Raw genomic sequence first — 172,324 nt, 5'->3', positions numbered from 1 at the left:
CGTTCAAATACGCCAGCATCCCGCCACTCCTGAAATCGGCGATGAGCAGAGCTTGACGAGCATATACCGGTGGCATTCAGCGCATTCCACTGGCAACCCGTCCTGAGTACGAAGAAGATGGCGTTCATTGCAGCGCGATTATCAACCCGCTTGCGGTGCGTACCCAGAGGATGGTGAGTTTTATGCTCCGGGATGAGAGGAGCCATTTTCTCCCAGAGTTCATCACTGATTTGCCACTTGTTGCCTGCCATACGTTGCCCTCAGAAATTATCGTTATTCATTATATTATACGATAATTCCTTTTGGGATAGGCTCTAAACACTAGCTCTTCTCGTACTGGTGTGAACGCGGTTTACGTTGTTGACGAAAGCCTAAAAGTTCTGGGTGAAGTTGAAATCGGTGTTGCTCTAGGTGACAACTACGACGCAGGTGCTGATTCAAGCGAGCGTACAGATGACTCTGTATACGTACGTCGCCACATCATCGGTTTTGATATGGGTGATATGGGTACTCTTCGCTTCGGTAAAGAAGGTACTTGGGCTGATGACGTATACTTCGCAGATTACTCTTACTTCTTCGGTGGTAACGCAGCGGAAACTGCATACGGTCACGCTTGGAACAACGATTCTCAAATCAAATACGCTTACGAAAATGACGCATTCTGGCTAAAAGCTGGTTACGCGCTAGGCGAAAAAGATTCTAACGAAGAAGTACTAGAAGTATTCGTTGGTAAATCTTTCAACGACCTATCTCTACACGCTGGTGTACTTACTGCGAACAACGACATCAACGTAACTAAAGAGAAAAAACTAGTTCTTAATGGTGTAGAGCAAACAGTTTCTCACACAGAGCGTACTGATAACGAAAACCTATCTTTTGAAGTAACTGCTGAGTACGCACTAAACGAGCACACTCTAGGTGCTACGTACTACTACAACGAAAACGAAGATAAGCTAGGTAAATCAACAGTTGATTCACACTACATCGTTGTAGCTGGTATGTTCGCTGTTGCTCCTAAAACAACTCTATACTCTGGTTACGAGTACCTAGCTCAGTCTACTGACGAAGCAGGTAAAGTAGACGCAGACTCCTCTTGGTTCTACGCTGGTGTTGAATACAAGTTCTCTAAATGGGCACGTGTATTCGCAGAAGCGGGTTACACTTTCGAAGGTACTGACTTCGACAACAAAGACACAGACGACGCAACTAACTTCGGTGTTGGTGCTCGTTTCTACTGGTAATCAATACCCAGTTTGATATTGTAAGACCCAGCTATATGCTGGGTCTTTTACTATGAAGATAAGGATGAAAAATTCTATGCAGTTATCATTAAAAGTGGCAATGGCACTGTCTATTTTTGCCAGTACAAACCTCTACGCTGCAACGACTTTAGTGGTTCCAGAAGACGTGAAGTTATTGGCCGTCAACATGGAGAAGCCAGATCTAGAAGGTGGTCTTTTTTCTAGTGAGAAGACAATCGAACTACCTGACGGAACGAATCAAATTGTCTTCAAATATCAACCTACATTCGAAATTAACGAAAACCTTAAGACGGTTTACAGTGATGTAATCGTTGCTAAATTTGATGCTGAAAACGAAAAGCTAACGTTTGAACTACCAGAGTTTAAAACTCTTCGCCAAGCGCAAAACAACATCTCGCCTCTAGATTGGCAATTACTGGATACCAAAGGCCAGCCTATTGCTTTGGTCGAAGATGTATTAGAGTCAGATGGTGTTCAAATTGGTCGTAATTACCCTCAAGAATCTCGCAACTACAATATTGCTGGCGGTATCGCGAGTGTTGCCGTTAGTTATGTAACTGTGAATCAGCATCAACAATCAGTAAGTGATATCGAGCCTCGAGTTGAGACTAGTGATACCCGTTCAACAGCCGCATCGAACGACAGCCCAATGGTTGATGTATTAAAGACGATGTACCAGAAAGCGTCTCCGGCGGAAAAAGAGGCATTTAAAAACTGGCTTGCTGAGCAGTAATCCCTTAGTTCATTAGATAGGGCTTAACTGAAAAAGTACGAATCTAAAAAGCAGGCTTTAAGCCTGCTTTTATCTTTTCTGCTTATTAGAGAGAGATTTCTCTCCATTCACCAGGCATTAGGTCGTTAAGGACGATATCACCCATCGAATGACGAATGAGGCGCAAAGTAGGGAAGCCAATGTGCGCAGTCATGCGACGTACCTGACGATTTCTTCCTTCAATAATGGTAATGGCTAACCAAGTGGTAGGGATATTTGCTCGAAAACGGACCGGAGGGGTTCTGTCCCAGACTTGTGGTTCTGGAATTACTTCAACTTCGGCCGGTAGAGTCATACCATCTTTTAGCTCTACTCCCTTTCTCAATTTTTCAAGATCTTGCTCCTGAGGAGCGCCATCAACTTGAACCCAATAAGTCTTCGGCGATTTTGACTTTGGCTGCGTTAACTTCGCCTGCAAGATGCCATCGTTAGTGAGTACCATCAAACCTTCGCTGTCTCGGTCCAATCGGCCAGCCGCATAGACATTTTTGATCGGGATATAGTCCGCTAACGTTTTGCGACCATCGCCATCGGTAAATTGACTGAGCGTATCGTAAGGCTTATTGAAAATAATGACTTTGCGATCTTTAGGGGCCACTTTTGGCTTTTGGCTTTTTGTTGGGCGATTAGGGCGGCGGTCTTGCTGAGTACGAGTCTTCGAGCCATTGCGAGCTCCTGAGTGTTTAAAATGGCCCGTTTTAGACTGGTTACGACTGCGACCTTTTTCCTGACCTATACGAGATGACATGTTAACTACCCTGCAAAAATGTAAATGAACTGTGTTTGAAAGTTTTAAGTTTTCTCATGATCGGATATGATTTGCGCGCCTAAAACTAACAAACGCGCACAGAATGATAGACTAATTCGTGTTATTTGTTTAATTATATCAGTGCACTCATGGATTCAGAGCTTAGAGCTTCAAACTACAACAAAGAGTGCGAACCGCATGTGGCGTTAGTGAGGAGACATGTACTGCTAACGTGCAGCAATGCGTCAATTAAACCAACTCAGACGCTGAGTTGATCAGCCAACAAGTTGATTAAAAAATAGGGAAATTTCATGCCTACAGAAAAACCTACAATTATCTACACCATCACTGATGAAGCGCCGGCGCTAGCAACTTATTCATTACTACCAATCATTCAATCATTCACAGCATCGTCTGGCATCAATGTAGATACTCGTGATATTTCACTAGCAGGTCGAATTATCGCTAACTTCCCAGAGCATCTAAAAGAAGAACAGCGCATTGGCGATGCGTTGACTGAGCTTGGTGAACTAGCTCAAACTCCAGAAGCAAATATCATCAAGCTACCTAACATTTCAGCTTCAGTTCCTCAGCTTAAAGCGGCGATTAAAGAGCTTCAGGCGAAAGGTTACGATTTACCAAACTACCCAGAAGAGCCGAGCACGTACGAAGAGAAAGCGATTAAAGCGGCTTACGACAAAATCAAAGGTAGTGCGGTTAACCCAGTACTTCGTGAAGGTAACTCAGACCGTCGTGCTCCGACTTCGGTTAAGAACTACGCGAAGAAAAACCCACACTCAATGGGTGCATGGTCAGCAGAATCTAAGTCTCATGTTGCGAGCATGTCAGACAATGACTTCTTTGGTAGCGAAAAGTCTACAACTATCTCTGGTGCAACAGAGGTCAAAATCGAGTTTGTCGGTAATGATGGTACAGTTAAAGAGCTTAAGTCTGCGTTCCCATTACTAGATAAAGAAGTCATTGATACTTCAGTAATGAAGAAGAAGGCGTTGGTTGAATTTTTCGAGAAAGAGATTGCTGAAGCGAAAGCGCAAGACGTGCTGCTGTCTCTTCATATGAAAGCGACGATGATGAAAGTTTCTGACCCTGTCATTTTCGGCCATGCCGTAAAAGTTTACTACAAAGACGTTTTCGATAAGTACGGTAAGCTGTTTGAAGAGCTAGGCGTTGATGTAAACAATGGCATCGGTGATGTTTACTCAAAAATTGAGTCTCTACCTGAAGCGCAAAAAGCAGAAATTGAAGCGGCCATTCAAGCGGTTTACCAAACTCAACCAGAACTTGCGATGGTTGACTCTGATCGTGGTATCACAAACTTACATGTACCAAGTGACATTATTGTAGATGCTTCTATGCCAGCAATGCTTCGCTCTTCGGGTCAAATGTGGGGACCAGATGGTAAACAAAAAGACACCAAAGCGATGATTCCAGATCGTAGCTACGCAGGTATTTACCAAGCGGTTATTGATTTCTGTAAAGAGCACGGCGCATTTGATCCAACCACTATGGGTAGCGTACCTAACGTTGGTCTAATGGCTCAGAAAGCTGAAGAGTATGGTTCTCACGACAAGACATTCATTCTAGACGCTGCGGGTACTGTTCGCGTTGTTGATGCTTCAGGTAACGTACTGTTAGAGCAAGCGGTTGAAGAAGGTGATATCTTCCGTATGTGTCAGGTTAAAGACGCACCAATCCAAGATTGGGTTAAACTAGCAGTGACTCGCGCACGTGCAACAGGTGTTCCAGCTGTATTCTGGCTAGATGAAAACCGCGCGCACGATGCTGAGCTCATCAAGAAAGTAAACGCCTACCTACCAGATCACGATACTGACGGTCTAGAGATTAAGATCCTATCTCCTGTTGAAGCTTGTAAGTACTCACTAGAGCGTATGAAAGCGGGCCTAGATACTATCTCTGTTACAGGTAATGTTCTTCGTGACTACCTAACAGACTTGTTCCCAATTCTCGAGTTAGGTACGTCTGCTAAGATGCTATCTATTGTTCCATTGATGAATGGTGGTGGTCTATTTGAAACAGGCGCTGGTGGTTCTGCTCCTAAGCACGTTCAACAAGTAGAAAAAGAGAATCACCTTCGTTGGGATTCTTTGGGCGAGTTCCTAGCGCTTGCAGCTTCGTTAGAGCATTTAAGTGTAGCGACAAACAATCCTAAGGCTCAGGTTCTCGCAGATACACTAGATAAAGCGACCGGTGAGTTTTTAGACACCAACAAATCTCCGTCACGTAAAGTGGGTGAGCTAGATAACCGTGGAAGCCACTTCTATCTTGCACTTTACTGGGCGAAAGCGCTTTCAGAGCAAACGGATGATGCGGATCTTGCTGCTGAATTTGCACCAATTGCAAAAGCGCTGTCAGAGCAGGAAGAAACGATCGTTGCTGAGCTAAATAATGCGCAAGGCGTGAAAGGTGAGCTAGGAGGTTACTACTTACTAGACGATGCATTGGTTTCTAAATTGATGCGTCCAAGCGAAACCTTTAACGCAATCATTAACAAGTAAGTTAGTGTAAAAACACGTCGTTTTCGGCGTGTTTCCTATCCTGTAAGTGCGTTGTAAGTGTTCCTTTTGTAACACGTGCTCTAAATAGTAAGAAACCCGCTATCTTGGCGGGTTTATTTTTCTCTTCAAAACATCAACGTGGCGTTTCGAGAGCAATATTTTTATATTTCGACAGCGCTCTAATTATTTGGCTTGGCCTTCAAGAGGCACGACGCTACTCGCGTGACAGCCTTTGGGACCTTTTTCAATCTCGTAAGAGACTTGTTGGCCTGCTTTCAGTGTACGATAACCGTCCATCTGGATAGTTGAGTAGTGGGCAAAGATATCTCCCTCTTCTTCATCTGAACAAATAAACCCAAATCCTTTGGCATTGTTAAACCACTTTACTGTACCTGTAGCCATGCTTTACATCCCTCATGCATTTTTTACTGATGTTGTTACTGCAACCAAGTTATACCTTTAACTTGGTACTACCATTGTCAGCGAATGCCAACAAACGTCAAATCAATGATAAGTCACATTCATCAAACCACTTAAAGAAGAGAGGTTTCAAAATGATGATTTATGCATCGACACTTTCCACTGTAGTCAATGAATTTCGACAGTCAATAGCAGTGAGCAACAAACAGAAACATAATTGAAAACAAATCACTTTTGAGATTAACAAATTTGCAAACAGTTTTTCGTATATACGCAGAAGTTTAGTCAATTTGCCTATGAAGTGGCTCATACTGAAAAAGCCATACTGTCCGTGTTGCTTATGGGAGAAGAATCCTCTGACTGAATAAAAAATGAAGTTTTCGTGATAATTACCGTATTCTCAATGAGGAAGTGTGATCCAGATAGAAGATGATGGGGTGGTTTGCAATAGTCCGAAAGCAATAAATAGAAAGTTCTTTTATAAGAAAAAATGTGTAACTTATCGACAAGCATCTTTTATTTGCGCCGTATCAAGACGTGCATTAGTCTCTATATTAGGTAGCAACTTTTATCGATCAAAGATCGAATTCGGTGCCATAACTCACTACACCGCGCTGCACGCTTGTGGTAGATTGTTTTTATAGGTCGAAAACATCAACCCTTTGATACGATATCTTTAGATTGCCATGAGTAAAAATTTTGAATGGGTCACTCCGGACTCTGATCTTCTGGAGCGAGAAAGTACGAAAGTCCAGCCACCTAAGCTGTACAATGTCGTACTCAATAATGATGACTATACACCTATGGATTTCGTCATAGAGGTGCTTGAGCGATTTTTCTCACATGATATTGATAAAGCAACTCAAATCATGCTTCAGGTCCACTATGAAGGAAAGGCAATCTGCGGCACATACAGCGCAGAAATTGCCGAAACAAAAGTAGCGCAAGTTACGATGTACGCAAGGGAAAATGAACATCCGCTACTTTGCACTATGGAGCAAGCGTAAACAAAGAAGACTTGCTCGAACAACCCCAGTTGTTTTTTCGGGAGGTACTTATGCTAAATAAAGAACTAGAGTCAAGCCTTAACGGTGCATTTGCTCGGGCGCGAGATAAACGCCACGAGTTTATGACTGTCGAACACCTCCTACTTGCATTGTTGGAAAATGATGCAGCTAAGGAAGCCCTTCTAGCTTGTAAGGCGGATCTTGACGCTTTACGCAACGAACTCGATATTTTCATCGATCAAACTACGCCTCTTATCCCAGATAGTGATGAGACGCGTGAAACGCAGCCGACTTTGAGTTTTCAACGTGTACTACAACGCGCCGTCTTTCATGTACAGTCGTCTGGTCGTAATGAAGTAACAGGCGCCAACGTGCTTGTTGCTATCTTCAGTGAACAAGAGTCGCATGCCGCTTACTTACTGAAGAAAAATGACATCTCCCGATTAGATATTGTTAACTTCATCTCCCACGGTATTACTAAAGCATCAGGTGCAGGTGAGGATTCATCATCAGACTCGTTTAGCTCAGAAAGTGTTGAAGAGCCTAATTCTGAAGAACGCCTAGAAAGCTTTGCGACGAATCTTAATCAAGTCGCTAAAGATGGAAACATCGACCCACTCATTGGACGTGATAAAGAGTTAGAGCGCACTATTCAGGTACTTTGTCGACGCCGCAAGAATAATCCACTACTAGTGGGTGAGGCAGGGGTTGGTAAAACAGCCATTGCGGAAGGTCTTGCATGGCGAATTGTCGAAGGGCAGGTCCCTGAGGTCATTCAAAACAGCGTGATTTATTCACTAGATATTGGCTCTTTGCTCGCTGGTACCAAATATCGCGGTGATTTTGAAAAGCGCTTCAAGGCGATTTTGAAACAACTTGAAAAAGAAGAAGATGCCATTTTGTTCATCGATGAAATACATACCATCATCGGTGCAGGCGCGGCATCTGGTGGTCAAGTCGATGCAGCAAATCTTATTAAGCCTCTTTTGAGTAGCGGTAAGTTGCGTTGTATTGGTTCGACGACATACCAAGAATACAGCAACATTTTCGAGAAAGAGCGTGCGTTGTCTCGCCGTTTCCAAAAGATAGACGTTGTAGAGCCTTCATTAGATGACACAACTAAAATCTTGATGGGCTTGAAGCCGAAGTACGAAGCTCACCATGAAGTACGTTATACCAATAAAGCACTGCGTGCCGCGGTAGAACTGTCGGCTAAATACATTAATGAACGCCATCTACCAGATAAGGCCATTGATGTCATTGATGAAGCTGGTGCGCGTAGTCGTCTTGCTCCTGCAAGCCGTCGTAAAAAAACGGTCGGAGTGGCTGATATCGAATCAATGGTTGCCAAAATGGCGCGAATTCCAGAGAAGTCGGTTTCTTCTTCAGATAAAGACATTTTGAAAAACTTAGATAGCAAAATGAAGATGTTGGTATTTGGTCAAGATAATGCGATTGATGCATTGTCCGAGGCGATCAAGCTGACACGTGCAGGTTTGGGTGTAGACAACAAACCTGTTGGTTCATTTTTGTTTGCAGGCCCAACAGGGGTTGGTAAAACAGAGGTGACAGTGCAGTTATCTAAGCTTCTAGGTATCGAGCTACTTCGTTTTGATATGTCTGAGTATGGTGAGCGTCACTCCGTAAGTCGCTTAATTGGTGCGCCTCCTGGTTATGTCGGTTATGACCAAGGTGGTTTGCTAACTGATGCTGTTATTAAGCACCCACATTCAGTCGTATTACTTGATGAGATTGAAAAAGCGCACCCTGATATCTTTAACCTGCTGTTGCAAGTCATGGATAACGGTACGCTAACGGACAACAATGGTCGCAAAGCAGACTTCCGTAATGTCATTCTTGTTATGACAACTAACGCAGGTGTGGCGGAAACCGAGAAGAAATCAATTGGTTTGATTCAACAAGACAACAGTCACGATGCAATGGCGGAAATTAAGAAGGTGTTTACTCCTGAGTTCCGTAACCGTCTTGATAACATCATCTGGTTTAACAGCCTTGATGAAAGCGTTATCCATCAAGTGGTTGATAAGTTCATTGTTGAACTGCAAGTGCAACTTGATGCGAGAGGCGTTTCAATGGAAGTATCGCAAGACGCTCGCCATTGGTTAGCACATAAAGGTTATGACAAAGCTATGGGGGCTCGCCCAATGGGGCGGGTTATCCAAGAACAGCTTAAGAAGCCTTTAGCTAACGAACTGTTGTTTGGATCTTTAGTTGACGGCGGTACAGTGAAAGTAACGCTGGTCAACGATACGCTTGAGTTTGAATACTTAAGTGAGAAAGAGACAGCGATGCATTAATCGTTATTCGGTAACAAACGCAAAAGCGCACGAGAAGATCGTGCGCTTTTTTATCTGAACTAAATCGGAAAAAATTGTGCAATAAAAAACGGAGCAGCTTGCTCCGTTTTTTATTGCATCCGAAAATCAGAGATTAACGAGCGCGGAAGACGATGCGGCCTTTTGACAGGTCGTATGGAGTCATCTCTACAGTTACTTTGTCACCCGTTAGGATACGGATGTAGTTCTTACGCATCTTGCCAGAGATGTGAGCAGTCACAACGTGACCGTTTTCAAGTTCAACACGGAACATAGTGTTTGGTAGAGTGTCAAGGACTGTGCCTTGCATCTCGATTACGTCTTCTTTAGCCATTTAATCCTCTTTAGAAATTAGGCAATATTAGCGGGCTATATTCTGCCGCTAAATAGTAATTATGTAAAGTTGAGGCGTATTCTACCCTCGCCAACGCTGATTTACTAGCCTTTGGTGGCGTTGAAAGCGTGTTTTGTAGCTCATTGCTGGGCACTCATCAATCTGATATCCCAAATATAGCCACTGTTGTTTGTTTTCTTGGCAGTATTTAATTTGATAAAGCACTGCTAACGTGCCAAGAGATAACTCGTAGTCAGGGTCAAAGAAAGTATAAAAAGCACTCGAGCATTGTGGCATCAAATCTGTCACTGCAATGGCGAGCAATTGATCTGATTCATCGTAAATGTGTAAAAACGACGTTGTCAGCCAGCTGGTTTGAGCAAATCGAGCAAACTCATCACGCTTTGGTGGGTACATAGTGCCGTTTTTATGCCGTTTGCAGATGTACCGACTGTAAAGCTCAAACCATTCCTCATCCATTTCAGGTTTCATTTCCCAGCGTACAGACTGTGCTTTATTAAGCAGCCTCTTCTGATTTTTTGATAGTCTAACGTCTGGAATCGAGACTCGAATTGGCTGGCAAGCGGTGCAATGCTCGCAATGCGGTTTATATATGGTATCTCCGCTACGACGAAAACCGTTAGCCATGAGCAACTGGTAATTTTCTTCAGTATGCAGCCTTTCATCAAGCGCCACCGCAACCCGCTCTTGCCGTTCAGGCAAATAACTACAAGGGTGATTATTCGTCAACCCTATTCGAATATGTTGTATATCCGTACTCATACTGAATCCTGCAAAACTTGGGGCTGATAGGCATCAAATAGTGTTTGCTTTTCTCTTAAAGATAGTAGTTTTTGCATAAATTCGTCACGCTCAAGTTCAAATGCGCCAAGTGATGCCAAGTGAGAATTCATAACTTGGCAATCGATTAATTGACCTTGCTTTGACGCCAAATGGTTGCATAAGTACCACAATGCAATTTTGGATGCGTTATCTTTTAGACTAAACATCGACTCTCCGCAAAAAAGTTGGCCCACGCAGATGCCATATAGTCCGCCAATCAGGTTGTTGTCATGCCATACTTCTACAGAGTGACAGTGACCAAGTTTGGCTAACTCAATGTAGGAAGCTTGCATTTCCTCGTTGAGCCATGTTTCCTCTACAGGGCGTGTTGAAGAACATAGTCTAATCACTTCTTCTGTCGCGAAATTGAGTGTTACTTTATAGTTATGTTTACGCTGAAATTTTTTGAGACTTTTAGATGGCTTAAACTGCAATGGGTCAAACACAGCGCGCGGAGAAGGGCTCCACCATAAAATAGGTTCACCAGGACCATACCAAGGGAAAATGCCTTGATAGTAACCATTGAGGATTCTCATGGGGTTTAAGTCACCACCAAAAGCCAGCAAACCATTGGGGTCGCTGAGTGCTTTATAGGGTGAGGGAAAGTTGAACGTTTCATCGAGTTCAGTTAAATAAATAGCCATAAGAAGTCGTTACCAACATTGGAGTCAGAGGAGTTTATGATGACCTGGTTAAGAAATATCGTAAAAGTATGGCTTGGGATCATACTGTTTTTACCACTTGTCGCCAACGCAGCCTATGAAAGAAATGTTGCCAAGCCAGTTAATGAAGTAGTTTACGGGAAGATTGACTCTGTCCGTTATATTACTCAACAAGAGGTTGTTCAATCGAAAAGTAACGGTTGGAAGACACTACTTGGTGCCACTATCGGTGGTTTAGTCGGTAATCAATTTGGTGGCGGTACGGGAAGAGAAGTCGCGACGGCAGTGGGTGCGCTTGCAGGTGCCGCAGTTGCTCAAAACCAAAGTAATTACCAATACACGGTTGAATATAAGTTAGTTGAGCTACTCATCAAAGTGAAGGGTGATAAGCTAATTAATGTCATCCAAGATGTTGATAAAAATATGTTATTTAGTCGAGGGGATGAAGTTCGTATCTTATATTTTGATGATGGAGTCAGGGTTGATATCACTTATTAACCCTAGGTTGTTTTAGCCTAACGAAGCTTAATCAGGCATGTACAGTCGGGCTGGCTTATCGTCAAATAAAGTCGAAATAGTTTGCTGTTTCGCCGTACTTCTTTCGCTCTTATTTACATCGCTGGCAATGCCTTTAATTCTGTATCTTTAGGCTGCTTGAGGATATTCATAAATTAGCGCCGATTTACTCTGGTTTTGTCGTGTTTTTTTGGGTAGTCTGAATTCACGAAGAATTGTTTAGCCCTCATAAAAAATCGTGTGTTGAGGGCACAAAGGATTATCAACTTTTAATGGAAAGCCTAACGTTACAACCTATCAATAAAATTCAAGGGGAAGTGAACCTTCCTGGCTCTAAAAGCGTTTCTAATCGAGCTCTTTTACTTGCTGCTCTTGCTAAAGGCAGAACTCGCCTTACTAATCTCCTCGACAGTGATGATATCCGTCATATGCTGAATGCGCTGACTAAACTAGGCGTTCAATACCAACTTTCCGAAGATAAAACAGAATGTCTCGTTGAAGGCCTTGGGCGTCCGTTTTCTGTCTCAGAGCCGGTAGAGTTATTTCTCGGCAATGCTGGCACTGCGATGCGACCATTAGCTGCGGCTCTTTGTCTTGGAGAAGGGGAGTATGTACTGACGGGCGAACCTCGTATGAAAGAGCGTCCAATTGGTCACCTTGTCACGGCACTGAAAGATGCTGGTGCGAACGTTGAGTACATGGAAAACGAGAACTTTCCGCCTCTCAAAATAATTGGTACTGGCCTAAAAGCAGGTACAGTTTCTATTGATGGGTCCATTTCAAGTCAGTTCTTGACCGCTTTCTTAATGTCTGCGCCATTGGCTGAAGGTGAAATTCGCATCAACATCGAAGGCGATTTGGTTTCTAAGCCTTATATCGATATCACCCTGCATATCATGAAGCAGTTTGGAGTCGATGTGATCAACAACGACTATCAAGAGTTTGTGATCCCAGCCGGTCAGCAATACATCGCTCCAGGTGATTTCTTGGTTGAAGGTGACGCGTCTTCTGCTTCTTACTTCTTGGCGGCGGCAGCCATCAAAGGTGGAGAAGTTAAAGTAACGGGTATCGGTAAAAACAGCATTCAAGGTGATATTCAATTTGCTGATGCGCTTGAAAAAATGGGTGCAGAAATTGAATGGGGTGATGACTACGTAATTTCACGTGTTGGTCAATTAAAAGGCATTGATATGGATTACAACCATATCCCTGATGCTGCAATGACCATCGCGACAACAGCGTTATTTGCCGAAGGCACTACCGCTATTCGTAACGTTTATAACTGGCGTGTAAAAGAAACAGACCGTTTGTCAGCTATGGCGACTGAGTTACGTAAAGTTGGTGCGGAAGTGGAAGAAGGGGAAGACTACATCATCGTCAAACCTGTTTCTCAGTTAAAGCATGCAGCGATTGATACTTACGATGATCATCGTATGGCGATGTGTTTTTCGCTGGTGGCACTTAGTGATACGCCTGTGACGATTAACGATCCAAAGTGTACGTCGAAAACGTTCCCTGACTACTTCGACAAACTTAAGGCTTTAAGTTGCTAAATATTCTGACCTAAAACAGGAAAGCCAGAGTGAATAACACTCTGGCTTTTTTGTTTCCCAATACTATTTAACCAGCGTAAATTCCTTAGAAAGGTGATGCGCTAAGTATTTGAACATATTGAATACTGCAGTCGTATTTGAAGTTGGTAAACCTTTGTCATCAAGGAAGTATTCACCTTTAAAAACTAAAACACCTTCTTTTTCTTCTACGCTTGTTGCTCGCATCCCCTCGATGTAATCATCGTGCTCTTGGATGATTTGGTTAGCGATCAAAAGAAGGTCGAACTCTTCGATAAACGTTCTATCAGACATATTCTTTCTACCATCCTATTCAGTTAAGAACGCTGAGTATACCTACAACTAAAATGGGTTTGCATGATTAATTCAGTCAATCGTTCAGTAAGACTAAACAGATCAATTTTTAGAGTATAAGCATGATGCGGAGGAAGATGGCAGAGCATTGAACCAAACTATTTTGTGATGGGTAACAAAATTTATTGCATTGGATTAGCGGATGCTAAGTTTGCCTGTTTAGATATGCCGCTCAATACCTTTCAGAACCCTGTCTCTTTGAAGTATAAAGACGATGAATTGTCAACCAATCGGATCTGAATTTCAAAAAAGCAGTTGATCTTCTTTTCATCTCGCACAATAGTAAAAAAAGAAGCAATGAAATAGAACATTATGCGGGTGGCCTTTAAACAAGGTTTCTACCCGCATTATTATGAAGGACGTTAGAGTCAGTTATGGGTAAATCACTCGTTATAGTGGAGTCACCAGCCAAGGCAAAGACGATAAATAAGTACCTTGGTAAAGACTTTATTGTTAAGTCTAGTGTTGGTCATGTGCGTGATCTGCCTACGGCCGGTCAAAGCACTGGTGAGAAAAAAGCCGCAGCCATCTCAACTAAAGGGATGAGTCCGGAAGAGAAAGCGCGCGTTAAAAAAGAGAAAGACCGCAAAGCGTTGATCAAAAAGATGGGGATTAACCCATATCATGACTGGGAAGCGAATTACCAAATCCTTCCAGGCAAAGAAAAAGTTGTCAACGAACTACAAAAACTCGCCAAAGACGCAGATTGCGTTTATCTCGCAACCGATTTGGACCGCGAAGGAGAAGCAATCGCATGGCACCTTCGTGAGATCATCGGTGGCGATGAAGAGCGATACAAACGTGTAGTTTTTAACGAAATTACGAAAAACGCGATCCAACAAGCTTTCCAGACACCTGGCGAGCTGAACATGGATGGTGTAAATGCCCAACAAGCACGTCGCTTCATGGACCGTGTCGTTGGTTTTATGGTTTCACCTTTACTTTGGAAAAAAGTGGCTCGTGGTTTATCTGCTGGTCGCGTGCAGTCTGTTGCGGTGAAACTGTTAGTTGAGCGCGAGCGTGAGATTAACGCGTTTGTACCAGAAGAATTCTGGGACATTCATGCGAATACGAAAACGAAAGACAAAGCGGACTTTAAACTGCTTGTTGCTCAGAAAGACGGTTCTGCGTTTAAGCCAGTTAATGAGGCAGAAACCAAAGCAGCGATGTCTGTACTTGAGAATGCAAGTTACGAAGTATGTAAGCGTGAAGACCGTCCTACAAAGAGCAAGCCTTCAGCACCTTACATCACCTCTACGCTTCAACAGGCAGCGAGTACACGTCTGGGCTACGGCGTGAAAAAGACCATGATGCTAGCTCAGCGCCTCTATGAGGCCGGTTACATCACTTACATGCGTACTGACTCGACTAACCTAAGTGCCGAGGCTGTGGACGCTGTACGTGACTTTATTGGTTCTGAGTTTGGTGATAAGTACCTGCCAGCGAAACCATTGACGTACGGTAGCAAAGAAGGGGCACAGGAAGCGCACGAAGCGATCCGTCCTTCAAATGTGGGTGTTAAGGCGGAAGACCTGCAAGGTGTCGATGCTGATGCGCACAAACTTTATGCTTTGATTTGGAATCAGTTTGTAGCGTGTCAAATGACGCCAGCAGAATACGATTCAACAACCATCAGCGTAAAAGCGGCAGAATACACGCTTAAAGCGAAAGGTCGTATCCTTAAATTTGACGGCTGGACTCGTGTACAGCGTCCAATGGGCAAAAACGAGGATACAATCCTTCCTGCGGTACAACTTGGCGATAAGCTAAGCTTAGAGTCACTTGACCCTAAACAGCACTTTACAAAGCCACCTGCGCGCTACACTGAAGCAGCACTGGTTAAAGAGCTAGAGAAACGAGGTATTGGTCGTCCGTCGACTTACGCATCGATCATTTCTACGATTCAAGATCGTGGCTACGTGAAAGTTGATCAGCGCCGTTTCTACGCTGAAAAAATGGGTGAAATTGTTACTGACCGCCTTGATGACAGCTTTAACGATTTGATGAACTACGACTTTACTGCGCGTATGGAACAGAAATTGGACCAAATCGCTGAAGGTGAAGTGAACTGGAAAGCTGTGTTAGACAACTTCTTTGCTGATTTTACTGGCGATCTTGAAAAAGCGGAGCTGGATGAGTCAGAAGGCGGTATGAAGTTAAACCACATCGTCATGACAGATATCGAGTGTCCGACGTGTAGCCGTCCAATGGGCATCCGTACTGCTTCAACAGGTGTGTTCTTAGGCTGTTCAGGTTACGCGTTACCACCAAAAGAGCGTTGTAAGACAACCATCAACTTGGGTGACGAAGAAGGTATTATTAACGTTCTAGAAGAAGACGTTGAAACCGCAGCTCTTCGTGCTAAAAAGCGTTGTCCGATCTGTGAAACAGCGATGGACGCATACCTGATTGATGACAAGCGTAAGATGCATGTTTGTGGTAATAACCCGAACTGTGAAGGCTACCTTGTTGAATACGGCGAGTTCAAAGTAAAAGGCTACGATGGTCCAGTTGTTGAATGTGACAAATGTGGCTCTGATATGGTGCTTAAGAACGGTCGCTTTGGTAAATACATGGATTGTACGAGCGAAACGTGCAAGAACACTCGTAAGATCTTGAAGAATGGCGAAGTCGCGCCCCCGAAAGAAGATCCTGTTCATTTCCCCGAGTTGCCATGTGAAAACTCAGATGCGTATTTCGTACTTCGTGATGGTGCTTCAGGTCTATTTATGGCGGCAAGCAACTTCCCGAAATCGCGCGAGACACGTGCTCCTTTGGTTGCTGAACTGGCACGTTTTGAAGAGCGTTTACCTGAGAAGTTCAAATACCTAGCGACCGCACCGCAAGAAGATCCTGATGGTCGTCCTGCAGTTGTACGCTTTAGTCGCAAAACAAAAGAGAACTACGTTCGTTCGGAAGAGAATGGCAAACCATCTGGTTGGACAGCGCTCTTTGTTGACGGTAAGTGGGAAGTCACTGATAAGCGTAAAAAAGCGAAAGCATAAAAACGTACGATCTAAGTAATGTAAAAAGGCAGCGATATCGCTGCCTTTTTTGCGTTTTGTTTTTGCGTAAAGGCCACTGTGTTGTTCGTATAGATCTTTGCTGCTTTGACTGAGTTTTGCTGACGCGAGAAGATCCCAGTATCAATATTTCGTAGTCGCTGATGTATTTTTTATGTAAAAAATATTCGTTGTAACTTTCATTTTGCATTCACATATTTGTTATACATTGGGCTAAAAAATCGGCGGTGTAGTGAATCCGTTCGTAAATTGTTTTCACAATGTAATCGTTTGCTTTTCCATGTGTGATCTAGATATCGTCTTGAGTACGCAAGAGCTGTATGGTACACAGAATGGCGTATTAAAAATTGTAATTTAGAACCCGCTTAGATAATTTATTACAAAAATTAGTGCAACTGTGTGCATTGTTTGCGTCAAAAAATAAGGAAAGAGTGGACGTTGCATACTGGAAGTGCCGTAGCTTTTTTATCCGTGTTGTAAGAGTTCACAGAAACTCAGAGACGGTTGCTAAATGTATTCGCTTGACTCCCCGAGTATGACTCATTCAAGCGAGTACCAAATCCAAGCTATAACGATATGGAGAACAACAAATGGCTGGTGTTTTGGGAATGATTCTTGCTGGCGGTGAAGGCTCTCGTTTGAGACCTTTAACGGAATCTCGCAGTAAACCTTCGGTACCGTTTGGTGGTAGTTATCGATTGATCGATTTTGCTCTAAACAATTTTGTTAATGCGGATCTGATGCGCATTTACGTCCTAACCCAATTTAAATCTCAATCTTTATTCCATCACTTAAAAAAGGGGTGGAACATCAACGGCATTACAGACCGCTTTATCGATCCTATTCCCGCTCAAATGCGTACTGGTAAACGTTGGTACGAAGGGACGGCGGACGCGATCTATCAAAACCTGCGTTTTATGGAGTTAGAGGAACCAGAGCAAGTTTGTATTTTTGGCTCTGACCATATCTATAAGATGGATATCAAACAAATGCTGAACTTCCACTCAGAAAAGCAGGCTTCTCTGACGGTATCTGCATTGCGCATGCCACTAAAAGAGGCGTCGCAATTTGGGGTTATCGAAGTGGATAGCGAAGGCCGTATGATTGGCTTTGAAGAAAAACCAGCAAATCCGAAGTCGATTCCTGGTGACCCTGATTACGCTTTAGTTTCAATGGGTAACTATGTTTTTGAAGCTCAGGTACTGTTCTCAGAGTTGGTCGAAGATGCGGATAATGAAGCTTCATCACATGATTTTGGAAAGGACATCATTCCAAAGATGTTCCCTAGAGGTGATGTGTTCGTGTATGACTTCAGTACCAACAAAATCAGTGGCGAAAAAGAAGAGGTGTACTGGCGTGATGTCGGAACTATTGATGCGTACTGGCAAGCGCATATGGATCTGCTAGAAAAAGATGCACCATTTTCGCTGTACAACCGTAAATGGCCATTGCATACCTACTACCCACCATTGCCACCTGCGACATTTACCGACTCTGATAATGGTCGTGTGCAGATAATCGATAGTTTAGTGTGTAATGGCAGCTATGTTAGAGGCTCAAGAATCGAAAAGTCGGTGCTTGGTTTTCGCAGTAATATTGCTTCTGCTTGCGATATCAGCGAATGTATACTTCTTGGTGACGTAAAAATTGGCGAAGGATGTGTTTTACGTCGTGTGATTGTCGACAAGGATGCCGATATTGCTCCTGGTACTCAGATTGGTGTGAATCTTCAAGAAGATAAAAAACACTTCCACGTGTCTGAGGAGGGCATTGTTGTTATTCCGAAAGGGGCTCGAGTTGGCTACTAACTACTTATCTATTCTGTTTGTAGCTTCTGAGGTTGAAGGCCTCATTAAAAGTGGTGGCTTGGCAGATGTTGCCAAGGCACTACCGGAAGCCCTTCAAAACCTACAGCAAGACGTAAGAATTACCATCCCTGCGTACAGCAGTATTGATAAACTCGCAGACGCAGAAGTTGTATTAGAAACAGAATTAACATCATGGCCGCATACGGAGTATCGAGTTTTGCGGCTCATGTTAGGTCAAAATCCTGTTTACCTGATTGATTGTCCGCCGTATTTCAATCGACCATCAATGTATGCGGAGAACAACCAAGCGTATACTGATAACGGCGAGCGCTTTGCGTTTTTTAGTGCAGCATGTCTCGACATGTTACCCAAGCTCGCCTTTCAACCTAATATCATACACGCGAACGATTGGCACACAGGTCTTGTTCCATTTTTGCTCAAGCACAGGTATGGCAATGATCCGTTTTTTGCTCATACTAAAAGCGTCATTTCAATTCACAATGCGGTCTTTAAAGGAGTATTTAGTTATGAAGACGTGCAGTGTTTGCCAGAGTTTCATTGTAGAAACGTTCCCGATGCTGCGGTGAGTGCAACACATATTACGATGCTTAAAGCTGGTGTAATGAATGCAGATAAGATAAACGCGGTTAGTCCTACGTACGCAGAGGAACTAAAAACAGAGCTTGGCAGTCACGGCATGGCTTGGGAGTTTCAGCAACGCGCGCAGGACTTAGTTGGTATTTTGAACGGTTGTGATTACAGCGCTTGGAATCCGGAAACTGATACCTACTTGCCGGTTAATTACTGCGCCGACCAGCAAAGTATGTCGCAAGGGAAGAAAGCTTGTAAAAAAGCATTACAACAACGACTAAATTTGCCCGAAAAAAATGTAGCTATGTTCGGTATGGTTTGTCGGTTGACCCAGCAGAAAGGCGTTCATTACTTGTTGCCTGCTTTGGCCGATTTTTTGAAGCACGATGTTCAGCTAGTTGTCGTTGGGACCGGAGACCCTGTTCTTGCAGCTCAGCTACGAGAGGTTGCCGCGCAGTTTTCTAGCAAATTTGCCTTTGTAGAAGCGTATGACAATGAACTTGCGCATATCGTTGAAGCTGGTTCTGATTTCTTCTTGATGCCTTCTGAGTTTGAACCATGTGGCTTAAACCAAATCTATAGTATGGCTTATGGGACATTACCGATAGTACGCGGTGTTGGTGGCTTAAAGGACAGCGTTAGCGATTATGATGTAAACCCATCTGAAGCAACGGGGTTTGTTTTTTTCGAACCGACACCGCAGGCATTGTTGTTAACGATGCTAAGGGCACTGTTGCTCTACGCTCAAAACGAGCCTGAAGTGAATAAAGTACAGTTGCACGCGATGCAACAAGACTTTTGTTGGCAAAAGGCCGCAGAATCTTATTTGCAGCTTTACCACTCAGCGTTAGTTTGACTTAAAATTGTAACGAAAGGCACCGAATGAGGTGCCTTTATTATCTTGAGTAAGGGGAGTGTGGTAGGATGGCTTTTTACTCAATAGCACGATCTTTTTGATACTCAATATGACCCAGCCGCTACTTTTTCATAAAACCTATTTGCACCCTACTAGTAATGAGTGGGTTGTATTTGTGCACGGTGCTGGTGGTAGCTCTTCTATCTGGTTCAAGCAAATTAAAGCTTACAAGCAACACTTTAACTTATTGCTGATCGATTTAAGAGGTCATGGAAAGTCAAATCAGTTACTTAAAGAGCTCATTGCTAGTCGTTATACCTTTACGGAAGTTACCCAAGATATTTTGAAAGTATTGGACCATTTAAAGATCCAATCCGCTCATTTTGTCGGTATGTCGCTTGGTACTATTATTGTTCGAAACCTTGCTGAATTGTCATCAGAGCGCGTACGTTCGATGGTGCTCGGCGGTGCTGTCACAAGGCTTAACACTCGTTCTCAGATATTAGTGAAATTAGGTAATTTTTGTAAGCATATCCTACCGTACATGTGGCTCTACAAACTGTTCGCTTATATTGTTATGCCTCAAAGAAGCCAACGAGAATCTCGCCACCTTTTTATTCGCGAAGCCAAGAAGCTTTGCCAAAAAGAATTTAAACGTTGGTTTATTCTTGCTGCTGATGTAAATCCGTTAATGAAATATTTTAAAGATCGAGAGTTACCCATTCCGACTCTCTACTTAATGGGCGACAGGGATTACATGTTTATTAAACCTGTCAAAGAAATGGTTGCAGCACATAAACTCAGCATTCTACGAGAAATCCCGAATTGTGGTCATGTATGCAATGTAGAGCGTCCAGAAGACTTCAATCAACACTCCATCGAGTTTATTAAACAGCAAGCTGTATGTGCTTAGAACTGAGTACATCCACTGAATAGGAGAGCCGCTATAGCTCTCCTAGTTGATATCCACATTGCCAACATGCACCAAATTGCCCTTCGTTTATTTCATGACATTTTGGGCATTGCCAATCTTGATACTCATGCCTATCGGATTGTTTTCGATATGTTTTTACTATTTCTTCAGCTTTCATCTTTTGTGCAGTGTCAAAAAGCCACACATAAGGATCGGTATCATCACCAAACGGCAGTTCTCCTTTTAAGCCGAAAATACCTTCTCCACGAACTTCACAGTAAATTTGTTCCACTTTAAGCAGCTCACATACAATGTGTGCTTCTGCTGGGTTTTTAGCGATAAATATTTTCATCAATACACCCACTTCACCAATTACGAGTTTTGCTGACTTGGTGTCGGCCTTACTTTATTCATAACCCATTTAGTGATGATTGGAAATAGTCCCAATAGCGCAAAAGACGCTAATACTGCGGGTGAAACAATGCCCGATAGGCTTTCAATTGTTGCTAATTGAGTACCTGCATTCAGATATACGGCTGTGCCTGGCAGCATACCTATTTGGCTAGTGAGATAAAATCTACCTATAGACATCGGTGTTAAGCCCATCAGTAAGTTGATTAGAAAGAAAGGGAATACAGGGATTAGACGCAAGGAAAATAGATAAAAAGCTCCGTCTTTTTCAACACCTTGATTAATTGCGTTGAGTTTATTTCCGAATTTGTTTTGTACCCAGTCACGCAATAAGTATCGGCTGCTCAAGAAGGCCAGTGTTGCCCCCATAGTGCTAGCGAAAGAAACAAGTAGCAAGCTTGTCCAAAAACCAAATAAGGCTGCACCAAGTAAGGTGACTACTGCCGCTCCTGGGATAGAAAAAGCGGTAATTGCAATGTAGGTAAAAAAGTAAATCGCAGCCGAGAATACAAAATTCTGATCGATGTATGTAGTTAGTGCTTCTTGTTGGGCTTTTGCATTCTCTAAGGTTAAATACTGGCCAAAGTTAATACCTAAAAAGACGATAGCCGCTAGTAGGATGAGACCTAATATCAGTTTCTTATTCATAATTTTGATTCCAATTTGGGATATATGTAATAAGACAGTAGGAAAACCGAAAAAATTTCACAAAAAAACCGCAGATTAGACTGCGGTTTTACAAGATAGTTTTTAGGCCGACTTTTATTGGAGGCCGTTCATCAACTCATCTCGGCGAGCTTGAGGTACCACACTCCAATGAGTGCCGTTGATAGCACCTTCTAGTGCCCATAGCAACTCAATGTTGACGGTTGCAGAGTGCGTATCTCTTATCGCTTTATAGGCGTTAAGCGCACCTTCCTCTTCAAGCTTCTCTACGGATTCGATGCCGGCTTTTTTTAGCATGCGCTCGGTAGCCAGTCGTAAGTTAGGCAAATCTTTCAAACGGTTAGGCTTTGTACTTGCTTGCTGTTCTTTCTCAAGCTTTGCCTTTTTCAATGATTGATTCGCTACTTCGATTAAGCGTTCGCTTGATTCCCATAAATCGCTGGAAATAGCGTAGTACTTTGTAACGACTGGGAAGCCACGTTTTTTATAAACGTAAGGCTTTAGCCCTTGTTTCTCGAAGTCAGATGAAGTTTTTTGGTCTGCTCTGATATGAAGCTGATTGTTTACCACTAGTGCAAACATTGTTTCATCAGCGAATAGTCCGAAGCCACCAAACATTGAGCGCGACTTGATATTACCAAGTGCCTCAAATAGCTTCATAGAGTCTTTGAGTATCGGTTTATCCATGTTTTGTTATCTCGGTGTAATTAATATTACGCCACCAAAAGTCAGGTCCGAGAGAGTAGCAAACATGCGTAAAAACAATGTCATTACAGAGTAAAGTCATTGCTTACACACTTGCCATCGGTAACCCCGCTACCTTCCATATCGTAATATGGTTCAGGCCGGAGGCTTTGCGTCCCACTCTTTCGAATGGTTTGCCCTGTGCGTGACACAATGAGCATACTTCTTATATTGAATTAACATCACGGTTTAGCGTTAAAAATGTGATTTTGGTTCAATAAAAATGATAGATTGAATGCTCTATTTTGCATATGGAAAGGTGCAAATTGGCCTTTGAAAAGGAGTTCTTAATATATATTACATTTATATAAAACAGGGAGTTAACGTTAGTCAATTGTTATTAGAGCGGTGTGAAGTATTAGAGAATGCTTAATTTTTCCAAAAAAATAAGCGCCCCTGTAGAGCGCTTATTTAACACGGTTAAATACAGTAAAATTTAGTTCATTTTTTTCACAGTATTTCGAATTACAAGCTCAGGTTGCATTTCGAAAATTCGTTTTTCGTGTTCTTTATCTTTGATACGCTCAAGTAGAATTTCGAATGCATTTTTACCAACACGACGTTTAGGTTGGTGGATAGTCGTTAGCGGTGGAGAGAAGTATTCTGCAAGCTCGATGTTGTCGTAGCCGATCACTGAAATATCTTCAGGAATTTTGATCCCGTTTTGTTGCAAGCGGCTCATTAGGCCTAGAGCCATTGTGTCGTTAAAACAGAATACCGCCGTCGGGCGCTTGTCCATTGCGGTAATTTTATCTGCAACTAATACGGCCGTATCACATTCAAAGTTACCTTCAAGGATCCAGTCTTCATTTACAGCTAGGTTCGCTTCGCTCATTGCGCGACGGAAACCTGCAATGCGCTCTTGGCAAGCAAGCTTTTCAAAATGACCGCTTAGACAAGCGATATCCGTATGGCCATTGTCAATCAGATGTTTGGTTGCAATGTAGCCACCTTCTTCTGAGTTATCCATGATCTTGTCTGCTTGTGAGCTCTCTGGGCCCCAATCCATGACCACTTTAGGAATGTCCGCATGACGGTCAAGCATCTCTTTTAGTTCTTCGGTTAAGTCAGAACACATCACTAGGATGCCATCAACGCGCTTTTCAGCCAGCATACGAATGTAATCGCGTTGTTTTTCGTAAATCCCGCCTGTGTTACATAAAATCAGAGTATAGCCTTGGCGGTAACAGTAGCTCTCAACGCCATCAATCACTTCTGAGAAAAATAGGTTAGTTGATTGAGTTACTAACATGCCAATCGTACGAGTTGAGTTGCATTTTAGGCTGCGTGCAACGGCACTTGGCGCGTAATTCAGCTCGTCAACGGCTTTCATTACTTTTTCTTGCGTTGCTTCTGCAACGAAACGCGTTTTATTGATAACGTGCGAAACTGTCGTAGTGGAAACGCCGGCTAAGCGAGCAACGTCTTTTATCGTGGCCATAAATGGTGTCCTGTATCGAGCTACTGAAATATGTCGTATTGGATGTACCTGATGCTCTAATGGTTTCACACCTAGCAATCTAAAATTGGCGCTAAGTGTCTCGGCAGCGGTTGATCCAAGTGCGACAAAAGGGTGCGTAGCAGCATCGGTCGATGAATTTTATCTTTTTTCTATCTGATGAGAAATTGCCATCAACCTGTTAAGAAAACACAAAAACCGCTATATTTCAGCGGTTTACATATAAATCATATTTAATCGTTTGCGCTCACATTTTAGCCCTATGTGGACTGACTAGCAATGTTTTCAGCAAGAGATTTGTGTATTTGAAGTCACATTTTGACTGCTAAATAACCAAGCGTCTTTGCGCTAAGTTAAGGCAAACGAATATTATACCCAAGTTACTTACAATTGGTCACTTTCAGGCATACAGGAAGCCCGATAGGCAGGCTCCCTAAAAATAGGCGGCAATTATTCACCAAGAAGGTAGGCGCTGTCTAGTTTACAAAATGCAACTAATAGTTTCGCGACACTCGAGTAAAATCCAAATTCGTCGAATTTTTTACATTTGTCTGAAAACTGAGGTAACCAAGACATCAATTGTTGCTGGATAAAGTCGTTTTGTTTAACGAAGGCTTCTTCCATGTGTTTTTCTTGTTCAAGCTCGTTTGAGCGGATAATCATGTTCCCGAGAAAGTCGAGCTCAACGGCTAAGTGATCCGCAGGTTCCTTTAGGTTTTCGTCTACTTGAACGCCAAATTCAGCCATCAACTTTTCCATTTCCTCAGCTGGCTTGTCATTCAGTAAACCTGATTCACCAATGTACATGGATGCGTAAGGAAGAGCGCCGTATTTTTCTGTCTTCAAAAACAGTTCACAAAAGTCAGCTGCAAGCTCTAGTTGTGCATCTTCACGATCTTGTAACCGATTCAATGCATCAACTAGGCTATCAACAGCTGGTTTCAGCGACTCATTTTCACCTAAACCTGCGAGAAAACTGCGAATTTCAACACTGTGATAGGCTTCCAATTCTTTCTCTGTTAGTTCTTTTGCGAACAAGCTCGAAAACCACCAGTAAATTTCAGCGCGTTTTTCATTAAAAGCTTTCACTTCTTGCATTTTGGGCTCCTGAATGATGCTTCAAGTCATGCATCACAAAGTCAATTAGGGATATCCCCTAAGTGTAATCAATTAAAATGAATAGCAGTAACTATAATTGTTATGTTTTATGGTCAAAAATGACCGTTTATTAATAGCAATGGGCAAGCTTGTTTTGAATCAATAAAAACGCTAAATCTTGCGTTTTAATGTATCTATGACTAGAAATGTTACTAGTTATGAATAGAATACGTCTTGGATAATAAGAAGACAGAAAAGTGGTGTAAATGAGCTATCACGTATTAGTCGTAGAAGATGATGTTGTAACTCGTAGTAAGCTTGCGGGATATTTCCAAAATGAGGGCTACCAAGTCAGCGAAGCAGAGAGTGGCGCAGAAATGCGTGAAGTTTTGCAAGCGGGCGATGTAGACCTGATCATGCTGGATATTAACCTGCCTGGTGAAGACGGCCTGATGCTTACTCGTGAGTTACGTAGCCAATCGGATATTGGTATCATATTAGTAACAGGACGCACGGATAGCATTGATAAAATCGTAGGCCTAGAAATGGGTGCTGACGATTATGTGACAAAACCTTTTGAACTGAGAGAGCTGTTAGTTCGCGTTAAAAACTTGCTGTGGCGTATTTCAGCAGCGCGCAGTGGCAGATCGAAAGCGAATGAAACCAGTGAAGAGCACATTGTGCGCTTTGGGGAGTGGACATTCGACATTCAACGTCGCGCACTTAGCCGCAACGGTGAGCCAGTAAAACTAACTAAAGCAGAGTATGAACTTTTGGTGGCATTATCGTCTTACCCTAACCAGGTGTTAAGTCGTGAGCGTATTTTGAACATGATCAGCCATCGAGTGGATGCGCCGAATGACCGCACCATTGATGTTCTTATTCGACGTATGCGCGCAAAAATGGAGTTCGATCCTAAGAACCCACAGATTTTTGTAACGGTACACGGCGAAGGCTATATGTTTGCTGGTGACTAGTTGGAACATAACTCAATCGTAAAAAGAAAAAGGAGAGCTTCGGCTCTCCTTTTTTGTGGCTTCAAGATAATACTAGTTTGCTTCAACCATTGGTGTTTGGCCGACAGTATCACGCAACCTTTGCCAAATACTGCCCAAGTACTCATGCCAATAAAGCTCTGTTTGTTCTAAGTAACGCGCTTTAGGTGAGTATTTATCCCAAGGTTGACTGATTTCGCTAATAGCTAAGAAGTTGGTCGGGGCTGGGATTGGTTTAATGCCTGCTGCGTTGAACTCATACAATGCACGGCTCATGTGACTCGCAGAAGTGACTAACACAATCTCCTTTTGTTGAACGAATGCAGCCGCTTGACGCGCCTCTTCCCACGTATCTTTCGCATCTTCTAATAAAATGATATCGGATTTCGCGACTCCCAACGCAAGGGCAACGTTCGCCATCATTCGCGCGTGGCTAATTTCAGATCCGCCAGCATAGCCGGATAAGATTAATTTCGCGCCTGGATACATTCTTAAAATACGAATGCCCTCAGTTAAGCGCATTAATGCTGCACGGCTTAACTGCGAGGTGGGTGGAATTTCGTCATCGATAACATGACCATTCCCTAAAACCATCACGTAGTCGATGGTGCCAGAAACTGGCAAAAAGGCTTTATGCTCTCGCTCTAACGGCATAAGAAGCTTGGTTGAAACAGGTTGGAAGGCAACAAGAAAAATGCCAACAAAAGAGAATAGAACAACGAAGCAGCCAGTTTTACGTTTTGTAGTAAAACTAATGAGAGCAAGACCCAACAAGCCTATCAGCAGCAATGCCGGAAGGGGCATAAGCATGGCTGACACTACTTTTTTCAGCTCAAACATACATAAATAGTCCGAAAAAACATCAATTGATAATAAAAATGAGGGTATCCCTCTTTATTCCTGCTTTCCTTGTGCCAGAATAGCGGCACAATCCGTTATGATAACTCAGCAGAAGTGACAGAAGACCGCAATTTCGACGATATCGCCCACAAATTTGCAAAAAATATTTACGGCTCCGATAAAGGGGAGATCCGCCAAATCATTGTGTGGGAAGATTTTCTACAGATTCTAAGTGAATTAGATGCTGACCAGCAACCCCTAGAAGTGTTAGACGCTGGTGGTGGTTTGGCACAAATGTCGCAAAAGCTTGCTAAGCTCGGACATCGAATCGCTTTATGTGATCTATCTTCGGAAATGCTGCAGTTGGCTAAGCAGGATATTGAAAAAAACGGTTTGCTTGAGCAGTATCGCCTGATTCATTCGCCTGTCCAATCCATCGGTGAACATATGGATGTACAGGTCGATCTGGTTATGTTCCACGCTGTGATGGAGTGGCTGGTTGATCCTAAGGCCGCACTTGAAACAGTTCTAGAACAAGTAAAACCGGGAGGCATCGCATCAGTCATGTTCTACAACCACCACGGTTTAGTCTATAAAAACGTGGTTTGTGGCAACATTCCTCATATATTAGACGGCATGCCTCACCGAAAAAGATTTAAACTACAGCCGCAAAAAGGCTTAAAACCTGAAGAAGTCTACCAGTGGATAGAAAATTCAGGTTTTAATATTTGTGGCAAATCTGGTATTCGCTCATTTAGTGATTACATAGGCAATATGGAATACATGGGTGATTACGAGTTTGAAGATGTGTTGGCGCTAGAAAAACAACTTTGTCGACAAGAGCCATACCTCTCATTAGGCCGCTACATTCATGTGTGGGCTAAAAAGAACGATAAACAGGAATAACAATGAGTGAGATGACTCTCAATGCTGCAGAGCAACCAATCGATGAGCTGGTTGGCTGGGTTAAGCAGCACGATTTCTCGTTGAACCTGACCACAGAGCGATTGGCATTTTTGATAGCCATTGCCGTACTGAGTAATGAAAGGTTCGATGAAGAACTGGGTGAAGGTGAACTGCATGATGCATTTGCCATCGTCACTCGACTATTTGATGAGACCGGCGAAGCCTCCGCTTTTCGTGCGAACAATGCGATCAACGAGATGGTTAAGCAGCGTCTTATGAGCCGTTTTGTCAGTGAGATTACTGACGGAGCGAGCATTTACCGCTTGTCGCCATTAGCGATAGGAATAACCGACTACTACGTGCGTCATCGTGAGTTCTCAAAACTGCGTCTATCTATCCAGCTATCCATGGTAGCGGATGAAATGGCGAAAGCGATTGAGGCAGCACAAAAAGGTGGCACACCGGGTCACTGGAAGAAAAACGTATACGGTGTTTTAAAATATTCTGTAGGCGAAATTTTCGATCAAATTGACCTCAACCAACGTGTTATGGATGAGCAGCAACAGTCAGTGAAACAACAGATTGCTGACCTGCTTAACAAAGACTGGCGTGAAGCGATCAACAACTGTGAAGCACTTCTGTCAGAAACATCAAGCACGTTGCGTGAACTTCAAGATACGCTGCAAGCCGCCAGTGATGAACTGCAAACTCAGATCCTCGATATTCAAGAAATTGTTTACGGTGACCCTGAGCTGGAGTTTATCGAAGAAGCCTTGTTTGGTCTGCAAATGAAGCTGGACCGAATCACAAGCTGGGGCCAGCAAGCTATCGACCTTTGGATTGGTTACGACCGACACGTGCACAAGTTTATCCGTACTGCAATCGATATGGATAAGAACCGTGCGTTTAGCTCGCGTCTGCGTCAATCCGTCAAAGATTACTTCGATGCGCCTTGGTATCTGACTTATGCAGATGCGGAGAGGCTTTCTGACCTTCGTGATGAGGCCCTAGTACTGCGTGATGACGAGGTCACGGGTCAAGTTCCGATGGAAGTAGAATACGAAGAGTTTCAACAAGTCAATGATGAGCTGTCTGAACGAATTGGTGACATGCTAAAAGCGCATAAAGATCAAGGCACACCAATCGATTTGAGTGTGGTACTGCGAGATTACCTTGCACAGCACCCTTACACTCATCATTTTGATTTAGCTCGCATTATCGTCGATCAAGCTGTACGTCTAGGGTATTCAGAATCGGATTACCAAGCGATTCAACCAGACTGGAAAGCAATCAACGAATTTGGGGCAAAGGTACAAGCGAATGTCATCGACCGATACTAATGAATACATGTCAGAAAATCTGGCAAAAGCAATTTCTAACCCTCTGTTCCCAGCGCTAGACAGCATGCTTCGAGCAGGGCGTCATATCTCAAGTGAAGATCTAGACAACCACGCGTTGTTGTCGGATTTCGAACTTGAGCTTTCTTCTTTCTACCAACGCTACAACACCGAATTGGTGAAAGCGCCAGAAGGTTTCTTCTACCTTCGTCCACGTTCAACATCTCTGATTGGCCGTAGTGTTCTTTCTGAACTGGATATGCTGGTGGGTAAGGTACTGTGTTTCCTTTACCTAAGCCCAGAGCGTCTTGCGCACGAAGGCATCTTCACTAACCAAGAGCTGTACGACGAACTGCTTGCTCTAGCAGATGAAAATAAGCTGATGAAGCTAGTGACGAACCGTGCTACCGGTTCTGACCTTGATAAAGAAAAGCTGTTTGAAAAAGTACGTACGTCACTTCGTCGTTTGCGTCGCCTAGGCATGATCATCAACATCGGTGAAACCGGTAAATTCAGCATCAGTGAAGCGGTATTCCGCTTTGGTGCCGATGTACGTATTGGCGATGACATGCGTGAAGCGCAGCTGCGTCTAATCCGTGATGGTGAAGCAGTAGTGCACACCAAAGAGCCAAGCCAAGGCAGCTTATTGTCTGAAGAAGATCAAGACGACCAAGCCCAAGAAGAAACAACAGAAGAGGGTGAAGCATGAGCATGATTGAACGCGGTAAATACCAATCGCTGACCATGGTCAACTGGAACGGCTTCTTTGCCCGTACGTTTGACATCGATGGTCTGGTCACCACGCTATCAGGTGGTAACGGTGCAGGTAAATCAACCACAATGGCGGCGTTCATCACCGTATTGATTCCTGACCAAACGCTGCTGCACTTCCGTAACACGACAGAAGCGGGCAGCAGCCAATCGTCTCGCGACAAAGGTTTGTACGGTAAGCTACAGCCGGGCGCATGTTATGCGGCGCTAGACGTGGTGAACTCACGTAACCAACGCCTATTGTTTGCAGTAAAACTACAGCAAGTTGCGGGTCGTGATAAGAAAGTAGACATCAAACCGTTTGTGATCCAAGGTCTTCCAAGCCATGTGAAACCAACGGATATCTTGGTTGAAAGCGTATCTGCGACTCAAGCTCGTGTACGTCAAATCAACGAAGTAAAAGAATCGATCGCGGAATTTGAAGGCGTTCAGTTCAAAGCGTTCTCTTCTATCGTGGATTACCACGCACAAATGTTTGAATTCGGTGTGATTCCGAAGAAACTGCGTAACTCTGGTGACCGTTCTAAATTCTACCGCCTGATCGAAGCATCGCTTTACGGTGGTATCTCAAGTGCGATTACCCGTTCGCTACGTGACTACCTTCTGCCACAAAACGGCGGCGTGAAGAAAGCGTTCCAAGATATGGAATCGGCGCTGCGTGAAAACCGCATGACGCTAGAAGCGATCAAAACCACGCAAGCAGACCGTGACTTGTTCAAACATTTGATTACAGAGTCGACCAACTACGTGGCAGCGGACTATATGCGCCATGCCAACGAGCGCCGTAAAAAACTAGAACAGACATTGTCTTTGCGTTCAGAGTTATTTGGTTCTCGCGAGACCTTGATTGAGCAAAACAATCTGCTTAACCGCGTTCAAGAAGAGCTGGAACTGCTGATCGAATCAGAATCTTCTTTAGAGCAAGACTACCAAGCGGCTTCTGATCACTTGCAACTGGTGCAAAACGCGCTGCGTCAGCAAGAGAAGATCGAACGCTACCAAGAAGATCTTGAAGAGCTGAGCGAGCGTCTTGAAGAACAAATGATGGTAGTGGAAGAAGCGCAAGAACGCGTGATGATGGCTGAAGAGCAAGCTACCGTTGCAGAAGAAGAGGTGGATAGCCTTAAGACGCAACTTGCTGATTACCAGCAAGCTCTTGACGTTCAGCAAACTCGCGCCCTTCAATATCAACAAGCAGTTCAAGCGCTGGAGAAAGCGAAGAAGCTACTTGGCGATGACAGCCTAACGGCGGAATCGGCTCAAGCGCTTGTCTCTGAGCTTAAGAGCAAAGAATCAGAAAACACCAATGCGTTGCTATCGGTTAAGCACAAGCTGGACATGTCTTCTGCAGCGGCAGAGCAGTTTGAAACCGCGCTTAAACTAGTACAAAGCATCGTTGGTCAAGTTGAGCGCAAAGACGCGTCTGAACATGCGAAAACCGCAATTGCGAAAGCGCGTGAGTCACAACAAATTGCACAAAACGAACAACAATGGCGAGCACAACACCGTGATCTCGAACGCAGCCTTAACCAGCAGCGTCAAGCACGTGAACTGGTTGCTGAATACAAAAAGCAATATCACGTTGAACTAACCGATGAGGTTACGTTTGAACAAGAACGTGAACGTCATGCGACGCAAATCGAATCACTAGAGATAGCTCAAGAAGAAGTTCGTGATCAGCGTGGTGAACAGCGCCGTCTAGAGCAAAACGCGGTGGCAGAAATCAGTAAGCTTGAAGCAATAGCACCAGCTTGGATTGCGGCGAACGATGCGCTAAAGAAACTGAGAGAGCAGAGCGGTGAAGAGCTTGAGGATCGCCATGCGGTAATGAACCACATGCAAGTTGTCCTTGAACAAGAAAGGGAGCTGTCTTTAGCTAAAGATAAGCTTGCTGAGCGCCGTAGCCAGCTAGACGCTGAGATTGAGCGTCTTGCTTCTCCTGGTGGTTCAAATGACCCTCGCCTGAAAGGTTTGGCAGATACGCTGGGCGGTGTATTGCTGTCTGAGATCTACGATGACATCACGATTTATGACGCGCCTTACTTCAGTGCGATGTACGGTCCGGCTCGTCACGCTATCGTTGTTTCTGACTTGTCAGGCATCGAAGAAAAACTGGTAGAGCTAGACGACTGTCCAGAAGACTTGTACATCATTGAAGGTGACATCGATGCCTTTGATGACAGCTCGTTCGATGCAGAAGAGTTAGAGGGCGCGGTTTGCGTTCGTATGAACGATCGCCAAATGCGTTACTCTCGCTTGCCTGAGATCCCATTGTTTGGCCGTGCGGCACGTGAGCAGCGTCTAGAGTTGCTGCGTAACGAACGAGAAGAAGTGGTAGAGAAACACGCGAAAGCGGCGTTTGATTCTCAGAAAATGCAGCGCTTGTACCAAGCGTTTAACCTATTTGTGTCTAACCACATTCAGGTTGCTTTTGACGCCGATCCAGAACAAGCACTGGCAACTATTCGTGATAAGCGTAACCAAATTGCTCGCGTGTTGGCGGATCTGGATGCGAAAGAGCAACAACAACGTTCTCAGCTTCAAACCAGCAAGCAAGCGTTGTCTTCTCTGGACAAGCTAGCGTCACACATGGTGCTTGTTGAAGATGAGTCATTGCAAGCGCGTTTTGATGAGCTAGAAGAGAAAATCGCTCAGCTTGCAGAGGCAAAAAACTTCTTAAACAACCATGCAAAAGCCGTCACGCAATTAGAGAATATTGCGTCTGCGCTTGATGCTGACCCAGAGCAATTCGATGCACTAGAAGCAGAATACAAAGCGGCAGACGAGCGGCTACAAGATCTTAAGAAGCAAATCTTTGCACTCTCGGATCTCGTTGAACGTCGTCACTACTTCGCTTACTCAGATTCAGTAGACCTACTGAACAAGAGTAGCGAACTGAGTGAGCAGCTAAAAGCTAAACTGGTTCAAGCTGAACAAATGCGTACTCGCTCTCGTGAAGAGTTGAAGCAATCGCAAGGTCAAATGAACCAATACAACCAAGTATTGGCTTCTCTGAAGAGTTCACACCAAGCGAAACTGGAAACGGTTCAAGAGTTCAAACAAGAGCTTCAAGAGTTTGGCGTGAACGCTGACGAAGGTGCAGAAGAGCGCGCAATGCGTCGTCGTGACGAATTGCACGAGCGTCTACACACGTCTCGCAGCCGTAAGAGCGAATACGAGCGCACGATCACCTCTACTGAACTCGAGATGAAAGGCTTGGCGAAACGTCTGAAGAAAGTTCAGAAAGAATACGTTGAGCTGCGTACCTTTGTTGTTGCAGCGAAAGCCGGCTGGTGTTCAGTACTTCGTTTGGCGCGTGAGAACGATGTTGAGCGTCGTCTACACAAGCGTGAACTGGCTTACATGTCAGCGGATGAACTGCGTTCGATGTCGGATAAATCACTGGGTGCGCTGCGTCTAGCGGTTGCGAACAATGACGACCTGCGTGATGCGCTGCGTCTATCAGAAGACAATGCACGTCCAGAGCGTAAAGTTCTGTTCTACATCGCGGTTTACCAACATCTTCGCGAGCGCATTCGTCAGGATATCATCCGTACTGATGATCCAGTTGAAGCGATCGAAGAGATGGAAGTTGAGCTAGCGCGTCTAACGGAAGAGCTAACCCAACGTGAAAACCGCTTAGCGATCAGCTCTGAGTCAGTAGCGAGCATCATTAAGAAGACGATTCAGCGTGAGCAAAATCGTATTCGTATGCTGAACCAAGGCCTGTCGAATATTTCGTTCGGTCAGGTGAAGGGCGTACGTCTGAACGTGAAGATCCGCGAAAGTCACGAAGTGCTACTGAGCGGCCTAGCGACACAGCAAGAGCAGCATAAAGACCTGTTTGAATCGACTCGCTTTACCTTCTCTGAAGCAATGGCGAAACTGTTCCAACGCGTGAACCCACACATCGATATGGGTCAACGTTCACCTCAAGTTCTGGGTGAAGAGCTACTGGATTACCGTAACTACCTAGAGCTAAGTGTAGAAGTGAACCGTGGTACAGATGGTTGGCTACAGGCTGAGTCTGGCGCGCTATCAACAGGTGAAGCGATCGGTACCGGTCAGTCAATCCTTCTTATGGTTGTTCAAAGCTGGGAAGAAGAGTCTCGTCGTCTACGCAGCAAAGACATTGTGCCTTGTCGTCTGCTCTTCTTGGATGAAGCCGCGCGTCTGGATGCGAAATCGATCGCGACATTGTTCGAATTGTGTGACCGTCTGGATATGCAGCTTCTCATCGCGGCACCTGAAAACATCAGCCCAGAGAAAGGTACGACCTACAAACTGGTGCGTAAGGTGTTTAAAGACCACGAGCACGTACACGTAGTTGGTCTGCGTGGTTTTGGTCAAACGGATAAGCCTAAGACTGAAGCGCAAGAGATGATTGAAGAGTTTGAATCGTAAACTCCGAATCTAATAAAACGCCCGCAATGAACGCGGGCGTTTTTGTATCTGTTTGCGAGGCAGGCTTCGAACTACATAAGATAAGCCGAGACTGTAGGACGGCAGTCTCGGCTTATTAGCGGAACTTAATGAGGAAGCGACGTTTATTCCTCTGGAATATCGTCCCTGACTTCGATCATTTCAGCAAGCTCTTCAAGTGCTTGGACAGAAAGCTCAGACAAGCGTTGTAGGTGTTGGTCTAAGCTCTCTTGTTCTTCAAGCTCTGGTTCATCATTGTTTGTTTGTTTTATTAGCATTTCCCAACCTCTCAAGTTGAGTAAGGGGAGCTCTCATCATACTCAAAAGGCAAAGTAGAAAAGAAACGATCTATGTTGATTTTGTTAGCTCGATCATTGATTCAACTTATATATGAGAAGGATGTGTTTAATAAGGAGAGCAACTGCAAGGTTTTTGGATGCGGGAACAAAAACGCCAGTAATCATGACAATTACTGGCGAGTAATAACGAACATTATGTCGGAGGGTTAGAACAACGGCTTCACACCGAACTGCTCTGCCGCGTAAGCGACGCGTTCAATCGGTTTTGGATACTCAGCAGGTGTGCCAAGGCTCTCTATGTGTTTCAAACGAGGAAGCAAGCCTGCACCATTAGCGATTTGGATTGCCAGACCAGGGCGAGCGTTAAGCTCTAAAACCATAGGTCCTTCATCTTTATCCAGCACCATATCCGTACCCATGTATCCCAAACCTGTCATTTCCCAGGCACTTGACGCAAGCTCCAGCAAGCGCTCCCAATGCGGTACTTGAAGGGTCGAAAGGTCTTTACCTGTATCAGGGTGATGAGTAACTGGATGATCGAACTGCACCGCTCTGACGGCTTTACCTGTCGCGATGTCAATGCCTACTCCTACGGCACCTTGGTGAAGGTTTGCTTTGCCGTCGGAAGCCGCTGTAGAACAGCGCATCATCGCCATAACTGGATAACCTTTAAATACGATGATCCGAACATCTGGTACGCCTTCATAACTGAAGCCATCAAAACAGTCATCAAACTTGATTAAGTTTTCAACCACAGCAACGTCATTTTTACCACCAAGAGAGAAAAGGCCAGCAAGCGCATTACTAATGTGACGCTCGACCTCATCCCTACCAATTGTAGAGCCGGAGGGTTTGGTATATACCCCGTTTTTGTGAGACGTAACAACCAGAATGCCTTTACCGCCACTACCTTGTGCAGGTTTGATTACAAAACCAGGCCAGTTCTCAACCATTTTGTGGATAGTCTTAACTTCAGCTTGGTTGTGAATGACACCGATCAGGGCAGGAACTGTTGCTCCTGCTGCCTGTGCAATAATTTTGGTCTTTAGCTTGTCATCGACAAGTGGGTATTTAGAACGATCATTGTAACGGCCAATATAGCTGTGGTTACGCTTGTTCATCCCCATAATGCCTTTATGGCGAAGCTTAGACGGCGAAGTAAAACTTTCGAACATCGTTTAGTCCTCCGCTAGTGGTTTGAAGCGTCGTAGCTCAGTGAGGCGGTAACCTGTGTAAGTACCTAGTAATAGAATACCGGCCAGAACAATCAACTGTAGACCAATGAAGTTAAAGGTTAAGTGTTGAATGTATGAGTTCGTCATTGCAAGGTAAACTAATACCGCTGTCAGCAATGAACCACCACCTTGCAGAGCAACTTCCTTCGCACCTTCTTCTTCCCATAGGATTGACATACGTTCAATCGTCCAAGACAAGATGATCATAGGGAAGAAGGTAATTGTTAGGCCTTCTGTTAAGCCCATTTTAAACGCAACAACGGTGAACACCGAGATGATCATAATAACGGTAATAATGACCGCAGATATCCTTGCTACCAGCAATAAGTTCAACCTAGACAAATAGCTTCGAATAATCAGGCCTGTACCTACAATTAGCAAGAAACCGACAATACCCGTTAATAGTTGAGTTTGAACAAAAGCAACGGCAATCAACACAGGCATGAAGGTACCGGATGTTTTCAGGCCGATAATCACACGCAAGAACACAACGATCAGAGCACCAATAGGGATGAGCATGATGGTTTTGAACATCGCTTGCTCTTCCAAAGGTAGGCTATGAATTGAAATATTCAGTAATCCATCTGCTTCTATTTTGTTGTTTGTAGCTTGTTGTGGTGTCATTTCTTGCTTAATCATCGAGAAATGCACTTGGCTATTTTTACCACCAACAAGGTCAAGTAAGGATACGTTTGATTCATCCCACACTAACAAGTTGGGTTTCACTGCTTTTTGTTCGGATTTTGGCGAAAACAGTACCCAATCTTTACCTGACCAAACCTGAACCATTGGTTGAATTGTTTGGCGTCGACGACCATCTTCTAGTTCGATAACACCGACGGTTTTGCTCTGTATACCTGCGGTAAGCAAAATATTATGCAGTGCATCAGTACGGCTGAAATCGTTCAGTAGTAGCGACGAGTTTTGGCTATCTGGGTCATTAAGCGCTTTGATAAGCTCACGAGTAAACGTCACATTATCGGCTGAGCGACTCATCGCACGTTCGATAAGGGCATTTGCCGCTGCTGCTTGTGGTGCTGATAGCGTTGGTGGCGTAATGTCTTCCGTTGGCGGTAAAGGAGTGACTTTAGCCTGAGGGTCTACTAAGAACTGGGCTTTGTAGTATATGGTTTGTGGCCCTTGAGCTTGGCGAATTGACCATTCTGCACGACGGCCTGAATCGTCATTGATGTAGGAAACGCCATAACCTGATGAGGAAGCAGATTCACCGATAAGTGTGTAACCACTTTGTGTATGAGGTGCTGCAAGTGACGCTTTTACTTCGTTGCCGTTAGCATTGAACTCAATACGAGCTTCTACATCCCACACCTGGCGAGTTTCGCCTGGCGTCCAAGGCACGCCGTAGTTTTCATGCCTGAAAACACTCAGAGCAATGCCCGCAATCACCAATAAGATGATAGAAAGGTAAAACGGTATTTTTGACGTCATAATCTACCTTATTATTTTTTATCTTCGTCCGTTTGGATATAGGTACGACTTACATCGACAAGTGCTATGTCGCGCATAAATTCTCTACCCAGTAAAATAGGATGGTTCATATGTGAGCGATCTGCCAACGTAAATTGCGCTTTTTCATGAATTTTTCCAACGCGCACCCAAAGTTCTACCACAGCGCGGCGTTCTAACTCTTCACTGGTAACCTGGCGGATTTTGACGTAGCGAATGACAGGAGCTTCGATCCAAGTACTTTTCTCTTCTTCGGATTTACTGGTGTCTGCTAAGTGGAATCGGACCCATTTTTTGCCATTTCTTTCGAACTCTTCAATATCAACGGCATTTAAAGACGACGTCGCGGCACCAGTGTCGATACGTGCATCAAAAGTTTGCTTAATCGACTCTACAGTGACCTTTTCGATAGAGCCAAGGACAATATCGTGAGTTGGGGTTGGTTCCACAGGAGCGGGAGATTGGACAATAATCGGCTCTTTCGGTTTTTTTACTTCTGCCATTGCTTCATCGCGAAATGTAAGAAGTTCAACCTGTAGTTTATCGACTTGTTCTTCAAGGCTGTCGATATAGTCCGATTGGTTGCTGAGCTGTAGCTCTAGGTTGGTAATGCGATTATTGACATTCGCTTCTGAATTTTGAATCGCCGCTAACGTTTCTTGGTGGTACTGTTCGCCTTTGGTTAGTGAGCATCCAGATAGTAAGGCGAAGGCAACAATCGGGGTCAATCGTAATAACATTGAAAACCTTGGGATTGGATTAAGTTGTTTATTTTTTAGGAGTTTAGCTTATATCGATAAAGCCTCACAAGTAAGAATGTTTCTCTATTACTTATTGTTTGAGGAATAGTGATGAAAAGCCAAAAATCAAGGACATAAAAGCGCATCCTTATTTAGAGCGTACTTATATTTTGACGTGACAAATGTATTCAAAAAACAAACTCGCTCATTACGAGGAAAGAGGGTAATGTCTTAACTCGTAAAATGAGTTAAGACAATGTCAGGAATCTCAGCGAATTATGATTTGCGAGCGACAAGAACCGCGCGGCGAGGGGCAGGGTAGCCTTCTACAGTCTTGCTTGGGTCGTTCGGATCTAAGTAGTCAGGTAGAGAGTTATGCGTCATCCAATCTGTGGTACGTTGTTCATCTACGGATGTGATGTTTTCATCAACGATACGAACATCTTCAAAACCGACCAATTCTAACCACACTTTTAGGGCTTTTGCTGAAGGGAAGAAATAGACATTACGCATTTGCGCGTAACGAGAAGTCGGGACCAGTACTGCATTCTCATCACCTTCAATAACGAGTGTTTCCAATACGAGTTCACCACCAGATACCAATTGATCTTTTAGTTGCACTAAATGATCGAGAGGCGAGCGGCGATGGTAAAGCACGCCCATGCTGAATACCGTATCGAACGCTTCTAACTTAGGTAGCTGTTCAATGCCCAATGGCAATAGGTGCGCACGTTGGTCATCGCCCATTAGTTTACGAATTGCTTCGAACTGAATCAGGAACAGGTGAGATGGATCGATACCGACAGTTAAGCGTGCACCTTCGCCTAGCATGCGCCACATGTGGTAGCCGTTACCACAACCTACATCGAGTACGCTTCGATTCTTTAATGGTGAAATATGCGGAAGCACGCGGTCCCATTTCCAATCACTGCGCCACTCAGTATCAATATGGATGCCGTGTACGTGGTATGGGCCTTTGCGCCAAGGATGGAATGTACGAAGTAAGCTTTCTAGCTTTTTAAGTTCCCCTTGAGGCATGGGCTCATTGTTTGAAATCGTGACAGAATCAACAATGTCGATGTTGTCCGGTCTACCCGCTGGGATTTTGTTCAGGGCTTTCAACCAGCGACCAAAGTCACCGTGCTCTGCATTTTGCCAATCCGTTAGCTGTTGTGGAAGCACATTAAGCCAAGGTTGAAGACGGGTGTCTTGGGCAATCAATTGGTAGAAATTTGCAAAGTTAAACATAGTTAGTTAATCGCTGAGTTGATGGGTATAAATTATTAACAAAAGCCGAAATCGGTATGGTTCAGGCTTTGTATGCATGGTCTATTTAATCGCGAACATGGAGCCGAAGTTAAAGCATTGGAACCAAACATCGTAGCTAGAAAAGCCAATTTTAGCGAAACGCTCTTTATGCTCTTTCTTTGAATCTGGGCGCATTACATTTTCTATCGCGCTGCGCTTTTGGCTGATTTCTAGTTCGCTATAACCATTCGCACGTTTAAAGTCGTGGTGAAGGTCAATTAACAGTTCGTTCGACACTTCATCTTCGAAGACGAATTTCTCAGATAGAATCAAAATGCCGCCCGGACGAAGGCCAGCGTAAATTTTTTCGAGCAAGGAGTAACGATCTTCTGGAGAGAGGAATTGCAAAGTGAAGTTCAACACCACCACTGACGCGTTTTCAATTTCGATATTGCGAATGTCTGCTTCTACTACATCCACAGGAGTGTCACTGCGGTAAGCGTTGACGTGAAGTTTACAACGCTCAACCATCGCCGGAGAGTTGTCCACTGCGATGATTTGGCAACCTTCTTGTTTGATATGGCGACGCATAGACAATGTTGCAGCACCCAAAGAACAGCCAAGGTCATAGATGTTTGAGTGAGGTTTTACAAAACGCTCTGCCAGCATACCGATTGCAGAAATGATATTGCTGTAACCCGGTACCGATCGTTGAATCATGTCAGGAAATACTTCCGCTACGCGTTCATCGAACGTGAAATCCCCAATTTTATCGATTGGAGCCGAAAAAATAGTATCTGGATTGCTCTTAGGGTTCATAACTAAGTCTCTGCATACAAGCCGCCTGAAAATGTCAGGCACCAAAAAAGGCGCGTATTTTATGGGAATTTCGCGCCTCTGTCATGTGTTGCGTTAGAACATCTGTAACTGCGAGTTACCATCGTCAGCTGGGAAAGGCGCTAACTCAGGGAGCGTGATACGCTTTTGTATGTCTTTATATAGGTTTGCAGCCAACTCTGGCGCAATTATATTGTCTGCAGTATGGATCATGACATATGGCTGCTTACCTTCGGCAATCCATTGTGGCAACTTGCTGAGCCATGGTTTAAAAAACTCGTAGTTTTGCTGTTCTTCTGGATGACCAATAAAGCGAATCAAAGGATGTGAAGCGGTAGCAATGGCGTGAACAGGGACTCGTGGTTTTTTCATTTGTGCATCAATAATCGCCTCATTGTCGGGCTTAGCGGCAAAGACTGGGCGGCTATCCATAATAATGCGGTCAATATTATTCTCTACTAACCATTGGTTAAGTGCTCGCTCTTCTTCGCCTTTGGAGAAAAATGCCATATGGCGAACCTCAACACCGAGAGGGAAGTTAGGTGGAAAGCTCGCACAGAACTTTTTCAGTCGAACAAGGTGTTCAGGACCAAATGCGGCTGGCAATTGAATTGTCCATTGGCCCACACGGTCATGCAAAGGCTCCATGACTTTCATGAAGTCTCTCAGTTGTTCGCTGCAACCTCTTAGCATTTGCTCATGAGTGATGGCTTTAGGAAGTTTGAAAGTAAAGCGAAAATCATCGTGGGTTGCGGCTCTCCAGTTTTGCACTGTATTGAGCGTCGGTGTGGCATAAAATGTCGTGTTGCCTTCCACGGTATGAAACACTTGCGCATACCTTTCTAAACGTTCAGCGGGCTTTGTCCCGCTGCCGTAAAAACTTTGTTGCCATTGGTTGTGTGACCACATTGTCAATCCAAGTCGAAGAGGTAAGTTATCCATTATTCTTTACTGCTTGCTACTCGTGTGAATACTTTACGAGAGTTTTGCTGAAATAGGTAATTTCACGCTATAATCCTCCCCAATTTTTTCGCTTTGGTGCGCTTTTGAACATTTGTTGTACTAAAAAGCACCAGTGAATGATAAAACACACGTAATTGTATGTTGAGTAGTCGATTTTCGTGGACATTCAGCGTATAACTGAATCTTTACTCTGCTTAGCAATGAGGCTGACAGAGCGTAGTTAACAACATTTGAGAGATTGGGAATTTCATTATGCGTACCCATTACTGTGGTCACCTGAACAAGTCCCTTGCAGGACAAACTGTAGAACTTTGCGGCTGGGTTAACCGTCGTCGTGATTTAGGCGGTCTTATTTTTATTGATATGCGAGATCGCGAAGGTATCGTTCAGGTAGTTGTTGATCCAGATATGGCGGATGCGTATGAAGTGGCGAACACACTTCGTAATGAATTCTGTATCAAACTAACGGGTGAAGTGCGCGTTCGCCCAGAGAGCCAAGCAAACAAAGACATGGCAACAGGTGAAGTCGAGATCCTTGCGAAAGGTCTTGAAATCATCAACCGTTCTGATGTTCTGCCTCTAGATTTCAACCAAAAGAACTCTGAAGAGCAACGCCTGAAGTACCGTTACCTAGATCTACGTCGTCCTGAAATGAGCGACCGCATCAAGCTACGTGCTAAAGCGTCTAGCTTTGTTCGTCGTTTCCTAGATGACAACGGCTTCCTAGACATCGAAACGCCAGTACTAACAAAAGCGACACCAGAAGGCGCTCGTGACTACCTAGTACCTAGCCGTGTTCACAAAGGTAGCTTCTACGCGCTTCCTCAGTCTCCACAGCTATTCAAACAGCTTCTAATGATGTCTGGTTTTGACCGTTACTACCAAATCGTTAAGTGTTTCCGTGATGAAGACTTGCGTGCTGACCGTCAACCAGAATTCACTCAGATCGATATCGAAACGTCATTCATGACGGCTGACCAAGTTCGTGCAACGACTGAGAAAATGGTTCGTGAAATGTGGCAAGAGCTACTAAACGTTGACCTAGGTGAATTCCCAGTAATGCCGTTCAGCGAAGCGATTCGTCGTTTCGGTTCGGACAAGCCAGACCTACGTAACCCACTGGAACTAGTAGACGTTGCTGACCTAGTGAAAGACGTTGAGTTCAAAGTATTCTCAGGTCCAGCAAACGACGAAAAAGGCCGCGTTGCCGTTATTCGCGTTCCAGGTGGTGCTTCTCTGACTCGTAAGCAAATTGATGGCTACGGTGAATTCGTTGGCATCTACGGTGCGAAAGGTCTAGCTTGGATGAAGGTTAACGACCGTGCAGCGGGCATGGAAGGTATCCAATCTCCAGTCGCTAAGTTCCTAAATGAAGACGTGATCAACGGCATTCTAGATCGTACTCAAGCGGAATCTGGTGACATTATCCTATTTGGCGCTGATAAAGCGGGCATCGTTGCAGAAGCAATGGGTGCGCTACGTTTGAAACTAGGTAAAGACCTAGAGCTAACGGATGAGTCTGCATGGGCTCCACTATGGGTTGTTGACTTCCCAATGTTCGAAGAAGATGACGAAGGCAACCTACACGCGATGCACCACCCATTCACATCGCCTCTAGGTGTGACTGCAGAAGAGCTAAAAGCAAACCCAGCTGCGGCAAATTCTAACGCTTACGATATGGTTCTAAATGGCTACGAAGTGGGCGGCGGCTCTGTTCGTATCCACAACGCAGATATGCAAGAAGCCGTATTTGATATTCTAGGCATCACACCTGAAGAGCAACAGCTTAAGTTCGGCTTCCTGCTTGATGCGCTGAAATTCGGTACGCCTCCACATGCTGGTCTTGCATTTGGTCTAGACCGTCTAGTAATGCTGCTATGTGGTACAGAGAACATCCGTGATGTTATCGCGTTCCCTAAAACAACAGCAGCGGCGTGTCTACTAACAGACGCACCAAGTATTGCGAACCCAGCAGCGCTAGAAGAGCTAGCAATCGCAGTAACTGCAGCGAAAGAAAAAGACGCAGAATAAGCGCACAACATTTGAAGAAAACTCCCGCAACTGCGGGAGTTTTTGTTTAAATAAACCCAAGAAACTTCCAAAGCAATTTCCCAAGCAACGCTTTTAGAACATGTTTTGTTATTAAGCGTCAAAATACATTAAAAGGTGAATTATGGCTGGTCATAGTAAATGGGCGAATATTCGTCACCGTAAAGCAGCGCAAGATGCGAAGCGCGGCAAAATCTTTACTAAATTAATTCGTGAAATCGTTGTTGCGGCAAAAGAGGGGGGCGGTGAGCTAGAAAATAACCCACGTTTGCGAGCAGCAATTGATAAAGCACTGTCTAACAACATGACACGTGACACTGTCAACCGCGCTGTCAGCCGAGGTGCTGGTGGTGAAGGCGACGACAACATGGAAACCGTGATCTATGAAGGTTATGGTCCAGGTGGTACGGCGGTCATGGTCGAATGTATGACGGATAACCGAAATCGTACGGTATCTGGCGTACGTCATGCATTCTCAAAGTCAGGCGGTAATCTGGGGACGGATGGTAGCGTCAACTATCTTTTCGACAAGAAAGGCGTGATTTCATATGGCCCAGGTTTAGATGAAGATGGGGTAATGGAAGTAGCATTAGAAAGTGGTGCTGATGACATTGAAACGGCAGAAGATGGCTCGATTGATGTCTACACGGCCCCAGGCGATTTTGGACTCGTAAAAGATGCTCTTGATGCCGCAGGGTTTGAGGCAGAGAACGCTGAGGTGTCGCTGATCCCATCTACGAAAGCAGATTTGGACGCGGATACTGCGCCAAAACTACTTCGTTTGATTGACGCTTTGGAAGATCTGGACGACGTTCAAGAGGTTTATCACAATGGTGATATCTCTGACGACGTTGCGGCTACGCTAGATTAAACTCAAGGTGTCGGGAGCGGTATTTGCTCCGAAGTTAGCAAGTAATAATAAAAAGACTGAGGCCGAATTAGGCCTCATTTTTAGGAACATTCATGTCAATTATTTTGGGCATTGACCCAGGTTCGCGCATTACCGGCTATGGGGTCATTCGTCAAAATGGACGCCACTTGCAATACCTTGGTAGTGGCTGCATTCGTACTTCAGAAAAAGAACTTCCGGGTCGGCTTAAACAGATTTATGCAGGCGTCACGGAAATCATTACCCAGTTTCAACCGGACGTTTTCGCGATCGAGCAAGTGTTTATGGCCAAAAACGCGGATTCAGCGCTAAAACTTGGCCAAGCTCGTGGCAGTGCAATTGTTGCTGCGGTGAATGCGGAGTTGCCGGTATTTGAATACGCGGCTCGTCTTATTAAGCAAGCTGTCGTCGGCACTGGTGGCGCGGACAAAGCGCAAGTTCAGCATATGGTTCAGCAGATGCTTAAATTGCCCGCCAAGCCTCAAGCAGATGCAGCCGATGCTTTAGGTGTGGCGATTTGTCATGCCAATACTAACAAGACTCTCGTTGCGTTAGCGGGCAAAGCAACCAGTGCCAGAAAAGGGCGCTACCGTTAAAATTAACTGGATGTCTATCCAGTTCTTTATTATCCTGTCGCAAATTCATTTCCAAAGAGTATTTATAGTGATTGGACGTCTTCGTGGCATACTGATTGAAAAACAACCACCTGAAGTATTAATTGAAGTTAATGGCATTGGCTATGAAGTCCAGATGCCAATGAGCTGTTTTTACGAACTGCCAAATGTTGGCGAAGAAGCCATTATTTATACTCACTTTGTTGTCCGTGAAGATGCGCAATTGCTATACGGTTTCAACACAGTAAAAGAACGAGCACTTTTCCGTGAAGTGATCAAAGCCAATGGCGTTGGTCCTAAACTCGGTCTTGGTATTCTCTCTGGTATGACAGCAACGCAATTTGTTACTTGTGTGGAACATGAAGACGTTTCTACGCTGGTTAAGCTTCCAGGCGTTGGCAAGAAAACCGCAGAGCGATTGGTTGTTGAAATGAAAGACCGCTTGAAAGGGTGGGGCGCTGGCGATCTATTTACACCATTTACGGATGCTGCTCCTGCGGATTCTAGTGCGACATCCAACAACGCGGAAGAAGAGGCAATCAGTGCGCTTCTAGCTCTAGGTTACAAGCCGACTCAAGCGTCGAAAGTGGTATCTCAGATCGCTAAACCGGACATGAGCAGTGAGCAAATGATCCGTGAAGCTCTAAAATCAATGGTGTAACGCTGGTTGCACAGTGAACATTTGTTCAAGATAACTCATTCTCTAAGGTTAATGCCAATCGCTTAACGATGTTTTTTGTGTCATTCCAGCGAGCCTGGCGAGACTGGGAATCTAATAGCAGCACGCTGAGCGGTTAATGAAACAATTTGACCATAAATCGCTCGGATAGAAGATCCTGTATCACGCTCCTTCGTCGCTGTACAGGATGACGAGATATAGAAATATGCCACTTGCTGTTAAACGAGCGGCATTATTCTCTCAGGTAACCATTTTTCAAGGTAAAAAGATGATTGAAGCCGATCGTTTAATCGCGCCAGAAAACCCTGCCTTTCGTGATGAAGATGTCATTGATCGTGCTATTCGGCCAAAAAAATTAGCGGATTACCAAGGTCAGGACCATGTCCGTGACCAAATGGAGATCTTCATTAAAGCTGCTCAGTTACGTAGCGAAGCACTTGATCACCTTTTGATTTTTGGTCCCCCAGGTTTGGGTAAAACCACACTTGCGAACATCGTTGCCAATGAAATGGAAGTGAACATTCGTACTACTTCAGGCCCTGTACTTGAGAAAGCAGGCGATTTGGCCGCGCTGTTAACCAACCTCGAAGAAAACGATGTGTTGTTCATCGATGAGATCCACCGCTTGAGCCCGATGGTTGAAGAGGTGCTGTATCCGGCGATGGAAGATTATCAACTGGATATTATGATCGGTGAAGGTCCGGCCGCTCGTTCTATTAAGATCGATTTACCACCATTTACGTTAATTGGTGCTACGACCCGAGCGGGCTCTTTAACGTCACCATTGCGCGACCGCTTTGGTATTACTCAGCGCCTTGAGTTTTATAAGATAAAAGACCTCCAAGATATCGTGCAGCGAAGCGCGGATTGTTTAGGTTTATCAATGGAACCTGAAGGTGCATTGGAAGTGGCAAGACGTGCGCGTGGCACACCACGTATTGCTAACCGTTTGCTACGCCGTGTTCGTGATTATGCGGAAGTAAAAGGCAATGGTCACATTTGTGCCGATGTTGCCGATAAGGCGTTGAATATGCTTGATGTGGACGCCGAAGGCTTCGATTACATGGACCGTAAGCTACTACTCGCGATTATGGAAAAATTTGGTGGTGGTCCGGTCGGGCTCGACAATATGGCAGCGGCGATAGGTGAAGAAAAGGACACTATTGAAGACGTTCTTGAGCCTTATCTTATTCAGCAAGGTTATTTACAACGCACTCCGCGTGGAAGAATCGCGACAGATCGTGCGTATTTGCATTTCGGAATTGAAAAATAAGATTCCCTCGCTGGGCCTTGGTTGCCCAGCGCTTCATTAAAGTTGACCAAACTCACATTTTTTGATTTTTTTCTCATACTGGTTTAGTAAGTAAAAAGCATTGATTGTTAACTCGATGTTTGCTTGCAACTGGTTAATTTCTCTCCTGATTACTCTCTCTTAACATCCGTATCCAATACTGGTTGATCTAGATCAATGTGATGGATTTTTGTGCAAATTCCGCGCATAAACATTGATGTATATCAAAGCGCGTTACGGCTATAAACCTTTTGAAACAATCTGTTTTTACAAGTAATATTAGTCCCAGCTATATTAGCTGATGCTTAACAATTAACTAACCAATGAAGCACATTTTTGCAACAATGAGTTGTGATAATTCAACATTTTTCAAGTGTAAATAACACCTGAATATGGATTGCAATATGTAGAGAGTGTCATTCAGCCGACACATAGGAGTTACCATGATTGACGTAGTTGATCTATCGCGGTTGCAGTTTGCACTGACAGCGATGTATCACTTCCTATTCGTACCATTGACCCTTGGTATGGCCTTCCTTCTGGCCATTATGGAATCGATGTACGTAATGACGAACAAGCAAATCTATAAGGACATGACCAAGTTCTGGGGTAAGCTATTCGGTATTAACTTTGCACTTGGTGTGGCGACAGGCCTTACCATGGAGTTCCAGTTTGGTACGAACTGGTCTTACTACTCCCACTATGTAGGTGATATCTTCGGTGCACCGCTAGCGATCGAAGCACTTGTCGCATTCTTCCTGGAGTCAACTTTTGTTGGTCTATTCTTCTTCGGGTGGGATCGTCTATCTAAACGCCAACACTTAGCGGTTACCTGGCTTGTGGCACTAGGCTCTAACTTCTCTGCTCTTTGGATTCTTATCGCAAACGGCTGGATGCAAAACCCAGTAGGCGCAGATTTCAACTTCGAAACCATGCGAATGGAAATGGTGAGCTTCTCTGAGGTTGTACTAAACCCAGTTGCTCAGGTTAAGTTCGTGCATACGGTTGCTTCTGGTTACACTTGTGGCGCAATGTTTATTCTAGGCATCAGTTCATACTACCTATTAAAAGGTCGTGACATTGCGTTTGCTCGTCGTTCGTTTGCTATTGCTGCTTCTTTCGGTATTGCAGCTATCTTATCTACCATCGTTCTTGGTGACGAATCTGGCTACGAGCTTGGTGAAGTTCAAAAAGTGAAACTCGCTGCAATTGAAGCAGAGTGGCACACTGAACCTGCACCTGCCGCATTTACGTTATTTGGTGTTCCTAACCAGGAAACGATGCATACCGATTACGCAATTAAGATCCCTTACGTAATGGGTATTATCGCGACACGCTCTTTTGATGAGCAAGTAACAGGTCTTCGTGATTTACGTGATGAACACGTCGATCGTATTCGTGACGGCATGTACGCTTATGAACTTCTAGAGAAGCTTCGTGCGGGTGATAAGTCAGAAGAAAACATGACTGCGTTTGATGAAGTGAAAGGTGACCTAGGTTACGGTCTACTTCTAAAACGCTACACAGACAATGTTGTTGATGCAACAGAAGAGCAAATCCAAGCTGCTGCGGACGACTCAATCCCAACAGTATGGCCGCTATTCTGGTCATTCCGTATCATGGTTGCTTGTGGCTTCATCATGTTGTTTGTCTTTGGTGCGGCATTTATCCAAACGTGTCGTCAGAAGATTGAACAGAAACAATGGATTCTAAAAGCTGCACTATTTAGCATTCCACTACCTTGGATTGCAATTGAAGCGGGTTGGTTCGTCGCTGAGTACGGCCGTCAACCTTGGGCTGTAGGTGAAATTTTACCAGTGCATGTTGCAGCTTCTGCACTAACTGCAGGTGAAATCTGGACTTCACTCTTCGCAATTCTGGCGCTATACACGGTATTCCTGATTGCAGAAGTTTACCTAATGTTGAAATTCGCTCGTAAAGGCCCAAGTAGCCTGAAAACGGGTCGCTACCACTTCGAGCAAAATGCTGACTCTGTTGAAGACAAAGTTAGTCGCCAAGTAGAAGCGTAAGGTAAGGAGATAACAAGATGTTTGATTACGAAATCTTGCGACTCATCTGGTGGGTACTAATCGGTGTTCTACTAGTTGGTTTTGCAGTAACAGACGGCTTCGATATGGGTGTAGGCGCGCTTGTACCTATTATCGGTAAAAACGACACGCAACGCCGTGTCATGATTAACTCAATTGCTCCTCACTGGGATGGTAACCAAGTTTGGCTTATCACTGCTGGTGGTGCACTGTTCGCAGCTTGGCCTTTGGTTTACGCAACGTCATTTTCAGGCTTCTACTTAGCGATGATTTTGACACTAGCAGCGCTATGGCTTCGTCCTCTGGGCCTAGACTACCGCTCTAAAATCGAAGATCCAAAATGGCGCAATACCTGGGATATCTGTATCTCAATCAGTGGTTTTGTTCCGCCAATCATCTTTGGTGTGGCGTTTGGTAACCTTCTACAAGGTGTACCATTCCAATTGAGCGAGTTCTTGATGCCAACATACCATGGCTCACTCTTTGGTCTACTAAACCCATTTGCACTGTTGTGTGGTCTAGTAAGCTTGTTCATGATTTTGATGCAAGGTTCTACTTGGCTACAAATGAAAACAACAGGCGAAGTGCATGTGCGTGCGCGCAATGTTGCTCAGTTGGCTGGTTTACTGACGGTTGCTGCGTTTGTAGCGGCTGGTTTCTGGATCCAAAATATCGATGGCTACGTCATTGTTGGCGGTATCGACACTAACGCTGCTTCTAACCCTCTAAACAAAGAGGTTATCCGTGAAGCTGGTGCGTGGATGAAGAACTTTGAAAACTACCCACTATTATGGGCTGCTCCTGTATTAGGTGTTGCAATGCCGCTTCTCGCTGTATTGGCATCTCGTCTTGAAAAATGTGCGATTTCGTTCATTACTTCAAGCTTGGGTGTTGCTGGTGTTATCTTTACTGCAGGTTTTGCGATGTTCCCATTCATCATGCCTTCAGACTTAATGCCAAGCCACAGCTTAACAATGTGGGATGCAACGTCATCTGAGCTGACTCTGAACCTAATGACAGGCGTTGCGTTTGTTATGGTGCCAATCATCCTTGGTTACACATCTTGGACTTACTACAAGATGTTTGGTCGCCTTGATGACCAGTACATTGAAGACAACAAAAACTCACTTTACTAAGGAGCATTTACTATGTGGTATTTCGCATGGATTCTAGGTGTACTACTTGCTTGTGCATTCGGTATCATCAACGCTCTTTGGCTAGAGCACTCAGAAATGATGGATAAAGACAGTGAGTAACCTCGCTGATAAGGTAGCGAAACTTCACGCACCAATGGATAAGACTCTGCTACGAGTCTTATCTCTCATCCTTGGCTTTATGCACGTAGGATTGGTGATGTGGGACCCTGAAGCTTACCATCAAGCAATTGGTGGTTTTAACTCAATCATCGCACCAGCACTGATTTGGTCTGTATGTTCAAGCATGGTGTATGGGGTGGGCTTCAAGCCAAGAAACTGGTACTGGCAAGTTTTGTTTAGTCCTTATTTCTCGTTAGCTATCTTAATTTATCTAACGGCACTTTATTTCATTTAGGCTGAAATATGCTGTAATAAAGTCGGTTACTAAATTATCGAATAAAAGCTAGGTATCTCGCCTAGCTTTTATTTTTTCTACAAATTTCAAAAATATTTCCTTAGCTCGGTACCAATTGCTGTCGCTTCAGTTATAGTAATTACTTTAAAGAATTGAATATATTGGTACTCCCTTGCAAGGCACATCAAATCTCTTTCACTGGCCGATCACCGTGTACTATGAAGACACTGATGCGGGCGGTGTTGTATATCATTCTAATTATCTAAAATTCTTTGAGCGCGCACGGACAGAGATGTTACGTGCTAAAGGCATTTCTCAACATGTGTTACTGGAACAAAATATCGGCTTTGTTGTCCGACACATGGATATCGATTTCAACCAAGGGGCTAGGCTGGACGAGCATCTGACAGTCGTAACCCGAGTGTCAGAAATAAAACGTGCTTCTCTGCAATTCTGTCAAGAGTTGGTCAATGATCAAGGCAAGATATTGTGCAAGGCCTCGGTTAAGGTAGCATGTATCGATAATAAGAAAATGAAACCAATAGCTATTCCAACCTTTATAAATTCGGAGCTAACAAATAGTGACTGCTGATATTTCCATTTTAGATCTCTTTCTTCAGGCCAGTCTGTTGGTAAAGCTTGTGATGCTGACGTTGCTTGGCATGTCAATTGTGTCATGGGCAATGATCATCAAGCGCAGCAAAGTGCTTTCTCAAGCGTCAAAAAATGCAGAGCAGTTTGAAGACAAATTTTGGTCGGGTACTGATCTTTCTCAGCTTTACCAAAAAGTAAAAGCGCGTAAAGACGAAATTGAAGGCACAGAAGAAATCTTCTACGCAGGTTTTACAGAGTTTGCTCGCCTACGTAAGAGCAACGCAAATTCACCAGCTTACATCATGGAAGGCACTGGCCGCGCAATGCGCGTTGCTGTTTCTCGTGAAGTTGATGAGCTAGAAACAAGCTTACCGTTTTTGGCAACAGTCGGTTCTATAAGCCCTTATATCGGCCTATTTGGTACCGTTTGGGGCATCATGCACGCCTTTATTGCGCTGGGTGAAGTAAAGCAAGCTACGTTGTCTATGGTTGCACCGGGTATCGCCGAGGCACTTATCGCGACAGCGATGGGTCTATTTGCGGCTATTCCGGCAGTAATGGCGTACAACCGCCTAAGCAATAAAGTGAGTAAACTAGAGCACACTTACGCAACATTTTCTGAAGAATTCCACAGCATCCTTCATCGTCAAGCGATGGCTGGCCGAGACAGCGCGGATAAGGAATAAAGCATGGCGGGTTATCAACCTAAAAAGCGAAAAATGACAGCGGAGATCAACGTTGTTCCGTATATCGACGTAATGCTCGTACTGTTGATCATTTTTATGGCGACCGCTCCATTTGTGACTCAAGGCGTCGACGTTGATCTTCCGAAAACATCGACTGCAGAATCTATGCAAGACCTTGCTGGCGAGACTGACAGTAGCTTTATTATCATCGAAATTGATAGCGAGGGTAATTTAGGCCTAAGCGTCAATGATGAAGAAGTTCAGCGAGGTTTGTCGTTGCAAGATGTTATTGTGCGAGTGAAAGCGGAGCGAGAGGTTAAGCCGGATTCACCAGTTGCGGTAGGTGGCGACGCGGCAACACCATATGCCGATGTTGTTCTATTGCTGGATGAACTAAGTCGAGCTGGTATCCCTAAGGTAGGTCTAATGACCGATATCAGGGAATAGACATCAATTATCTATGAAAGATCACAAGAAGAAACCCAACCAATACACCAAACCGATAGCAATATCGGTTGGTTTGCATGCAATTCTAGTTGCAGCCCTGCTTTGGGGGACGGACTTCAATATGTCTAAACCAGAGCCTACAGGGCAAATGGTTCAAGCTGTTGTCATCGATCCAAAACTTGTGCAGCAACAAGCGAAAGAAATTCGCCAGCAACGCGAAAAGGCAGCGAAAAAAGAACAAGAGCGTCTTGATAAACTGAGACGCGAAGCAGAGCAGCTAGAAAAAAACCGCAAAGCTGAAGAAGAGCAAATTCGCAAGTTGAAAGAGCAGCAAGCGAAAGATGCTCAAGCGGCACGAGAAGCAGAAGCTGCGCGTAAGAAAAAAGAGCAAGAGCGCAAGCAGGAAGAAGAACGTGTTCGCAAAGAAAAAGAGCGAGCTGCTAAGCTAGAAAAAGAGCGCAAGGAAAAAGAAGAAGCCGTGCGTAAAGCTGAGCAGGAGCGTTTAGCAAAAGAAGCGGCTATCGCAAAAGCTGAGCAAGAACGTTTAGCTCGTGAAAAAGCAGCAAAAGAAGCGGAAGAAAAAGCACGTCGTGAGCGTGAAGCAGCTGAAAAAGCTGAACAAGAGCGCATCGCAAAAGAGAAAGCGGCAAAAGAGGCAGCGGAGCGAGAGCGTAAAGCGAGAGAAGCAGCTGAGCGTGCCGAGCGTGAGCGTAAAGCTCAAGAAGCCGCGTTAGATGATATTTTTGCGGGTCTCGAGGATGAGGTCAGTAAAAACAGTGCTGCGCGCAATCAATTTATTGACGACGAACTTTCTCGTATGTCATCCATCTATACTCAAAATATTCAGCAAAAGCTGATTAAGGATGACTACTTGCTGGGAAAGGAGTGTAGGGTAAACATCAAATTGATTCCGACAGGAACTGATATGATGGTCTCTGGTGTTACCGTTTTGAGTGGTGATGCTCGAGTATGTGCTGCGGCGAAGCGAGCAATAGCTCAGGTAGGGACGTTCCCTAAATCTTCAGAATCAGCGGTCAATGAAAGACTAAAAGACATCAACATAACTGTTGCTTTGGACTAAAAGGAATAAGACGTGATTAGACGCCTTTTACTAGGAATGTTTGTACTGTTTAGCAGTATGACAAATGTGGCGAATGCCGCATTAGAGTTGGTCATTACCGATGGTATTGATTCAGCACGACCAATTGCTGTTGTTCCGTTTAAGTGGGAGGGCACACAAGCGCTTCCAACGGATGTTTCTGCTGTTATCGCCTCGGATTTACAACGTAGTGGTAAATTTAGCCCAGTTCCAACGAGCAAAATGCCACAAACACCGTTCAGTGAATCAGAAGTTAATTTTGATGCTTGGACCAATTTAGGCGTGGATGCGCTATTGACTGGTTCAATCAAGCAAAACGACCAAGGTGACTACGTTATCAACTATCAACTTGTTGATATTGTGCGTGGTCAGTTAACGGGTGGGAAGAGTAAGGCGCTTGGTAGTGACGGTGAATTGGTTCTGTCAAAAGATCATGTGCTGTTCAATAAAGTAGCCACTGTTCAAGGGCCTCGTATGCGTGAGTACGCTCACCGTATCTCTGATTTGGTGTATGAGCAGTTGACTGGCGACCGTGGCGCTTTCATGACTCGTATCGCATATGTGGTAGTGAACGATAAAGACCGTTTCCCTTACCAACTTCGAGTCGCTGATTACGATGGCTACAATGAGCGTCTGGTTTTACGCTCTAAGCAACCATTAATGTCACCAGCGTGGTCACCAGATGGTAAAAAGCTTGCGTATGTTAGCTTCCAAAATGGCCAAGCAGAAATCTTCATAATGAACATCTACACCGGTGAACGTGAGAAAATTACTTCATACCCACGTCACAATGGTGCACCAAGATTTTCGCCTGATGGCAATAAGTTAGCGATTGTTCTTTCTAAAACAGGCTCGCTTCATGTTTATACGTTTGACCTTAACACTCGTAAACTGACGCAAATTACGCGTGGCAGATCAAATAATACGGAACCGTTCTGGCATCCGGATGGAAAATCGTTGATTTTCACATCGGATAGGGGTGGTAAACCACAGATTTATCAAGTAAATTTGGGCAGCGGTTCTATTGACCGTTTGACTTGGCAAGGCAGCCAAAATTTGGGTGGTCAGATTACTCCTGATGGGCGATTCCTAGTTATGGTGAACCGCAGCAACGCAGGATTTAATTTGGCGAAACAAGATTTGGAAACTGGTGCTCTTCAAGTCTTAACTAAGACCTTGCTTGATGAGTCTCCTAGTATTGCCCCAAACGGTGGCATGGTTGTGTATAGCTCGATTTACAACAAGAAAAACGTACTATCGATGGTGTCAATTGATGGTCGATTCAAAGCTAGATTACCGGCAACAAATGGGCGTGTTCGAGCGCCTGCATGGTCACCGTTTTTGTAGTAATAAGTTTGATTAATAAAGGAAAATAAGATGCAACTGAACAAGGTTCTAAAAGGGCTACTAATCGCGCTTCCTGTAATGGCTGTTACAGCGTGTAGTTCAAGCGACGACGCTGCTTCTAACACTGGTGCAGCAACAAACAACAATGGCGCAGTGGAAACAACAGTAGCTACGCCAATTGATCAAAGCGGTCAGTTGACAGAGCAAGAGCTAAAAGAGCAAGCGCTACGTGAAACTCAAACAATCTACTTTGCTTTTGACAACTCAACAATTGCAGCAGATTACGAAGAGATGCTAGCGGCTCACGCTTCTTACCTAAGCAAGAACCCAGCACTTAACGTAACTATCGAAGGTCACGCTGATGAGCGCGGTACACCTGAGTACAACATTGCTCTAGGTGAGCGTCGTGCACAAGCAGTAGCGAACTACCTACAAGCACTAGGTGTTCAAGCTGACCAAATCTCAATCGTTAGCTACGGTGAAGAGAAGCCACTTCTTCTAGGTCAATCAGATGAAGTTTACGCTAAGAACCGTCGCGCGGTTCTAGTATACTAATTCGAGGTAATCCTCATGTTCAGTAACACTAAGCGCGCTGTTGCGCTTACGTTACTGGCAAGTGCAGCGAACTTTGCGTTCGCTGCACCAGCTCCAGTATCCGATCTCAACAGCACATCATCCGTCTCTAAGAGCCGTTCATCTGAAACGGAAGTAGAGCGTCTAGAACGTTTGCTCCAAAACCGCAATCGCGTTCAGCTCCAAATGCAACAGCAAATTGACCAAATGTCACAAGAGATCAGTGAATTGCGTGGTCAATTAGAGCGAAATAGCTACGAAATGAAACAAATGTTGCAACGTCAACGTGAGTTGTTTGTCGAGCTGGATCGTGTTCGTGGAGAGATAAAATCCACACCTGCACAAGAAGCACAACCTGTGAAAACAGGTGGCCAGTACACTCCAAATGTTGATGAGCAAACGGCATATCAGAATGCAGTTGACCTCATTCTCAAAAAGCGTGATTACACTGGCGCAATTGCAGCGTTCCAGCAGTTTCAGAAAGATTATCCTGATTCTACATATTCAGCGAATTCTCACTACTGGCTAGGTCAGTTGTACTTCGCTAAAAAGCAGGATGAGGATGCAGTGAAAAGTTTTGCCGCTGTGGTGTCTTACAAAGACTCCAATAAGCGAGCCGATGCGTTGCTTAAGTTAGGCGAAATCGCTGAGCGTAATAACAATGCAGCTCAAGCGAAAAAGTACTACCAACAAGTGGTTGATGAATACCCAGGTAGTGCATCTGCAAAACTTGCCAGCTCTAAGCTGTAAGACGTTATGTTTTGAAAAGGAAGCTTCGGCTTCCTTTTTCTTTTCCATTTTCTGTTGGTGCAGAACGGCTAAGTCGATAGCAATGATGCAGAGCCTCTGACCTTGTGTTGCACCGAATTTCGCTACTCGGAAATGCTACCTGTAACAAAGATATACGGCTAGACCGCTAGAAATCCCCGCGACAAGTTGGTTTTTGAAAATTAACGAGGTTACAATACTCGGATTAAAGGAAGTTGCGTAGAGCAAGAGCAATGAGCCATATATTAGATAAAATCGACACTGTTTACCCATTCCCACCGAAACCAGTTCCATTAAGCGAAGAAGAAAAAGCATCTTACATTGAGCGTATTAAAAAGTTACTCAAAGAAAAAGATGCGGTACTTATCGCGCACTATTATACCGACCCTGAGATTCAAGCCCTAGCTGAAGACACTGGCGGGTTTGTTGGTGACTCGTTGGAAATGGCGAAGTTTGGTAATCGTCACCCTGCAAGTACATTGATTATTGGTGGTGTTCGCTTTATGGGCGAGTCGGCCAAAATTCTGACACCAGAAAAGCGCATTCTAATGCCAACGTTGGAAGCGGAATGTTCGCTCGACCTTGGCTGTCCTGCGGATAAGTTCAGCGAGTTTTGTGATGCTCACCCTGATCATACGGTTGTAGTTTACGCAAACACCTCAGCAGCGGTTAAAGCCCGTGCCGACTGGGTCGTTACATCGAGTATTGCGCTTGAAATCGTGGAACACTTAGACGCTGAAGATAAGCCAATTATTTGGGGACCAGACCGTCACCTAGGATCGTACATCGCTAACAAAACTGGCGCAGATATGCTGCTTTGGCAGGGTGAGTGTGTGGTTCATGATGAGTTCTCTGCTGATGCGTTACGAAAAATGAAGAGCGTGTATCCAGATGCGGCTATTTTGGTTCACCCTGAGTCACCAGCAAGCGTCGTAGAACTTGCCGATGCCGTTGGATCAACGAGTCAGCTGATCAAAGCAGCGAAAGAGCTTCCTCACAAACAAATGATCGTTGCGACAGACAAAGGTATTTTCTTTAAAATGCAGCAACTAGTGCCAGAAAAAGAACTTATCGAAGCACCAACCGCAGGTGCAGGCGCAACATGCCGCAGCTGTGCACACTGTCCTTGGATGGCAATGAACGGTTTGAAAGCAATTGAGAAAGCGCTTAGTGAAGGTGGTAAAGAGCACGAGATTTTTGTTGACGAAGAACTGCGTGTTAAATCCCTTATACCACTTAACCGCATGCTAGATTTTGCTGAGCAGCTAAATATGCAAGTGAAAGGTAATGCTTAAAAAGTAGGCGTAACTGAAAGTAAATCTCAAAAACCAGCCGAATATGGCTGGTTTTTTTGTGTCTTACTATCAATGAGTTACTATTGATGCAATCAATGAATATCGAGGTCATAAATTTATGGCGGTGTGGTTAGTAGTTAAAAAGTGGCTTAGTTCACACCTTTTTAAATTGAGCAACCGAAGCCTTCTCATCTTTAGTGGCTTATATGTGAGCCTTTCATGGTGGCTGCTGGTTCTCGCTGGTGAAACCGCATTAACAGACAGTTTCGCTAACTTTATCTATTACCTCATGGTTACGGCGAGTACGGTGGGTTATGGCGACCATTCTCCAGTAACAGATTTGGGTAAATGGGTTGTCGTGCTATTTGTAATCCCCGGCGGTTTGAGCTTATTCGCCGCATTATTGGGGCGTGTCGCTGGAGCAGCGATGGACTATTGGCGAGCGGGTATTTTAGGAAAACGGAGAGTAAGAGTGGAAAACCATATTGTATTGTTGGGCTGGAATGGATCGAGAACGATGCACCTTATTCGCATGTTACAACATGAAGAAGAGGGAAAGCGTCCGATTGTTTTATGCAGCCGTTCAGAAATAGAGAACCCGTTACCTGGCGAAATCAGTTTTATCAAAGTGACCAGTTATACCGATTCGCAAGAAATGAAAAACGCCAATATTGCCGAAGCCGCTTGCATTATTGTGGATAATCTCTCGGACGACATTACCTTGTCAGCCGCTCTATACTGCGCATCTGTAAACCCTTTCGCTCATTTGGTCGCTTACTTTAAAGATGAAGCGCTAGGCCGACTTCTAAGTCAGCATTGCCCGAAAGCGGAATGCATACCTGCTGTTGGCGCAGAAATGTTGGCAAAAGCGGCGGTTGACCCGGGCTCAAGTGCGCTTCATCAGGAGCTTTTGGCTTCAACACGAGGTATGACGCAATACTCAGTTATTTATCCCGAGGGTCAGTCTGCCACCACTATTGAGAATCTCTTCGTTTTTCTCAAAAGACGCCATCATGCCACGCTGATTGCTTTTGATATTGGCGATGGTATTCAACTCAACCCAGATTTAGATGCTGAAGTACCCGCGAGTACCAAGCTGTTTTACATTGCAGATGAACGTATTGAAGATTTTGCCTGGAAAGAAATGAACAAGGAACAATAATGCACATGATTGCTGGCCTGTTAGCAGGCTTCCCAAACTTTTTACTCTATTTCTCTGTTTCTATTATTTTTGTATTGGCGTTTAAGTTCATCTACGTCAAGTTGACGCCATACGATGAGTGGCATCTGATCAAAGAAAAACAAAATACAGCAGCAGCGATTGCGCTAAGTGGGGCCTTCCTTGGTTACTGTCTCGCGATTTCGGGGGCGGCAAAAAACTCAGTCAATATCGTCGATTTTATGGTATGGGGCGTTGTTGCAATGCTTGCTCAAATTATTGCATTTGCAATTGTACGCTTTATTTTACTTCCGAAAGTGGCAGAGCGTATCGAAAAAGATGAACTGCCAGCCGGTATTGTATTAGCAGCAGTTTCTGTTTCGGTTGGCGTATTGAATGCCGCGTGCATGACCTACTAGGAGGAACGATGAAGCGGAGTTCTAACGTTAAACGTTCTTCCATGGACAAAAGCTTAAAGCTTGGGAAAATTCTTCCCTTTGCTGCCTTTGGTGGTATTTTCTTCTTTGCTACGTACGAGTCAAAAACAGAAGGGTACATTTTTTCTGATGCTGATGAGTGTAAATCTAACTCGCCTGAGTTTAGTGAACAGTGTGACATTGCATACCAAGAAGCTTTAGCTCGTGCCGAACAAAATGCCCCTCGCTACCGCAGCGAGTTCGAATGCGAGAATGATTTCTACGAGGATGATTGTTACTACAGTTCCAGTTCCCGAGCTTATGTACCTAACTTTGGCGGTTTTTTTTACAGTCGCTCATTAAGCGGGTTGAAAGGTTATAACAAGAGCTATTACTCAGAGCCGATGTACCGTTATAAATCCAAATTCTATAATGGAGCAGGACAATTCTTTGGCTCCTACCGAAATCAGCCGACCAAAGTTGCGACGAATAGCCTTAATAAACGTGGTGGCGGCACCATTGGCAGGGCGATGTCTCGAGGCGGGTTTGGTAAAGCGGTGTCGGTCAGTCGAGGCGGTTAAAAAGCACTATGTTTCGACGAGAAATACAAGAGCGCGAAAACTGGCGTGAATTAGCACGCCAGTTTGGTTTTGGTTTCCATACCATGTATGACCAACCGTATTGGGATGAGAGTGCTTACTATCAATTCACGCTGGAGCAAATTGAGCGCGATATAGAAGCGCCCACTGAAGAGCTGCATCAGATGTGCCTGGCTATTGTGGATGAAGTCGTTCGGAGTGAGCGGTTGCTGACGCAATGTGCGATCCCTGAATCTATGTGGGAGCAGGTCGCTTCTTCATGGAGACGAAGCGAACCTTCGCTTTATTCGCGGCTGGATTTCGCGTACAACGGGACCTCGCCAGCAAAATTACTGGAAAACAATGCGGATACGCCAACCAGCTTGTTTGAAACTGGCTTTTGGCAGTGGGTGTGGCTAGAAGATGTTGTAAATAAAGGTCGAGTTCACCAGAGCGCGGATCAATTCAATATTCTTCAAGACTTTTTGATCGAGCGCTTTGCCGAAATAGCAAAATACCAACCAGGACAAACACTTCACTTTAGCTGCTGCAAGTACACTGAAGAAGATAAAGGGACTGTCCAGTATTTAGAGGATTGCGCGCGAGAGGCAGGGTTAGCAACGGCATTCGTGCATGTCGAAGATATTGGAGTGACGGAAGATGGTCTGTTTGTGGATGCTGACGACAGAGCGATTCGTTGGATGTTTAAGCTTTACCCTTGGGAGTTTATGTTTGAAGAGGAATATGCGAAGTACTTAGCGACTGCGAACGTAAACTGGTTAGAACCGATGTGGAAGTCGATTCTATCCAATAAAGCACTTTTACCGTTATTGTGGGAGCGCTTTCCTAATCACCCGAACCTTTTGCCCGCTTATTTTGCTAACGATTCAAAAGCGAACACTATGAGAGATTATGTCATCAAGCCACTATTTTCTCGAGAGGGCGCGAACATCGAGATCGTCATCGATGGAAAACGTTTTGTTAAAACGTCAGGGCCTTATGAATCTAAATTCAATATCGTCCAGCAATACCATCCACTACCTAAGTTTGGGCACAACCATACGTTAATTGGCAGTTGGTTGGTCAATGATAGAGCTGCCGGTATTTCGATTAGGGAAGACAGTAGCTTAGTGACTCAAGATATGGCGCGGTATATTCCACATGTAATTTTAACATGATCAAAAAAGCTCTCCATTTGGAGAGCTTTTTGTCTATTCAGCCGTTCAATCTTGATGGTCGACAGCGTTGCGTCTATTGTTCTTCAGCTAATGCAACACCGCGCTGGGTAAGACCACATAACATCACTGGCATTGCATTGAAGATCTCTTCAAACTGCTCTAAGCCTTCCATACCTTGTTCGGCCAATGTTTCAATGGTTGTTTCTGGGTCGTAAAGCATAGTAAGAGAAAGTAAAACACCACCGAGTAGGGCATTATCTTCGCTATCCTCAGGCATCAACGTTTCCCAGTCATCACGCGCAAGTTGCCAGCCTTGTAATACACCTTCACAGAAATCGCGAGCCTGACTTGTTACAATGTCTTGCTCATCTAGCGCGCACCCTGCAGGCCACTGCCAAGTGCCTTCTAGGAGAGCGGGACGAGTTTGGTTCCACATTTGTACAATCTCGTCAATGTACTGCTCTAGTTGTTCACCGTCAGTAAATGGCGCTGTTTCTTCTCCACCCCATAAGAATGGCAACCACTCTTGAGGCATTAATACGTTTGGCGCTGCAGCCATCGCTGTTACAAAGCCTTGAGTTTTTGCTAGGTTTAGTAGTTTACCGTCAAGTTCTGGGAGAGAAAGGATGTCTTGTAGTTTCAAAATAGAATACCATTTGTTAATGGGCTGGTTGATTGCGCTCATCTTACCAATCAATTAGTGATAAATCGATATTAGGGAATGATTCACACATCTATGGAAATTCGCTCATCACTTAGAAAAAAAAGCATTCTCGCCCTAACACTTTACCTGTGCTTCTTTATCGCCACTATCGGTTCTGTCGCCTATTTGGTTGTTGAGCCACCGGTTAGACAAAAGCTAGAGCAAAACCTAGAGTTACGTACCCAACTCCTGGCTCTTGAGATAAAAGAGCCCCTCCTCAGTTCTACAGGTGTATTGAGCAGCTTAGTAGGGCTAGCCCAAGGGACTGAAAATATTCAATCTCTCAACACAATAATTCCACATATTCTTCAATTGAGTGACAAGATGCTTGTTAGTGGTGGCGTATGGCCTAAACCCGAACTCAAAGCAGAACAATGGAGATATAAAAGTCTATTCTTCAATAAAAACAGTGATAGTGGTATTGACCAAATTCACTCCTACAATAACCCCGAATCTGGCGGTTATGATAATGAACCCTGGTATGTCGCTGCCGCCGATGCTCCGGTAGGTTCTGTTAGTTGGTCTACGGTTTACATCGATACCTTTACTCAGGTCCAGATGATTACCGCGTCTTCTCCGTACTACCAAAACGGTCGATTCGCTGGAGTTGTAACGGTAGACCTATCACTTGATGCACTTTTTCAGTTTATTCGAGAGCACACGAACCAGCATTCTTTGGGGGTAGTGGTTCGCGATGCTGACTCAAACGTGATTATTGAACACAACTTTCAACTGACGGACGAAATTTATGTCAGCGAGCTTGATTTCGGAGAGTTCGATTGGCGCATGGAAGTTGTCAACGCAAAAGCTAAAGTCGCTGATCAAGTGTTTGAACAAGTGATGAGCGTTGAGGGGAGGATCATTCCATTTTTGCTCTTGTGTGTCTTGGTCGGTTACTACTTACTGAATCGCTATATTGTTGAACCAATTGTTCGCATTGCCGCTAAGATTGATGACTCGAAAACTGGTGGGATCATAGATATTGACTACGATAGCGATGACGAAATCGGACAGCTTATCGAGAAGTTCAATGAAAAGACGATCTATTTAGAGCAGGAGAGAATAAAAGCTCAGGCTTCGACAAACGCTAAAACGGCATTCTTAGCCACATTGTCCCACGAGATTCGCACACCAATGAACGGTGTACTAGGAACTGCCCAGATACTGTTAAAAACACCACTTACCGATGAGCAGCGTAAGCACCTGAGAACACTTTATGATTCAGGTGATCACATGATGACATTACTCAATGAGATTTTAGATTACTCAAAAATTGAACAAGGGCATGTTGAGTTTGAAAATAAGCCTTTCCCAATTGAGTCGATTATCGGCAGTATCAAGAGTGTTTATCAAACTCTATGTGCAGAAAAAGGTCTTCGCTTTAGAGTAGTCTCGCATTTACCAACGGGTCGTTGGTACAACAATGACAAAGCCCGTTTGCGTCAAGTACTGTTCAATCTACTCAATAACGCTGTTAAGTTCACCGATCGTGGCATCGTAGAGGTAGAGCTAGCCGAGAAATCGAGTAAGGCAGGCACCAAGCTGATACTAAAGGTAAAAGATACAGGAATTGGTATTTCAAAAGAGGCACAAAAACGCATTTTTCGTCCTTTTGAGCAAGCGGAGTCATCAACGACTAGGCGGTTTGGTGGTACAGGGCTTGGTTTAGCAATAGTCAAAGAAATCGCGGAACATATGGGTGGGCAAGTGGTTGTAGAGAGTCAGGAGGACGCTGGAACGACTTTTACTGTCGAAATTGCCCTTACACCTTGCAAGCCAGGTAAAGTAGAGTCAATCAATACACATAAATTGAACTGTAAAGGGTTGAAAGCACTCATTGTTGAAGACAACCGAACAAATGCGATCATTATGGAAACTTTCCTCCGAGCCAAGGGCTTTGAGTGCACAAGTGTCGAAAATGGTCAGCTTGCAGTCGATGAGGTTGCGATCAAACCATTTGATTTGATACTGATGGATAATCATATGCCTGTTCTAGATGGCGTTGGGGCCATATCAGCCATTCGAGCAATGAGTTCACCTGCTAAGTCGGTACTGATTTTTGGCTGTACAGCGGATGTGTTCAAAGAAACACAAGAGCGTATGATTAATGTAGGAGCAGATCACATAATAGCGAAACCAATAGTGGAGTCTGAATTAAATGATGCACTGTATCTTCATGCGACACAGTTATATCAGTACCAATCGGACTTTGATGGAAATGCAGCAGATAGCTTTAATGCTGAAAAGTGGTTACTCAACTTCTATGTCGCTCTAGATAATGGACATCTTAATGAAGCACTTGAGGCTATTTCAGCGATCATTGCGGAGGCTCCCCTTGAACTCAGTGACGACGTTTCTTCAGTCGCTGAACGGATAAGAAGTAACTTAAAGCGTCAGCAATCCCCAGACCAAGATGATATCGATACATTAACGATTTTGCTGGCCTCACCATAACTGAATCAATATGGCGCAACTGTGAATTGTTCTTACTATTCATACGTCATCCAGCTTCGTGACAAACTCTTCTAACCTGCAATGAACAGGCTTGCAGTTTTACTTTTACGAGTAAAGCAGCAAGACCTTCTACTGTGATTATATCGGTAATACTCTGAATTTTCGCAGCTTGGTAGCATAAGCTATAGGAGTGACTGTTTACAGTCCGAGTTTTGTTCTAACTTTACGCCAAAATAATTATCGTAACCCCTTTTTATGTAAGTGAAATCCGTGTTTTTGTACCATTTTTACGTAATTTTAGGCGTTTTTACTCGCCATTGGTGAAAAAAACTACTTTTACTTTAAAAGTTGGTTATAAATTTACAACTTAATTTTAAATGCAGAACCATAAGCTAGTTTTTGTGTGTTCTAATTGCATCATTAGCTGGCTTGATGTCTTTTTAGTGGTTAATAGTTTTATTATTTTTATTAATTGCAGTGTTTGATTTTAAGGGTTTTGTAAATGAAGTCTCGTGGACCATTTTGTATTCGTCACGCCGCAGCGGATACCTTTGCTATGGTTGTTTTTTGCTTTATCACAGGGATGATTGTCGAGATTTTGATTTCAGGGATGACATTTGAGCAATCTCTAGCATCGCGTACGCTATCGATTCCAGTGAATATCGCTATTGCTTGGCCGTATGGGGTTTTTCGTGATTGGGTGCTGCATCAAGGTAGTAAGGTGTCACCGTCTTCCTTTATGAAAAACATCTCCGATCTGGTCGCTTATGTACTATTTCAATCTCCAGTTTATGCGGGTATCTTATTCGCAGTTGGCGCGTCTACAGATCAAATTGTGACCGCAGTGGCAAGTAACGCTGTTATTTCTTGTGGCATGGGTGTGTTGTATGGGTACTTCTTGGATATGTGCCGCCGTTGGTTCCGTGTTCCCGGTTATTCTCAAAGCATGTAAATGCCCCAGTTTTGCTCAATTTAGTTACTTAGTGAGCAATCGATTCGAAAAGGGCGCTTTTTTTTATGTTTAGCCTTGACCATCAGGCACATAATCATTAAATTAGCGCCTCGTTAGCCAATGATGCTAACCAAAATTTGATTCGGTGAGTTGTCCGAGTGGCTGAAGGAGCACGCCTGGAAAGTGTGTATACGGCAACGTATCGAGAGTTCGAATCTCTCACTCACCGCCACATTCTAAAAGGTCTGATTTATCAGGCCTTTTTTCATATCTGCACTAAAGTAATGCGTCATTGAAAGTACACAAGAGTGCTCAAGGTGCAAGCGCCATTCTATCTACAAGCCAACTGTTCATATCTCACCTCGATACAACGCCAAAATTGAAGAAGCTATACAGAGGCAGCCATAATCTGATTGGTGCGGGTTAGCCTATCCGCTTTAATCTAGAATTTAGCAGCCATATCACATGAGGTATGAATACGGCCACAAGAATGAACGTAGTGCTACTAGATGCTAAGCAAAACAGCCATGAACACGAATACAACAGCAATCATACCAAAGAGATCTGTGTTTGGATTGAGGTCATCTGGGTTAAATTTTTCAATGCTTTGCGTCGTTTTGCATCTTATCTTCATGTTCTTGTCCTTATTTCATGTACTATTTCAACAGCAACATAACATGCAATTGAGTGTTCACAAGTCATAAAAAGCATAAGTATACTTGCACCTCATTGAGCGCAAAAAACACTCAAAGCGTTTTAAAGTGGCGGTCTACCTTTTGTAACATCAAATATTCTTTCTGTTTTTGTGCCTGTATCGCTATAGTTGAGAAACGGTTATCTCGTTCTAGTTAGGAACAAACTACTGGCTGCCGTTACATTCTCAAGCGTTTCCACTCAGTCGCCTTGGGTAGATACTTTAGTCGTGAGTACTGCAAAAAAACGCCGCATGAGCAGCGGCGCTTTGTTGAGGAATTACCTTCCTACTTGTAGCTAAGTTCTGTCGCTTTGCCTTTGAAGATCCGGTATACCACAAAGGTGTAAAGCAATATCACCGGCATAACAATCATCACACCGTAGCCCACGATTATTAACGTCGCAGGCGAGGAGGCCGCTTCTTGTGCGGTCATTAATCCCGGCACAACTTCTGGGAAGAAGCTATACGCAAGCCCGAGAAAGCTCAACGCGAAAATGACAGTGACACCAAAGAAAGGCCAGCGCACACCCAGATCATTCACCATTGGAACCTGACGCAAATAGCGATCAACTAGGAAGATGGTTGCCAATACAATTAACGGAACTGGGGCAAGCAACAAGATTTCTGGGAAGCTGAACCAACGCAAGGCAACTTGTTGATTTACAATTGGGTTTACAACGCTAACCACCAAGATTCCTAAGGCCGCTAACCAACCAGCACGGCGAGACCAACGGGCCGAGCGTATTTGCAAATCACCTTCCGTTTTTAGTACTAACCATGCGCCACCGATGTAAACGTACGCCGCCGCTACACAAAGTGCGCTTAACCAAGCAAAGCCAAATGCTTCGGTTGATTGTTCAAATCCCATGATGTAACGACCCACCATGTAACCCTGAGTTAGTGCGGTGATTAGCGAGCCAATTCTGAAGCACCAATCCCAATGAGGTTTATGATCCGAGTTCGCTTTGGCTCGGAAATCGAACGCCACGCCACGCATTATCAGTGCGATAAGCATTATGGCGGTCGGCATATAGAGCTCCGTTAAAATCAAACTGTGAGCGGTAGGAAAGGCAATCAACAAAATACCAACGGCTAACACCAACCACGTTTCGTTCGCGTCCCAGAAAGGGCCGATAGAGGCTATCATTCGGTCACGTTGCGCTTCATTATCACTTGGTAAAAGGATACCGACGCCAAGGTCGTAGCCGTCGAGCACGGCATACATAAAGACCGAGAAGCCAAGCAGCAGAAGATAAATTTCTGGTAGATAGTCGAGCATGATTAGGCCTCTTGTTGTGTCAGTGGGACTTCATGGGCTGCAACGTCTTTGCGCGCCAAATAGAACAGGGTATGGATGTACGCAACCAGCAATGCAGCATAAATGGCTAAGTACATAATGAGCGAAGTCATCACGCTACTGCTCGCAACCGTGGTGACGGCTTCGGATGTTCGCAATACACCGCTGACCAACCAAGGTTGTCGACCAATCTCAGTAACATACCAACCCGACAGTGTGGCTATCCAACCAGAGAACGTCATGGCTAATACCGTGTACAGGTAAGGTTTAGGTAGCGCTTTTTTACGTGCTAGCTTCACCGCGCCATACCAGCTAACCAGCAGCATAAGAACACCGACACCAACCATCACGCGGAAACCAAAGAACAAGGGGTTCACGGGCGGGTGGTCAGGCGCAAACTCGTTAAGTCCTTGGATTTCCCCGTTTAAGTCATGCGTAAGAATCAAACTCGCCAACTTAGGGATGCCAACTTCAAAATCATTGCTGCGAGTTTCTTCATTTGGCATCGCAAACAGAAGAAGAGGTGCGCCTTGCTCGGTCTCCCACACACCTTCCATCGCTGCAATTTTTGCAGGTTGATGTTCAAGCGTGTTTAACCCGTGAAGGTCACCGACAAAGATTTGTACCGGGATGAATCCAGCTGCCGCGAACAGCGCGACTTTTAGGCCAAGTTTGGCTGAGCGATGATCTGGCTTTTTCATTATTTGATAAGCTGAGATACCCGCAATCAAGAAGCTGGCAGTCAGCGCCGATGCTAATAGCGTGTGTAGAAGACGGTACGGTAAAGAAGGATTGAAAATGACTTCTTTCCAACTGGTCACATGAACAATTCCGTCAATCACTTCATAGCCACTTGGTGTGTGCATCCAGCTGTTAAGCACCAGAATCCAAAATGCGGACATACTTGTCCCAACTGCAACCAGAACGGTTGCGAGAGTATGAACCCATTCCGGTACTCGTCCTCGTCCAAAAAGCATTACACCCAGGAAGGTGGCTTCCATAAAGAAGGCGGTCATCACTTCGTATCCGAGCAATGGTCCTGCGACGTTTCCGACTCGTTCCATAAAGCCTGGCCAGTTGGTACCAAACTGGAAACTCATCGTAATGCCGGATACCACACCCAAGGCGAAAGTGAGAGCGAATATCTTGACCCAGAAGTAATAAACATCGAGCCATACGGGGGCTTGGGTGCGGTTATATCGCCACTTGAAAAACACCAACATCCACGCCAACGCGATGGTGATGGTCGGGAAGAGAATGTGAAAGCTGATATTGGCCGCGAACTGGATCCGCGACAGCATGAGGGTATCTAACATCTTGGTTCCTCAAAAACGTGCCATACTAAAAATCGAGTCTATCTGTAATTTAGTTACGAAAAGTCGGGCAGTTTGGATTCATGTATCGAGAAATACAGGTGATTCTGTTTTCTTCTAACCATGATTTATATCAACTAAGGGAAAGAAAGGAGTGTAGGAAATTGTCTCAAAATGCCACTAATAGTCGCGAGAAGTGAGTAAAAGAAAGCAAATGTAACTGAAGGAGCATAGATTAAGATTAGTTCGAATTATCCTTATGATGGTTTCGATAATCCTGAAATAAAATTACATAAACAATATTTTTAGTAAGGAGATTTGCGTTGCCTTCACTTTGAACCTCCATACTATTTATGCACTAGTCATGTCGAGATCATCTTAAACACAGCAAGCTTACTGACAGTTAAGGTGGGGGAACTTTAGCTAATTGATAAACTTAAAATTGCACCGCTAATGACATATGCATCATAAGTTTGTTAGGACTCGACCAGAAGTGCGATAGGCTAGATTTTTATACTAGCGAACGATTTAACGCTAGGTAATTCGGCTTTCACTAGATCAGCAAGTCGACTGCGGACCATTTTCGATTCCTGATGAGTTTCAATCCAAACTGACACTTACTTTTCAGCAAGTGTGCTAGTGTCTTTCTTGTTATTTATTAAATAATTAATAAATGCCGATCTGGTAAAGAGAGTTGTGGACAGCTATCTCGAGCAGTAGACTGGCGCTAGCCAGAGAGTCTGGCTTTGAGGGGGGCATTCTACATGAATCTTGGATTCTGCCACCGCAAAGCTGATATTGAATTTGATGGAGATGGATAATGAACGACAGTTGGGCTAATTTCTTTCCTTACTTTGCTGGAGCTTTTAAGCTTATTGTATTAGGGATAGGAGCCTACTTAGCCATTAAATGGCATTTTGACGAAGAGCGAAGGGTAAGAGAAGCGGAAGGTGTGGTGTTTGATAACCCAAGTCTCATGAAAAAGTTTGCGAAGACGCTAACTCTGCCATTCCTTTTGTGTCTTCTAGTTCTTCTTGTTATATATGCTACCAACTGGTTCCTGTATTGACGGCTTTATTGTTTGTTGTAGTAAAGCTGAATGCTGCCGCCTCTGAGAGTCGAGCCGTAGTTGAAGTTAACGCCTATGCCGAAATTGTCCAACCAATCAAAGGGCTTTGGTGCATAAAATAGCCATCCTATAGAAGCTTCGTAGTAATGCGGACTTCCCAGTTCATCGCTTAAATCATGCGAAAGGTCGACTCTTTTAATCCCGGTAAATAAAGCCTGCTCACCGTGATAAATATTGTAGTAACCGGTGATTTCATTAGATAGGTACCAACCTTTAGGGTTGCCTATATTGCCGTTATTTGCGCTTCCCCAGCTGTGCCCAATGAATGAATTCAATGTCGAACTGGCATGCCATTTCCCCCAACTTGTGGGAGACGTGTATTTGGCTTTAATGGATGGTTGAACTATTGCCGCCCATGCTGAAACGTTAACGGCACGGCCGTCTAGGATTCTTCCAATGATGGAGGAAAGTTTATTATCGGTAGAGAATGAGTTTTCATAACGCATAAGGTGAGTCGTCGTTCTGGTGCTAAGAGTGACGCTTTCACTTGCTTTGTATAGATACCCATAACCAATCGACGCACCGTATGTCCTTTCCTTGAGAAGATCCTTACTTGTGCCGAATAGTTTGAGATCATTCTCTGTTTGTATCGTAAACGCCTTAAACGACAGCTCATGTAAATCCTCGCTGCCCTCAATGTCAAAGTTAGTCGTGTAAGGGAGAACATATACGGATTTGCTTCGACGTTCATTGATTGACTCGTCAGTCCCGAACTCTGGGTTGGCGGTATCAAATAATGCATTCGGATCAAAGTCGCCAATACCAAACGCAATTGCGTCAGTGTCGGACAGCAAAACCGCGATAGAAAAACGTTGTTGGAGAAGGTTGCTAATTTCCTTATCTAGTGGATCCGCTTGAGCAGTGTGAGGAAGAGAGAGTAGGAGAGCGAGCGAAACGACTCGCCACTCCACTGAGGCGAAGTTGGGTTGGAACATTTTGGCTCTTTCAAATGGTTCATGCATGGAGTTTTTGGACGTACCGGTACGCTAACATTAGTTTAATCGTTGAATGGTCGGTGTAACTTTGAGAAATCTATGTTTTCTCATATTGATATGAAAAAATTCCTTAAACGAGTTTAGCTTCAATGTGTATGCTGCACCAGATTTGTTTAGCAACATCATTCTTTTCTGAAGATGTAGCAAGACTTTGTGACTAGGTTGCATTATTTTCTTGAATGCGTCTCTTGAGAGGAAAATAGCAAACTTTTTTATTGCCTTAGCGCTCAAGAAAATCTGAATCGTTCACTGTGCTACTGGTTAACTTCGAAAACTTGTAAGCATCCTGTCTGCCAACATCACGACTAACGTCATCAAGGAGTACCCTTAAATACGTCAGATAAACAATGGTTTTTTTGAGCTTTAGAAGAAATGTTCGGACCTTTGCATATTCCGCGGTGGTGCTCAATCCAATAACTGTGTTTTGTATGTGTTCTCTGTAAATCATTGAGTCGATCTATTCTTCAAAATGTGGTCCCTTTTAATTCACTTTCTGTTACATATTTTTCGTTTTGAAAGAGCATTTTAATTTGCATCTTTTGAAAAGATCTATTTGTTAAATTTTGTATAAAATCAACTAATTGTTGAAATTAGAACCCTTGTCAAAAAGTCATTAGATTTCTTGTTGAATAGCCTCTTTTACCTAATGGTATACTCTATTTGTTTGATATAATTTCCGGCAGTTTGTATACCATAAATAAAGAGAGTCTATTCATGTTCCAGAACTTAACGATCAAGCAGAAGATCGTGATTCCGCTGTCACTGATTATTGGATTGTTTATTGTGAGCTCTGTATTAAACGTTATGACAAGTTGGAAACAATCTGAGTTGAGTGAAACACTTAACGAACAGATCGTGCCGAACTTATTAACGATTGAGGATGCTTATCGCGATCTTTACCAAGCAACATCTGCAATCCAAGGTGTTGCACTTTCTGATACTCAAAACGATATTGATCATCACATCGGTGAATACAAAGACAACGCCTACAAAGCACTACCACGTATGGAACAAATGATTGAGCTATCACAAGCCGGTGTGATGCCTTCTACACATGGTAATGAAGTTCGAACGCTTGTCTCTTTGGGTGAAAAATGGTTAGCAAGTTATGAAGCGATGCTACGTTTACCTCAATCTCAATGGCGTGGTTACTACAATGAGCACAAACATAACTTTGAAGACCAATTTATCGAGGTTAGAGCGCAGCTTAACGTTGTAAAAGATGCAATAGAAGAAAAGCAAAGCCAGTTGAAGGGCGAAATATCAGCGGCTGCAACAAGAGCAGAACTCATTCTTGAGGCTGGCATTGTGATTGTTATTTTTGCCGCTATCGCGATGGCTTTTTTGTTGTTACAAACGGTTGTGAAGCCTATCAATGATATTAAAAATGCGATGACAGAAATTGCGTCCGGTGAAGGTGATCTAAGTCAACGAATCGATGTAAAAACACAAGACGAAATTGGCAATTTAGCAGACGCATTTAACCAGTTTGTGTCCAAAATTCAAATGACAGTCGCTCAGGTAATTGAAAGCTCAAATACCTTACGTAACGAAATGGCAAATCTTAGCTCGTTGACCACGACCATCGCGAACTCGACCGTTTCTCAGCAAAAAGATAGCGAGGCGGTAGCGGCGGCAGTGCATGAAATGCAAGTCACCAGCAGAAATGTAAGCGATAGCGCTAACGAAGCTGCGGTTGCGAGCCAAACAGCGAATGATGAACTTACCAATACCAATGTTATTTTGGATCAAACGGTTAGCTCAATTCGTAGCCTCGCAAGTGAAATCGAAAGCGCAAGCCACGTCATTAACACATTGGATCATGATGTGAGTAACATTGCGTCCGTACTGGATGTAATTCGTGGTATTGCCGAGCAAACAAACTTATTAGCGCTTAACGCAGCCATTGAAGCGGCTCGCGCTGGAGAGCAAGGGCGAGGCTTTGCTGTGGTAGCGGACGAGGTTCGTTCTTTAGCCAGTCGTACGCAACAGAGTACGGGAGAAATCCAAACCATGATTGAAAAGCTACAATCTGGTGCAGGACAAGCTGTAGAAGTGATGCGCGGTAGCCAAAATAGCAGTGATGAAACGATCAAGTCCGCTGGCCGAGCGAGTGAATCCCTTTCTGAAATCTTGAACGCGATTTCACGTATGAACGAGATGAATACACACATTGCAACGGCTGCGAGCCAGCAAAGTACAGTAAGTGACGAAGTAAATAGCAACGTACAAGGCATTGCAGACAGTAGCACTTCAATTGTGGAAATCGTAAACCAAGCGCAAGCTTCTTTAGCCATGTTGTCAGAGCAAACTCAACGTTTAGATCATCAGGTCAGTCAGTTCAAAGTATAAGCTTGAGAACAGCAATCTCACTGACGAAATAACCCGCTTCTTAGCGGGTTATTTTTTAGATAAGTGGCGAACCTGACTTGTGAAATTTCGACTATATTTACATTCCTTTCTCACTTTAGTTCGTATACCAGAGTGGGCAAATAACCCTAGACAGCGGTAACAAACTCTGTACAGCGTGATGATGCTTTTATCATCACTTTTGCTGCTTTTTAACCATTGCAATTGCACACAGGAAAATGTGATTTCCAACCCAAAATCTTCAAATTTGAGAACTTCATAACACCTTTACCATAAACGTTTTACGTAAGCGTATAGAACTGTAAATTTTGTTGTATGTACAACACTGGGTATTTATCATCCTAATTAATTTGTTCTGGATATACATCCGTTAGTCATTATTAAGTCATTCTAGAAGCTTTTAATAAGGAATCTTGAAGGCTTGTCGGTAGATAAGAGAGAAAAATTCATGAGACGTAAAACCACGCTATCTCTGCTGATTGCGTCGAGCCTTTTTGTGGTTGGATGTCAACCTAGCGAAGAAGGATCGAGCCAAGGTGGTGGTCCTGCGCCCACAACCGAAGTAGAAGTGTTAACAGTCCAGCCAACGCGCCAAGCATTGACAGTAGAGTTGCCGGGTCGTAGCCGAGCATTCAAAGAAGCGGAAGTTCGTCCGCAAGTCACTGGCATTATTTCGGAGCGAAATTTTGTTGAAGGTGGCCTTGTTGAACAAGGACAGTCGCTATATCAAATTGATGATTCATCATTTCAGGCGGATTTGCTGAGCGCTGAAGCGGAATTAATCCGTGCGCAAGCTGCGGCAGAGTCGACCTATGCCACGGTGAAGCGTTACAGAACCTTGATCACCAAAAAATCCATCAGCCAACAAGACTTGGATGAAGCAGAAGCGGCATACAAAGAAGCGAAAGCGCAGGTCCTAGTCGCAAAAGCCAAGATCAACACAGCAAAAATCAACTTAGATTATACGCAAGTCAAAGCTCCGATTAGCGGAGTGATCGGTAAATCGAGTGTGACAGCGGGTGCGTTGGTTACGGCTAACCAAGCTGCCAAATTAGCGACCATTCAGCAGCTTGACCCTATCAATGTTGATATTGTGCAATCATCCGCGCAACTGCTGCGTTTGAAAGCATCACTCTCCCAAGGCCATATGCAAGAAGATGACTCTGCGCAAGTTACATTGATGCTTGAAGATGGCAGCACTTACGAACACAAAGGCACAATGAAATTTACTGAGGTCAATGTGAACGAAAGTACGGGCAGCGTGACGCTTCGTGCCGAATTCCCAAACCCTGACGGTTTGTTGCTACCTGGAATGTTTGTTCGTGCGACGGTCATTACTGGTGTCGACCCTGATGCGATTCTAATACCACAAAATACGGTATCTCGTGATGCGACAGGTAAAGCGACAGTGATGACGGTTAATGGCGAGAACAAAGTGGAAGCGAAACCAGTGAAGACTGCTGAAGCGATCAATAGCCAATGGCGCATTATTGATGGTTTGAACGCGGGTGATAAAGTCATTACCGCCGGTTTACAAAAGGTAGGGCCAGGCAGTTCGGTAACTATCCAAAACGGTGAACAGGAGTAATCATGGCACGATTTTTTATCGATCGTCCGGTATTTGCTTGGGTTCTCGCGATTCTAACGATGTTGGCGGGGGTAATGTCATTATTCAATTTACCCGTCTCGCAATACCCAACGATTTCACCGACGACGATCACCATCAGTGCTCGCTATCCAGGTGCATCAGCAAAAACCGTTGAAGACTCGGTAACGCAGGTTATCGAGCAAAACATGACAGGATTAGATTACCTTCGCTACCTATCATCGAGCAGTGATGCATTTGGTAATGCGACAATTACCCTGACGTTTGATAGCGAAGCTGACCCTGATATCGCGCAAGTACAGGTGCAGAACAAACTGCAATTGGCATTGACTTCATTGCCGATGGAGGTACAAAACCAAGGTATTGTCGTCAATAAATCCAATACGGCATTTCTCATGGTTGTCGCAGTTTATTCTGAAGATCCTGACTTTACAGAAAACGATATCGGCGACTTTGTTGTAACGAATATTCAAGACCCGATAAGTCGTGTAACTGGCGTAGGACAAGTGCAGGCGTTTGGTGCGCAGTATGCAATGCGAGTTTGGCTGGACCCTTTTAAGCTTACGCAGTTCAACTTGACCGCGATCGACGTAGCAAATGCAATCAGTGAACAGAACGCGCAAGTTTCTTCAGGTCAACTTGGTGCGGCACCTGCGCAGGAAGGCCAGTTGTTGAATGCAACGATTTCGTCTGCAAGTCGTTTGAGTAGTGTAGAAGAGTTCCAAGACATCATTCTTAAGTCCGACGCCAGTGGTTCGAATGTTTATTTGAAAGATGTAGCTCGCGTTGAGCGTGGTGCAGAAAGTTATGATATTCGAGGCCAATATAATGGCTTCCCAGCATCGGGGTTAGGTATTTCATTAGGTACTGGCGCAAACGCGCTTGAGACAGCCAATGCGGTAAAAGAGCGCTTAGAACAACTGAGTGCAACGTTCCCAGAAGGGTTGCAGATTGCTTACCCATTTGAAACAACGCCATTCGTCAAAGCCTCGATTCAAGAAGTGGTTAAAACGCTATTAGAAGCTATTCTTCTTGTGTTCTTAATCATGTACCTGTTCTTGCAGAACTTCCGTGCGACGATCATTCCAACGATCGCAGTGCCTGTCGTATTGCTCGGAACCTTCGCTATTTTGTACGCGACTGGATTTAGCGTAAACACGTTAACCATGTTCGCGATGGTTCTGGCTATCGGTTTGCTGGTGGATGATGCCATCGTTGTGGTGGAAAACGTCGAGCGTGTGATGCATGAAGATGGGTTGGAGCCCAAAGAAGCGACCAAAAAATCGATGGGACAGATTACTGGTGCCCTGATTGGTGTCGGTTTGACGCTTTCTGCGGTATTCGTCCCTATGGCGTTTATGTCTGGCTCTACAGGGGTTATTTACCGTCAGTTTTCAATAACTATTGTGGCGGCTATGACGCTTTCCGTTTTGGTTGCGATAATTCTGACTCCAGCATTGTGTGCTACGTTGCTGAAAAAAGGCGATGCTGAGCTTCTAGAGAAGAAAGGCTTCTTTGGCTGGTTTAACCGCAAGTTTGATGCGATGACAGCAGGCTATGAAACCGGCGTTGCCAAACTTCTAAAACGCACAGGTCGCATGTTGGTTGTATTTTTGGCAATGAGTGCAGGTGCTGGCTGGTTATTTATGAACCTTCCAACGTCATTTTTGCCAGATGAAGACCAAGGCACAGTATTCTCAATGGCTATTTTGCCGCCTAACTCAACACAAGAACAGACGGAAAAAACACTTGAGAAAATGCGTGACTTTTACCTAGTAGACGAAAAAGACAATGTAAAATCCGTCTTCTCCGTTGCTGGATTTAGTTTCGCAGGTCAAGGCCAAAACATGGGGATGGCATTTATCGGTTTGAAAGATTGGTCTGAGCGTGAAGCGCCTGGCGCCGATGCAGCTTCCATTACAGGTCGAGCGATGGGGTACTTCTCTACCATTAAAGAAGCTTTGGTGTTTGCGTTCGCCCCTCCAGCGATTCAAGAGCTAGGTAACTCGACAGGTTTCGATTTCTATCTCCAAGACTCGTTGAATAAAGGGCACGATGCATTAGTTGCGGCTCAAGGGCAACTTCTGGGCATGGCAGCACAAAACCCGAAACTTGTCGGTGTTCGTCCAAACGGTCAGGCAGATGCGCCAATGTACAAAGTGAACATTGACCACGTCAAACTTCGTGCTTTGGATGTCAGTATCAATGACGTAAACCAAATCCTGTCAGCTGCATGGGGCGGGGCTTACATTAACGATTATATTGACCGCGGTCGTGTGAAGAAAGTGATGGTGCAAAGTGATGCGGAATACCGCATGCAGCCAAAAGACTTCGATTCATGGTACGTACGCAACGCTAAAGGAGAGATGGTGCCTTTCTCTGCTTTTGCGAGTGGCGAGTGGACCTATGGTTCTCCTCTTTTGCAGCGCTTTGATGGTTTGCCAGCAATGAATATTCAAGGCGGTGCAGCTCCTGGTGTAAGTACTGGTGAAGCCATGGAAGAAATTGAAGCAATGGTAGAAAAGCTACCGGAAGGCTTCACGGTGAACTGGAATGGTATTTCGTATGAAGAGCGCCTTTCCGGAAACCAAGCGCCGATGCTATATGCGCTATCTATCCTCGTCGTATTCTTAGTTCTTGCCGCTTTGTATGAAAGTTGGTCAGTACCTTTCGCCGTGGTGTTAGTTGTTCCTCTTGGTGTGCTTGGTGCTGTGCTTGCGGTAATGACGCGCAGTATGGATAACGATGTGTTCTTCCAGGTGAGCTTATTAACTACGGTCGGCTTGGCAACCAAAAACGCCATTCTGATTGTTGAGTTTGCAAAGGACTACTATGAGAAAGGCGCTGGGCTTATCGAAGCAACCTTACATGCTGTTCGCGTTCGTCTGCGCCCAATTATCATGACATCGCTTGCTTTTGGTTTGGGTGTGGTACCACTTGCTATCAGTTCAGGTGTGGGATCGGCAGGTCAAAACGCAGTAGGTACCGGCGTACTTGGTGGCATGATCAGTGCCACGATATTGGGTATATTCTTCGTCCCAATCTTCTTTGTAGTGGTTGAGCGATTGTTTGATCGACGTGCGAGAAAAGAGTCGGAGGCAGAGTTGTCTGAGACCAGCACTAAACCCACTCAGCAAAGCGAGTAGGACTTGGTTGTTTTAACTGAGTTATACTAGTGATAATAAACACGATTAAAGGGCGCTTCGGCGCTCTTTATTTTATGTTTTCACTTGGTGGTTACCGTCTATGACGCGAGCCTGAAAGACGGCGTGTTGTGTGCAGTATCAGCACAGCCTTTTCGGCCGAATGAAAGCCTAAAGAAGAAAAACGACGATGAAAGATCAGAAAATTTCCCCAATTTCCGTTTTGGATCAAAGTCCTATGTTTGTTTGTGGTGTGATGCAGCGCATGTACCGCAATCGTGCCCAAGCTGAGCTCTCTCGGCAAAATTTGATGACACTAGAAATGGCAAGTGCACTGGCCGCTTTAGAAGAATTTCAGCCTATGAGCCAGCAAGCGTTAGCTGATGCGGTTCGAACTGAGCGAAGTGTAGCAAAGCGGATGGTGGACAATCTGGAAAAGAGAGGGTTTGTTCAAGTTTCTAAAAGTAAATCGAATCAGCGCCTTAAAATGCTAAGCATGACAAAAGAGGGGGCAAATGCTTTAAAGCAAGTTCATCAAATCATGACGAATTTACAGAAAGAGTTTTTTTCTTGTTTGTCGGAATCTGAAGCGAATGAATTTTTTCGTCTGGTAAGAAAGCTCACTTTTGCGAATCACGACCAGTAACTGACATCAATGCCGTTTAGCGTCTTTATTTTATCGCGGACCAATTATATTAAGCTGTAGAACTTAAGAAATAGGATGCCCAACGTACAGGTCACGGTAGAAAGCACCGTAGTGAGTGCGATGATATTTGCAGCTAACGTGGCATTGCCTCCCATGGAACGCGCCATGACATAGCTGGCAGCAGCGACTGGAGAGGCGTTCATAAAGAAAAGAATACCTAGCTCAATTCCTCGAAATCCTACTAAGTAAGCTCCCATGGTGATGATGACTGGCGCTACGATGAGCTTGTAACTGCTCGCAAACCAAGATGGACCTTTCTCTTTTCTCATCAAGCTAAAGTCAAGTGAGCCACCCGTACACAACAGCGCCAAAGGCAATGTCATTTTGGACAAGTAGTCTCCTGCGTCAATAACCACATTCGGTACTGGAATAGCGAGTAAATAAAAAGCCATTCCTAGAACAATGGAGATTATGAGTGGATTCCTAGTCAGTGTTCGGCCCATCATCTTTGCTGCTTGCGAGGCAGACGTTGCTCCTTTGGGAGATAAGCAAATTACCGCTTGGACGTTATAAATAAATGTGGTGACCGCGACATAGAGAGCCGCTAACGCCACACCTTGAGAACCATACGCATTGGCAACGTAAGCGATGCCAATAATACCTGTATTTGCTCGGAACCCACCTTGGATGAGAACGCCTTGATCAGGCGATGCTTTGAACAGAAGTTTGACGGAAAGATAGGTGAAAATGAAAAACGAAATACTAGCGATGACGCCGAAATTGACGAATCCACTTGCCGCGGAAAAGTCGTGTTCTGAAGCCACAATGCTGACAAATAACATTGCAGGCAAGGTAACTTGAAACACCAGTTTAGAGCCTACTTCGATAAAATTATCGTTGATTAGACCAAAGCGCTTAAAAAGAACGCCAAGTACCAACATCAAACAGATAGGTCCGGTTATCGACAAAGAGAATTGCAACTGATGTAAAACAGCTTCCATGTAAGTATCCGCAGCAAAAGAAAAAAGTGTTCCTGTTGCCTATTAAGCCACAAACCCGGAGGGTAGGACAGTAACGTGATGAAATTTTCTTCTGTTGTAGGTTCCGGAGTCATTTACACTCCAAGTTATGGACGAGGTCCCAATTTAACAAAGCGGTACTGGTCCTACGTGCGATATGTTGGTTAACTCGTTGTCGTGATGCATCCACATGCGTATTAGATGTGAGGGCTGGTCATCGTAGTTATAGATAGGAGTTCATCAATGAAAAGGAAACACAACAAAACTGTACTGTGTGCGTTTGTCTCTGGTTCGGTATTTGGTGCGGTTTTGGTCATTGCGATGTCTTTACCAATGTAATCCTCTTAATTGGCTGTTGGAACACTCACACTAATTCAGTACAAAACAGATTGAGTTCTGCGGTGTGTGCTGTTAGTTTAAAAAACATGAAAATACACGTTCGCCCTTCATTAACAACCTTCTCTTGGTGGCGCTCTAAATAGAGCGGCGCGGAATACTTACATTCTTAAGCTGCTGGATGGTAGCTAAGAGTGTTTGATCTTTTTATCTCCAGTAGCGATCTATTAATTACTTGGAGACAAATATGAATACCCATAAAAATACATCTCAGCGTGAAATTATACTTACCGGAGATCGAGCAACAGGTCCATTACACCTCGGGCACTATATTGGTTCATTGCAACAACGAGTCAAATTGCAAACGGAGCACGAGCAAACGATCTTGGTTGCGGACATGCAAGGGCTGACGGATAACGCGCATAACCCATCAAAGGTATCCTCTAATATTCTCAATGTCGTTGCAGATTATTTGGCTGTTGGTATCAACCCCGCTCAAACTACGATCACGTTGCAGTCTCAAATTCCAGCGTTAGCCGAGTTGACAATGTATTACAGTAATCTTGTTTCTATCGCACGATTAGAGCGAAACCCCACGGTTAAAAATGAGATTCAAAGTAAAGGCTTTGAACGCTCTATTCCCGCAGGCTTTTTAACGTATCCAATTTCTCAAGCTGCTGATATTACGGGGTTTCATGCGACGCTAGTACCAGTGGGTGATGACCAGCTGCCGATGTTAGAGCAAACTAATGAAATCGTGAGAAAAATAAACCACCTGGGTGGGAAAGAGGTTCTTAGGGAATGCCGTCCATTACTTAGTGATGCACCTCGTTTGCCGAGTACTGATGGCAAAAATAAGATGTCTAAAAGCATGGGGAATGCAATCAACCTAGGGACGTCTGAAAAGGAGATTTCTGCGGCGGTGAAATCTATGTATACCGATCCCAATCATCTGAAAATTGAGGACCCTGGCCAAGTCGAAGGGAATATTGTATTCATCTACCTCGATGCTTTTCATCCTGATAAAAATTATGTCGAACAGCTAAAAGACCATTATCGACGAGGTGGGTTAGGTGATGGTTTGACCAAGAAAGTGTTAGAAGAATGCTTACAAGAGATGCTTCGCCCTATTCGAGAAAAGCGCGCTATGTATTTGAATGATAAAGCGCAGCTGATTGATATTTTAAAACAAGGTAGTGAGCGTTCTCGCGAGAAAACCGAAAAAGTGCTATTTGATGTGAAAGATGTATTTGGTTTAAATTTGTTCTGAATTAAAAGTAGAGAGTTGAACATAAGGCACGACGACTGGTTAGCAACGTGCCTTTTTAAGTTCCCAGTCAGTCAAAGCGCATTGTTAAGAAGAAAAAAATTCACGACGAAAATCCGCGACTTCTTGTTGGTAATAGCTTTGCCATTCCGGTTCTGACAAATGTGAATGGCTAGAGGCTCTTTGCGTTCTTAGCTTGGACTCAAGTTGTTGTAATGCTTGTTGGTAATCTTTGACTTGTTTTTTTTGCTCTGTAATTTGCTGCTGACGAGCATGAATGTTTTTACTTTCTTCTTTCGTTAAGTAAGTTCGTTCTAGCTCTGCGATGATCGCCAAGCGATCTGGTAGGCTCATACTATTAGGAATCAGGGTGACCGCACGCTCATATTTTTCCTGGTTGCTTGTTAGCCCGATAGCATCTGCATGTTCTTGCCAGTCAATGGTGAGTTGCTCGAAAGCTCGCAAAAAGTTATCTGGGCTTTGAGTGTCCAGCTTTTGGGCTTCTAAATTGAAATCGTACAGCGCGAACTCATCCGCGAAAACAACATCAGCCAATTCTCCCCAGATGCTCCTTGCTTCGTTCTTCAGCTGTGCAATACGCGACGCCAGTGATTGTTGCTCATCAAATAACAAATTTCCTACACTCTCTTGCCATTGGCTGCTGAGCTGAGGGTAGTTCGCCAAAAGCTGGAATCGAGCTGAAGATAAATGCGCCTCAAACAAGGCGACCTGCTCTTCACAACTACGGTTCAACATACACTCTTGCCAAAACGTCTCAAGTTCGGCGACAAGTTTCCTGCCTTTGAGTTGAGTTAATCGCTCAGTCGTTATTTGAACTGTGGAAGGGAGCTTAGCGGTTTGTGGTGAAGTATCTGTATCGGGCACGATGCTACTCGTTTGTAGTGATGTACTGGAGACACTCTTATTTTTTGTCTTAGGGAAAGGAGAGGAAGCGAGCTCTTCTTTTTGAACATCGTGACTGAAAGTTAAAAATATCATGCCCGCCATAAGGGCGGACATGATTATCAAAGCGATTTTCTTCATGGCTTGATTGTTGCGCTTACTGGGAAATGGTCAGAAAGGTTATAGTGTTTCCATAAACTCTCTGCGGTTGTGCGCGGCACGTCTACACGGTTGTCATTGAATGATTTCACCCCGTATTCACTACTCACCATAACATAGTCAAGGTATTCCACGTTTTCGCCACCTGATAACGCTTCACCTGCAAAGTTATTGATACGGGGATCAAAGGTTGACTCCGTGTAACCAGAGTACTGAGGTTCGATGGCGCTTAAGTTAGCGATCATTTGTTGGTAGTCACCAGGGAACTTTCTTTTGTTTACGTTAAAGTCGCCGCTGTATACCACAGTTTCGCTTGAAGGAATGTTAAGAGATTGGGCGAGTGCGCGGATTTGTTTGAACTGGCGCTGACGATACTCACGGGCGGTGTCTGTATCGAAAGATGCGGTATGGGTAGCAAACACATGGTAAGCCTGACCACCTTTAATTATTTCCGCATAATTTACGCCTTTATCGGCAAAGCAGTCTGTACCAGAACAATCGGGAAAGACATATTGCGCTTCGTTCACGATAGGGTAGCGACTAACTATGATTACGCCACCATCATGAATATTAACGCCTTCTTTATCTAACATCTTTGTTTGGTAAGGATATTCCTTGGCTAACTCACGTAAGAATGCTTCACGGCCGCTGGCAAACACCTCTTGCAGCGCCAAAACATCGTAACCTTTTACATGTTGAGGAATCAGTTCGTAACGATCTCCAATGTGCGATGCAATAGCCGTCAACGCCCAGATGTTATAAGTCATCAACTTAAGGTTTTGTTCTTCGTTGTCGACAGACTCCGCTACCTTGCTTGGCGTGATGGTGTAGTAAAGATCATCATATCGAGCGGTACTGTCTGACTTAAATGCCAGTTCGGTTTCTCTCGCACCAAAAGCGTTAGTGTTGGCACGATGAATGTTACGATCATCTTTGAGTGATAACTCGACATCGGCTGCGGACAAGCCGTATTCAATGGTCGAATTGTACCAATGGCCTTCCATTATTTGATTGAGTGTTATGCTTTCACCTTCAGGGCTAGAAACCACCGTTTCAAAACGGTAAGTTTGATTTGATTTCACGCCCTCCCAACGGTTGAAGCTTAATACAGATTTAGTTTCCCACGGACCAAGTACCTGCACATGTTGTTGCCACTCTTCTCCGTATTGAAGCAAATCACTGCCTTCATGTTTTACTTGAATAGTTAACGGTTGATCAGAGTTATTCGTTAGGTAAACGTCGGTATCTGCAATGCAGGGTAACGCTATCAAGCTACTTAATAAAAGGCTCCACTGCGAAAATTTCATCTTATTTTTCCATCATTTGAACTAGAGCAATCATTCTTGTTTATAAATGTTACTTGCACGTTAAATATGGATGACATCTAAGCCAGCGCTGAAAATTGTTATCAGAATGTGATCTTTATTCAATGGTTAGGATGGGGGTATTGAGTGTGTGGCCGTTGAAGCGGTGGAAAAATAATACCAACAGTCAACGAATTGCATTCACTGCAATCAAGCTGTCATCTTTGCTCTATAAGTTGTGCGGCGTCATTCATCTAGCCATATGGCTAGAACTCAAATTGATAGATGGAGCACCATGGCTAGAGCAGTAAATCCAACCGATGAAACCATCATTAAATTGTTACAAGAGCAAGGTTTGATTAGAAGTGAAGCAGAAGCACGTTTAAAGAAAGAGGTGTACCGCTTGCAACCTAATGAGATAGCAAAAGTAAAAAATTATGCCCAGCATTTTGGGATAAATGCGAAAGAAAAGCTCATCGATGAGATCTTGGATCTGCGCCGAGAAGCGCTCATGAAAAGATGTAGACACAATACGGAGCATGCGAGCCTATCTCTAAAATAGCATGTGATAAAACTATCAATTACTGGTCAAGATTTGATCTCTCAAGCCGATGTATATAAGAGCGTTCAATGATATCGAGCGCAAAAAACAGTGTGTTTTAGAGGTTAAGCTTTCACTTAAGTGAGAGGTTTGGAAAGGCTGCGGGGAGAAAGTGCATGCGTATTAAAGACTTAAGTGTCGTAAAGAAAATATCGGTTAGTTATTTAACCGTTTTTGCCGTGTTTGGTTTAGTGTCAGTAATGTTGGTGCAAGGTTTGTTAACACTGAATAAAGACATTTCAGTGTTAACAGATAAAAGTTTACCTTCTGTTGCGATTTTGAAAGGTATCCAAGTTGATATTACTAAAGTGCGTAAAGATGAGTTCTCTTTATTGCCAAACGCAAATCACCCCAAAATTGGTGAATGGTTAAAAGGCCTCGACCAATGGCGTTCTGATGTGCAGGCTGGTATTGCAGAATACGAAAAGCTCGACCTTAATAAGCGTGAAACGCAGTCCTTTAGCGTTTTTAAAGAAACTTGGAATCAATACATCAAAGAAACGAAGACTTACAACGTATTGCTAAGCCAAGGCGATGCTGAAAGTGCAAATGATGTAATTTTATCAAGTTTCGATACCTACTCAAAAGCGTTGAGCAGCTTGGATGATACCCTCGCGTTGAACGATGAGTTGGTGAATTTGATTGGCGAAGAAGTACAAAGTGAAGCGGCATTTACACAATACAGCGCTGCTGTTGGTGCGCTTGTCGTCGCATTGGTCATGGTAATGTCTGCCATGTTGCTTTCTCGAGTCATCTGCGGGCCTGTTGATCGAGCACTGGAATTCGCTTCCAAAATCGCCAAGGGTCAATTGAATAATCAAATCGACGAAAGCGAATTGAGCAAAGACGAGTTAGGAACGCTGCTCAAAGAGCTTGTCGGTATGCAAACAAACTTACATTCGTTGGTTTCTGAGATTAATGACTCAACGATTCAGCTAACGGCAGCAGTAGAGGAAGTGAGTGCTATTTCTTCTCAGACCGCTTCTGGTATGCAAAATCAACAAATTGAACTTAGCTCGGTGGCTTCTGCGATGACAGAAATGCAAGCTGCTGTAAGTGAAGTGGCACAAAATACCGAAGTTGGCGCAACCTCTGCTTATTCGGCTGCGGAAGTGGCAAAGCAAGGAACGGTGACGTTACAACAAACTATCGCAGTAATTGAGCGTGTATCACATACGATCCAAGAATCAGATGAACTGGCACGTGAGCTTGAATCGAGCTCAAACAATATCAATGTGGTCGTAGATGTGATCCGCGGGATTGCCGAGCAAACAAACTTGTTAGCACTGAACGCCGCAATTGAAGCCGCTCGGGCTGGTGAACAAGGACGTGGGTTTGCTGTTGTGGCAGATGAGGTTCGTTCTCTGGCGCAACGCACTCAAGACTCCACTTCACAAATTGTGGAAATTGTTAATCAACTACAAGAGAGCAGCAGTAAAATAGGGCATTCAAGCCGTGATTGTCAGGAGGGTATTTCTCAGTGTGTTGAGCAAGTTAATGATGCTGATAGCCAGATAAAAGAAATTGAACATTCTGTCGATAACATAGCGCAAATGAGTACACAAATCGCAACGGCGTGCAGTGAGCAGAATTCTGTATCCGAAGAGCTGAATCGCAGCGTGGAGCATATTAATAGTGCTTCAACAGAGATGGCTGAGGGAGCTTCACAAACGGCTGTGGCTTGTCAGCAGATTAGTAGCCTAGCGCACAACTTGAAAACTCGAATGGGTTCATTCCAGCTCTAGTTGTTGTGTTTCAGCTTTATTCCTAACCTCATTGCTACAATAAATAAGCCGGACGAAATGTCCGGCTTATTTATTCTCTGTCTATATAAGTTCAGAGTATGCTCAACCTTGGGAGAATATGCTCGCTAGGCTGGAATACCACTGTGAAACTTAAAATCTGTATCTGGCGTAGAAATTAAATCTGCCTCTATACGTCCAAAGTAGGCGATGCGCTCGCTGATATCTTTGCCTGCGATTTGCTCCGCTAATACAAGATAATCCTGGTAATGGCGTGCTTCTGAACGTAATAAAGAAATGTAGAACTTTGCGATATCGTCATCCATATGTGGTGCTAGTTTGGCAAAACGCTCACAAGATCGGGCTTCGATGTACGCACCAATGATGAGTTTATCGATCAGCGTTTCCGGCTCATGAGTCTTCATATGCGAAATCAGTCCTTTAGCATAACGACTTGCTGGAATATTTTTGTACTCAATTCCACGACTTTCCATGATCTCTAAAACTTGATAAAAGTGGTGTAACTCCTCTTTTATCAAAAGCACCATCTTATCGATCAAATCTTGGCTGTATGGTGAGTCGGACTTAGCCATGATTGACTTAGAAATATTGCTCTTGCCTTTTAAAGTTTCCAATGAGCCTACGTTACGGTAAGCAAAATCTTCGTAGGGCTTAAACCAGTCAAGTAGAGCATGTGAACTGGATTGGTCAACGGCATACTTACGAATTAAAAACATGGCAGATTGGCCAGCTTTTAGTTCGCACAGTAGGTGGTCTAACAAAATGGTTTGAAGGTTCTCTGGTTTCTTTGCTTCCTCTACCCATTCATCAGGTGTACTGCATCGCAGAAATTGGTTAATGGGAGCAAGAAGATCTTGATAGGCGTCTAGATTCATCATTTTAGTTTTAGTACTTCACATTTTTATTGGGCATATCCGTTGTCTTGCGGATAGAAAAAAGGCTGCAATTGCAGCCTTTTTTGACCTGAAGTGAATGTTACCACTTTTTCTTCTCGCCGAAGAGAGCTTCCATGTCATTGTCACGCTCTTTGTCAGCAATCTGCTGCATTTCGGCATCGCTTTTATCTTGGCGCTTTTTATCTAAGTCACCTAACATCTCTTCAAGCTTTTGTTTCGCTTGAATAGAATAAGGATCGCTCTTAGTGCTCAAAGCATCGATACCTTTACGCAGCAGTTGAAGCGCGGTGCCTGGTTGGCCACGAGCGATAGAGTCGTTTGCTCTTTTGATGACATTTTCAATGTTGATGCGAATTTGCATCGTTTCCAAGCGCGCATTTTCGGTGACGTAAGTCTGGGTATCCAATCGGCCTTTGTTGTGCTCGTTACGGATAGTGTCGCGAAGTCGTTTAACCAGCTTAAGCATGACGATAGCTTGTTTATCACTACTCGGCATCTTGAAAGTGGTACTCTCGCCAGTAGGACCATTCTCTTTTAGCTGCGTAATCTGCTGCTTCATATTTTCGATACGTTGAGCAAGTTGCTTGTTCTTCGGGTCCAGCTCATGCATGCTCTCTAGCGCGTCAAGAATACGATTGTTTAGACACAGCAACAGCTCTTTACTAAAAGGGATATGGTGCGCATGACCAATCAACTCTTCAGTACCATCTATCAAGGCTACATATCGCGCTGATTCCTGCCTTTTTGCGGTTTCAACTTTAACCTTATATTGCAACATAATGTTATAGCCTAGGATTAACACCAGTAGGATGGCTACCAAAGCGATTATTAAACCAATATTCATATCTTTGCGTCTGCTTTACTTTTCTGCGGCTAGCGTTAAAGAATACATGAATCTTATCTTACTCGGCACCTTATTTGTTTGATTATTTTGTCTCTCCCACGTTTTAGTTACTGATAGAAGTCACATCATAGAACTTCGGTCATTTATTGGCTCAACTTTGTGCATATTGTTTCTTGCTTGAAGATTATTAGTATGTGATTGAGGTATAAGTTAGAAATTGCTGTTCATTTCGATTTGAACGCGTTATAACTAATTATTATATCGCTCGCTTGAGTGGCCAATAAACTCTCTCATGAATAAGTAAGGGATTACGATGAAACTGCAGCAGCTGAAGTATATTGTTGAGGTTGTAAACCATAATCTGAATGTATCTGCAACGGCGGAAAGCTTATATACCTCTCAGCCAGGTATTAGTAAACAGGTTCGGTTGCTGGAAGACGAGTTAGGTATTCAGATTTTTGAACGTAGCGGTAAGCACTTAACGCAAGTGACGCCAGCTGGAGAAGAAATTGTACGTATCTCTCAAGAAATTCTCGCTCGTGTAGAAAGTATCAAAGCGGTGGCTGGAGAGCACACCCATCCAGAAATGGGGACGCTGAATATCACCACGACACATACGCAGGCTCGTTATGCACTGCCAGATGTCATCAAAGGTTTTACTTCTCGTTATCCAAAAGTGTCGTTACACATGCACCAAGGTACACCGTCACAAATGTCTGAGGCGATAGCTAAAGGCACTGCGAATTTTGCGATTGCGACAGAAGCTCTTCACTTATATCAAGATGCCATCATGCTGCCTTGTTATCACTGGAATCGTTCAATAGTTGTGCCTAAAGACCACCCACTAGCGAAGAAAGACAAAGTAACGATCAGTGATCTTGCCGCTTACCCATTAGTCACTTACGTGTTCGGTTTTACTGGTCGTTCAGAGCTGGATACAGCATTCAACCGCGAAGGTTTAACCCCGCGAGTGGTGTTCACGGCAACTGATGCAGACGTCATTAAAACTTACGTTCGTATGGGTATTGGTGTGGGTGTGATTGCAAGCATGGCTGTGGATGAAGAGCAGGACGGTGACTTGGTTGCAATAGATGCGAGCCATTTGTTTGGCGCGAGCACCACGAGCATCGGCTTCCGCCGTGGTACATTCTTACGCTCTTACATGTTCGATTTTATGGAGCGTTTTGCACCGCACTTAACGCGTCCAGTGGTTGAGCAGGCGATTTCGTTGAAGTCTAATGCAGAAATCGAAGAGATGTTTAAAGACATCGAGCTTCCGGTGAGATAACACTTCATTGATGTTTCGATTCCCTCTACAATGCGCTCGTTGTAGGGGGAGCTATGAAAACGCAATTTCAGTTTATTAATGACTGCTTAATCGAAAACCAATCTTTGTGGCGATTCGAGCCTTTTAAAAGCAGCATTCACACATCATTACCTTGGCAGGAGCAACATCCTCGACTGTGCCAATGGCTAGCGTCTCTTACTCCCTCTCAAATCGAAGAATACAAAGCAGCACCAGAACTCGCGTTAAAAGCACTTAGTCCGTTTTTGCCTGAGCTTGAACAACTCGCAGAACTGACTCATTTAGAGCTTTTGTCGTTAAACGGCTTGGAACTCGCTCGTGGTTTAGATAACGGTATTCCGGGACGTAAGTTGGAGCAAATTAGCTCGATGGGTGAAGCTGCAATTCAACAACACTGTGGCGAAGAATGGCTAGAATGGTGCTCAGGTAAAGGTTACTTGGGGCGAATCCTGACAACGCAAACCGATCAGCCTGTAACCAGCTTTGAATACCAACAAGCACTGTGCGATTCGGGGCAACAAGCAGCCAATGAACATCATTGGAAGATGACGTTTATTCAAGGCGACGCGTTTGATAGCAAAGCGAAAGCCGTGTTTAAGCCAACGCAACACGCAGTAGCACTGCATGCATGCGGTGACCTTCACGCTCGTCTAATGCAGTACGGCAGTGAAAATGGGATTGCTGCGATGACCATATCACCTTGTTGTTACCACTTGATTCAGTCGGAACAATACCAGCCGATGTCGGAATCGGGCAGGGCTTCTTCTCTCTCATTGTCTAAGCAAGAACTGCGTATCCCATTACAACAAACGGTGACAGGAGGAGAGCGCGTGCGTCGTCATCGTCAGCAGGAAATGATGTTTCGTCTTGGGTTTGATTTGATCACGCGACAAGCTTTGGGAATGGCAGAGTATCAGCCTGTGCCGAGTATCCGTAAGTCGCAATTAAGTGATGGTTTTGAATCTTTATGTCGCTGGGCAGCGGAGCAAAAAGGCATTGTTCTTCCTCAAGAAATCGATTTCTCTCATTTTGAAAAGTTAAGCGAACAACGCTTCTGGCAAATGGAGAGAATGAGCTTAGTGCAACTTGTTTTTCAACGTCCGTTGGAGATCTGGCTCGCATTAGACAAAGTGCTTTATCTTGAAGAACGTGGTTACCGTGTTAGATTGTCAGAGTTTTGCCCTAAATCGGTCACACCTAGAAATATTTTAATTTGTGCATATAAGATTTAGTTATTCTTTATAGCCAAACGCTCTATATGAAAAAGCCCACTTATGAGTGGGCTTTTGTAAACAAAACGTGACAAGTTATGTTTTATTTTGTCATTAATTAAACATAGCGATAGCTTGAGTTGGTTCAACGTATTCCAAGTCAAAGCTTTCTGCTACTTCTTTACATGTTACTTTTCCGTGAATAACGTTTAGACCTTCAAGGAAGCCTTTGTCTTCTAGAAGTGCTTCGCGGTAGCCTTTATTTGCTAACTTCACGATGTATGGAAGCGTAGCGTTGTTGAGTGCAAATGTTGAAGTGCGAGCAACTGCGCCAGGCATATTTGCTACACAGTAGTGAACCACTTCATCAACGATGTAAGTTGGATCTGCGTGAGTTGTCGCGTGTGAAGTTTCGAAACAACCGCCTTGGTCAATTGCCACGTCAACCACTGCTGCACCAGGCTTCATCTTAGCAATGTGCTCTTTAGTGACCAGTTTAGGTGCTGCTGCGCCAGGAATTAGAACGGCACCGATAACAAGGTCCGCTTCTAGAACATGCTTCTCGATAGCGTCTTCAGTAGAATAAACCACTTTTGCGCGACCTTGGAATTCTTCGTCAAGCTTACGAAGTGTGTCTACGTTACGGTCTAGAATGGTGACGTCAGCGCGAAGGCCAACCGCCATACGAGCAGCGTTTGCACCAACAACGCCACCACCAACGATAACGACTTTTGCAGGTTCAACACCAGGTACGCCGCCTAGGAGCAGACCACGACCGCCGTGCGATTTTTCCAACGTTTGCGCACCAGCTTGGATAGACATCCGACCTGCCACTTCTGACATTGGTGCTAACAGTGGCAAACGACCCATATTATCTGTTACAGTCTCATAGGCTATACAGACAGCTTTGCTCTTGATTAGCTCATCAGTTTGTGGAAAATCTGGTGCTAGGTGTAAATAAGTAAATAAAATTTGCCCTTCGCGGAGCATTGCTCTCTCTACTGCTTGGGGTTCTTTTACTTTTACAATCATGTCTGCTTGCGCAAATACGTCAGCAGCATGAGGGAGAATGGATGCGCCGACAGCGATGTAATCATCGTCTGAAAAACCAATGCCGGCACCTGCATTGGTCTCAACTAAAACTTGGTGACCATGTGAGATGAGTTCTCTCACGCTAGCTGGGATCATACCAACACGATATTCGTGATTCTTGATTTCCTTAGGTACGCCAATGATCATCCTGTATCCTCTTTCTATAATGGTTGTATTAACTGTTAGTAGGGTGTTATTGTCGAATTAATAACTAGTATAGTTATAGATTTGTAAAATTTGGCACCAAATATTAAAAAGTTGTAGTATATTTTTTTGCAAGGAAGTAATAAGGTGGAATAAAAAATGGCAGACAACTATAAAAAGCCGTCCAAGGAACTAGACCGTATCGACCGCAACATTCTTAATGAGCTGCAGAAAGACGGTCGTATTTCAAACGTTGAGCTTTCAAAACGTGTGGGACTTTCTCCAACGCCATGTTTGGAGCGTGTACGTCGCTTAGAGCGTCAGGGTTATATCACAGGGTATACTGCATTATTGAATCCGCAGTTCCTGGATGCATCACTATTAGTATTCGTTGAGATTACGCTAAACCGTGGTGCGCCGGATGTGTTTGAGCAGTTTAACTCAGCTGTTCAAAAGCTAGACGACATACAAGAGTGTCATCTTGTTTCAGGTGACTTTGACTATCTTCTTAAAACCCGTGTATCAGATATGGGTGCTTACCGCCGACTATTGGGCGATACGTTACTACGTCTACCTGGCGTAAATGACACTCGCACATACGTTGTTATGGAAGAAGTGAAACAATCTAACCAGCTTGTGATCAAAACTCGTTAATTTCTTGCAAAGAAAGCGGTATATGCTTCCGCTTTCGCCAGAGAGTAATTGGGTTTTTCTCCTTGATATGGTTAAATCAATTTACCGAGCGGCTTGATGCCGCTCGGAATGTTTTGCAATTTCCTATTTCATTTCCATATTCAAGTTGATTTATGTTCAAAGAGAACGCAAAGAAAGTCGAAACCATTATCAAAACCAGTGAAGAGCCCCAGTCTTCACGCTTAAATGGCTTCCAACGCTTAAAAGAGTGCTGCTTTATCGTTGGCGTTCTTAGCTCGGTATTGCTTGCGGTTGCACTATTTACCTTCAGTCCGGCCGATCCTTCTTGGTCCCAAACCGCATGGGGAGGGGATATCGATAATGCTGGTGGCCTTTTCGGCGCTTGGCTAGCCGATACTCTATTCTTCACATTTGGCTCTCTCGCTTACCCAATCCCTTTCTTGCTAGCGGCGGCTGCATGGGTGATTTGCCGTAAACGAGGAGAAGATGAGCCCATTGATTTCATGCTTTGGGGTACAAGGCTGCTCGGTCTTGTCGTCCTTATTATGACCAGTTGCGGTCTTGCCGATATTAATTTTGATGACATTTGGTATTTTTCATCCGGAGGTGTGGTCGGGGATGTGTTGTCTAGCCTCGCTTTACCTACATTGAATGTACTCGGTACCACATTGGTACTGCTGTTCTTGTGGGGAGCGGGCTTTACGCTCTTCACTGGCATCTCATGGCTTAACATCGTGGAATGGCTTGGTGATCGTGCGTTAGCACTAATTGCCGCGCTTGCAAATAAGGCAAGAGGTTCAGAGCAGGAAGTTTTAGAACCTCAGCTTGATGAGTTTGTAGAAGACAAAGTCTCTACGCCTAAACATAATGTAGACCATGAAATTGATGATGAGCCGCTTCCTCATTTAACGGCGTACGATGTCGATGAACCGAAAGAGTCGGCGCCAGCGCATGAGTACCCTATTTATATGCCGCAAGCTAAACCTGATAAGCCTGCGCAACAGGCGATGGTAGAACCGACGCCACCACAACGCAAGTCTACGGTTAATGCTGCGCCAGTTTATGCTGAACCTGAGCCTCAAACACAACCTATCCATACGGTTAACACTGATAACGTTGATCCGCTCTTGGAACGCACCAAGCAACTGAATGTTACGATAGAAGAGCTTGAAGCAGCGGCGCAACAAGCAGATGACTGGGGAACTGAAGAACAGGCAGCCCCATCATTTGCAGACACTTACTCTTCCTATGTAGAGCCACATACAGCTACAGAAGAACCGATCAGTGTTGAACCAGATTATGCGGAGTACGAACAATTTGAAGCAGAGCAAGTACAGCAGCCAAGTATTGAGCATCCTGTACATGAAGAGCCTGCAATTGATTCTGCTGTATTAGATAGCATCACGGCGCAAACAGAATCGAGCCAACATATTGAGCCTACGATCTCTGACTTTGATGTGTTAGATGATGAAGACGAAGTGGAATCTCAGCCTGCACAGCAAGCACAGCCAACAACGCCTCATCAGCAAGCAGCAACACCTTCAACAACATTTGAACCTGCACCTCAAAAAGTGGAAGTAGAAGAGGTCCAAGACAACGACCAAGACGTTACCGCATTCCAAGATATGGTTTCCAATGCGCAAGCCAAAGTCGCTGCAACACAGAACCCATTTTTGGTACAGAAAGAAGAAAACTTGCCAGTTCCGGAAGAGCCACTCCCAACGCTCGAGTTGCTTTATCATCCAGAAAAACGTGAAAACTTTATCGACCGTGATGCGCTAGAGCAGGTCGCTCGATTGGTAGAGAGCAAACTCGCTGACTACAAAATCAAAGCCGATGTGGTTGGTATTTATCCTGGTCCAGTGATCACTCGTTTTGAGCTTGATTTGGCGCCGGGGGTGAAAGTAAGTCGTATTTCTGGTCTTTCAACTGACTTAGCGCGTGCATTGTCTGCGATGGCGGTACGTGTTGTGGAAGTAATCCCTGGCAAGCCTTACATCGGTTTGGAACTGCCAAACATGAGTCGTCAGACGGTCTATTTATCTGATGTCATCAGTAGCCCTCAGTTTGAGCAAGCAACGTCACCAACAACGGTTGTGTTAGGTCAAGACATTGCGGGCGAAGCTGTGGTGGCAGATCTTGCGAAGATGCCACACGTGCTAGTAGCAGGTACAACAGGTTCTGGTAAGTCGGTAGGTGTGAACGTGATGATTTTGAGCATGCTGTATAAAGCAGGCCCAGAAGATGTACGCTTCATCATGATTGACCCGAAAATGCTAGAGCTTTCTATTTATGAAGGTATCCCTCATCTTCTTTCTGAAGTTGTGACTGATATGAAAGACGCATCAAATGCTCTACGTTGGTGTGTGGGCGAGATGGAACGTCGTTACAAATTGATGTCGGCATTAGGTGTACGTAATGTGAAGGGCTTCAACGAAAAATTGAAGATGGCAGCAGAAGCGGGCCACCCAATCCATGACCCGTTCTGGCAAGAAGGCGACAGCATGGATACTGAACCGCCATTGCTAGAAAAGCTGCCTTACATCGTCGTTGTTGTTGACGAATTTGCTGACCTAATGATGGTGGTAGGTAAGAAAGTTGAAGAACTGATTGCTCGCTTGGCGCAAAAAGCGCGCGCGGCAGGTATTCACTTAATTCTTGCGACTCAGCGTCCATCGGTTGATGTTATTACCGGTCTAATTAAAGCGAACATTCCAACTCGTGTTGCGTTTACGGTATCGACTAAAACGGACTCTCGTACAATCCTAGATCAAGGCGGCGCAGAATCACTACTTGGTATGGGTGATATGTTGTATCTACCGCCGGGATCAAGTCATACAACTCGTGTTCACGGTGCATTTGCATCAGATGATGATGTTCATGCTGTTGTAAACAACTGGAAAGCGCGTGGTAAACCGAACTACATTGAAGAGATCATCAGTGGAGATCAAACTCCAGAAAGTCTATTGCCAGGTGAGCAAATGGAAGCGGATGAAGATGTAGACCCGCTCTTCGATCAAGTTGTTGAGCACGTGGTTCAATCACGTCGAGGTTCGGTTTCCGGTGTTCAGCGCCGATTTAAGATAGGTTACAACCGTGCCGCCCGTATTGTAGAGCAGCTTGAAGCGCAGGGCATCGTAAGTGCTCCGGGTCATAACGGTAATCGTGAAGTACTGGCACCTGCGCCACCAAAAGATTAATGAACTTGTGTTACTCACCTCAGTCCAACTGAGGTGAGTGGTTCTAATAATAGGTATCTGAATGAAAAAACTATTTTCAGCGAAACTTTTCTCTGCGCTTGTTTTAAGCTTTTCCCTCTTTTCTACCGCACACGCAGCATCTCCTAAAGATGAATTAAACAAACGCCTTTCTATGAATGATGGCTTCAGTGCGGATTTCTCTCAGCAGGTTATCAGCCCTGAAGGCGAAACGGTGATGGAAGGAGAAGGTACGGTTGAAATCGCTCGCCCAAGCCTGTTCCGTTGGAGTACAACATTCCCCGATGAGAACCTATTGGTCTCTGACGGTAAGACATTGTGGTACTACAGCCCATTCATCGAGCAAGTGAGCATCTACTGGCAAGAGCAAGCAACAGAGCAAACGCCATTTGTTTTGCTAACGCGTAACCGAGCAAGTGATTGGAATAACTACAAAATATCTCAAAAAGGTGACCAGTTCACTCTCATTCCTACCGCAGTAGACTCCACACAAGGTCAATTCCAGATTAATATTGATGCCAAAGGTGTGGTGAAAGGCTTCAACGTGGTTGAGCAAGACGGTCAAAAAGGTTTGTTCACCTTTAACAACGTGAAGCTGGGTAAACCAAAAGCAGACAGATTCACATTCACAATTCCAAAAGGTGTGGAAGTGGATGACCAAAGGAATTAATTGGTAGTGAGTAATTACACATTAGATTTCTCGGGGGACGAAGATTTTCGTCCCCTTGCTGCTCGTATGAGACCGGAAACAATCGAGCAATACATTGGACAGCAGCACATTTTAGGCCCTGGTAAGCCACTGCGCCGTGCGCTAGAGGCGGGTCACATTCACTCGATGATCCTTTGGGGACCACCAGGCACAGGCAAAACGACATTAGCGGAAGTGGCTGCAAACTACGCCAATGCTGAAGTAGAGCGTGTGTCTGCCGTAACGTCTGGTGTGAAAGAAATCCGTGCTGCAATCGAGAAAGCACGTGAGAACAAAATGGCGGGTCGCCGCACCATCTTATTTGTGGATGAGGTGCATCGCTTCAACAAATCTCAACAAGACGCGTTTTTACCGCATATCGAAGATGGCACGGTTACCTTTATTGGTGCGACGACAGAAAACCCATCGTTTGAGTTAAACAACGCATTGCTGTCACGTGCACGTGTCTACAAGCTAACGTCTCTCGATAAAGATGAAATCTCACTGGCGCTGAATCAAGCGATCAGTGACAAAGAGCGTGGCTTGGGCAATACACCCGCACATTTCGCTGATAACGTATTAGACCGCCTAGCAGAACTGGTCAACGGTGATGCTCGCATGTCTCTCAATTATCTTGAGCTGCTCTACGACATGGCAGAAGATAATGCGCAAGGTGAAAAAGAGATCACGCTTAAGTTGCTGGCTGAAGTGGCAGGGGAGAAGGTCTCTCGCTTCGATAACAAAGGTGATATCTGGTATGACTTAATCTCTGCGGTCCACAAATCCATTCGTGGCTCTAACCCAGATGCGGCGCTTTACTGGGCTGCACGTATGATTGCTGCGGGTTGTGATCCTCTTTATATTGCCCGTCGATTACTTGCGATAGCATCGGAAGATGTCGGCAATGCGGACCCTAGAGCCATGCAAGTGGCACTCTCCGCGTGGGACTGTTTTACACGCGTTGGTCCAGCAGAAGGTGAACGTGCGATTGCACAGGCGATCGTGTACTTAGCGTGTGCGCCAAAAAGTAATGCCGTTTACGTTGCTTGGAAACAAGCGCTAACGGACGCTCATAACTTACCTGAATATGAAGTGCCGCATCACCTTCGAAATGCGCCAACCAGTTTGATGAAAGACATGGGTTATGGGGCTGAGTATCGTTATGCTCACGATGAGCCTGGTGCTTACGCAGCAGGTGAGCAATATTTGCCGCCTGAAATGGGCGATCGTAGGTACTATCAGCCGACAAATCGTGGTCTGGAGACCAAAATCGGCGAAAAGTTAGATTACTTGGCTACTTTAGACGCAAATAGCCCACAAAAGCGCTATGAAAAGTAGGCGTTTTTGGATACATTTGTTTAGTAAATTTTTTTAACGCGTACGCTTGGAAAGTGCGCGTGATTTCACAACAAAAAGCATAGGATTAACAATGCTGGATTCTAAATTACTTCGTACAGAGCTGGATGAAACAGCTGCTAAACTGGCGCGTCGTGGCTTTAAGCTAGACGTAGATACTATTCGTAAACTTGAAGAACAACGTAAGTCCATTCAAGTAGAAGTAGAAAATTTACAATCCACGCGTAACTCCATCTCCAAGCAAATCGGCCAAAAAATGGCGGCTGGCGACAAAGAAGGCGCAGAAGAGATCAAGAAACAAATCGGTACGCTAGGTAGCGATCTTGATGCGAAGAAAGTTGAACTTGAGCAAGTAATTGCTCAACTAGACGAATTCACGCGTTCTGTACCAAACATCCCAGCAGATGAAGTGCCAGATGGCAAAGATGAAAACGACAACGTTGAAATCTCTCGTTGGGGTGAGCCAAAGTCTTACGACTTCGAACTGAAAGATCACGTTGACCTAGGCGAAATGGGCGACGGTCTAGACTTCGCAAGTGCAGTTAAGATCACTGGCGCACGTTTCATCGTGATGAAAGGCCAATTTGCTCGTCTACACCGTGCAATCGCTCAGTTCATGCTGGATCTTCACACTGAAGAGCACGGCTACACAGAAATGTACGTACCTTACCTAGTAAACTCTGACAGCCTATTCGGTACTGGTCAGCTTCCTAAGTTTGGTAAAGATCTTTTCCACACTGAGCCGCTAGTAGAAAAAGTAAACGACGAAGAGCCACGTAAACTGTCTCTAATCCCTACTGCAGAAGTACCTGTAACGAACCTAGTTCGTGACACGATTTCTGACGAAGCGGATCTACCAATTAAGATGACAGCTCACACGCCATGTTTCCGTTCAGAAGCAGGTTCTTACGGTCGTGATACTCGTGGTTTGATTCGTATGCACCAGTTCGACAAAGTTGAGCTAGTACAAATCACTAAGCCAGAAGATTCAATGAACGCACTAGAAGAGCTAACAGGTCACGCTGAGAAAGTTCTACAACTTCTTGAGCTTCCTTACCGTAAAGTGGTTCTATGTACAGGTGACATGGGCTTCGGCGCTCGTAAGACTTACGACCTAGAAGTTTGGGTTCCTGCTCAAGAAACTTACCGTGAAATCTCTTCATGTTCTAACATGTGGGACTTCCAAGCTCGTCGTATGCAAGCGCGTTTCCGTCGTAAAGGCGAGAAGAAACCTGAGCTTGTACACACGCTAAACGGTTCTGGTCTAGCTGTAGGTCGTACAATGGTTGCTATCCTAGAAAACAACCAAGAAGCAGACGGCCGTATTGCAATCCCTACAGTACTTCAGAAGTACATGGCGGGCGCAACGCACATCGGTTAATTCATTAACCACTAGAACACCAAAACCCAGCCTTAGTGCTGGGTTTTTTGTTATCTGCGTCGAGTGAAAATACGTTGTTATGTAAATGTAGGATGAGGTATTGCATAGTTAGCCTAAATTATTAAAACCAGTCCCTAATGATATTTTTCTAAGCTTCATTGAGCATGACAAGCTCCTCCAAAATATAAAGAGGAGGTACTTTCATGGCTTCAATAAGAATAAGCGGCTCTGTTGGCTTGGGTGGTAAAAATGTGGATGGTGACATTCGTACGGTACAAAGGTCTATTAACCAATTGCTTGGTTCTTTAAAGGGAGTAAAGGAACTTAAAGTGGATGGGAAACTAGGCTCTAGACCGGAAAACTCCAAAACTGTCGGCGCAATTAAAGCTTTTCAGAAAAACCTTGTTGGGATGGCTCGTCCAGATGGAAGGATAGATGTGAATGGAAGAAGCCATCGTAAGCTGAATGATTATTTAAAACGAACACCTGAGACCGCGGTGGCATATACGTTACCTTTGGTTGGCTCAAGAGATGCGTTGACGGACTTGGATTATCGCAAAGTAGCTGAAACTCTTGGATGCGAAGTCGCTGCTATTAAAGCTGTAGCGGAAGTTGAGAGCCGAGGAGAAGCCTACTTTAGCAATGGTAAGCCAAAGATTTTGTTTGAGGCTCATATATTTTCGAGACTCACTTCAAGAGCCTACGATAACAGTCATCCAAGTATTTCAAGTCGGCATTGGAATCGAAGTCTTTATGTTGGTGGTATCTCAGAATACGTACGTCTAAATAAAGCGATTGAACTGAATTCAAATGCAGCAATCCGCTCCGCATCTTGGGGACGTTTCCAAATTATGGGCTTTAATTTCAAGTTAGCTGGTCATGTTACCGCTGAATCCTTTGTTAAAGCTGTATTCGAGTCGGAGAAGAAACAACTTGAGGCTTTTGTTACGTTTATCCAAAAGTCTGGCTTAGGTGAGCATATAAGAGATAAAAATTGGGCTGCCTTTGCTCGTGGTTACAATGGTTCTGAGTATCAGAAAAATCAATACGACGTCAAATTAGAAAAGGCTTACAAAAAATATGCTTCGATTAAAAATGCTGCGTAACATTTCTTTGCTTGGACTTATTTTTAGTTCATCTGCTTGTGCTTTCAGCCACACTAATACTGCGCTATTTAAGTGTGATGCTTCACATCCTAACCGTCTAGAAATATCAATAGAAAACATAAACAGTCAGGTTCTACTGTCGGAGCTTAGCTTAGGGGGGAGCAGTATTGAAAGATCTTTAGTTATAAAGGACTTTAAATTAGACCAGTATCATCGAGCGTTGGTAGATGAGAAGTCACTGGAATTTAGTATTGGTGAGCGCGTCATATTGGTTAGTGAGTACTTTAGCGAGGAGTTTGATGAGGTTGAGAAGATACTCAGTGTTACTTTGAGAGAGCCTGAGCAAACGCAGTATTTTGAATGCGAGGAAGGGAGTATGAGTAACCTTGCATTGCTTTTCCATGAGAGCGCCGAATAATCGATTACAGAGTAATTATTACTAAAACGTAATAGTGTTTTCGTATTTACCTTAATTATCTTGTTATTTGTAATTGATATAATCATCCACCTTACCACGGTAAGTAGATTTTCTCATTCAAGTAACGAGGAGGGCTTATGGCCGTAGGGTGGGCCAATGACGATAGCGTCAGCCAACAAATTCAAAACACAATAGACGACGAGATTTCCCGTGTTCGTGGCAGTATCGCAAGGGGTGAAAGCGCCCATTATTGCGATGAGTGTGGTGATGAGGTCCCAGAAGCACGTCGTTTTGCTATGAAAGGCGTTCGTTTGTGTATCGAATGTCAGTCAACAATCGAATTGGTGTCTCAACGCCAAGCATTGTTCAATAGACGAGCGAGTAAAGACAGTCAACTTCGATAACTTTACTGCTCTAATAAATAACGAGACGGTTTGAGTCTCATACTCAAACCGTTTTCATGTTCAATTGAACTATGAAGCGAAGCAGTCTTTACGTTGTAACGCAGCATCAATCGCATTCACTAACTTTTCAATATCTTCTGGCTTGCTGATGAACGGCGGCATCATATAAATCAGTTTGCCAAATGGACGAATCCACACTCCGTGTTCAACAAACAAGGCTTGGATGGTTTCCATATTCACAGGGCGATACGTCTCCACTACGCCAATGGCACCTAACCAACGGGTGTTTTTTACCAACTCGTGTTCTTCAAGTTTTGGCAGTAACTCAGAAAACAACGCTTCGATTTGTTGGGTTTGCTGTTGCCAGTTACCTTGTTCAATCAATTCCAAACTTGCAGTGGCAACAGCGCAGGCAAGTGGGTTACCCATAAAGGTTGGGCCGTGCATAAAACAGCCTGCATCACCACCACAAACGGTGTCTGCTACGTGTTTGCTCGCCAGGGTCGCAGAGAGGGTCATGTAGCCGCCAGTGAGTGCTTTCCCGACACACAGAATGTCTGGTTGAATGTCTGCATGTTCGCAGGCAAACAACTTACCGGTACGACCAAATCCGGTAGCGATCTCATCTGCAATCAATAACAAGCCGTATTTGTCGCAAAGCCTACGCACGCCTTTGAGAAATTCTGGATGGTAGATGCGCATGCCGCCTGCGCCTTGAACAATAGGTTCTAGGATCACCGCAGCAAGTTCTTCATGGTGCGTTTCAATCTTGTGCTCGAAGTCGGTAAGGTCCTCTGGCTTCCATTCATCCCAATAACCACAAGTTGCTGACTCCGCAAAGATATGCTCAGGCAAAAAGCCTTTGTAAAGAGAGTGCATTGAGTTATCAGGATCGGTAACCGACATAGCCGCAAAGGTGTCGCCGTGATAACCGTGTCGCAAAGTAAGAAACTTCGGTCGGCGTTCGCCTTTTGCATGCCAATATTGCAGTGCCATTTTTAAGCTGACTTCTACGGCAACGGAGCCTGAATCGGCAAGGAATACATGTTCAAGGTTATTTGGTGCAAGGGACAATAGCTTCTTACACAAACTGATTGCTGGCTGGTGGGTAATCCCGCCAAACATCACGTGAGAGACCTGATCGATTTGCTGGTGAGCGGCTTGATTTAAATGCGGATGGTTGTAGCCGTGGATCGTCGACCACCAAGAAGACATGCCATCGACCAGCTCAGTACCGTCTTCCAATTTAATATGAACACCATTTGCCGATGCCACTGGGTAGCAGGTCAGAGGTGTCAATGTCGAAGTGTAAGGATGCCAGATATGCTGGCGGTCGAAGGCGAGATCCATGTGCGATTCCAATAATAATTAAGGTTAAAAAACAGACAGGTGTAAACTTTGATCTTTTGCGTTGTGTTGACAGTTTATCGAGACTCAGTAGACTGTCAACACAACAACAAAAGTGACTAAAGGAATACACGTGGAAGTTCGTCATAACTGGACGCATGCTGAAGTGCGCGATCTCATGGAAAAACCATTCATGGATCTCCTATTCGAAGCGCAGCTTGTACATCGTCAATATCAACAAACCAACCATGTTCAAGTAAGCACGCTTCTGTCGATTAAGACAGGTGCTTGTCCAGAAGACTGTAAGTACTGTCCTCAGAGTGCTCGTTACACCACAGACATCGAGAAAGAGCGTCTGATGGAAGTAGAACGCGTACTCGATGCTGCGCAAAAAGCCAAAAATGCTGGTTCTACTCGATTCTGTATGGGCGCAGCATGGAAAAATCCAAAAGAGCGTGACATGCCGCATTTGACCGACATGATCAAAGGCGTGAAGGGCATGGGTTTAGAAACGTGTATGACATTAGGCATGTTGACACCAGATCAAGCAAAACAACTGGCAACCGCAGGTTTGGATTACTACAACCACAACCTAGATACGTCTCCTGAATTTTACGGCAACATCATTACCACACGTACTTATCAAGACCGTTTAGATACTTTGTCTCATGTTCGTGATGCTGGCATGAAGATCTGTTCCGGTGGCATCATCGGTATGGGTGAAAGTGCTAACGACCGAGCAGGTTTGTTGGTTGAATTAGCTAACTTGCCAGTGCATCCTGAAAGTGTGCCAATCAACATGCTGGTTAAGGTGAAAGGCACACCACTGGAAGAGGTGGACGATGTTGAGCCATTCGATTTCATTCGCTTGATTGCGATTGCGCGCATCATGATGCCTCAATCAGCGGTTCGTCTATCGGCTGGCCGTGAAAACATGAACGAACAAATGCAAGCGCTGTGTTTTATGGCGGGTGCAAACTCAGTCTTCTATGGCTGCAAACTTCTGACGACTCCAAATCCTTCTGAAGATAAGGACATGATGCTGTTCAATAAGCTCGGCATTAACAGCCAAGAAGTGTCTCAAAAACCTGATGAAATCGAAGAAAACGAGTTGCTGGATCGCGTTGTAGAGCGTGTTGCTGCCCGTCCGACAAAAGACGACCTTTTCTACGATGCCAGCGTTTAAATCTCGTATCGAGTCCGCTCTTGCTAAGCGTAAAACGCAAGGGTTGAATCGTTCTATGAATGTGGTGTTTGCCGGTAACCAGTCCGTTTTGGAGCACGAAGGCAAGCGCTACATTAATTTCTCAAGTAATGATTATTTGGGCTTGGCCAATGATCAAGCGCTCGTTCGTGCGTGGCAGCAAGGTTTAAGCGTATACGGCAGTGGCAGTGGAGCATCGCCAATGGTCACTGGCTTTAGTGCAGCACACAGCAATTTAGAAGCCGCACTAACTGAATGGTTGGGCTACGACAGAGCAATTCTGTTTGGTTCTGGATTCAGTGCTAATCAAGCCTTGTTGTTCACCTTGTTAGAAAAGTCAGACGTATTGATCCAAGACCGTTTGAATCATGCTTCATTGATAGAAGCGGGGGCGTTGTCACCAGCTAAGATGAAGCGCTTCAAACACAATGACATCGAGCACCTAAAGTCGCTGATTAATAGCGAAGACAACCATCTAGTTGTGACGGAAGGGGTATTCAGCATGGACGGTGACTGCGCGCCGCTCAGCGATATAGCTGAAGCCACTCGCAGTCATGATGCTTGGTTTGCTGTCGATGACGCTCATGGAATTGGTGTTCTCGGTCAATCCGGTGGTGGTTCTTGCGAGTTGGCAACGGTTAAGCCTGAGTTATTGGTCGTTACCTTCGGTAAAGCGTTTGGTATGTCTGGCGCGGCTATTTTATGTGACCACTCAACGGGAGACTTTTTGACTCAGTTTGCTCGTCACCATGTTTATTCCACAGCGATGCCTCCGGCACAAGCGTATGCGTTGACTCATGCAGTCTCGATGGTTCAAGAGCAGTCTTGGCGACGTGAAAAGCTCTCTGAGCTTAGTGAAGTGTATCGAGATAGCCTTAGCGGCCTTGAGGGGTTTGTTGAGACTCAAACTTCGATTAAGCCCTTTTTGATTGGTGAATCTGAATTGGCTTTGCGAGTAGCAGGTGCTTGTCGCCAAAACGGTATTTGGGTGACTGCTATTCGCCCTCCGACGGTGCCTAAAGGAACGTCTCGTCTTCGAATCACACTCACTGCCAATCACACTAATGAACAAGTTAAAACGCTTTCAATCGCATTGAAGCAAGCATTAGGAGCGCTGTAATGGATAATGCAACTACCGCATTAGCGCAAACGCTCGCGTTAGAGAGTTTCCATCAAGATAAAGGCGCGATTGCCTCTTCGTTTGGTAAAGCAGCAGAAACATACGATAAATATGCGGCTTTTCAACGTGATGTCGGGCATCAGCTGCTTGATAAACTTCCTGAAAACTTGACGGGAAAACGTGTATTGGATTTAGGTTGTGGCACGGGTTATTTCTCCCAACTACTTCAACAACGCGGTGCGGAAGTAGTCTGCGGCGATATCTCTCAAGCCATGTTAGATAAAGCAGAGCAGCGTTGTGGTGCAGTACGAATGCATTACCAAGTTGCTGATGCTGAAAACTTACCATTTGACGATGATAGCTTCGATTACGTGTTTTCAAGTTTAGCGCTGCAATGGTGTACAGATTTAAGTTACCCACTAAAAGAAGTGCGCCGCGTGCTAAAAAATGGTGGGAAAGCGTGGTTCTCTACACTGGTTGATGGATCACTGTATGAGCTGCGTGCATCATGGGAAAAAATTGATGCATATCAACACGTCAATAACTTTCTAACGCTCAATCAGGTAAAAATTGCGTTAGCGCAATCTCGATGTGACAGCCATCAACTAGACTTGACCACCATCACAGTTTGGTACGACTCTGCATTTTCAGTTATGCGTGACCTCAAAGGTATAGGTGCAAATCACGTAAGCGGGCGCTCACACGGTTTAACTAGTCGCGAGACTTTGTTAAAAGTTGAGCATGCGTACCAAGCGTTTAAAAACGATCAAGGTCTTCTACCTGCAAGTTATCAGGTTTGTTTTGGAGTAATACATCTATGATTGATGCTTTTTTTATTGCTGGTACGGATACTGATGTTGGAAAGACGGTAGCGTCTAAAGCCATTTTGCAAGCGATCGCAGCAAAAGGACTAAACACTATTGGTTATAAGCCAGTGGCAGCAGGGAGTGACAAGACTGAAGCGGGATGGCGCAACTCTGATGCTTTACACTTACAAGACGTCGCAACACTCGATGTGGACTATGATGATGTGAACCCATACGCTTTAGAGTTGCCTGCTTCTCCCCACATTGCAGCGAAGCATGAACATGTCGAAATAAGTTACGATGTTCTGAGTCAAAAACTGGCTCAACATAAGCAGCAAGCCGATGTTGTTCTCGTTGAAGGTGCTGGAGGCTGGCGTGTGCCAGTATCCGATACGGACTGTTTATCTACATGGGTAAAAGAAGAGCAGTTACCTGTTGTACTGGTGGTTGGCATTAAATTAGGCTGTTTGAGCCACGCTTTACTCACAGCGGAGAGTATTAAAGCGGATGGTTTGAATCTTGTTGGCTGGGTGGCAAACCGCGTCAACCCAGGCACAGAGCACTACGCTGACATTATCGAGATTCTAGAAGCACGTATCGATGCACCTAAGCTTGGGGAAATTCCATATATTCCAAGTGCTAAACGCAAAGAGCTAGGCAAGTACATTAATGTAGAGCCGTTGCTAAACACTGACTAATGGTGTTTAGGATAAAAGACTAAAAAACCCAAAGGGCTGCGCAATGCAGCCCTTTCTTGTTGGTGTAACCTAAAAAGTCAGATTACTTATCTTGGCTGAGCCCCATCAATGCTTGTTGTGTTTCTGCAACACGCTGAGACATATGATGATCGGTTGAAATACCAAGTTGTTGCTTTGCCTCGTCCTCTGAGATGCCTAGGTGACAACGTAGTAAATCAATAGCCATTTGATAGTCGTTAGTTTCTACCATGGTTTTTCCCTCAATACATGGAGTTTTTGAGCTCACCCAATGCACTTTTTGCAATGTACTTAGAGTAGCTCTGTTTTGTTCATCTCATTCGAATTTAGCATGTCCATGTAGCCGCACAATAAGACCAAAGTCTATAGCAGAGCTAACGTACTGTTTTTGGTCTATTAAAAAATTTCTAGCTAAGTTGCTAAGAGGTGATAGATTTAACACCAAGATCATCTATCAATAGATGATGGGTAGGTCAGAGCTTATTTCATCATTTTGATAAATGTATATGAACGGAGGTTCCAGCTCCTACCAAAGCATGTTTTGAAATCGCTTGAATCAAATATTTCAGTCTCGAAAACAAATGTTGCAATTTATTGCTTAACCTTGTTTTTATCGCGGATAGACTATATCTATAACGCACGGAACATGAAAATCAACGGAATTGGCTTTTATAGCGATTACCATTTGTTCCTTATAACAATCCGTTTTAAAAAAACGATAAGCTTCCTCGGAGAAAAGTAATGAAGCGAATTATGTTATTCCTAGCAACTAACCTAGCTGTCGTGCTAGTGCTTAGTGTTGTTCTGAATATTGTTTACGCTGTAACTGGAATGCAACCAGGCAGTCTGTCAGGTTTACTTGTAATGGCTGCTGTATTTGGTTTTGGTGGCGCATTTATTTCGTTGATGATGTCAAAGGGTATGGCGCTACGCTCGGTTGGTGGTATGGTCATTGAAAGCCCGCGCAACGAAACGGAGCATTGGTTAGTCGAAACTGTGGGTCGTCAAGCTCAACAAGTGGGTATTGGTATGCCAACGGTGGCTATTTATGATTCACCAGATATCAATGCATTTGCGACAGGTGCAAAGCGAGATGACTCTCTTGTCGCAGTTTCTACTGGTCTTTTACACAATATGACTCGTGATGAGGCAGAGGCAGTACTTGCACACGAAGTGAGCCATATTGCAAATGGTGATATGGTCACGATGACGTTGATGCAAGGTGTCGTGAACACGTTTGTTATCTTCCTATCACGCTTTATTGCCAATATCGTGGCATCGAACGATGATGAAGAAGGCCAAGGTACAAATATGATGGTTTACTTTGGCGTATCCATGGTGCTTGAACTGGTATTTGGTTTCCTAGCTAGCTTCTTGACTATGTGGTACAGCCGTCATCGCGAATTCCACGCGGACGCAGGTGCTGCGCGCCTCGTTGGCAAAGAAAAAATGATTGCGGCTCTAGAGCGTTTGAAGGTGAGTCATGAATCTCAACTGGATGGCACCATGATGGCGTTTGGTATCAATGGCAAGCAGTCGCTGACTGAGCTACTAATGAGCCACCCTCCGCTAGATAAACGTATTGCAGCGTTGCGAGGCCAGCAATACTAATTGTTCCTACTTAAATAATTGTTAATCTGCTGAAAAGGCTTGGTTTTGACCAAGCCTTTTTTTTCGCCGATTGATCGCGTGCGAACTTCATCACGTACTACTTACAGAAATAAAGTTATACAAAATTATTTTTGTACAACTTTGGTGGAATGAACTATCTTGTACATATAATAATTTTGTACAACTTAATGGGCATGTAGGAGTAAAAAATGGACATACAGTCTGTTGGCAATATCTATCAAAAGCTCAACAAAGCGAACTTACATCTGCTTGAGGATATATATCACCAAGATGTAGTATTTGAGGACGCAGCGCATCGTTTAGAAGGATGGCCAGCACTTTCGGATTATTTCACCTCATTATATGCCAACGTCATCAGTTGTGATTTTGTAATCCATGAGCATCAACAAGTCGGAGATACAGGCTTCCTAACTTGGACAATGGACCTTCAGCATCCCAAACTTCAGAAGGGTGCGCCTATTCTCGTCAATGGTGTTTCGCACCTCAAATTTAGCGAAGGTCAGGTCATTTATCACCGAGACTATTTTGATCTCGGAGAGATGCTCTATGAGCATTTACCGTTACTTGGTTCAGTCGTTAAAACCATCAAGCAGAGGTTAGGACAATGAACAACACCATCTTAATCACAGGCGCCACCTCCGGAATAGGAAGACAGCTTGCCCTAGATTACGCGAACTCAGAATGGAATGTGATTGCTTGTGGTCGGAATCAAGATGTTCTTGCAGAACTGGAGGCAGTTTCCTCCAAAATTCATACATTGCAGTTTGATGTGACAAATTATGAGGAAACTCAGCAGGCGCTCTCTAATTTGCCCTTTACGCCAAATACATGGGTTTTTAACGCAGGCGATTGTGAGTACATGGATGAGGGAGTGGTCGACGCGAAACTCATGGCGCGTGTGATGAACGTAAATGTTGTCGGTGTTGCCAACTGCGTTGAAGGCTGCCAAGTGCATTTAGAGAGAGGGCACCGCATTGTTATTGTTGGCTCTATCGCATCAGAAGTGGCACTGCCTCGTGCAGAAGCTTACGGCGCATCCAAAGCGGCAGTCAGTTATTTTGCACGCACGCTCGCCGTCGACTTGAAAAAGAAAGGGATCAAAGTGGTAACGGTGTTTCCTGGTTTTGTTGAAACGCCGTTGACTGACAAAAACGACTTCGAAATGCCAATGATCATTTCTACTCAGCAAGCGTCGGACTCTATCAGGAAGCAGTTAGCCGCCAACAAGACCTATATCTATTTCCCGGCGAGATTTACCAGTATTTTACGTTTTATCTCGTTACTTCCATACAGTTGGCAAGCTCGCCTAACTGCTAAACTCGTATCATAAGAAGGAATAAAAATGAAAACAGCAGGAAGAAAGAAGATAGCGATTGTGGGAACGGGAATCTCTGGCCTTACTTGTGGTTATTACTTGCATAAAGAACATGATGTAACGCTGTTTGAAGCGAACGATTACATCGGTGGCCATACTGCAACCGTTGATGTGAGCCTTGATGGTAAAGAATACGCGATAGATACTGGGTTCATCGTCTATAACGACCGTACGTACCCTAATTTCATTAAAATGATGAGCGAGATTGGCGTTGAAGGTCTGCCGACTCAAATGAGCTTCAGTGTCAGAAATGATGGGAACGGACTAGAGTACAACGGCCACACAGTGTCGACATTGTTTGCTCAAAAACGTAACTGGGCAAACCCTAAATTTTATCGATTTATCTTCGAGATACTTCGTTTCAATAAACTTGCCAAGCGCTTCGCTAGCGAGCAGTCCACGCACTCTCAGACGTTAGGTGAGTTCCTTGACGAACACAAATTCAGTGCTTTCTTTACCGATAACTACATTTTACCGATGGGTGCTGCGATTTGGTCGTCGACTTTAGCTGACATGCGCGCATTCCCTCTTATGTTCTTCTTACGTTTCTTCCTCAACCACGGTCTGCTAGATGTGACTAACCGACCACAATGGTATGTGATTAAAGGTGGTTCACGTTCATACATTCCACCATTGACCAAAGGCTTTGCCGAGAATATTCGTCTTAATAGTCCTGTCGAAAAAGTGGTTCGCAACGAAAAAGGGGTTGGCGTTCAAGTTCGCGGAGAAACGCATTGGTTTGATGACGTTATCTTTGCTTGTCACAGTGATCAAGCAATGAGAATGCTAGAGGATATCAGCCCAATTGAGCAGGAAATCTTGGGGGATATGACATACCAAGCAAATGAAGTTGTTCTTCATACCGACTCTGCCGTACTACCAAAACGTAAGGCAGCATGGGCATCATGGAACTACCTATTGGAAGGCAGTGAGGAGGAACAGCAACGCCTCCCTTCGCTCACTTATAACATGAACATTCTTCAGCATATTCAATCAGAACACACGTTTTGTGTAACGTTGAATAGTACTGAGCAAATTAACTCAAATAAAGTCTTGCGTTCGTTCACTTATCATCATCCAGTATTCACCACTGAGTCTATTGCAGCGCAGCAGCGCAAAAATGAGATACAGGGTAAACAAAGTACCTGGTTCTGCGGCGCTTATTGGTACAACGGTTTTCATGAAGATGGCGTGCATAGCGCGCTTGATGTTGTGAAAGAACTAGAAGAAAAGTACCGCGAACAAAATGTGGTTCCTTTCGAAAAAGGCGCAGCGTGATATGGATAGCCAAATGAACAGCCGATTGTTTATAGGCAACGTTCGTCACCGTCGATTCACGCCTGTGAATCATGAGTTGAACTACTCTTTATTTATGCCCGCCATCGATGTAGACGAGATCGATGCTTTAGAGAAAAAAGTATGGGGTTTTGGTTCGCGTTGGTGGCATTGGGCTCGCTTTAAGCGCAGTGATTACATTGGTGAAGGTAGCGTCAAGTCGGCAGTGCACAGCAAAATTGAAGAACTGACAGGTGTTCGCTGTACCGGCAAGGTAATCGCAGTCTGTCACTTGCGTTATCTAGGACTTTATTTCAGTCCCGTTAATTTCTACTACGTTTATAACACGGAAGGAGAATGGAAGTATCTCCTCGCAGAGGTGAGTAACACTCCTTGGAATGAACGACATTACTACGTGGTGTCAGCAGATAAAGAAGAAAAGTTTGGTTGGGAACAAGATAAAGCATTCCATGTTTCACCATTCAACCCGATTGACCAACTCTACCGCTGGAGAATTAAGCCTTTGACAGACAAGTTGAATATTCATCTTGAATGTCACAAAGGAGAGAAACACTTTGATGCCACCATGGTTATGAAAGCTAAGCCACTTTCAAGCAAAACCTTATTGAGGTGTTTGATCGTTACACCAATACAAACGGTAAAAGTAATGGTTGGTATTTATTGGCACGCATTAAAACTTTGGGTGAAAGGCGCACCTTTTTATTCTCATCCTAAATATTCAACGCATGAAGAAATAGAAGCCGATATTGAAAAAACAGACAAAAAAAATAAAAAGCACAAGGAGAATTCTGCATGTTAAATACTAGTTCTATGACATTGCCGCGTAAATTGACGACAACGCAAAAAGCGGCTCGCGGAGTTATTTTTCAATGTCTGCAAAAAATGGAAATCGGCTGCTTAACAGTTATTGAAAGTTTTAAGACGGAAACGACAGAGCGAAGCGAGCGTTTTAGTGCGCCAAATGGGGAGTACAGTGGTCAACCTGTTGTCGCTACTATAGAGGTAAAACATCCAGGCTTTTATTCACGGATCTTGCAGGGCGGCAGTATTGCTGCTGGTGAGGCTTATATGGATGGGTGGTGGGATAGCCCCGATTTAACCTCATTAATGAAACTGATGGCCCTTAACATGCGTGCTCTAGATAAACTCGAAGAGCAAGGCAGTTGGTTGACTAAAATACTGTACAAGTTCAGTCATTGGTCAAACAGAAACTCTGAAGAGAACTCACGTAAAAATATCCATGCGCATTACGACTTGGGTAACAACCTATACGAAGCGTTCCTTGACACCAATATGCTGTACTCGTCGGCGCTTTACAATCATGCGGACGACTCTCTAGAGCAGGCTCAAATCAACAAAATGGATCGTCTATGTCAGCAACTTGAGCTGAAGCCCACTGATCATGTTGTTGAAATTGGCACTGGGTGGGGCGCTATGGCGATTTACATGGCCGAACAATACGGCTGTCAGGTCACCACAACAACGATATCTGAAGAGCAACACGCGTACGCGGAGCAAAAAATCAAAGAGCGTGGCTTAGAAGATAAAATCACACTACTCAAAGAAGATTACCGTAACTTAACCGGCACTTATGACAAGCTCGTTTCTATTGAAATGATTGAAGCTGTGGGCAAACAATTCCTGCCTTCGTACATTAAGGTCTGTGAGTCTTTATTGAAGACTGGTGGCTTGATGGCGATTCAAGCGATTACGATTGCCGATCAGCGTTACGATTACTACAGTAACAACGTCGACTTTATCCAAAAGTACATTTTCCCGGGTGGTTTTTTACCGTCGGTAACCTCACTAACCCAAGCAACAACAAAGTACAGTGACTTAGTGACGCGAGACTTGTTCGATATTGGTTTGGACTACGCCAAGACGCTGAACGAATGGCACTTACGTTTTAATCGAGCAGAGAATGAAGTGCGCTCGTTTGGCTACGACGACCGCTTTGTGCGTATGTGGCGCTACTATTTGAGCTACTGTGAAGGTGGCTTTTTGGCTCGCACGATCAGTGCCGTTCACATGACGTTTCAACGCCCGTAGTTCGTTATGAAGGTGTTTCTTGCTTCGACATGGTTCCAACTCTGCTGGTTTGCAGCGGTGCTTGGAACCTATCAATGGCAATGGGTGACGTTATTCCTTACTTTGGCAACCCTACTATATTGTTTGAAAACTGACGCATCTTCGCTCAAAAGTATTGGTGTTATCGCCACGATTGGTCTCGTGCTTGATACATTAAATCAGCAATTTTCAATTTTCATGTTTGCCACTCAATGGTTACCCCTTTGGCTTTTGTGCCTTTGGATTCTGTTCGCCTGGTATGCCTATCAACTCAAGTCAATTTTGTACCGTTTCCCAAAAACCTACGTATCAATAGTAGGCGGACTCGGAGGAACAGCGAGCTACTTTGCTGGCTATAAGCTCCAAGCCGTTGAATTTGGATTTAGCACTGGCGCTACACTGGCAATGTTGTTTGTCGAATGGTGCGTCATGATGCTCTTGATACTCAAGGTGTACGGAAATGAAAAGCTTGAAGAGAGACTTAACTCAGAGACTGACTAGGCTGCTTGCGTTGGTAATAGTAACTGGCTCTTTTGCTCTGCAAGCTCAACCTGTTGGAAACAGCGAAGCTGCTAGCAACATTGCGAATTGGAAGGGATGGAAAACTGTTGGAGAAGCCCAACTTACTTGGTTCATCTTCGATATTTATCACTCAAGATTAAAAGCGCCTGATGGAAAGTTCATCGTAAGCGATGACGTATCGCCACATCCCCTTGCGTTGGAAATTAACTACAAGAGAGACATCAGTAAGCAACAGCTGCTTGATGTGACGGATGAGCAGTGGGCGAAATTGGGTTTTACGGACTCATATCGAAAAGCTTGGATCAGCGAGCTCGATCGTATGTTTCCTGATATTCAAAAAGGTGACGAGCTTACTTATCTAACAGATGGAAAATCTGGTCAGCTTTTTTATAAGCAGGTTGGGGACGTGCAAGTAAAGAACGTTGGCATCATTGAAGACGAACGAATGAACGATGCATTTTTGGCTATATGGTTATCACCCAACACAGAATTTCCGAAACTCCGAAAACAATTGATAGGGCAGGTTAGATAGTGTTTAAACGAATTTTTAAATCAGCGACTTTAGTGGCAGCTGTTTTTCTTTCGGCATGTTCCGCAGACATTGATAATTACCGCTCTTCTAAACCGACTTTTGACGTATTCGGTTATTTCGAAGGCGACATAAAGGCGTGGGGGATGGTGCAAGATTATACCGGACAGCAAACGCGTCGCTTTGAAGTCGATATAGTGGGTACTGTAGCGGGTGATACGCTGACGCTGGTGGAAGACTTCGTGTTTGATGACGGAGAGGTGGACCAGCGAATTTGGGTTATCACTAGATTAGAAGACGGTCGTTATGAAGGTAAGGCAGACGATATTATAGGTGTGGCAACAGGGGAAGAGCAGGGCAATGCGCTACAGTGGCAATATGACTTTGAGCTACAAATGGAGGATTCATCAGTGACGGTTGCTTTTGATGATTGGCTTTATCGTCAGGATGACAGACACGTTTTCAATCTAACGAAAATAAAAAAGTTTGGTGTGGAAGTAGGAACAATAACCTTGTTCTTCCAAAAGCTGCCATAACAAATGGGGCTGATCTTCAATTAATAATCCATTCCATATAACTAAAATTATTTTCTCCCGACCTAACTCTCCTAACTAAAAAAGGTTGACGCTTTCGCGTCAACCTTTTAAGTATCTGGTCGTTACAGGAGTATTACAGCTTATCTGTCAGCTCGATTGCTTGACCGATATAGTTCGCTGGTGTCATCTCTTTCAGACGTGCTTTCTCGTGCTCAGGAAGCTCAAGACCGTCGATGAAGTTACGCATTGCTTCGCCGTCTACACGCTTACCACGAGTTAGCTCTTTCAGCTTCTCGTATGGCTTCTCGATGCCGTAACGACGCATAACGGTTTGTACTGGCTCAGCTAGTACTTCCCAGTTCTTGTCTAGTTCAGCAAGAAGCGCTTCACGGTTTACTTCTAGCTTGCTGATGCCTTTAAGTGTCGAAGTGTAAGCGATGATAGCGTAGCCAACACCAACACCAAGGTTACGTAGAACCGTTGAGTCAGTTAGGTCACGTTGCCAACGAGAGATAGGCAGTTTCTGTGCTAGGTGGCCGAATACAGCGTTCGCAAGACCTAGGTTACCTTCTGAGTTTTCAAAGTCGATTGGGTTAACTTTGTGAGGCATTGTTGAAGAACCGATCTCACCAGCAATAGTTTTTTGCTTGAAGTGGCCTAGTGCAATGTAACCCCAAACGTCACGGTCGAAGTCAATCAGGATAGTGTTGAAACGAGCGATAGCGTCGAACAGCTCAGCGATGTAATCGTGCGGTTCGATTTGAGTTGTGTAAGGGTTCCAAGTTACGCCTAGAGACTCTGTGATGAACTCTTCAGAGAACTTGTGCCAATCTAGCTCTGGGTAAGCAGAAAGGTGTGCATTGTAGTTACCTACTGCACCGTTGATTTTCGCTAGGATCTCAACGTTTTCGATTTGCTTGAATTGACGCTCCATACGGTACGCCACGTTTGCCATTTCTTTACCCATAGTAGATGGAGAAGCAGGCTGACCGTGTGTACGAGATAGAAGAGGAATGTCGCGGTATTCCACTGCTAGTGCTTTGATAGCGTCGATTAGGTTACGGATTTCTGGAAGAATCACGTTCTCACGCGCTTCTTTAAGCATTAGAGCGTGTGATGTGTTGTTGATGTCTTCAGAAGTACATGCGAAGTGGAAGAACTCGTTTACTGCGTGCAGTTCAGGAACGTCTGCTACTTTCTCTTTTAGGAAGTACTCAACCGCTTTTACGTCGTGGTTAGTTGTACGCTCGATCTCTTTGATACGGCGTGCATCTTCTTCAGAGAAGTTTGCAGCAAGGTCGTCTAGGAATTGGTTTGCTTCTGCGCTAAACGCTGGCACTTCTGCAATTTCAGCAGTAGCAGCAAGCTTTTGTAGCCAGCGGATTTCAACGATAGTACGGTACTTTAGTAGACCGTATTCACTGAAAATTTCGCGTAACGCAATTGTCTTGCTTCCGTAACGGCCGTCTACTGGTGAAACAGCAGTCAATGCTGACAGTTCCATGATGTTCTCCTGAATTGGGTTTCTAAATTTCGTGAGCTTTATACCAATAACTGTGGCAATTGTCACGAATATTGCGCAAACGTTTGCGCGAGATTTGTTTTAGTCGAAAAAAATGAGCTCGCGATAAACGCGAGCTGCTTATTTGATATTTTACTACAGACGAGCAAGAAGGATTTGTGCTTGCTCTACCATCTTCTTGCGCCCGAAGATTAGGTGGCGACGCTTACCACCAACTTGACGCCAAAGAACTGCACTACGAATGCCAGATAACAACAGCGCACGAACTTTGTGTTGGCTTGCCGTCTGCTGCAGTACAGATGGCGTGCCCGTTACTTGAATGCGTGGGCCAATAGGGCTAACGACATCCAGATAGATGCTCGCTAAATTGCTGATCATTTGATCGTCTAGTAGCTCAAAGTGCTCTGACTGACGCTTGGCCATTTGAATACGATCACCAAGCTGAGACATAGCATCGTTTCGAGAGCTTAACTTACGTTCTAACGCCATTAAACTAATAATGTAACGAGTAATTTCACTGCCTGATGGTGTGCTATCAATCCCTTTAACCAAGCATTCTAGGCCGAGCTTTAGATCGGCTTCGCGACCGAATACGCCAACTGTGTTAGCAGGGTTAGTGCTCAAAATAGCGTTGATTGATGTTTCAAAAGCATCTTGATCACAATGTCCGTTTCTCGCTACCTGTTGAACTAAAGCAACAGCTTGGCAAATCCCAGCGAAAGCGATAGTACGGTCATAAAGTGTATTCGCCACGTAACGACTCCTAAGCTTGAGAATATTTAATGCGTTGCTCGATGATGCCGCCACCTAGGCACACGTCACCTTTGTAGAACACTGCTGATTGACCTGGAGTTACAGCAATTTGTGGCTCGTCAAAGATAACTTTAATGTTTTCATCATCGATAGGGATGATTGTACAAGGAATATCTTCCTGACGGTAACGAGTTTTCACTGTGCACTTCATAACATCGCGAATTGGCTCACGATCTACCCAGTGAAGTTGTGATGCAAGTAGACCTTCTGATTTCAACATTGGATGGTCTTTACCTTGAACGGCAATCAAAACGTTACGCTCTAGGTCTTTCTCACCAACGAACCATGGGTCTTCGTTACCACCGCCACCTTTACGGCCACCGATGTGCAGACCTTTACGCTGACCAAGAGTGTGGTACATCAGGCCTTGATGTTGACCAATCACTTCGCCCTCAGGTGTTTCGATGTTACCTGGTTGAGCTGGAAGGTAGCGACCTAGGAATTCTGTAAACTTGCGTTCACCGATGAAACAAATACCCGTAGAGTCTTTCTTCTTCGCTGTGATTAGATCTTGCTCTTCCGCAATGCGGCGTACTTCTGGCTTTTCTAGATCACCAACAGGGAATAGGCTACGTGCGATTTGCTCGTTGCTTAATGTGTACAGGAAGTAGCTTTGATCTTTGTTGCCATCTAGACCACGTAGCATTTGTGGTTTTTCACCGTTTTCAGGGAAAGAACGACGCACGTAGTGACCCATTGCAATGTAATCCGCATCAAGCACTTCATCAGCGAACTCTAGGAATGCTTTGAACTTGATTTCTTTGTTACAAAGAATGTCTGGGTTTGGTGTACGACCTGCTTTGTATTCTGCAAGGAAGTACTCAAATACGTTATCCCAGTATTCAGCAGCAAAGTTGATGGTGTGTAGGTGAATGCCCAGCTTGTCACATACTGCCTGAGCATCAGCAAGATCTTCTGCTGCTGTACAATACTCTTCGTTGTCATCTTCTTCCCAGTTCTTCATGAACAGGCCTTCTACTTGGTAGCCTTGTTGCTTTAGAAGATACGCAGAAACAGATGAATCAACGCCGCCGGACATACCGACGATGACTTTCTTTTGGCTGTTATCAGACATTACTAAACACCACTAAAATTAACGGGACGCAGATTCTACCAGAATCCACTGACCGGTGACAGATCCGAGATCGAAATCACACTTCGATTTTGGCTTAAATTTATCCAAATGCGAAGGTGAGGGTTAAATTCGATAAGTATAGAAGGGTTATATATGGCATAGTTGGCAAAAATCCAAGAGGAAAAAGCAAATGACTGAAGAAAACCAATTTATGCAAGAAAGTGAGTTGATTGAAATTGTTGAAAATCAGCTAGAAGATGGCAATCCGCTCAAAGTAAAAGAAACCTTGATGCGTTTAATGATGACAGGTACACCACGTGAAGATGCGGTTGCGATGATGGCATGCGCAATGTCGATTGAGATTTTCGACGTGATGAAAAACGAAGGTGAATTCAATCTGAAACGCTACAGCGAGCACCTTGATCAATTACCAGATTTGGGTTTCATGGAAGGCGAATAGGCCGATTGAAAGAAAAAAGCAGACTGCAAACGTTTGCTATAATTGCCTTTATTGCTGCTTTAATAACGGCGGTATAGAATCCGTTCTCCTTTTCATCCCTTACTCAGACTAACAATATGAAATTTCCTGGACAACGCAAATCCAAGCACTATTTTCCTGTTCATGCTCGTGACCCATTGGTGAGCCAAGCACAAGAAAGTAAAAAGATGACGCGCACACACATCATCGGCATTGATCAAACGCTGGTTGATATTGAAGCGAAAGTGACAACGGATGTGATTGAAAAGTACGGTTTGAGTAAAGGACACTCGTTGGTTATTGATGATGCAACAGCAGAAGCTTTGTACCAACAGCTAAAAGCAGAATGCCTGATTACCAATGAGTATGCAGGTGGTACGATCGGTAATACGCTGCACAACTATTCAGTGTTGGCCGATGACCGTTCAACACTTCTGGGCGTAATGAGCCAAGATATCAAAATCGGCAGCTACGGTTACCGCTACCTATGTAACACATCTAGCCGTATGGACCTGAACTACCTACAAGGTGTTGACGGTGCAATCGGTCGTTGTTTTGCTCTGATTACCGAAGATGGTGAACGTACTTTCGCAATCAGCGAAGGTCAAATGAACCAACTTCACCCAGACAATATCCCTGAGAAGATCTTCAAGAGCGCATCTGCTCTAGTTCTTACTGCATACCTTGTTCGTTGTAAAGAAGGCGACCCAATGCCGGAAGCAACGATGCGTGCTATTGAATACGCGAAAAAGCACGATGTACCAGTGGTATTAACGCTAGGTACTAAATTTGTTATTCAAGATGATCCAACATTCTGGCAAGAATTCATTCGCGACAATGTTTCTGTCGTTGCGATGAACGAAGACGAAGCAGAAGCACTGACGGGGGAATCTGATCCACTTGCTGCGTCTGATAAAACATTGGAGTGGGCTGATCTAGTATTGTGCACGGCGGGTCCTGTAGGTCTATTTATGGCTGGGTATACGGAAGATAGCGCGAAGCGCGAAACTTCTTTGCCATTACTTCCAGGGTCAATTGCTGAATTTAATCGTTATGAATTCAGTCGTCCGGCGAAAAAAGACTCATGCGAGACGCCAATAAAAGTGTACTCGCATATCTCGCCATATATGGGTGGCCCAGAAAAAATTAAGAATACAAATGGCGCAGGTGATGCTGCGTTATCTGCTGTTCTTCATGATATGGCAGCAAATAAATACCATAAAGAAAATGTGCCTAATTCAAGCAAGCACAGTAACGAGTATTTAACTTACTCTTCTTTTTCTCAAGTCTGCAAATACGCAAACCGTGCTAGCTACGAAGTTCTCGTGCAACATTCACCACGATTGTCGCGCGGACTTCCTGAGCGAGAAGATAGCCTAGAAGAAGCATACTGGGAACGTTAATACGAAGCGGTTTAATTAACTATTCTGTAACTAAAGTAAAAGGCACATTAAGAAATGTGCCTTTTTTATTTGTAATGGTTTAAATAAAAAAGGCTCCCTATGGGAGCCTTTTAAAAATAGCACGGATCTAGATTAGGAACTCATCCAGAGATTTACCTGCATCAAGTTGCTCTTGAATCGCCGAAGGTGTACGACCTTGGCCAGTCCAAGTTTTCTCATTACCGTTTGAATCTGTGTATTTGTATTTAGCAGGGCGAGGTGCGCGCTTCGCTTTGCCTTTCGTCTTAGTTTCGCCAGATAGCGCAGTAATAAGTGCTTCTACGTCAATACCGTCTTGAGCGATTTTCTCAGCAATCTCTGCAAGCTTAGCTTCTTGCTCTGCTTGTGCTGCGCGTTCTGCTTCTTCTGCTTCACGACGCTCATCTACGACAGTAGTGAGTTTATCTAGAGCTTCTTCCAATTGTTCTAGAGTCAGCTCACGAGAAAATGCACGAAGGCTACGGATATTTAGAAGGGTTTTAGTCAGCTCTGACATAACGATTCCTATTAAAAGGTTAATGTGTTGGGCACTTTTTATCGTTACGATTAAATAATGCCAATCTATAAATAAACAAAGAGTCCTTATATTTAACTTTATCTTTTCCTTATGTGCAAATGCTAAATCAAGATTTTGTTTAAATTTGACTATTTTTTAAAGCAATTAATATTATTACACTCGAAATAAATCATTATTAGATGAGAACTAAAATCAACAATCATTATTGTATAGAGAGAGTGACAGCTTGGTTTTTTATAAAAAAATTTGAGTTATTACTTAAAAATATGAAGCATCCATCTTTAATGCTGTGTCATATATCCTTAATTTATTGATATAAGATAAACCATGATATTTCTAAGGTAGTAATAATGTTTCATAAATAACATGATTGATGTGATTTCAGTTGCACAAAACTTATGGAAGTAGGCAAGGTTTATAAATTATCTCAGTCATTATTTATTTGTTTAATTTAGTTTGATGTGTTGCATTGACTCTCATCATAAGTACAATGGCTGCCACCTGATGCAATATTGCAGACAATTTGTTGTTAATTTGTACAGTTAGTGGTTAATTGTTTGTTGTTGCCGTAGAGGCGCGGTCTCGAAGAGTAGCTATTATTGGGGTGATGCCAATGAATAATAGTGGAAGGCGAAGATTGCCGAAGTAAGTAACTCATCAAAGTTACTTGCTGGGGTTGTATCTGAAAGGAACAACACTGCCATAGTATATATTCACATTAAACTATGGAGCGCTACTGTAGGGTTGGGTGGAGTGTTCGCTTCCCTGTCGCTAAGTTCAACATGAGCACGTATCGTATGCTACGTGACTTGTCTGCAGTAGATCTCTAGCCAAACTTTGGTTTTTGAAGATCATGAATTTAATAGATTTTTCTAGTTCTCCTGTTTCATTATTGCCACCTATTGTCGCTTTGACTTTGGCGATTTTGACTCGACGTGTATTAGTTTCCTTGGGTGTAGGTATCGTGCTAGGTGCGGTGCTACTTAATAGCTGGTCTATCAGCGACACCGCAGGTTACGTCAGTTCTCAAGTTTCTTCTGTCTTTATTGAAGATGGCGGAATTAACACTTGGAACATGAGCATTGTTGGTTTCCTAATCTTATTAGGTATGACAACAGCTTTATTAACGCTATCTGGCGGTACTCGTGCTTTTGCTGAATGGGCACAATCTCGAGTGAAGAGTAAACGCGGCTCCAAACTTCTTGCCGCCTTTTTAGGCGTATTCATTTTTGTCGATGATTACTTTAATAGCCTTGCTGTTGGTGCGATCTCTCGCCCAGTAACCGATCGCTTTTATGTGTCTCGCGCTAAGCTTGCGTACATTCTAGACTCAACCGCCGCTCCAATGTGTGTAATTATGCCTGCTTCTAGCTGGGGTGCTTACATTATTACTATTATTGGCGGGATCTTAGTCTCACATGGGATCACAGAGTATTCGGCTCTTGGCGCATATGTTCGTCTTATCCCAATGAACTTCTACGCCGTTTTTGCGCTGCTAATGGTGTTCGCTGTTGCGTGGTTTGGTCTTGATATTGGTAAAATGCGTGAGCATGAAATCTCTGCATCGCAAGGTCGTGGCTTTGATAAAGACAAAGAAAATGACTCGCAAGAAGCGCATGACCTAAACGAAGAGCTAGATATCCGTGAAAGTGAAAAGGGTAAAGTGTCAGATTTGATACTTCCTATCGTAACGCTGATTATCGCGACTATCTCTTCAATGCTTTACACGGGTGGCCAAGCATTGGCTGCTGATGGTAAGGAGTTTGCGCTTCTTGGTGCTTTTGAAAATACAGATGTAGGTACATCACTAATCTACGGTAGCTTGCTTGGCTTAGCTGTTGCACTGTTTACTGTTGTGAAGCAAGGTCTACCAATGGCTGAGATCGCACGTACACTTTGGATTGGTGCTAAGTCTATGTTTGGTGCGATTCTAATCTTAGTATTTGCCTGGACCATTGGTTCTGTTATCGGTGATATGAAGACTGGTACTTACCTTTCGACAATGGCGCAGGGCAACATTAACCCACACTGGCTACCAGTTATCCTATTCTTGTTGTCTGGCCTAATGGCGTTCTCAACAGGTACTTCATGGGGTACGTTCGGCATTATGCTACCAATCGCGGGTGACATGGCTGGCGCAACAGACGTAGCGCTAATGCTACCGATGCTGAGTGCGGTTTTAGCTGGTGCGGTATTCGGTGACCATTGTTCACCAATCTCAGATACGACTATCTTGTCATCGACGGGTGCACGTTGTAACCACATTGATCACGTATCAACACAGCTACCTTATGCATTATCAGTCGCGCTTGTTTCATGCGTGGGCTTTATTGCCCTTGGTATGACTGCTTCAATTGCGTTTTCGTTTATTGCAGCGTCGATAACATTCGTTATCGTTTGCGCTATTTTGTCATGGCTTTCAAAGTCTAAAATAGCGTCTTGCCAGAGTGCGTAATTCACTGATTTAAAAGGTGAAATTGTAGGAGGCTTCGGCCTCCTTTTTTATTTGTATTATACAATTCGAATTTTTTTAAAATTAAGGGTTGAAAAAAGTAATCAGCTTGGTTAGTGTGGTTGGTAACAAAGCAAATGAGAAGAGCCTTGAAATAAGTATGCGTAATTTTGTAATGAACATTCATCACCATCATCACCCAATCTAGTCTTTCGGGCGATGTACGCATACCCGGGAGGCAGGAAACTCCCGGAGGTAAAATCAAAGTAAAAGCAGATTTTAAACCCTCGGGAGACTTCAATCTCCCGAGGGTTTTTTAGTTTTATTAGTTTGAAAAATACTTAGATATCAAAATCTTGCATAGGGACAAAGCAATGCAAACACAACGTTTAAGAATCGCAATTCAGAAAAAAGGTCGTCTTAGCAAAGAGAGTCAAGCTCTACTAAAACAGTGCGGCGTAAAGTTCAACGTAATGGGCGAGCGTTTAGTTGTCCATTCTGAAAATATGCCAATTGATTTACTCTTGGTTCGTGACGACGACATCCCAGGTTTAATTATGGATGGCGTGGTTGACCTTGGCTTTATTGGCGAAAATGAACTAGAAGAAGTTCGCCTTGACCGCAAAGCATTAGGTGAACCCTGCGAGTTTGTTCAGCTTCGTCGACTTGATTTTGGTGGCTGTCGTTTATCTATCGCAATCGACAAGGACGAAGAGTACAACGGTCCACAAGACTTAGCTGGCAAGCGTATTGCTACAACGTATCCTCAACTTCTAAAAGCGTACATGGATGAAGCCGGCGTTCCATTCTCTACATGTATGCTGACAGGCTCTGTAGAAGTTGCGCCTCGCGCGGGTCTCGCTGATGCTATCGCTGATTTGGTTTCTACAGGTGCAACACTGGAAGCGAACGGCCTTAAAGAAGCTGAAATTATCTTCAAATCAAAAGCGACATTGATTCAACGCACAGGTGAGTTCGACGCAGACAAAGTGGCGCTAATCGAAAAGCTGTTAACTCGCATGCAAGGCGTGCAGCAAGCGAAAGAATCTAAGTACATTATGCTTCACGCCCCAGCAGAGAAGTTAGATCAAATTAAAGCACTACTGCCAGGTGCTGAAGACCCAACTGTTCTTCCTCTTTCTGCAGATAAGCAGAAAATGGCTGTTCACTTAGTGAGTTCTGAAAACCTATTCTGGGAAACAATGGAACAGCTGAAAGAGTTGGGCGCAAGTTCAATTCTCGTTCTACCAATTGAAAAAATGATGGAGTAAGCATCATGAGAACAGTCGTTTGGCAATCATTAAGTGAGAATCAGCAAGACTCTATTTTGGAGCGCCCTGCTATTGCAGAAGGTGCCAATATCACCACTGCTGTGGCCGAAGTTATTGCTAAAGTTCGAGAAGAAGGTGACTCTGCTCTTATTGAGCTGACAGAAAAGTTTGACCGTGTTAAGCCTGAATCCATTCGTGTTTCTTCTCAGGAAATTAAGGCAGCGTCAGAGCGTTTGTCAGAGTCAATGAAGAGCGCACTAGAGCAAGCTTACGCCAATATTTCTAAGTTCCACAAAGCGCAAAAGCCGCAACCGCTCAAGGTGGAAACGCAGCCAGGTGTTCTTTGTGAACAAGTAACACGTCCAATTCAAAAAGTGGGTTTGTACATTCCTGGTGGCAGTGCGCCTTTGCCATCGACTGTTTTGATGCTCGGCGTTCCTGCAAAAATTGCAGGTTGTCGTAAAGTCGTTCTTTGTTCTCCACCGCCAATCGCTGATGAGATCCTTTATGTCGCGAAGCTGTGTGGCATTGATGAAGTGTACAACGTCGGTGGTGGCCAAGCAGTTGCTGCAATGGCTTATGGCACCGAGACTGTATCGAAAGTAGATAAGATCTTTGGTCCGGGCAACGCTTACGTGACCGAAGCAAAACGACAGGTTAGCAATGATTTCCGCGGTGCTGCGATTGATATGCCAGCAGGGCCATCAGAAGTGCTAGTGATTGCAGATGAAACCGCAGATGCAGACTTTATCGCTGCGGATCTTTTGAGCCAAGCGGAACACGGTCCTGATTCTCAAGTGGTATTGGTGACTCCTTCTCCTGTGATTGCTGATCAAGTGACGGATGCGGTTCAACGTCAGCTTAAGGAGCTATCTCGTGCAGACATCGCAGAAAAGGCTCTGGCATCAAGCTTGATCATTATTTCCGAGTCGATGACGCAGTCAGTTTCTATTTCCAATTACTACGGTCCTGAGCACTTGATTGTTCAGACTAAGAACCCTCGTGAGCTTCTACCTCTATTAGATAACGCAGGTTCTATCTTCCTTGGGGATTGGTCTCCTGAATCTGCGGGAGATTACGCATCGGGGACTAACCACGTCCTTCCTACTTACGGTTACACACGTACTTATTCAAGCTTAGGTTTGGCGGATTTCTCTAAACGAATGACGGTTCAGGAGCTTTCTGCTGATGGTTTAAAGAACCTTGCACCAACGGTAGTCACGATGGCTGAAGCAGAAGGTCTGGACGCTCACAAACGTGCTGTTACTATCCGCGTAGAAAAATTAGCAAGTAAGTAAGAATAAGAGAGTAATGAGATGGAAAAGCTAGCGCGTAAACAAGTCCAACAGCTTACCCCTTATATGTCGGCTCGCCGAATCGGTGGTACGGGTGACGTATGGCTAAATGCCAACGAATCACCATTTAACAATGAATACAAAACAGACTTTGCTCGTCTTAATCGTTACAGCGAATGTCAGCCTAAAGAACTGATTTCTGCTTACGCAGCCTATGCGGGTGTGAAACCAGAGCAAACATTAACATCTCGTGGTGCGGATGAAGGTATTGAACTACTGATTCGTGCATTCTGTGAGCCGGGTGAAGATGCGATTCTTTACTGCCCACCGACTTACGGTATGTACGCCATCAGTGCAGAAACCATCGGTGTAGAGTGCAAAACCGTGCCGCTAACGTCAGATTGGCAACTAGACCTTGCAGGCATCGAAGCTAATCTGGATAACGTGAAACTGGTTTTTGTATGTTCGCCAAACAACCCAACAGGTAACTTGGTTAAGCGTGAGGACATTGTGTCTCTGCTTGAGATGACAAAAGACCGTGCAATCGTGGTGATGGATGAAGCGTACATCGATTTTTGTCCAGAAGCGTCAACGGTAGACCTACTGGCGCAATACCCGAACCTTGCAATTCTGCGTACTCTGTCGAAAGCTTTTGCGCTTGCAGGTCTACGTTGTGGATTTACGCTTGCGAACGAAGAGCTGATTAATGTACTTCTTAAAGTTATCGCACCTTACCCAGTCCCAGTTCCAGTGGCAGAAATTGCGACTCAGGCGCTTTCGGAAGCTGGTTTAGCGCGAGCGAAGTTTCAAGTTCTCGATTTGAATGCAAACCGTGCTTACTTGCAAGTTGGCCTTTCAATGATTCCGGGCTTGGAAGTGTTTGAAGGGTGGGGGAACTACCTATTGGTGAAATTCCCAGATGGCGATGACCTTTTCAAAGCGGCTTGGGATACGGGCATTATTTTGCGTAACTCGCCAATTGAAAACTGTGTGCGTATCAGTGTGGGTAACCGTGACGAGTGCGAAAAAACGCTTGGATTTATCAGAAACTACTACGCATAAATAGAGACAGAATTTATCGCTCTCGCTAAATAGCGGGAGCGCCAAAAGAATAGCAATAAGGAAGTTCGAGTGAGCAAACAACAAAAAATCCTTTTTATCGACCGTGATGGCACCTTAATTGTTGAGCCGCCGATTGATTTTCAAGTAGACCGTTTAGATAAGCTAAAACTAGAACCATTTGTTATCCCAAGCCTGCTGTCGTTGCAGGATGCAGGATACCGTCTAGTGATGGTCACGAACCAAGATGGTTTGGGTACCGACAGCTACCCACAAGCTGATTTTGATGCACCACACAACATGATGATGGAGATCTTTGAATCTCAAGGTGTGAAGTTTGATGATGTGCTGATTTGTCCTCACTTCGATGAAGATAACTGCTCTTGCCGTAAGCCTAAATTGGGCTTGGTAAAAGAGTACCTTCAAGGTGGCAAAGTGGATTTTCAAAACTCTGTTGTGATTGGCGATCGTCAAACCGATCTTCAACTTGCAGAAAACATGGCAATTCGTGGCATTCAATACAACCCAGAAACCATGGGTTGGAAACAGATCCTAAAAGATCTCACGGTGAAGGCTCGCGTTGCTGAAGTGGTTCGCACCACAAAAGAAACAGACATTAAAGTATTCGTTAATCTTGACGAGCAAGGCGGTAACGATATTTCTACAGGTCTTGGCTTTTTTGACCACATGCTGGATCAAATTGCGACGCACGGTGGATTCCAAATGGTGTGCAAAGTGGAAGGTGACCTGCACATTGATGATCACCACACAGTAGAAGATACCGCTCTTGCGTTGGGTCAAGCGTTGAAAGAAGCACTGGGTGACAAGCGTGGTATTGGTCGCTTTGGCTTTAGCTTGCCAATGGATGAGTGTTTGGCGCAATGCGCACTAGACCTATCAGGTCGTCCTTACCTTAAGTTCGACGCGCAGTTTAGTCGTGAGCAAGTGGGTGATCTTTCAACAGAGATGGTGGTTCACTTCTTCCGCTCTCTGACTGACACATTAGCGTGTACGTTGCACCTTTCTTCTGCGGGCAACAATGATCACCACATCATTGAAAGTCTATTTAAAGCGTTTGGTCGTACGTTACGCCAAGCAATCAAAGTAGAAGGCACTGAGCTACCAAGTAGTAAAGGCGTGCTTTAAGGCTAACGTTAGCAAGGAGAAAAACAGTGACAGAACAGAAAGTTGTCATTATCGATACTGGCTGTGCCAACGTTTCTTCGGTGAAGTTTGCCATTGAACGCCTAGGCTATGACGTAACGATTTCAAAAGATCCGCAAGTCGTATTATCCGCAGATAAGCTATTCCTACCGGGTGTGGGAACCGCCAGCGAAGCGATGAAGAACCTAGAAGAGCGCGATCTGATCAGCTTGGTAAAACAGGTAGAAAAGCCATTACTAGGTATCTGTTTAGGCATGCAACTGTTGGGCAAAGTGTCTCAAGAGAAAGGGCAGAAAGCCGACGAGTTAGTTGAGTGTCTTGGACTTTGTGATGGCGAAGTGAAGCTACTACAAACTGGCGATTTGCCGTTGCCGCATATGGGGTGGAACACGGTCTCTGCAAAAGCAGGTAATCCACTTTTCAAAGATATTGAAGAAGGAGAGTATTTCTACTTCGTGCACAGCTTTGCGATGCCTGTTGGGGATTACACGATTGCGGAATGTGAATACGGCAACCCGTTCACAGCAGCAGTACAAAGCGGTAACTATTACGGCGTGCAATTCCACCCTGAGCGTTCTTCAAAAGCGGGCGCGAAGCTTATTCAAAACTTCTTAGAATTATAAAAGGGATTTAGTGTGATTATTCCAGCTCTTGATTTAATTGAAGGACAGGTGGTTCGCCTTTATCAAGGTGATTACGGCCAAGTAACTGAGTACAAAGTCGACCCAGCAGAGCAGTTCAACTTGTACCACCAAGCTGGTGCTAACTGGCTGCACTTGGTGGATTTAACTGGCGCGAAAGACACGACAGCACGTCAACTTGATTTAATTGCAAAGCTACTAGCAAGCACGCCAGCGAACATCCAAATCGGTGGCGGAGTGCGCACAGAGCAAGACGTGATTGAGCTGCTAGAAGCGGGGGCTCAGCGTGTTGTCGTTGGCTCAACAGCAGTAAAACAGCCAGAGCTTGTGAAAGGTTGGATGGAAAAATACGGTGCAGAGAAAATCGTTCTCGCGCTAGACATCAACATCGATCAAGACGGCACACGTAAAGTAGCGATTTCTGGTTGGCAAGAAGATTCAGGCGTGACTATCGAAGCTCTGATCAACGATTACCTGACGGTAGGTTTGCAGCACGTGCTTTGTACGGACATTTCTCGTGACGGTACGCTAGAAGGCTCAAACGTAGAGCTTTATGTCGACCTATGTAAACAGTACCCACAAGTGCAGTTTCAATCTTCAGGTGGCATTGGCTCATTAGCAGATATCGAAGCGCTAAAAGGCAGCGGTGTGGCTGGTGTGATTGTTGGTCGTGCGCTGTTAGATGGTAAATTCACAGCAGAGGAGGCATTTGCATGCTGGCAAAGCGAATAATTCCATGTCTTGATGTTCGTGATGGACAAGTGGTGAAGGGCGTCCAGTTCCGCAACCACGAAATCATTGGCGACATCGTTCCTCTGGCGCAGCGTTATGCGGAAGAAGGCGCTGACGAGCTTGTGTTCTACGATATTACCGCTTCAAGTGATGGGCGTGTTGTTGACAAAAGTTGGGTCGCTCGCGTTGCTGAAGTGATTGATATTCCCTTCTGTGTCGCTGGTGGTATTAAATCAGCGGAAGATGCAGCGCGCATTCTTGAGTTTGGTGCAGACAAAGTGTCTATTAACTCACCTGCATTGGCTAACCCGCAACTGATTACTGACCTTGCTGATAAGTTTGGTGTGCAATGTATCGTCGTTGGTATCGATTCATACTACGACAAAGAGACAGGCAAGTATCAGGTTTACCAGTTTACTGGCGATGAAGAACGCACCAAAGCAACTCAATGGGAAACACGTGATTGGGTGCAAGAAGTACAAAAGCGTGGCGCTGGTGAAATCGTACTGAACATGATGAACCAAGACGGCGTACGTAACGGTTACGATATTGAACAACTTAACATGGTGCGTGAAGTGTGTAACGTGCCATTGATTGCATCGGGTGGGGCAGGTGCTATGGAGCACTTTGCGGAAGCATACCAAAAAGCAAATGTGGATGGCGCGCTTGCCGCATCGGTATTCCACAAACAAGTCATCAATATTGGTGAACTAAAGCAGTATTTGAAACAACAAGGCATTGAGGTACGACTATGAGTGTGAAAGCCGCCGAAGTAAGTTCGCTAGTTGAGCGAATCAACTGGGAAAAGGTGGATGGTCTGGTACCTGCTATCGTACAAGATTTCCAATCAAGCCAAGTGCTGATGATGGGTTATATGAACCAAGATGCGTTGGCAAAAACGGGCGAAACAGGTCAAGTGACGTTTTTCTCTCGTACCAAGCAGCGTCTTTGGACGAAAGGTGAGACCTCCGGCAACGTATTGCAACTAGTGAACATTCAGCTCGATTGCGACAACGATACGCTACTGGTGAAAGTGAATCCCATTGGTCCTACGTGTCACTTGGGTAACACAACTTGCTGGGATGTGGACCCTCAAGAGGAGTCACAAATGGTGTGGCTTCATCAACTTGAGCAGCTATTGGCTGCCCGCAAGAGTGCCGACCCAGATTCCTCTTATACTGCCAGTCTTTATGCCCGTGGCACCAAGCGTATTTCGCAAAAAGTGGGCGAAGAAGGCGTTGAAGTCGCGCTTGCGGCGACGTCGGGCGATAAGGCGGAGTTAGTGTGTGAATCTGCAGATTTGATTTATCACTTAATGGTATTGCTTCAAGACCAAGGCTTATCGATGAATGACGTAGTGAACAAACTGAAAGAGCGTCATAAGTAAGCTTGCGATAAGTGAAAGCCCCTATGCTCTCGAGCCTAGGGGCTTTTTACTTTAGTGTTCTTGATTCGGGGCAAAAACCGGCAACAGTGCTGGTGGCGATTAGATTCTGAATCACGCTCGTCCCTCGCTGTTCAGAATGACGGTATATTTTCTAATGGTACTTGCAGTAGAGTTATTTACTTCAAATAGGTACATATATTCACGTCACTCCAACGAACCTAGGCGAAGTCAAGAATCCAATTAAATCGAGCTCAATAAGCTAGGAGTGGATGATCTTACCCACAACACTTCTTAAATTTCTTACCGCTTCCACAGATACACGGGTCGTTACGACCTACTTTTAGGCTACTCACTGGTTGGTTTAGGCGAGGATCTTGTTCTGGTTCTTCTTCTAGCTCTTCTTCTGGAAACGTGCCGTCAATGTAGTACCAAAGCCCATTTTCTTTCACGAAACGAGAACGCTCTGTCATACAGTAGCGTTTGCCGTCTTCATCAAAATAAGCGCTAAACTCTACAAAGCCTTCATTGTCATTACTGCCAGCTTCTGTTTTTACAACTTCAAGCTTGCACCAATCGCTGTCGATAGATTGGGCAATGCCTTCACGTTGCTCTTCTGCATTACAGCTTGGGTGGTATGTGTTCACCACGTAATCCACTAGACCTAACACATGCGCGCTGTAACGAGAACGCATTAGCTGCTCCGGAGTGGTGACGTCAGCGTGGTTATTGTGGGCAATTTCACAACACTGTTGGTAGGTGCGGTTAGAGCCGCAAGGACAAGAAGAAGCCATAAAATGAAATCTCGATTAATTAAGCGGTAAAAACAAACAACCCCACATAAGTGAGGTCGCAGGTATTCTTTGGGGCATTATAGCCGTTTAGGGCGTTTGAGACAGCAGTTCTTGAGCCCATTCCGTCGATTGATTAAAAGCGTCTGCTAATTGAGGTTCGGTTAATTTAAGAACGGTGCAATATCGCTCGGCTAACTCCCAGTCCGCTTGTTCGTAGGCGATCGTCATCGAAAGTAAGTGACCAAGTACGCCTTTTCGACTGGTTAATGCGAGTTTTATATCTTCGTCAACGGGGATATCTTCAATGACATCCGAGAGCGGTTGATCGAGCAAAGATCCGAGCAAAGAAAACATGCCTGTCAAAAAAGCCTGCCCAGGGTCATACCTAGTGTTCATTTGACTAAGTAGCAGTTCACACATTCGTGCACGCTGAATCGCTAAAGAGTAAAGAGAGTCAGGTTTATCTTCTTGAACGGAGGCAATTGCAACTAAGGAAATAAAGCGTCGTAGTCGCTCTTCACCCAGATAAATAAGCGCCTGTCTGAACGATTTGATCTTAGTCGTTAATGTATATCCTGAATTTACGTAAGTAAGCAGCTTGTATGACAGCGTCACATCAATCGAAAACAGACGTTCAACCTCATTGAAGTCGATGGGCTTATCTGCAATCTCTTTACAAAGTTGGATGACGGTAAGAAACGCGGGGTTCAACCGTTTTTTCTGGATCATCTCAGGTTTGCTAAAAAAATACCCTTGAAAATAGTTAAAACCGGCTTCTAGAGCTTGCTCAAACTCTTCATAGGTCTCTACCTTTTCCGCAAGAAAGTCGATTTTAAATGGGCTCAACGCCTGAATAAAAATGGCAGCTTTCTTGATCGGCACAAGTCTAATATCAAACTTGATCATGGAAACGTATGGAAGAAAACGCTTCCAAGCTTTCGTCGGAACAAAATCATCCAGAGCAATTTTGTACCCGCACTCATGAAGGTGCTTGATGGCTTCTAACAGTTCTTCTGTCGGTTGGCAGTCTTCAAGGACTTCAATGACGAGAGATTCTTTAGGAAACAAAGTTGGGACCAAGTTCACCAAGCTTTGATGCGGAAAGTTAACAAAGCCAAGTTTGTTTCCTAATGTGTTGTAATGCGTCGACAAAAAATGATCGGATAGCAGTCGACTAGTAGCCAGCTCTGGTTCTACTTCAGGGAAGGTATTTTTAGGGCCGTCTCGAAAGAGGAGTTCGTAACCTATGGTTCGTTTTTCTCTATCCAGAATCGGTTGGCGAGCTACGTAAGAATACTTCAATTAGGTACTTCGTTCTGTTTAACTTAGTATTATGATAATAGCGATTTTTTACAAAATATCTACGACTTGAGCGTGAATCTTCTACACGCTCTACATGCTTAACGCAAATTCTGTATGAACGGTCTCGTTTGCAGGTCAAAACTATCAGAATTTACTTTTAAAACTGAGCCTTGCGTATACCAATCCCCTAAAACAATTCGGGTCTTTTTAATGCCATCGACGTCAAAAAAATGTGTGTTCGGGCGATGTGTGTGACCATGAATCATTATGTTGACGCAGTTCTGAGACATCACTTTCTCGACCTCATTTTGGTTAACGTCCATGATATCTAATGACTTGCTCATTTTATCATCACGAATATCGGATTGAACTTTTGAGACAATTTTCTTCTTAATGAACCAAGGAATACGGTTAAACAACCATTGTAGCCATGGCTTGTGAACGGTTTTTCTAAACTCTTGGTATTTCACATCGTCAATGCAGAGCGTATCGCCATGTAGGATTACGGCTTTTTGACCATAAAGATCAATCGTGCAGACATCGTCGAGTAATGTCATACCGGTTTCTTTGCAAAAGCGTTTGCCGAGTAAAAAATCTCGATTGCCTTGGATGAAAAAAGTTGGCACACCCGCATCCGTCAGTGCTTTAAATTCTGCACGGATTTGGTCTGCAAAAGGGGTGTTGTCATCGTCACCAATCCAGAACTCAAACAGATCGCCGAGTACATAAAGTGCATCAGCTTTTGTTGCTTCTGTTCGCATGAACGTCACAAAACATTCCGTGATATCAGGACGTGATGGGGTAAGGTGAAGATCGGAAATAAATAATGTCGTCATAGAAATAAGGGGAAGCTATGCCTCCCCATTAACTTATCTTTTAAAAATAATTCCTAAGAATTACTCTTCAATTGTTGTACCAGTGATTACTACGTCTTCTAGAGGTACGTCTTGGTGCATGCCGTAAGAACCAGTGCTAACGCCTTTGATCTTATTTACGATGTCCATGCCTTCGATTACTTCACCGAACACACAGTAACCCCAACCATCTAGGCTTTCGCTACGGAAGTCTAGGAATGTGTTGTTGTTTACGTTGATGAAGAACTGAGAGCTTGCTGAATGCGGCTCCATAGTACGTGCCATAGCAAGTGTACCCACTTTGTTGCTTAGGCCGTTGTTTGCTTCGTTCTTGATAGGTGCACGAGTCGCTTTTTCACGTAGACCAGACTCCATACCACCACCTTGGATCATGAAGCCGTCAATAACACGGTGGAAAAGCGTGTTGTCGTAGAAACCGTCGCGGCAGTACTGAAGGAAGTTTGCGCTTGTCTCTGGCGCTTTCTCTTCGTTTAGTTGAATCTTGATGTCACCAAAATTAGTGTGAAGGGTGATCATGCTACTTTCCTTTACTGTGTTGTGTTGAGCCCGAGATTCTAGCCTAAGTTCTAGTGCTTTAAAAACTCAGGAAGAGGAAATTCTTCGTTTTGTGCTTGAAGTTTAGCCGATTATCGTTTTATCGGTTAATTGCTATTACCTAACTAGGTTGGAGTTGATATACTCATCTTCTTTTATTCATTCACAATCATAGATAGAGATCATGTTAAAGATATATAACACACTCACAAGACAGAAAGAGGAATTCAAACCAATTACAGCTGGCAAAGTCGGTATGTATGTCTGTGGAGTTACCATCTACGATCTCTGTCACATTGGTCACGGTCGTACTTTCGTCTCTTTTGACGTTGTATCACGTTACCTTCGCTACTTGGGCTACGATCTGACGTTTGTACGTAACATCACAGATATCGACGATAAGATCATCAAACGTGCCGCAGAAAATGGTGAGTCTTGCGATTCATTGACTGAGCGTTTGATTGGTGAAATGCACGCTGATTTTGATGCGCTGAACATGAAACGTCCGGACGTTGAACCTCGTGCGACACAGTTTATTGCTGAAATCATCGAATTGGTTGAGAAGCTAATCGAGCGCGGTTTTGCATACGTTGCAGATAACGGTGACGTAATGTTTGAAGTAGGTAAATTCAACGAATACGGCAAGCTTTCTAAGCAAGACCTTGATCAGCTTCAAGCTGGCGCGCGCGTTGATATCGAAACAGCAAAACGCAGCCCTCTAGACTTTGTACTTTGGAAGATGTCAAAGCCGGGTGAACCAACGTGGGAGTCACCATGGGGTCCTGGTCGTCCAGGTTGGCACATTGAGTGTTCAGCAATGAACTCTTCAATCCTAGGTAACCACTTCGACATTCACGGCGGTGGTTCTGACCTTCAGTTCCCACACCATGAAAATGAAATCGCACAATCATGCTGTGCACACGATACACAATACGTGAACACATGGATGCACAGCGGCATGGTAATGGTAGACCGTGAGAAGATGTCTAAATCTCTAGGTAACTTCTTTACTATCCGTGACGTTCTTGGTCACTACGATGCTGAAACAGTGCGTTACTTCCTAATGTCTGGTCACTACCGTAGCCAGTTAAACTACAGCGAAGATAACCTAAACCAAGCACGTGCTTCGCTTGAGCGCCTGTACACATCTCTACGTGGTTTAGACCTAAACGCTGCGCCTGCTGGTGGTGAAGAATACGTATCTCGCTTCACTGCAGCGATGAACGATGACTTCAACACACCAGAAGCTTACTCAGTACTGTTCGACATGGCGCGAGAAGTTAACCGTCTGAAGACAGAAAACCTAGAGAAAGCGAGCGAACTCGGTGCGCTAATGCGTGAACTAGCTGACGTGATCGGTATTCTTCACCAAGATCCTGAAGCCTTCCTAAAAGGTGATGCGGGTAACGATGATGAAGTGGCTGAAATTGAAGCTCTGATCAAGCTGCGTAATGACTCTCGCGCTGCGAAAGATTGGGCGAATGCAGATATGGCTCGTGACAAGCTGACCGAAATGGGCATTGTTCTGGAAGATGGTCCAGAAGGCACAACGTGGCGTCGTAAGTAATTGAATTTTCATTTTTAAAGGGCTGATAATTCAGCCCTTTTATTTTCCATTTCCATAAATTAAAACTTTAACTTTAGGTAATGCTCTGTGGCTCAGATGTATTTCTATTACTCAGCAATGAATGCGGGTAAATCAACAACGCTTCTTCAATCCTCTTTCAACTATCAAGAACGCGGCATGACGCCAGTTATTTTTACGGCTGCGCTAGATGATCGTTTTGGTGTCGGTAAAGTGAGCTCTCGTATTGGTCTTCAATCTGACGCACATTTATTTCGTCAGGATACCAATTTGTATCAAGAGATCGCAGATCTGAATGAGGTTGAAAAACGTCACTGTATTCTTGTTGATGAGTGTCAGTTCTTGTCGAAAGAACAAGTTTATCAACTTACTGAAGTCGTTGATAAGTTGCATATTCCAGTATTGTGTTACGGCCTTCGCACCGATTTTCTAGGCGAACTTTTTGAAGGCAGTAAGTATCTATTATCTTGGGCAGACAAGCTGGTTGAGCTCAAAACAATCTGCCATTGCGGCCGCAAAGCGAATATGGTTATTCGTACCGATGAACACGGCGTGGCAATTAAAGAAGGCGATCAAGTTGCGATCGGCGGTAACGATAAGTATGTCTCCGTATGCCGCCAACATTACAAAGAAGCGCTCGGTAAATAAGCCGTATTGATATAGAAAAGCCACCGTACTTGGTGGCTTTTTGTTTGTCGGTTAGAAAAAGCTAGACTAAGTCAAAACCAAATCGCTCGAGTAAAGCCTGGTAAGAAGATTCGACTTGCTGAGGGATGTTCTGCTCGGTTTGAAATCCTTTCTCTGGATAGCTTTTCACGCGAGAGAAATCTTCCATTAGTGCTTCTAGCACCATCATTAATGGCATGTCTTCATTAATGTACTCAAAAAATGGAAGAGCCGCAGAGCTTACTTGGAGCTGAGTGTAGGGTGACTGCCACTGTTTTTCAAATGTCGCGATTGCTCTACGCTCCATAAACGGTTTTTGTACCAGAATAAACGAGGAACACTGTTTTCCTTCCTCTTTTAATCGTTGCTCAGTAAAGCGAACGTTTTCTCCACTGTTTGTGGATTTAGTCTCGAGCAAAATTGCTTCACTTGGAACGCCCGACAACTTTGCAATCTCGGCAAAGGTTTCTGCCTCGCTTTTTTCAAACAGTCCATCTGTGAAGCGACCTTCACCCCCTGAAAATACAATCAAAGGTGCCAACTTTTGGTGGTAGAGCTTGGCAGCGTGCTCCGCTACACGCACATCATTACTGCACATCACAAACAAACAGTCCGCAGGTTTCAGTTCATGTTTGAGTTGCATGTAATCCCAAAGCGTTTCTATATGTCTATAGAGCCTCATAGCGCATCCAAAGTTGAATTGAAGTGAAATCGATAACCAAGTGAGAGTAGTTTGTCAGCAAGAATACGCTTGTCAGCTTGCTCTGTGACGGGTGGAAGAGGTATCTCACTTCCGATTTTGTTTATGGCAGCTTGGTAGAACTCAGCCTTGCTGACAGTATGAGGTGTAGTAACGTTAATGACTTGGTTGCTTAAATTGCCTAAGGCAAATTTCGCAGCCGAGACAGCATCATCTTGATGAAGCATATTAGCTGGTGCTTTACGACTAACTTGTTGAAGCCTTGCTGCAAAGCGAGATGGGTGTCTATCTGGCCCGATTAATCCGCTACAACGTAGAATAACAAAGTTAATATTCGAGTCGATAACATGCTGCTCTGCTTGAAGCATAATACGTGCATTGTCAGAGAAATAAGGGCTTTCGGCTGCTAAAGAGAGTGACGCGTCAGCTTCTTCCATATCGGAAGCAAGGTTAGGGTAAACCGTGGTAGAGCTGATCATGAGAAGTTTTTCAACGTTGTTTTGCTTAGCTGCGTTGGCAAGTATTTGCCATTGCTGTGCATATTCTTGACCGCGTCCTTTACGAAATCCTGGAGGAAAAGCACCGATAACGTGCGTAATTTGATGCTGTTTGAGCAGCTCATCTAGCCGTGCTGTGGCGTTCAATTGATTGAAATCGAACAATGCGGAGTGAGTTAATGAGGTGGGTAACTCTTTTAATCGAGTTTGGCTACGACGAGTGACGACAACATAGTGTCCATCTTTCATCAATGTTTCTGCTAGCGGAGTTCCGAGCCAGCCTGCACCTACGATCAATGTATTTGCCATTTGGGTCTTCCTACTTACTTATGTCTGCCCGAATAGGTTGAGCAGTTCTGCTTTGGCTTGTTGATGGAGGGGATCTGAATGCCATTTCTGGTGCTGAATAAGGTCAACATTGACTTGCCAAGCCAGTTTTGTGAAATCATCCCCAACTTTTTTTAATGTATTAGGTGAATACGCGACTAAATGCTGTGGTAGAAAGCACCAACCAAACCCTTTATTCGCCAATTCCAACAAAATATAGTAGTTATCAGCGTACCAGATATCTGGGCTAAATGCTTGATTGAGACCACATGGCTCTGCACTTTTGGATCGTATGACCAATTGACGATGTTGTTTTAGTTGATCAATGTGAGTGATTTGCTGCTTTGCTAAAGGATGCGTTGAAGAGACATAGACATCAAATGCAATATTGCCAAGATTGGTGAAATCGATGTGCCTTGGCATTTGTAAATCACTCAAAATAATCCCAGTCGTGGCGCGTTCCGACTTAACCAATTCAATGATATCAGGGCTTGATGCCGTTAAGCATTCAACTTGTAAGTGTGGAAAGCGTTGCTCTAACTTCTTTAGCACATCCGGCAAGCGAGTCAGAGGAATCCCTTCATCAATAGCTAAGGCTAATTTGTTCGTTGGCGTGGAAAAGAGCTGCGATGCCCTATTGTTTAGGCGGTCGAGTTGGCTGATTGTTGCTTGTGCATAGGGTACGAGAGCGAGGCCATTCTCAGTTAATTTAGGGTACCTGCCTGATCGATCGAAAAGCTCAACACCACAGTCGATCTCCATATTCATGATGTGCTGGCTCACTACAGATTGAGCTCGCCCCAGTTTTCTAGCTGCTCCTGAAAATGATCCTGCTTCTGATGTAGCAATGAAAGCTTGCAGTTGTTCGATGGTAAACATATCGCTTAAACCGATGGTATCTAACTTTTGGTTATCTAAATGATAGATAAAATTCTAAGCATTGAGTAGAACTATTTGGACAGAGAAATATGACTCGTAACGAACGAATTTTTCATGCAGTACTTTTTGAGTTAATCGCACTCGCGATTATTGTACCAGCGGCTTCATTGATCACTGGAAAGGGTTCTAGTGATCTCGCGTTGGTTGGGGTCGGGTTGAGCATGTATACCGTGATATGGAACTACATCTACAACTTGTATTTTGATAAGTGGTTTGGTGACAATCGAGCTGAGCGAAGTTTAGCGATGCGGCTTGGACACACTATTGGTTTCGAGGGAGGATTAATCTTTATCTCTCTACCTGTGATTGCCTGGTTCTTAGAAATTACGCTTCTTCAAGCTCTGATGCTGGAAGCCGGCTTCCTCGTTTTCTTCCTATTTTATGCCACTGGTTTTAACTGGTTGTATGACAAGGTTCAACCATTTAGCAAAATGAAAAAGCGATTATTGCCACAGGCATCGACAGGAAAAATATAGGACTAAAAAACGCCACCGAGTTCGGTGGCGTTTTTTGTTCAAATTACACAGACAGAACTCTCAAAATCTTATCTGCATGTTCTGCAACTTCAATGCCTTCGTCTGTTAGATAACCACCGTCAGGCTGTGTACAAAGTTGCTTCTTATATAGACGAGCAACGGCTGCCTGCATTTCTTCTGACGCGTCTGTATGAACTTTAATACCAGTTGCAGCACTACTTAGGTCGAACTGAAGAAGTAGATTCAATTCGGCGATATGTTCAGCTGAATATTTCATAAATGATTCCTTTGCGCTTTTTTTACCAAGCTAGTCTGAAAAGTAGCGTTGGGCAACATTCAACGACAAGAAGTGTTAAGTATGGCGCTATCAGGCTGATATAACGCAGGATCTTTGTTCGAAAGGCCGAATACTTGTTAAGTATCAATGATACTTACGGTAGCGAATGATAGGCGCTATTTATTGCTTGATCTCCCAATAACAACGATTTTAGTAAACACGCCAAACAGCACTTGAAAAAATAGGGAAATAGAGCGATTATCCGCGCCTCTTTAAATGTTTCTAAATGTTACACCAGAATGAACTTTAATCAGTTTGACTCACTATTACCGCCACAAGCTGCGGAACGCGCGGCTGAAGTGGGGGTAGGCAAAGCAACGAAAGCTCCAATCAAATCTTTTCTGCTCGCCATTTCTGCGGGGCTTCATATTGGTATTGCTTTCATCTTCTATACCACGGTAACGACAGGCGCAGGCGAGCTGCCTTGGGGCATTACACGACTCATTGGTGGTCTGGCATTTAGCCTTGGTTTGATTTTGGTGGTGGTTACTGGCGGCGAGCTTTTCACTAGCTCTGTGCTGACACTAGTTGCGCGTGCGAGTGGAAAAATCTCTTGGCAAGCACTTATCAAAAACTGGTTGGTGGTTTACTTTGGCAATATGGTTGGGGCCATTTTGCTCGTGGCCTGTATGCTAGTTACCAAGCAATATATGTTTGATCATGGCCAAGTTGGTCTTAACGCGATGGCGATCTCCCAACACAAATTACATCATGGTTTCTTTGCTGCTGTTGCGCTTGGCATTATGTGTAACGTATTAGTTTGTATTGCAGTTTGGATGACGTTTAGTGGGCGAACATTGACAGATAAAATAGCGGTCATGATTTTGCCTGTGGCTATGTTCGTGTCGGCAGGTTTTGAGCACTGTATTGCGAACATGTTCCAAGTACCTATGGCGATTGGTATTAAGTACTTTGCGCCAGAAGCGTTTTGGCAAATGACAGGGGCAGATATTGCAAACTACGCGGACTTAAACATGATGGGGTTCATCGTAAACAACCTAATTCCTGTTACGATAGGAAACATTATTGGTGGTGGCGTATTTGTTGGCATGTGGTATTGGATGATTTATCTACGCGATGAAGATAACCATTTGCGATAAGTTTAGAAGATCACAAGAAAGGCGAACCAGATGGTTCGCCTTTCTTTTTATTTGTCTCTGCAAATGTCAAATAAGTCGAGTCATGTTAAATCAACTCTTCGTTGATGCCAAAATCGGTTGGGAGCCAATGAGAAGTTACTTCCTTTGGTTCTTGAACGAGCCAATCCAGAGGTGCATCGGACAGGAGTTCATCGTAATTTTCTTTGATCATTAAGACATCCATGTACGTCTCTCCAAGTTTGTGGTCACTGCCTTTACTTTAAAATTAGAACATGTCAGTCACGTGATCAATGCATGACGATTCGATTGATCACTTATGTTGCTATGTTTCTGGTTGCGTATGGGTTTTGGGGGCTTATCCACATTTTCTGTGGATAACCTGTATCAAAGGTCGTGCGTATCTAAACTTGCAAAGAAAATTTCATAAAATTAGAGGCTTATATCAAAAAGAATTCTGCCTGACTTTTCATCTGAAAGCGTCTTGATGAGTGCTCGAAGAATAGTTGAGTTATTCAGTTATAAGTATGTTCGACTTGGCAATATAAGTTGTTTAACGGTCTTTACCCACAAGCGCCAGCTAACCATGAGTTTTGGTCGATTCGGGTTGCTCGATTTTTATCTTTATTCGGCCTTCTTTGGTTTGTACCCAGCGCAATGTCATTTCTAACGTTATGGTTACGGAGGCACTCAACATGACGAAAATAGCCAGCATAATTACTAACTGGTATTTAATCGCAACCATCGGGCTCGCGCCACCTAGAATTTGACCGGTCATCATACCCGGTAAGGTAACCAGCCCTGTAGTGGCCATAGAAGCTAAAGTCGGGGCAAGGGACTTTCTAAGAGCCTCCTGAATGAAGGGGAAGGATGCGTAGCGAGGAGAGGCTCCAAGTGAGATTGCAGCCTCATATTCTGCTTGTCTCTGCTCAAAAGCCGTAAACAAATTCTGAAGAGCGATGATATTACTACTCAAGCTGTTACCCAATAACATACCAGCAAGTGGGATCATGTACTGCGCATTGTAAATAGGGGATGGTTGCACTAAGCCTGCTGTAATTGCTATCAGAAGTGGTATTAGACCACAGGTAAGGCCCGTTAGTAGCGGAAGCATAAGTGGCTTTTTAGGTAAGCGAGCTTTTCCCGCAATTGAGCTGGCACCAATCAGTAGCATGATGGCAAGCCAAAGTATATTGACAAGTAAGCTGTTTAATTGAAAAAGATATTCTAAATACACGCCAATCAATATGAGCTGAAGTGTCATTCGGATAACACTGATTATGGTGTCTTTTGCTATCCCTAATTTGTAGCGGGCATTGATAAAGAAGGGGACCAATAAAATCAAACCAAACAGTGCCAGTTTGACCCAGCTTATATCCACCACGTTGTCCATAATCGCTCCTTGAAAATACGCGAATAATTGTATCTAAGCCTCCCCTTTATATGAACCACTACGTGCACTTTTTGCTGTTCTTAAAGTAAATCTTGAGTGCTATTTTCGACATTAATACGCAGCATTTTGTTTACAAACGGTTATCTTTTTCGGAGTTTTTAAGTCGATTTATGGCATGGTAATTACGATTTAAATGTGATCGATGTTTCTTAAATGTTGGTTATTTAACAACTCCTTAAAAGACTTATTTTGTCACATCTGTTCATGTTTTTTAATAAATAACATCAATCCATCATATCTCTGGATGAGCTCAAAAAAGTGTTGAATTACAAGGTCTGAGGTCGCTTATTTGATTGAACCCTACTATTAGTATGGTCTAACATTTTCCATTAGAGATTGTAAAAAACTTAAGCTTGGTTACGCGGGCTTTTCAATAACACTAGATACAAAATAGGCAAATGTATGAGTGATGTTAATAAAATTGAGAGTGGTGAAAAACGCTCCCTGGAGTGGAAGTCGTTCCTCTTCATTGCAGTTGTTCTCTTCCCAATTCTGAGTGTGGCCTTTGTTGGCGGCTACGGGTTCATCGTTTGGATGTTGCAAGTCTTCTTCTTTGGACCTCCAGGCGCGCACGGCATGTAAGCCAGTGAGCTCATAACCACACTTTTGAAAAGATTTTAAGAGAGCAAATAATGAAATCATTAATCATTAAACTGTGGCGTACCATGACGCGCCCAGCTGTACATATCAGCCTAGGTGTGCTGACTATGGGCGGCTTTATTGCTGGTGTTATCTTTTGGGGTGGCTTTAACACCGCTCTAGAAGCAACCAACACAGAAGAATTCTGTATTAGTTGTCACACAATGCGTGACAACGTGTACGTTGAGCTACAAGAAACGGTGCACTGGAAAAACCACTCTGGTGTTCGTGCTACCTGCCCTGATTGTCACGTTCCACATAACTGGACAGATAAGATCGCTCGTAAGATGCAAGCTTCTAAAGAAGTATTTGCACAAGTATTTGGCAACTACGACGAACCGGGTGTGTTCGAAGAGCGTCGTATCGAACTTGCTAAACACGAATGGGATCGTTTCTCGGCAAACAAATCTCTGGAGTGTAAAAACTGTCACAACTACGAATCGATGGATTTCGAGCAAATGTCTCCTACGGCTCGTATCCAAATGAAGCAAGCCGCTGAGAAAGATCAAAGCTGTGTTGACTGTCACAAGGGTATTGCGCACAACCTACCAGCAGGCATGGAAAGCATTGGCGGTATCGTGGGTGATCTAGAGGGTATGACTTCTAACACTGATTACGGCGTTGGTCAGCAACTCGTGAGCGTTCGTCACCTACCAATTTACTTTGATGCGCAAGGCAGTAAAGAAGCTGGTCTTCTTAATCCTGCATCGACCGTTAAAGTTCTTGAAGACAAAGGCGAGTTTGTTGAGATCGAAATTGACGGTTGGCGCAAAGCAAAAGGTTTTGGTCGTGTAATTCAAGAAGACTTCGGTAAGAACATTGCGACTGCGTCTCTGATGAAAGAAGCAGCAACAGACAGCAACATTGTGACGACTGGTGAGAAAAAAGTGGATGAGTTAACAGGCCTTCCTTGGGAAAAAGTAGCGGCGAAAGTATGGATTAAGAAAGAGTCTATGCTGAACGACATCAATCCTGTTTGGGAAAAATCTCGTGAAGCCTACAAGACCAATTGTTCTGTATGTCACACTCAACCTGCGGAAGCGCACTTCGACGCGAACACCTGGCCAGGTATGTTCGACGGTATGTTGGCGTTCGTTAACCTAGATACAGACAGTGAAGCACTGATCTTGAAGTATCTACAGAAACACTCTTCAGATTATGCTGAAGGTCACCACTAATAAGCGTCGGATTGGAGTAATTTTAAATGGCTATTACACGAAGAAGTTTTCTTAAAGGTGTAGCAACCACAAGTGCAGCGTCAGTAATTGGTCCTAGCTTATTGGCGTCCGCCTCTGCAAATGCCGTTGAGACGACAGGTACTTGGAAAGTAACCGGTTCTCACTGGGGCGCGTTCCGCGCCCACATCTACGCGGGTAAAGTTCAAGAGATCAAGCCGCTAGAGCTAGACAAAAACCCAACAGAAATGTTGAACGGCATCAAGGGTATTATCTACAGCCCTTCACGTGTGCGTTACCCAATGGTTCGTCTAGATTGGTTGAAGAAACACAAATACAGCGCGGATACTCGTGGTAACAACCGTTTCATCCGAGTAACTTGGGATGAAGCGCTAGATTTGTTTTATCGCGAACTAGAACGTATTCAAAAAGACTACGGCCCATGGGCGCTGCATGCAGGTCAAACAGGTTGGAACCAAACGGGTTCATTTAACAACTGTACAGCGCACATGCAACGTGCAGTAGGTATGCACGGCAACTTCATCACTAAAGTAGGTGACTACTCGACGGGTGCAGGTCAAACCATTATGCCGTACGTGCTAGGTTCAACCGAAGTGTACGCACAAGGTACGTCTTGGTCTGAGATCCTAGAAAACTCTGACAACATCGTTCTTTGGGCTAACGACCCAGTGAAAAACCTTCAAGTAGGTTGGAACTGTGAAACGCATGAGTCGTTTAAGTACCTTGCACAACTAAAAGAAAAAGTGGCGAAAGGTGAGATCAACGTTCTATCTGTAGACCCAGTGAAGAACAAAACTCAGCGCTACTTAGAGAACGATCACTTGTACATCAACCCGCTGACAGACGTAGCGTTCATGCTCGCTGTGGCACACGTGTTGTACAACGAAAACCTGTACGATAAGAAGTTCATTGATACTTACTGTCTCGGCTTTGAAGAGTTCATTCAATACGTTCAAGGTAAGACAAAAGACAAAGTAGAGAAGACGCCTGAATGGGCAGCAGCGATTTGTGGCGTGAAAGCGGACAAGATCCGTGAATTCGCACGCATGCTAGTCAGCGGTCGTACACAGATCCTGATGGGTTGGTGTATCCAGCGTCAAGAGCACGGTGAGCAGCCATACTGGGCAGCGGCTGTGGTTGCTGCAATGGTTGGTCAAATCGGTCTACCTGGCGGTGGTATCTCTTACGGTCACCATTACTCAAGTATCGGTGTGCCTTCTACTGGTTTCGCGGGCCCTGGTGGTTTCCCTCGTAACCTTGACCAAGGTATGAAACCGAAGTGGGACAACAACGACTTTAACGGTTACAGTCGTACTATCCCTGTTGCACGTTGGATCGACTGTCTGCTAGAGCCTGGCAAAGAGATCAACTACAACGGCGGTAAAGTGAAACTGCCAGACTTCAAGATGATGGTTATCTCGGGTTGTAACCCATGGCACCACCATCAAGATCGTAACCGCATGAAGAAAGCGTTCCGCAAGCTTCAAACGGTTGTAACGATCGAGTTTGCTTGGACTGCGACATGTCGTTTCTCAGATATCGTTCTACCGGCGTGTACGCAATGGGAACGTAACGACATCGACGTATACGGTTCATACTCGAACAAAGGTCTGATTGCGATGCATCGCCTAGTTGATCCATTGTTCCAATCTAAGCCTGACTTCCAAATCATGAGTGAACTAACTCAGCGTTTTGGTCGCCGCGAAGAATACACTCGTGGTATGAGCGAGATGGAATGGATCGAAAGCCTTTACAACGATTGTAAAAAAGCGAACGAAGGTAAGTTTGAAATGCCAGAATTCAACGAGTTCTGGGAGAAGAGCGTACTAGACTTCGGTGAAGGTAAACCTTGGGTTCGTCATGCGGACTTCCGTAAAGACCCTGAGCTGAATCCACTAGGTACGCCGTCTGGCTTCATCGAGATCACGTCTCGTAAGATCGGCCGTTACGGTTACGAACACTGTCAAGAGCACCCAATGTGGTTCGAAAAATCAGAGCGTTCACACGGTGGTCCTGGTTCAGATAAATACCCATTCTGGTTGCAGTCTTGCCACCCTGATAAGCGTCTGCACTCTCAGATGTGTGAGTCTGAAGAGTTCCGCGCGACTTACGCGGTACAAGGTCGTGAGCCGGTTTACATCAACCCAGCGGATGCCAAAGCAAAAGGTATCAAAGATGGCGATTTGGTACGTGTATTCAACGGTCGTGGTCAGCTGTTAGCTGGCGCTGTTTTGACTGACAGCTACCCACGTGGCGTTATTCGTATCGAAGAAGGTGCATGGTACGGTCCTCTAAACGAGAAAGAGGGCGCAATCTGTACCTACGGTGATCCTAACACGCTAACGCAAGACATCGGTTCTTCTGAGCTTGCACAGGCGACTTCTGCGAACACATGTATCGTAGACTTCGAGAAGTTCACAGGTAAAGTGCCGCCAGTCACTTCATTTGGTGGTCCGATCGAAGTTGCTTAATTAGTGCAGTTTGCATAAATCGAAATACCAGCCTCAGGGCTGGTATTTTTTTATCAAAATTTCAGTGAGCGTTGTCTCAATAGTAACTTCATAACGTTAAACGAGACTGGTATTCGTGATGATGGTAACGAATTGGGTGAGACAAGCAGGAGATAATGCGCCAAGCTAAACAATAATAATTAAGTGAGTAGACTCTTTATGGCTCAGAGCATTCAATTGGCAAATCACACTGAGATCACTGTGAATAACAATGACTTCCAAGTTGAAGTCGAGGGTAATCAATTACATTTTTCTTTTGCTGGTCTCCACAATAAAACCTTTACCGACCGTGAAGTGTTGCTCGAAATGCCGTTTTTGTACGAGCACGAGGCCAACGTAATTGGGGATGGTTTTCAAATGTTGGCGCAAACGGCGGGAACGATCAATCACCCCGTTGATATTGGTCGCTGTCCAGACAATAATCCTTCTTATCGAATCTACCCTAAAGATGCCCCTAAGCGTTATTACAACTATTTAGTGGTGGAAGGTTCAGCGGGCTACACATTATTTGGCTTCACATCATGTCATCGCTTTGCTGGCTATTTTGATGTTGTACTGCGTGATGGGCATTGGGTTTTATCAGCCGCAATTGATGGTGAGTTGACTCAAGTGGCGGATTGGGAAAGTAATCAACTTGAATCCGTGGCGGTACTCTGTGGTCAATCGCTATCCGAGCTTTATCAAACCTATGGCGAGATGATTGCAAAGCATCATCCTGTTCGCCAAGGTGTGACACAAGATACGCCTGTTGGTTGGTGTTCGTGGTACGCGTACTACGCAGACGTGACAGAGCAAAACATCATGCAGAACGTTGATTGCATGCAAGATAAGCTCGAAGACCTTGAGTGGGTACTTCTGGATGATGGCTATCAAGCCTTTATGGGCGATTGGTTAACCCCATCAGATAAGTTTTCTGGTGGCGTAAAAGAGCTCATTCATAACATCCGTGCAAAAGGAAAAAAGCCGGCAATTTGGATGGCGCCTTTCATTGCACAGCCTGAGTCGGAGATCTTCAAACAGCATCCAGAGTGGTTTGTTCGCCACAAGGATGGTGGCTTACTTAAAGCAGAAGATGTCACATACGGTGGTTGGCGATGCACGCCTTGGTACATACTCGATACCTCAAACCCAGAAGTACAAGACCATCTGACGAATGTAGTCTCTGTCATGAGACAAGAGTGGGGCGTTGAGTTGTTCAAGCTAGACGCGAACTATTGGGGCACCTTAAAAGGTGTTCGTAAACAATCTGGTATTACAGGCGTTGAGGCGTATCGCTTAGGAATGGAAGCGATTGCCAAAGGCGCTGGTGATGCGTGGCTTTTAGGTTGCAACGCGCCAATGTGGCCATCTCTGGGGCTTGTGGATGCAATGCGTGTTTCTGACGATGTAGAGCGTCATAGTCGTCGATTCGAGCAGATAGCCAGAGAAACCTTTTACCGTAGTTGGCAGCACCGAAAACTGTGGCAAATTGACCCGGATTGCGCGACATTCACTTCATTAGCTAATCAATCTGCATCCAGAGAAGAGTATGAATTTCATCGCACGGTGTTATTAGCGAGTGGTGGTTTGCTGCTGTCTGGCGACCCACTCCCTGAGATTACGCCGTTTGCTAAGAAGACACTGGCTAAGCTCATGTTACGTCAACAACGTAACCAGCAATCTGCAAAGTTTACCGCTTTGAGTTTAAATCACGCGTTTTTAAAACTAACGACGAAGAATGACCTCCATTGTTTGTTTAATTATGCGAGTTACGGAGCGATGGAATTTACGCTGACGTCTGATCAACCGGTGGACTGGTATGATTACTGGACAGGGGAAAAGCTAAACCAAGAACCTTGCCAGTTGTTAATGGTGAGCGTGGATAAAGGGCTCAATGCGAAAGCGATCGTTACAGCATAACGTGAAGTAAATCGCCTAATACCAAGATCAAGAAAGGAGCCTATTGCGGCTCCTTTCTCGTTTTGATGCTCTGGGCGTTAGAACTCGAATAAAAAGTAATACCCGTATCCAAAAATAAACGCAGGAATGGACGAATAAATAGTCGCGACCAAAGCAGCTTTCGGTGCCATAGCAATGGCGGGGAATAGGGCGTCACCATCGTTAGAAATCGCATTTGCCAATTGCGCCGAAAGTGGCGCTGCACCAGAGATGTACAGGCTAGTGACTAAAATTTGCGGACCACAACCAGGTAGCATACCAATGGCTAAGCCAGCTAATGGCATCCATATCCCCCAATGAGAAAAGGTTTCTACGAGGTCGATTCCAGAAAAATAGGTCGTCAGTTCAAACGCCAGAAAAGCGACGATCACCCAAGCACTGACGAAGTTTGTGTCTTGAGCCGCTTTTTGAATTGGATGCGAGTCCACAATTTTTTCATCTTCAGAGACCGTTGACTGATAATCGCCGAGCTCTTTTGTCATAGCCCACAACGACATTGTGATCACCGCGAAGATAGCGCCCAGCCATTCAATGGTGTTGGCTTTCAAAGATAGCAACTGATTAATATCTATTTGGAAAGACATTAACACAGCAACGACACTAGCAGGCACAATAAGCCATTTCCAAAATGCGCCTTGTAGATTGATTGCACGTTGTTCAAGAGGCGTGTGTCGGTCTGTCTGGTGTTGGCAACAAGCATGTGTCTGAGGTGCTTCTTTTGGTTCTGGTCGCAGAAAGTTATCAGCATGAAAAGCATTAACGACTAACCCTGAAAGAGTACCCACGATAATGCCTAATCCAACCACGCCTAATCCAACACTTGGTTTGGCGGCAAGAAGTAAAAAGGCAGCGTCACCCATTGTTGAAGTAAGTACCGCGACAATCGCACCAAATCCCACTCGGCCACTAATAAATTGCGTTGTCACAACAATAGCGCCACCACAGCCAGGCAAAGCACCCAATAAAGAAGCAAAGAAAACCTGATGATTACGCGAGCGATGATATAGCTCGGTAATTCGATTGGTTTTCGACATAAAGTTTGAAAGATAATGATAAATAGCCAATGTGGCAGCAACATAGCATGACACTGCCCAGAATGAGTCGGATAGCGTCTGTACGGCTACGTCACGTGTATTTTCATTGCCTAGCAAAATGAGCATGACGATAGGGATCAGCAATCGCTTATAAGCTAAACGAAACTGAGTAGGCTGAAACAACTGTTGTGCAGAGTGTAATAATTGGGTCGCGTTCATCGTTTACTCAAATGCAAATAGGAATAATTGTCATTATATGTAAATGAGATTTATTCGCAATAGCATTGTGAACTTTTCTTCGTGTCAAACTCTCTGAAATCAGGTAAAGTATCGGCCTTTGTGAGCAAACACGCCCTAATTAACTGTATTAGGCGGCGTATAAAATTGACTTGAATAGGAAGAAACATGATTCTAGTTGTAGGTCATAAGAACCCAGACAGTGACAGTATTTGTAGTGCACTCGTTGCAACTGAACTTCTAAAAGCGCGTGGCGTTGAAGCTATGCCAATTCGCCAAGGCGAAATCAACCGTGAAACTCAGCACATCCTAGAAGTTGCTGGCGCTGAAGTTCCTGAGCTTCGCACATCAGTTGCGGGTGAGACCGTTTGGCTAGTAGATTACTCAGATCTAGCACAAGCACCAGACGATATCGCAGAAGCTGAAATTGCGGGTATTGTTGACCACCACCGTCTAGGTGACGTGATGACAGTAAACCCAATGGAAGCATGGATCTGGCCTGTTGGTTGTACCAACACTGTTCTATTCAACATGTTCAAGATTGAAGGTCACGCGATTACTCCACAAATTGCTAAGCTAATGATGTCAGCAATTCTATCTGACACAGTAGGTTTTGCTTCTCCAACTTGTACACAAAAAGACAAAGATGCCGTTGCTGAACTAGCGGCAATCGCAGACGTACAAGATGTTGACGCGTTCACTAAAGATCTTCTAATTGCTAAAACAAACATCGAAGGTCTATCAGCGGCTGAGCTTGTTGAGAAAGACCTTAAAGGTTACCCATTCAACGGTCGTGACGTAGTGGTTGGTCAGGTTGAACTTGCAACTCTTGAGCAAGTTGACGGTATGATCGAAGCACTAGAAGCAGACCTAGAATCTCGTTGTGAGAAAGATAACCTAGCGTTCGCTGCTGTAATGCTAACAGACATCACGACTGCTCAAACTCGTCTTCTATACAAAGGTGAGTGGGCTGAGAAGCTTGTTAAGCACGAAAAAGACGGCATGCTAATGATGGAAAACACGCTAAGCCGTAAGAAGCAAGGTTGGCCTTGGCTTCAAACTGAGCTAGCTTAATTTTCTAGCATATACTTTAAATGCCCGCCTAGCTGCGGGCATTTTTCTATGGGAAATAGGAGACGAATATGTCTGAGCAACTGACCCAAGAGCAGATGGATACCATTAATCGCTACAACGAAGAGCAACGTTTAAAGTACTGCGTAAAAGAGATTGTGGCGAATCGTAAGGTTTGGATTCTGAAAGACGAACATGGCTGTGTCATGTTAAATACAGAAGATGATGATTGTGTACCAGTATGGCCAAACGAAGAATTTGCTTTGCAATGGGCGAATGGTGATTGGGAAGATTGCGAGCCTGAGGCGATCTCTTTAAACAAGTGGCACAGCCGTTGGACCTCTGGTCTAGAGGATGACGAGCTATCGATTGTTGTATTCCCAAATCAAAATGAAGAAGGGGTCGTATTGTTTCCTGACGAGTTTGATTTTGAACTGCGCAAACAAGCGAGCCGCCGTTAGTTTTTTGATTAGTACCCATGCAATAAAGAAGCCTGCGTTAAAGCAGGCTTCTTTATTGCACGATTACATCTTTGATAAGCTATTTTGTTTGATGGCTTGGCGCTTTATAAAAGTGGCTTTCGACTAGTCGTTGAGTAATAGGATGCTCGGGATGAGTCAATACTTGGTTGGTCTCGCCAAACTCGACCACTTCACCTTCATGCATCACCATCACTTTATCAGTAATATGCTTAACAATGCCAATATGCTGAGACACGTACACAAATGACAATCCCATCTCTTCTTGCAACTCGAGGAATAAGTTAATGATCTGCGAGCGCATTGCCATATCCAAACCGTTTAACGCCTCATCAGCGACAATGATGGAAGGTTGAAGAATAAGTGCACGAGCCAAACACACGCGCTGTTTTTGACCGGCAGCTAGCATTTGTGGATAAAAATAGGCGTGCTCAGGCAGCAATCCTACGCGGAGCAGGGTGTTCTTTACACGCTGCATGCGTGCATCTGGCGGCATGTTGGTATTTCGCTTTAGCGGACCTTCTAAAATACGACCAATCTGGATTCGTGGGTTTAACGATGTGTTTGGATCTTGGAAAATCATGCGGATGAGCTTGCAGCGTGTCGCGTAATCTTTGTGCTCCAATCGTTCGCCATTCACACGGATCTCTCCGGAGCTTGGTTCAACAACGCCAGCAAGCATACGAGCTAGTGTGGATTTTCCTGACCCGTTTTGACCAATAAAACCAATAGTTTGTCCTGGCTCTAAAGTAAAGCTTACCGGTTTAACTGCCTCATTAACCTGACGTTTGAACAGACGGGAGCGCGTAACAAATTGCTTCGATAAATTATCGACTTCAAGTAACGCACTCATGACTTTTTCTCCGTGTTCAATGGAAAGTGACAGTTAAATTTATGATTCTTAATTCGTCTGGTGTGTGGAATTTCTACACATTGTTTCTGCGCATACGGGCAACGTGGTCCGAGGCGACAACCGATAGGCAGATGCTGCAATGGCGGAATCGAGCCCGGTAGGGATTGGAGTTTTTGCTTGTGTGGTACCCAATCATTAAAGTCAGGCATCGCTTTAAGCAAGGCATCGGTGTACGGGTGCTTGGGTGCCGCAATGATTTTACTGGTATCGGCAGACTCCACCGACTGACCACAATACATTACCGTAATACGCCCTGCCCACTGTGTTATGGTCGCTAAGTCGTGGCCGATAAGCAAAATGGTTGTGTTATTAAGTTGGTTCATGCGGCTCAACAGACGCAAAATTTGCGATTGAGTAATCGGGTCTAAGTCGTTGGTTGGCTCATCTGCGATCAGCAACTTTGGTTTGGTCGCTATCGCCATGGCAATCATGACTTTTTGACACTCACCATCAGTCAGTTCATAAGGGTAGCTACCCATTAAACGCTTGTGATCTTTAATACCCACTTTATGCAAAAGCGCGATGGCCTGTTTTTTACGCCATTTAAATCGCTCCCACCATTTCCCTTCAAATGCGCGAGATGGAATGGATTCAATCAATTGACGCCCGACTTCCTCTGAAGGGTCAAGACAAGTTGAAGGCTCTTGGAAAATCATCGCAATATCACGAGCAATGACGCGCCGACGCTCTTTTGGTGTAAGCTGAAGCAAGTCAATATTGCCAAGGCGCATACGGTCTGCGGTGATGCGCCAGTTATCTTTACTTACCCCGACAATCGCTTTTGCAACTAAGCTTTTCCCTGAACCAGACTCACCTACAAGACCACGAATTTCGCCTTCGTTCAAAGTTAGGCTCATTCGGTCAACGGCTTTGACCAACCCTTGAGGTGTTTCGATCTCAATGGTCAAATGTCGAATATCTAACAACGGCATTATTCGATCCCCGCATTAAGCGCTTGACGTACACCTTCACCTACTAAGTTTAGGGTAATAACAGTAAACATGATGGTCAGGCCGGGTAGGGTCACTGTCCAAGGTGCAATATAAATAAGCTCGACAGAGTCACCTAATATTGCTCCCCACTCGGTGCTTGGTGCCTGTGCGCCTAGGCCAAGAAAACCCAGTGCCGTAATATCTAAAATCGCAGCAGAGAGCGCGAGTGTGATTTCAGCGGCAATGACCGTCAGAATGTTAGGAAGAATTGAACTCCACAGTAAGTAGAAATCATTAGCGCCATCAAGGCGTGCTGCCATTATGTAGTCTTTTTCAACTTCGGTGTGGACTGCGATATAAACGGAGCGAATAAAACGCGGAATCAAAGCCAAGCAGATTGCGAGTAAAATATTGAACCCACCAAAGCCTAGAAATGCCACAAAAATGATTGCTAATAAGAGCGACGGGATCGACATGACGGTATCGAGCAAGTGGTTGAGAGTACTCGAAAGTAAGCCTTTCGTCATACCTGCCAATACGCCAATTAAACAGCCTACAACGGCAGCAATTGCGGTGATGGCGACAGCAGCGCCAAATGTTAGCTGAGAGCCCATAATCAGGCGCGAAAGAATATCTCTACCTAAGTCATCGGTCCCCAAAAAGTAATCAACCGTTCCTGCTGGGGCCCATGATGGCGGCACAAGCAACTCACCTGACTGTGCTTGGGCGTCAAATGGTGCAAGTAGGGGGGCAAAAATGGTAATAAGGACGATAAACACCAAGCACCACAAGCCAAACATGGCTAGTCCGTTGGCACGGTAGCTTCGCCAAAATCGCTCAAACTGAGTTGGAATGCGTTCTTCCTGATAAACGTTATTTGTTAGCATACCATTCCTTTCGAACTAAAGGGTTAATCATCGCGCCAATCAAATCCGAGAGAATGTTAGCGGTAAGAACCAAAGTCGCAAGTACCATCACGCCAGCTTGGATAGATGCATAGTCTTGGCTTGCTAGCGCATCTAAAAGCCAACGACCAATACCTGGCCAGTTAAAAATAGACTCCGTGATGATAGCTAAGGTAATCATACTCGAAAGTTGAACACCAACTTTGGGAATGATAGGCGGTATCGCATTCCGCAATACATGTTGAGTTACGATTTCGCGGTTAGAAAGACCTTTGATTCTCGCTGCACGGATGTAGTTTTGGCTCATCACTTCCGCTACCGAGGAGCGCATTAGTCCGACAACCTGGGTGGTTGGAGCCAAAGCGAGCACCAAACATGGCAGTACCATATGCTCAATAACGCTTTGCAGTGCGTGAGCGGGGTATTCGCCTTTCGCCATGAATGCGTCGATAATGGCAAACCCGGTTACATGATCAATTTCGTAAAGTAAATCATACCGTCCCGCAACGGGAAAGAGTTGGTATTCCAATGAAAAGACCATGATAAGTAACAGAGCTACCCAAAAGATTGGGGCGGAATAACCAGACATTGACATGAATGAAATGCTGGTATCGAGCCATTTACCTTGCTTCATCCCAGCCACGGTTCCAAGTGGAATGCCGATCAAAAGGGACACCAAAAAGGCAAAGAAACACAATTCCAAAGTGGCTGGGAATACAACGGCGAGCTCGTCGTAAATCGCATTGCCGTTTTTACTTATGCCAAAATCGAGTTGAGAAAGGTTGATCAAGTAAGTTTGCCAGCCAGACCAAAAATCAACGTTTGCCCAGTGCGAGAGAGGGTCAAGGCGAAGCAGAGAAAAACCCACTAATGTAAGGATCATCAAAGTGATGATAAATAGGTTAAAGCGTCGAACGGTATACCAAAACATCAGTGAATTCTCTCAACTCTATCAAACGGTTGGGCATTGAAAGGGCTTGATTTGAAGCCTGTCAGCGATTTGTCGTGCACACGGAACTGCACGCCATGCGCCAGAGGAATAACCGGGAACTCTTGATTCAAAATGTTCTGTGCTTGGCGATATAGGTTCAAACGGTAACGCGGTTCTTGAGTTTCTAACGCCAAATCGAGCAAGAAATCGAAGTCATCGTTACACCACATGGACACGTTAAGGCCAACGCGGTCAGACTCGCAAGATAATAAAGGGCGGAAAAAGTTGTCAGGATCCCCGGTATCACCAATCCAACCTGTTAAAAGTAAATCGATATCGTTGATGTTCTCCAAATCCACACGTTCAAACCTATCATCGGTAAGTAGCGTTAATTTAACCCCAATATCGGCAAAATTCGCTTGGATTAGCTCCGCGGTCTTGCGAGGGCTTGGGTTAAAAGCACGTGGTTCAAGTGGTATCCACATGGTCAATTCTAGGCCGTCTTCGTAGCCTGCATCTCGAAGTAGTGCCAATGCATAATTCCGGTCATAACGAATTTTTACACTGTCTTTTTGATAAGCCCATGAATTAGGTGGTAGCAAGGTATAAGCTTGGGAGCCAGTTCCGTAGTAAACCGAATCTAAAATATTTTGACGGTTGATCGCTAAGTTAAGAGCTTGGCGAACTCGAGCATCACTCAGCGCGGTGGTTTCTGTGTTTATCGCAATAAAGGAAACGTTGTTAGCTGGTGTAGCCGTCAGCTCAAGGTTGTCATTTTCTTGAATGACAGGTATTTGGCTCGAAATAGGTGAAGAGAGTACGTCACACTCGTTTCTTAAAAGTTTAGCTAATGTACCCGTGCCTCTGTGAGAGATATCGAACACCACTTGTTCCATTTTTGCTGGTGACTTCCAGTAATTAGAATGACGCTCTAATCGAATCAAATCGTTCACTTGGTACTCTTTTATTTGATAAGGGCCGGTACCGATAGGAAGTTGGTCGATTTCTTCTTTATGATCTTTTGCTGCCAATTGCTGTCCGTACTCCGCAGACAAGATAACCGCATGGCTGGTGGCAATATTGGCCAAGAAAGAAAAGTTTGGCTGAGATAACGTAAACCTTACCGTATGCTCATCTATTGCAACCACGTCTTGGAGTAGGTTTTGAAAATCTAACCCTGCAAACCATGGATAAAAACCACCACCTACTTGGTGAAAAGGATGGTCTACATCGATGATTCGCTTGAAGCTAAATACCACATCTTTTGCATTCAATGGGCGAGTGGGTGCGAACCAAGGCGTGGTTTGGAATTGAACACCACGTTTAAGCTTAAACGTGTATTCCGTCCCTGATTCATTTACTGACCAACTCTCGGCGATGCTTGCCACGGGCTGATGTGATTTAGGATCGAGCGTGAGCAGCGTATCGTACAGCTGTGGGCTCAGAGCCTCTGCGGTAATACCGCTATCAATAAGCTGAGGGTTAAACGTGGTCGGCTTACCCTGTCCGCAAAACACAAAGCCAGCTTTGCGAATATCATTGTGGTCAATTTCATCGCCACAAGCGGTAAGTAGGCTAATCCCAATAAGGCTCAGCGATAATCTTATAAAAGCATTCATAATATGAAATGTTCATTGGATCTTGCTCGTTTCGTTTGATCTTACTCTTTCAAAGCTAACAAGCGAAAATGATCTCGCTAATTTATCACCTTTGTGAACTCGCTCCAAACATAAAATCCATACACTGTAAGGTGTTATGCCATAAATGCATGCGAATTAGAGCGCAGTCAAGAGCTCGTGTATTGATTGAGTTCTCTCGGTCAAGTTAGCTTTGTCCGACCAAACCATATTTTCTAACCATCCCTCGTAATTGGTGATAGCTCAAGCCAAGTAGCTCGGCTGCTTGTCGTTGATTAAACTTGGCTTCTTCCAATGCACGATTGAGTAAATGGATATCTTGTTCCTCTTGCCATTGTTTATAGTCTAGAGGGAATTGGATGGTGTTGCTTGATGCTTCCTCTTCTTGTTGTTCTGCTTGTTTTGCACTATGGCCAAGCGCGCTGTGCCAAACCGTTTCAAAGGGATTGAAAACCAGTTCATCAATTGGGTGAGCATTCAGACCATGTTGGTAAATCGCACGTTCAATCACGTTTTTTAGTTCGCGGACGTTACCGGGCCATTCATATTCAATAAGCGACTGCTGCGCTTTTGGGGTAAAACCGACAAAGTATTCCAGTTGCAGTTCACGACACATTTTCATCGCGTAGTGCTCTGCTAAAGAGAGAATGTCTTCTTTGCGCTCGCGAAGAGGCGGCAACATAATGACATCGAAGGCTAGCCTGTCGAGCAGATCTGCACGAAAATCACCTTGCTCTGCCAATTTTGGTAGGTCGGCATTGGTTGCACAAACAAGTCGAACATCCGCATTGAGAGCGGTATGACCGCCAACTCGCTCATATTCACCATATTCAATGACACGTAATAGCTTTTCTTGAACTAAAAGTGGTGCGGTTGCCAGTTCGTCAAGAAACAAAGTACCGCCCTCGGCACGCTCGAAACGCCCTTTATGTTTACCTTTAGAGCCCGTGAAGGAGCCGGATTCATGTCCAAACAATTCGGAATCTATTAGCCCTTCGCTTAATGTCGCACAGTTGAGTGATAGTAGTGGTTTATCCCAACGTCTTGATAAATAATGCAAACGCTGAGCGATGAGTTCTTTACCCGTACCTCGTTCACCAATGATGAGGACAGGGCGCTCAATGGGTGCAAGTTGTGATACTTTATCTAGTACAGCGAGAAAAGCAGGTGATTCACCAATCAGGTTTTGCTTCATAAAGTCCTTCTTATTTAACAGCCGAGCCATGATTTAGAGATAGAGTTGGTAAATTTCACCAACAGTTGGTGAAAAACATCATAGCACAATAGTGTGTAACGACAACAAAATGAATAACAATCTGATTTAAAAGAAAATTATAAGTTGGCACGTTACTTGTTATATATTCAGGGAGACACAAGGTTAATCACCACCTTGTCGAGTTTTAATAGGAAAAAAGAGGAGTTCCGTTATGGGTATTTTTTCTCGATTTGCAGATATCGTTAACTCAAACATCAGTGCATTACTGGACAAGGCGGAAGATCCTGAAAAAATGATCCGTCTTATCATTCAAGAAATGGAAGACACACTTGTTGAAGTGCGTACTAACTCGGCTAAAGCGATTGCAGACAAGAAAGAGTTGGCTCGTAAGGTTGAAACGTTAGAAGAGCAAATTGGCGAATGGGGCCAAAAAGCGAGCTTAGCATTAGTTAAAGAGCGTGAAGATCTAGCTCGTGCAGCGTTAATTGAAAAGCAAAAGCTAGAGCAAGTGATTAAGGGCCTCCACACTGAGCAAACCTTAGTGGAAGAAACGATCGATAAGCTTACTGGCGAGATTGGTAAGTTGGAAAGCAAAATTGCTGAAACGCGCGCAAAACAGCAAGCACTAGCAATTCGTAACCAAACTGCATCTAACCGTCGTGATGTGCAAAAACACCTGCACACTAGCCGTACTAATGAAGCGATGGCGAAATTTGAGCAGTACTCACGTAAAGTGGATGAAATGGAAGCGGAAGCAGACCTGTATGCTCAAACTGGTAATGCTAAATCGCTAGAACAAGAGTTTGCAGAGTTGCAGGCACAAGACGAAATTGAAAAAGAGTTGGCAAAACTGAAAGAACAGATGTCATCGAAAGATAAATAAGAAAGGAGCCATTTATGTCGGCATTTTTTATAGCAGGACCAGTGATTGTCTTTTTAATCTTTGTCGCTCCACTATGGCTCTTCTTACACTATCGCAGCAAACGCAAAACAGATAGTGCACTGTCGAGCCAAGATTTAGAGCGCCTTCAGGTACTATCTGAAAAAGCGGAAGCGATGCAGTCCCGAGTTGATACATTGGAGCGCATCTTGGATGCTGAGTCACCAACATGGAGACGAAAGTATGAATAATCGAGAACTGTATCGTGATCCAGTAAATGGCAAAATCTCCGGTGTTTGCGCCGGAATTGCCAACTACTTTGGTGCAGAAGTTTGGTTGATTCGTATTGTAGTGATTTCTGCAGCGCTGTTAGGTGGTACGTTTTTGGTATTGTTAGCGTACATCGCGATGGCGTTTATGTTAGAAAAGCAACCAGTAACGTATTCTGAAAATATCAGAGCTCAGCAAGAGCATACGCTCAAAAGTAAGCCTTGGCAGAAAGGGCAAAGCCCTGATCAACTGCTCAGTGTGTTGGAAAGGGATTTTGACCGTCTTGATGGCAAAATTCGTAACATGGAAGCTTATGTTACGTCTGATACATATAGGGTGAACAGAGAATTCAGTAAGCTCTAGGCATTTTGTATCCAAAGAAGATTTAACTGAAGCAGGCATAAAGCCTGCTTTTTTATCACAAATTACTAATTTTAAAGCACTATTAATCTTTTCTGCTCTGGAAGTTCGTTCAAAATTCATCTACTTTAAAAATAATCCCCCAATTTTTATGGATGAATGTAATGAGAAAATTGCTCATTCCTATTGCCATCTCGGCTGTCTTGTCGGGGTGCGGTAAAGAACTTCCTCCTGTTCCTGAACCTGAATCGCGCCCTGCGAAGCTATTTACAGTATCTGTTGGCAATGCCCAGTTTGAGCGACATTTTCCTGCCACGACGGAAGCTGGCGATAGAGCAGTACTGACATTTCGAGTTCCTGGGCTTCTTCAAACGATAGAAGTGAATGAAGGTCAAGTCGTCAGTAAAGGTGATGTTTTGGCGTCATTAAACCCAGATGAATATTCTCTGCTCGAACAGCAAGCTCGGGCAAATTTTTTGCTCGCAGATGTGCAATACAAGCGATACCAAAAGCTACGTAAAGACCAAGTAGTATCTGAGCAAGATTTTGATGAGGCAAAAGCGAATCACAACTCGGCAAAAGCTCAATGGAATCAAGCAAAGGCAAACTTAAGGTATACCAAACTTGTCGCGCCATATGATGGCACCATTTCGTACATTCCAGCAGAAAACCATGAATATGTTGCCGCGAAAGAAGGGGTGATGAATATTCAGTCCAACCAACTCCTCAAAGTGATATTCCAAATCCCAGACTATCTTCTAAATCGTTACACGCAGGGGAGCGATGTCTCTGCCAGAATGATATTTGATGCGTTCCCCGAGCGAGCCTTTGATTTAACCTTTCAGGAAATCGATACAGAAGCCGATCCTAAAACGGGCAGTTACAAAGTCACGATGGTCATGGAACGGCCAGCAGAAATAGGCCTTTTGCCGGGAATGTCTGGCAATGCTTACCTCCTGTCCAAAAGTGCAGGAGCGACAAAGATTCCTAACTCTGCGCTGCTAGTAGAGAACGGCAAAACATACGTTTGGCGTGTCGATGAGCAAGGCATTGTGTCCAAAGCCGCAATTGAGATGAATGACAAAAATCAAGTGTTAGCTGGGCTTAACGATGGCGACCAAATCATTATCTCGGGTGTCAGTGTAATTGAACCCGGAATTAAGGTAAGAGCGTGGATTAAGGAAAGAGGGTTGTAATATGAAAGGAATCATCTCTCTAGCGACTTTACTTTCAACGCTTTTTCTCGTCGGCTGTGGGGATAAGGCGCCAGAAAAAGAGCTCGAAACGCCACGAGTTAGGGTTACGTCATTAGCGGGAAACAAGGTGGACGACAACTTGTACTTCCCTGCGGTTGCGAATGCAGCGGATCGCTCTCATTTGAGCTTTAGAGTGGCAGGAGAAGTCAGCAGCATCATGGTAAAAGAGGGCGACAAAGTCACGAAGGGTGATGTTATTGCAACACTAGATCCCACTGACTATGAGTTGGATGTAGATAATGCGAGTGCGCGTTTTTCTGTTGTCGACAGTCAGTATCGCCGCTCACGCCCTTTGGTTGATAAAGGCCTATTAGCTAAGTCTCAGTTTGATGAAATTGCAGCACAACGACAAATCGCCTTAGCTGAGCTTCAGTTAGCCAAACTTCGTCTATCATTTACTGCCTTAAAAGCGCCCGTGGATGGGATTATTTCGCGAGTTAATATCGACCAATTCGAAAATGTTCAAGTCGGACAGCATATCGTTAATATTCACAGCTTGGAGCGAGTCGAAGTGTTGATTCAGCTTCCTGACCGCCTCTATGTGAACCAACCGCCAACGGAAGAAAGGCTTACCGCGATCAAAGCATTAGTGCGCGTGCCCAGTGGTAACGAATATAACGCGACGGTAAAAGAATTTACAACCGAACCCGACCCAACAACAGGTACGTTTACTGTCACACTGTCGCTTCCTATGCCGGAAGAAGAGTACATCCTAGATGGTATGGCTGTTGAGGTAACTTCTAAAGACGAGAATGTTGGGCTTGATCTCAACCTAGGAATTAATGTTCCTATCGAAGCCATTTTTAATGCGGATGGTGACGAGCTGGGGCGCGAAAACAAATTTGTTTGGGTACTGAATGACGACAATACGGTATCGCGCAAACAGGTGCGAGCAGGTAAGGCATCTAAAACGTCCATTCAAATCCTTGATGGTCTCATGCTCAAAGACAAAGTCGTGATTGCCGGTGTTTCTCGATTAAGGGATGGCATGAAAGTGGAAGTGATACAGGAAATGGCTACGCAGGAGGTCGGTCTATGAGCGATCTTAATAAATCAGTGCCTCAAAGTGATGATGATGTGACCGGTATTGCTGCGTACTTCATCCGAAATCGCGTCATCAGTTGGATGGTCGCACTGATATTTTTGATTGGTGGTATCGCCGCATTCTTTGGTTTAGGGCGTCTTGAGGACCCTGCTTTTACTATTAAAGATGCGATGGTAGTGACCTCTTACCCTGGTGCGACACCGCAACAAGTCGAAGAAGAAGTGACGTATCCAATCGAAAAAGCGATTCAGCAGCTTACTTATGTTGATGAAGTAAATTCGATTTCTAGCCGGGGATTATCTCAAATCACGGTCACGATGAAGAACAATTATGGCCCTGATGATCTACCACAAATTTGGGATGAGTTGCGCCGTAAAGTGAACGACCTTAAAGGGACGTTGCCTCCAGGTGTGAATGAACCTCAAGTGATCGATGATTTTGGTGATGTTTACGGGATTTTGTTAGCGGTGACTGGCGACGGTTATAGCTATAAAGAGCTACTGGATTACGTCGATTACTTACGCCGAGAGCTCGAACTGGTTGATGGTGTGAGTAAAGTTTCGGTATCCGGGCAACAGCAAGAGCAAGTTTTCATCGAAGTATCGATGAAAAAGCTGAGCAGTATAGGTCTTGCTCCGGATACCGTGTTTAATCTTCTTTCGACGCAAAACGTGGTTTCTGACGCAGGGGCGATCAGAATTGGTGACGAGTACATCAGAATTCAGCCGACTGGCGAGTTCCAGAGTGTGGAGGAGCTGGGTGATTTGTTGATTACTGAGTCGGGCGCTCAGGGGCTCATTTTCTTGAAAGATGTGGCGGAAATAAAACGCGGGTATGTAGAAGTACCGAGTAATATTATTAATTTTAACGGAAGTCTTGCACTAAACGTCGGCGTTTCTTTTGCTGAAGGCGTCAACGTCGTTGAAGTCGGAAAAGCATTTGATCATCGCCTTGCCGAGCTAAAGTACCAGCAACCTGTCGGTATCGAAATTTCGGAAATTTACAGTCAGCCGAAAGAAGTGGATAAATCGGTTAGCGGTTTTGTTGTGAGCTTGGCTCAAGCTGTCGGTATCGTCATTATCGTACTTCTGTTCTTTATGGGGCTACGTTCTGGGCTACTAATCGGTTTAATCTTGCTGCTGACGGTGCTGGGTACGTTCATTTTCATGAAGTATCTCGCGATAGATTTACAGCGGATTTCATTAGGTGCCTTGGTTATCGCGTTAGGTATGCTGGTGGACAATGCCATCGTTGTGGTTGAGGGGATTTTGATTGGTACTCAAAAAGGGCGAACTCGACTCCAAGCAGCGACCGACATTGTTACCCAAACAAAATGGCCATTACTTGGGGCAACTGTGATTGCGGTAACTGCATTTGCGCCAATTGGACTGTCTGAAGACTCGACGGGCGAATACTGTGGCACTTTATTTACGGTTCTGCTGATCTCTTTAATGTTGAGCTGGTTTACCGCTATCTCGTTGACACCATTCTTTGCTGACATCTTCTTTAAAGGCCAGAAGATTAAACAAGGTGAAGGGGAAGAAAATGATCCATATAACGGGGTTATTTTCGTTATTTATAAAAAGTTTCTTCAGTTTTGTATGCGTCGTGCTTGGTTTACCGTTGTGGTGCTGATTGCGGGATTAGCGGCAAGTGTTTACGGGTTCACCTTTGTGAAGCAAGCGTTTTTCCCATCTTCGACAACGCCGATTTTTCAGTTAGATGTATGGATGCCAGAAGGAACTGATATTCGAGCAACCAACACAACGCTTAAAGAGTTAGAAAGTTGGTTAGCTAAGCAAGAGCATGTTGACCATATCACGACGACCGCGGGTAAAGGCTTACAGCGCTTCATGTTAACGTACGCGCCAGAGAAAAGTTATGCGGCTTATGGTGAGATAACCACTCGTATGGAAAATTACGAAGCGTTGAAACCATTAATGGCGAAGTTTCGAGAGTATTTAAAAGCCAACTATCCAGAAATCAATTACAAGCTCAAACAGATTGAGTTAGGCCCTGGTGGTGGTGCAAAAATTGAAGCGCGTATTATTGGCTCAGATCCAACCGTCCTTCGTACGATAGCCGCTCAGGTCAAGGACATCATGTACGCCGACCCTCAGGCAACAAATATCAGGCATGATTGGCGTGAACGAACCCAAGTTCTTGAACCTCAGTTTAACGAGAGTCAGGCACGTCGCTATGGCATTACCAAATCGGACGTCGATGATTTCTTGTCCATGTCATTCTCTGGAATGACGATAGGCTTGTACCGAGACGGCACGACGCTCATGCCTATCGTGGCTCGTTTACCAGAAGATGAGCGCATTGATATTCGTAACATCGAAGGCATGAAAATATGGAGTCCAGCACAGAGTGAGTTTATTCCACTTCAACAGGTCACAATGGGTTACGACATGCGTTGGGAGGATCCTATTATTGTGCGTAAGAACCGTAAGCGTATGCTCACTGTGATGGCAGACCCTGATATTCTAGGTGAAGAAACCGCATCGACGTTGCAAAAACGCTTACAGCCCCAAATCGAAGCGATTCAATTACCACCAGGTTATTCCTTAGAGTGGGGTGGTGAATACGAATCTTCAGGTGATGCTCAAGAGTCACTGTTTACTACCATGCCAATGGGGTACTTGTTCATGTTCTTGATCACTGTATTCCTATTTAACTCTATCAAAGAACCACTCATTGTTTGGCTTACCGTGCCGCTGGCGTTAATTGGTGTCACCACCGGTTTGTTGGCACTCAACACGCCGTTTGGCTTTATGGCATTGCTCGGCTTCTTAAGCTTATCGGGAATGGTGCTCAAAAATGGCATCGTATTACTTGACCAAATTGAAATTGAAATGAAGTCCGGTAAAGAGGCTTATGACGCGGTCGTTGATGCTGCGGTAAGTCGCGTCCGTCCCGTTTGTATGGCTGCTATCACGACGATCCTTGGTATGATCCCACTGTTGCCAGATATTTTCTTCAAACCAATGGCGGTTACGATTATGTTTGGTTTGGGTTTTGCGACAGTCCTGACACTGATTGTCGTGCCAGTGTTGTATCGTTTGTTCCATAAAGTGGCAGTACCGAAACAGGCTTAGTGCTACTGATATAACGATGAAAAATATCGCGCCTCTAGCTCATCAGTTAGAGGCGCTTTTTAAGGAAGAATAATGACAGAACAAAAAACGTGTGCGTGGGCGATGAATCACCCATTAGAGCGCGAATATCATGATTCCGAATGGGGCGTGCCAGTATATGACGACCAAGTCCTGTTTGAATTTATTACTTTGGAAGGTGCGCAAGCTGGTCTTAGTTGGATCACCATCCTTAAAAAGCGCGAAGGTTACAGAGAAGCGTTCGAGAATTACGATCTAGATGCGTTGGAACAAAGAAATGAAGAACGCGCTGAATACATCGTGGAAAACTTCGATGTTGTGAGACATCGCGGAAAGATTAACTCGGTATTCAGTAATGCCAAAGCGGCCAAAGCGTTAATTGCTGAATACGGGAGTTTATCAGACGCGTTGTGGCAGTTCGTGGACGGTGAACCAATCGTCAATCAATGGCAACATATGAGTGACGTACCAGCTTCGACAGAGCAATCCAAAGCCATGAGTAAATTCCTAAAAAAGAAAGGCTTCAAGTTTGTCGGTGAAACCATCTGTTATGCTTTCATGCAAGCCGTCGGCATGGTGGATGACCATATCGTTGGATGTCCTAAAAAGCAGAATAAGTAACGTTTGGCGATTAAGCTAATGTTGTTAGTTCTGGCTATCATGAATACGTTCCAAAGCTTCGATTCGACGCCATTGAGTGGCATTGAAGCTTTGTTTTCTTAAAGCAATGATTTCTGCCTGTTTTTCGTCTTGCCCTAGAAAATCTCTATTCAGAATATTTTGACGCTGCTTTAAGTAAGTGGCGAGTTGAGTCTCAAATGATGCTCTTTGCTCATCAAGCTTTTGCAGCCTCTGCGCTCCGGCATCTCCTACCAGAGCAACACGGGCGATGTACTTATCTTGTGAATCAAGCTGAGAAGCTTGCTCGAGCTGCTCTGCTAATGCGTTATTGCGTTCACTTTCTCGTATGTAATCCGGTTGTTCTGATAACGCTTGATTGAGAAGGTGTGCTTGACTCTCGATATCCGATGCCTGTGTTTTAATCGTCAGCTTTTCTAAAGCAAGTTGGCGAAGTCGGTTTTCTTCGTCAAACAATTGGGTTATCTGCACCTCGTTAAAGTATTGAAGCTGTAAGTTCAGTGTTGCTTCATTCAGCATGGTTAACTGTTCAAGCGTTAGGTGGTTGTGCTCAAAAGGCTCTAATGCAGTGAGTGCTTGCTTGTAGGAAAGGTAGGCTTGAAAAAGTGTGGCATCAATATTCAGAGTTTGCTTTGCTAAAGTGTCATCATTGACTTCCGCTTTGATCGTATCGAGATCTTCTTCGCCCAGCCGGCTAAGAGAATATTCGAAGAAGTCTTTTGGGGAAGAGACATCGGCGGCTATATCTTGCTGAGATGGCGAATGGTTAGAGGTTATCTCTTGTTGTTTGTCGCTTTGCAACAGAGAAAGCGCTCCCACGCCAAATATCGAGAGCAGGATAAAAGTGGTGAGAGCGACTTTCTTCATTGTGATGACCTCTTATAAACCTTGAAGTTTGAGACGATTTGCATGTTGGCGATAAAGCGTGACTGGATCGGTTTCAAAAAGATGATGAATACCGAGTAGACCGTTAATTTCATCCAAATGGTTCATTTGATAATCATCACGTATGACTTTGCCTAAATGTGTGCTGCACGCACCAACTAAGCCATCATTCGGCCCATCAAAGGCTAAGCCAAGTACCATCATGGCAGCGTCAGTCGGATCGAAAACGTTTGTAAAAGTGGATGATCCGGTCCATGAGTAGTAATAAACGCCATTTGAAGCTAGCAAGTCGCCATTACCACATTCACTGGTAGGGACTCCCTCCGGGTAGCGTTGGTTAAACGCTAATGATCCTTCCGTGGTTAATGCTGCTAGTGAGGCTAAAGGGTCTTGGTCGAGATCAGAACCACCTGATAGAAGATTAATAAGAGTAGTTAAGCCTTGCGCCAGTTTTACCGCGAGCTGCTCACTACCCGAACCCTCAGATACGGTGCCACGAACTAAATCTGCCACTTTAGACCCTTTATTAACGCCACCTATACTCGTAACTGATGCGACTAGGTCAGGACGGACAGAGGCAACATAGCGCGTTGTTGGACCACCATGACTGTGACCAATGAGATTGACTTTCTCTGCGCCTGTTGCTGCAAGTAAGGTTTCTACTTGAGCAAGCAGTTGCTCCCCTCGAACTTCGCTGCTATTGGTCGCGGATACCTGTGCAACATAAACTTTAGCGCCATCTTTTGTTAAGGAATGTGGTATTCCGAAAAAGTAATCAACGCCTGCCAGGGTATCAAAACCAAACAAACCGTGAACCAAGACAATCGGATACTTGGTTTGGGTATAACCTGTTGCAGCGTATACGGAGGTTATTGGGACGGTAACTAAGGTAAAAAGCATTAGCGCTATAAATTTGAGTTTCAAAACTATCTCCTTGTGGTATGACCTCTTATGAATGATAAAAAGTAGGAGAGAAACTCTAAATTTGAAAAGCCTATTTATGGCACATTATTTCATTCTGTGACTGCTCAATTGAAAAACAACACAAATGATTAACATTAATTAATGGTTCGGGCGAATGTTAGTTAATTCTAATTAAGTCAGAGGGTTATAAAAACGCCCCGCAATGCAGGGCGATTCAATCATTGTTATAGGGAGGCTTCTTTTTCAAGCATTAAGGCATTATAACGCGCAAAACCAGCCTCTAAATCAGCGATCAAGTCATTTACGTCTTCTAAGCCAATATGAATACGAACCAAAGTACCTTCAAAGTGTGGGTGAGCTACGGTTCTCAGGCTGTTAAAGCTCTTAGGTTCGTTAGCTAGAATGAGGCTTTCATAACCGCCCCAAGAGTAACCCATACTGAAGTGTTTCATACCATCAAGCAGAGCCGTCGTCGCTTTTGGATAAGACGTTTTGAGAACAAATGAAAACAAGCCGTTTCCACCTGTGAAGTCTCGTTTGAAAAACTCATGGCCAGGGCTTGTTTCTAAAGCTGGATGGCGGACATGATCAACTTCTGGGCGAGAAGCGAGCCACTGAGCGACTTTTAAACTGCTTTCTGCGTGCTGTCTTAGGCGAACATCCAACGTGCGAATACCTCGAAGACCTAGGTATGCGTCGTCAGGAGAAACGCACTGACCCATCAGGTAGCTTTGTTCACGAAGCTGATCCCAATACTTTTCAGAAGCCACAGCAGTACCTAGCATGACATCTGAATGTCCAACGATATACTTAGTCGCCGCTTGAATGGAAATGTCTACGCCATGCTCGAAAGGAGAGAAGTTCACGCCAGCTCCCCATGTGTTGTCAAGCATCACAATGATATCTTGCTCGTGGGCAATGCGCGCTAATGTAGGTACATCTTGGACTTCCATGGTTATTGAACCAGGAGATTCCAAGAAAAGGACTTTGGTATTCGGCTGAATCAAGTCTCGGATACCTTCACCGATCATTGGGTCATAATAGGTGGTTTCGATGCCCATCTTTTTCATGATGGTGTTACAAAAGTCACGAGTTGGTTCGTAACAAGTGTCCACCATTAGAATGTGATCGCCAGTTTCAACGAAAGAGAGGATGACATTTGAAATTGCTGCCGTTCCACAAGGGTAAAGCGCGCAACCAGCTCCACCTTCAATCTCAACCATTGCGTCTTGGAAAGCAAAGTGCGTGTTGGTGCCTCGGCGACCATAAAACAACGTTTTGTTTGCACGATTAATGGTGGCTTGGTTCTTTTCTGCAACGGTATTGAATACCACAGTTGAAGCGCGTTGAACGGGTGGGTTTACAACACCATTTGTCCACTTTTTATCGCGGCCAGCGGTAATGAGTTTGGTTTTTTTTCCCTCTGACATAAAAGTTCCCTGTCTTAAATATTGCGGTTTGGAATATTTAAAACATGGACGACGTAGGTTATGCAAGGGAAAAGTCAACTATCAGCCAATAACAGCCAAGATGAACAGGTAATGATGTCGAGAGGTATCGTGTAGATAGGGAGCTAAAAGAACAAACCTCCAGCAGGATGCATGTAGCGCTGGAGGTTTTTTAGCCTGTGTATTTGAGGTATTAGAGGAGTGGATTGAAGAGATAGAACACTCGCTCTAAGAACCGAGAAAATAGGCTCCTTTTCTCCCATTCTTCCAATACAACAGTGTGAGATTGCTTAATATAGCTATCTTGTAACCAAGACATTTGCTTGGTGAACTCTTCGTCGTCAACGGCGAGGGTCACTTCGAAGTTCAGCCACAAGCTGCGCATATCCATGTTTACGGTGCCAACTAAACAGAATTGGTCGTCAATTACGACAGATTTTGTATGCAGCAAACCACCATAAAACTCATAAATCTTGACCCCTGAACTCAAGAGCTCACTATAAAAAGCGCGTGACGCCCATTGCACCATCATAGAGTCATTTTTATGTGGAATAACGAGTTCAACGTCAATGCCTCGTTGTGCTGTCATCTTTAACGTTTCGAGTAAATCAGCATTGGGCACGAAATATGGTGTTGTGATTCGTACCGAGCGATTGGCTTGGTTTATTGCCAATGTTAATACTTGATAGATCAGATATTCCGGCATACCTGGGCCAGAAGGCACAACCTGAATAGGGTGTTGGAATTCACTCTCATCGATCTTGCATTCAGGTAGTCTTGGTAAATGACGTTCGCCAGTTTCGACTTCCCAATCCCAACAGTGGATGGCACTCAATACGTTTACCGTTGGTCCTGTAATACGAACCATGATATCCACCCAATGCCCAACGCCACTATTTTGCTTGAAGTAAGCCGGGTCAACCAAGTTCATTGAACCTGTATAAGCAATTTCATCATCAATTACGATGATCTTGCGATGCTGGCGAAGATCAAGACGACGTAAGAAAATACGCCACATCTTCACTTCTAACGCTTGAATAACTTCAATTCCAGCATCCTGCATCATTCGATACCAAGGACTTCTGAAAAAACGCGGGCTACCTGCTGAATCGAGCAATAGCTTGACATCTACGCCGCGTTTAGCCGCTCGGATAAGTGCAGAAGCGACAGAGTCAGCCAAACCACCTGGATGCCAAATGTAGAATACCATTCGAATACTGCTCTGCGCGTTTTCGATGTCTTCAATAATGGAATGCAAAATCTCATTAGGTGACTGTTGCAGCGACAATGTATTACCGCTCAATGCGGGAAGACCAAGGCGGTTGTTACATAGTTCATCAATTCGGTAGATGTGCCTTCCCATCGTTTCTGGGTTGTGCGCGTTACAGTCGTTAAGCTGACTGAACCACTTCTCGAATGGTGTAAACATCTCTTTTGCGCGTTCGGCCCGTTTTCTGCCTAAGTTCAGTTCACCGAAGAGGAAATAACACGCGACACCCAGAACGGGAAGGATATAAATGATCATTAGCCAAGCTAAAGACACGCTCACTGCACGGCGCTTTAAAACGACACGAATGGTCACACCTGCGACCAATAACCAATATAGCCCGATGCCAGCTAAAGTAAGAAAGTGATAAAACTTGTCCATATACGCTCAGAGTAATATGCCCTTCTAGGATATTAAGCATAAAAGTGGGTTGGGGGAATAGATTTCCCATTTAGACATGGGATTGACCTTATATGAGGAACGAATTTCATAACAGCTGATTCTGTTATTTTAATGTGAAAAATAAGGTCATTCTTTAACTTTTGAACAAAAAAGCAGCATTTAACCTGCGTAACTCGACACTTGTGCGATAAATGTACTTTTTTGGGGTTCCAATTTTAAAGGGGAGCTGCTTTACTTTCTAGACATAGTGCGTCGAACGCTTATTTTATAAGTGTACAATAATTTTTACATAAACTTTTTAGACGCCTATCTCTATGCATACACAACAAACTAATTTTGGAGAAAAAGCGTGGCTACAACTAATACAGCAGCACCACGTGATACGTGGGGGTCTAAACTAGGCTTCGTAATGGCAGCAGCGGGTTCCGCTGTCGGTTTAGGCAATATATGGAAATTCCCTTACACAGCAGGTGAGAGTGGCGGCGGTGCATTCGTTGCTATCTATCTTATCTTTGTAATTTTTATCGGCTTTAGCGTGATGCTGACAGAGTTCGCTATTGGTCGTAAGACAGGTCTTTCTGCCGTAGGTGCATTCAAAACAACTGACCGACGCTGGACGTTCACTGGCGTTATGGGAGTCTTCAGTGGTCTTTTGATCATGGGCTTCTACCCTGTGGTTGGTGGTTGGGCATTGGCCTACATCTTTAAAGTGGGTGGTGGTCTACTCAGCGCGCCAGAAGCAATTGGCGACAGCTTTGGCGGTTTCATCTCAGATCCGATTCAACCTTTAATGTGGATGGGTGTTTACCTGTTCCTTAACGTCATGATTGTGATGAAAGGGATCTCGGGTGGTATTGAGAAAGCTGGTAAGGTTCTGATGCCGCTTCTGTTCTTAATCCTAATCGTTGTTTCTGTTAAAGGCTTGATGCTGCCAGGTGCAATGGCGGGCCTTGAGTTCTTATTCATGCCGGACTTTTCTAAAGTCGACAGCAACGTAGTTCTTGCTGCACTAGGGCAGGCGTTCTTCTCACTTAGCTTAGGTATGGGTTGTATGATGACGTACGGTTCTTACCTGAAGAAGAAAGAGAACCTAGTTCAAACAACCGGTATGGTTACTGCGATGGATACAGGTGTCGCGATTCTTGCTGGTGTTGCTATGTTCCCAGCAATGTTTGCCTTTGGCATGGAGCCTGCAGCAGGCCCTGGTCTTGTATTCGTTGTCGTTCCTCAGCTATTTGCTGAAATGGGCGGTGTGATTGGGTTGCTATTCGCATTGCTATTTTTCATCGGTTTGACGGTGGCGGCATTAACTTCTTCAGTATCACTATTGGAAGTTGTCGTGTCTTACCTAATCGACGAGAAAGGCATGAAGCGCTCTAACGCTGTTCTGTCTGCAAGTGCAGTTATGGCGGCATTATGTATTTTTGCGTCACTATCGTTAGGTGGAATGGGACCAACGCTGTTTGGTACCGGTGCCTTTGATATCTTTGACTTACTAACGGACAAAATCTTCTTAGCGGTTGGTGGTATGTTGGTTTGTATCTTTGCAGGATGGCGCCTAAGCCGTGCTGAGCTAGAAAAAGAGATCACTAATGACGGCGAAGTATCCTTCCCGCTATTTGGATTGTGGTACAACCTAGTTAAATACCTGATTCCTGTTGCGATTGCTATTGTTGCCTTCATGGGGATTAAGTCTGGCTTTGATAGTGGCAAAGGTGAAATCATGCTGCTGGGTATCGCAATCATTGGCCTTGCTGGCATTTTCTCGAAGAAGCTTTAGCAAAGACCTTGGGGCATGCCTCGATAGCTTTGTCCGGTAACTTATGTATACTGCTGGCTCCAAACGTGGAGCCAGTTTTTTATGTTCGATATTCTACATACCCATCCCGATTTTCTGATCATCAATAAGCATCCCTACGTCTCTGTTCATAAAGACGATGGCGACACAATGCTGCTGCAAGAAGTGGCTAAGCAGAGTGGTGATGAGCAGCTCTATCTTATCCATCGCTTGGATAAAATGACATCGGGTATTCTGCTCCTCGGACGCAACGCCAAAGCGGCCAGTACGTTATCGCAAGCTTTTGCTGACCGCCAAGTAGAAAAGTTCTACCTAGCGATTGGCTCTAAAAAGCCGAAAAAGAAACAAGGTTTGGTCGTTGGTGATATGGAGCGTTCGCGCCGTTCATCATGGAAGCTGGTCAACAGCAAAAATAACCCAGCCGTCACCCAGTTTTTCTCTCTTACGGCAGAGCCCGGAGAGCGCCTATTTTTATGTAAGCCACACACTGGTAAAACGCATCAAATCCGCGTGGCATTAAAATCGGTTGGCTCAGGTATTGTTGGCGACCCGATTTACAATGCAGGCAATGAGGCTGATCGCGGTTATCTGCATGCATTTTCACTTTGCTTCCAATACCGAGATGAGCAATATCGCTTTGTTTGCGACCCACGAGAATACCAAGTGCTAGGTTGCAAATGGCGCAGTGAAACCGTCTCCCAGGGTTTGGATACTTGGCTTTCCCCTTGGGAACTGAACTGGCCTACGATCAAATAACCGTCACAAAGAAAACTAATAAGAGAACTCGATGCAAGCATCACAACTTCCGCTGTTCTTTCAGCATCTAGAAACCGAGCTCGCGCAAGCTCCTAACGAAATTCGTCGACTGTTTCATGGTCGTGGCCGTCGTTTTGAGGGCCTAGAGCAAATCACCTGTGATTGGTTACAAGGTCAGTTGATTATCAACTTGTTTAAAGAAGTCGACGACGCGTTTCTCGCTGAGCTGAAAAGCGGCCTCAATGCGTTGGCACAATCACCACTGTGGGCAGACAAGCAAGGTCGCACTATGGTTCTTCAGCACCGTTATGCCGATGGTGCGCCTTCAGAAGTGCTTGTCGGTGAATTAGACGCTCGCCCTGTCGTTGAAGAAAGCGGTTTGAAATACCAATTGGATATTGGCCGCAATCAAAACTTCGGTCTGTTTTTGGACATGCGCTACGGTCGCGATTGGGTACGGGAAAATGCGAAGCATAAAAACGTGCTTAACTTGTTTGCTTACACCTGTGGCTTTTCTGTCGCTGCCATTGCGGGTGGCGCAGATAAAGTGGTTAACGTCGACATGGCAAAAGCGTCGCTGTCTAAAGGTCGTGAGAACCACAAGCTAAATGGTCATAACATCAACCAGGTAAGCTTTATGGGGCACGATATCTTTAAATCGTGGGGTAAGATTAAGAAATCTGGTCAGTATGACTTGATCATTATCGATCCGCCTTCATTCCAGAAAGGCAGCTTTGCGCTGACTAAAGACTACAAAAAGATTCTACGTCGATTGCCGGATTTGTTGGCAGAAGGCGGTCAAGTGATGGCATGTGTGAACTTACCATCTGTGACAAGCGACTTCTTGATTGAAAGCATGAAAGAAGAAGCGCCAGAGTTGACATTCCGTGAGCGTCTGGATAACCCACCAGAGTTTATGGACGTAGACAGCGAAGCAGCATTGAAAGTGTTGCTGTTTAGCGAGAAGCAATGACGACGAAACGAAAGTTGTGCCTATCTATAATACCAGCCGTTTGAGTACGGCTGGCATTTCCACGATACCCCGTTAATCTGAATAGCGAGACGCGAGTGTGATTCAGAGTCTATTATCAGAGTGAGTTATTCCTAACACGCTGATATTAGATTCCTGACCTCGCCTAGGCTCGTCGGAATGACGGGAAACAATAAAAGATCGATACCAGCAGCATTAACCGATCTGCACTTCAAGATCCGCTTCGATGATTGATGAGCAGGCGAGCACATAGCCTTGTTCAATTTCTTCTGGCGTCAATGTTTCTAGGCTAGTGGAAGAAACGTTGCCTTTACGAACCTTGCATTTGCACGAGCCACAAATTCCGCTTCGACAAGCGACGATTAATGGTAAACCTGCGCCTTCGAGCACATCGGCCAGTACCTGACCTTTTTGCGCATCGATGCTTTGAGCAAAATCAGGAACA

Annotated in this window: 160 protein-coding genes, 1 tRNA gene, 2 riboswitches and 1 other annotated feature (1 of these 164 only partly in view); of the genes, 102 read left to right on the top strand and 59 right to left on the bottom strand. The window is 44.5% G+C overall.

Annotated features, from left to right (window positions below; translation table 11 throughout):
• A partial coding sequence (locus tag R8N49_RS05315) for a transposase (RefSeq protein WP_206937370.1) occupies positions 1-251 on the bottom strand: 251 nt, incomplete at its 3' end.
• A 90-nt stretch (positions 252-341) separates the two neighbouring features.
• On the opposite strand from R8N49_RS05315, the gene R8N49_RS05310 reads away from it, so the two are divergent.
• Together R8N49_RS05310 and R8N49_RS05305 are read left to right on the top strand one after the other, a co-directional pair.
• Complete coding sequence (locus R8N49_RS05310) at positions 342-1,241, top strand: porin (RefSeq protein ID WP_054700745.1); 900 nt, start codon at positions 342-344, stop codon at positions 1,239-1,241.
• Between the two features lie 76 nt (positions 1,242-1,317).
• Positions 1,318-1,995 carry a DUF2057 family protein gene (locus tag R8N49_RS05305; RefSeq protein ID WP_017634732.1) on the top strand — a complete coding sequence of 226 codons (678 nt, stop codon included), beginning with the start codon at positions 1,318-1,320 and terminating at the stop codon, positions 1,993-1,995.
• 85 nt (positions 1,996-2,080) lie between these two features.
• On the opposite strand, the gene R8N49_RS05300 is transcribed toward R8N49_RS05305, so the two are convergent.
• Positions 2,081-2,782, bottom strand: a complete 702-nt coding sequence (locus R8N49_RS05300; RefSeq protein WP_186584394.1) for a pseudouridine synthase — start codon at positions 2,780-2,782, stop codon at positions 2,081-2,083.
• Between the two features lie 311 nt (positions 2,783-3,093).
• Here R8N49_RS05300 and R8N49_RS05295 point away from each other — a divergent pair, with 311 nt between their 5' ends.
• Positions 3,094-5,319, top strand: a complete 2,226-nt coding sequence (locus tag R8N49_RS05295; RefSeq protein ID WP_005378404.1) for an NADP-dependent isocitrate dehydrogenase — start codon at positions 3,094-3,096, stop codon at positions 5,317-5,319.
• Positions 5,320-5,502: 183 nt separating this feature from the next.
• Here the strand turns inward: R8N49_RS05295 and cspD are convergent, their stop codons facing one another.
• Positions 5,503-5,721, bottom strand: coding sequence for a cold shock domain-containing protein CspD (gene cspD / locus R8N49_RS05290; RefSeq protein WP_005378407.1), 219 nt, complete (start codon positions 5,719-5,721; stop codon positions 5,503-5,505).
• A gap of 704 nt (positions 5,722-6,425) precedes the next feature.
• Between cspD and clpS the strand changes: the two genes are divergently transcribed.
• Positions 6,426-6,746: an ATP-dependent Clp protease adapter ClpS gene (gene clpS / locus R8N49_RS05285; protein ID WP_005378419.1), complete on the top strand. Its 321-nt coding sequence runs from the start codon at positions 6,426-6,428 to the stop codon at positions 6,744-6,746.
• A 50-nt stretch (positions 6,747-6,796) separates the two neighbouring features.
• The gene (gene clpA, locus R8N49_RS05280; RefSeq protein ID WP_005387879.1) at positions 6,797-9,064 is read left to right on the top strand and encodes an ATP-dependent Clp protease ATP-binding subunit ClpA; all 2,268 of its coding nucleotides are present in this window, start codon (positions 6,797-6,799) and stop codon (positions 9,062-9,064) included.
• Between the two features lie 133 nt (positions 9,065-9,197).
• Here clpA and infA read toward each other — a convergent pair whose 3' ends face one another.
• The 3 genes from infA to aat all read right to left on the bottom strand — a co-directional run bounded on the left by infA (position 9,198) and on the right by aat (position 10,903).
• Positions 9,198-9,416, bottom strand: coding sequence for a translation initiation factor IF-1 (gene infA, locus R8N49_RS05275; protein ID WP_001040192.1), 219 nt, complete (start codon positions 9,414-9,416; stop codon positions 9,198-9,200).
• Between the two features lie 81 nt (positions 9,417-9,497).
• Positions 9,498-10,199, bottom strand: a complete 702-nt coding sequence (locus R8N49_RS05270; protein ID WP_186584393.1) for an arginyltransferase — start codon at positions 10,197-10,199, stop codon at positions 9,498-9,500.
• Complete coding sequence (gene aat, locus R8N49_RS05265) at positions 10,196-10,903, bottom strand: leucyl/phenylalanyl-tRNA--protein transferase (protein WP_182038218.1); 708 nt, start codon at positions 10,901-10,903, stop codon at positions 10,196-10,198. The genes R8N49_RS05270 and aat overlap by 4 nt, the downstream gene beginning before the upstream one ends.
• Before the next feature lie 39 nt (positions 10,904-10,942).
• Between aat and R8N49_RS05260 the strand changes: the two genes are divergently transcribed.
• A complete protein-coding gene (locus R8N49_RS05260) occupies positions 10,943-11,419 on the top strand; it encodes a glycine zipper 2TM domain-containing protein (protein WP_005378348.1) in 477 nt (158 codons plus the stop codon).
• A 290-nt stretch (positions 11,420-11,709) separates the two neighbouring features.
• Complete coding sequence (aroA, locus tag R8N49_RS05255) at positions 11,710-12,990, top strand: 3-phosphoshikimate 1-carboxyvinyltransferase (RefSeq protein ID WP_005387883.1); 1,281 nt, start codon at positions 11,710-11,712, stop codon at positions 12,988-12,990.
• Between the two features lie 63 nt (positions 12,991-13,053).
• Here aroA and R8N49_RS05250 read toward each other — a convergent pair whose 3' ends face one another.
• Positions 13,054-13,302: a YciN family protein gene (locus R8N49_RS05250; protein ID WP_005387884.1), complete on the bottom strand. Its 249-nt coding sequence runs from the start codon at positions 13,300-13,302 to the stop codon at positions 13,054-13,056.
• 434 nt (positions 13,303-13,736) lie between these two features.
• Here R8N49_RS05250 and topA point away from each other — a divergent pair, with 434 nt between their 5' ends.
• The 4 genes from topA (at position 13,737) to R8N49_RS05230 (ending at position 20,553) form a co-directional block, all read left to right on the top strand.
• Positions 13,737-16,367 (top strand): type I DNA topoisomerase, encoded by a 2,631-nt coding sequence (topA, locus tag R8N49_RS05245; RefSeq protein ID WP_005378351.1) that lies wholly within the window; start codon positions 13,737-13,739, stop codon positions 16,365-16,367.
• Positions 16,368-16,975: 608 nt separating this feature from the next.
• On the top strand, positions 16,976-18,193 hold the full coding sequence (gene glgC, locus R8N49_RS05240; protein WP_017634726.1) for a glucose-1-phosphate adenylyltransferase: 1,218 nt from the start codon (positions 16,976-16,978) through the stop codon (positions 18,191-18,193).
• Positions 18,183-19,640 carry a glycogen synthase GlgA gene (gene glgA / locus R8N49_RS05235; protein WP_186584392.1) on the top strand — a complete coding sequence of 486 codons (1,458 nt, stop codon included), beginning with the start codon at positions 18,183-18,185 and terminating at the stop codon, positions 19,638-19,640. Before glgC ends, glgA begins: the two co-directional genes overlap by 11 nt.
• A 109-nt stretch (positions 19,641-19,749) precedes the next feature.
• The gene (locus R8N49_RS05230; RefSeq protein ID WP_017820032.1) at positions 19,750-20,553 is read left to right on the top strand and encodes an alpha/beta fold hydrolase; all 804 of its coding nucleotides are present in this window, start codon (positions 19,750-19,752) and stop codon (positions 20,551-20,553) included.
• 31 nt (positions 20,554-20,584) lie between these two features.
• Here R8N49_RS05230 and R8N49_RS05225 read toward each other — a convergent pair whose 3' ends face one another.
• The 5 genes from R8N49_RS05225 to torD form a co-directional block, all read right to left on the bottom strand.
• Entirely contained in the window at positions 20,585-20,905 is a 321-nt protein-coding gene (locus R8N49_RS05225; RefSeq protein WP_169628369.1) for a DUF2007 domain-containing protein, read from the bottom strand.
• A 20-nt stretch (positions 20,906-20,925) separates the two neighbouring features.
• Positions 20,926-21,612 (bottom strand): TVP38/TMEM64 family protein, encoded by a 687-nt coding sequence (locus R8N49_RS05220; RefSeq protein WP_053303236.1) that lies wholly within the window; start codon positions 21,610-21,612, stop codon positions 20,926-20,928.
• Positions 21,613-21,726: 114 nt separating this feature from the next.
• Positions 21,727-22,317, bottom strand: coding sequence for a TfoX/Sxy family DNA transformation protein (locus R8N49_RS05215; protein WP_005378367.1), 591 nt, complete (start codon positions 22,315-22,317; stop codon positions 21,727-21,729).
• Positions 22,318-22,433: 116 nt separating this feature from the next.
• Positions 22,434-22,523: riboswitch (cyclic di-GMP riboswitch) on the bottom strand.
• 287 nt (positions 22,524-22,810) lie between these two features.
• The gene (purR, locus tag R8N49_RS05210; protein WP_005378368.1) at positions 22,811-23,815 is read right to left on the bottom strand and encodes an HTH-type transcriptional repressor PurR; all 1,005 of its coding nucleotides are present in this window, start codon (positions 23,813-23,815) and stop codon (positions 22,811-22,813) included.
• A gap of 468 nt (positions 23,816-24,283) precedes the next feature.
• Positions 24,284-24,931 (bottom strand): molecular chaperone TorD, encoded by a 648-nt coding sequence (gene torD / locus R8N49_RS05205; protein ID WP_005378369.1) that lies wholly within the window; start codon positions 24,929-24,931, stop codon positions 24,284-24,286.
• A gap of 266 nt (positions 24,932-25,197) precedes the next feature.
• On the opposite strand from torD, the gene torR reads away from it, so the two are divergent.
• A complete protein-coding gene (gene torR, locus R8N49_RS05200) occupies positions 25,198-25,908 on the top strand; it encodes a two-component system response regulator TorR (protein WP_262665532.1) in 711 nt (236 codons plus the stop codon).
• Between the two features lie 72 nt (positions 25,909-25,980).
• Here torR and elyC read toward each other — a convergent pair whose 3' ends face one another.
• The gene (elyC, locus tag R8N49_RS05195) at positions 25,981-26,766 is read right to left on the bottom strand and encodes an envelope biogenesis factor ElyC (RefSeq protein WP_005387893.1); all 786 of its coding nucleotides are present in this window, start codon (positions 26,764-26,766) and stop codon (positions 25,981-25,983) included.
• 114 nt (positions 26,767-26,880) lie between these two features.
• Between elyC and cmoM the strand changes: the two genes are divergently transcribed.
• From cmoM to mukB, 4 genes are read left to right on the top strand one after another with little or no spacing between them, the layout of a single operon-like run.
• Positions 26,881-27,672, top strand: coding sequence for a tRNA uridine 5-oxyacetic acid(34) methyltransferase CmoM (cmoM, locus tag R8N49_RS05190; RefSeq protein ID WP_025998624.1), 792 nt, complete (start codon positions 26,881-26,883; stop codon positions 27,670-27,672).
• Between the two features lie 2 nt (positions 27,673-27,674).
• Entirely contained in the window at positions 27,675-29,012 is a 1,338-nt protein-coding gene (gene mukF, locus R8N49_RS05185) for a chromosome partition protein MukF (RefSeq protein WP_017634722.1), read from the top strand.
• A complete protein-coding gene (mukE, locus tag R8N49_RS05180; RefSeq protein WP_005378379.1) occupies positions 28,993-29,718 on the top strand; it encodes a chromosome partition protein MukE in 726 nt (241 codons plus the stop codon). The genes mukF and mukE overlap by 20 nt, the downstream gene beginning before the upstream one ends.
• A 2-nt stretch (positions 29,719-29,720) precedes the next feature.
• Positions 29,721-34,184 (top strand): chromosome partition protein MukB, encoded by a 4,464-nt coding sequence (gene mukB / locus R8N49_RS05175; protein WP_318189873.1) that lies wholly within the window; start codon positions 29,721-29,723, stop codon positions 34,182-34,184.
• 143 nt (positions 34,185-34,327) lie between these two features.
• Here mukB and R8N49_RS05170 read toward each other — a convergent pair whose 3' ends face one another.
• From R8N49_RS05170 to R8N49_RS05140, 7 genes are all read right to left on the bottom strand, one after another.
• Positions 34,328-34,480 (bottom strand): hypothetical protein, encoded by a 153-nt coding sequence (locus R8N49_RS05170; protein WP_165401733.1) that lies wholly within the window; start codon positions 34,478-34,480, stop codon positions 34,328-34,330.
• Between the two features lie 227 nt (positions 34,481-34,707).
• Positions 34,708-35,676 carry an alpha-L-glutamate ligase-like protein gene (locus R8N49_RS05165; RefSeq protein ID WP_005378387.1) on the bottom strand — a complete coding sequence of 323 codons (969 nt, stop codon included), beginning with the start codon at positions 35,674-35,676 and terminating at the stop codon, positions 34,708-34,710.
• Positions 35,677-35,679: 3 nt separating this feature from the next.
• A complete protein-coding gene (locus tag R8N49_RS05160; RefSeq protein ID WP_005378389.1) occupies positions 35,680-37,185 on the bottom strand; it encodes an inactive transglutaminase family protein in 1,506 nt (501 codons plus the stop codon).
• Between the two features lie 11 nt (positions 37,186-37,196).
• Complete coding sequence (locus R8N49_RS05155) at positions 37,197-37,943, bottom strand: ATP-dependent zinc protease (protein ID WP_158173762.1); 747 nt, start codon at positions 37,941-37,943, stop codon at positions 37,197-37,199.
• Positions 37,944-38,219: 276 nt separating this feature from the next.
• On the bottom strand, positions 38,220-39,191 hold the full coding sequence (gene cmoB, locus R8N49_RS05150; protein ID WP_005387902.1) for a tRNA 5-methoxyuridine(34)/uridine 5-oxyacetic acid(34) synthase CmoB: 972 nt from the start codon (positions 39,189-39,191) through the stop codon (positions 38,220-38,222).
• 81 nt (positions 39,192-39,272) lie between these two features.
• Positions 39,273-40,010: a carboxy-S-adenosyl-L-methionine synthase CmoA gene (cmoA, locus tag R8N49_RS05145; protein ID WP_017635063.1), complete on the bottom strand. Its 738-nt coding sequence runs from the start codon at positions 40,008-40,010 to the stop codon at positions 39,273-39,275.
• A gap of 93 nt (positions 40,011-40,103) precedes the next feature.
• Positions 40,104-40,970, bottom strand: coding sequence for a DUF72 domain-containing protein (locus tag R8N49_RS05140; protein WP_053349443.1), 867 nt, complete (start codon positions 40,968-40,970; stop codon positions 40,104-40,106).
• Positions 40,971-41,243: 273 nt separating this feature from the next.
• Here R8N49_RS05140 and aspS point away from each other — a divergent pair, with 273 nt between their 5' ends.
• From aspS to R8N49_RS05035, 21 genes are all read left to right on the top strand, one after another.
• Positions 41,244-43,022 carry an aspartate--tRNA ligase gene (gene aspS / locus R8N49_RS05135; RefSeq protein WP_005378401.1) on the top strand — a complete coding sequence of 593 codons (1,779 nt, stop codon included), beginning with the start codon at positions 41,244-41,246 and terminating at the stop codon, positions 43,020-43,022.
• 142 nt (positions 43,023-43,164) lie between these two features.
• Positions 43,165-43,911, top strand: a complete 747-nt coding sequence (locus R8N49_RS05130) for a YebC/PmpR family DNA-binding transcriptional regulator (protein ID WP_258489979.1) — start codon at positions 43,165-43,167, stop codon at positions 43,909-43,911.
• 92 nt (positions 43,912-44,003) lie between these two features.
• Positions 44,004-44,525, top strand: coding sequence for a crossover junction endodeoxyribonuclease RuvC (ruvC, locus tag R8N49_RS05125; RefSeq protein ID WP_005387909.1), 522 nt, complete (start codon positions 44,004-44,006; stop codon positions 44,523-44,525).
• A 67-nt stretch (positions 44,526-44,592) separates the two neighbouring features.
• On the top strand, positions 44,593-45,204 hold the full coding sequence (gene ruvA, locus R8N49_RS05120) for a Holliday junction branch migration protein RuvA (protein WP_017820041.1): 612 nt from the start codon (positions 44,593-44,595) through the stop codon (positions 45,202-45,204).
• A gap of 286 nt (positions 45,205-45,490) precedes the next feature.
• Entirely contained in the window at positions 45,491-46,495 is a 1,005-nt protein-coding gene (gene ruvB / locus R8N49_RS05115) for a Holliday junction branch migration DNA helicase RuvB (RefSeq protein WP_005378312.1), read from the top strand.
• A gap of 461 nt (positions 46,496-46,956) precedes the next feature.
• A complete protein-coding gene (gene cydA / locus R8N49_RS05110; protein ID WP_005378311.1) occupies positions 46,957-48,543 on the top strand; it encodes a cytochrome ubiquinol oxidase subunit I in 1,587 nt (528 codons plus the stop codon).
• A 17-nt stretch (positions 48,544-48,560) separates the two neighbouring features.
• Positions 48,561-49,697, top strand: coding sequence for a cytochrome d ubiquinol oxidase subunit II (cydB, locus tag R8N49_RS05105; RefSeq protein WP_258489976.1), 1,137 nt, complete (start codon positions 48,561-48,563; stop codon positions 49,695-49,697).
• 12 nt (positions 49,698-49,709) lie between these two features.
• Positions 49,710-49,817: a cytochrome bd-I oxidase subunit CydX gene (gene cydX, locus R8N49_RS05100; RefSeq protein ID WP_000270284.1), complete on the top strand. Its 108-nt coding sequence runs from the start codon at positions 49,710-49,712 to the stop codon at positions 49,815-49,817.
• Complete coding sequence (gene ybgE, locus R8N49_RS05095) at positions 49,810-50,112, top strand: cyd operon protein YbgE (RefSeq protein WP_005378304.1); 303 nt, start codon at positions 49,810-49,812, stop codon at positions 50,110-50,112. Before cydX ends, ybgE begins: the two co-directional genes overlap by 8 nt.
• 172 nt (positions 50,113-50,284) lie before the next feature.
• Positions 50,285-50,704 (top strand): tol-pal system-associated acyl-CoA thioesterase, encoded by a 420-nt coding sequence (ybgC, locus tag R8N49_RS05090; protein ID WP_017820044.1) that lies wholly within the window; start codon positions 50,285-50,287, stop codon positions 50,702-50,704.
• Positions 50,694-51,392 (top strand): protein TolQ, encoded by a 699-nt coding sequence (gene tolQ / locus R8N49_RS05085; RefSeq protein ID WP_005378301.1) that lies wholly within the window; start codon positions 50,694-50,696, stop codon positions 51,390-51,392. The genes ybgC and tolQ overlap by 11 nt, the downstream gene beginning before the upstream one ends.
• 3 nt (positions 51,393-51,395) lie before the next feature.
• Positions 51,396-51,839, top strand: coding sequence for an ExbD/TolR family protein (locus tag R8N49_RS05080; RefSeq protein WP_005378298.1), 444 nt, complete (start codon positions 51,396-51,398; stop codon positions 51,837-51,839).
• A 13-nt stretch (positions 51,840-51,852) separates the two neighbouring features.
• Entirely contained in the window at positions 51,853-52,920 is a 1,068-nt protein-coding gene (gene tolA, locus R8N49_RS05075; RefSeq protein WP_025766907.1) for a cell envelope integrity protein TolA, read from the top strand.
• A gap of 12 nt (positions 52,921-52,932) precedes the next feature.
• Positions 52,933-54,285 (top strand): Tol-Pal system beta propeller repeat protein TolB, encoded by a 1,353-nt coding sequence (gene tolB, locus R8N49_RS05070; RefSeq protein ID WP_005387925.1) that lies wholly within the window; start codon positions 52,933-52,935, stop codon positions 54,283-54,285.
• Positions 54,286-54,315: 30 nt separating this feature from the next.
• A complete protein-coding gene (gene pal, locus R8N49_RS05065; RefSeq protein ID WP_005378293.1) occupies positions 54,316-54,840 on the top strand; it encodes a peptidoglycan-associated lipoprotein Pal in 525 nt (174 codons plus the stop codon).
• Between the two features lie 15 nt (positions 54,841-54,855).
• Positions 54,856-55,608, top strand: coding sequence for a tol-pal system protein YbgF (ybgF, locus tag R8N49_RS05060; protein WP_005378285.1), 753 nt, complete (start codon positions 54,856-54,858; stop codon positions 55,606-55,608).
• A 251-nt stretch (positions 55,609-55,859) separates the two neighbouring features.
• Complete coding sequence (gene nadA, locus R8N49_RS05055; RefSeq protein WP_017635054.1) at positions 55,860-56,921, top strand: quinolinate synthase NadA; 1,062 nt, start codon at positions 55,860-55,862, stop codon at positions 56,919-56,921.
• Between the two features lie 118 nt (positions 56,922-57,039).
• Entirely contained in the window at positions 57,040-58,083 is a 1,044-nt protein-coding gene (locus R8N49_RS05050; RefSeq protein ID WP_186584385.1) for a potassium channel protein, read from the top strand.
• Positions 58,083-58,499, top strand: a complete 417-nt coding sequence (locus R8N49_RS05045) for a DUF350 domain-containing protein (protein ID WP_005378281.1) — start codon at positions 58,083-58,085, stop codon at positions 58,497-58,499. Before R8N49_RS05050 ends, R8N49_RS05045 begins: the two co-directional genes overlap by 1 nt.
• Before the next feature lie 8 nt (positions 58,500-58,507).
• The gene (locus R8N49_RS05040) at positions 58,508-59,077 is read left to right on the top strand and encodes a DUF1190 domain-containing protein (protein ID WP_025766906.1); all 570 of its coding nucleotides are present in this window, start codon (positions 58,508-58,510) and stop codon (positions 59,075-59,077) included.
• An 8-nt stretch (positions 59,078-59,085) separates the two neighbouring features.
• Positions 59,086-60,252 (top strand): glutathionylspermidine synthase family protein, encoded by a 1,167-nt coding sequence (locus R8N49_RS05035; RefSeq protein ID WP_042522104.1) that lies wholly within the window; start codon positions 59,086-59,088, stop codon positions 60,250-60,252.
• A 73-nt stretch (positions 60,253-60,325) separates the two neighbouring features.
• On the opposite strand, the gene R8N49_RS05030 is transcribed toward R8N49_RS05035, so the two are convergent.
• Positions 60,326-60,937: a YecA family protein gene (locus R8N49_RS05030; protein ID WP_005378278.1), complete on the bottom strand. Its 612-nt coding sequence runs from the start codon at positions 60,935-60,937 to the stop codon at positions 60,326-60,328.
• A gap of 51 nt (positions 60,938-60,988) precedes the next feature.
• Here R8N49_RS05030 and R8N49_RS05025 point away from each other — a divergent pair, with 51 nt between their 5' ends.
• The 3 genes from R8N49_RS05025 (at position 60,989) to R8N49_RS05015 (ending at position 64,593) form a co-directional block, all read left to right on the top strand.
• Positions 60,989-63,409, top strand: a complete 2,421-nt coding sequence (locus R8N49_RS05025; protein WP_033905057.1) for a hybrid sensor histidine kinase/response regulator — start codon at positions 60,989-60,991, stop codon at positions 63,407-63,409.
• 502 nt (positions 63,410-63,911) lie between these two features.
• Positions 63,912-64,361, top strand: coding sequence for an L-alanine exporter AlaE (locus tag R8N49_RS05020; RefSeq protein ID WP_005378276.1), 450 nt, complete (start codon positions 63,912-63,914; stop codon positions 64,359-64,361).
• A 144-nt stretch (positions 64,362-64,505) separates the two neighbouring features.
• Positions 64,506-64,593, top strand: a tRNA-Ser gene (locus tag R8N49_RS05015).
• 273 nt (positions 64,594-64,866) lie between these two features.
• On the opposite strand, the gene R8N49_RS05010 is transcribed toward R8N49_RS05015, so the two are convergent.
• The 3 genes from R8N49_RS05010 to R8N49_RS05000 all read right to left on the bottom strand — a co-directional run bounded on the left by R8N49_RS05010 (position 64,867) and on the right by R8N49_RS05000 (position 67,668).
• The gene (locus R8N49_RS05010) at positions 64,867-64,995 is read right to left on the bottom strand and encodes a hypothetical protein (protein ID WP_017635045.1); all 129 of its coding nucleotides are present in this window, start codon (positions 64,993-64,995) and stop codon (positions 64,867-64,869) included.
• 346 nt (positions 64,996-65,341) lie between these two features.
• Positions 65,342-66,334, bottom strand: coding sequence for a cytochrome d ubiquinol oxidase subunit II (locus tag R8N49_RS05005; RefSeq protein ID WP_053307466.1), 993 nt, complete (start codon positions 66,332-66,334; stop codon positions 65,342-65,344).
• Between the two features lie 2 nt (positions 66,335-66,336).
• A complete protein-coding gene (locus R8N49_RS05000) occupies positions 66,337-67,668 on the bottom strand; it encodes a cytochrome ubiquinol oxidase subunit I (protein WP_186584349.1) in 1,332 nt (443 codons plus the stop codon).
• Between the two features lie 817 nt (positions 67,669-68,485).
• On the opposite strand from R8N49_RS05000, the gene R8N49_RS04995 reads away from it, so the two are divergent.
• Positions 68,486-68,734, top strand: a complete 249-nt coding sequence (locus tag R8N49_RS04995) for a hypothetical protein (protein WP_005378271.1) — start codon at positions 68,486-68,488, stop codon at positions 68,732-68,734.
• Positions 68,735-68,739: 5 nt separating this feature from the next.
• Here R8N49_RS04995 and R8N49_RS04990 read toward each other — a convergent pair whose 3' ends face one another.
• Positions 68,740-69,729, bottom strand: a complete 990-nt coding sequence (locus R8N49_RS04990; RefSeq protein WP_054575117.1) for a Solitary outer membrane autotransporter beta-barrel domain — start codon at positions 69,727-69,729, stop codon at positions 68,740-68,742.
• A gap of 774 nt (positions 69,730-70,503) precedes the next feature.
• Between R8N49_RS04990 and R8N49_RS04985 the strand changes: the two genes are divergently transcribed.
• From R8N49_RS04985 to R8N49_RS04970, 4 genes are all read left to right on the top strand, one after another.
• The gene (locus R8N49_RS04985) at positions 70,504-72,141 is read left to right on the top strand and encodes a methyl-accepting chemotaxis protein (RefSeq protein ID WP_258489974.1); all 1,638 of its coding nucleotides are present in this window, start codon (positions 70,504-70,506) and stop codon (positions 72,139-72,141) included.
• A gap of 466 nt (positions 72,142-72,607) precedes the next feature.
• Positions 72,608-73,747, top strand: a complete 1,140-nt coding sequence (locus R8N49_RS04980; protein ID WP_065274363.1) for an efflux RND transporter periplasmic adaptor subunit — start codon at positions 72,608-72,610, stop codon at positions 73,745-73,747.
• A gap of 2 nt (positions 73,748-73,749) precedes the next feature.
• Complete coding sequence (locus R8N49_RS04975; RefSeq protein ID WP_005378264.1) at positions 73,750-76,911, top strand: efflux RND transporter permease subunit; 3,162 nt, start codon at positions 73,750-73,752, stop codon at positions 76,909-76,911.
• A 187-nt stretch (positions 76,912-77,098) separates the two neighbouring features.
• Positions 77,099-77,554 (top strand): MarR family winged helix-turn-helix transcriptional regulator, encoded by a 456-nt coding sequence (locus R8N49_RS04970; protein WP_033905066.1) that lies wholly within the window; start codon positions 77,099-77,101, stop codon positions 77,552-77,554.
• 44 nt (positions 77,555-77,598) lie between these two features.
• On the opposite strand, the gene R8N49_RS04965 is transcribed toward R8N49_RS04970, so the two are convergent.
• Entirely contained in the window at positions 77,599-78,555 is a 957-nt protein-coding gene (locus tag R8N49_RS04965; RefSeq protein ID WP_025766898.1) for an AEC family transporter, read from the bottom strand.
• A 601-nt stretch (positions 78,556-79,156) separates the two neighbouring features.
• On the opposite strand from R8N49_RS04965, the gene trpS reads away from it, so the two are divergent.
• Entirely contained in the window at positions 79,157-80,179 is a 1,023-nt protein-coding gene (gene trpS, locus R8N49_RS04960; RefSeq protein ID WP_053303220.1) for a tryptophan--tRNA ligase, read from the top strand.
• Positions 80,180-80,263: 84 nt separating this feature from the next.
• On the opposite strand, the gene R8N49_RS04955 is transcribed toward trpS, so the two are convergent.
• Both R8N49_RS04955 and R8N49_RS04950 read right to left on the bottom strand, forming a co-directional pair.
• Positions 80,264-81,220: an ATP-dependent dsDNA exonuclease gene (locus R8N49_RS04955; protein WP_258489357.1), complete on the bottom strand. Its 957-nt coding sequence runs from the start codon at positions 81,218-81,220 to the stop codon at positions 80,264-80,266.
• Positions 81,217-82,545, bottom strand: coding sequence for a sphingomyelin phosphodiesterase (locus R8N49_RS04950; RefSeq protein WP_017634955.1), 1,329 nt, complete (start codon positions 82,543-82,545; stop codon positions 81,217-81,219). Before R8N49_RS04950 ends, R8N49_RS04955 begins: the two co-directional genes overlap by 4 nt.
• Before the next feature lie 292 nt (positions 82,546-82,837).
• Between R8N49_RS04950 and R8N49_RS04945 the strand changes: the two genes are divergently transcribed.
• Both R8N49_RS04945 and R8N49_RS04940 read left to right on the top strand, forming a co-directional pair.
• Positions 82,838-83,104, top strand: coding sequence for a hypothetical protein (locus tag R8N49_RS04945; RefSeq protein WP_017634954.1), 267 nt, complete (start codon positions 82,838-82,840; stop codon positions 83,102-83,104).
• 155 nt (positions 83,105-83,259) lie between these two features.
• Positions 83,260-84,888 carry a methyl-accepting chemotaxis protein gene (locus R8N49_RS04940; protein ID WP_017634953.1) on the top strand — a complete coding sequence of 543 codons (1,629 nt, stop codon included), beginning with the start codon at positions 83,260-83,262 and terminating at the stop codon, positions 84,886-84,888.
• 125 nt (positions 84,889-85,013) lie between these two features.
• Here the strand turns inward: R8N49_RS04940 and miaE are convergent, their stop codons facing one another.
• Both miaE and R8N49_RS04930 read right to left on the bottom strand, forming a co-directional pair.
• A complete protein-coding gene (gene miaE / locus R8N49_RS04935; protein WP_017634952.1) occupies positions 85,014-85,784 on the bottom strand; it encodes a tRNA isopentenyl-2-thiomethyl-A-37 hydroxylase MiaE in 771 nt (256 codons plus the stop codon).
• A gap of 97 nt (positions 85,785-85,881) precedes the next feature.
• Positions 85,882-86,646, bottom strand: a complete 765-nt coding sequence (locus R8N49_RS04930; protein WP_005378247.1) for a hypothetical protein — start codon at positions 86,644-86,646, stop codon at positions 85,882-85,884.
• 313 nt (positions 86,647-86,959) lie between these two features.
• On the opposite strand from R8N49_RS04930, the gene cysB reads away from it, so the two are divergent.
• Complete coding sequence (cysB, locus tag R8N49_RS04925) at positions 86,960-87,934, top strand: HTH-type transcriptional regulator CysB (protein WP_005388967.1); 975 nt, start codon at positions 86,960-86,962, stop codon at positions 87,932-87,934.
• 53 nt (positions 87,935-87,987) lie between these two features.
• A complete protein-coding gene (locus R8N49_RS04920) occupies positions 87,988-89,184 on the top strand; it encodes a methyltransferase (RefSeq protein ID WP_017634951.1) in 1,197 nt (398 codons plus the stop codon).
• Positions 89,185-89,277: 93 nt separating this feature from the next.
• Here the strand turns inward: R8N49_RS04920 and ald are convergent, their stop codons facing one another.
• Positions 89,278-90,402, bottom strand: coding sequence for an alanine dehydrogenase (gene ald, locus R8N49_RS04915; protein WP_005378241.1), 1,125 nt, complete (start codon positions 90,400-90,402; stop codon positions 89,278-89,280).
• 156 nt (positions 90,403-90,558) lie between these two features.
• Between ald and lrp the strand changes: the two genes are divergently transcribed.
• From lrp to R8N49_RS04875, 8 genes are all read left to right on the top strand, one after another.
• The gene (gene lrp / locus R8N49_RS04910; RefSeq protein WP_005378234.1) at positions 90,559-91,053 is read left to right on the top strand and encodes a leucine-responsive transcriptional regulator Lrp; all 495 of its coding nucleotides are present in this window, start codon (positions 90,559-90,561) and stop codon (positions 91,051-91,053) included.
• Positions 91,054-91,205: 152 nt separating this feature from the next.
• The gene (locus tag R8N49_RS04905) at positions 91,206-94,253 is read left to right on the top strand and encodes a DNA translocase FtsK 4TM domain-containing protein (protein WP_186584344.1); all 3,048 of its coding nucleotides are present in this window, start codon (positions 91,206-91,208) and stop codon (positions 94,251-94,253) included.
• Between the two features lie 61 nt (positions 94,254-94,314).
• Positions 94,315-94,941: an outer membrane lipoprotein chaperone LolA gene (gene lolA / locus R8N49_RS04900; protein WP_005388103.1), complete on the top strand. Its 627-nt coding sequence runs from the start codon at positions 94,315-94,317 to the stop codon at positions 94,939-94,941.
• A complete protein-coding gene (locus R8N49_RS04895; RefSeq protein WP_038889531.1) occupies positions 94,942-96,297 on the top strand; it encodes a replication-associated recombination protein A in 1,356 nt (451 codons plus the stop codon). It abuts the gene before it with no gap.
• 91 nt (positions 96,298-96,388) lie between these two features.
• Positions 96,389-97,696 carry a serine--tRNA ligase gene (gene serS, locus R8N49_RS04890; protein ID WP_054576393.1) on the top strand — a complete coding sequence of 436 codons (1,308 nt, stop codon included), beginning with the start codon at positions 96,389-96,391 and terminating at the stop codon, positions 97,694-97,696.
• Between the two features lie 203 nt (positions 97,697-97,899).
• Entirely contained in the window at positions 97,900-98,802 is a 903-nt protein-coding gene (locus R8N49_RS04885) for an N-acetylmuramidase domain-containing protein (protein WP_049536243.1), read from the top strand.
• Entirely contained in the window at positions 98,792-99,220 is a 429-nt protein-coding gene (locus tag R8N49_RS04880) for a hypothetical protein (protein ID WP_054575142.1), read from the top strand. The genes R8N49_RS04885 and R8N49_RS04880 overlap by 11 nt, the downstream gene beginning before the upstream one ends.
• A gap of 137 nt (positions 99,221-99,357) precedes the next feature.
• Entirely contained in the window at positions 99,358-99,624 is a 267-nt protein-coding gene (locus R8N49_RS04875; RefSeq protein ID WP_213986307.1) for a DksA/TraR family C4-type zinc finger protein, read from the top strand.
• A gap of 69 nt (positions 99,625-99,693) precedes the next feature.
• Here R8N49_RS04875 and bioA read toward each other — a convergent pair whose 3' ends face one another.
• On the bottom strand, positions 99,694-100,974 hold the full coding sequence (bioA, locus tag R8N49_RS04870) for an adenosylmethionine--8-amino-7-oxononanoate transaminase (RefSeq protein ID WP_213986308.1): 1,281 nt from the start codon (positions 100,972-100,974) through the stop codon (positions 99,694-99,696).
• Between the two features lie 130 nt (positions 100,975-101,104).
• Between bioA and bioB the strand changes: the two genes are divergently transcribed.
• From bioB to bioD, 4 genes are read left to right on the top strand one after another with little or no spacing between them, the layout of a single operon-like run.
• On the top strand, positions 101,105-102,157 hold the full coding sequence (gene bioB, locus R8N49_RS04865; RefSeq protein WP_005378222.1) for a biotin synthase BioB: 1,053 nt from the start codon (positions 101,105-101,107) through the stop codon (positions 102,155-102,157).
• On the top strand, positions 102,144-103,295 hold the full coding sequence (bioF, locus tag R8N49_RS04860; RefSeq protein ID WP_213968594.1) for an 8-amino-7-oxononanoate synthase: 1,152 nt from the start codon (positions 102,144-102,146) through the stop codon (positions 103,293-103,295). Before bioB ends, bioF begins: the two co-directional genes overlap by 14 nt.
• Positions 103,295-104,116: a malonyl-ACP O-methyltransferase BioC gene (gene bioC, locus R8N49_RS04855; RefSeq protein WP_213986309.1), complete on the top strand. Its 822-nt coding sequence runs from the start codon at positions 103,295-103,297 to the stop codon at positions 104,114-104,116. Before bioF ends, bioC begins: the two co-directional genes overlap by 1 nt.
• On the top strand, positions 104,113-104,799 hold the full coding sequence (gene bioD, locus R8N49_RS04850; protein WP_213986310.1) for a dethiobiotin synthase: 687 nt from the start codon (positions 104,113-104,115) through the stop codon (positions 104,797-104,799). Before bioC ends, bioD begins: the two co-directional genes overlap by 4 nt.
• An 82-nt stretch (positions 104,800-104,881) precedes the next feature.
• Here the strand turns inward: bioD and R8N49_RS04845 are convergent, their stop codons facing one another.
• On the bottom strand, positions 104,882-105,049 hold the full coding sequence (locus R8N49_RS04845; protein ID WP_005378215.1) for a hypothetical protein: 168 nt from the start codon (positions 105,047-105,049) through the stop codon (positions 104,882-104,884).
• Positions 105,050-105,558: 509 nt separating this feature from the next.
• On the opposite strand from R8N49_RS04845, the gene htpX reads away from it, so the two are divergent.
• The 9 genes from htpX to R8N49_RS04800 all read left to right on the top strand — a co-directional run bounded on the left by htpX (position 105,559) and on the right by R8N49_RS04800 (position 112,774).
• Positions 105,559-106,428: a protease HtpX gene (htpX, locus tag R8N49_RS04840; RefSeq protein WP_005388085.1), complete on the top strand. Its 870-nt coding sequence runs from the start codon at positions 105,559-105,561 to the stop codon at positions 106,426-106,428.
• Between the two features lie 209 nt (positions 106,429-106,637).
• Positions 106,638-107,057 (top strand): nuclear transport factor 2 family protein, encoded by a 420-nt coding sequence (locus R8N49_RS04835; RefSeq protein ID WP_213886279.1) that lies wholly within the window; start codon positions 106,638-106,640, stop codon positions 107,055-107,057.
• Entirely contained in the window at positions 107,054-107,779 is a 726-nt protein-coding gene (locus R8N49_RS04830) for an SDR family oxidoreductase (RefSeq protein WP_047100788.1), read from the top strand. The genes R8N49_RS04835 and R8N49_RS04830 overlap by 4 nt, the downstream gene beginning before the upstream one ends.
• A gap of 12 nt (positions 107,780-107,791) precedes the next feature.
• Positions 107,792-109,102, top strand: coding sequence for an NAD(P)/FAD-dependent oxidoreductase (locus R8N49_RS04825; protein WP_258489353.1), 1,311 nt, complete (start codon positions 107,792-107,794; stop codon positions 109,100-109,102).
• A gap of 1 nt (position 109,103) precedes the next feature.
• Positions 109,104-109,919: a DUF1365 domain-containing protein gene (locus R8N49_RS04820; protein WP_258489352.1), complete on the top strand. Its 816-nt coding sequence runs from the start codon at positions 109,104-109,106 to the stop codon at positions 109,917-109,919.
• Positions 109,913-111,169, top strand: a complete 1,257-nt coding sequence (locus tag R8N49_RS04815) for an SAM-dependent methyltransferase (protein ID WP_042522068.1) — start codon at positions 109,913-109,915, stop codon at positions 111,167-111,169. The genes R8N49_RS04820 and R8N49_RS04815 overlap by 7 nt, the downstream gene beginning before the upstream one ends.
• A 6-nt stretch (positions 111,170-111,175) precedes the next feature.
• Positions 111,176-111,688, top strand: coding sequence for a DUF2878 domain-containing protein (locus tag R8N49_RS04810; protein WP_042522066.1), 513 nt, complete (start codon positions 111,176-111,178; stop codon positions 111,686-111,688).
• On the top strand, positions 111,648-112,241 hold the full coding sequence (locus R8N49_RS04805; RefSeq protein WP_017821712.1) for a chalcone isomerase family protein: 594 nt from the start codon (positions 111,648-111,650) through the stop codon (positions 112,239-112,241). Before R8N49_RS04810 ends, R8N49_RS04805 begins: the two co-directional genes overlap by 41 nt.
• Positions 112,241-112,774, top strand: a complete 534-nt coding sequence (locus R8N49_RS04800) for a DUF3833 domain-containing protein (RefSeq protein ID WP_017821713.1) — start codon at positions 112,241-112,243, stop codon at positions 112,772-112,774. The genes R8N49_RS04805 and R8N49_RS04800 overlap by 1 nt, the downstream gene beginning before the upstream one ends.
• A gap of 133 nt (positions 112,775-112,907) precedes the next feature.
• Here R8N49_RS04800 and purB read toward each other — a convergent pair whose 3' ends face one another.
• From purB to mnmA, 3 genes are all read right to left on the bottom strand, one after another.
• Positions 112,908-114,278, bottom strand: coding sequence for an adenylosuccinate lyase (gene purB / locus R8N49_RS04795; RefSeq protein ID WP_005378198.1), 1,371 nt, complete (start codon positions 114,276-114,278; stop codon positions 112,908-112,910).
• A 153-nt stretch (positions 114,279-114,431) separates the two neighbouring features.
• Positions 114,432-115,049 carry a high frequency lysogenization protein HflD gene (hflD, locus tag R8N49_RS04790; protein ID WP_005378194.1) on the bottom strand — a complete coding sequence of 206 codons (618 nt, stop codon included), beginning with the start codon at positions 115,047-115,049 and terminating at the stop codon, positions 114,432-114,434.
• Between the two features lie 10 nt (positions 115,050-115,059).
• Positions 115,060-116,184 (bottom strand): tRNA 2-thiouridine(34) synthase MnmA, encoded by a 1,125-nt coding sequence (gene mnmA, locus R8N49_RS04785; protein WP_005378192.1) that lies wholly within the window; start codon positions 116,182-116,184, stop codon positions 115,060-115,062.
• A 190-nt stretch (positions 116,185-116,374) separates the two neighbouring features.
• On the opposite strand from mnmA, the gene R8N49_RS04780 reads away from it, so the two are divergent.
• Together R8N49_RS04780 and R8N49_RS04775 are read left to right on the top strand one after the other, a co-directional pair.
• Positions 116,375-116,644: a hypothetical protein gene (locus R8N49_RS04780; protein WP_005437209.1), complete on the top strand. Its 270-nt coding sequence runs from the start codon at positions 116,375-116,377 to the stop codon at positions 116,642-116,644.
• A 116-nt stretch (positions 116,645-116,760) separates the two neighbouring features.
• Entirely contained in the window at positions 116,761-118,065 is a 1,305-nt protein-coding gene (locus R8N49_RS04775; RefSeq protein ID WP_205390794.1) for an inosine/guanosine kinase, read from the top strand.
• Positions 118,066-118,192: 127 nt separating this feature from the next.
• Here R8N49_RS04775 and R8N49_RS04770 read toward each other — a convergent pair whose 3' ends face one another.
• Positions 118,193-118,600 (bottom strand): H-NS family nucleoid-associated regulatory protein, encoded by a 408-nt coding sequence (locus R8N49_RS04770; protein WP_005378185.1) that lies wholly within the window; start codon positions 118,598-118,600, stop codon positions 118,193-118,195.
• A gap of 582 nt (positions 118,601-119,182) precedes the next feature.
• Positions 119,183-119,365, top strand: a riboswitch (Lysine riboswitch).
• 109 nt (positions 119,366-119,474) lie between these two features.
• Between R8N49_RS04770 and tet(35) the strand changes: the two genes are divergently transcribed.
• From tet(35) to hisIE, 9 genes are all read left to right on the top strand, one after another.
• Positions 119,475-121,076, top strand: coding sequence for a tetracycline efflux Na+/H+ antiporter family transporter Tet(35) (gene tet(35), locus R8N49_RS04765; protein ID WP_318189872.1), 1,602 nt, complete (start codon positions 119,475-119,477; stop codon positions 121,074-121,076).
• A 180-nt stretch (positions 121,077-121,256) separates the two neighbouring features.
• Positions 121,257-121,394, top strand: a sequence feature (His leader region).
• 53 nt (positions 121,395-121,447) lie between these two features.
• A complete protein-coding gene (gene hisG / locus R8N49_RS04760; RefSeq protein WP_005378180.1) occupies positions 121,448-122,344 on the top strand; it encodes an ATP phosphoribosyltransferase in 897 nt (298 codons plus the stop codon).
• 5 nt (positions 122,345-122,349) lie between these two features.
• Entirely contained in the window at positions 122,350-123,642 is a 1,293-nt protein-coding gene (gene hisD / locus R8N49_RS04755) for a histidinol dehydrogenase (RefSeq protein ID WP_054577956.1), read from the top strand.
• 18 nt (positions 123,643-123,660) lie between these two features.
• A complete protein-coding gene (gene hisC / locus R8N49_RS04750; protein WP_086046628.1) occupies positions 123,661-124,701 on the top strand; it encodes a histidinol-phosphate transaminase in 1,041 nt (346 codons plus the stop codon).
• A gap of 69 nt (positions 124,702-124,770) precedes the next feature.
• Complete coding sequence (hisB, locus tag R8N49_RS04745) at positions 124,771-125,844, top strand: bifunctional histidinol-phosphatase/imidazoleglycerol-phosphate dehydratase HisB (protein ID WP_005389832.1); 1,074 nt, start codon at positions 124,771-124,773, stop codon at positions 125,842-125,844.
• A 26-nt stretch (positions 125,845-125,870) separates the two neighbouring features.
• Positions 125,871-126,485 (top strand): imidazole glycerol phosphate synthase subunit HisH, encoded by a 615-nt coding sequence (gene hisH, locus R8N49_RS04740; RefSeq protein WP_017821716.1) that lies wholly within the window; start codon positions 125,871-125,873, stop codon positions 126,483-126,485.
• A 12-nt stretch (positions 126,486-126,497) separates the two neighbouring features.
• The gene (gene hisA, locus R8N49_RS04735) at positions 126,498-127,235 is read left to right on the top strand and encodes a 1-(5-phosphoribosyl)-5-[(5-phosphoribosylamino)methylideneamino]imidazole-4-carboxamide isomerase (protein WP_053307442.1); all 738 of its coding nucleotides are present in this window, start codon (positions 126,498-126,500) and stop codon (positions 127,233-127,235) included.
• Positions 127,217-127,990, top strand: coding sequence for an imidazole glycerol phosphate synthase subunit HisF (hisF, locus tag R8N49_RS04730; protein WP_004749837.1), 774 nt, complete (start codon positions 127,217-127,219; stop codon positions 127,988-127,990). The genes hisA and hisF overlap by 19 nt, the downstream gene beginning before the upstream one ends.
• The gene (gene hisIE, locus R8N49_RS04725) at positions 127,987-128,622 is read left to right on the top strand and encodes a bifunctional phosphoribosyl-AMP cyclohydrolase/phosphoribosyl-ATP diphosphatase HisIE (RefSeq protein WP_053307441.1); all 636 of its coding nucleotides are present in this window, start codon (positions 127,987-127,989) and stop codon (positions 128,620-128,622) included. Before hisF ends, hisIE begins: the two co-directional genes overlap by 4 nt.
• 275 nt (positions 128,623-128,897) lie before the next feature.
• On the opposite strand, the gene R8N49_RS04720 is transcribed toward hisIE, so the two are convergent.
• From R8N49_RS04720 to R8N49_RS04705, 4 genes are all read right to left on the bottom strand, one after another.
• On the bottom strand, positions 128,898-129,413 hold the full coding sequence (locus tag R8N49_RS04720) for a YchJ family protein (RefSeq protein ID WP_031812834.1): 516 nt from the start codon (positions 129,411-129,413) through the stop codon (positions 128,898-128,900).
• Between the two features lie 87 nt (positions 129,414-129,500).
• Positions 129,501-130,715, bottom strand: a complete 1,215-nt coding sequence (locus tag R8N49_RS04715; protein ID WP_017821720.1) for an EAL and HDOD domain-containing protein — start codon at positions 130,713-130,715, stop codon at positions 129,501-129,503.
• Positions 130,716-130,813: 98 nt separating this feature from the next.
• The gene (lpxH, locus tag R8N49_RS04710) at positions 130,814-131,551 is read right to left on the bottom strand and encodes a UDP-2,3-diacylglucosamine diphosphatase (protein ID WP_005378157.1); all 738 of its coding nucleotides are present in this window, start codon (positions 131,549-131,551) and stop codon (positions 130,814-130,816) included.
• A gap of 60 nt (positions 131,552-131,611) precedes the next feature.
• Positions 131,612-132,106 carry a peptidylprolyl isomerase gene (locus R8N49_RS04705; RefSeq protein ID WP_005378156.1) on the bottom strand — a complete coding sequence of 165 codons (495 nt, stop codon included), beginning with the start codon at positions 132,104-132,106 and terminating at the stop codon, positions 131,612-131,614.
• A gap of 202 nt (positions 132,107-132,308) precedes the next feature.
• On the opposite strand from R8N49_RS04705, the gene cysS reads away from it, so the two are divergent.
• Both cysS and R8N49_RS04695 read left to right on the top strand, forming a co-directional pair.
• A complete protein-coding gene (cysS, locus tag R8N49_RS04700) occupies positions 132,309-133,691 on the top strand; it encodes a cysteine--tRNA ligase (RefSeq protein ID WP_005378155.1) in 1,383 nt (460 codons plus the stop codon).
• Positions 133,692-133,778: 87 nt separating this feature from the next.
• A complete protein-coding gene (locus R8N49_RS04695) occupies positions 133,779-134,357 on the top strand; it encodes a thymidine kinase (protein ID WP_042522050.1) in 579 nt (192 codons plus the stop codon).
• 61 nt (positions 134,358-134,418) lie between these two features.
• On the opposite strand, the gene R8N49_RS04690 is transcribed toward R8N49_RS04695, so the two are convergent.
• Genes R8N49_RS04690 through R8N49_RS04680 form a run of 3 tightly spaced genes read right to left on the bottom strand, consistent with a single transcriptional unit; the run spans position 134,419 to position 136,778 of the window.
• Positions 134,419-135,057, bottom strand: coding sequence for a YdcF family protein (locus R8N49_RS04690; protein WP_042522048.1), 639 nt, complete (start codon positions 135,055-135,057; stop codon positions 134,419-134,421).
• A complete protein-coding gene (locus R8N49_RS04685) occupies positions 135,054-135,881 on the bottom strand; it encodes an NAD-dependent epimerase/dehydratase family protein (RefSeq protein WP_025766873.1) in 828 nt (275 codons plus the stop codon). Before R8N49_RS04685 ends, R8N49_RS04690 begins: the two co-directional genes overlap by 4 nt.
• A gap of 18 nt (positions 135,882-135,899) precedes the next feature.
• Positions 135,900-136,778, bottom strand: coding sequence for a LysR family transcriptional regulator (locus tag R8N49_RS04680; protein ID WP_025766872.1), 879 nt, complete (start codon positions 136,776-136,778; stop codon positions 135,900-135,902).
• A gap of 89 nt (positions 136,779-136,867) precedes the next feature.
• On the opposite strand from R8N49_RS04680, the gene R8N49_RS04675 reads away from it, so the two are divergent.
• Positions 136,868-137,314 (top strand): PACE efflux transporter, encoded by a 447-nt coding sequence (locus R8N49_RS04675; RefSeq protein ID WP_042522041.1) that lies wholly within the window; start codon positions 136,868-136,870, stop codon positions 137,312-137,314.
• A gap of 43 nt (positions 137,315-137,357) precedes the next feature.
• Here R8N49_RS04675 and R8N49_RS04670 read toward each other — a convergent pair whose 3' ends face one another.
• Positions 137,358-137,591: a TIGR02647 family protein gene (locus tag R8N49_RS04670; protein WP_005387662.1), complete on the bottom strand. Its 234-nt coding sequence runs from the start codon at positions 137,589-137,591 to the stop codon at positions 137,358-137,360.
• Between the two features lie 299 nt (positions 137,592-137,890).
• Here R8N49_RS04670 and focA point away from each other — a divergent pair, with 299 nt between their 5' ends.
• Entirely contained in the window at positions 137,891-138,751 is an 861-nt protein-coding gene (focA, locus tag R8N49_RS04665; RefSeq protein WP_005378146.1) for a formate transporter FocA, read from the top strand.
• A gap of 85 nt (positions 138,752-138,836) precedes the next feature.
• On the opposite strand, the gene R8N49_RS04660 is transcribed toward focA, so the two are convergent.
• Positions 138,837-138,962 carry a hypothetical protein gene (locus R8N49_RS04660; RefSeq protein ID WP_254903806.1) on the bottom strand — a complete coding sequence of 42 codons (126 nt, stop codon included), beginning with the start codon at positions 138,960-138,962 and terminating at the stop codon, positions 138,837-138,839.
• A gap of 366 nt (positions 138,963-139,328) precedes the next feature.
• A complete protein-coding gene (locus R8N49_RS04655; RefSeq protein WP_047100766.1) occupies positions 139,329-140,141 on the bottom strand; it encodes an ABC transporter permease in 813 nt (270 codons plus the stop codon).
• A gap of 462 nt (positions 140,142-140,603) precedes the next feature.
• Here R8N49_RS04655 and torE point away from each other — a divergent pair, with 462 nt between their 5' ends.
• The 4 genes from torE (at position 140,604) to R8N49_RS04635 (ending at position 146,445) form a co-directional block, all read left to right on the top strand.
• Positions 140,604-140,783 carry a trimethylamine N-oxide reductase system protein TorE gene (torE, locus tag R8N49_RS04650; RefSeq protein WP_005378141.1) on the top strand — a complete coding sequence of 60 codons (180 nt, stop codon included), beginning with the start codon at positions 140,604-140,606 and terminating at the stop codon, positions 140,781-140,783.
• A 50-nt stretch (positions 140,784-140,833) separates the two neighbouring features.
• Positions 140,834-142,018: a pentaheme c-type cytochrome TorC gene (gene torC, locus R8N49_RS04645; RefSeq protein ID WP_064368035.1), complete on the top strand. Its 1,185-nt coding sequence runs from the start codon at positions 140,834-140,836 to the stop codon at positions 142,016-142,018.
• 26 nt (positions 142,019-142,044) lie between these two features.
• On the top strand, positions 142,045-144,507 hold the full coding sequence (torA, locus tag R8N49_RS04640; protein ID WP_005378138.1) for a trimethylamine-N-oxide reductase TorA: 2,463 nt from the start codon (positions 142,045-142,047) through the stop codon (positions 144,505-144,507).
• Between the two features lie 198 nt (positions 144,508-144,705).
• A complete protein-coding gene (locus tag R8N49_RS04635; RefSeq protein WP_115385870.1) occupies positions 144,706-146,445 on the top strand; it encodes a glycoside hydrolase family 36 protein in 1,740 nt (579 codons plus the stop codon).
• A gap of 77 nt (positions 146,446-146,522) precedes the next feature.
• Here R8N49_RS04635 and R8N49_RS04630 read toward each other — a convergent pair whose 3' ends face one another.
• Complete coding sequence (locus tag R8N49_RS04630) at positions 146,523-147,737, bottom strand: putative manganese transporter (RefSeq protein WP_318189871.1); 1,215 nt, start codon at positions 147,735-147,737, stop codon at positions 146,523-146,525.
• Between the two features lie 186 nt (positions 147,738-147,923).
• Here R8N49_RS04630 and R8N49_RS04625 point away from each other — a divergent pair, with 186 nt between their 5' ends.
• Entirely contained in the window at positions 147,924-148,829 is a 906-nt protein-coding gene (locus tag R8N49_RS04625) for a manganese-dependent inorganic pyrophosphatase (protein ID WP_017634678.1), read from the top strand.
• Positions 148,830-148,897: 68 nt separating this feature from the next.
• Positions 148,898-149,287, top strand: coding sequence for a DUF2750 domain-containing protein (locus tag R8N49_RS04620; RefSeq protein ID WP_005378129.1), 390 nt, complete (start codon positions 148,898-148,900; stop codon positions 149,285-149,287).
• A gap of 79 nt (positions 149,288-149,366) precedes the next feature.
• On the opposite strand, the gene R8N49_RS04615 is transcribed toward R8N49_RS04620, so the two are convergent.
• From R8N49_RS04615 to pspF, 6 genes are all read right to left on the bottom strand, one after another.
• Complete coding sequence (locus R8N49_RS04615; RefSeq protein ID WP_005393308.1) at positions 149,367-150,158, bottom strand: ATP-binding cassette domain-containing protein; 792 nt, start codon at positions 150,156-150,158, stop codon at positions 149,367-149,369.
• Positions 150,155-151,150, bottom strand: coding sequence for an oligopeptide/dipeptide ABC transporter ATP-binding protein (locus R8N49_RS04610; protein ID WP_005378126.1), 996 nt, complete (start codon positions 151,148-151,150; stop codon positions 150,155-150,157). Before R8N49_RS04610 ends, R8N49_RS04615 begins: the two co-directional genes overlap by 4 nt.
• Positions 151,150-152,037: an ABC transporter permease subunit gene (locus R8N49_RS04605; RefSeq protein WP_005378123.1), complete on the bottom strand. Its 888-nt coding sequence runs from the start codon at positions 152,035-152,037 to the stop codon at positions 151,150-151,152. Before R8N49_RS04605 ends, R8N49_RS04610 begins: the two co-directional genes overlap by 1 nt.
• Complete coding sequence (locus R8N49_RS04600) at positions 152,024-152,986, bottom strand: ABC transporter permease (protein WP_318189870.1); 963 nt, start codon at positions 152,984-152,986, stop codon at positions 152,024-152,026. The genes R8N49_RS04605 and R8N49_RS04600 overlap by 14 nt, the downstream gene beginning before the upstream one ends.
• The gene (locus R8N49_RS04595) at positions 152,986-154,605 is read right to left on the bottom strand and encodes an ABC transporter substrate-binding protein (RefSeq protein WP_258489349.1); all 1,620 of its coding nucleotides are present in this window, start codon (positions 154,603-154,605) and stop codon (positions 152,986-152,988) included. The genes R8N49_RS04600 and R8N49_RS04595 overlap by 1 nt, the downstream gene beginning before the upstream one ends.
• 205 nt (positions 154,606-154,810) lie before the next feature.
• Positions 154,811-155,818 (bottom strand): phage shock protein operon transcriptional activator, encoded by a 1,008-nt coding sequence (gene pspF / locus R8N49_RS04590; RefSeq protein ID WP_017820869.1) that lies wholly within the window; start codon positions 155,816-155,818, stop codon positions 154,811-154,813.
• Positions 155,819-156,050: 232 nt separating this feature from the next.
• On the opposite strand from pspF, the gene pspA reads away from it, so the two are divergent.
• The 7 genes from pspA (at position 156,051) to R8N49_RS04555 (ending at position 163,390) form a co-directional block, all read left to right on the top strand.
• A complete protein-coding gene (gene pspA / locus R8N49_RS04585) occupies positions 156,051-156,722 on the top strand; it encodes a phage shock protein PspA (RefSeq protein ID WP_005378119.1) in 672 nt (223 codons plus the stop codon).
• A 14-nt stretch (positions 156,723-156,736) separates the two neighbouring features.
• Positions 156,737-156,970: an envelope stress response membrane protein PspB gene (pspB, locus tag R8N49_RS04580; protein ID WP_005378117.1), complete on the top strand. Its 234-nt coding sequence runs from the start codon at positions 156,737-156,739 to the stop codon at positions 156,968-156,970.
• Positions 156,963-157,352, top strand: a complete 390-nt coding sequence (gene pspC, locus R8N49_RS04575) for an envelope stress response membrane protein PspC (RefSeq protein WP_025766867.1) — start codon at positions 156,963-156,965, stop codon at positions 157,350-157,352. Before pspB ends, pspC begins: the two co-directional genes overlap by 8 nt.
• Positions 157,353-157,513: 161 nt before the next feature.
• Positions 157,514-158,545 carry an efflux RND transporter periplasmic adaptor subunit gene (locus R8N49_RS04570; protein ID WP_054577943.1) on the top strand — a complete coding sequence of 344 codons (1,032 nt, stop codon included), beginning with the start codon at positions 157,514-157,516 and terminating at the stop codon, positions 158,543-158,545.
• A gap of 1 nt (position 158,546) precedes the next feature.
• A complete protein-coding gene (locus tag R8N49_RS04565) occupies positions 158,547-159,644 on the top strand; it encodes an efflux RND transporter periplasmic adaptor subunit (protein ID WP_238952268.1) in 1,098 nt (365 codons plus the stop codon).
• Positions 159,641-162,751, top strand: a complete 3,111-nt coding sequence (vmeI, locus tag R8N49_RS04560) for an efflux RND transporter permease subunit VmeI (RefSeq protein ID WP_258489348.1) — start codon at positions 159,641-159,643, stop codon at positions 162,749-162,751. The genes R8N49_RS04565 and vmeI overlap by 4 nt, the downstream gene beginning before the upstream one ends.
• Positions 162,752-162,823: 72 nt before the next feature.
• A complete protein-coding gene (locus R8N49_RS04555) occupies positions 162,824-163,390 on the top strand; it encodes a DNA-3-methyladenine glycosylase I (RefSeq protein WP_005378109.1) in 567 nt (188 codons plus the stop codon).
• 24 nt (positions 163,391-163,414) lie between these two features.
• On the opposite strand, the gene R8N49_RS04550 is transcribed toward R8N49_RS04555, so the two are convergent.
• The 4 genes from R8N49_RS04550 to cls form a co-directional block, all read right to left on the bottom strand.
• A complete protein-coding gene (locus tag R8N49_RS04550; RefSeq protein WP_258489347.1) occupies positions 163,415-164,275 on the bottom strand; it encodes a lipase secretion chaperone in 861 nt (286 codons plus the stop codon).
• A gap of 12 nt (positions 164,276-164,287) precedes the next feature.
• Entirely contained in the window at positions 164,288-165,193 is a 906-nt protein-coding gene (locus R8N49_RS04545; RefSeq protein WP_258489358.1) for an esterase/lipase family protein, read from the bottom strand.
• 248 nt (positions 165,194-165,441) lie between these two features.
• On the bottom strand, positions 165,442-166,647 hold the full coding sequence (locus tag R8N49_RS04540) for a cystathionine beta-lyase (protein WP_047100757.1): 1,206 nt from the start codon (positions 166,645-166,647) through the stop codon (positions 165,442-165,444).
• A gap of 211 nt (positions 166,648-166,858) precedes the next feature.
• Positions 166,859-168,313 (bottom strand): cardiolipin synthase, encoded by a 1,455-nt coding sequence (gene cls, locus R8N49_RS04535; RefSeq protein WP_047100754.1) that lies wholly within the window; start codon positions 168,311-168,313, stop codon positions 166,859-166,861.
• Between the two features lie 430 nt (positions 168,314-168,743).
• Between cls and R8N49_RS04530 the strand changes: the two genes are divergently transcribed.
• The 3 genes from R8N49_RS04530 (at position 168,744) to R8N49_RS04520 (ending at position 171,861) form a co-directional block, all read left to right on the top strand.
• Positions 168,744-170,114 (top strand): sodium-dependent transporter, encoded by a 1,371-nt coding sequence (locus R8N49_RS04530; protein WP_042522154.1) that lies wholly within the window; start codon positions 168,744-168,746, stop codon positions 170,112-170,114.
• 81 nt (positions 170,115-170,195) lie between these two features.
• Positions 170,196-170,888, top strand: coding sequence for a TIGR01621 family pseudouridine synthase (locus tag R8N49_RS04525; RefSeq protein ID WP_047100752.1), 693 nt, complete (start codon positions 170,196-170,198; stop codon positions 170,886-170,888).
• Between the two features lie 31 nt (positions 170,889-170,919).
• A complete protein-coding gene (locus R8N49_RS04520) occupies positions 170,920-171,861 on the top strand; it encodes a class I SAM-dependent methyltransferase (protein ID WP_318189869.1) in 942 nt (313 codons plus the stop codon).
• Between the two features lie 213 nt (positions 171,862-172,074).
• Here the strand turns inward: R8N49_RS04520 and R8N49_RS04515 are convergent, their stop codons facing one another.
• A protein-coding gene (locus R8N49_RS04515) for a hybrid-cluster NAD(P)-dependent oxidoreductase (protein ID WP_064353814.1) crosses the window boundary here: on the bottom strand, positions 172,075-172,324 show its final stretch. The gene runs 806 nt beyond the window's last position; only the last 250 of its 1,056 coding nucleotides appear in the window; its start codon lies beyond the right edge, outside the window; the stop codon is at positions 172,075-172,077.

The organism is Vibrio sp. 1978 (assembly GCF_033344345.1).
This window is presented reverse-complemented; position numbering and strand designations above follow the sequence as displayed.

What these genes read in the sequence shown, in the direction of transcription:
- nadA (WP_017635054.1), top strand. Translation starts at nt 55,860, where the DNA reads ATGAGCCATATATTAGATAAAATCGACACTGTTTACCCATTCCCACCG.
- serS (WP_054576393.1), top strand. Translation starts at nt 96,389, where the DNA reads ATGCTGGATTCTAAATTACTTCGTACAGAGCTGGATGAAACAGCTGCT.
- vmeI (WP_258489348.1), top strand. Translation starts at nt 159,641, where the DNA reads ATGAGCGATCTTAATAAATCAGTGCCTCAAAGTGATGATGATGTGACC.
- R8N49_RS04775 (WP_205390794.1), top strand. Translation starts at nt 116,761, where the DNA reads ATGAAATTTCCTGGACAACGCAAATCCAAGCACTATTTTCCTGTTCAT.
- R8N49_RS05225 (WP_169628369.1), bottom strand. Translation starts at nt 20,905, where the DNA reads ATGAAAATATTTATCGCTAAAAACCCAGCAGAAGCACACATTGTATGT.
- torA (WP_005378138.1), top strand. Translation starts at nt 142,045, where the DNA reads ATGGCTATTACACGAAGAAGTTTTCTTAAAGGTGTAGCAACCACAAGT.
- purB (WP_005378198.1), bottom strand. Translation starts at nt 114,278, where the DNA reads ATGGAACTGTCAGCATTGACTGCTGTTTCACCAGTAGACGGCCGTTAC.
- cydA (WP_005378311.1), top strand. Translation starts at nt 46,957, where the DNA reads ATGATTGACGTAGTTGATCTATCGCGGTTGCAGTTTGCACTGACAGCG.
- R8N49_RS04600 (WP_318189870.1), bottom strand. Translation starts at nt 152,986, where the DNA reads ATGTTTTGGTATACCGTTCGACGCTTTAACCTATTTATCATCACTTTG.
- R8N49_RS04565 (WP_238952268.1), top strand. Translation starts at nt 158,547, where the DNA reads ATGAAAGGAATCATCTCTCTAGCGACTTTACTTTCAACGCTTTTTCTC.
- cydB (WP_258489976.1), top strand. Translation starts at nt 48,561, where the DNA reads ATGTTTGATTACGAAATCTTGCGACTCATCTGGTGGGTACTAATCGGT.
- R8N49_RS05155 (WP_158173762.1), bottom strand. Translation starts at nt 37,943, where the DNA reads ATGTTATTACGATTGACCCCGATTGTTGCCTTCGCCTTACTATCTGGA.
- R8N49_RS05295 (WP_005378404.1), top strand. Translation starts at nt 3,094, where the DNA reads ATGCCTACAGAAAAACCTACAATTATCTACACCATCACTGATGAAGCG.
- R8N49_RS04845 (WP_005378215.1), bottom strand. Translation starts at nt 105,049, where the DNA reads ATGGTAGAAACTAACGACTATCAAATGGCTATTGATTTACTACGTTGT.
- cls (WP_047100754.1), bottom strand. Translation starts at nt 168,313, where the DNA reads ATGGACAAGTTTTATCACTTTCTTACTTTAGCTGGCATCGGGCTATAT.
- R8N49_RS04630 (WP_318189871.1), bottom strand. Translation starts at nt 147,737, where the DNA reads ATGAACGCGACCCAATTATTACACTCTGCACAACAGTTGTTTCAGCCT.
- torD (WP_005378369.1), bottom strand. Translation starts at nt 24,931, where the DNA reads ATGCAAGAAGTGAAAGCTTTTAATGAAAAACGCGCTGAAATTTACTGG.
- R8N49_RS05010 (WP_017635045.1), bottom strand. Translation starts at nt 64,995, where the DNA reads ATGAAGATAAGATGCAAAACGACGCAAAGCATTGAAAAATTTAACCCA.
- lrp (WP_005378234.1), top strand. Translation starts at nt 90,559, where the DNA reads ATGGCAGACAACTATAAAAAGCCGTCCAAGGAACTAGACCGTATCGAC.
- torE (WP_005378141.1), top strand. Translation starts at nt 140,604, where the DNA reads ATGAGTGATGTTAATAAAATTGAGAGTGGTGAAAAACGCTCCCTGGAG.
- bioC (WP_213986309.1), top strand. Translation starts at nt 103,295, where the DNA reads ATGGATAATGCAACTACCGCATTAGCGCAAACGCTCGCGTTAGAGAGT.
- cysB (WP_005388967.1), top strand. Translation starts at nt 86,960, where the DNA reads ATGAAACTGCAGCAGCTGAAGTATATTGTTGAGGTTGTAAACCATAAT.
- R8N49_RS05260 (WP_005378348.1), top strand. Translation starts at nt 10,943, where the DNA reads ATGACCTGGTTAAGAAATATCGTAAAAGTATGGCTTGGGATCATACTG.
- R8N49_RS05305 (WP_017634732.1), top strand. Translation starts at nt 1,318, where the DNA reads ATGCAGTTATCATTAAAAGTGGCAATGGCACTGTCTATTTTTGCCAGT.
- R8N49_RS05050 (WP_186584385.1), top strand. Translation starts at nt 57,040, where the DNA reads ATGGCGGTGTGGTTAGTAGTTAAAAAGTGGCTTAGTTCACACCTTTTT.
- aat (WP_182038218.1), bottom strand. Translation starts at nt 10,903, where the DNA reads ATGGCTATTTATTTAACTGAACTCGATGAAACGTTCAACTTTCCCTCA.
- R8N49_RS04525 (WP_047100752.1), top strand. Translation starts at nt 170,196, where the DNA reads ATGTTCGATATTCTACATACCCATCCCGATTTTCTGATCATCAATAAG.
- R8N49_RS04655 (WP_047100766.1), bottom strand. Translation starts at nt 140,141, where the DNA reads ATGGACAACGTGGTGGATATAAGCTGGGTCAAACTGGCACTGTTTGGT.
- R8N49_RS04930 (WP_005378247.1), bottom strand. Translation starts at nt 86,646, where the DNA reads ATGAATATTGGTTTAATAATCGCTTTGGTAGCCATCCTACTGGTGTTA.
- R8N49_RS05250 (WP_005387884.1), bottom strand. Translation starts at nt 13,302, where the DNA reads ATGTCTGATAGAACGTTTATCGAAGAGTTCGACCTTCTTTTGATCGCT.
- R8N49_RS04945 (WP_017634954.1), top strand. Translation starts at nt 82,838, where the DNA reads ATGGCTAGAGCAGTAAATCCAACCGATGAAACCATCATTAAATTGTTA.
- clpS (WP_005378419.1), top strand. Translation starts at nt 6,426, where the DNA reads ATGAGTAAAAATTTTGAATGGGTCACTCCGGACTCTGATCTTCTGGAG.
- lolA (WP_005388103.1), top strand. Translation starts at nt 94,315, where the DNA reads ATGAAAAAACTATTTTCAGCGAAACTTTTCTCTGCGCTTGTTTTAAGC.
- R8N49_RS04970 (WP_033905066.1), top strand. Translation starts at nt 77,099, where the DNA reads ATGAAAGATCAGAAAATTTCCCCAATTTCCGTTTTGGATCAAAGTCCT.
- R8N49_RS04685 (WP_025766873.1), bottom strand. Translation starts at nt 135,881, where the DNA reads ATGGCAAATACATTGATCGTAGGTGCAGGCTGGCTCGGAACTCCGCTA.
- hisC (WP_086046628.1), top strand. Translation starts at nt 123,661, where the DNA reads ATGGAAAAGCTAGCGCGTAAACAAGTCCAACAGCTTACCCCTTATATG.
- R8N49_RS04555 (WP_005378109.1), top strand. Translation starts at nt 162,824, where the DNA reads ATGACAGAACAAAAAACGTGTGCGTGGGCGATGAATCACCCATTAGAG.
- R8N49_RS04835 (WP_213886279.1), top strand. Translation starts at nt 106,638, where the DNA reads ATGGACATACAGTCTGTTGGCAATATCTATCAAAAGCTCAACAAAGCG.
- hisIE (WP_053307441.1), top strand. Translation starts at nt 127,987, where the DNA reads ATGAGTGTGAAAGCCGCCGAAGTAAGTTCGCTAGTTGAGCGAATCAAC.
- R8N49_RS05270 (WP_186584393.1), bottom strand. Translation starts at nt 10,199, where the DNA reads ATGAGTACGGATATACAACATATTCGAATAGGGTTGACGAATAATCAC.
- R8N49_RS04635 (WP_115385870.1), top strand. Translation starts at nt 144,706, where the DNA reads ATGGCTCAGAGCATTCAATTGGCAAATCACACTGAGATCACTGTGAAT.
- R8N49_RS04540 (WP_047100757.1), bottom strand. Translation starts at nt 166,647, where the DNA reads ATGTCAGAGGGAAAAAAAACCAAACTCATTACCGCTGGCCGCGATAAA.
- R8N49_RS04780 (WP_005437209.1), top strand. Translation starts at nt 116,375, where the DNA reads ATGACTGAAGAAAACCAATTTATGCAAGAAAGTGAGTTGATTGAAATT.
- bioD (WP_213986310.1), top strand. Translation starts at nt 104,113, where the DNA reads ATGATTGATGCTTTTTTTATTGCTGGTACGGATACTGATGTTGGAAAG.
- aroA (WP_005387883.1), top strand. Translation starts at nt 11,710, where the DNA reads ATGGAAAGCCTAACGTTACAACCTATCAATAAAATTCAAGGGGAAGTG.
- R8N49_RS05025 (WP_033905057.1), top strand. Translation starts at nt 60,989, where the DNA reads ATGGAAATTCGCTCATCACTTAGAAAAAAAAGCATTCTCGCCCTAACA.
- R8N49_RS05230 (WP_017820032.1), top strand. Translation starts at nt 19,750, where the DNA reads ATGACCCAGCCGCTACTTTTTCATAAAACCTATTTGCACCCTACTAGT.
- R8N49_RS04705 (WP_005378156.1), bottom strand. Translation starts at nt 132,106, where the DNA reads ATGATCACCCTTCACACTAATTTTGGTGACATCAAGATTCAACTAAAC.
- R8N49_RS04690 (WP_042522048.1), bottom strand. Translation starts at nt 135,057, where the DNA reads ATGAGGCTCTATAGACATATAGAAACGCTTTGGGATTACATGCAACTC.
- R8N49_RS04985 (WP_258489974.1), top strand. Translation starts at nt 70,504, where the DNA reads ATGTTCCAGAACTTAACGATCAAGCAGAAGATCGTGATTCCGCTGTCA.
- R8N49_RS04980 (WP_065274363.1), top strand. Translation starts at nt 72,608, where the DNA reads ATGAGACGTAAAACCACGCTATCTCTGCTGATTGCGTCGAGCCTTTTT.
- cydX (WP_000270284.1), top strand. Translation starts at nt 49,710, where the DNA reads ATGTGGTATTTCGCATGGATTCTAGGTGTACTACTTGCTTGTGCATTC.
- cmoB (WP_005387902.1), bottom strand. Translation starts at nt 39,191, where the DNA reads ATGTTTAACTTTGCAAATTTCTACCAATTGATTGCCCAAGACACCCGT.
- R8N49_RS04545 (WP_258489358.1), bottom strand. Translation starts at nt 165,193, where the DNA reads ATGCTTTTTACCTTAGTTACCGTCCCAATAACCTCCGTATACGCTGCA.
- R8N49_RS04885 (WP_049536243.1), top strand. Translation starts at nt 97,900, where the DNA reads ATGGCTTCAATAAGAATAAGCGGCTCTGTTGGCTTGGGTGGTAAAAAT.
- R8N49_RS04990 (WP_054575117.1), bottom strand. Translation starts at nt 69,729, where the DNA reads ATGTTCCAACCCAACTTCGCCTCAGTGGAGTGGCGAGTCGTTTCGCTC.
- hisG (WP_005378180.1), top strand. Translation starts at nt 121,448, where the DNA reads ATGCAAACACAACGTTTAAGAATCGCAATTCAGAAAAAAGGTCGTCTT.
- hisD (WP_054577956.1), top strand. Translation starts at nt 122,350, where the DNA reads ATGAGAACAGTCGTTTGGCAATCATTAAGTGAGAATCAGCAAGACTCT.
- pspF (WP_017820869.1), bottom strand. Translation starts at nt 155,818, where the DNA reads ATGAAGCAAAACCTGATTGGTGAATCACCTGCTTTTCTCGCTGTACTA.
- clpA (WP_005387879.1), top strand. Translation starts at nt 6,797, where the DNA reads ATGCTAAATAAAGAACTAGAGTCAAGCCTTAACGGTGCATTTGCTCGG.
- R8N49_RS04950 (WP_017634955.1), bottom strand. Translation starts at nt 82,545, where the DNA reads ATGAAATTTTCGCAGTGGAGCCTTTTATTAAGTAGCTTGATAGCGTTA.
- R8N49_RS04875 (WP_213986307.1), top strand. Translation starts at nt 99,358, where the DNA reads ATGGCCGTAGGGTGGGCCAATGACGATAGCGTCAGCCAACAAATTCAA.
- pspB (WP_005378117.1), top strand. Translation starts at nt 156,737, where the DNA reads ATGTCGGCATTTTTTATAGCAGGACCAGTGATTGTCTTTTTAATCTTT.
- R8N49_RS05220 (WP_053303236.1), bottom strand. Translation starts at nt 21,612, where the DNA reads ATGAATAAGAAACTGATATTAGGTCTCATCCTACTAGCGGCTATCGTC.
- R8N49_RS04965 (WP_025766898.1), bottom strand. Translation starts at nt 78,555, where the DNA reads ATGGAAGCTGTTTTACATCAGTTGCAATTCTCTTTGTCGATAACCGGA.
- R8N49_RS04810 (WP_042522066.1), top strand. Translation starts at nt 111,176, where the DNA reads ATGAAGGTGTTTCTTGCTTCGACATGGTTCCAACTCTGCTGGTTTGCA.
- R8N49_RS04675 (WP_042522041.1), top strand. Translation starts at nt 136,868, where the DNA reads ATGACTCGTAACGAACGAATTTTTCATGCAGTACTTTTTGAGTTAATC.
- R8N49_RS04720 (WP_031812834.1), bottom strand. Translation starts at nt 129,413, where the DNA reads ATGGCTTCTTCTTGTCCTTGCGGCTCTAACCGCACCTACCAACAGTGT.
- bioF (WP_213968594.1), top strand. Translation starts at nt 102,144, where the DNA reads ATGCCAGCGTTTAAATCTCGTATCGAGTCCGCTCTTGCTAAGCGTAAA.
- R8N49_RS04625 (WP_017634678.1), top strand. Translation starts at nt 147,924, where the DNA reads ATGATTCTAGTTGTAGGTCATAAGAACCCAGACAGTGACAGTATTTGT.
- R8N49_RS04570 (WP_054577943.1), top strand. Translation starts at nt 157,514, where the DNA reads ATGAGAAAATTGCTCATTCCTATTGCCATCTCGGCTGTCTTGTCGGGG.
- R8N49_RS05035 (WP_042522104.1), top strand. Translation starts at nt 59,086, where the DNA reads ATGTTTCGACGAGAAATACAAGAGCGCGAAAACTGGCGTGAATTAGCA.
- R8N49_RS05300 (WP_186584394.1), bottom strand. Translation starts at nt 2,782, where the DNA reads ATGTCATCTCGTATAGGTCAGGAAAAAGGTCGCAGTCGTAACCAGTCT.
- mukE (WP_005378379.1), top strand. Translation starts at nt 28,993, where the DNA reads ATGTCATCGACCGATACTAATGAATACATGTCAGAAAATCTGGCAAAA.
- cspD (WP_005378407.1), bottom strand. Translation starts at nt 5,721, where the DNA reads ATGGCTACAGGTACAGTAAAGTGGTTTAACAATGCCAAAGGATTTGGG.
- glgC (WP_017634726.1), top strand. Translation starts at nt 16,976, where the DNA reads ATGGCTGGTGTTTTGGGAATGATTCTTGCTGGCGGTGAAGGCTCTCGT.
- R8N49_RS04820 (WP_258489352.1), top strand. Translation starts at nt 109,104, where the DNA reads ATGGATAGCCAAATGAACAGCCGATTGTTTATAGGCAACGTTCGTCAC.
- R8N49_RS05030 (WP_005378278.1), bottom strand. Translation starts at nt 60,937, where the DNA reads ATGAGCGCAATCAACCAGCCCATTAACAAATGGTATTCTATTTTGAAA.
- R8N49_RS04905 (WP_186584344.1), top strand. Translation starts at nt 91,206, where the DNA reads ATGTTCAAAGAGAACGCAAAGAAAGTCGAAACCATTATCAAAACCAGT.
- mukB (WP_318189873.1), top strand. Translation starts at nt 29,721, where the DNA reads ATGATTGAACGCGGTAAATACCAATCGCTGACCATGGTCAACTGGAAC.
- mukF (WP_017634722.1), top strand. Translation starts at nt 27,675, where the DNA reads ATGAGTGAGATGACTCTCAATGCTGCAGAGCAACCAATCGATGAGCTG.
- R8N49_RS04975 (WP_005378264.1), top strand. Translation starts at nt 73,750, where the DNA reads ATGGCACGATTTTTTATCGATCGTCCGGTATTTGCTTGGGTTCTCGCG.
- htpX (WP_005388085.1), top strand. Translation starts at nt 105,559, where the DNA reads ATGAAGCGAATTATGTTATTCCTAGCAACTAACCTAGCTGTCGTGCTA.
- ruvB (WP_005378312.1), top strand. Translation starts at nt 45,491, where the DNA reads ATGATTGAAGCCGATCGTTTAATCGCGCCAGAAAACCCTGCCTTTCGT.
- trpS (WP_053303220.1), top strand. Translation starts at nt 79,157, where the DNA reads ATGAATACCCATAAAAATACATCTCAGCGTGAAATTATACTTACCGGA.
- topA (WP_005378351.1), top strand. Translation starts at nt 13,737, where the DNA reads ATGGGTAAATCACTCGTTATAGTGGAGTCACCAGCCAAGGCAAAGACG.
- R8N49_RS05020 (WP_005378276.1), top strand. Translation starts at nt 63,912, where the DNA reads ATGAAGTCTCGTGGACCATTTTGTATTCGTCACGCCGCAGCGGATACC.
- ald (WP_005378241.1), bottom strand. Translation starts at nt 90,402, where the DNA reads ATGATCATTGGCGTACCTAAGGAAATCAAGAATCACGAATATCGTGTT.
- R8N49_RS04830 (WP_047100788.1), top strand. Translation starts at nt 107,054, where the DNA reads ATGAACAACACCATCTTAATCACAGGCGCCACCTCCGGAATAGGAAGA.
- R8N49_RS05005 (WP_053307466.1), bottom strand. Translation starts at nt 66,334, where the DNA reads ATGCTCGACTATCTACCAGAAATTTATCTTCTGCTGCTTGGCTTCTCG.
- lpxH (WP_005378157.1), bottom strand. Translation starts at nt 131,551, where the DNA reads ATGACGACATTATTTATTTCCGATCTTCACCTTACCCCATCACGTCCT.
- R8N49_RS04595 (WP_258489349.1), bottom strand. Translation starts at nt 154,605, where the DNA reads ATGAATGCTTTTATAAGATTATCGCTGAGCCTTATTGGGATTAGCCTA.
- R8N49_RS04940 (WP_017634953.1), top strand. Translation starts at nt 83,260, where the DNA reads ATGCGTATTAAAGACTTAAGTGTCGTAAAGAAAATATCGGTTAGTTAT.
- elyC (WP_005387893.1), bottom strand. Translation starts at nt 26,766, where the DNA reads ATGTTTGAGCTGAAAAAAGTAGTGTCAGCCATGCTTATGCCCCTTCCG.
- miaE (WP_017634952.1), bottom strand. Translation starts at nt 85,784, where the DNA reads ATGATGAATCTAGACGCCTATCAAGATCTTCTTGCTCCCATTAACCAA.
- aspS (WP_005378401.1), top strand. Translation starts at nt 41,244, where the DNA reads ATGCGTACCCATTACTGTGGTCACCTGAACAAGTCCCTTGCAGGACAA.
- R8N49_RS04550 (WP_258489347.1), bottom strand. Translation starts at nt 164,275, where the DNA reads ATGAAGAAAGTCGCTCTCACCACTTTTATCCTGCTCTCGATATTTGGC.
- R8N49_RS05080 (WP_005378298.1), top strand. Translation starts at nt 51,396, where the DNA reads ATGGCGGGTTATCAACCTAAAAAGCGAAAAATGACAGCGGAGATCAAC.
- hisF (WP_004749837.1), top strand. Translation starts at nt 127,217, where the DNA reads ATGCTGGCAAAGCGAATAATTCCATGTCTTGATGTTCGTGATGGACAA.
- R8N49_RS04825 (WP_258489353.1), top strand. Translation starts at nt 107,792, where the DNA reads ATGAAAACAGCAGGAAGAAAGAAGATAGCGATTGTGGGAACGGGAATC.
- R8N49_RS05040 (WP_025766906.1), top strand. Translation starts at nt 58,508, where the DNA reads ATGAAGCGGAGTTCTAACGTTAAACGTTCTTCCATGGACAAAAGCTTA.
- R8N49_RS05140 (WP_053349443.1), bottom strand. Translation starts at nt 40,970, where the DNA reads ATGGATAACTTACCTCTTCGACTTGGATTGACAATGTGGTCACACAAC.
- mnmA (WP_005378192.1), bottom strand. Translation starts at nt 116,184, where the DNA reads ATGTCTGATAACAGCCAAAAGAAAGTCATCGTCGGTATGTCCGGCGGC.
- R8N49_RS05045 (WP_005378281.1), top strand. Translation starts at nt 58,083, where the DNA reads ATGCACATGATTGCTGGCCTGTTAGCAGGCTTCCCAAACTTTTTACTC.
- R8N49_RS04660 (WP_254903806.1), bottom strand. Translation starts at nt 138,962, where the DNA reads ATGATCAAAGAAAATTACGATGAACTCCTGTCCGATGCACCTCTGGAT.
- pspA (WP_005378119.1), top strand. Translation starts at nt 156,051, where the DNA reads ATGGGTATTTTTTCTCGATTTGCAGATATCGTTAACTCAAACATCAGT.
- R8N49_RS04615 (WP_005393308.1), bottom strand. Translation starts at nt 150,158, where the DNA reads ATGAGTGCGTTACTTGAAGTCGATAATTTATCGAAGCAATTTGTTACG.
- cmoA (WP_017635063.1), bottom strand. Translation starts at nt 40,010, where the DNA reads ATGAACCCTAAGAGCAATCCAGATACTATTTTTTCGGCTCCAATCGAT.
- R8N49_RS05170 (WP_165401733.1), bottom strand. Translation starts at nt 34,480, where the DNA reads ATGCTAATAAAACAAACAAACAATGATGAACCAGAGCTTGAAGAACAA.
- R8N49_RS05165 (WP_005378387.1), bottom strand. Translation starts at nt 35,676, where the DNA reads ATGTTCGAAAGTTTTACTTCGCCGTCTAAGCTTCGCCATAAAGGCATT.
- R8N49_RS04670 (WP_005387662.1), bottom strand. Translation starts at nt 137,591, where the DNA reads ATGAAATATTCAGCTGAACATATCGCCGAATTGAATCTACTTCTTCAG.
- R8N49_RS05130 (WP_258489979.1), top strand. Translation starts at nt 43,165, where the DNA reads ATGGCTGGTCATAGTAAATGGGCGAATATTCGTCACCGTAAAGCAGCG.
- R8N49_RS04815 (WP_042522068.1), top strand. Translation starts at nt 109,913, where the DNA reads ATGTTAAATACTAGTTCTATGACATTGCCGCGTAAATTGACGACAACG.
- R8N49_RS04520 (WP_318189869.1), top strand. Translation starts at nt 170,920, where the DNA reads ATGCAAGCATCACAACTTCCGCTGTTCTTTCAGCATCTAGAAACCGAG.
- R8N49_RS05215 (WP_005378367.1), bottom strand. Translation starts at nt 22,317, where the DNA reads ATGGATAAACCGATACTCAAAGACTCTATGAAGCTATTTGAGGCACTT.
- ruvC (WP_005387909.1), top strand. Translation starts at nt 44,004, where the DNA reads ATGTCAATTATTTTGGGCATTGACCCAGGTTCGCGCATTACCGGCTAT.
- R8N49_RS04680 (WP_025766872.1), bottom strand. Translation starts at nt 136,778, where the DNA reads ATGTTTACCATCGAACAACTGCAAGCTTTCATTGCTACATCAGAAGCA.
- R8N49_RS04995 (WP_005378271.1), top strand. Translation starts at nt 68,486, where the DNA reads ATGAACGACAGTTGGGCTAATTTCTTTCCTTACTTTGCTGGAGCTTTT.
- R8N49_RS04530 (WP_042522154.1), top strand. Translation starts at nt 168,744, where the DNA reads ATGGCAGCAGCGGGTTCCGCTGTCGGTTTAGGCAATATATGGAAATTC.
- infA (WP_001040192.1), bottom strand. Translation starts at nt 9,416, where the DNA reads ATGGCTAAAGAAGACGTAATCGAGATGCAAGGCACAGTCCTTGACACT.
- tolA (WP_025766907.1), top strand. Translation starts at nt 51,853, where the DNA reads ATGAAAGATCACAAGAAGAAACCCAACCAATACACCAAACCGATAGCA.
- cysS (WP_005378155.1), top strand. Translation starts at nt 132,309, where the DNA reads ATGTTAAAGATATATAACACACTCACAAGACAGAAAGAGGAATTCAAA.
- ybgF (WP_005378285.1), top strand. Translation starts at nt 54,856, where the DNA reads ATGTTCAGTAACACTAAGCGCGCTGTTGCGCTTACGTTACTGGCAAGT.
- torR (WP_262665532.1), top strand. Translation starts at nt 25,198, where the DNA reads ATGAGCTATCACGTATTAGTCGTAGAAGATGATGTTGTAACTCGTAGT.
- R8N49_RS04605 (WP_005378123.1), bottom strand. Translation starts at nt 152,037, where the DNA reads ATGCTAACAAATAACGTTTATCAGGAAGAACGCATTCCAACTCAGTTT.
- R8N49_RS04610 (WP_005378126.1), bottom strand. Translation starts at nt 151,150, where the DNA reads ATGCCGTTGTTAGATATTCGACATTTGACCATTGAGATCGAAACACCT.
- focA (WP_005378146.1), top strand. Translation starts at nt 137,891, where the DNA reads ATGAACTTTAATCAGTTTGACTCACTATTACCGCCACAAGCTGCGGAA.
- R8N49_RS04880 (WP_054575142.1), top strand. Translation starts at nt 98,792, where the DNA reads ATGCTGCGTAACATTTCTTTGCTTGGACTTATTTTTAGTTCATCTGCT.
- bioA (WP_213986308.1), bottom strand. Translation starts at nt 100,974, where the DNA reads ATGGATCTCGCCTTCGACCGCCAGCATATCTGGCATCCTTACACTTCG.
- R8N49_RS04920 (WP_017634951.1), top strand. Translation starts at nt 87,988, where the DNA reads ATGAAAACGCAATTTCAGTTTATTAATGACTGCTTAATCGAAAACCAA.
- R8N49_RS05160 (WP_005378389.1), bottom strand. Translation starts at nt 37,185, where the DNA reads ATGACGTCAAAAATACCGTTTTACCTTTCTATCATCTTATTGGTGATT.
- purR (WP_005378368.1), bottom strand. Translation starts at nt 23,815, where the DNA reads ATGGCCACGATAAAAGACGTTGCTCGCTTAGCCGGCGTTTCCACTACG.
- R8N49_RS04955 (WP_258489357.1), bottom strand. Translation starts at nt 81,220, where the DNA reads ATGAAGAAAATCGCTTTGATAATCATGTCCGCCCTTATGGCGGGCATG.
- pal (WP_005378293.1), top strand. Translation starts at nt 54,316, where the DNA reads ATGCAACTGAACAAGGTTCTAAAAGGGCTACTAATCGCGCTTCCTGTA.
- R8N49_RS04805 (WP_017821712.1), top strand. Translation starts at nt 111,648, where the DNA reads ATGAAAAGCTTGAAGAGAGACTTAACTCAGAGACTGACTAGGCTGCTT.
- R8N49_RS05000 (WP_186584349.1), bottom strand. Translation starts at nt 67,668, where the DNA reads ATGTTAGATACCCTCATGCTGTCGCGGATCCAGTTCGCGGCCAATATC.
- torC (WP_064368035.1), top strand. Translation starts at nt 140,834, where the DNA reads ATGAAATCATTAATCATTAAACTGTGGCGTACCATGACGCGCCCAGCT.
- pspC (WP_025766867.1), top strand. Translation starts at nt 156,963, where the DNA reads ATGAATAATCGAGAACTGTATCGTGATCCAGTAAATGGCAAAATCTCC.
- R8N49_RS04620 (WP_005378129.1), top strand. Translation starts at nt 148,898, where the DNA reads ATGTCTGAGCAACTGACCCAAGAGCAGATGGATACCATTAATCGCTAC.
- R8N49_RS04770 (WP_005378185.1), bottom strand. Translation starts at nt 118,600, where the DNA reads ATGTCAGAGCTGACTAAAACCCTTCTAAATATCCGTAGCCTTCGTGCA.